This window comes from Sporosarcina sp. So3-204, assembly GCF_058068165.1.
This window is the reverse complement of sequence record NZ_CM176485.1, coordinates 2364528-2595213: the sequence shown is the minus strand read 5'-3', so window position 1 is coordinate 2595213 and position 230686 is coordinate 2364528. Positions and strand designations below refer to the sequence as shown.

The window sequence follows — 230686 nt, the reverse complement described above, 5'->3', positions numbered from 1 at the left end:
TGCCACGAAGGTGGTTATAGCAATGGATATGTGCCTTTCTGTACTTTGCGCATTATTGAAGAGTTAAGCGAAATAAAAACAGATGTTGAAGATCCATTTACTGCAGGCGCAAACGGTTATCCGGATAAAGTATATGAAACGCAACAAACAGCTATCGATTATGCAATAGAGATTCAATCGGAATACTGGAGTATATTGCGAGATAATAAGTAAAATGGCTTCAAGAGGGGTCACCCCTCTTGACATTTATTCTTATATTATTATTGAATAAATGTAAGCGTTTCCGTAAGGTTTAAACTCGAAATACCAAAAAAAGGGCGGTGTAATCTTATGAATGAACACAATCAATCTAGCTCAATTGAGTCGAAAAGCTTTGAATATATTTCTTTAAATGAGAGACATAGTAATCCTAAAGAATTATTTTTTACGTGGTTTGCAGCAAATACAGTATCTACAACACTTATTACTGGAGCGTTAGTAACCATTATTGGATTGAACTTTTGGTGGGGTTGTTTAGCTATTATAGCCGGACATGCAATTGGCGGAACAATAATGGCACTTCATTCAGCACAAGGGCCTAAATTAGGTATTCCACAGGTCATGCAAAGTAGGGCGCAATTTGGTTACTTTGGTGTTCTATTACCAATGATTATCATATTAACAATGTATCTCGGATATGGTGCAAGTAATACGGTCTTAGTTGGACAGGGGTTATATGAATCATTGGGAATAAATATTAATTTAACAATTCTCATTAGCATAATTCCTATGGTACTTTTAGCAATCTATGGACAAGGGTTGATTCAAAAATCCATGAAAATATATAGTTATCTTTATATAGGTGTATTTGTTTTATTGACAGTATTCGTAATTAGTTCAGTTTCTATGGAAACACTTAGTCAAGGAACTTTTTCAATTAATGAGTTTATTTTAGCTTTATCTATTTGTATTACATGGCAAATTACATATGGTCCCTATGTATCGGATCATTCAAGATATATGAAGCCTGAAGATAGTAAAAAAACATTTAAATATACTTATTTAGGAAGTTTCCTTAGTTCGACTTGGTTAATGTTACTAGGTGCTGCAATTGCTAGTATGGTTATTGACGGTAATGTAATGTCTCAAATAATGAGTTTAGGCGGCGGGTCTGGGATTGTTATCGTAATTCTATTGTCACTTGGATTAATTGTTATTAATTCATTAAACATCTACGGAGCAGGTATTATTCTTTTATCAATTGCAAGTAACTTTATTAAATTTAAAACGACAATCAAAATCCGTGTTATTACATCAGTTACGATTGGTTTACTTATAGCTTTGGCCGCTACGGTAGGTGCTGGAAACTTTATGAATTACTTTCAGATGTATTTAGGGTTTATTTTATTTTTTATTATTCCGTGGAGTGTCATTAATTTAACAGACTTCTATATACTTAAACGCCAAAATTATCATCCAGATGATTTTATGGAAAAGGACGGTGTTTTTGGTAGATTACGTATGAGCTCTTTATCAATTTATATCTTCACAATCATTTGTCAAATACCATTTACGAATAATGGTATATATCAAGGTTCAATCTCAAAGACACTTGGTGGCGTAGATATAGCTTGGATTGCAGGTCTAATTATATCATTTAGTTTATATTACGTTTATGGTAAATATAGTGATAACGCTCAAAGAGTACCAGCTATTAAGCAATCTGTTTAAATAATATAATATCATTTAATCAAGCGGTTCCTTAACTTTAAAGGAACCGCTTTAAATATGTTTAATAATACTATTGTAGGAAAGTGGTTTAGGTGGTTAAAACCATATAAAAGGAACAGACTGAAGGAAAAAAGCTAGCCGTATAATTCTTAAAATCAGGGTCAATAATATTTTTGTGCTAAAATAAATGAAGATACTTTAAAGGAAGAGTGATGTAGGATGGAAAATTACGATACAGTAAAATTAACCAAACTGACAAAAAAAGGTGGATGTGGATGTAAAATTGGTCCTGCAGATTTGGCGCAGGTATTAAGCAAGCTTCCACAGACTGTAAAGGATCCGAACCTACTTGTTGGACTAGATACAAGTGATGATGCAGGGGTTTATCGAATAAATGATACTACAGCGATTGTTCAAACTTTGGACTTTTTCACGCCAATTGTAGATAATCCTTATGATTTTGGCCAAATTGCAGCAACGAATGCGATTAGCGATGTATACGCAATGGGTGGGACGCCAATAACTGCATTGAACATCGTTGCATTCCCGATTACCACATTGGATAAAGGAATATTAAGTGAAATACTTAGAGGCGCAGGCGATAAATTAATAGAAGCTGGTGTAACTCTGGTAGGTGGTCACTCAATTGACGATCAAGAACCTAAATTTGGTCTTGCTGTCACAGGTATTGTACATCCAGATAAGATTAGAACGAATGCAGGGGCGCAACCAGGAGATCAACTAATCTTAACCAAACCAATAGGTGTAGGTATTTGTACAACATCTTTAAAAAATAATTTGCTTTCAGTAGAAGAAATTAAAAACGTTACTAAAGTAATGACGACACTCAATAAAAAAGCAGCGGAAGTGATGGCGAACTACAATGTCCACGCAGCAACTGATGTAACTGGTTTTGGTCTACTGGGACATGCCTCTGAAATGGCGAAAGGCAGCAATGTTGGTCTTGACATTCATTATGAGCAAGTACCCGTATTACCGCGTGTAAGGGAGCTAGCTGAAGCCGGTGCAGTACCTGGTGGAACGAAGAGTAACTTTGCACATATTGCAGATATTGTCACTTATCCCGATGCACTAGACCAAATCGATCGATGGATATTATGTGATGCAGTTACTTCTGGAGGTTTGTTAATTGCTGTTTCGAAGGATGAGGCGGATGCATTTGTCCAAGAACTCCATGAAAAGGGAGTAGACGCACGAAACATTGGTGAGGTTACTGAGGAAAATCAAGGCCGTATCAATGTTCGTTAAAGAATGACATTATATGAGAAGGTGAATAGATGATTCGTGATATTACAATTAATGAATTAATAGCTGTTAGAAATGATAATAATCATACGATGGTAGATGTCCGTTCGCCGAAGGAATTTAATGAAGCGACAATACCGGGTAGTATTAATATACCTATATTTAATGACGAAGAACGAGCTGAAATTGGAACTTTGTACAAGCAAGTAGGTGCGGAAGAGGCGAAGATTAGAGGGTTAGAAATATTTTCAGCTAAACTGCCTAACTTTATCGCCACATTTAAAGAAATGACTACTCAAATTACTGTATTTTGCTGGCGTGGTGGTATGCGTAGTAAAACAGCAGCAACCGTTTTGAACTTGATGGATATTCATGCTAAGCGATTGTCAGGTGGGATACGTACGTACCGTCAGTGGGTAGTACATGAACTAGGTAAAGAAGAGTTTGCACCTGAGTTAATCGTTTTAAATGGTAATACAGGGTCCGGTAAGACGCTTATACTAGAGAAGCTAGTAGAAAGCGGATACCCAGTGATTGATCTTGAAGGGATGGCAGGTCATAGGGGGTCAATTTTCGGTCAAATAGGTCGCGAACCTAGTAATCAAAAAAAATTCGAATCATTACTTGTCGATGAATTAATACGATTTAAAGATGAACCTTATGTATTTATAGAAGGTGAAAGTAAACGAATTGGTAAAGTAAGTTTGCCTGAATTTTTATATGCTAAAAAAGAAAATGCTTTGCAACTATTTATTAACATACCTTTAAAAGTCCGGATACAAAATATTTTGGATGACTATCAGCCGTGGAATTATTCCCGAGAGTTTAATGATGCCTTTCAGCTTATTAAGAAGAATGTTCACACACCAATTGCAAAACAGATTGAAGTCGATTTGAATCATGGTGATTATGAATCTGCTACAAATTTTTTACTTGAATTTTATTATGATCCTAAGTATAAGCATTCAAGCGCACAAGATTCAGAAAAAGAACAACATATTATTGATGCAGTAGATGTAGAGGATGCTTTTCAACAGGTGATAAAGCAGTTTGCAGAGCTTCCGCAATCAAAAAGGCAAAATAGAAAGTAAATCATTTTCTTAAATAACTAGTACGAATTGGTCTTCTTTTATGAAGGCTTTTTTTTTCTGAAAAACTAGGTGCTCATAGACATGAAGTTACAAAAAGTATTAGTGGTTTATTTATATATTACGAATCGTGCGAAAGCAAAATAAAAATGCAATTAAAGCACCTGGTGAATTTCATGAAAGTTTAATAAAAAACTATTATTTAGAGTAGTTCATAAAGGCCATAACTACTGTTATACTATTTATAGGCGAAAGATAATAGAGTTAACGAAAGGAATGATAATTATGTCGAAACATAATGGTATATTACTGGAAACAGGCACAAATGAGTTAGAAATTATTGAATTTGAAATGGGTGATAACCGATACGGCATTAATGTAATCAAAGTTAAGGAGATTATTTTACCTATCCCAGTGACAATTATTCCACATACACACCCTTCAATCGAAGGTATTATTCAACTACGCGGTGAGGTTTTACCGGTTATTAATATGGAAAAAGTACTGGGTGTTGCACCAAAAGTAGATAGAAGTGAAGAAAAATATATAGTTGCGGCATTTAATAAACAACAAGTAGTTTTTCATGTACATAATGTAACACAAATTCACAGAATTTCTTGGGATCAAATTGAGAAACCATCTGATGTTTATAACGCTGAGTCTTCTCAAGTTATTGGCGTTATTAAGCGAGAAGGCGAGATGTTATTATTACTGGATTTCGAAAAAATTATGCTTGATATTAACCCTGAAACTGGTATAAACGTTAATCAAGTGAAGAAACTAGGCCAGCGAGCGCGTTCGGAGAAAAGAATTATCATCGCAGAAGATTCACCTCTTTTAAGAAAGCTACTTTATTCCACATTAAATGAAGCTGGTTATGGAAATTTAGACTTCTTTGAGAACGGAAGCGAGGCTTTGTCTTATCTTGAGAGTGTTGTTGCAAGTGGGAAAAAAATTACTGACGATGTTCAGTTAGTCATTACTGATATTGAGATGCCTAAAATGGATGGCCATCACTTTACAAGAAGAATACGGGAAAATGAAAGTTTGGCCATGTTACCGGTTATTATATTTTCATCTTTAATTACAGATGACTTAATGCATAAAGGCTTGAAAGTAGGTGCAGATGGTCAAGTGAGTAAGCCAGAGATTGCAGAACTTGTATTAAAAATTGATGAATTCATTTTATAATAATAACTTTAATTGATGTAATAATTAGTTATAGTCCTCCAATAAATTAAAAAGCAGAAGGCATATATGGATGCTCTGTTTTTTTATATTTGTAATTAATAGGTTTGTCGTAATCTTATGATATATAGTCTTTCTGAAAGGATGATAGACGGGTGTTTTATTCCTATGAAAAATAAAAAAACGAAGTATTATGAAGTCGATTTATATGAACCGATTCGACAATACTTTACAAAACATGACTACATCGTTCACGGAGAGGTTAATGATTGCGATGTGGTTGCTGTAAAAGGTGAAGAACTCATCATCATTGAATTAAAAGTTTTACTATCTATTAACTTATTGATTCAGGCGGCCAAAAGACAACGACTTACAAAACACGTTTATATTGCCATACCTAGGCCATCATATAGTATGCATTCAAAAAAATGGAAAGACATTTGCTTTTTAATCCGAAGATTAGAAATGGGTTTATTATTAGTATCATTTGAAGAAAGTGGCAATCAAGTAGACGTTGTAATTGAGCCTGAACCATTTGATAGAGTTAAAAGCATGGCTCGAAGTATTAAAAGGAGAAAAAAACTGATTACTGAAATTAGTGGGCGACATATAGGTAATAATATTGGTGGAAGTACACAAACAAAGATTATGACAGCCTATAAAGAAAGCTGTATACATATCGCCTGTTACTTGGATAAATTAGGACCGCAATCGCCTAAACTTTTACGACAAATGGGTACGGTTGATAATACACAATCTATCTTAAGTGTTAATCATTATGGTTGGTTTGAAAGAATTAAAAGAGGTACATATAAGTTATCTGATAAAGGATTAATTGAATATAAAGAAGATACGAAAGTTGTTGCTTTTTATAATAATTTAATTTCAAAGCAACATAACAAGTAAAGGTTTTACAATAATATTCATATGTCGAATTATCGAACGTAGATCGGATAAGATTAGCTGTGATTAAATGAGCGGTTATATCTATTATCCACTTTTCATGCTATAAATGAGAGAAAGGTACTACTTTTAACTTGGGGGAATTATAATGCGAAATACATTAACAGTTCAGCTTGGTACAATCATTGTAGGAATAATTGTTGCGATGCTTGTTATTACATCTTTTGCAACTTATAAAACAGCTTATGATAAATTATATGATGCGGCTGGAATAGAGGCGTACGGTTGCGCAAATATCACCACAGGATTAATTCAATCTGGAGACATTGTGAAAATGTTAAATGGGGATAGCGCGACAATGGAGGCTGTTGGAAAGCAGTTGAATTGGACGATTGAACACAAAAGTATTTTTGAAACGCAATATATGCTTGATTTAGACGGCAAAATACTGGCACTAGATGATAATTTGCGTAAAAAAGGATTCAAACCAGGAGATTCTATTCCCTTGGATGAAGATGCCGTATCAATGCTTTTAGCTATGAAACATTCTACATACTCAAAACTTCAAAAATTTGGTGGCATGGATAGACTATCGGGTTATGCACCGATATTTGAAGATCATGACCCTAGTAAAGATATAATTGCGTTAAGTGTAATTGATTTTGACGGTTCAATTGTTGGAGAACGAACTTGGGATGTTGTTAAAAATGGTGTTCTGATTAGTCTAATTCCGATGCTACTAGCTTCCCTTATTACGATATTCCTCATTAGACGCAAAACAAAACCAATTTCATTGCTTATTGCTCATGCAAAAGAAATTGCTGATGGAAATCTTGCTATTGAGGATACAAAAATTACTAGTAATGATGAAATAGGTGATTTAGGACGGACTTTGAACACAATGACTGTAAATTTAAGAGATATGATTGGAACTATGAAGGAAACATCCACATATTTAACTAGAAACTCTTTTGAAACTGCAGCTTCATTGGATGAGATGAATATTACTGTCCATCAAATATCTGTTAATATGAATGATGCGGTCTCTGCTATTTCAGAAGGAACTATTCATGTTGAACGCTCATCGGATATATTAGGAATTCTTGCTGATGGCCTTCAAAAATCGAAAGAGCAAGCAGATTTAAGCGTTGAAAACTCTAAAGTGACGATGCAAACAGCAGAAGAAGGTCAAAAAAGAGCTATTGAAATTAGTAGTGACATGGACAAAATTAGAACAGCTTCAATTGATACTGGGAATACAATCGAAGGTTTAAATGAATCAACTGCAAAAATCCAAAGTATAACAGGATCAATTGCTGCTATTGCAGCACAAACAAACTTGTTGGCGCTAAATGCTTCAATTGAAGCAGCTAGGGCAGGAGAACATGGTAAAGGGTTTGCTGTTGTTGCTGAAGAAGTTAGAAAACTAGCGGAACAATCTAACAAAGAAGTTTTAGAAGTAGAAAAGCTTGTTAAGGCTATTACTGTAGGTATTCAAAATGTAGTACTTTCTACAACTGCAAGTACCAAACTAATTGAAGCTGGAACTACCACAGTACGTTCTACAGCAGTCTCATTGGGTGAAATATCAAGTGCTGTGGCAAAAACAGTGGATGAAATTAGTACAGTTTCAGAAATGACGACAATAGAGGCGGAAAACTCTGAACAAGTTGTAACATTGATTAATCAGCTTGCAAAAACAATTCATGAAATTGAAGACACAACTAATAGTATTTCGGCTGCAACACAACAGACTTCTGCATCAATAGAGGAAGTGGCAAACAGCTCAACTGAAACAAGTCGAATGGCTCAGGAGTTAGAAAAGGTTGTAGGACAATTCAAACTATAGTATGTCTTTTTTATCGAATGCTGTAATTTTCTTTTTCTGAAAAATATTTTAAAATAGACTATTTCTTCTATTACTTTAACTGTATAATATATATGTATTGTATTATTATTTCAATAGAAGTTTTACTAATCAAATATTTGTTTAAGGGGATAAAATTTAATGGTAGAAAACACAATTCAAGTTAATTTAAGTCAGTCAAAAAAAGTAAAACCAATGGCAGATAAATTGGTATTTGGTACAACTTTTACAGATCATATGTTTATCGCGGATTATACAAAAGGACTCGGTTGGACAAATAAGAGAATCGTACCTTATGAACCTATTTCACTAGATCCTGCCTCAACAGTATTTCACTACGGTCAAACTGTTTTTGAAGGATTAAAAGCATATATGTCATCAGAAGGAACAATTCGTTTGTTTCGCCCTGAGCAAAATATGAAACGCTTGAATAAATCTACTGAAAGAATATCAATGCCACAAGTAGATGAGGAACTTGCACTTGAAGCTTTAAAGCAATTGCTACTGGTAGATAAAGAATGGATTCCTACAGCTGAAGGGACATCACTCTATATAAGACCATTCATGATTGCTACTGATGCGCATTTAGGCGTTGAACCTTCTCATAATTACAAATTTATTATTATACTTTCACCAGTCGGATCATACTATAAAGAAGGCATTCGTCCGGTTAAAATATTTGTGGAAAATAAATATGTACGAGCAGTAGCGGGTGGGACAGGTACTGCAAAAACTGCTGGGAATTATGCGGCTGGCTTAAAAGCGCAAGAAATTGCCGGTGAAAAGGGATATGCACAAGTGTTATGGTTGGACGGGATTGAAAGGAAATATGTTGAAGAAGTTGGTGCAATGAATATTTTCTTTAAAATAAATGGTGAAGTTATTACGCCTATTCTGAATGGTAGCATTTTGGAAGGTATCACAAGGAAGTCGGTTCTAGAATTATTAAAACATTGGGAGATACCAGTTGTAGAACGCAAAATTTCGATAGATGAAATTTACACTGCTCATAAAAATGGACTTTTAGACGAGGCATTTGGAACAGGTACAGCAGCCGTAATTTCTCCAATTGGAGAATTTAACTATAATGATGAAAAATGGATTATAAATAACGGAGAAACAGGCGATTTATCTAAAAAGATTTATGATACATTAACAGGCATTCAAACAGGTAAAATAGAAGATCCTTTCGGTTGGGTTCTTAAAGTAAAATAAAAGGTCAAATTATTAGTTCTAAAATAATGATATTAACACAAATTAAAATCGGTACTAGAATTCAATCTAGTACCGATTTATTAATACCAATTTTTCATTTGTTCTTCTTCTGCTATCATTTGTAAATGGTCTGCGGTAATTGTGATAACACGATATTTTGACACATCTGCATAACTCTGGGCAGATTTTTTAATGAATTTCGGTGAACCTTCATTTTCTTCATCATATACAATGAGCATCCCATCAGAGTTACGCATTAGAAACTTATCTTTCTCGATGAATTGCCAAGGAGCTTCATATGGGATAGAAGTTAGACTAACTTGATAATCTGCTCCTTCAATTAAAGTGCGGTATTTCTCTTTATTATTTTCGTTCCAATTTTTATCTTGTTCTATAAAAGGAGTGATTATTGCATATTTCAAATGTGAATACTGCTCTTTTAATTCAATAACAACCTCAACTGCCCATGACTCTACACCAAGTTGACCACTTACAATAACCCACTCTAGACCCTCATCAAGTAAAATTAAGAACTGATTTCTTAAAGCAGTTTTTATGAATCCGATTCCAGGATGATCGTCATTAAATATGCCGAGTTCATGCTGTTTGTAACCTGTTACCACTAAACGCTTCATACAAAATTCACCTCCAAATAGTTGGAATTAAAAAACCAGCTTCCATTGGAAACTGGTTGTGGAAAAATATGTAAGAAAGCCGCCTTTGCCGTATTCGCGTAGAAAGTTTTAAACCACCACTCCTCAAAGTGGGTGTTCGCAGAAATTATCCTGTCTGTCCTTATAAATAAGGCCTGCCATTCCAATCCCGATGTAAAACTCCCGATTACAGTATAAAGGTTAAAACTTAATTATAATACGAACAATGCAGCTTGTTTTCTAAGTATACACGTAGTAAATTATAAATACAATAGGTAAGAAAAGGGCATACTTCCATTACCAAAATTTTTATTTAAATAGGATGATAAGCTAGTTATTTTCAAAAACTAACTAAATGATTTAGAGTAAAGATAAATATAAAAAAGGGAGAGGATTTCAGTCGCAACTATACAACAGCTTAAATTAGCGCGTATGCACACAATAGGACGTTTAAAAAGGATTGAGAATACTAAGTGGGATATCCTACATGAAGGTTTCAATAACAATATTCGTTGGCATGCAGGGCATCTTTTCGTGACAATTGAGACGTTTATTCAGCAAGGCGTGAACTCGTACGAACCAAAGTATCCAGAGTGGATTTCTTTTTTTGACGATGGAACAAGTCCAAAAGAATGGAAAGACGATGTTCCAGCAGCATCTGTTATACTAGCAGCACTAAGAGAACAGCTAAATTGGGCGACGGATTTTCTAGAAGGGAAACTAGAATGGCAAATGTCAGAGCCACTTGTAATAGGAGATGATATTATGACCTTTGATGATATGGAAGGTATTGTTCAGTTTTTAGCATGGCATGAAGGCGTTCATGCGGGTGTAATAAACGCTTTAGGGAGATTTCAACCAATTGCGCATTTAAACGAAGTGCATAATATCCAGGTTTGATCTTTTGATTGATAACTAATCAAATATAATAATTCAAAAACCTAGTTTCAAATTCATAGTTGAATTTGAAACTAGGTTTTTTAAATGAGTAAGTCGAATAAATTACTATCTTTATTAATTTCTGTATAAGTGAAGCCACTTACAGCCATTCGGTGAATTAGTCCAGCATATTCACAACTATTTTTTAATTCAATACCAACTAGACCAGGTCCACTTTCTTTATTATTCTTACGTGTATATTCAAAAGTGGTAATATCATCCTCAGGACCAAGTACTTTATCAAGAAACTGACGAAGTGCTCCAGCACGCTGTGGAAAATCAACGATGAAGTAATAAAGTAGCCCTTCATAAATCAAAGACTTTTCTTTTATTTCCTGCATTCTTCCAATATCGTTATTCCCACCACTTATAACACAGACAACAGACTTTCCTTTAATTTCATCTTTATAAAAATCTAGGGCGGCGATAGTTAAAGCGCCCGCAGGTTCGGCAATTATAGCATGTTGATTGTACAATTCTAATATAGTTGTACATACTTTTCCTTCAGGAACAAGCACGACATCATCTAACAGTTTGCGACAAATCTCAAAAGGTTGCTGCCCTACACATTTTACTGCTGCGCCATCAACAAAACTATCGATACTCCCTAGTTCCGTTAATTGATTATTATCAAGGGCTGCCTTCATACTTCCGGCTCCAGAAGGCTCTACACCAATAATAGTGGTATGAGGGGAGACGTTTTTAAAATAAGTGCTCAAACCCGAAATTAGTCCACCACCACCAATGCTAGCGAATAAGAAATCAGCAGGTTCTTCAATATCGTTCAATATTTCAACAGCAACAGTTCCTTGGCCGGCAATTATATCAGGGTCATCGAAAGGCGGGATAAAGATGCGACCATCTAATTCCGCACAATCTATCGCACTGATCTTTGCATCGTCAAAAGTATCACCAATTAAGATAACCTCAACAAAATCACGACCAAACATTTTTACTTGGTTGATCTTCTGTTTAGGGGTTGTTTGAGGCATGTATATCTTTGCGTCAATTCCTAAATGAGAACAAGCGTAAGCAACGCCTTGCGCGTGATTTCCTGCGCTTGCACAAACGACACCTTTTTCACGTGCTTCTACTTCAACCGTTTTAATTTTATAGTAAGCCCCTCTTAATTTAAACGAACGAACATACTGTAGGTCTTCTCTTTTTACATATACATGACAATCATATTTTTCTGATAGACGATCATTTCTTTGCAAAGGTGTATGGGCGACGACATCTTTCAAGAGTTGATAGGCGATTAATATATCTTCGACATACACGGGTTTAATTTCATTTTCGACTTCTGTTTTTGTAAGTTTCATTATTTTCCCGACAACCTCCGTTATTGATTAAACATCTTGTTATTATAACATAATGAACATATAAAAAACAGCTGAATATTCACAACTATGTGTCAAGTAACGTTATGAATATATTCAAAATGAATAAGAAGTAATTAATGATTCTGTATAAATAGATATTTTATGTTATCATAGTCTATAAGTGTTGCAGTAATGATGAAGATAAGCTTATAGTACAGACTGATCAATGTTAAGTAAATCTATTATTAAGCAGGGGAGTTGTTTGGAAAATGTTTAAGGAAAACAATACAGTATTTGTGTTAGTAGATGTTCAAGGTAAATTGGCTAAATTGATGCATGAGAGTAGCGAACTAATTACTAATTTGGAAAAATTAATCCAAGGCCTTCGTATATTAGATATTCCGATTTTGTGGGTTGAGCAGTATCCAAAAGGATTAGGACCAACCGTTGAAGAATTAACACAACATTTATCAGGACTTGAACCGATAGAAAAGATGTCTTTTAGTGCATGTAAGGATGAAGTATTCTTCAAAGCTTTAAAGGAAACAAATCGTCAGCAAGTTTTGGTCGCTGGAATAGAATCACATATTTGTGTCTATCAAACATCTTTAGATCTAAAGCAGCTTGGCTATGAAGTGTCAGTAGTTGCAGATGCAGTATCGTCACGTACACTACAAAACAAAGAAATAGGCCTAGAGGCAATGAAGACTAATGGTATTTCATGGACAAGTGTTGAAATGGCATTATTCGAACTTATTGAAGTAGCCGGTAGTGAGCAATTCAAAAAGATCAGCAAGTTAATTCAATAAAATAATTTTGAAAGCGATTACAATACTTTTGTTATTATTGCTGTAAGTTAGAATAAATACTTTTATTTGATTGATACGCAAATTTAAGCATTGTCTATTTAGCGAAGTACCTATTGATTAGTATTTTATATTCATATACAATTGGGATAGTTCTAATTATTGAAAATATTGATTAGGTATTTAGTAATTTTTGTCGAAAAAAGGGGGATTAAAATTGAAAAAGAAAATGCGAGTTTTATTATTAGGGGTACTTTTACTTAGTGTGAGTATTATTTTAATTGGGTGTGGCACGGATGAAAAAGAAGAAGTTACAGGCGACAAAGAGGATGGTAAAATAACCAAGCTTGTCGTAGCTACTGATGCTACTTATGCGCCAATGGAATATATGGATAGTAGTGGTAAAATAGTTGGAATAGATATTGAAATTGTTGATGCAATTGCAGAAGCATTAGGAATTGAAGTCGAATATAAAAACTACGGATGGGAACCATTATTTCCAGCTGTAAATAATGGTGAAGTAGATTTTGCGGTATCATCGATTACAATTACTGAGGAAAGAAAAAAGGAGTTTGATTTTACTAACCCTTACTTTATTGCAAATCAATTGATACTTGTTCCAGAAGATTCAACTGTTGAAAAATTTGAAGATCTAAAAGACAAAAGGGTATCTGCTCAAATTAATACAACAGGTCATATCGTAACAAAGGAATTATTAGGCGATACAAGTTCGAAAATAGTTGCAGCTGGAACAATGCCAATTGCGATTTTAGAAATGATAAATGGTAATGCAGATGCATCTGTTGGAGATAACGCAGTTATTATAGATTATCAAAAAAATAATCCAAAGGTAAAACTTAAAACAATAGAAGACAGTAGTTTTGAAAAAGAATATTATGGGCTTATGGTTAAGAAAGGAAACACAGAAGTATCCGATTTATTGAATGAAGGAATTAAAATCATTAAAGAGAATGGGAAGTTGAAGGAAATCACAGGTTTTGATGTAGAATAATTTAACATGAAAATGTAGATTGTTATACATGAAATCTCGACTTGGGAGTGGTAACAATGGATTTCCTAGATATGCGTTTTGATATGGTATGGGATTACAGAGAACTATTTATTCGTGGAATTGGCGTTACTCTGGCACTAACACTAGTTGGTTATTTAGGTGGTTTTGTTTTAGGGTTTTTCTTAGGAATCGGGAAACTATCTAAAAGAAAGTGGATTTACTACCCGTCTAAGTTATATGTGGATTTCTTCCGTGGAACGCCATTGTTAGTACAAATTTTATTAATTCATACAGCGCTTATTCCATCAATATTTGGACATTCTTTAGGTTATTTTGTTTCTGGATCACTTGCGCTAATACTAAATAGTGCTGCATATAATGCTGAAATTATTCGTGCAGGAATCCAATCGATTGAAAAAGGACAAATGGAGGCAGCGAGATCATTAGGTATGCCAAGTGGAGCAGCGATGAGAAGCGTTATTATTCCACAAGCTATTCGTCGTATGATCCCGCCTTTAGGTAATGAATTAATTGCACTTCTGAAAGATTCGTCTTTAATAATGGTTATTGCTGGTAGTGATATTTTGTATGCGGGTAAAGTAGTCGCCGGAGCTAGCTTTAGGTTTTGGGAACCATATCTTACGGTAGCAATTTTATATTTAATCCTGACATTTATTTTTGGGAAAATTATTACGTATGCAGAAAACCGATTTAGTAATAGTTACGTCCCGTCACCAAGAAAGACAAAGTTTGGAAGGTGAAGTATATGATTAAAATACAGGGTTTGTATAAATCTTTCGGAGATTTACAAGTTTTAAAGGGAATTGATTATCAAGTAAAAGAAAAAGAAGTGATTTGTGTAATTGGACCAAGTGGATCAGGTAAAAGTACTTTTTTACGCTGTATAAACTTGCTTGAAGAAATTACAAAAGGAGATATCTTTATTGATGGTGTAAAGGTCAATGATCCCAAAACTGATATAAATGAAATTAGAAAAGAAGTCGGGATGGTCTTTCAACAATTCAATTTGTTTCCTCATATGCGCGTCTTAGAAAACATTACGCTTGCGCCTAGAAAAATCAGGAAAATGGATCCTAAAGAAGCTGATGAACTGGCTCACCAATTGCTTGCGAAAGTCGGACTTGCAGATAAAGCCAATTCGTATCCAGAACAGTTATCTGGCGGTCAAATGCAGCGCGTAGCAATTGCGAGAGCTTTGGCCATGAAACCTAAAATCATGTTGTTTGATGAACCTACTTCGGCACTAGATCCAGAAATGGTAAATGAGGTTCTAGATGTTATGAAACAACTTGCTAACGAAGGCATGACTATGGTAGTTGTAACACATGAAATGGGCTTCGCAAGGGAAATGGGCGACCGCGTAATATTTCTTGATCAAGGTATACTTATTGAAGAGGGAACCCCGGACCAAGTATTTAATCAACCGAAGAATCAAAGAACAAAAGCATTCTTAAGTAAAGTTTTATAAACAAATTGGAAATATGTATATTAATATAATAAAAGCCGCTCTATTGGAATTGATATTCTTATAGAGTCGGTTTTTTATATTTTTGTTGTGAAAATTAATTGCTTTGTTACTAAAACGTTTTTACAATATAATTCAATATTTCCCTGGGAATGTTTTGATAAGTTATTAAATTTAGTGATTTATTCTTGCTATGTCTGTGTGCTTATCTTTTCTTAATTTAGCACTAACGAATAGGATGTACTATTTTGGGCAATGTCGTAGGGTTTTAGAAGGAATTTTTCAGAAAGAAAGAAAAATTCTAGACGCAATTTAGGCAAGGCGTGTTTGATTAAAAATAAGGTTTATCATAGTTTGAAAAAGGGAATATTATAGTTTAATAATAATAAAAAAGTAAAAATTAAATGGAGGAAGAAAAATGAATAAAACGGATAGTAGAAGAGATAATCCTGATATTAAAGAATGGACTGCACTTGCAGTATCAATTATTATTATTGGCATAGTAATCGTATGGGGACTAATCGGAAAATAGTATATAATTTAATCTAAATAGAGCTAAAAGAGACGTTGCAAGAGTTTTTAGTCATTTAGTTATTTAGATATGATACAATTATGTCATAACTATAGAAAAAGTATTGAAAGAAGGTTTTTAAGTGGAAAAATTAAAAAATATGGAGCAATTTGAAAAATTGAAAAATGAAGAAAGAACAATTTTTATGTTTTCAGCTGATTGGTGCCCTGATTGCGTTGTATTAGAACCAGTCATGCCAAGACTTGAAGTAGATTATCCGGAATATAACTTTATTAGTGTTGATCGGGATGAGTTTATTGATTTATGTGGAGAACTTAGTATTATGGGTATACCAAGCTTTATTGCGTTTCATGATGGTAAAGAAGCTGGTCGTTTTGTTAGTAAAGATAGAAAAACGGCAGGTGAGATTGAGGGATTCATAAATAGTCTTTCAAGTTAAAACTTAATGTATTTTAATTTAGAACTGCAAATCCTCTTCACCGTGGATTTGCAGTTTTTTCTCAACTTTAATTATAAATATGGGTAAAAGTAACTGTTAAAAATAAAATAAAAACACTCTAAGTGATAATGATTATCAAATTATAATCAATATCATTTACATTTTATTTTACATACTATACACTTGATTAACAAACTAGAGAAAACTATTTTCTACTATCTCAAAATGATTAGGGGGGTACTAATGACAACTATAACAGAGGAGAAAAACAATAGATTAAGAACCTTATTGATTAACGGTGAACTCATAGCTGCTATTTTATCAGGTATATTGATTTTGATTGCATGGTACACAGGATTTAGTGGAGGAAGCTCTGCATCAGTCACTTTGTATCTACTAGCCTTTGCAATTGGAGGATTTGCGAAAGCTAAAGAAGGAATTGAAGAGACGATAAAAAACAAAGAGCTTAATGTAGAGATGTTGATGGTTTTAGCCGCAGTTGGTTCAGCATTAATCGGATATTGGGCAGAAGGTGCTGTTTTAATATTTATCTTCGCACTCAGTGGTGCACTAGAAACATACACATTGAATAAAAGTCATAAAGAAATATCTTCTTTAATTTCACTTCAACCAGAAGATGCGTGGCTTATTGATGAAAATAATCAAGCGACAAAAGTGTCTATCAATTCTTTAATCATTGGTTCTCTTGTCCTTGTAAAGCCTGGAGAGAGTATTCCTGTTGATGGTGTAATTATAGAGGGAACTAGTTCGATTGATGAGGCAGCTATAAGTGGTGAATCACTACCAGTTACAAAAGGTATTGGCTCAGACATATTCGCAGGAACTGTGAATATGAGTGGTTCAATTTCAGTTCGCATGACAAAACCAAATTCAGAAACATTATTTCAAAAAATAATAAATCTAGTTACGTCTGCTCAAAGCGAAAGATCACCATCGCAACAATTTATAGAACGATTTGAAGGCACTTATGTTAAATTCGTCCTAATTACAGTAATTATTATGATGTTTCTTCCGCATTTCGTATTTGGTTGGGATTGGACAACGACAATTTATCGGGCAATGGTTTTACTTGTAGTAGCATCGCCTTGTGCGTTAGTGGCATCTATCATGCCTGCAACACTTGCAGCAATCTCAAATGGTGCTAGGAGAGGTGTTTTATTTAAAGGTGGGCTACATTTAGAACATTTAGGATCACTAAAAGCGATAGCTTTGGATAAGACAGGTACCCTGACGACAGGGAAACCTATTGTGACGGACTTTATAGTCAAAGAAGGACTAAATTCATTACAAGCATTAGAGATGCTGGCACGAATCGAGTCGCAATCAAATCATCCACTCGCTATTGCAATTACAGCTTATGCACGACAGCAAGGTATTGAAAGGTTGTCTCGAATTGATATTGAGGATGTCCCTGGTTGGGGAATTAAAGCAAATGATGGAGAAAAAGAGTATATTGTCGGAAAGCCAGCATTTGTCGGTTTTGATGAAGCTGAAAGTTTTGCAGGTGGAGTAGCGACAAGCTTGGCTGAGAATGGGAAAACAGTCATTTTTATGCGTGATGAAGATGGTATTGTTGCCCTCGCTGCACTTAAAGACACTGTACGACCTGAAGCTATAGAGGCAATTAATGCCCTTAAAGCAGTGGGGATTCGAACAATTATGCTAACCGGGGATAATGAAAAAACCGCATCTGTCATTGCGAAGGAAACTGGTGTCGATTCTTTTATTTCTGAGTGTTTACCAGAAGATAAAGTAAATCATTTAAAACGTCTAAAAGAAAAATATGAATTTGTAGGTATGGTTGGTGATGGTATTAACGATGCACCAGCTCTGGCAACTGCTACGACTGGAATTGCAATGGGCGATGGTACTGGTGTAGCTCTAGAGACAGCAGATGTTGTGCTAATGGGTAATGATCTTAAGCAAATAAGTTATGCAATTAAACTATCGAGAAAAATGAATCGCATCGTTAAACAGAATGTCTTTTTCTCTATTACAGTTATAACTATATTAATCATTGCTAATTTCATACAAGTAGTGGATCTGCCAATTGGTGTTATTGGTCATGAGGGAAGTACAATACTCGTTATCTTAAATGGTTTAAGAATGCTAAATAAGAATGTTTGAATAAAAGCCATGAATTTGTCGAATAAAATGGATTGTTCAGAACAAACTACCTCTATTGGAGGTGATTAATCATGACTAATCAAAACAAAAAGAAACCTATAAAGAATCATGAAACGCCCGGATACGGATATGATAAAAGTCTTGAAGATTTGAAGGTTATTGGTAAGAATAGGGAAACATCTAAAAATAATGAACAAGAAAGTAAAAATTAAATACACAGGTATTATATAGAAGGCAAAGCCAATATTTTTATTGGTTTTGCTTTTATAATTGTTTTATTAATAATGCATATTGACAAAATTAGCTTCCTATAATAAAATGAATGATAGTCAGTCAGCAGGTTAGGGGGACAAGTTAATGAATAAGAGAGAAAAAATTGTGAGTGCAGCAGTTAAAGTATTTAGGGAAAAAGGAATCGATAAAACAAAGATTTCTGATATCGTTAAAATAGCGGGTATTGCACAAGGGACTTTTTATTTATATTTCCCATCTAAACTATCACTTATGCCTGCTATTGCAGAAGTAATGGTTGAAATTACAATGACGACTATGAAAGAAACAGTTCAAGAAGGCGCGTCATTTGATACGAAATTGGAACAAATTGTAGAAGCAATCTTCCTAGTTGGAAGGGATTATAATGAGTTACAAGCACTTATATACGCAGGAATAGCTTCAACAGAACATTTAAAAGAATGGGAAATGGTCTATGAACCATTGTATAAGTGGTTAGCAGAGCTTTTGCAAGAAGCGAAATCAGCTGGGGTTATTAGGCAGTCAATAAACGTTGATCATACGACCAAAATTACTATTGGTTTAATTGAATCGGCAGCTGAACAAATATATTTATATGATACGCAAAAAGAGGAGCAGGCAACTATTCAAAAATCTGAGGTCACTCAGTTTTTAAAACATGCTTTAGGTGTTGCTGAATAAATCTTTTTGCTACATAATGAATGACAGTCAGTCACAAAAGGGAGAATAGTTATGAATAAAGGATGGTTGTACGTAGGATTAACAAGCTTTTTTGAGTTTTTTTGGATTTATGGTTTTAATGTTGTAAGTTCATGGTGGCATTGGATATTAATTGGTGGATTTATTCTTATAGATTTTTACTATTTAACTAAAGCTTGTGAAAAACTACCTACAGGCACGGTTTATGCAGTATTTGCGGGAATTGGAGCAGCGGGAACAGCGTTTATGGATTATTTCTTATTTAATGGAAGTTTAGGATTTGGAAAGTTATTTTTTATCGTATTATTGTTAATTGGGGTTATTACTTTAAATATCGCCGATAAACTAGATGAAGAAAAAGCACTGAAAGGAATTGTGTAATTATGGGTTGGATTTTACTTTTAATAGCTTCTGCTAGTGAAATTTTCGGTGTGATTGGCCTTAAAAAGTTTAGTCAAAAGAAGACATGGAATAGTGGCCTTTTATATGCTGTAGGATTTAGCGCTTCATTCATATTATTTTATATGTCTCTTAAATATTTACAAATAAGTGTTGCCTATGCGGTATGGATTGGATTCGGGACGGCTGGTGCTGTACTCATTAACATGGTTTTTTTCGGTGAATCAAGGAGTAAAGGGCGCATCGCTAGTGTGGGCTTGATCATTGTAGCTGTCATAGGATTAAAAGTACTTTCTTAACATTAAAATTACATTCGATATATGTTGAAATAAAGATCCTCACTTTGCAAGACAGTCGTTGAAACGGCTAGTTTTCCACACACAGAAGAATACAAATCATTCGTCACTGGGCCAAGCGTTCAAGAGACAGTGGCCTTTCTCTCTCAATCTTGGCACTGCTGTGCCCACTGGATACTCGCCTAATTCAATGAACTTAAAAGTATGCTTATTTTAATATTGTATTTAATTATTCAACTTATATAGTGCCCATTTTTTTAAAATGAACATAAGATAATCCTACAAGGGAGGAATACCCAAAGTGGAATTATTTATTAATGAAATAGATAATAAAGGTCTTTATAAAAATAATAAAGAGCTTAGTAGCTCAAATCAAAACCTGTCTAAAATTGATCCTATTACAGAGTATGTAAAGGAACAAAAGGTGGCATACAATTCACTTTATGATTATTTTAAAGTTTTAGAGAGTCAGATGAGTAAACAAAGTACAGCTCAGTCCGATCGCTGGGATGAAATTAAGGATGAGTTAAATAAACTTAAAGAAAATGATGGATTTAATCAGCAGATTATTGAACAGCTTAATAAATTAGAAGAAAAAAATAGCGCTTTACATGTGAGTATTGAAAATACCCACTTAATACAAGCAGGTTTTTCAGATAAACTCGGATCTATTGGGAAAGTGAATAATGATTTAACAAATCGAGTTGAATCATTTAAAACGTTGAATGTTGAAATAGTGAATGTGATGAATGAACAGTTTAAAATACAAAAAGAAGTGACTGGAAAAATAATTAAACAAGAAGAAAACCAAAAAGATATAATTAATCGATTAGAAAACAATGAAGCATTAACCGAAAAGATTACAAGGCAATTAGAAAATCTACGGTCTATCCTATTTGAAAGATCATATTTTCTTGCTGGTAAAATTGAAGATGGCTATCTATCCACGTCTTCATATTTTAATAGATTGATAAAGAGATCTACTCACTCTAATTTACAAGAAGTAGATAAAAAAAATTCAACGAGTGAAAAAGTATAAAAGAAAAACGCTTTTGAGTAGCTGGGCATATAGTATAGCGGACGGATGTTTAAGAATCTAGTTGAATTTATTAATTTTAAATTGTAATCCGGAAGGGGATTAAATGAGAGAATCATCAAATATAAATAAAAAAGATGAGCAGTTAAAGCAATATCGAGTGAATAATTTGGGGACTAAAATGACAACAAATCAATCATTAAAGGTTTCAAATGACGAATTTTCATTGAAGGCGGGGGGACGTGGTCCGACTCTATTAGAAGATTTTCATTTAAGAGAAAAAATAACACATTTTGACCATGAACGGATTCCGGAAAGGGTTGTCCACGCAAGAGGATATGCTGCACATGGGGAATTTGAATTGTATAAATCGATGAAAGAGTTTACTAGTGCGAAGTTTTTACAAGAAGTAGGTAAGAAAACACCGGTTTTTGTAAGGTTTTCTAATGTTGCAGGAAGTAAAGGTTCTTCAGATACGGTAAGGGATGTAAGAGGATTTGCCACTAAGTTTTATACAGAGGAAGGGAATTATGACCTCGTCGGAAACAATATTCCTGTTTTCTTTATTCAAGATGCAATTAAGTTTCCAGACCTAATTCATGCTGTGAAGCCTGAACCACATAATGAGATGCCACAAGCAGCATCTGCACATGATACATTTTGGGATTTTATTGCGAACAATCAGGAATCAGCACATATGGTTATGTGGCAAATGTCAGACAGGTCAATTCCTCAGAATTTGCGGATGATGGAAGGATTTGGTGTCCATACATTCCGTTTAGTCAATGCAGAAGGCAAAGGACATTTTGTGAAATTCCACTGGAAACCATTATTAGGCGTTCATTCGCTTGTTTGGGATGAAGCACAGAAAATTTCGGGGAAAGATCCAGATTACCAACGTCGAGATTTATGGGATTCGATTAATCATGGAAATTTTGCTGAATATGAATTTGGTATACAGATGATTGATGAAAAAGATGAATTTATGTTTGATTTTGATATTTTGGACGCTACTAAGCTGTGGCCAGAGGAACAAGTACCAGTCCAGATTATTGGAAAGATGACGCTTAATAAAAATGTGGATAATGTATTTGCAGAAGCTGAGCAAGTGGCATTTCATCCAGGAAATGTAGTTCCGGGTATTGATTTTACAAATGATCCTTTGCTACAGGGGAGATTATTTTCTTATTTAGACACACAGCTCCTTAGACTAGGTGGACCTAACTTTGCAGAAATTCCTATTAATAGAGCTATTTGTCCGTTTCATAATAACCAACGCGATGGTTTTAGTCGTCAACGCATTGATGTCGGTCAAGTGAGCTATCACAAAAATTCGCTTGCGAATAATACACCTGCTACATCTACAAGAGAAGAAGGAGGATATGTGCATTATGCCGAAAAAGTTGATGGACGCGTAATACAGGCTCAAAGTGATTCCTTTAAAGATCACTTCTCTCAGGCGAGACTATTTTGGAATAGTATGACACCCCCAGAAAAACAGCATATTATAGATGCTTTTTCATTTGAACTAGGGAAAGTGAATAGTAAAAGTGTAAGACAACAAGTTGTAGATATGTTTGTGAATGTCGATAAAAATATGGCGACAATTATTGCAGATGAGATTGGCGTTAAAAGACCAACTGGACAGCAATCTACCGTAGAAGCTACATCTCCAGCACTTAGTCAAGAAAATACGTTCTACTATCCTTATACTTTAAAAGTAGGTGTGTTAATTGGCGAAGGGTTTGATGGTACCGAAGTAAAAGCGGCTGTTAAAGCGTTTAAAAAAGCGGGTATTACTGTCGATTTTGTAGGTGAAAAGATTGGATTTGTTCGGGGGGCTAACAATCTAAAAGTTCAAGTAAATGAAACATTCCTTACGATGGATCCTGTTCTTTACAATTCACTGTACGTTGTAGGTGGAAGTGCAAAAAATGCTGCAAAATTTCAAAGTGACATCGTATATTATATTAATGAAGCATTTATGCATTATAAGCCAATTGGAATAGCTACTACTGGAATACCTTTTTTTGAGGTTTCAAATGGTAAAGTTGGACCAGGTATAATATTTGCGAATCAGAAAACAGATTTTAACAAAGAATTTATTAATGCAATTTCGAAACAACGTTTTTGGAATCGACAAATATATTAAGCGACATCAGTTGTCATCTAAATTCGGTGGCAGCTTTTTTTATTCCATTTCAAATATGCTATGATTAATGCAGATAAACAATTAAAAAGGAGTGAATTGAAGAGATGATAAAAGTAAACTTTGTTTGTTTAGGAAATATTTGCCGTTCACCAATGGCGGAAGCTGTAATGAGAAAACTTGTTTTAGATGAAGGACTCGAAAGTCAGATAGAAGTGGATTCTTCTGGGACAAGCGATTGGCATATTGGAAAAGTTCCACATGAAGGAACAGTAGCTATTTTACAGCAGAATAATATTACTACAAATGGTATGTTTGGGCGACAATATCACATCAATGACCTGGAAAGCTTTGATTATATAGTAGCTATGGATGCAAGCAATACAGAAAATATATTGGAAATTAACAAAGGTAAATCGTCACCCAAGATATTACGCCTATTAGATTTAGTTGAAACAAGTGACATAAAAGATGTTCCGGATCCTTACTTTACTGGTGATTTTGATCAAACGTATGATTTAGTTACACAAGGATGTCAGGCATTGTTAACTTTAATCAAAAAGGAGAAATTGAATTAAAGAGTGGTAGAGATTACTTTTAAGTAGTCTCTAGCGCTTTTTTTAAAAACGCAAAGAACTATTATTTGATTAATTCATCTAAATTGTAGTTGGATACTTGACTAGAAAAGGAAATGTGACTTTGTATTAATTGTTATTTTAGGCTTAATGCTCTTAACGAACTGTGCGGGCATTAGTCGATTGTGATATTGATTTGCTTGGTAATTATGCTGATCTGCCCATGAAGTTTTTATTGTCCGAAGAGTAATGATACAGGAGGACAGGGGAGTCGCGTCATACCAAGTAAAGTGGTTGAACTGTCCTCGGGTTTCACGCTTAATTTCCCAATTGTAAAATTAACTTACTTGCATAATTATAAAAGTAATTTGGTTATTATACATTTCTTGAAATATTGCATAGAGTTGTACTACAATTTGTGCTACTCTAATAAAACGTGAGAAACTTTTCTAGGATTAGAGATACATAGTTTAATTTCAAAACTTGTTAATGAAAATGGTTTATTTTTACTATCATCAAAACTACTAGAGAGCTCATAAAACTATCATCGGGGGCAAAAAAATGGGTAAAAAAATGGTTTTCGCATTACTTTCAGTATTTCTATTAACATTTGTACTAGCTGGTTGTGGAAGTAAAGAATCGAAAGAGGAAGAAAAGACTGAAGTTAAAAAAGACTCGGGGCAAGTTGCTGAAAAACTAGCTGTTGAAATTGGGATGTTGAAATTGACAAGCTCTGCACCACTTTTTATCGCATTAGAGAAAGGTTTCTTTGAGGAAGAGGGACTTGATGCAAAGGCAAAATGGTTTGAAGCTGCACAACCAATTTCTGTTGCAACTGTAGGTGGAGACGTTCAAGTTGGGGCTACAGGAATTACAGCAAGTTTATACAATATGGTTGCTGGAGGAGAGAAGTTAGTTATTGTCGCAGATAAAGGTAGAGAACAAGAAGGATATTCTTCTACTGCTTTATTAGTGCCTAGTGATTCAAAGATTGCAACTATAGAAGATCTAAAAGGTAAGAAAATCGGAATTACACAAACTGGTTCTACATATCATTATATGGCTGGAAGATTATTGGAGGAACATGGGTTAACGACTAATGATGTCGAATTAGTTCCTTTAAATAGTATTCCTGGTTTGATGGAAACATTGGAAAGTAAACAAGTTGAAGCAGTTTTATTAAATGAACCTAATATTTCAAGAGTATTAGATGAAGGTTATGGTAAAGTTATCGCTCAAGTTGGCGAAGAAATTGATTACCAAATCTCAGGAATCTTCTTTTCACAAGCATTTGCCAAAAATGAAGAAGCTGCTACAAAGTTTCTTAAAGCTTATGTGAAGGCTACTCGTTATTATTTTGATGCTGTACTGACTAAAGAAAACGGCGAAGTAGTACCAGGAGAAAATTTTGATGAAGTAATTAGTATTATTGCAAAATATACTGACCAAGATCCAGATATCATTAAACAAGGCCTTCCTTATATAGACAGAGACGGAAAACTACTAGGTTCAGATATTCAAACGCAAATTGACTGGTATGTAAAGGAGAAATTAGTAGACAGCGCTGTTGATTCTTCAGAGATTGTCAATACAGAATTACTTGATAATGCGTTAACAGAAATAGGGAAGTGATGTAATTGAAAATTGTTATAGATGATGTAAGTAAGAAGTTTGTCGACTCAAAAAAAGGCGAAGTATTAGCGTTAGAAAATATAAATTTTTCTATTGAAGAAAAAGAATTTGTTGTGTTGGTGGGACCAAGTGGATGCGGCAAGTCTACACTCCTCAATATTGTCGGTGGTTTACTATCGCCATCTAGCGGTTCCGTATACTTTGAGGGAGAGCTAAATAGGACACCGAATTTAGCAATTGTTTTTCAAGAAATCGCTTTATTTCCATGGCGAACAGTTTATGAAAATGTTATCTATGGTTTGGAAGAAAAAAAACTTAGTAAACAACAACAAAAAGAAATAGGCAATTTTTATATCGATATGGTTGGTCTAAGTGGATTTAAAGATGCGTATCCAAAACAATTATCTGGTGGTATGAAACAAAGAGTTGGGATTGCTCGTGCACTTGCAGTTGAGCCTGATTTATTATTAATGGATGAACCTTTTTCTGCTTTAGATGCACAAACAAGAACATTAATGCAAGAAGAACTTTTGACCATCTGGAATCGAACAAAATTAAGTACGCTTTATGTGACCCATAATATTCAAGAGGCTGTTTATTTGGCAGATCGTGTTATCGTCTTGTCTAGACATCCTGGAAAAATAAAAAGTATTATTAAAATTGATTTGCCAAAAATGGGTAGAAACGAAGAACAGCACAGAATAAGATTTGAACAGTATGCAGATGAAATCTGGCAACTGATTCGGCAAGATGCTGAGGAAGCGTTAAAGGAGTGAGGAAAGTTGACTAAGAATCGGCAGATAATAACGAATCGAGTTGCGTTTTTGGATAAGAAAATTCCTGTATACGCTTCATTTTTGGGACTATTCGGGTTACTAGCGTTATGGGAAATTATTTGCAGCTTTAATTTTGTTTCTCCTTTATTTTTACCTGCGCCCTCGGCAATCGTACTGACTGGATGGGAAATGCTTGTAAGCGGTGAAATCTATGAAAATTTAATGCCAAGTCTTTATAGGATTGTTGTCGGATATGCGATTGGTTCAGCCTTTGGAATATTAATTGGATTATTACTTGGGTTTTCCAAATGGGCAGATGCGATTGGAACGCCTATTGTTTATTCGATTTATCCAATTCCTAAAATAGCATTATTACCTTTGTTTATTTTGTGGTTAGGTATAGGAGAGTTATCTAAAGTTACAATTATTGCTTTAGGTGTGTTTTTCCCAGTTGTTATTAATACGTTTTCAGGTGTTAAAAATGTAGACCCTATACTTATTAAAGCTGCAGTAACATTTGGTTCAAGTCCTTTAAATGTTATTAGGAAAGTTATTTTACCGGGCTCACTTCCTATGATTTTTGCAGGATTGAAATTAGCTGCTGGAACATCGTTACTTCTGCTTGTATCTGCAGAAATGATTGCTGCTCAAAACGGGATTGGTTCTATGGTATTACACTACGGAAATTTAATGATTACTACAAAACTTATGGTGGGTGTGGTTGTCTTATCTCTACTCGGTTTAACTTTTAATAGATTGCTTCAGTGGTTAGAAAACAGACTTTTGCCCTGGAAATAAAAATAGGTTTATAATTAAAGGATTAACATTTGTATTTAAATACAAATGTTAATCCTTTATTATAAAATACATCTATCTATTTTGTAAGACTCATTAGAATATATAGAAAATAGTGTATACTATTATTAGTCACTTTATAGATATCTACTAAAAAGGGAGAGATGGTTAATGCCGATAACTATACCTGATAAGTTACCTGCTAGAGAATTATTGAAACAAGAAAAAATATTTGTTATGGATGAAGATAGGGCGAGAATGCAAGATATTCGTCCACTTAATATAGCAATTTTAAATTTGATGCCAGAGAAAGAAAAGACCGAATTACAACTTTTACGTTTACTTGGGAACACGCCATTACAAGTAAATGTGACATTTTTAAATACTGCGACACATAAATCTAAAAACATTAGCAAATCGCATTTAGACCGCTTTTATGAAACATTTGATGATGTAAAGAATCGTCGTTTCGATGGTATGATTATTACAGGTGCGCCAATTGAACATTATGAATTTGAGGATGTGAATTATTGGGAAGAGCTGACTGAAATAATGAATTGGACTAAAAATAATGTGACATCTGTTTTGCATATTTGTTGGGGAGCGCAAGCGGCGTTGTATCACCATTATGGAATCGGGAAATTTGAACTACCTGAGAAGTGTTCTGGAGTGTTCAGTCACAGTCTGTCTGATCCCACTATAAAACTAGCACGTGGGTTTAATGATTTATTTGAAGCGCCACACTCACGATATACGAGTGTTTCAGCAGAGGATATTGAAAAGGATGAACGATTAACTTTACTGTCCAAATCAGATGATGCAGGAGCTTTTATTATTATTTCTAAAGATGAAAAACATATTATGGTTACGGGACATCTAGAATATGATGCGACAACGCTTGCTGAGGAGTACGCGCGTGACATTAAAAAAGGTTTAAATGTGAAAATGCCTGAGAATTATTTTCCGAATGATGATACAAGTGAGGAACCTAAAAATACTTGGCGGTCACATACCCATTTGCTTTTCTCGAATTGGTTAAACTATTACGTTTATCAAGAGACGCCTTATGAATGGAAATAGGTTTTAAATATAATTTATTATAATAGTTGCCTGCATTGAAAAGTAATTTAATTAGATGCAAATTATTTTTGACAGTAACTGTGATAAAGGAGGTTTGCGAAGTGGGAAGTAGAAATGTTGGTTTGGCTTTGATAGTAATAGGCATGATTTTGTATATCCTGAATAAAACACTTACTTCATTTCCTCTCCTTCAGTACATATTGTTTTTTGCGAATATCACTTTTAATATTCTTGGTGTACTCATTCTAATTAATTACATTAGGCTGAATAGAAAAGGTAATGAAAGTAAGGTGGGCTAATTTTTATTGGATCCAATTAAGTTGTATTAAAATGAATTAAAGAAATACTTTCCAACTTTGTATCAAGTAAAAATAGAATTGGAAAAGGGATGCACTCTATATAGAGTGCATCCCTTTTATTTGAAGGTAACATATAAATTTGAATTTGAATTTATAAACCCGCTTTAACGGGGAAAATTTCCAGAGAAAGTGTTAGCTTCCTTTACCGCGGTAATTGTTCCACTGGGTGTCTTCTAATCTTAAGCAACGCAAACCCTACCTTCTTTTGCGTCCTTGCGACCCTATAGTCGCGCCAGTGTGAATAAGTATTCTAAAAAAACTGTTCGTAGAATGCCATATATCAAATTTTGCTTGTCACCTTATATTGTTAACTTCAATAGTATCTCACATATGAATAGAAAAGTCAAATATATTCTAGAAATCAATAAAGTTATTCTACAATTAGTGTGTAAAATTTAAGGAATTCATTACTCATAACAATAATTTGTTGTTTTTAAATATTAAAATTTATAGAAAAGGTTTTTATTTAATTGAAAGTATATTAAGCTTACTATAGAAACTAATCGAAAATGTTTTTAAAAAGGAGATGTTAATGTGGCTTATGTCATTACTTCAGCGTGTATCGAAGAAAAAGCGGCGGATTGTGTAATGGTTTGTCCTGTAGACTGTATAGAACTTGGTGATGATCAGTATCTAATCGATCCCGATACTTGTATAGATTGTGGTGCTTGTGTTGCGGCTTGCCCGGTAGAGGCAATTTATCACGAAGAAGATTTATTAGATGAGGACTTACCATTCCTAGAAAAAGCAAAAACATTTTATAATATTAATTAAAAATCAAAAATTAAAAAGAGTGATACCATTTACTGGTATCGCTCTTTTTAGGTTTTATAAATACTTGAAAATAATCTTCTTTATATAATCTCCCAAGCTCTTTTTTCTGCTACTGAACGTAAACTTTGTTCGGGTTGAACAGCAACTGGGTTACCTACAAGTTCTAAAACGGATAAATCCGAGTAACTGTCTGCATAGGCAAAACTATTTTCCCAATCCACTTCTTTATTTGCTAACAATGTATCAATTCTTTCATTTTTTTTCAAACCTTGAACATAAAAGAGTGTAGACTTAGTATCAATAATATGTCCATGTAATGGAATGTCAGTGCCTATGATATTATCAAACGGTAAATCTTTTGTAACAGCTTGTAGTAGGGGTGTAAATGCACCAGAAACAAGAATCACTTTTATATTGTTTGAAGCATGCTGTTCTAAACGTTCAATTACATTTGGATTAAAATCTTGTTGCATTTTACTTGCAAATTCTTCGAAAAATAAATCTAACTCATCAGCAGTTAAGTTCTTAAGCGCCTCTAAATATAAATGCATTGAACGTTCGCGCATTTTATGTTTTGGATAAATCTTTATTTTATAGCCAATATATAGGGGTAAAATACCTCTATAAAAACGATTATATCTCTTTTTATAAATGGGGTGGTTTTTTAACTGTTCCATCATAAGTTGGAAAGTTTCTTTCGCATACACTGTTCCGTCAAAATCAAATATCGCAACTCGCACATCTATCACCTATCCCTATTCTTATTTATTTATGTTGATCATAATTTATTTCTCTATGTAAATGATACAGTTATTATATTACAAACACAATAAGTACTGGTAATTATTTCTATTTTCTAATAAATGAAATAAAAATGAAAAAAGCAGTCAAGATAATTTATCTTGACTGCTTTTAAACAATTACTATTGAAGTTTATTTGAATCCGGCATGGAGGATTGACCTGTAGCAGGTGCAAATGAGCTAAGTATTACTTGCATATCTTGTTGATCCAGCTGGGGAACTTGATAATAATGGTGTTTGTTTTGATAAATCGACAGTTCATAACCCATTTCAATGCAGTTCGGGACTGAATCAGCTAAAACTCTTCGTACTACTGGATTTGTTACTTCAAGAGCGGCCGTTGCTTTTCCTGAAGCGCTAGTTTTTGCGGAACCTAATAAATAACCCGAAATAATCTCATCGGTTATTTCCCCAGCGCTTTGGATTGGTTTTTTAGGTTGTGATGGTTTTATTCCATAAATAAAATCGTTCTCTGTTTGCATCTTGTAACTACTAGTAGGGTGTGAAGGATCTTTTCCAGTACTAAATGCTTCGACAGTAATATTGTACTCGTCAAGTGCAAACTGGTATTGTCTATCTAAAATACTGAGTAATTCTTGATCTTTAACATGCGGGCGCAGTATGACTGAATGGTTTAAAGCAGCAACGGATAAAGATAGTACTTCTTTCACAACAAATAGTTCATGACCACCGTGGTTCATTTTTGGTGGTACATTGCCTGTTTGTAGATGATTTTGACCGATTGGGTTTTGTGTCATTAATAATTTCCTCCTATAATTAAAATTTCAAATCATTATTAGTATGGTGTTATAAAGAAATGCTATTCAAAAAATAAAGTAATTCACGATGTCCTTTGAGCCAATTCAGACTTAGTACTGAGAACAATTCAAACTTTGGCCTGTTCTATCCTTGTTATTTTTCAACTAAACTAGCTATTAGTTAGAAAATTATATTAAATTTGAAAAGGGGAAGATAAAAATTATTTGGTTTACAAATTGGGCTTTAAAGAATAAGGCCGCAGTAATTTTGATGATTGTATTGTCATTGGGATTAGGAACACTAAGTTATTTCACACTTCCAAAAGAATTTCTACCTGCAGCAGATAATCCAATGGTGTCAGTCATTGTAATAGGGCAAGGAACAGATGCAGATACAATGACGGAGCAAGTAACTAAGCCAATTGAAAAAGCGATTGGGTCAGTAAAAGGAAAAAAACATGTTTTTTCAACATCTGCAGATGGTTATGTATCGGTAGATATAGCGCTAGATGCCTCTATTGACATGAAAGATGCAAAAAATGAAGTGCAGGAAGCAGTGAATAACGTTCAATTACCTGATGGTTATTCTAGTCCAATCGTTTCACAATTGAATATTGATATGATTCCATTATGGCAAATAGGTTTATCTTTTCCTGCTGGATTTAATCGAGATGATATGGAAAAAATAGAAGAAGAAATTGTGCCGAAATTTCAAGGGATATCTGGGGTATCAAACGTTTCAGTTTATGGAAGTCAACAAACACAAATTAATGTCAAACTTGATCATGAAAAGATGGCTGCAAATGAAATTCCTGTTCAAGCGTTAATGGGACTTCTTAATGGGAAAAACATGTCCGTTGCGGTTGGCGAGGAAACAATCGATGGAAAGAAGACCGCAATTAAAATAGTTGGACAAATCGAAGGAGAACAAGCACTTAGGGAATTAAAAGTTGCTCCTGGTATTCGCTTAAAAGACATTGCGACAGTGGAAGTAGCAAATTCTAGTGCGACATTTTTCACTCGAGTGAATGGTAAGGAAGCAGTTGCGCTTCTTTTATTTAAAGAATCGAATGCAAATGCGGTAACTATTGGTAAAGAGGTAAAAGAGACGATGACTTTAATAAATGATGAGTTTTCATCTACTATTTCAGCATCGATGTTGATTTCTTTCTCGGATTTTATCGTACATTCTGTGGATAGTATGATGCAAGCGGTATTATTAGGTGCATTGTTTGCAACTATAATTATCTTCGCCTTTTTAAGGCATATACGAATGACTTTTATTACGGTAGTCAGTATTCCGCTATCTCTCGGGTTAACACTATTATTGCTATCATTGTCGGGTATTACTTTAAACATTTTAACGATAGGTGCGGTTGCAGTAGCCGTTGGACGTCTAGTAGACGATAGTATTGTTGTCATAGAAAACATTTTTAGGAAGGCTCAAAATGGCGATTTTTCAAAAACTGTAATTGTTGATGCGACAAAGGAAGTAGCTTCGGCAATTACTTCTTCAACATTAACGACTGTTGCCGTATTTTTACCAATGGGACTGGTAAAATCAATGCAAGACTTATTATTACCATTCGCTCTAACGATTACTTATGCACTGTTATCATCACTGCTTATCGCATTAATCGTCGTTCCGTTAATGAGTTCTAGATTATTACAAAAAGGTAAATTGCCTGTATATAAAAAGCCGACGCAATATTTACGTGTGTTAAATTGGTGCTTGAACCATAAATGGGTGCCGCTTGTTTTGTCTTTAGTTATCTTTGTAGGTGCTATTGGAATGTATGCAATCATGCCAAAAGGGACGGCTGACGCTTCAGATAATGATGTTTCAGTTTCATTCACATATCCTGAAGGCATTCCCTTCGCGAAAGTAAAAGAGGAAGCATATGAATTAGAAGCATTTTTACAACGTCAAACAGATGTGGAACAGGTTATCTTGTTCCTTGGTACAAATCCAGAAGATGCCCAGTTTGGCAACATGAGTTCTCAAAATTCAGGACAATTTCATGTTGTTATGAAAAGCGGAGCAAATACTGAGCGTTTAGTCTCGAAAATTGAGCAGCAAAAAGAGAACTATGAAGAAGCGGAAATAGAAGTCGTGTTCCAATCGATGATTAGTTTTAACGATTCAACAATCACTTTAGATGTTGTAGGTAAAGAGACTAGGCAATTGATAAAAGCAGCAGATAAAGTTATTGAAGAAGTGAAGACGATTGAAGGGATAGAGAAAGTTACGAGTAATCAAAATGAGCTGAAACCGGTTTATGAAATTGTGATTAATTCTGATGAAGCAAATACTATGGAAGTTGCCAGTCAAGTTCAACTTCAGCTTAATCCATTTCCGCTCGGTACAATTAAGCATGAGGGAAAGGAAACAACGGTTTTACTCGATCACTCGTTTCATCCAACATCTAAGGCGGAATTGAATGATGTATCTGTTCTAGTCAATCAAGAAATAATACCACTTTCATCTATTGCTAAAATTGAAGTGTCGAATAAACCTACAACTGTGTTAAGGAAAGACGGAAATGAATATGTAAGGATTAGTGTAATAGCTGACTCAACAAATTTATCTCAAATCTCCAAAGAAATTAATATTAAAACAAAGGACTTAGTCATGCCGAATGGGATTACCTTGGAGACCGGGGGGGCAGCAAACGCACAAGAAGAACAGTTTACAGAGCTATTCCAATTGATGGCTGTTTCTATAGGTCTTGTCTATTTAATCATGGTGTTAACATTTAAAACATTACGTGCCCCGTTAGTTATCTTGTTTACATTACCATTAGCGGTCATTGGAGCAGTTTTAGGGTTATTAGTCTCGCAAACGCCTCTCGATATAGGCGCTATGATTGGGGCTTTAATGCTAATTGGAATTGTGGTTACGAATGCAATTGTCTTATTAGATCGTGTTAGACAAAATGAAGATACAATGTCAATCCGTGAAGCACTTCTTGAAGCCGGTGCGACCAGACTTCGCCCTATAGTCATGACTGCGCTCGCGACAATCTTTGCAATGATCCCACTTTTATTTGGGAAAGAAGAAATGGGTAGCATTGTATCGAAAGGATTAGCAGTTGTCGTTATTGGAGGGTTAGCTGTATCTACTTTGTTAACTCTGGTCATTATCCCAGTCATTTATGAATTATTCCACTTTAGAAAAGCGAAGAGACAAAGGATTGCTGTAAAGACTTTGGAGTAGCATTTCTTGGTTTTGTTTAATTACGGAAACCGTCCACTGAACTTCATTCACCGGGCGGTTTCCTATATACTCATAAAGAATAAAATTAGCATTCTATGCATAATATGTCTTGCGCACAAATAGTCTTAAATAGGGGAGATTGTTGTGAAGGGGTGACGAGTAGTTATGCAAATACATGTTGTTCAAAGAGGGCAGAGTTTATACGGTATTTCCAAGGCTTATGGAATTTCTTATGAAGAGGTTGTAAAGGTAAATGAAATACCTGATCCCTCAAAATTAGTTGTTGGGCAAGCATTAGTAATCCCGATAGTTGGAAGTTATCATGTTGTTCAGCGGGGCCAATCGCTATATATAATTTCGCAATTATATGGAATGACCTACCAAGAACTTGCAAAGGTGAATAATATACCTACAAGTAGCATTCTTCGAATTGGACAGCGTTTATACATTCCTGAAAAACCCAAGAAGGAAATTGAGGTCTTGTTATATGTTGAGCCTAGAACGCCGGTAAGTGAGACGATGGTTGACGAGGTTAGAAAGTTGGCAGGCTCACTAACTTACCTCGCTATGTTTAGCTACCAAGCAAAACGAGATGGTTCGCTTGTTGCTCCGTCGATTGCTAATATACCAGAAATAGCTACATTAAAGGGTGCTGCCAATGCCCTTGTTATTAGTAATTTGGAAAATAATGCATTTAGTGAAGATCTTGCCCATGCTATTTTTACTAATCCAGTTGCACAGAATCAGTTATTTGGAAATGCAATTCAAACTGCGAATGATGTCGGCTATAAAGATGTTCATTTTGATTTTGAATTCATAAACCCTCAAGACCGGAGTTTGTACAATGAATTTCTCCGTAAAGCAAGAACTAGATTCCACGCGGCTGGGCTTACTTTATCGACTGCAGTGGCACCTAAGGCGAGTGATGTGAGAACAGGAATATACGGCGCACATGACTATGCAGAACACGGTAAGCTAGCCGATTTCGTAGCTTTAATGACTTACGAATGGGGTTATACGTATAGTGATCCGCAAGCAGTGAGTCCTATTTTGCCAGTCAGACGGATTGTTGAGTATGCGGTTAGTGTTATACCCCGAGAAAAGATTTTACTTGGGCAGAACTTATACGGGTATGATTGGTCAACGCCATTCCCGCCACAGGGAGGATCTGCAGCGAAAGCGGTTAGTCCTCAACAAGCGATAGCCATCGCGCTGCGAGAAAATGCAGAAATACAATATGATAATGTAGCACAAGCACCATTTTTTCAGTATTATGACGATGCTGGCGTCTATCATGTCGTTTGGTTTGAAGATGCAAGGAGCATTCAAGCGAAATTTGATTTGATTAAGGAGTTTGACTTGCGTGGGATTATGTATTGGAAATTAGGTTTAGCATTCCCTCAAAACTGGCTGTTATTAAATGATAATTTTACGATACGAAAAATTAAGTAAGCGATATAGTAAAGTGCCATTAGTTTGAGGCGCTTTACTTTTTTGCTTGATTAAAAGCCGTTTTAAATATTCCGTTTACTTAATTGGCACAATTAATAGAAAAAAAGCATTGAAGTATAAATAAAAAGCCGTATAATTAAATCAAGAAAGAGGTGGATATTCATTGGAAAAAGATTTAAGAATAAAAAGTAAAGTATTTAGTGAAGGTTCGATGAAAGCACCAAACAGAGCGATGTTGCGTGCAGTTGGTGTGACTGATGAGGATTTTAAAAAACCAATGGTCGGTATTGCGAGCACTTGGAGTGAAGTAACCCCGTGTAATGTACATATTGATAAATTAGCAATTGCTTCAAAAAAAGGTGCGACTAAAGCAGGCGCGGTTGCAATGATTTTTAATACAATTACAATTGCTGACGGGATTTCAATGGGAACTGATGGCATGCGTTTTTCATTACCAAGTCGTGATGTGATCGCGGATTCAATCGAAACAGTTGTCGGCGGAGAAAGCTTAGACGGACTTGTTGCTATCGGTGGCTGTGATAAAAACATGCCAGGTTGTATGATCGCTATTGCAAATTCTGAAGTTCCCGCTGTATTTGTATATGGTGGTACGATTTCACCAGGAAAACTAGACGGAAAAAATCTTGATATAGTGTCTGTATTTGAAGGTGTAGGACAATTAAATAACGGAACAATTGATGAAGAGCAACTTAGAAAGATTGAATGTAACGCATGTCCTGGAGCAGGTTCATGTGGTGGTATGTACACTGCGAATACTATGTCGTCTGCAATTGAAGCAATGGGTATGAGCTTACCAGGTAGTTCATCAAATCCTGCTGTTTCTGCTGACAAGCTAGCGGACTGTGAAGCAGCTGGGGAAGCAGTGTATCATTTGTTGGAATTAGGCATATATCCAAAAGATATTATGACGAAAGAAGCGTTTGAGAACGCGATTACAGTTGTTATGGCACTTGGTGGTTCTACAAACGCGGTTCTCCATTTACTAGCGATGGCACACGCAATTGATATCGACTTATCAATGGATGATTTTGATCGTATTCAAAAGAAAACACCGCATATTGCTGACCTAAGACCAAGTGGACAGTATGTAATGGAAGACCTTCACAATGTTGGTGGGGTACAAGCTGTTATGAAAATGCTTCTAGAAGCTGGCTATCTACATGGAGACTGTATTACAGTTACCGGGAAAACGATTGCTGAAAACTTAGCTAGTGCACCTGATTTGACTGAAGGACAAAAAGTCATCATGCCATTTGACAAAGCATTTAGTGAAGATGGACCGTTAGTTATTCTTAAAGGTAATCTATCGCCAAGTGGTTCTGTTGCTAAAATGTCAGGAGTTTCGGTTAAAGTTCATACTGGACCTGCACGCGTGTTTGATACGGAAGCTGAAGCGACAGATGCCGTTATGCATAATAAAATCAATGAAGGCGATGTATTAGTCATCCGCTATGTAGGACCTAAAGGCGGACCTGGTATGCCAGAAATGTTATCTATTTCAGCAATTCTTGTTGGTAAAGGAATGGGCGAAAAAGTAGCTCTTCTTACAGATGGTCGTTTCTCAGGAGGTACACACGGACTTGTAGTGGGACATATTGCGCCAGAAGCGCAAGTTGGTGGACCAATCGCATTCTTACAAGATGGCGATGAAATTACTATTTGTGCAGAAAGACAAGAAATTTCAGTTGCAGTTACTGAAGAAGAGTTTGAAAAACGTCGTAAAGATTGGGTAGCACCTCCACTTCATACACGTGGAGTACTTGGTAAGTACGCACATAATGTGTCTTGTTCATCAATCGGCGCTGTAACTGATTATTTTAACCGTAATTAAAGTCTTGATCGCTCCTAGAAGTATTAGGGGCGATTTTTTAATAATGCAAATTTGGAAATGGAGTTGTTCACTATGTTAAAAGCAATAATGTTTGATTTAGATGATACTTTATTGTGGGATAAAAAAAGTGTGGCTACTGCATTTAGTGAAACTTGTAAATATGCTGCTGAGAAATATGAAATAAATCCTGATTTACTTGAGAAGTCGGTAAGAGCAGAAGCGAGTGAAATATATGCATCTTATGAAGTGTATGAATTTACAAAAATGATCGGTATTAACCCATTTGAAGGCCTCTGGGGTACTTTTGATGACGCGGGAGAGTCTTTTCAGAAGATGAAGGAAGTAGTGCCAGCTTATAGGAGAAATGCCTGGATAGGTGGTCTAAAGCGTCTTGGCATTGATGATGAAAATCTTGGCATAGAGCTTTCGGGAATGTTTCCTAAAGAAAGAAAGAAGCATCCTTTTATTTATCAAGAAACTTTCAGCGTTCTTGAACAGTTAAAAGGAAAGTATCAACTTTTATTACTAACAAACGGCTCACCTAGTCTGCAAAATTTGAAGCTAGAAATCACGCCGGAAATTACACCTTATTTTTCACATATCATTATTTCTGGGGCATTTGGAAAAGGTAAGCCGGACCGGACGATATTCGACCATGCATTGGAAGAGTGCGGTATAAAGGTTGATGAGGCGATCATGGTTGGTGATAATTTGATGACAGACATATTAGGGTCGTCAAGAGTAGGTATGAAATCTGTGTGGATTAATAGAGAAAATAATAAACAACATGCTGATATAAAGCCTACGTATGAAATTAAAGACTTACAAGAGTTATTACCAATAGTTGAAAAGTTATAATAAAAGAGGTCATCCACATTTGGATGACCTCTTTTATTTATAGATCTATCGCAACAACGTCTGAAATATCTTCTAACTCTTTTAATTTATTTATATCATAATCATCTACATACTTATCAATTGTTAACATCATAATGGCATCTCCACCAGCATTTGCTCTACCCACTTGCATAGTGGCGATATTGATATTTCCTTTGGCTAGGAATGTACCAACACGACCGATTGCACCTGGTTGATCGAAATGCTTAATGAAAACAAGATGACCTTCAGGGATGACATCTACGACATACTCATCGACTTTAACAATTCTGGCCCCTAAGCCGTTTAAAAGTGTCCCAGAAACGCTTCTAGTTCCTGTATTTGTTTTAACAGTAACAGTTACTAAGTTAGTAAATCCTTTTGTGGAAGATGTTTTGTGTTCATTTACTTCAATTCCGTTACGGGTGGCTATATATTTTGCGTTAACATCATTGACTTGTGTGCCGTGATATCTTTTCAATAAACCTTTAACTGTGTTGCGTGTTAATGGACGAACATCAAATCCAGCTAAATCACCTGAATATTTTATGCTTACTTCCTCAATGACGCCATCAATTAAATTGGAGAGGAAAGAACCAAGTTTTTCTGCGAGCTCAAAGAATGGTTGGATTTTAACCATAACTTCTTTTGGTACTGAAGAAAGGTTTACGGGATTTTGAACGACACCGCCATTTAAAAAGCTAACAACATCGGCGCTCACATCTACAGCTACGCTTTCTTGTGCTTCATATGTGCTTGCGGCGATGTGTGGCGTTGCAATTACTTCAGGAAGTGTAAGTAGTTTATGACCGACAAATGGTTCTATTTCGAATACGTCTAGCGCTGCTCCAGCTACTTTTTTTGCGACGATGGCATCATATAATGCATCTTCGTCAATAATACCACCACGTGCACAATTTATTATTTGCACACCGTCTTTCATTTGGTTAAATGCAGTTTTATTAATCAAATGCTTCGTTACTTTTAATAAAGGGGTATGGATTGTAATGAAGTTAGCTTGGTTCAATACTTCTTCAAGAGTGCCTGAAGAAATACCCATTTTCTTAGCCTTTTCTTCCGTTAAAAAGGGATCATATGCAATAACATTCATTCTTTGTCCTTTTGCTCTAGCCGCAACTTCTGCGCCAATTCGACCTAGGCCTACAATACCGAGTGTTTTGTTTTTTAATTCGACACCCATAAATGATTTTCGGTCCCATTGTTGATTTTTTAGGGAAGCAAATGCTTGAGGAATCTTTCTTGCTAAAGCCATTAACATTGCCATCGTATGTTCTGCAGCAGAATTAGTGTTTCCATCAGGTGCATTTACGACGATAATACCATGTTCAGTTGCAGCATCTAAGTCAATATTATCAACACCTACGCCTGCGCGACCGATAATTTTTAAGTTAGTTGCTCTTTCAATTACTTCACGTGTTACTTGTGTTTGGCTACGAATAAGTAAAGCGTCATATTCACCAATCTTTTCAAGTAATTCTTCAGGTGTATTTGTTGTGTCAATTACAATATTTAAATTTTCGGCTTGTCGTAAAGGGTGAATACCTTCTTCGCTTAGGGGATCTGTAATTAATATATTAAAAGTCATTTATTTTTGCACTCCCTGTTGTAAGTATACTTTTTGCGCTGCTGCAGTTCCTTTACCTAATTCAATTTTCTTACCAATTGTAATCAATGCAATTTCAATGACACCAATTATTTGAAGCACGTCAGCAGGTGAGCAGTAACCCATATGGCCGATGCGAACAATTTTACCACTTAAATGTTGTTGACCACCTGCGATAATTAGATTGAATTCCTTATTTAGTACTTTTCTAAGTTCATCAGCATCAAAATCTTGTGGTTGAACTGCAGTTACAGTAGGTGAAGCGAATTCGTCGCTAGCGAGTAAGGGTATGTCTAATGCTTTAAAAGCTGCACGCGTCATGTTTTTCATTAACTGATGGCGCTCGTTCACTTGCTCTAATCCCTCTTCTTCCAATAAATCAAGAACTTGTTCAAGTCCAAATAACAAAGAGAGAGCTGGTGTAAATGGCGTTGTATCTTTTAATAAATTCTTGCGATAAGTAGATAAATCAAAGTAAAAACGTGGTCTTTCATTCTTTTCTATAATCGCCCAAGCGCGTTCACTAGCTGCGACAAAAGTAAGTCCTGCGGGTAACATAAATGCCTTTTGAGAACCTGTTACGAGGACGTCGATTCCCCAATCATCCATTTTAGTTTCAACGCCACCAACACAAGAGACACCATCAATAATAATTAGTGCATCAGAAACTTTACGAACTGCAGATGCTAGTTCCTTTATTGGGTTTAATACGCCTGTTGACGTTTCGCAATATGTAGCGAATACAGCTTTAATAGTTGGATTTTCTTGGATATATTTTTGGATTTCTGAAGGGTCTAATGCTTGTCCCCATTCAACAACTAGAATATGAGTTGTAATTGATTGTGATTTACAAATTTTAGTGAAACGTTCACCGAAAGCACCTGTTACGATTACAAGTACCTCTTCATGAGGTTGGACTACATTGACAACAGCAGTTTCCATTCCTGCAGTTCCGCTACCACTAATAATTGCAACTTCTTGTGTTGTACCAAAGACGTTTTGGAGTTTTGGACTGATATTTCTAATCATTTTAGAAGTATCTGCCCCGCGATGACCAATCATTGTTTGGTTCATTGCACGTTGCACACTTGGTGGAATAGGACTTGGACCTGGAATTCGTAAAATTAGCTGATCTGATAACATAAAATCTTCCCCTCTCATTTTTAAAAAACAAAAAAAGCCTTCCATCCCTTACGTAATGTAAGGGGCGAAAAGCTTCGTGACTCACGCGGTACCACCCTTTTTATTGTCTTAAAATAAAATAAGACAAATCTCTAACATGGATAACGGGCATGCGCCGGATGGGCCTACTATAAATTCAACCCAACTATTCAAGAGTGCTCCTTTATCTGTTAACCGCTAATTTACACCAACCATTAGCTCTCTCAAGATTTTCAGATAAAGTATATCCCTATCAACATAGTTAAAAGTAATATTAGATTTGTTTAAGCATAGCAAACTAAAATAACATGTCAAGTAATTTTTTTATTAGTTTTAATGGAGAGTTAATCTTTATTTAAATAATCAAGAGTTATTTGTATCAATTCAACATCGGGCTTAATAATGAGTATTGGGAGAAATACAAAGGTGAATAGTAATAAAACATTTGCGCCAAAGAATGCCCGTACGTTTTTCCTGAATTTCATAAAGATCTCCTTCTTTCTATTTGTTTTTTACTATAATCATCTGCTCCTTACTAGTTATTTGAATAATTTAATAATACTCTTTTTTTAAAAAAAAGATAGTGTTTTTTTAAAAAATACACAAAAATGTTTTATTGTACCGAATTTTCACATTGTATAAATATCAAATTATATCTATAATAGAGGAATGATATTGAATTCGAATTGTTAAGATATCGGGTTTGATGGAGAATCTATGGATTTTCTTTTGGTTTTCAGAAAGGACTGATATTAATATGACAAATATTTCAAAAGATTATGCGGATCCAAAACAGTTGGCAAACAACTATGTCCATGAAGTATATGCGTTACTTAAGAAAAGAAATCCTGGAGAAACAGAATTTTTACAAGCAACTAGAGAAATTTTTGATTCACTTCGTTTAGTTTTCGCGAAAAATCCAGAATATATTAAAGATGGAATTCTTGAACGTATAACAGAACCTGATCGTATTATTACATTCCGGGTAGCGTGGGAAGATGATCAAAGAAAAGTCCATGTAAATCGTGGCTTTAGAGTGCAATTTAATAATGATTTAGGACCATATAAGGGTGGAATTCGTTTTCATCCCTCTGTAAATACAAGTATTATGAAATTTTTAGCTTTTGAACAGATATTTAAAAATTCACTTACCGGACAACCAATTGGTGCTGGTAAAGGTGGTTCTGATTTTGATCCAAAAGGAAAATCAGAGCGTGAAATTATGCGGTTTATTCAAAGTTTTATGACAGAGTTGTCAAAATACATTGGACCGGATACGGATGTACCAGCAGGGGACATAGGGGTAGGTAGAAGAGAAATTGGCTATATGTTTGGACAATATAACCGATTAAATGGTGGATATGAGGCTGGCGTATTTACTGGCAAAGATCCAAATCATGGTGGTAGTTTAGGAAGAAAAGAAGCAACTGGTTATGGGACGATTTATTTTGCTGAAGAAATGCTGAAAATAAATAACTTAAGTTTCGAAGGAAGTACTGTCGTCGTTTCAGGCTCTGGTAATGTTTCTATATATGCAATGGAAAAAGTGATGGAGCTTGGTGGTAAAGTTGTAGCATGTAGTGACTCGAGTGGCTATATTTACGATGAAGAAGGTATAAATCTTGATACAGTAAAGCGCTTAAAAGAAGTTGAAGGTAGAAGAATCAAAGACTATACAAAAGAACATCTTACCGCTAAATATTATGAAGATTGTTCAGGGATTTGGTCTGTGACCTGTGATTATGCATTTCCTTGTGCTACTCAAAATGAAATAGATGAAGACTCGGCAAAGAAACTAATTGCTAATAATGTAAAAGCAATTGCTGAAGGGGCAAATATGCCTTGTACTTTGGAAGCAGTAGATTTGTTTGTGGAAAACGGTGTTTTATTTGGACCTGCAAAGGCTGCAAATGCTGGCGGCGTTGCTGTTTCTGCAATGGAAATGTCTCAAAATAGTATGCGACTTCAATGGACAGTAGAAGAAGTAGATGAAAGACTGCATAAAGTTATGAAAGATATTTTTGAAAGTTGTATGTCGGCAGCAGCTGAGTATGGTCATCCAGGTAATTTAATTATCGGAGCAAATATTGCAGGGTTCTTAAAGGTTGCCAATGCAATGGTAGCGCATGGTGTGAAATAATAAGTTAATAAATATGATGAACACTCTCTCTGATATAAAAAAAGGTTGAAATCATCGTATAATCTAGTCAACATGTTATTCGGGTTATACTGTTTTACGTTTAAATATACATGGTGTGTATTAGAGGAGGATTTTCATGTCAAAGAAAAAAGTAGTGTTAGCTTATTCAGGTGGTCTAGATACATCCGTAGCTGTTCGTTGGTTGACGGATGAGGGATATGATGTTGTTGCAGTATGCTTAGATGTAGGCGAAGGGAAAGACTTGACTGAAATTAAAGAGAAAGCACTAAGAATAGGAGCCGTCAGTAGTCATATTGTCGATGCAAAAGAAGAGTTTGCAAATGACTATGCACTCTTAGCTTTACAAGCTCAGGCCTATTATGAAAATAAATATCCACTTGTTTCAGCATTATCACGTCCATTAATTTCTAAGAAACTTGTTGAAATTGCTGAACAAGAAAATGCAACTGCCGTTGCACATGGTTGTACGGGTAAAGGTAATGACCAGGTTCGTTTCGAAGTGGCGATTAAAGCACTTAATCCTTCATTAGAAGTTATAGCACCTGTTCGTGAGTGGAGCTGGTCTCGTGAAGAAGAAATCGAGTATGCTAGAGAAAAAAACATTCCGATTCCGATCAATCTTGATAGTCCTTATTCGGTTGATCAAAACTTATGGGGAAGAGCTAACGAGTGTGGTGTGTTAGAAGATCCATGGGCAACTCCACCTGAAGGCGCTTATGATTTAACAGTAGCACTGGAAGATGCGCCTGATACAGCTGAAATTATTGAAATTGATTTTGAAAAAGGTGTTCCTGTTAGAGTGAATGGGGAAAGTTATAAATTAAGCGAACTTATCCTACATTTAAACAATCTGGCAGGTAAGCATGGAATTGGCAGAATCGATCATGTAGAAAATCGTCTCGTTGGTATAAAATCTCGTGAAGTTTATGAGTGTCCAGGTGCGATTACGCTTCTTAAAGCACATAAAGAGCTTGAAGATATTACACTTGTTAAGGATGTAGCTCATTTTAAGCCAATCGTTGCACAACGACTAACAGAACTTATATACAATGGTCTATGGTTCTCTCCGCTTAGAAATGCGTTAGAAGCGTTTATTAAAGATACACAACAATATGTAAATGGGACTGTTCGTGTGAAGTTATTTAAAGGTCATGCGATTGTTGAAGGAAGAAAATCGCCAAATTCACTTTATGATGAAAACCTTGCTACTTATACCTCAGCTGATGAATTTGATCAAACAGCTGCTGTAGGTTTTATTAAATTATGGGGTCTACCAACAGAAGTTCATAGTACAATTAATAGGAAAAAATAAGTGTGAATCAAAACCTTCTTCTGTAAAAAGTTGAGGGTTTTTTCTTTAATAATTTTTGATTGATGAATTAGCATATTGTTTAAATAATGAAGGTTTCTCTTTGTATTTGTCGAAAACTAGTATAGGAAAAGGTAGCGTTTACTATACTTAATTATTTAATAAGGGAGTTCTTGGATAGTGATTGTTAAACGTCATTTATTTAAATATCTACTATTTATTTTTATTATAGGTTTTGTCATTATTCTATGGGTTATATCAGGAAAATGGATTGACGAGGGTCAAAAACCAGTCGCTAATGGGGAGAATGATTACGCAATCATATTAGGTGCTAAAGTAAATGGAGAAATACCATCACTCTCTTTGCGTTATCGCTTGGAGGCAGCGTTAGATTATGCAAGAAGGTATCCACAAGTGAAGTTCGTCTTATCTGGTGGTCAAGGTCCCGGAGAAGAAATTAGTGAAGCTGAGGCTATGAAGAGATTCTTGAATAGCAATGGTATAAAGGATGAGCGTTTATTACTGGAAACAAATTCAACATCAACTTATGAAAATCTATTGTTTTCTAAAGAGAAATTACCTACTTCTATTAAATCTGTTACTATCATTACTAGTGATTTCCATCTGGCGCGTACCAAAATACTTGCGAATACATTGGATTTGCAAGTAGATGTCGTTTCTGCGAAAACACCAAAAGTTGTTGAAGCAAAATTAAGAACACGTGAACGTTTAGCGTTATTAAAAACATACTTAATTGGCAAATAAAAAAGTAAAGTAGCAAAAAAAATGTATCTTCTCGCTACTTTACTTTATTTATATTATATTAACTGACGTATTGGATGAAAGTTTGGTTCTTGTTTATCAAAAGTAGCGATATAATCAAATCCAATAGACTGTAGTAAGTGTAGTGATTCGTGGAAATCATAGGCTAATTCCGAAACTCTATGTGCATCTGATCCGAGCGTTATGATTTCTCCTCCGCATTGTTTGTAAAGTTTTAATAGATCATCACTTGGTAATCCGTTAGGCATACCATAGCGTGCACCAGATGTATTTAATTCAATCCCTTTTCCAGCAGGGATAATCTCATTGAAAATTGCAGTTAATTCATCATGGAATAACGCTGTAGGTTGTTCTTTTGCATATCTTTTAATGAGGTCAACATGTCCAAGTATCGAAAACTGTTTAAAGTCTTTTACGCAAGCTAATAATTCATCGTAGTATACCTTATAAGCTTCTTCAACAGTTCTTCCCACAAATAGTTCTCCGTAATGCAAGCTTTTTTTCTCAGTTGTATGCATGGAACAAATGACAAAGTCAAAATCATTGCTATCAATAAGTGATTCATAGCGATTTAACAGATGAGGTTGCAGTCCGATTTCCACACCTTTTTTTATTTGAATCTTGTCTTTATATTTCTCACCTAATTGTCTCAGTAATTGGTCATATTCTTTTAAATCAAAATCGAAAACAATTGTTTCATCAGGATAGTCATAATCGATATGCTCGGTGAAACAAATTTCGGTAAGTCCTTTTTTTATAGATCCTACAACCATATCTTCCATTGATACATTACAATCCGCTGAAAAGTGGCTATGCATATGATAATCAAACATATAATGTCTCCTCCATTTTTAGTATTTCTAGTTGACAATTATTACATATACTCGTATAGTAGTAAATAACTTCACCGTAGTAAAGTGATAAAGTTTTTCAAATTGAAAGGCGGTCTTATTCAATTGTATAATGATTATAAAATGAATGAAAAGAATGTCAAAGATTATCAAAAATATGAGCAAACTATAAGAAAAATATATAAAAGGTTTAGGACTTACGGATATAAACGAATTAAAACATCAACATTTGAACAATATGATCTGTATTCAAAAGTAAATAGCTCTATTAATCAAAATGAGATGATTAAAGTAATTGACCGTGCAGGACGTGTGCTCGTTTTGCGTCCAGACGTAACCATTCCAATAACGCGCCAATTGGCTGAACAGTATACAGAACTACCTAATGAACTTCGCTATTTTTACGTTCAAGATGTTTTTAGACAGCCAGCTGATCCTGGAGAAGCTATTGAAAATACGCAGGCTGGTGTTGAATACTTTTGTAAAAGTTCACCTGAAGCAGATGCAGAAGTCATAGCACTAGCTTGTCATACATTAAGAGATTTGGGCTTTAATGAGATAAAGATTGAAATAGGCCATGCAGGCTTTTTCAAGCAGTTAATTCAAGCGGTAAATTTAACTCCGACTCAGCTAAGCCAAATTAAAAAATCAATTCAATCGAAAAACGTTGTAGATATTGACGAACTCCTAGGTACACTAAGTGTAGATTCGGAAATCAAAAAAGCAATTAGCAGCATCCCTTTCCTATATGGAGAACCAGGTGAAGTGACTGAAAAGGCAAGAGGACTTGTCCAAGACATGAAACTTCATGAAACACTTGATTATCTAAATAAGGTATACGAAATTTTGACTATGTATGGCTTAAAAGACTTTATTGTTTTGGATTTGGGACTCATCAATCACATGGACTACTACTCGGATATTATCTTCCAAGGTTATGTTGAAAAGTTCGGTAAACCAGTGTTAATGGGTGGCCGCTATGATCAGTTAGGCAATGAGTTTGGTGCAAAAATTGAAGCGATTGGTTTTGCTTGTGAAGTTGAATCGCTTGTCCAGGCTTCAGAAAATGAAGAGCTATCACGTCGAACGCCAATCGATGTTAGTATTAAATATGAAACAGATTGTTTAAGTAAGTCAATATCTATTGCTAGTGAATTGCGTGAGCATGGCTATAGTGTCCTATCAACAAATGAACAATCTGTTGGAAGTCAGCAGGAGAGCTTTTTCCAAGTCAAGATTTCTAAAGAAGAAAAGTCGATTCAGTATAATGATAAGTATACCACTTTCACAGAAATTGCTGAATTGCTTGCACTCATAGCCAAATTGAAAGGAAGTATGTAATTGGATTATTTAACTTTAGCAATTGCTACAGGACGTACTTCGAAACAAGCGCTTGCTTTATTGGAAAAAGGTGGACTATTCTTTCCGGATTATCATAATAAAAGCAGAAAATTAGTGATGTATGACCAAACGAATACTGTGAAACTAATTTTCGTGAAAACAGCAGATTTAACGACTTACGTTGTGAAAGGTGCTGCGGATATTGGTATAATTGGTAAAGATACATTAATGGAAGAACAGCCTGATGTTTATGAATTGGTTGATTTAAATACCGGGAAATGCCAACTATCTGTTTGTGGATTTCCTGAACAAGAAATTCAAAATCGTAAACTTTTAACAGTCGCTACAAAGTATCCAAAACTTACTAAAGACTTTTTTGATCAAAAGGGCATCAGAGTTGAAACAATTAAATTAAATGGGTCAATTGAGTTGGCTCCGCTACTTGGTTTATCAGATGTCATAGTTGATATTGTTGAAACAGGAACGACTTTAAGAGAAAACGGATTAGTTGTGCTAGATAAAGTTGCAGATGTCAGTGCTAGAGTCATTGTAAATAAGGCGAGTTTCGCAACTAAAACGAGTAGAATTGAGCATTTTATTAATAATTTAAAAGCTGTATTGGAGTGATAAATGATGAAAATAATCACCGGTAAGCAATTTGAGATAGAAATGAATAATAAAGAAGTAAATGAAGATTTTAATGAGAAATTAGATAAAGCTGTCCTTGAAATCATTGCCGATGTTCGCCGGAGAGGCGACAAAGCGTTATTTGACTATACAAAACGATTTGATAACGTAGAAATAGATGAACTTATTGTAACTGAGGAAGAATTTGCTGAAGCAAAAGAACTTGTTTCTCCTGAATTTTTGCAAGCAATTAAAAATGCGCATGAAAATATTAAAGCGTTTCATGAAGGTCAAAAAGAGAAGTCTTGGTTTACAAATAATGAAAATAACGTAATGCTTGGCCAAAAAGTGACGCCACTAAATCGCGTAGGTATATACGTACCAGGTGGAAAAGCAGCATATCCATCTACCGTATTAATGAATGCAGTACCTGCGAAAATAGCAGGTGTTCCGAATGTAACGATGACGACACCACCTCAAAAAGATGGGAAAATTAATCCACACGTTTTAGTTGCTGCATCTGTTGCAGGTGTTGATATAATTTATAAAATGGGTGGAGCACAAGCGATTGCAGCACTTGCATACGGAACAGAAACAGTTCGTAAAGTCGCGAAAATTGTTGGACCGGGAAATGCTTATGTTGCACGTGCGAAAAAGTGGGTTTATGGTGAAGTAGCGATTGATATGATTGCAGGGCCAAGTGAGATTTGTGTTGTAGCAGATGACACGGCAGTTCCAAGTTTTGTGGCGGCGGATTTATTATCACAAGCAGAACATGACGAGCAAGCAACTGCGATTTGCATTACAATTAGTGAGCAGTTTGCAAAGTCATTACAGTTAGAAGTCATAAAGCAAACGAATTTGTTAGAACGTAAAGCAATTATAGAGAAATCTATTACTAATAATGGACGTATTATTGTTGTCGATACACTGGAAGAAGCTTATGATCTAGTCAATGAATTTGCACCAGAACATTTAGAACTTATGGTCGAAAATCCTTTAGAGCAAATGCAATATATTCAAAATGCAGGTGCCATTTTCCTTGGGAATTATTCAGCGGAAGCACTGGGTGATTATTATGCTGGTCCTAACCATACACTTCCTACAAGTGGAACATCGGCGTTCTCATCACCATTGGGTGTATATGATTTCATTAAAAAGTCGAGTATCATTTATTATTCAGAACAGGCATTACAGAAAGCAGCAGATGATATTATTACATTAGCGAATGCGGAAGGCTTAACAGCTCACGCGAATTCAATTGCAATTCGAAAGGCGGATAAATAATTATGCGTAAAAAAGAAATTTCAAGAGCGACAGCAGAAACATCGATTAAACTCGATTTTAATATTGATGGTAGTGGGAAAACTGATATTCAAACAGGTGTTGGTTTTTTTGACCATATGTTAACGGCGTTTACGAAGCACGGATTATTTGATTTAACTGTAAAGTGTGATGGCGATATTGAAGTGGATCAGCACCATTCGGTTGAAGATGTGGGCATTGTATTGGGACAAGCATTTAATGCAAGTCTTGGCACGAAGGAAGGTATTGATCGCTTTGCGACAGTATCCGTCCCTATGGATGAAGCGCTTGCAACTGTTTCAATAGACTTAAGTGGACGTCCTTTCTTCGTTTACAATGTTGATGGGTTAAAAGATAAAGTTGGTGAATTCGATACTGAATTAGTTGAAGAGTTTTTCCAAGCCTTTGTTAGTCATTCAAATGCTACTCTACATATTAACATGGATTATGGGAAAAACAGTCACCATATGATAGAAGCCATTTTTAAAGCGTTTGGTCGCGCATTAAATGCAGCAAGTACAATTAATCCAAATGTTATCGGGGTTCCTTCTACAAAGGGTTCACTCTAATATAAACTGAAAGTAGGAGATTTAAGTGATTTTATTTCCAGCGATTGATATAAGAGATGGTAAATGTGTTCGACTAATTCAAGGGAACTATAATAAAGAAATTATTTATGGAGATTCACCGACAGAAATGGCACTTCAGTGGGAAAAACAAGGTGCGGAGTTCATTCACCTAGTTGATTTAGACGGCGCGAAGACTGGGAATTCATCAAATAGAGAAGCAATTCAAGCTATCGCAAATGCGGTATCGGTTCCAGTTCAAGTTGGCGGTGGTATTCGTTCGATGGATATGATTGATGAGCACATTACTAGTGGGGTTAGCCGAATCATCATTGGAACAGCAGCAATTACAAATCGGGCATTTTTAGAAGAAGCTGTTCAAAAATATGGTGATAAAATCGCAGTATCTATTGATGCCCGTAACGGTTTAGTGGCAACAGATGGTTGGACAGAGACGACGGATACAAAAGCCATTGATTTATTGCAACAGCTAGAGAAAATAGGTGTGAAAACTGTTGTTTATACAGATATTTTAAAAGATGGTATGATGCAGGGCCCTAATTTCGAAGAACTAAGTGTTGTCGATCAAGCTTGTAAAATTGATATTATCGCTTCAGGTGGTGTATCTACAAAAGAAGATATTAAGAAGCTTGGTGAGATGAATTTATACGGTGCAATTATCGGTAAGGCGCTTTATGAGGGATCGTTATCACTAATAGAATTAATGGAGGACGACAAAAATGACGAGTAGAAGAATAATTCCATGTATGGACGTAGATCAAGGAAAAGTCGTTAAAGGTCGTAAATTCCAAGATATTAAAGAGGTAGCAGATCCTTTTGAATTAGCGAAAAAATACGTTGCAGATGGTGCAGATGAGCTTGTTTTTTATGACATTACTGCATTTAAGAACAGGTCGATATTTTTTGACACTATCGAAAAAATAGCAAAAGAAGTGCCGATTCCATTTATAGTAGGCGGTGGTATTCGTACACTAGATGACATCCAGAAGTTATTCGATATTGGTGCAGATAAAGTATCTATTAATAGTATTGCAGTTGAAAATCCACAGTTCATCAAAGAGGCTGCAGATAAATTCGGCTCAGAACGAATTCTATTATCAATGGATGTGCAAGAGGTGGGTCCTTCTAAATGGTCAGTGTTTAATAAAGGCGGACTAGAAGATACGGGTATGGACGCAATTGAATGGGCAATCCAAGGAGAAAAGCTAGGTGCTGGTGAAATTGTTTTAAATAGTATTGACGGTGATGGGGAAAAAGATGGTTATAGTCTTGAATTGACTAAGACGATTGCTGAAGCAGTAAATATTCCTATTATTGCTAGCGGCGGAGCGGGAACAATGGAACATTTTCAAACGATATTAACAAAAGGTAAAGCGGATGCTGCATTAGCCGCTTCTGTGTTTCATTACGAAGAGATTAATATTAAAGATTTAAAAGAGTATTTAAAAGTATTGAATTTGTGAACCTTAAACACTCCAGCTGATTGAAGTGGAGGGTGGCGACTCCAGCGGGAATAGCATTGCCAAGAACTGAGAGAGAAAACCATTCTCTCTCAGTTAAAGAACCCGCAGAAGCTTAGCGATGAGGAGTCTGAAGCCATGCCCGTGGAAAGCGTCCGCTCGTAACGGAAATCAGCGGTTAGTTAGATTACTTTGTTCAACTTATCAAAATGAGAAAAATAGCTGAACCAGACTGAAGGGATTGAAGAACAATGAGCGTACAACTTGAAAATGTTTCATTTGATGAAAAAGGGTTAATTCCAGCAATTGTACAAGATGAAATTACTGGAAATGTGCTCATGCTTGCATATATGAATAAAGAATCGCTTGAAAAAACAATTGAAACGAAAGAAACTTGGTTTTATAGTCGATCAAGACAAGAATTATGGAATAAGGGTGCAACCTCGGGGAATAGACAAATCGTAAAACGTATTAGTTTAGATTGTGATTCAGATTCAATATTGGTTCAAGTTGAATCGATGGGGCCCGCATGTCATACGGGTTCAGAAGATTGTTTTTTTAAGACAGTCTATGAAGAAAAAAACCCTAATCGTCAAGTCGTTCATGAAGTAATTGCTGAAATTAAAGATCGTAAAAAGAATCCTGTAGAAGGTTCATATACGTCATACCTATTCCGTGAAGGCATCGATAAAGTGCTTAAAAAAATCGGGGAAGAGTCTAGTGAAGTTATAATTGGTGCGAAAAATGAAGATAAAGCAGAGTTAACGAGTGAGTTATCGGACTTAATTTATCATTCGCTTGTTTTGATGGAAATCGCTAATGTTAGTCTAAGTGATGTGAAAAATGAATTATTGAAAAGGCGTTCGAAAGGTGAAGTGAAGGCAGATGAGTAAATATTGGAGCACCATGGTGAAGCGGGCTGATCCATACGTGCCTGGTGAGCAAGTGGCTGACCCAACTGTTTTAAAATTAAATACGAATGAAAATCCATATCCGCCAAGTCCAAAAGTGATTTTTGCAATCGAGGAAGAGGTGAAGGGGAAATTACAGTTATACCCTTCTCCAACTGCTGATGATTTAAGAATGACAATTGGTTCTTGCTATAACTTGTCAGCAGATGAAGTCTTTATTGGTAACGGTTCAGATGAGGTGTTGGCTTTCTCTTTTATGGCATTTTTTGAGCCGGGTAAAAAGATTATTTATCCGGAAATCACTTATAGTTTCTATCCTGTATATGCGAAATTATTTGATATCCCATATGAAGTCGTACCTTTAAATACCGATTTTAGTTTAGATCTAGAGCGGTTTTTCGGTTCAGAAGGCGGCGTCATTTTACCGAATCCAAATGCGCCAACTAGTCTATATGCAGAAATAGACTCTATTGAGCAGATTGTGAAAAATAATCCCCATAAAGTCGTTATTGTTGATGAAGCTTATATTGACTTTGCTTCTGTATCAGCAGCAACATTAGTTAGGAAATACGATAATTTACTCGTCGTGCAAACAACTTCGAAATCTCGATCTTTAGCTGGTCTACGCGTCGGTTTTGCACTTGGAAATCCATCTTTAATCGCTGGACTTATTCGAATTAAAGACTCAGTGAATTCCTATACAATTGATAGACTTGCGTTAGTTGGCGCTAAAGCAGCATTCGAAGATGAGAATTATTTTATAGAAACAACTAAGAAGATTGTTTCAACGAGAGAAGCTGTAATAGAGAAAATGACGCAACTCGGTTTCAAAGTAATGCCATCAAAAGCGAATTTCATTTTTGCGACCCATGACTTGTATAGTGCATCCACTATATACGAAAACCTAAAAAGAAAAGGTGTTCTTGTTAGATATTTCAATACACTATCGATTGATAATTATTTACGAATTACAATTGGGACGGATGCAGATATGGAGAGGTTTTTCGTGGAACTTATGACTATTTTAAGTGATCTCAAAAAATCTTAAGAAGTGCTCTAGTTACAGTAGATATAACTGCTATACTAGGGAAGTAAAGGGGGATTACTAATTATGGGTTCTAAATATTTTGATTTAGCGATTGCGGTTTTTATGGGCTATTTTGCATACACAAGGTTCATAAATGAACAATATGGTTTCGCAGCATTATTTGCAGTTCTATTTGTTTTAAATCTTGTCACAACAGTAGTTAAGCATAATAAGGAAAAGCAGAAAACAGAAACCTATAAAAGATAAAATAATAAAGCGAGCCTTCGAGTTATTAGAAGACTCGCATTTTTATTATTTGTTCTTTCTTATGTATATGACTATGAATTGAACGATGAGTGCAATCGCGAGTCCGAAAGATGTGAAAATAAATAACGATAATATACCAATTGCATTCCCTTGATCATTTATGTTCAAAATAAAGCTCCGGAACATTTCAAAAAAGGCAATGATTATTGCAATAATAAAAATAGGGAACGCAATTCGTAATTTATAAAACAACATTGCTGTACAACTCAGACCAATAATTATTGAAAATACAGCAAATGCTACAAAGTTTAAAATTTCTATTGATTCTCCTAGAACGTTACGAACACCTATTACAAGGAGCATAAAAGACATTGCGCCCGCCAGTAAGCCAACTTTACCGTAATTGTTTTCCATTTTTGCACCTACTCTCATGTTAGATTTTACAGAATCAGATTGGTTTTATCTACCCATGTCACTACATTGACAGTAATTACTTCCTAGTATAGAATTATTTTAGTTTTATCAGTTAATATATTCCAATAAAAAGAATTTAGGAGTTGATCAAAAATGGGGAATGTAGTCAGCGAATCTGATGAACTGATGGAAAAAGCTGACAGTGAGTTTAGAGTCCGAGAATTTGTTGGTAAATTTTCAAAAATTGTTACAGCATTAGCGATTATTTGGTCCGTTTTCCAAATATATACTGCTGGTAGTGGATCCTTAGATGCCATGACTCTTCGAAGTTCACATGTCTTATTTCTATTAGTTATGACGTTCTTAATCTATCCAGCAAAAAAAGGTAGTAAGAAATCGGTTTTACGACCTACTGCTTTTGATTTTTTATGTATTGCGTTAAGTCTGGGTTCAATTGGTTATTTATTACTAAATTTTAAAACAATTGTTTTACGAGGCGGTTTTTTACTACCTTTTGATTACGTGGTCGGTGCTATTGGACTTATATTAATCTTTGAAGCGGCAAGACGGGTAGTTGGAAATTTAGCCGTATTGGCACTGATTTTTCTACTGTACAATTTTTTAGGCCCTTTAATCCCCGGATTATTTGGACATAGTGGTTTCAGTACAAATCGTATTATTGATTACATATTTTGGGGTAGTGAAGGTGTTTTCGGTATCGCAATTGGTGTTTCTGCAACATTTGTTTTTCTGTTTATTTTATTCGGAGCCTTTCTAAGTCATAGTGGCTTTAGTCAATTTATTAATGATTTAGCATTGACTATTGCGGGACGCTCACCTGGGGGTCCCGCAAAAGTTGCAGTCATTGCAAGTGCTTTGATGGGGATGATTAATGGGAGTGCAATCGCTAATGTTGCAACTACCGGCACGCTTACTATTCCTTTAATGAAGAAAAATGGCTATAAAGCAAGGTTTGCCGCCGCAGTAGAAGCAGTTGCATCTACAGGTGGTCAATTTGCTCCACCGATCATGGGTGCTGCCGGCTTTGTTATGGCAGAGTACCTTGGTGTACCATACACAACTGTATTATTAGCTGCAATCATTCCTGCTTTTCTTTATTATTTAACACTGATAATGGTTGTTCATTTCGAAGCAAAAAGACTAGGTTTAAAAGGATTGTCGCGTGAAAATATCCCTAAAGTTAAAGAAGTGCTTAAAAATCAAGGCCATTTGTCTTTACCACTCATAGTTTTGTTAACGCTTTTATTTATGGGTTATACACCGCTGTATGCAGCAGTGTTCTCTATAGCTGCATGCATTATCGCCAGTTGGTTCCGAAAAGAAACACGTATGGGCATTAAGAAAATAATGCTGGCACTTGAAGAGGGTGCAAAAGGAGCTGTTGGTGTTGGTGTAGCTTGTGCGGTCATTGGTGTTATTATTGGGACTGTTTCATTAACGGGATTAGGCTTGAATTTTGGTTTTGCAGTTATGAATTACACAAATGATAGTTTGCTAGTTGCTAGTTTTCTAGTTATGCTGATGAGTATTATTTTGGGAATGGGTGTCCCTGGGGTGGCAGCTTACGTTATTGTTGCAACAGTTGGAACTCCAGTTTTAATAAACTTGGGTGTTGCACCTTTAGCTGCTCATATGTTCGTTCTGATTTATGCGTGTTTATCTAATATTACGCCACCAGTTGCGTTAGCTTCATATGTAGCTGCAGGTATCGCGAAAACGAATCAGCATGAAGTCTCGATGACAGCGGTGAAATTAGGGATTACGGGATTCATCCTGCCATTCTTTTTTATCTTTGAACCAGCACTCTTACTAGGTGAAGCTGCTTATTCTGCAAGTGTAGTCCCGTTATTAACAGCGAGCATTGGCGTAATTTCTTTAGCTGCTGGATTACAAGGTTGGTTAATTAAAGAAGCTTCGATCTTGCAAAGAATTTTATTATTAACTGTAGGCATTTTAATGATTATGCCGGGTTATCTAACAGATGCAACAGGAATTGCCTTGTTAATATTTGTTTTTATGTGGCAAAAATTAGCAACAACAAAAGAATCAATCAAAGAAAGTATCCTAGTAAAATAGAGAAATCGAAGGGGAGATTATTAAATGAATTTGAAGCGTGTAATGACATTAAGTATGTTAGCGATTATTTTATTGTTAGGAGCTTGTGGTAATGATAACGCGGGTGAGAAAGAATCTGGTGGGAAACAAAATTTGAATTTCTCAACAGCATCAACAACTGGAACTATTTACCCACTTGGAGCGGCGATGGCTAATTTATGGGGCGAGGAAATAGATGGCCTTCGAGTGAATGCACAAGCATCAAATGGTGGTGTTGATAATTTGAACACTATGAAACAAGGAGAAACAGATATTGCATTTGCAACAACGGGAATCGTTTGGGAAGCATATAACGGAGAACGTGGATTTAAAGATAGAGCGTATAAGGATGTTCGCATTATCGGAGGACTTTATTACAATCCGAACCAGTTTGTAGTTCATAGCGACTCTGGTATAACTTCAATTGGTGATTTAAAAGGTAAGCGATTTGCTCCTGGATCAATCGGAAGTACGCCCGAGGTTGAATCAAGTATTATTCTTCCTGAGTATGATATTGCATATCCAGATGATATAAAGGAGAACTTTGTAGGTTTTACAGAAGCGATTGACCTTATGAGAAACAAACAAATTGATGGCGCGCTAATTCAGGCAGGTCTACCAACAGCGGCAGTTACTGAAATGACATCAACAGCAAATGGTAAATTAATCGGAATTGAGCCGGAAGTTCGAAAATCATTAATGGAAAAGTATCCGTGGTATTCGGAGTTTACAATTCCAAGTGGTACGTATGAAAAGCAAGATGAAAACATAGATACTCTAGCTATTAAGATGGTATTAATGGCGGATGCATCAGTTGATGAGGAGACAATCTACGAAATGACGAAAGTGTTCTGGGAAAACTTAGATAAACTGAAAGCGACACATCCAATTGTCGAGCAAATGGCTATCGAAAATGCAACTACGGAACTTGCGGGTATTCCGTTGCATCCAGGTGCAGAACGTTTCTATAAAGAAGCCGGTTTGTTAGAGTAAATAAGTGTATATAAAAATAAACCCCAAGTTGATGTGAAGTACACATCAACTTGGGGTTTGTTTTTTATTATATATTTTTATTTTTTAGCAAGTATAATTAATTTACCTTTATCAAGCTCAGCTTCTGCGTTTGCAGCTTCATCAACAGAAAGTCCAATTGATTCCATTTTACTTCTTAATTCATCTCCGCGAGACGAGAACATGTTTTTCATGCTATCGATAAAGCCTTGTTCCTTCATACCGATTTTTTCAGTATCTAAAGCATCGGTAATGTTGTCGTTGCGTTCTTTGTAATGGGCGAATATATAAATATCGTCATGAGTATAACCTTGTACTTCTAATTTATCAATTTCCTCTTTGGCTTGTACCGCATTCTCAACAATAAGTTTGACTGTCATTCATAATCCCTCCAATATTTTTTGTTCTATTTTATATATACACACATCATGCGTATTTCAAACATTAAAATAGGAGAGTAAAATGTAGAAAGATTAAAATCTGAAAGTACATATTATTCAATTAAGGTTTCTTTAATGATTTATACATATCGATAAATTCATTTGGATTAACGCCTATTTGAAATGTGAATACACCTTGATCAGTGTGTAAATATAGTAACCCTTTATTTCCAGAGAAAGGTTTGTAAGAAATATCATTTATACGATCGAGGTGAAAGGTGTACTTCGCTGATGTAATTTGATAGGAGTCCAAAATAATTTCATGAATGTTTGTCCGGGTTTTTTGTTCGAATTTTTCGATGTAACGTTCAACGACAGTATAAGAAATTGTCATCTTTGTTTGATTTTTTTTTTCATACATTATAAAACCTCCAAGAAATTGTATGTTTTGTTAGTATAGCAGTTTTATTTGCAAATTGAATTAAAATAGTTGTTCCTTTTTTCATTTTCAAGTAGTATAATAAATGAATTGTATTTTTGAAAAGAGGATAATAAGTGAAAAACTCAATTTATGGATTAACATTAGAACAATTAACCGAATGGCTATTGGAAAACGGACAACAAAGATTTCGAGCAGACCAAATATGGGATTGGCTCTATAAAAAGCGGATTACTGAATTCGCTCATATGAAAAACATTAACAAGCAACTCGTAGAACTTCTGGATGAACAATTCTTTATTCAGTCATTAGAGCAATCCGTTAAACAAGAATCGGAAGATGGAACAATCAAGTTCCTATTTAAGATGGGCGACGGAAACTTAATTGAAACAGTGTTGATGAAGTTTCCTTATGGTTATTCAGTCTGTGTAACAACACAAGTTGGTTGTAATATTGGCTGTAGTTTTTGTGCGAGTGGTTTACTCAAAAAAAGCCGAGATTTATCAGGTGGGGAAATTGTTGAGCAAATTATGAAAGTACAACACCATTTAGACGAAAAAGAATTAGGAGAACGTGTTAGTCATATAGTCGTAATGGGTATTGGTGAGCCATTTGATAATTACACAAATTTAATGAACTTTTTACGCGTTGTAAATGATGGTAAAGGACTTAATATAGGTGCCAGACATATCACGGTATCAACAAGTGGACTAGCACATAAAATTAAAGACTTTGCTAATGAAAATATGCAAGTAAATTTAGCAATCTCAATTCACGCACCTAACGATGAGTTACGTACGCGGATTATGAAAATTAATAAAGCATTCCCGATAGAGAAGCTTATGGAATCCATTGATTATTATTTGGAGACGACAAATAGAAGAATTACATTTGAATATATTTTACTAAACGATGTAAATGATCATGTTGAAGAAGCCAGACAACTCGCTAAACTTCTTGCAAATAAACGTCATCTTTCTTATGTCAATTTAATACCTTATAATCCAGTTGATGAACATGGCCAATATAGCAGAAGTGAACCGGAATCAATTAAAGCTTTTTATGAAACCTTAAAAAGCAAAGGTATTAATTGTGGAGTCCGTATGGAGCAAGGAACAGATATTGACGCAGCTTGTGGCCAGTTAAGAAGTAAGCAAATTAAAAAAGCTACAGTTTAAGTTATAGTTTGGCGCATCTATTTAAATAGATGCGTTTTTTTGTATAAGATACAGAAAAGATTAAATTTAAATCTAGTATAAATATACACAATTATTAATAAAAAGCCATTCTCTACTTTCTTTTTTTGTGTATTTATAGTAAAGTTGAATGTATAATATAGATGAAATATAAAATACGATTTTAAATAGATGTACAGAAGAAAAAGCATGGGAGAACTGATAAATATGAGGAAAAAGCGCATCGTTGTAAAAATTGGAAGCAGTTCATTAACGGATGACCGAGGTGAAATCGACCAGGAAAAATTTAATGACCATGTTCAGGCGCTAGCTGCGCTTCGTCAAGCTGGACATGAAGTTTTATTAGTATCTTCTGGAGCTGTTGCAGCTGGTTTTGCAAGGTTGGGCTATTCTTCTAGACCAATTACTTTGAAAGGCAGACAAGCTGCTGCTGCAGTAGGTCAAAGCTTACTTATTCAATCCTATATTGATAAATTTGGAGAGTTTGATATTATCCCTGCGCAAATTCTATTGACGAGAGATGATTTCGCAAATAGAGAACGATTTAAGAACGCATATGATACGATAATGGAGTTATTAGAACGAAGAATTCTACCTGTAATTAATGAAAATGATACAGTTTCCGTAAGAGAGTTAACGTTTGGCGATAATGATATGTTATCAGCACTTGTAAGTGGATTTATACATGCGGATCAATTGATAATATTAACTGATATTAATGGTCTTTACGATGCTAATCCACATGTCTATAAAACAGCAAAAAAGATTGATGTACTAGAAGACATCAGTGATGAAATGTTGAAATTTGCAGACGAGTCAGGCTCTAAAGTTGGAACAGGTGGCATGAAATCAAAACTACTTGCAGCTAAAACGGCGCTATCTATTGGCGTACCAATCTTTATTGGATCTGGCACCGGTGTTGATAAATTACTTGAAATTATTAAAGGCAACGGGGACGGCACGTATATTTCAGCCAAAAATAGAAACCTAATTAATATTAGTCAACAGTGGATTGCAATTCATTCTGAGGCAGTAGGGAAATTATATGTTGATAAAGGTGCAGAAGAAGCCATCCTATTTAAAAGTAGAAACTTATTACCAGCTGGAATTTTTAAAGTTACAGGGAACTTTAATAAGGGTGATATTGTTGAAGTTGTCGGTATGAACGGCATAATAGGTAAAGGCGAAGTGACTTATTCTTCCATTGATTTACAAAAAGTAATGGGGAAAAGTAGTGAAGAACGAAAGAAGCGAGCAAGTACTTCTCCAGTTGAGGTCATTCATCGTGATAAGTGGGTTGCAATTTAACATTAGGAGGAAAAAAAGATGGAACAAGTAAAGACTTTAAGTGAAATTCAATTAAAAGGTCAAAAGGCAAAAGCGGTTAGCTCGATACTTGTGAGTGCCTCGACTGAAGAAAAAAATGCAGCGTTGACTCTAATAGCTGAACAATTATTATTGGATGAAGCAATTATTTTAGTCGAAAACAAAAAGGATTTAAAAAGTGGGAAAGAAAATGGTTTACCTGAAGAAGTACTAGACCGTATTATGCTGAACAAGGAACGGATTCAAGCGATGTCTGATGCGATTAAACAACTTGTCGAATTAAAAGATCCAGTAGGTGAAATAATTGAATCGATTACAAAAGAAAATGGACTTTTGATGAATAAAAAACGAGTACCGATTGGCGTTATAGGTATGATTTATGAGGCTCGTCCGAATGTCACTGTTGATGCAGCGACGCTTTCATTGAAAACAGGAAATGCATCTATTTTAAGAGGAAGTTCATCTGCACAATATTCAAATATGGTTCTTGCGAATTCAATCCAAAAAGCACTTGAAAAGAGTTCAATTCCAGTAGATGCGGTTCAATTAATTGAAGATACGAGTCGCGAAACAGCGAAAGAATTGTTTACGTTGAATGCGTATTTAGATGTGTTAATACCTAGAGGCGGAAAGAATCTGATTGACATGGTTATTCGTGAATCGACTGTACCGGTTATACAAACTGGCGCAGGAAATTGTCATGTATTTATTGATGAGACAGCGGACTTGGAAATGGCATTGGCGATTGTGTTGAATGCAAAAATACAGCGCCCATCTGTGTGTAATGCAATTGAATCAATTTTGGTCCATGAAAAGTGGTTTGCTGCACACGGTGAAGAGTTGTTGAAAGTGCTTGAAGAAAACAAAGTCGAGATTTTTGGTGATGAGACGGTGAGTAATACGTCTAAATTAGTTAAAAATGCAACTGAAGAAGATTGGTATACTGAATACTTAGGTCTTTCAATCAGCATTAAAGTTGTAGGAAGCGTAGAAGAGGCTATTGCGCATATTAATAAATATGGAACAGGACATTCTGAAGCGATTATTACTAAAAACGAAGAAAATGCTGCACTCTTTTTCAATATTGTAGATGCGGCTGCAGTTTATCACAATGCTTCTACACGATTTACAGATGGATTTGAATTTGGTTACGGTGCAGAAATTGGCATTAGTACTCAAAAGCTTCATGCGAGGGGTCCAATGGGTTTGCAAGCACTCACATCAAGTAAATTCATTATCCAAGGAACAGGACAAATTAGATAAAAATATTTTTGTGAACACACAACCATTTTCAGTGGGTTGTGTGTTTTTTTGTATTCTTTTCGCTAATTTAACCTTCATATTTAATTACTTTAACTTTTTTATATCTTTAAGCATATCGTCTACAAAAGTTGCATCTACATAATTGTATTCATTTACTAAAGTGCCTTGTTGATCAATTAAGTAAAAGTTTGTCCCGTGAATAACTTGTGTAGATGTAGACGGTTTCTGAACAATCGTTTGAAATTGTTCTCTAGCAAAAACCTCGATATCATCTTGTGAGTAACCTGTAAGCATATGCCAGTTTGAAAAGTCGTTAGTAAAATCTAAGGCATAGTTTTTTAGGATACCTGGTGTATCAAACTGTGGGTCAACTGAGAAAGAGACAAATTCTACATTTATGTTTTTCTTATTAAACAATTCTTGTAAGGATGCCATTTCGGCAGTCATCGGATGGCATACTGTTGTGCAGTTTGTGAAAATGAAGTCTGCAATCCAAATAGATCCTTGTAGTTCATCCGTTCCAAACTTTTTACCGTCTAGATCCGTATAAGAAAAATGTTTAATGGGCGGTTTATTATTTTGTTTTTCACTACATGCTGAAAGAAGGAGTAAACAAGAAAAGAAAATAATGATATATTGTGTTTTTTTCATTTCACACCTCTTCCTTTAGTGCGTTTAAATTTATCGTTATAGTTGTTCCTGTAGATATATTGCTGCTAATGGAAAATGTTCCATCATGTAAGCGAACAATTTCTTTTACGATGGAAAGTCCTAAACCTGTACCGCCTGTCGTTCTATTCCTAGCTTTATCGGTACGGAAAAAGCGCTCTCCTATGCGTTCGATATCTTCTTTATCTATTGTTACACCTTGGTTTTTTACTTGAAATTGTACGAAATCTTGGTGCTTAGTTAGCTTGATATTTATTGTTCCATTAGATACAGAATATTTAATGGCATTGTCTACAACATTATAAAAAACTTGTTGGATTCTTTGTTCGTCACCAACAATAATGAGATCTTCTTGGATATCAATTTCTAACTTAATATTTTTTTCAGTACTACGAATTGTAAATAAATCTATAGTATCAAAAAGAACTTGTGCGATAGCAATTGGTTGATTGTCAATCGAGTACATGTTTTCCTGTAGATGATTCAATTCAACCAAGTCATTTATTAATTTATTTAGACGTTCAGTTTCTTTTTCTATTGTAGTTAAATAACTTTCAGCCTCTTCTGGTGATGTATAAATTTTCTGCTTCAGTGCATGGGTATATCCGCTAATATAGGTAAGCGGGGTCCGCAGCTCATGCACAACATTGGAAGTAAATTCTTTTTTTCGTTCTTCTTGTTTTTCCAAAGAAAGACTCATCATATTAAAAGCTTCAGTTAATTGGCCTATTTCGTCATCACGGTCAATTTGAAGGCGACTCGAATAATCCCCTTGTGACACTTCAACAGCCTGTTGTTGAAGACGTTTAAGTGGATTGAATAATGATTTCCAAAATCTACTGATTACTAGAAAAAGAATGCAAAAAAACAATGCACCGATTACTAAAAGTATAGGTATGCTATCCCTGAATACATCTTGAATCGCTGTCAACGGAACATAAATATATATAAATCCAATTAATCCAGACTCACCTTTAATCGGAAAAATGGCTCCTATGATTTCACGATCTAACTCTTCTACAAACCCCTCCTTAACAACATACTTTCCTTCTTCCAAATCTGCCTGGTCACTAGGGTCAATAAGTGTTTCATAATTAACTTTATACGGAAAATGAGATGATAATTTATCCAAATCATCAACCACTATAACTTCATATTCAGATATAATATTGTACCACTGAATTTTCTCGATAATTTCATCACTTAGTTCACCATAATGGTAATTTGAAGCTGTTCGCTTCCCTTGGTAAATGACAGATTCTTCAATACTTGATAGATACAAAGCGGAGTATAGATAATGGATGAAGAAAAAAGAAAAAAGTATAGTAAATCCAATACTTGATAGTAGTAGTAAAAAAACTTTCTTACTCAATGTTAGTTTTGTCTTTTTCAATTTTACACCTCGAATTTGTATCCGACTCCCCAAACGGTTTCAATCAAAACACCGTAACTACCCATTTTCAACCTTAATGTTTTAACGTGGGTATCTACAGTTCGCTCACTGCTATTATGATGTTCTCCCCATACGAATTGTAGTAGTTGTTCTCTGGAGAAAGCACGACCCCTGTTTTTAACAAGTAATTGAAGTAGACCAAATTCTTTTAATGTTAATGACAAAGTCACATTATTAATCGTTGTTGTATGTGACTCTATATCAATAATAATAGGACCAGCTTTTAATAATTCAAGGGGTTGTAAATTCTGATAAGTACGTCTAAGTACAGATTCAACACGGGCTAAAAGTTCGGCGGGAAGAAAAGGCTTTACAATATAATCATCTCCACCAAGTTTTAATCCATTCACTTTATCCCATTCATCGCCTTTAGCTGATAAAAAGATAAGTGGGATTTTATAATTTTGTTGAACTTCATGGGCAAATGTAAAACCATCCATATAGGGCATCATTACATCAACAATGAAGAGATCTGGCGACGTTTTCTCTATTAAAGAAAGGGCATGAACACCATCAATGGCATCTATGACATTATATCCTTCTGTTTCTAAAAACTTTCGAACAAGCTCTCTCATTTGACTTTCATCATCTATAATCATGATTGTGTAGCCTTTCATTAATATGCCTCATTTCATTAAGTAATAGTTTTTTACTAAGTGAATCAATTTCATAATGATCTTAATCTGCTACAACGACGCAATATATAGTTTGAGAACGCTTCAACTCAACTATATATTGTGGTGGAGTAGCAATAAAACCCAATTATGAAATTGATTGATGTACTAACTTTAGAGTAAATATATGAAGTTCTTGTGAAAAAACAATTTACAAGGACTTCACAAATAGTTCGTGATTGTCTCTTATAATTATACTGAACTTAACGTTTATAGGTAAGTATTTAGAAAGAGGAGGAAGTAAATTGAAAAAGTTTTTATGGTTGTCTTTACTAATAGTGATAATGGGTGTACTCTCTGCTTGCGGAAATAAAGGTGAGGAAGACGATGTAATTGAAGAAGTTGAAGTCCATGCGATTGAAGCTGCTTTAACAGCGACAGAAAAAGTAGCTATTGGTGAAAAAGTAGATATAGAAGTCCTTGTTACTTATGGTGATGAAAAAGTTGAGGATGCTGATAAAGTAGCGTTTGAAATATGGGAAGAAGGTAAAAAGGACGAAAGTATCACGATTGAATCCAAAAATAAAAAAGGTGGAATATATTCTGCAGAAACAACATTTGACCATGATGGTACCTTTAATATTCAGTCACATGTAGATGCAAGAGCTCAGCATACAATGCCAATAGTAATTGCAACGGTTGGAGACGGTGGCAATTATGAAGAAGCTGAAGCGGAAGAAGGTAACGAAAACGGTCATCATGCGGATGGTTTTTCGATGCATTTCATGAAGCCTGAAGAAGTAATAATTAATGCGGAAAATGAACTAATGGTACATTTAGAACTTGACGGTAAGGCATTTGAGACGGCTAAAGTACGTTATGAAATTTGGAATGCTGACGAAGAGGGGAAGCATGATTGGATAGATGTAGAACAGCCTAAAGCGGGCGAATACACTGCGAATTATATATTTGAAAAAGCAGGGAATTTTAATATTCAAGTTCATGTTCAAGATGACCAAGACTTACATGAACACGAAATACATGAAATTATTGTATCGGAATAATTAATAGTGCCTCCACAACTTTTCAATTCGTTGTGGAGGCTTTTCATATGTTTGGGAAGAAATTGTAATCTACTGAGAAATGTGATAATATTAAAATATTCAATCCCTATTGGTTAGGTTGGATTATGTGATGCTGTAATAGGTTACTTGGAAAATAGAGAAAAAGGAGAGATTTCGATGAAGGAAATGAATGTTGAAAGCTTTAACTTGGATCATACGAAAGTAGCTGCACCTTACGTGCGTTTAGCGGGCCAGATTCAAGGGGCGAATGGTGATGAAGTTTACAAATATGATCTTCGTTTTAAACAGCCGAACAAGGAATTTATAGAAATGCCTGCACTTCATTCAATAGAGCATATTATGGCGGAAACAATTCGAAACTATTCAGACAACATAGTAGATATCAGTCCTATGGGATGTCAAACTGGTTTTTATTTATCTGTAATTAATCATGAGAATTATGATGAAATATTAACGATTTTAGAAAATACATTGAATGATGTATTGCTCGCAACAGAAGTACCAGCGTGTAACATTTTTCAATGTGGTTGGGCAGAGAGTCATAGCTTAGAAGGTGCGAAAGAGCTCGCAAAAGAAATGCTCGCGAAGAAAGATGAGTGGGCACAAGTATTTGCCGTAGAAGCGTAATTAAAAGTATGGAGCAATTCGCCTTATTTTATATGTGTAAAATGGGTTTCTCATAATAGAAATCCATAAATATTTCTATTCGCAAATTGGAAAACGCACAGACATAAAAATGTCTGTGCGTTTTATTCAATATTCACATCATCCATTCGTCCATAATACCAAGTATAAAATTCAACAGCCATTTCATGTGGAATATCACTTATACTGGCATGATGAACTGGTTTTGCCTGGTTAATCGTCTCGATGGATGCGAGTCCTAGTATTTGTTGGAATTTATTTCTTGAAACGCTAATTTCAACGATTTTATCTCTTCTTGAAATGAAAGTAGATGTCTCAAGAATACCTGTTTTAAATTGAATGAATTTCCCATTTAAAACATAGCGTGTGTTTACGTAATCAGCTATTCGCGAGCTGATAATAAGAAGTAAAAGTGCTGCAGATAAAATCCACCAAGCCTGTTCAGTATTTAATAATGTTGGTTTAAAATAGATGAGTACTGCGGTTACGATAACCCAAAACCAACTAGGTTTTAATAAACGTACCCAGAATGACTTTTTCGGAAGTCGATTCATCATTTGCGTAACTTCATATGACGGCAATAGTTCATGTATCATCTCATAGGCCCGTTTAACAGGCAGAAAAGGATAAAGTGAATTAGTATCAAGTGATAATTCTCCAACGCTTCCAACGCTGATTAATTTGATTTCAACAAGACCAAGTATCCGTTTCATTGTGGATTGTGTAATCTCTATGGCTTGTACACGGTCTTTCTTAATTTTAAATGCGGATTCATCTAAAACACCTTTTGTAATATAGATACTTAAATTATCTGAAGAGATTTCGTACTTACCGTATTTTAGGAAAGCACGAACGATTCCAAATCCCATAGAAATGATAAATAAGAAAATAACGACGATTGCGATAAACCACCCAGAACTGAGTATCTTCTCAATAACTCCTTCAGCTTTATCTTCGATATTAAAAAATTGATTAATTTTAAAGAAAAGAGAAGCGATTAAAGGAATAAGAAATAGGAAACTTAGTGAAGTAAATGATGCTTTTATGATATCCATTTTAGTCGGTGTAAAGTGAATAAGTCTATCTTCTACTATTTTTTCCGAAGAATCATCCATTTCATCACTTTCGATTTCAAGGGATTCATTAAGTTCAGGATTTTTAACTTGTGATTCGATTTGATCGGCTTCATTTTTTGTTACTACTTCAAAAAAAACTGAAGAATCTATACCTGTCATACCAGTTTCAAATTTAATAGACGTAACTTTGAATAACTTGTGAAGAAATGTCGTTCTACGTTGAACGTTTTGAACTTTTGAAAAAGGAATTGTCCGTTGAGATTTAGAAAAAATGCCTTTGTTTAAATGAAACGAAGTGTCATCCAATTTATACTTTAGTGTAAACCATTTTAAAATAATCCAAATAATAGATATTGTAACAAATAGAAAGAATGCTAATCTGCCATATTTAATAAAAGTTGAATCAGATCCGTTTTTAAAGACAAACAGTAATAAGAAGGCGAAAAAAATATTTTTAATTAGATTCCAAAGGTCAAAAAGCATTAGAAGTGGATTAAAGCGTTTAATGTCATGCATTATTCCACTTCCTTTATTTTTGCAAAATGAGCAATTTGATTTCTTAGTTCTAATGCAACTTTTTCAGGAAGGGCGGGTATTCCATGTGATGATCCCATCGTTTCGATAGATATTGAATAGAGCCCATATTTCCGCAGAAGTGGGCCTTGGTTAGTTGCAACAGACTGTATTTTGGTCATAGGGACAAGTTGATGTACTTCATTGAATGCCCCAGACTTTAATTGTAAAAACTCCGAATCAACCCCATAACGCCAGTGTTTGTAACTTAAATAAGGCTCAATTACTACCGACCACACAGCTGACAACAACGTCAAGATAGAAATTCCAATGAGAATTCTACCAACCCAAATATTCCATGAGAAGTAATGAACTACAAAAAGTAATACAGCAAGAATAATAAATCCGGTTAAATGGGTAATTGACTCACGAATCACCCAAACTTTTACAACGTCTTTTGAGAGTCGTTCTTTTGGTGATATAATTTGGCTATACATGTAAACACTCCTATGAATCTAAATTATTGTATGCATACTGTTAATTATGGATTAAATTTCGTTATAATTTTTAAAAAGATATAACTCTAGTTTGTCTTAATACAGCGAATCTGTCAAAAAAACAAAAATATTTTTGATTTTAATAATGTAGTGTGATAAATTAGCATTAGTTCTTGTTAACAAACACTTCGGGGCAAGGTGAAATTCCTTACCGGCGGTAATCGAGTGGTTCACTCGTTAGTCCGTGACCTGTCTTCTTCGGAAGATGGCTGAACTGGTGAAATTCCAGTACCGACAGTTAAAGTCTGGATGGGAGAAGTTGTTTGAGACAATTACTATGTTCGATCCGTTCTGCTCTTTTCTTAATATTAGAAAGGGGGGATTTTTATGGATCATAAATTTTATATGAAACTTGCTCTCGACCTAGCACGAAGCGCAGAAGGACAAACGTCACCAAATCCACTTGTCGGCGCTGTTTGTGTGATAGATGGTCAGATTCTTGGGACAGGTGCGCATTTGAAAGCAGGAACACCCCACGCAGAGGTACATGCGTTAACAATGGCAGGAGAAGCATCAGTTGGTGCAGATCTTTACGTTACGTTAGAACCTTGTGCACACACTGGTAAAACACCACCTTGTGCAAAATTAATCATCTCTAGTGGGATTCGTCGTGTTTTCATCGCATCCATCGATCCGTTTCCGTCAGTCAATGGAAGAGGAATTGAATTGCTTAAAAATGCCGGAATTGAAGTAGAAATCGGTATTCTACAAGAAGAGGCAGAGCATATAAATCGAGCATTTTTTCATTTTGTCAAATACGGTCAACCATACGTTACCTTGAAAGCAGCCGCGACACTTGACGGTCGTCTTTCAACGCAAACTGGGGACAGCAAATGGATTACTTCGGCAGATTCACGAACCGATGTCCATCACCTCCGCCATACCCACGATGCTATTTTGGTAGGCGTAGAAACCGTACTTCACGATAATCCTTTCCTCACCACCCGTTTGCCCCATGGTGGAAAGAATCCAATACGTATTATTTTAGACAGGCATCTTAGGACGCCAAAAACAGCAAATGTTGTAACAGATTGTGCAGTTGAAACAATTATATTCACACTCGATTCCGAGCGTTCGGAAACGGTTTTTTCAGCATATCCATTTGTTACAATTGAGTCGATACCTGAGGAAATAAACTTTTTAGAAGAAGTATTAAAACGTCTTGCAAATAAAGGAATTATGACTTTATTTGTAGAGGGCGGAAGTCAGGTACATTCGAGTTTCATCGATGCTGGTCTTGCAGATGAGCTTTATTTGTACATGGCACCTAAGTTAATAGGAAACGGCTCTACTTTATTTGCCGATAACTCGAGAAATGTCATGTCGGAAAGTGAAACCTTAGCGTTCATAGATGTGAAGAAAATTGGTGAAGATATTAGGTTGCATGCTAAATTTTTGAAGGAGGAATAGCGAAGATGTTCACTGGAATTGTGGAAGAAATTGGAACGGTTTCATCCGTTACCCCTGGCGCTACTTCACTTCAACTAGTAATTAAATGTGAGAAAGTTATAGAAGATGTAAATAAAGGAGATAGCATTGCAGTTAATGGTGTTTGTCTCACAGTATCGACCTTTTCGAAGAGTCATTTTACTGCTGATGTCATGCCTGAAACGGTGAAAGCAACAACACTACAAGCACTTCGTTCAGGCAGTGTCGTTAATTTAGAGCGTGCTATGGCGGCAAATGGACGTTTTGGTGGTCATTTTGTAAGTGGTCACGTTGATGGAACAGGTGAAATCATTACTGTTCGTAAAATAGAAAACGCCGTTTATATGGAAATTAGTATTGCACCTGAACTACTGAATTATTTCATTCCTAAAGGATCAGTCACTGTAGATGGCACATCACTTACGGTGTTTGGTGTTACGAAAATGGGTTTTATTATTTCTTTAATTCCTGTCACGCAAGAAGATTCAGTAATTGGTCGTAAAAGAATTGGCGATAAAGTAAATATTGAATGCGATATGCTTGCGAAATATATCGAACAACTACTTACGAAAAAGGAAGTTCACGCAAGTAGTGGGCTAACGATGGATAAGCTTTTAGCAAATGGTTTTCTAGATTAAGGGGTGAACGAATTGTATGCAACAGTAGAAAAAGCACTAGAAGAATTAAAAAAAGGTAAAGTTATCATTGTTGTAGATGATGAAGACCGTGAAAATGAAGGTGACTTTGTTGCACTAGGAGAGTTTGCGACCGCTGAAGTGATTAATTTCATGGCGACTGAAGGACGTGGTTTAATCTGTGTTCCAATTGAAGAGGAAAAAGCTACACAGTTAGACTTAAACTTAATGACGGCAAACAACAGTGATGCATATGGTACCGCCTTCACCATAAGCGTGGATCATGAATCTTGTCATACTGGCATTTCTGCTTTTGAAAGATCTGGAACAATCTTGAACATGCTTGGGCAAGATGCCCGTCCATCAAATTTTAAGCGTCCGGGACATATTTTTCCTTTAGTAGCAAAACCAGGTGGTGTGTTAAAACGTGCAGGACATACAGAAGCTGCAGTCGATTTAGCAAGACTTGCTGGAAGTGAACCAATTGGCGTTATTTGTGAAATTATAAATCATGATGGAACAATGGCAAGAAATCCTCAGTTGCTAGAACTTGCAAAGAAGCTGGACCTAGTTGTTTTGACAATTAAAGATCTGATTGCATACCGACGCGCGACAGAAATGCTAATCGAACGTGTTGTTGATGTTAATTTACCAACAGAATTTGGTGACTTTACTGCTGTTACCTATATTGAAAAATTGACTGGCCGCGAACATATTGCTTTGGTTAAAGGCAATGTTGAAATTGCGGAGAATGTATTAGTTCGTGTGCATTCTGAATGTTTAACGGGTGACGTTTTCGGATCAAGTAAATGTGATTGCGGACCACAACTTCATGCAGCGCTTGCGCAAATAGAGGAAGCCGGAACAGGAGTAATGCTTTATATGCGCCAAGAAGGACGCGGTATCGGTCTAGTTAATAAAATGAAAGCATATAAACTTCAAGAAGAAGGCTATGATACGGTTGAAGCAAATGAGAAGTTGGGATTTGCTGATGATTTAAGAGATTATGGAATTGGTGCTCAAATTTTACGTGATCTTGGTCTGACAACAATTCATTTGCTGACGAATAATCCTCGTAAAATAGCTGGACTTGCAGGCCATGACCTTGAAATTACTAAGCGTATACAAATAGAAATGCCTTTGAAAAAAGAAAATTTGAATTATATGGAAACGAAGAAAAACAAACTTGGACACTTGTTACATAATTGAGGGGGAATTTAAATGGGTACAATTTATGAAGGACATTTAGTTGGTACAGGGTTAAAGATAGGAATCGTTGTTGCAAGATTTAATGAGTTTATTACAGGGAAACTTTTAGGTGGGGCTGAAGACGCACTACGACGTCATGGCGTTGATAACGAAGATGTGGATGTTGCTTGGGTACCAGGTGCTTATGAAATTCCACTCGTTGCAAAAAAGATGGCTGCAAGCGGGAATTACGATGCAATTATTACGCTTGGAACAGTTATTCGTGGTGCTACACCCCATTTTGACTATGTATGTAGTGAAGTCGCAAAAGGTGTTTCAGCGATAAACATGCAAGAGGGAATCCCGGTTATTTTCGGCGTACTAACGACAGATACAATTGAACAAGCAATTGAGCGTGCAGGTACTAAAGCAGGAAATAAAGGTTGGGACGCAGGGAGTTCCGCTATTGAAATGGCAAATTTATTAAAACAGATTAAAGGATAAAGAAATAGACTATATTATGGAGACCAAAGAGTGTTTTACTAGCTTGACTTGGTCTCCTTTTTGTTTGCCATAATTTAACTTGATAAAAAATCTTTGACGGTTAGAATAATTTGTAGTAAGCTATTAATACCAAGTATACATATAAGGATTAAAGGGGCGGTTATTATTGAAGAAATTTAGATTACTATTTTTACTATTATTAAGTACAGTTATTTTATTAGCAGCATGTGGGAACGAAAAGAAAGATAGCGCTGATAATAAGGAACCTAAAAAAAGCGAAAATTCTACAGATACACCCAAAGATTTATTAGCTCAAATTCAGGAAAAAGGCGAATTAGTCATTGGTACGGAGGGTGTTTATCCGCCATTTACATTTCATGATGATAAGGGGCAACTTACAGGTTTTGATGTTGAAATGGCAACAGAAGTAGCTAAAAGATTAGGTGTCAAACCAGTATTTTTGGAAACGCAGTGGGACGCTATGTTTGCGGGATTAGATTCAAAACGATTTGATATGGTAGCGAATCAAGTAGGTATTAATGATGAACGTCTTGAAAAGTATAATTTCTCTGATCACTATAATATATCAGTCGGTGTTTTAGTTGCACAAAAAGATAATAATGAGATTGACAGCTTTGATGATATTAAAGGTTTAAAAGCAGCGCAAACCTTAACGAGTAATCACAGGGCAACTGCTGAAAAGTACGGTGCTGAAGTAATAGGAGTTGAAGGATTTGTTCAAACAGTAGAATTGATTAGTTCAAAACGTGCGGATGTTACAATTAATGATAATTTATCAGTTTTAGATTTCTTGAAACATAAGCCAGATGCGCCTTTGAAAATTGTAGCAACTTATGATGATGAAGTTAAAATAGGACTATTATTTAGGCAAGATAGCGACACTTTGGTTGAAGCGGTAAATAAAGCATTAGGTGACATGATTGAGGATGGAACGCACTTGGAGCTTTCTGAGAAGTGGTTTGGTAAAGATGTTCTTAAATAATATTTTTGGTGATTCAGAACGTATTCAAAGGTTGACTGACATTGGTACGTCATCACTATTACCTTTACTTGAGGGAGCTATTAAATATACGATACCGCTAACTTTAATCGCCTTTACATTAGGATTGATTATAGCTATATTTACTGCCTTAGCTCGAATTTCAACAAGTAAGCCATTAAAAATTGTAGCGGGCATATATGTTTCTGCAATACGTGGGACGCCATTACTCGTTCAGTTATTTATATTGTTTTACGGATTACCGACAGTGGGAATAATTATTGATCCATTTCCAGCGGCTGTGATTGGTTTTTCATTAAACGTAGGTGCATATGCTTCTGAAATTATTCGTGCGGCAATATTATCGATACCAAAAGGTCAATGGGAAGCGGCACAAACGATAGGTATGGGTTATGCACAAACGTTACGAAGAATTGTATTGCCTCAGGCAGCAAGAGTATCAATACCACCTTTATCGAATTCATTTATTAGCCTAGTTAAAGACACTTCTTTAGCATCGTTAATTTTAGTGACAGAAATGTTTAGAAGAGCACAAGAAATAGCTGCTTCAAATTATGAGTTTTTACTTTTATACATTGAGGTCGGATTTATCTATTGGGCTATTTGTTTCATACTTTCATTATTTCAGGGAAGAATTGAAAATCGATTAGATCGTTATGTAACTAGATGAAAATGATTTATGAGGGAGAACACAATGATTTCAATTCAAGGATTAACTAAAAACTTTGGCGAACTAGAAGTTTTGCGAGGAATTGACTTAGAAGTAAATAAAGGAGAAGTCGTAGTTGTCATCGGACCATCGGGTTCAGGAAAAACGACACTTCTTAGATGTTTAAATATTTTAGAAATACCAACATCGGGTAAAATTAAGATAAATGAACAAAGTACTGATTTTTCTAGCAAGGTTTCAAGAAAAGAAATAGATTTAATTAGAAAACAATCAGGTATGGTATTTCAAAATTACAATTTATTTCCTCACAAGACTGCACTTGAAAATGTGATGGAAGGTCCTGTTATTGTAAAGAAGCTATCAAAAGATAGTGCAAGAAAAAATGCGAAACAGTTATTAGAAAAAGTAGGTTTAGGTGACAAGCTTGATTTTTACCCATTCCAATTATCTGGTGGGCAACAACAACGTGTTGGTATTGCAAGAGCGTTGGCGATAGAGCCGCAGGTCATGTTGTTCGATGAACCGACATCAGCATTAGATCCTGAACTTGTAGGTGAAGTACTTCAAGTAATGAAGGATTTGGCAGATGAAGGGATGACAATGGTTGTCGTAACCCATGAGATGCGTTTTGCCCGTGAAGCAGCGGATACTGTTGTGTTTATGGATCAAGGGAAAATTATTGAAAGAAATAAACCTAGCATTCTTTTTACTAATCCAAAAGAAGAGCGCACTCGTAAGTTTTTAAATCTGATTCTTCAATGACAATATACAAAAGGCTATCCGCCAAATTTTGGTTGAGATAGTCTTTTGTTTTTGTCTAATAATCAAAGTTCTGGCAAAAGCTTGTAGAAAAAGATAATATTAAGGATGTAGTTATAAATAGAAGTGAGGGATTCAAATGACTAATGAAAATAATAAGGAATTACCTAAAAAAACTTGTTCTGTAGAATTACTAGTGACAGTTGAAGAAGATGTGAAAAAAGTACTAAATGGAGAAAAAACGGCTACTCGTCGTAATGGCGTTTATGCATATCCTGGAGAAGTAATGGTTCTTGATGGTAAAGAATTTACAGTGAATTCTTTATATAGACAAACTCTTGGTGAGATGACAGACGAACATGCAAAACAAGAGGGTTATGCAGATATGTCCGATTATAAAAACATGATCTTGTCTATGCATGAGGGTATGCCATGGCTTCCTACGATGAAAGTATGGGTGCATGAATTTAGTTCGGCACAGAAGTGATGTTCTAAATGAATTTTGACTTCTATAATGTGCTTGTTTTTATGCATATTGTAAGTGCTGTTCTGTCCATAGGTCCATTATTTATTTTAATGCCAATTATCAAGCGTTTACGCGGTGTTGGAATGGATATTGAAAAGGCGTACTTAGGTATTATTAATGTCATCATTCGTCTTGTTATGCATGCAGGTCATGTGCTTGTGGTTACTGGTGTTCTTTTAATTCTTAATGGACCATGGCCATGGTTTACGTCATGGGTTGTATTGACAGTTGCTGTTATGGGTATTTCTGCTGTATTCTTAGCAACAGGCTTTACAAGAGTTTTACGGGTGTTGAACGCACCAGGTAGCCGTAAAAGTGAACTACTCGACCGGTTAAATAGAACGTCCTGGCTTTATATTGGTCTTATGATCATTATGCTCTGGCTTATGGTTCAGAAACCAATACTTTGGTAAATAAATATTTCTACATAAAAAAGTTGTGCGTCTACTATTGACGCACAACTCTTTTTCAGTTTCAAGAAAACCTAAATTGTCAACGGTATATACGCTGATCGCGATGGATTAATTGGCTTGATATAGTTCCTAAAAGCCCATCCATAACATATATTACAGTGAAAGCTAAAAAGAATTAAATAATAACATGGTGGAGGTGTGAGGAACTTGTTTCAACCATCACAATATAATGAAAATGAGAACCGAAATAATAATAGCTCTAAAGATAGGGGAGTTATTCTTGCACTTTGGGGTTCAGCCATATCTACATTCGGTGACGCATTACAAACGATAGGCGGCGCAATTGCAATAGAAGAAGGGCGAATTGAAGATGCACAACAGCAACAACAACTTACTAATTTACAAAACCAAATAGACGATTTGAAAAAAGAGCAAAGAGCAAATAATACTACAAGTCCCGATATTGAAAAGCTGAACACTTTGATGGAAAAAATAGTAATGCGATTAGATAAAGATGACAGTAAATTTTAAGTAGGTAATAACGCCTGCTATTAAAAAATCACAGTTTGAAGAATAACTAGTTTTCTTTAAAAGAAGTTGACAATTCACTTTTTTATGTAGTATGATAGCTTCTAATCAACAGAAGAAATAAATAATTGTACTTTTAAAATTTAATAGACTCTTATTTAGAGTGGTGGAGGGAATAGGTCAAATTAAACCCGACAACCAGTAGATGATCTATATGAAAAGGTGCTACTTCCTACAGATTTGAATGGATTTGAAAGATAAGAGGAAGACAATTCAAACCTCTTCTAAATTGAAGCTTTTTTTTATGCTTAAATCCGAGTTAACTGATATGTATAATTAATAAAAGGAAGGAGAGAAATGAATGAGCTATAAGCTTGGTATACTCGATCAGAGTTCAGTTTTTCCTGGTACTTCTGCAAACTACGGATTTCAACATACGATTCACTTGGCCCAAATAGCAGCTTAATCCCCATAAGTATTGATTTCGCATTTAATCGCTAAAACGAATTCGATACGGATTGGTTCAGGCGGAGTAATGTTGCAACATTACAGTCCTTATAAAGTTGCTGAAAACTTTCAAGTATTATCAACTCTTGCACCTGAAAGAGTTGATTTAGGAGTAGGAAAAGCACTAGGAGGATTTCTGTTATTTAAAAAAGTACCGGAGAGTATTATTGAAAGATTTAGATAGCTCCTAGGTTATATTTTTTAATTATAATACCTAGTAAATTGATATGTTAAGTTTGGAGGAATAGAATAATGACAAGTAAATTAATAATCGAAGATATAAAAGAGAATGATAAGGAAGAAGTTAGGCAGCTATTAGTTGAAAGTTATCTGCAATATGAATATGACCATAAAGATCCTACAATGTGGGAATCATACTTGAAAGATATTACTTTTTCTGTAGATAACCCAAATGTTGATAAGATCCTAGTTGCCAAAAGTGATTTAAAGATACTTGGTAGTTTGCAATTATTTGAGTCATCTCTTAAAGCCTATAATAAACCAGAGTTAGGGATTACTTCACCGATTATACGTCTTCTTGCCGTTCGACCGAATGCTAGAGGTCTTGGTGTAGCACAAGAGTTGTTAAGGAGTGCAATTGCTTATTCGAAATCAATTCAAGCAACAGCTATTTATTTGCACACAACTGACTCAATGCGAAAAGCGATTAAATTGTATGAGTGGTTCGGCTTTAAACGTGATACAACGAAAGACTTTGGTACAGGGGAAGTAGTAGTAAAATCATATCGACTTGATCTATAAAGTTAGATTGAACCAGTTAATAAATGAAAATATAGAGGAGTGAGGATAATGAGAAGAATATTATTGCTAGCTGTTTTATCTGTAAGTTTATTGGTAATTGGTGCATGCGGCAAGGATGAAAAAGCAGCTTCAGCAAATAATCAAGTGGCTAGCAAAGAAGTAACTTTAAAAATTACTGCATCTTCAACACCGCACGCCGAAATATTAGAATTTATTGCACCTGATTTAGAGAAAGAAGGTATAAAAATAGAACTTGTTTTGACAACGGATGGAATTATTGCGAACGAGCAGACTGCGAACGGGGAACTAGATGCAAATTTTTTCCAGCATACACCGTATTTGAATCAAATAAACAAAGATTTGGGTTTGGATCTAGTTAATGTAGTCGGAACACATATTGAACCATTTGGCGTTTATTCTAAAAAGATTAATTCAATTGAAGAGTTATCTGTTGGTGCAAAAGTAGCGATTCCGAAAGATCCAGTTAACTTTTCAAGGGCGCTTCAATTATTTGCTTCAGCAAATATTATTGAATTGAGTGAAGAGAAGACTACGGATTACTTACTATCAGACATTACAAAGAATGATAAAAAAGTAGAGTTCGTTCCGGTTGATTCGGTCATGTTAGTACATTCGCTTGATGACGTAGAGGCATCAGCGATAAATACGAATTATGCGCTAGAAGCAGATTATAAACCTTTAGATGATGCTTTAATAATTGAAGGTAATGACTCCCCGTATGTGAACATTTTAGTATCGCGTCCAGATAATAAAGATAGTGATGCAATTAAGAAGCTAGCTGCTGCGTTAACTACAGAAAAAGTTAGGGAATTTATTTTAGAGAAATATGACGGAGCCGTTGTACCCGCATTTTAAAATAAAAAGAAAGGAAAGGAGGTTACTGCTTTGATTGAGTTTCAAGGTGTATCAAAAGTATTTGATAGTGGTGGGAAAAAAATTGAAGCATTAAAAGAGGTTAATTTGACGGTAGAAAAAGGGGATATTTTTGGTGTCATTGGATTCAGTGGTGCAGGTAAAAGTACGCTCATTCGCACTGTTAATCTACTAGAATATCCCACTTCAGGTGAAATTATTGTTGAAGGTAGTAATCTAGCAAAGTTATCTCCTAAAAAGTTACGTGGTGCGATGCAAAATATCGGAATGATTTTCCAGCATTTTAATTTACTTAATTCTAAAACTGTTTTCGATAATGTCGCGCTTCCATTAGTATTTAGCAATACAAAAAAGAAAGAAATTGATAGTCGGGTGGATGAAGCACTTCGTTTTGTCGGTTTGGAAGATAAGGCGAAAAGCTATCCTGACCAATTATCTGGTGGACAAAAGCAACGTGTAGGAATTGCGAGGGCGCTTGTAACAAATCCTTCAATTTTGCTTTGTGATGAAGCGACATCGGCTTTAGATCCACAAACGACGAAGTCAATATTGCAATTGCTGAAACGTGTGAACAAGGAGTTTAAAATTACTATTTTAATAATTACACACGAAATGGAAGTTATTAAGCAGATTTGTAACCGTGTTGCTGTTATGGAAGGTGGTCGAGTAATCGAATCAGGGGAGGTATTTGATATATTTGCACACCCTAAAACAGAAACTACCCGAAACTTTGTTCAGTCGGTCGTACGAGATGAAATACCTGAAGGAGTCTATAGATTACTAGAAAAAGATAATCGGATTGGTCGAATCTTCAAACTAGACTTTTTAGGTTTAAGTGCCGGTCAACCCATCATCTCCAATGCAGCAAAAAATTATGAAATTGATATTAATGTGTTATTTGGAAGTACGACAGAGATTCAAAATATCTTCTTCGGAAACTTAATTGTTGCGTTAACAGGTGCAGATACCGAGATTGAAAAGGCTTTACGGTATATTAAAAGTCAAAATGTCACGGTAAAGGAGGTTGTACTAGATGGAAATCAGCAACGAGATTATCATGAAAGCAGTTTGGGATACGCTCTACATGGTTAGTGTATCACTCTTTTTTGGAAGCATAATAGGAATATTTCTTGGAATATTGCTTGTAGTTACAAGGAAGGGGCATATTTTAGAGAATAAAATAGTGTTTTCATTAGTAAATCCAGTCGTCAATACATTCCGGTCAATTCCATTTATCATTTTACTTGTTGCAATTATTCCATTCACGAGACTTATTGCAGGAACGTCGATTGGTACGACAGCTGCGATTGTTCCGCTTGTACTCCATATTGGCCCCTATATTTCGCGGCTAGTAGAAAATTCGCTATTAGAAGTAGATGAGGGAATTATTGAAGCTGCGAAAGCAATGGGGGCTGCACCATTTAAGATTATTTTCAAATGCCTAATTCCAGAAGCTTTTCCATCTTTAATCCTGAGTATAACGACTGCGACAATCGGACTAATCGGTGCAACTGCAATGGCAGGCGCAATTGGTGGCGGTGGACTTGGTGATGTAGCAATCACTTACGGTTATCAACGCTTTAGTACAATTACCATGGTAATTACAGTAGTCATACTTGTTGTGATGGTGCAAGGTGTTCAAACGATTGGAAATTTGTTTGAACGGAAAATGAGAAGAGTGTAGAAAAATAAAAAATAGAATAGGGGAATTTAGATGAAGAAGTTTGTATTACCAATCATTTTAGTGTTGGGAGTATTTTTGGCAGCTTGTTCAGCTAATACAACAAAAGCAGATAGTAAGAAGACAGAGGAACAGGAAATAAAAGTAGGAATCAGAGGTTCGGAGCTCCGCACTTGGGAGTATTTAAAGGAAAGAGCTGAAAAAGAAGGGATAAAAATTGAACTCGTTAATTTTACTTCTGCCTTTGACCCAAATCAGGCTTTAGCTGCTGGCGAAGTTGATATAAATGCGTTTCAACATATCGCCTATTTAGATTTTTATAATGAAAGTAATAAGACTGATCTTGTCCCAATCGCAACAACGATTATCGCACCACTCGGATTGTATTCTTCTAAATTCAATTCCATAAGTGATATTCCAGATGGTGCACAGATAGCAGTACCGAATAATGCACCTAACTGGGGGCGTGCTCTACTTTTGTTGCAAGAAGCGGGATTGTTGACAGTTGTTGATGATTTTGATGGCAGTGGCGGAGCAGATAAAATAAAAGAAAATCCGAAAAATATTGAAATAGTACCAGTAGATTCGGCTAGTGCACCACGTTTAATGGAAGATACGGCTGGTTCAGTCATTAATAATGGGACAGCAGTCGAAGCAGGGCTAACTTTAAAAGATACATTAATTCATGAAAGTAAAACTGCAAAGCCTTATATAAATATCATTGCGTCTCGTAGTGAAGATAAAGATAATGAAGTGTTTAATAAAATTGTTGCGTTATATCAATCGGACGAAACGGAAAAATTTATAAATGAAACATACGGTGGTAACTATATTCCGACATTTATAACGTTAGAAGAACTAAGTACTTTTAAAGATTCTTATACAAACAAATAAGGGGAGATTTTGATAATGAAGAAATCGAAAATTTTATTGATTTTATTGGCATTATTTACATTGGTTTTGACAGCTTGCGGTAACGATAAAAAAGGAAGCGCGGAGGAGAAAACGACTTTCATAGTAGGAACATCACCTGGGCCTTATAGTGAACTATTTTTAGAGGCTGTTAAACCTATATTAGAAGAAAAAGGATATACGATAGAAACAAAGGTATTCTCTGATTTACTTTCTGCGAACATTGCAATCACAGAAGGTGCTGTAGATTTAAATGTCGATCAACATACTGCGTACTTTAGTAATTTTAATGAAGAAAAAGGTGCGAAATTGACGGCAGTAACACCGATTCCGACAGTTCCGGCTGGTATTTTTCCAGGAAGAAAATCTTCTTTAGATGATATTGCAGAAGGTGATTCTATTGGTATTCCAAAAGATCCATCGAATGCTGCAAGAGCTTATGCGCTACTTCAAAAAGCTGGCTTGATTAAATTAACAGATGGGATTGAGTTAGTTAAGGCGACAGTTAGTGACATCGAAGAGAATCCACATAACTTAGATATAATTGAAATGGATTCTGCACAAATTCCACGTTCTTTAATTGATCTGGATTACGGTGTGATACCAGGCAGTATCGTTTATTCATCTAAGTTAGACCCTACAACTAAATTACTTTCTGAAGACGTGCTGAAAAATTTAGAATTAGTCGCTGTTGTGGATGAACCAAATAAAGATACGAAGTGGGCAAAAGATGTTGCCGCTGCTTATCAGTCAGATGAATTTAAAAAGTACTTAGCCAAACATAATAAGGACGATTACTGGTTTATTCCTGAAGAACTAAAGTAAATAGGAGGTGTTTTATTGGCTCAGAATAGGCAAATTAAACTAGCAGCTTATTTAGTTGGAACAGGAATGCATGTATCGTCGTGGCGTCATCCCGCATCAAATCCAAATGCAAGTATAGATGTAGCAGCGATGCAAAAACTTGCAAAAATAGCTGAAAAAGGAAAGTTTGATATTGCGTTTATAGCGGATAGCTTAGCTGTGAATGGTGAATCGCATCCGCAAATTCTAAATCGATTTGATCCGCTAATTTTAATTACGGCATTAGCAGCTGCGACTGAGAAGATAGGTATTGGTGCAACTGCATCTACTACTTATAGCGAACCCTATACGTTGGCACGCCAGTTTGCCTCTGTTGATCATGTGAGTGATGGGCGTGCTGGATGGAATGTTGTAACAACGGCAGATGCAACTGGTCAAACTGCATTGAATTTTAGTCGTGATAGTCATTGGGAGCATGATCATCGCTATGAACGAGCAGAAGAGTTCGTTGATGTTGTGAAAGGTTTATGGGATTCATGGGAAGACGATGCATTCGTTTATAATAAAGAATTAGGCCAATTTTTTGACCCTAAAAAAGTACATGAACTTAATTATAAAGGAAAGTATTTTTCAGTCAAAGGCCCACTTAATATTGCGCGTTCTAAGCAAGGTCAACCAGTTATTATTCAAGCAGGGGCTTCGGTTCCAGGACAGCGATTAGCAGCCAGAACAGCTGAAGTTGTTTTCACGCGCTGGGATAATATAGTGGAATCAAAAAGCTATTATGCAAAATTAAAATCACAAGTAGTGGGTTTTGGAAGAAATGAAGAAGATTTACAAATTCTACATGGCATATCACCAATTGTTGGAGCGACAGAAGAAGATGCCATACGGAAATATGAGGAATTAAGTAATCTAGTAGATCCATATGAAGGCTTAAAGTTTGTCTCGGGTTATATGGGAAATGTAGATTTTTCAAAGTATGCGTTAGATTCTTTAGCGAGAGATGTTGATTTTCCAGTTGTTAATAGTATTCAAAGTAATTTTAATGAAATGAAGAAAATAATGAACGAGGAAGATTTAAAAGTAGGGGAATTGTACGCAAGGTTTTTCAGTCCTGCTAGGAAAGATTCATTTATTGGGACGCCAATTTAAATCGCGAATGAAATGGAAAATTGGTTTATTGAAAAAGCGGCAGACGGTTTTATGCTTCAATTTCCGCTATTACCGGGTGGGCTTGAAGACTTTGTTGAGCATGTCGTTCCGTTATTGCAAGAAAAAGGTATATTCAGGTTGGATTATGAAGGGGATACACTCCGCGAGCATCTTGGATTGCAAAATCCTGTCAATCAATTTTTGAAAAAGAAGGTCGTTTTAACCGAGTAGAATACTTACAGATTATATCATTAATACTATGAAAACTGACGAGATAATTAACATCTCGTCAGTTTTTTTGTGATTATTTAGAAAATATTCCGAGCTTTTCAATTCGAGAAAACGCTTCTCTAATACGGTCATGACTTTCTAATAAGCCGACGCGCACATAGCCCTCACCGAATTCACCAAATCCATTTCCAGCAGCGACTACGACATCTGCTTTGTCTAAAAGTAAATCTGCAAATGCCTGACTTGTGTATCCTTCAGGTACATTAAGCCAAGCGAAGAATGAGCCGGCAGGAGAAACGACATCCCAACCAATCCGTTCGCATTCAGCAATTAAAACATCTCTACGACCTTCGTATAGCGCAACTAGTTCCTGGACAAATTTATCACTATCATTTAAAGCGACGACTGCGGCATGTTGGATAGCAGGGAATATACTGATGAATAAATGATCTTGTAACATATTAATAGCATTGACTATATCGGAATTTCCGACTGCAAAACCGACTCGCCAACCAGCCATATTATATGACTTCGAGAGGGACAATAATTCAATCCCAACTTCTTTTGCACCTTCAGCTTGTAGGAAACTGATTGGCTTCTTTCCATCAAAGCCGATAGCACCGTAAGCAAAGTCATGCATGATAGCTATATCAGATTCTTTTGCGAAGGCGACTGTATTATCAAAAAAATCAATATCAGCAGTTGTTCCTGTTGGATTACTAGGATAATTTAAATACATTAGTTTTGCATCATTAATTTGTTCATCAGTTAGTGCAGAGTAATCAGGAAAAAAATTATTTTCAGCAAGTAATGGCATCGTATCATATTTAATGTTTGCTAGACTAACACTCGATAAATAATCCGGATAACCTGGGTCAGGTAGTAGTAATAATTCTCCTTCATTCATTACCGCTAATGGCAACTCTACTAAACCGATTTTTGTTCCACCTAATATAGCAACTTCTGTATCGGGGTTAAGCGTTACATTGTATTCTCGCATATAAAAATCTGCCACCGCTTGTCTTAATTCCCAAGTCCCTCTGAAAGGAGAGTAGCCGTGTGTTGAAGGATCCTCAACTGCTTCTTGTAATGCCTTTATTATATGAGGGGGTGTTGGTTGGTCAGGATTCCCGCGTCCTAAGTTAATTACGTCTCTTCCTTCTCCAATCGCAGCTTCTACTTTTTTAACGAGCTCCGAGAAAAAATGTTCAGGTAAATCCTTTAATCGTTTAGATGGTTCCATTCAATAACCCCATTCCTAATTAGTTGCGTATCATAATTAAATCATATAACCTTTTGAATAATAAGTCTATCAGGCGGTGATAATAATGAGAGTTGCATTGATTCAGTTTGCTATCCAATATGGGGTTCCTAAAGCTAATTTTGAACATGTGGAAATCAAAATTAAAGAAGCGGCAAAAAAAGGAGCTTCCGTTGTAGTACTTCCAGAACTTTGGAATACCGGATTTGATTTGAAACGCCTTGATGAAATAGCAGATGTAGAAGGCGAAATTACGAAACGACTACTTAGAAGATTAGCTAAAGAGCTAAGCATTCACATTGTCGGTGGATCTGTTGCAACCAAAAAAGGTTGTTCATTTTATAATACGATGTACGTCGTTAATATAGAAGGTGAAATTATATGCGAGTATGATAAAGTTCATTTATTTAGTATGACGAATGAACATCACTTTATAACGGCGGGAAAACAATTAAGCTCATTTATTATTGAAGATATTCCAATGGCTGGTGTTATTTGTTATGATATTCGTTTTCCGGAATGGACGCGGAGGCAAGTAGTGGAGGGAGCTAAAGTTTTATTTGTACCTGCACAATGGCCAAGTAAACGGATCAATCATTGGAAAATACTTCTGCAGGCGAGGGCGATTGAAAATCAGTGTTTCATTATTGCTGTTAACTCTATGTTTAATCATCGGAAAAATGACTTTACTGGACAGTCTATGGTCATTGCACCTAATGGAGATATATTGTGGACAGGAAAAGATGAAGAAGAGACAGGGATTGTAGAGATAGAGTTAGATATTGTAAATCAAGTGAGAAGTGAAATGTCTATATTTGATGACCGTAAAGCTTCTTTATATTTTGAACAAGATTAAAGTTTTAAAAACCCCGTTTCAGGCAAATTAGCCTGAAACGGGGTTTTGACTTACTAATTTCTTTCAATTTCATCCGTTAGTGTTACGAGCTGCTCGATTAAGTCACCAATATAGGCAATCGTATCTCGTAATGGCTTTTCAGTTGAAATATCAACGCCTGCCATTAAAGAAAGTTCAACAGGTGATTTTGTACCGCCAGCTTTTAATACTTCAATCCATTCATCTACAGCGGGTTGACCTTCTTCTAAAATACGCTTGGAAACCTGTGTAGAAATCGTCAAACCAGCGCTATATGTGTAAGGGTATAGTCCCATATAATAATGAGGTTGGCGCATCCAAGTAAGTTCAGCACCTTCGTTAATTTCAACATCGTCGCCCCAAAACTCTTCAAGTACGCCGCGTTTTAAGTCGTTTAAAATTCCAGCATTAACACTTTGACCGCTATCTATTCGTTCATAAACTTTTCGCTGATAGGCAGCTTCTAGTAAATGCGTAACAAAGTTGTGATAATAAGTTCTAGATATAATAGATGAGATAACCCATCGCTTAAATTTTAAGTCTTCTGAATCTTTAAGAAGATGATTTGCGACTAGAATTTCATTCATTGTTGAAGGAGATTCAATAAAGTAAAGCGATGAAAAAGCATTAAAAATATTTTGTTCATGATTTGCGTTGTAAAAATGTCCAGCATGTCCAAGTTCGTGTGCTAATACGAATACGTCCTCCATACTTCCCGTCCAAGAAATCAAGACATAGGGGTGATTACCAAAAGGACTCGAACAAAAAGCACCCGTTGATTTACCTTTGTTCTGTGCGAAATCAATCCATCGTTCATCAAAAGCACGGTTAACCATGGCGATATACTCATCACCCATAATTGCAAGTGAATCATCAATATACTGTTTCGACTCTCCAACTGTAATTTTAGGTTCGTATATTGGATCAAGTGGCATTTTCAAATCTGCAAAAGTCATCTTATCCAAGCCATGTACTTTTTGAATTAATTTTGCATATTTGCGCATATGTGGTGCTAGTTCGTTCATGATTAAATCAATTTGTCGATCATACATTGTGCGGTCTACTTCGTGATCAAATAATAAATAATCGAAAATAGTGTCGTATCCACGTAAATCGGACATCGTTTTTTCCGCTTGTAGATGCATATCGTATGTTTTTGCAGTCGTCTGTTGATATTCTCTTAACTTAGACGAGAAAGATTCGAATGCGGCACGTCGTATTTCTGTATTCGGTTCGCTTTCCCAATCCCCTTCAAAAGACACATAACTCATTGGATAGGATTTGCCATCTACTTCAAAATTATCGAAATCAATATCAACCATTTTCGTTGTATTATATAGTTCATAAGGTCCGTCAAATGTTGCAGAAAATGCAGCTAGTGTCTTTTCCACTTGAGGGTGCAATTGATGTTCCTTCTTTAATATGAGTTTTTCCAAATAGTTTTTGAATTCTGCTGATTGTTGCATAGCTTCTTCAAGAAGGGCAACAGGTAATTCAACTAGTTCGCTATCGACAAATGACAAGGAGCTTTGGATTTTTGCATAGATTGAACCGAAACTACTCGCTCGCATTTGTGCTATATCGTCAGTTTGGTCAACACTTAATGCTAAATTTGAATATGTTCCAATCGGTTCTATTTGTCCGAAAATAGATGCATAGTTTGTAAGAGCTTCATTTACTAGTTTCGCGTCTATAATATTCCCTTGAAACTTTTCTTGGAATAGTACTACTTCTTTTTCGAGTTCTGTAATTGCTGTTAAATAAAGTTCCTCTGTTGCAAATAGATCATTTAAATTCCATGTTTCTTCTATCTTCACTTCAGATCGTAAAGGCATACTTTTCACCAATGAATTCACTCCCTAATTATTACGGTATTCGAACGAATTACCATTATATACTAGATAAAGAAAGCATGGAAAGAAAACACTTCTTTACTTAGATCTTTTAGATAACTTTTCAATTTCCTCTGAAACGATAAAAGCCAAGTCTATATTTCCGAATAGTTGTAAGACATCAAGTATTGTATCATCATCAATCTCAAGTCTATCGAATTCATCCATTTCTTTTAATACTTTTTCTAACGCTACATTCTTCTGTTGTTCAGGATAGGCCCTTGAGTATAACTTAGCTGCATTAAGTTCGTGGTTATTGCACCATTGCACAAATAACTGAACCATGATTTGCTCGTCTTCTTGATACTTTTTTATTATTTGTTCATCAATGTTTAATTGTTCGTAATCCATGGGTGAAAACTCCTTTTATCTGACCTTTATCATATAGGTATTAGGCTAAAAAAATCTGAACTTAATAGCATAATCGACACTATCTTTATTATAAGGAAGAAAGGACTTTAAGCGAAGTAAACGAACTACTTCATAGTTGGTTATTGACGAAAAATTGGACAAGCCATTCCGTATCAAGAGGTCCATCAATAATTTCATAATAATGTTTGTCATTTTGGATAATTAGTGCTTCATCTACAATTAAGCTTATCATATTACCGGAATCATCTTGAATACTAATAATGAATTGTTCTGACTTATTTTCAAAATTAACTTCTTGTACAGCTAACTTTCGGATATGATAATCTTGTAGGAAAAGTATTAGACTTTCAACTTCAGCTTTATCTTGGATTTCCCAATTTTGAGATTCTAAACCCAATGATGAAGGTATTGTAAAGGCAATGGATACGGAATTATTATTCATGGAATGAAAAAGTTCGGTAAGCTCTTTTTCCTTTTCATTTTCGAATGTTTGTATCATTGAATATGTTCCGCCAATTAAAATAATAATTAGGATTAGTGCTCTAATTTTCATAATTAAATCCCCCTAAAACTCTTTTAAGTAGTATATGTATCTTATTACGTAAAAAGTAACCTTGATTACATAAATAGTAGGTGAAGGTGATCGATGTGTGTTAATAATAGAATTTAATTAGCAAAAATATTGTCAGAATGTTATAATTATGTTCTAGTGGTTTTTATGTTGATAAGGGGCTGAATAGAATGGTAGAAGAAGTAGTTTATGCGATTCAGGATGAATATCCAGATGATTTCGCTTGGTGTTTTGGATGTGGTCGATTAAATAAAGAGGGTGATCATTTACGTACGGGATGGCAAGGTGATGAAACAGTAACTTATTTCACGCCTCCGAAGAAATACACAGCTATTCCTGGATTTGTTTATGGTGGTGCAATTGCTTCCTTGGTCGATTGTCATGGGACAGGTTCTTGCTCCCTGGCATTACACCGTAAGAATGGTCATGAACCGGGTAGTGGTGAAGCACCCCCGCGTTTTGTCACTGCGTCATTGAACGTCAATTATTTAAAACCGACACCACAAGGAGCTGTTCTAAAAGCCGTCGGTAAGATAGAAGAAATACATCCTAAGAAGTGGAAAGTGTCTGTTGAAGTTTTCGCGGATGAAACACTTTGTGCAACAGGCGAAGTTGTTGGCGTAGTAATGCCAGCGTCTTTTACACAATAAGAAAACAAGCTGGCTGTGGAAATCAGTCAGCTTGTTTTAAATTAGAAAGTGGTTTTTATTGGCCTAGTTCATCGCTAATAAAAGGGCAACATCTTCAGAACAATTACTTTCAGAGTGTATCGTTGAAATTACGTATTGGTCTAGAGTAATATGAAGTTTTCCTATGTTGACCATACATTTTTATCTGTGAACAATAGAACACAGATATGAAACTTTCTCTCGACTTATTCGTATAATAGTTATTGGATAAAGAAAGAGGAGAGGTTCAAATGGAGACTAAAGGTTTTAAAGTGTTTATTCATGCTAGTGCTTTTTTTGCACCATATTTAGTTCCAATTGCATTATTTTTGTTTGTTGAAGATTTGGAAGTGAAGAAAACAGCGGTGCAAGCTGTATTATTTCAACTAGTTATGGGTGCGTTAGCTATTATTTCAATTATTCTTATATTTGTTATTATCGGTATTCCAATGATTATTGCGGTGGGTATTATGTGGTTTGTCGTTCCAGTTATAGCTATTATCAAAACACTAAATGGTGATGATTATAATTATCCGATAGTTGGTTCGTGGTACCGTTAAAATTATAGGCGCATTTCGGGTGTGAAATTCGGATGTGTCTTTTTGATTTCATTTATTATATTTCTTGTGAACGGTAAAAAAATTATTAGTAATTATTACTGATTATACTTTAAAAATATTGAAAATTCAGATAAAATGATTTAATTAGATGGATTTATTTCGATTTTCACATTGGAAAAATCGAGATAACTTTTATTGTATTTTTCAATTATAGTTGTACTGATGTTAAATTCGAATACTAAACCCGTCCATACATATACATCTATTAAGTCGAATTAATAGGTGGGAGCAAATGAACTTAGTTAAAAAAGCACTTACTATTTTCTGTGGAAGTTTCCTAATAGCCTGCGGAATAAACCTTTTCCTAGTACCTTATAAGTTATTAGAAGGCGGAGCTATTGGGGTTAGTTTGGTATTTCATTATCTACTGGACGTAAAAGTTGGTCTAACATTCCTTCTTATTAGTATTCCAATTTTTATTTTCGCATGGATTTTTTATCGTTCTTTTTTCTATAACGGTATTCATGGCATGTTAGTTTCTTCGATTATGATAGATATTTTTTATCCTATTCATATAATTGGGGGGAATTTAATGTTGCCACCTCTACTTAGTGCTGCACTTGGTGGTATATTTATTGGAATAGGTGTTGGAATAATGTTACGCCTTGAAGTTAGTATGGGCGGTATAGATCTTCTAGCTCAGATGCTTGCTAGAAAAGTAAATATAAATCCAGGGATTGTTATTTTATGTTTTGATATTGTCATTGTAACTATTGGGTGTATGTTGATAACTTCATCTAATTTAATATTGTCTTATACCACTGTTTTTTTTGTTGGACTTTCGACGAGTCTAATTATATTTAAATATAATAAACGGCAACGAGAATCTTATAAAAGTATTTAAATTAGGAGAAGGTGTTTATAATAACGACTATTGGTTTCGTACGTCATGGTGTTACTGCTTGGAATAAAGCGGGAAGGGAACAGGGGAGCTTGGATATTCCACTTGATGATGATGGAATCCGAATGTCAGAAAAGTTAGCTGATCGCTTATCGAGTGAGGGCTGGCAAGTTGTTTATTCTAGTCCATTAAAACGTGCTAAAGTTACTGCAGAAATTATTACGGCAAGAAATCAAGGAATCAAATTTCAAGTTGATAAACGCTTACGAGAAATAGGTAGTGGTTTAATTGAAGGAACGACAGAAGAAGAGCGAATAGAACGATGGGGTGCTTCTTGGCAGACTTTAAATCTAAATATTGAAACGCGTGAAGATGTTCTTGCAAGAGGGTTAATATTTATAGAAGATATTAAAGCAAAGCATCCAGATGAAAAAGTGTTAATCGTAAGTCATGGTTCGTTTATAAGTGCATTACTCAGTAAACTAACAGTATACAAACTAACGAATATAGACAATTCATCTTTAACAATAATAGAAATTCATGATGATTCAAATAAATGTTCATTATTTAATTGTACAAAACATTTGAATTGAAAAAGGTTGCAAACTGAGTCATCAGCTTGTAACCTTTTTGATGTTGATTTTTAGTCTTCTGTATTTACTTCTTTTTCTACTATTGGAAGAGGTTCTTTGTTCTGAGCAGATAAATCAATAAATGGGGAAGCTTGATTCCCGCCTTCACCACAAATTCCGGTTTCCAAGTCACATAAGTTATTAGTTTCTTTATTCATATGAAAGCTCCTTTCCTATAATTAATCAATCCATGTAATTAGTTGTTTATAATTCGTTTGTTCGTAGGGGGTGGGTTCCATATCAGGATATCCGATATAAATGAAGGCAACCATTTCTCCTTGGTCTGACAATCTGAAGAACTTGCTAACCCGTTTATCATAGCAAATCGAACCTGTACGCCAAACAGCACCAAGCCCAAGTGCGTGGGCGGTTAATAGCATATTTTGTATAGCTGCATGAACTGCTGCATGTTCTTCCTGAGCTGTGACATTCTTTTTATCAGATGGCTCAACACCAACTGCTATCATGACAGGTGAGCGTAATGGGTTTTTTTGAATCCTTGTTACTTTTTTTATGTTTTCTTCTGTGCTTGGATCATCTTGTCTGGATTTCAGAATGTCTGCAAAAACATCCCCTAACTTATTTCTACCGTCGCCAGTTAGAACGAAAAACTTCCATGGTTCTGTTCTGTGATGATTAGGAGCATATGTCCCTGCTTCTATTATTTGTTCAATCAGTTCAGTCGGAATTGGTTCATCTGTGACTAGCGGGATAGATCTACGATTTTTAATCGCTTCATGAATATTCAGTTGAATGACCTTCTTTCTAGTATTTAAGTAAACTATCTTTGTTTAGTATATCGAATTTCTTGAATATTAACATGATAAAGGTTCCCATGTAATTAATAAAAAAGTCCGTCCATTAAAATAATAGGTTATAATAAGAATATATTAATATTTCGTGTGTAGAAAGAGTGTGAGGTTAATTAGTAGAAAAAAAGAAGTGTCTAAAACAGATAATCCTGTTTATAAAATTATGTTCGCAATTGGGTTATGTCATTTATTCAATGATTCGCTCCAATCAATTATTCCTGCTATGTTCCCGATACTAGAAAAAGAAATGAATTTATCGTTTACGCAGTTAGGACTAATCGCTTTTGTGCTAAATATGGTCGCGTCTGTTCTGCAACCGGTCATAGGCTATTTAAGTGATCGTAAGCCGAAACCATTTGCATTACCAATTGGTATGTCATTATCATTTATCGGAGTTGCAGGATTAGCATTTGCACCCCAGTATTGGATGGTTTTAGTCTCAGTTGTTTTTCTAGGATTAGGTTCTGCAATCTTTCATCCAGAAGGATCTCGTGTTTCTTTTATGGCGGCAGGCACGAAAAGGGGTTTATCGCAAGCCATTTTTCAAGTGGGTGGAAATTCAGGGCAGGCTCTTGCACCATTAATTAGTGCATTCATTCTTGTTCCTTTAGGTCAGCGAGGCGCAGCACTATTTATGATTGTTGCAGCTATTGGTATATTCGTTTTGGGCAAAATATCAAAATGGTATAAAGAGCAGTTAGAATTGGAAAAGTTAAATAAACATAAGCGCGTTATTTTATCATCTATGGCCAATTTAACTAAGAAACAGATAGGTGTGGCACTTGGTTTACTTCTAGTTATTATTTTTGCCCGCTCTTTTTATGTGACAAATATAACTAGCTTCTACATATTCCACTTAATGGAAACTTATGATTTAACAATTAAAAAAGGACAACTGCTTATCTTCCTGTTTATGGCATTTGGGGCAGTTGGCACATTTTTTGGAGGTCCAATTGCTGATAAAATTGGACGTAAAAATGTCATTGTCCTTTCTCTTTTAGTACCAATTCCAATGTGTATTGCTTTACCGTATATTCCGCTGTTTATGGTTATACTTTTATTAGCGCTTATCGGTTTTTTTATTATGCTAAGTTTTTCTGTTACGGTTGTCTATGCACAGGAATTAGTACCGAGTAAGATTGGTACGATGTCAGGACTTACAGTTGGATTAGCTTTTGGAATGGGAGCGATTGGTGCAGTTGTAATCGGTGTATTGATGGATAAAATCGGAATATATACTACGATGATTGTGATTTCATTTTTACCAATCATTGGTCTAGCTGGTTTATGGTTACCACGTGATCAAAAAGTTATTGTTGGGGAATAATAAATAGCTAGCATTATTGTTCGATATTTATTATAATAGAGGGTCTGTGCAATTATGAAAGCAGGGTGGGTATTTGTCGAAAGAACAATGGAAGAAAATGATAATATTAATGATTAATATGTTTATCGCGATAGGTAGTTTTGGAATTATACTTCCGATTCTTCCAGCATATCTCGTTTCAATAGATCAAGGAGGAATGGCCGCAGGTTTAATGATTGCAATATTTGCAGGTGCTCAATTAGTCATGTCGCCAATCGCAGGAAAGTGGACCGATCAGTATGGACGACGTATTATGATAATCTCAGGTCTAACATTACTTGCACTATCTATGTTCGTTTTTTATTTTTCTGATTCAATAGGTGTTTTGTACATCTCACGTGTAATTGGTGGAGTTGGTGCCGCTTTATTGATACCTGCCATTTTTGCTTATGTTGCTGATATTACGACGATGGATCAAAGGGCAAAGGGAAATAGTTATGTTTCTGCTGCGATGTCTTTAGGAATCGTAATAGGTCCGGGAATAGGTGGTTTTTTAGCTGAATATGGCTTGAAATTACCACTACTAATTTCTGCGCTTGTAGGTGTTGTTGCAGTTATCTTCTCCTTTTTCATGTTGAAGGAAAGTATGGATACTGAAATCGTGAAAAGTGAAGAAAAGCCAGAGCCGATGGTGAAAGAAATTATGCATTCTTTCAGTAAGCCTTATTTTATTCCCCTTCTAATTACCTTGGTTATGAGTTTTGGATTAATGGCGTATGAATCAGTGCTTGGTCTTTTTGTGGATAATCAATTTCATGCTACGCCGAAAGATATTGCAGTCCTTATAACGTCGACTGGAATTGTGAGTGTACTTATACAACTATTCATCGTGGACAAGGTTGTTCGTAAGTTTGGTGAATCAATGGTGCTAAATATATTTCTAGGAATTACAGCAGTCGGATTTCTATTTTCGACTTTTGCGTCCACATATGTGATGTTCTTTATTATTACATTGATTATTTTCTTGTCGACATCAATTTTGAGACCTGTATTAACAACACTTATTTCAAAGCTTGCTGGGAATGAGCAAGGTTTTGCAATGGGTATGAATAATTCATATATGAGTATAGGTAATGTTTTAGGTCCGCTTTTGGCTGGTCTATTATTTGATGTTAATATTATATATCCATTTATACTTGGACTTGTTGTATTACTTTTAACAATGGTTGTTTCAATTAGATGGAAAGCGCCGAAAGAGTTAAATGAATTTAACCGCTAGAAATAGATACTTTACGTATTGATAAACAGACAATCTAATAATTTTGGATTGTCTGTTTTATATTTATTATTAACTTTTTTCATGATAATAGTTTAAACCGCTAATTTCAGGGTATTTAAGTAGTTAACTATAAAATTAGGGGTCGGTAAGTTTTGGAAAAAAAGTTTTGGAAAAATCCTGTATTTGTAATTTCATCAACTGTTGTATTTATACTCGTCTTAATTGGCGCTATGATTCCTGAAAAATTTGGGCAAGTAGCTGAAACTTTATACATATTTACTACTAAGAACTTTGGATGGTTTTATTTATTGTCGGTATTTGCTATTATAATATTTTTAACAGGGTTAGCAATTAGTAAGTTCGGAGCAATTAGATTAGGTGGAGATGAGGAGCGACCCGAATATCCATTCTTTACATGGATAGGTATGCTATTTTCAGCAGGTTTTGGCGTTGGATTAGTATTCTGGGGTGTTGCAGAGCCGATGAGTCATTTTTTTACATCTCCATTAAGTGGTGTAGAATCACATTCTCAGGAAGCTGCACGCGTGGCAATGGGCTATTCTTTTTTTCATTGGGGTATATCGCAATGGGCCATTTTCACAATCGTTGGGTTAGTTATTGGTTTCTTGCAGTTTAGAAAGAAAAAGGATGGGTTAATTTCCACAGCGTTGGAACCTGTTTTAGGTAATAATAAAAAAATGAAAATCTCGATTGATTCGTTAGCAGTAATTGCCACGGTCATGGGAATTGCTACGTCAATTGGACTTGGTGTACTACAAATGGGTGGTGGACTGGAAGCAGTCTTCGGTATACATAATACATTTGGTTTGCAGCTTTTAATAATATTATTTGTATTTGTAGCTTATATGCTATCGGCGTCAACTGGTTTAAATAAAGGGATACGTTATTTAGGCAACTTTAACCTAGCAATGGCAATCACGCTTTTATTATTTGTTTTTGCAGTAGGACCTAAAGTATTCATCTTAGATACTTTTACATTAGCAATTGGTGATTATATTACAAACTTTATTAATTATAGCTTAAGACTTCAACCGTACCAAGGAGGAACATGGGTGCGAGATTGGACGATATTTTATTGGGCTTGGACAATCGCTTGGTCGCCATTTGTCGGTGCTTTTGTTGCACGTGTCTCAAAGGGAAGAACAATACGGGAATTTATCGCGGGTGTAATGGTTATTCCACCTATATTTGCTTGTATGTGGATTGCGACACTTGGTGGAACCGCTTTATACAATGATTTAAATAAGGGAACAGATATTGCTGGTGCCGTAAATAACGACATTACATCGGCAATCTTTGAAACCTTTCAACATGTGCCTTTATCGGGTATTGTTTCTGCATTGTCAATCGTATTGATACTGAGTTTTCTCGTGACGTCAGCTGATTCAGCTACTTATATATTAGCAAGCATGACGACAAAAGGAAGTTTGTTTCCGCCCTTAATTGTTAAGATGACTTGGGGATTTCTAATGTCTGCAATTGCAGCCGTTTTATTATACGCAGGTGGGTTAGAGGCACTACAATCAGCTTCACTCATATCTGCTTTACCATTTACAGTGGTGCTCCTGTTACTCATGTTTTCTATGGTGAAACTATTGAAGAAAGAACCAATAACAGTACGTCCTTCAGAAGTTAGGCATTTTGAGCATGTAGAAAAAGAATTTAAGAAAAAAGTGAAAAGAAGAGAAGCTAGAAAGAAGAAAAAATAGTACCGAACAAAAGCCGAATTCCTGTTAAATGGAATTCGGCTTTTTTATTTAGCGTAAATTTATTCTGACTGGTTTTCGTATAAGTTTTTCAGAGCCTTTTTAAATTTCGGTCTGACATTTATATCAGGTTTAATTTTCAAAGCCATCTGTTCTGCATCATCCACAGAATTAGCAAGCCCCATAGCCATTAATGTTGATGTCGCAATTATTCCGCCCCGTCCTCTTCCGCTGTTACAGTGAAAATAAATATTTTTACCATCATTATACGCATCAATTACTTTTTGGGTGGCGTCTTTTATAGATTGTTCTTGCTCTGCTTCGTCATTCGTAATAGGTTGTATGCTAATTTCACTTGCAAGAGGTCCTTGTACTTCTGCACGTAAATCATATATAACATCTATATGTTCAGTTTTTAATAAGTCATCAATCGCATCTAATCCACCTACGAATATTCTATTTGGAATGAGCTCGCTATAAGTTTTAGTTGTCAAAATAGTCACCTCTCTCTAATGTTTCCTTTAGTATAACACGTCTCCATCTTTGTTCTACATACTATGATAGACTTAAATAAAGACTGTCTGTTAATTATAAGAATGCCAAGGTAAGTAATGCTTAGAAAATTAATAATGTCCTAATTAAAACAAGTCAATTTGTTAGAGATTTGGTTAAATAAAAAGAGGAGTGAATAAATTGCTAATCGATTTATTAAAGAATGCCAAACATACTGTTGTATACACAGGTGCGGGAATGTCTACAGAAAGTGGATTGCCAGATTTTCGATCAGCGAAAACAGGTTTGTGGGAAAAGGAAGACCCGACACGTATTGCAAGCACAGAAGCTTTAAATAAAAACGTAGAGCAGTTTTTTCAATTTTACCGCAAGCGGGTTCTCGGTGTGAAGGATTGCCAACCACATAATGGTCATGACATATTAGCGAGATGGGAAGAAAAAGGACTTATTAAGAGTATTATTACACAAAATGTAGATGGATTTCATACGACCGCAGGTTCAAGGAAAGTTATGGAACTTCACGGTACGCTTCAAAAAGTACATTGTCAGTCATGTGGAAAAGAGTACGAAAATGACAAGTATGAATTAGAAGAGTTTTATTGTGAATGTGGCGGGAAATTACGCCCTTCTGTTGTATTGTTCGGGGAAGGACTTCCAGAAAGTGTATTTATGCAAGCGGTTGAGGAGAGTGAGAAAGCGGATTTGTTTATTGTTCTAGGATCTTCTCTAACTGTAACACCTGCTAACCAATTTCCATTAATCGCCAAGGAAAAAGGAGCAACATTAATTATTATTAATATGGAACCGACATTATTTGATCATCATGCTGATATTGTCATTAATGATAAAAGAATTGGTGAGATTCTAACTGAAATCGATGCTCATCTTACTCTGTAAAATAGAAAAGGATCCAAAGAGGAAAGTATCTCTTTGGATCCTTTTCACTTAATTAAGTAAAAGACATCATTCTGTCAAGTGGTCCTTCAGGTCGAATAATATCAGCAATGTCCAAAATGGCTATTGGAAAGTATGGAAACCCCCATACATACGGAGTAATCTCATATAGTTGGAAATACACGACAAGGGAAGTATCTGCGATATAGAAATCTTGGTCACTGCGTATGCTTTTAAATTCCCCTAACAACTGGATATTCCATTTTTTAATATCTTTACTAATGATAGAAGATAGTACTTTCTCATAATCACTTCCTACTTTAAATAACTCTTTCAATGTATACTCTTTTCCAGTTGTTGTATCAAAGGTGAGCGATTTTATCACTGTCATGCCATGCGCTCCGCCTGTGAAAGAGTATACGATGAGATTGAGGCTTAAAATATTGCGTTGGTTGTTTTTAATTTCAAAGCCTGCTGTCATTTCCACTAGGCTTTTATCATAGAAACTTTGCTCGATTAAGATGTTATTCATTGTCGTAGCGATTGAACGATTAATTCTCGATTGTGCCTCATGACTTTTTAAGTTTTGTACGATTGGATAAAAAACAATCACTTTGGATGAGAAGTGCGGTATTTTCTTTGGCGTAATTGCAACTGGCAAATCAATCATTGCTTACCTTCCTTTCATACAATATAGATGTTATGGATTATATGTGGGTTGTTGTTAATAAAGACATCTAACTGTGAAAATGAGGTTATTCAATGATGTGCCAGAGAAATGGTCATTCGTGAGTGCATCAAAAAAGGAGTCACACAATATGTGTGACTCCTTTTTTTCACTCATAAATAATTCTTGGTGCTTTACGAATGACTACTTGCCAATTTGTTCCTGTTCCTACTCGATAAGCATCAGCAAAGGATCCTTGGTTAATTGCGATACCGATATTATCCAAAGAGTTTACATAAACAAGTGGTTCTCCAATATGCAAATCTGCGAAAGAACGACCATATGTCATGATATTATTGTAAATCGCACGGCCATCAGTCGTAATCGTTACTTCGAGTGAATCTCCATACTTTTCGGCAAGTTCTTTAAATTGCGACCTACTAATATTCGTCCATATATTTCCAAACGGCTTATCGATAATATCTACAATGCCTGTAATGATTTCATTTTCAATTGTTGAATGTCTTAAAGGTAATGTCACAACAGATGATGAATCTACTGTATCACCGATGTCACTGAATTCTATAATATTTGCTGCGAGTCGTGCGCCTGTATAGGCATATATATCACGTCCATGAAATGTATGAGATTCACCTGATTGTGGAAGACGATTTTTTGTTTCATCAAGATTTCTAACTTCAGTAATTTCGATAAACTGTGAAATATGTGTCAAAGTGCCATTATCTGGTGTAATAATATAGTGACCATTAACCGTTTTTGCTGCAACACTTCTTCGATCAGAACCTACGCCAGGATCGACAATTGAAACAAAAACTGTACCAGCAGGCCAGTAGCCAATCGCTTGCAATAACCGATAGGATGCTTCCCAAATATTATATTGTGGAATTAGGTGAGTGATTTCATAAATAGAAAGTTCACGTTGAACTGAGTTTGCAACTCCGTGCATAGCACTAACAGCACCGTCACTATTTCCAAAATCAGACTGAAAAACCAATAAACCTTTTGTCATTTAATACCATCCCCTCATTAAAAGTATTACTCATTTTGCATATAAAGAATTACGCTTGAAAATAAAAAATCCCGTCCAAATCAATCAATCGATTGAAAAGGACGAGATATTATCTCACGCAACCACCTTTATTCGTTGTTTACTCTCATAAACAACCTCAACAAGTACGGAATTCAGTCATAAGGAATTCAATACTGTGGTTCTGATAACGGGAACCAACTCCCGCTTACATTTACTTATACATTTTCTGTACGTTCAACGTAAGAAGCTCAGAGGCCATTATTCAAATGAAAGATTTACGCTTCTTTTCAGCTACCAAAGCTCTCTGTTTAGAAAATCGAACATTTTACTTTCCTCTTCATTGCTCATCGTATTAATAAATAAATTACACTAATTATATAGAAAAGTCAATTATTAAAAAATGTTAGTTGATGAAAACGTTTTAGTTAGTTTAGATGTGATTTAAAACAAGCTTTTATCTAGAGAACTTCGCCAACCGGTTATTATTGGCATGTTGTCTATTCTAAAGAGTTATGAGTAAACAAAGGAATTAGTTACAATTATTAAGTTATTCTTGGCTCAATCAAAATGAAAGAAATCTTCGCTATTTGTCCTATTTTGTGGTACATTTAGTTCTACAAAAGAAGAGGACGTGAACGTGCATTGATTAAAATAACCATTCCACAACCAGACTTAACTATCCTTCAACGAAAGCAAGTAATAAAAGGTGATACACCTGTCATTAAACCATTATTTGGTTTCATTGATCTCCATGAAATTCCGCGCGATAAAGGTGGAATCATTTTATTTTATAACACAAGAGATGAATTACTATTCGTTGGTAAAGCACGAAAGTTACGCCAACGTGTGCGTAAGCATTTTGAGGACAAAGTATCACCGATTAAAGATTACCGTAACGAAGTCGTGAAAATTCATCTTCTATATATTGAAGAACCGATGGATCGTGAAATTCTTGAAACGTATATCATTAATACGAAACAAGCGAAATATAATGTGGATAAAGTGTATTTTAAATAAAATGAAGAGCTGACTGCATTGTGCAATCAGCTCTTTTTAATATGTTTAATAGAGGAGTGACGTCATGGACGAGCGACGAAAGAAAATAGTTAATGAAACAGAAGTAAAATTTGGACTGCAAAACTATAAATTGGAAAGATATGAAATATATAAAGAGGTAGATTATAACGGCAAAGCTTTTTACAAACTGGATATGGAGTGGTTTCCATCAAATCAACCTGAGTCTATTGAAGAAGATATGAATCCTGATGGTACTGCAGTTATACAATATCATATTCAAAAAGAACAATTTATAAGTGTGGTTTTTGTTCAAGGGATATCTTTTTCTACTTTGATACACTTCCCGGACAAAACAAGTGAAGAAGTTTCATCCTGGCTTGAAACAGAAGTGGGTTTTGAATATGGTAAGGATTTCAAGCTAGTTGAGGATTTAGCAAATCGTAAACGGTATGAATCAGATGTGGATGGAATTCAAATCTCCCCAGGGTACCCAATTAAAATTGAGTTCGATGATGACGGTAAACTTACTAGCTACTTTGCTTATGGTGTAATTCCAATAGATGGCATAATTAATAGAACTTCATTTAATTTGACACTTGAAGAAATAGAGCCTTTTGTTAAGAAACAACTTCAACTTGTTCATTATCCTTCTGACACGGAAAATCGTTTTATTCCTGTGTATGCAATGGAAGAGGTTTTTGTAACTGTTCAAGATGCTCAGCCGATTGCTTTCTCAGAACATGAGCGTACACAAGTGAATATAAGTAAAGTTATTAATTGGGATGAACCGATTAAAGGCGAGCTTCATTGTGAAGAAATGTCTTTTTTATGTATTGCAACTGTTGAGGATGCATTTAATAATATTGATGTAAATGATAAATTGTTGCTTTCAGAGGAGCAAATTGATCAGAGTAAAATAGTTGTACGCGATGCTTTACGAACTGAATATCCGGATGAAACTGGTATGTGGATGCTAGAAAAGTTACAATATCGTAAGCAATTTATAGAGGCGCACTGTAGCAGAACCGACGATGAAATGGCGCCGATTAAAAGGAAGGTAGTTATCTTTATTGAACCGGAAAATATGACGGTATTGAATTTAATGGATAACGGTGCTTTGTTTGATATATTTGACTCATTTAAGCAAGCGGAAAAAGTAGTTATCACACATGAGGAAGCTTTTGAAATCATGCTTCCGTATATTTCTTTGGATCCAACATATGTTTATGATGCAGCGCTTGAAAGATATGTGCTTTGTGGCCTTTTAGATTCATCAGATGCGGTAGATGCTGTAACAGGTGAGGTAATTTCATTATTGGATTTGTAATTTAGTGGGTAGTCACATTTATTATGTGGCTGCCTATTTTTATTGATAGACACTTTCGTGTTTTTTGTTAGCCAGTCGTTGCTCTTGTTGTATTTAGCTAATCAACATTGTTGTCAAAACCTTTATAGTTTTCGGTGTTACATTAAATTATATAGAGGATATTTCATTTGTTGTCCTAAATCCTGTAAACTGAAAGTAGAAGTTTGAGAGGAGAGATTAATTTGAAGTTTTTCCATACAGCTGACTGGCATTTGGGCAAGCTTGTTCAAGGTGTTTATATGACAGAAGGACAGCGTTATATACTTGACCAATTTATTGAAGCGATAAAAGAAGAAAAACCAGATGCGGTTGTTATTGCAGGCGATTTATATGACCGAGCTGTTCCACCGACAGAAGCCGTTGCTTTACTTGATGAAGTTCTGGAAAAGATAGTTGTACATTTAAAAACACCTGTTTTAGCGATTGGAGGCAACCATGATAGTCCGGGTCGACTTCACTTTGGAAGTAGTTTAATGAAAAATAATGGTTATTTTATTGCAGGACAGATTACGAAAGATATAAAACCAGTGGTGCTTGACGATGCTTACGGTGAAGTACATTTTCATCTGGTGCCATTTGCAGATCCTTCTGTAGTAAGACATCTTCATGATGATGAAAATATTACCAATCATAATGATGCAATGATCAAAGTTACAGACCAGATTAAAGAGAATATGAAACAAGAAGCGCGCCATGTATTCGTGGGGCATGCTTTCGTTACGAAACACGGAGAAAGTGAAAATAATACAAGTGATTCGGAGCGTCCAATTGCTATTGGCGGCGCTGAGTATGTCTCTGCACACTTATTTGAACCTTTTAATTATACGGCGTTAGGGCACTTACACCAGGCGCATTATGTATTAAACGAATCGATTCGTTACGCAGGCTCTCCGATGAAGTACTCCATTTCGGAAGAACATCATAACAAAGGCTTTTTTGTCGTTGAATTAGATGGGGAAGGTAACGTTGAGGTTGAAAAACGAGATTTAATACCAGCACATGATATGCGTTCAATTCAAGGAACCATCGACGAGATACAAACACATCCTATAAGTAAGGATTATGTTTTCGTCAAGTTGTTAGATGAAACACCTGTATTGTTCCCGATGGAAAAAGTGAGGTCCGTCTATCCTAACGTGATGCATGTTGAAAGGAAAATACATATACCAACATCTTCTATTGAACGAGATAGTGGTGCAGAATTTAAAAAGAAAGACGATGTAGAGTTATTTAAATCATTTTACGAAGAAATGAAAGATGAAATTGTGGATGATGAAACGACGAAGTTATTTTTGGATATACTTCATGAAGTGATGAATAAAGAATAAAGGGAGGTTAAAAAAATGAGACCTAAAAAGTTAACGATGACCGCATTTGGTCCTTATAAAGATACAGAAACAGTCGACTTCAGTGAGCTAGAAGACAAACGACTATTCGTTATATCTGGTTCAACGGGTTCTGGAAAAACGACGATTTTTGATGGTATTTGTTTTGCCTTATACGGACAAGCTAGCGGGGAAGATCGGACAGATATACGCGCAATGCGAAGCGATTTTTCGGATAATGAAACACAAACCACAGTAGAGTTAGTGTTTGAAATTAAAGATCGGAATTACCGCATTATGCGCCAAATTCCTTATACAAAAACGGGAAATAAAAGTGAAACATTAGCAAGGTGTGAGTTTTATGAATTAACTGATCAAGGCGAAAAGCCGATTGTAGATCGTCAAATCGTTTCTGAAATCAATAAAAAAGCAGAGGAGTTAATTGGTTTCACGCAGGCACAATTTAGTCAAATTGTCATGTTGCCGCAAGGGGAATTTCGTAAATTTCTTACGTCGGATACTGAAAATAAAGAAACGATTATGCGAAAGATATTTAAGACAGAACCCTATCGTGAAATTGTTGAACAACTAAAAAAGAAAAAAGATGATGTTCAACTCGTTTTAACAAGTGAAATGCGGACGAGCGAAGAGTACATAAAGCAAATTACATCTTTATTACCAGAAAGAGATTCTACAATATTTAATAGTCTGGCACAAGATAATTATAACGTTTCACAAGTTGTTCAAGGATTAGAAGAAGAATTTCTTTTTTATAATGAAAAGACAGCTTTGGATAAAAAAGAATACGATTCACATTATAAAATGCATGGTGATATGGCGGGAAAATTCCATGAAGGCAAGACGTTAAATGAACGATTCAATGAGCACGAAAAACGTCAATTGGAATTACACGAATTAACTGAGCAAATTCCCCTAATGGAAATGAAAAAACAGCGCTTAGAAGACGCAGAGCGTGCCATTGCAATTGAACCAATTGAGTTGAATTCTAAAGAGTTGAAGAAAGAGGTATTACAAAAAGAGGGGCAGTTAGATAGCGCAAAGGTTAATTTAATATTGGAAACGGATAAATTGTCAACTATAGAGAATGAATATAAAATAGAGCAAAATAAAAAAGAAGAACGCGAAAAGCATGATGAAAATCTAAGGCGTTTAAATGACTCGTTGCCTGTTGTCGCACAATTAGCATCCAAAAAAGAAACGTTATTGGAATTAAAGAGAGTATTAAATAATAATAAACAGCGATTAGATGAAACAACAATTCATTGGGGAGAGGAAACTGAAGTCATTATAAATATGAAAAAAGAGATAGAGACTTTAGAAGTGAAAGTTATTATATTTGATGAAAGATTAGAATCATTAAATGAAACTAGGGAAAAGTCTCGTATTGTAAAAGAATTATTAGTGCTTCAGAAACAAGTATCTATTCTTAATGAACAGTATTTAACACAAGAAAAGGAATATAACGAGTTTAATGAAGAATATACTAAGCTTTCTAATATGTGGTTGTTAAATGAAGCGGCAAACCTTGCGTATCAACTATGTGATGGGGAAAATTGTCCTGTATGCGGTAGTGTTGATCATCCAAATAAGGCTAAGCATGATGGAGAAGTAATAATTACTAAAGATGAACTTGATATCAAAAAAGAAAAACTAGTTAAAATTGAAAATGATTTTAGAACAGTAAAGGCAAATTACGAAAGCGCACTGCAACAAGAAACGCTGAAACTTGATGAAATTATTCAAATAGGGTTAGATGCTCAAAATTCAAGCGCTTTAAGTAACGAAATAGAGAACCGGCAAGCGAGTTTAGAGGCCGAGGTAGAAGGGCTAAGGAAAGACCGGAAAAATATTTCAGAACTTAGAGAAAAGCTTCAAATTAGAAGTCAAGTTGTTGAAAATTTAACACAAAAGAAAGTCGAGATAGAGCGTGAAGTATTTGAATGTAATGCCTCATTAGAAAAAGAACAAACTATATTGGAACATTTAGTAATTGCGATTCCTGAAGAGTTAAGGGATTTATCGGAGCTGACAAAAAAAGTTGCTGAAATGAAAAAACAAAAAGAGAAAAATGATCAAGCTTGGGAGAGTCTACAAAAATCACGTGAAGCAATGAGAGAAAGTACGCAAATTGCTAAATCTGATGAAATACACGCAAAGAATATACTTAAAGAAGTAATTGCAAAATCTGAAATAGCTGAGCAAAGATTTATAGAAGCTTTAAGTAATTCAAAGTTTCAAAATGAAGAGGCCTATATAGAGGCCAAAATGGATGAGAAAAATTGCGACGTGTTAAAAGTAAAATTGATTACATTTAATCAACAAATTCATACAGTTCGTGAAACATTGAAACATTTAGAAGAAATTCTTGAAGGAAAAGAAAGAATCGAGTTGGAAGAGTTAAGCATTCGATTAAATGAACTAAAAGAGTCATATGAAAAAGCACTTACGGACTATAATAAATCAGTCGATTATGGTCAAGCTGTCTTTAAATTAAAAGAGAAAATTATTTTTAATTCAACAAAAGTAGCTAATCTTGAGAAAAAGTTCGGGAAAGTATCTAATTTATATGATGTTATAAGAGGGCAGAATGCAATGAAATTATCATTTGAAAGATATATTCAAATCGATTATTTAGAGCGGATTATTCATTCGGCTAATATACGGCTTAAAGATATGACGAATGGCCAATTTAAATTAGTTCGTAGTGATCGGCAGGAAACACGTGGGCGACAAAGTGGTTTAGGGCTGGATGTTTATGATGCTTATACAGGACAAAATCGTGATGTGAAAACATTATCAGGCGGTGAAAAGTTTAATGCATCTCTTTGTCTCGCGCTTGGGATGGCAGATGTTATTCAAAGTTTCCAAGGCGCTGTATCAATAGATACTATGTTTATCGATGAAGGATTTGGATCATTAGATGAGGAATCACTGAACAGGGCAATAGATACACTAATTGAACTTCAAAAGTCTGGTCGCATGATAGGTGTTATCTCGCACGTAGAAGAGCTTAAAGCAGCATTCCCTGCAACGCTTGAAGTCAAGAAATCTAAAGAAGGACATAGCCACACACAATTTCTAATTAAGTGAAGTTAAAACGATAACTGTTTTCGGCAGGTGTTTGATATTTACTTTTGGAGAAAAGTACCTGTGATAATATAAAGCAATCATTTGAATTACTATAAAAAGAAGCGTAATATTATGAAAGTATAATTGTTTTCTTTATATGAAAATAATGTTGCGTGATGGATTTGTCTATTTTTAGGAGGATTTAAAATGTTGCAAGACAGACTTACGTTTTCTAAATATTTAGTAATTGGTGTTATGTTATTTGCTTTATTTTTTGGTGCTGGGAACTTGATTTTTCCTGCAGGTCTCGGACAAAATGCAGGAACAAACATTTGGTTAGCAATAAGCGGGTTTTTAATAACCGGTGTAGGGTTACCGTTTTTGGGGATTTTAGCATTAGGCGTTTCATCAAGTCGAAACTTACAAGAATTAGCATCTAGAATTCATCCCATCTACGCTGTTATTTTTACATCTATGTTGTACTTGACGATTGGACCTTTTTTTGCTGCGCCGCGCACAGGGGCGGTTGCTTATGATATTGGAATAGCACCTTTTATTAGTACTGATTATCAACAACTAGCATTGCTCATTTTTACGTTTCTGTTTTTTGGACTTACACTCTGGTTGTCATTAAATCCTGCAAAAATTGTGGATCGGGTAGGGAAGTATTTAGCACCTGGGATTTTTATTCTTCTGTCTGTCTTGTTGATAGCAGTTGTCGTAAAGCCTATGGGTTCCATTGAAGCGCCTCAAAAAGCATATGCAACTGGTGCTTTTATGACAGGTTTTACAGAAGGTTATAACACGATGGACGCACTAGCCTCTCTTGTTTTTGGTATTATTGTTATTAATGCTATTCGAGCAATGGGTGTTAAATCAACAAAAGGAATTCTTTCTGCATCAATAAAAGCAGGACTTATTGCTACTATATTACTTGGTGTTATATATGTTGGTATCGCTTATTTAGGGGCTACGAGTACAGAGTTATTCGGCCAGATGGATAACGGTGGTATTGTATTAAGTAGTGCATCTTCACATTACTTCGGCACTTTTGGAGCCATTATGCTATCGATTGTTATTATACTTGCATGTTTAACAACTAGTATTGGGCTTATTACTTCATGTGCAGATTATTTTAATACATTATTGCCTAAAATCTCATACAAGCAGTTTGTCGCTATTTTTACAGTATTTTGTCTAGTCGTTGCAAATTTTGGATTATCTAACATTATAATGTACTCAATCCCGGTTTTGATGTTTTTATATCCGCTAGCGATTGTGCTTATTTTATTAACTTTTTTATCACCATTTTTCAGACATGCACGTTTTGTCTATATAGGAGCAACATTTCTAACGCTTTTAATTAGTACGATTGATGGTCTGAAAAGTCTTTGTCAGTCATTAAAGATAGAAAACTTTGCTTGGATGCAACCTATCATCAAATTTTATGAAGAAACCTTACCGCTTTATAAAGAAGGGTTAGGTTGGTTACTACCGGTTTTAATAGTTATTGTTGTATTTGGAATAATTGTGCGTTTATTTGGATTAAATCCAACTCGCCATATTGAAAAACCAGAATCCCTTTAAATGAGGGTTCTGGTTTTTATTTTGGAGTTAAAAGATTTATTGTGATAATTTATATAATCGTTTATATACTTCGTTTGTATTTGAGTGAGATGTCTTGTTCCTCAGGACTTGTACCGTATGAAAATTCTTCATATTGAAAAATGAATCCACGTGCCTCATAAAAAGGGATGCCATATTCATTTCCTTTTGCGACTGCCACCCATTGTTCAGTAGCTCCGTACTTATGCTTCTGAATTTTTGTAAAAAAGTTTAGTAATCTTGTACCGATACCTTTCCCACGTAAGCGAGGATTCATATAAAACACATATATTTCAGCAGTTGTATTGTTGATCATTCCACCGCCAATCACGCCTAAAATTGAGCCTCTATCTTCAGCAATATAATAACCATTCCACTCAGTTGATATATGACTAATTTCTTCTTCTATACGTCTAATATTATAATAATTATCAATCATCCGCTGTATATAGAGTTTATCAAAGATATTTTCATACGTGAACCATTGACTGTCTATTAAAATTTCTGCGATTAAGGGTGCGTCACGAAGGGATGCTTGCCTGAAGTACAAATTGATTATCACCTCTTTTGTAATAAAGTACATAATATTGTAATCAGAATGGTTGTTTCATGTAATGTTCCTGTAACATTGGACTGTTAGGCTGTAAGTAGACTAAAAAAGCAAGGGGTAATGTAATTGAAAAAATTATTCATGGCGCTAATACTTACAGTAGCTTTAATGGTCACTGTTGTAAATGAAAGTGCAGCTGCATCTTCAATCTATACAGTAAAAAAAGGTGATTCGCTGTATAAGATTTCTAAGGAACATAAAGTTAGCGTTACAAATATAAAGAGTTGGAACAATATGAAAAGTAATATCATACATCCAAATCAAAAAATTAAATTGGTAGCTGGCAGTGCTACATCAAAAAGCAATGCTGTTAAAACACCGTCAAGATCAACCAACGATAATGTTAGTAAAGAATTTATAGTTTCAGCATCAGCATACACGGCTAATTGTAATGGTTGTTCAGGAATTACGAGGACAGGAATTAATTTAAAAAGAAATCCAAATGTTAAAGTAATTGCTGTTGATCCAAATGTAATTAAGCTTGGGACGAAAGTATATGTAGAAGGTTACGGTTATGCGGTCGCTGGAGATATTGGTAGTGCAATCAAGGGAAATAAGATTGATGTCTTTATGCCAAACAAAAGTGATGCGTATAAATGGGGCCGTAAAAATGTGAAAATAACGATTTTAGATTAATATTAGCGAAAGCAGCTTTCCTTATATGGGAGCTGCTTTTTTTGTCAAAAAAATAATAATGTGAATTATATATGCTAAACATAGTACATTGACACGCATAGTACTATAGTGTAAGTTATAAATAGAGGTGAGGTTGATGCCTGTGAATGGTATTAGTGCTGATTTGATTCGAGGAAATATAGATACAATTATTTTGCGTGTGCTAAAAGAAGGCGATAATTATGGCTATGAGATCATGAAAGCAATTTCTGAAGGAAGTTCAGGTGAGTATATATTAAAAGAGCCGACATTATATAGCAGTTTAAAACGACTTGAAAAATCAAAATTAATAAAAGGGTATTGGGGGAATGAAACTCAGGGCGGTCGGCGAAAGTATTATTCACTCACTGATGTAGGGAACGAAGCCTATAAAGTAAACGTAGCTGCTTGGATTAGGGCGAAAGAAATCATTGATCTATTAGTTAATGAAAGGGGGGGGAACAATGGATAAGATAAGAAGTCAAGTAAATAAAATGTTCGGAAAGTATCCTCAAACTATTGAAAATTTGGATCTAAAAGAAGAAGTGATTGGAAATCTTGAAGCGGAAATTCAAGATTTAGAAAGAAAAGGATTTTCATTTGAGGAAGCCTATAACTCATGTATAAAAAATGCAACAGGTTTAGATAGTTTAATCGAAGGCGTAAAATTAGTTAGTATTCGAAAAATTGTGTTTGACATGTTGCAGTGGTTACTTATTTATTTGCTAATCGCTTGGATTTTAACAATGCCATTTAATATGATTGGGACTCAAATGAAAACTTCTTTCTTACTATTATTTATAATTTTCATGTTTGGTGGTTTGTATTTATTATTGTTTTTAGCGCGCGATATACTTCTAAAAAGAAATGTCAGTATTGATTTATTCAAATTGGCTCGTATAAATAAAATTTGCTGGTTTGTTTGGGGGGCATCTCTACTCGTTACTTGGTCTGGTATTACAGGTATGGTATTTGGAAGTAACATTTGGTTTTCTCGACCTATTAAAATTGGTGGCCCATATGAATTCGCGAATATTGCAATTAGGTATGTATTGCCGTTAATTACCATCATTCTTCCGCTTATAATTAATAAATTTAAAGGAATCGTCGAAAACGCCGAGGAGAATATTACTTATGAAAATTAAAGTTATAATTGGTTTATTCATATTCGGATTACTAGCATTTGGATGGATTCAGTTATATTATCATCCTAAAATGGAAGCTGCCAATAAATTAGATTACGAAGACCAACTTGAACCAGAAACTCATGATTTTAGCCGAGTAATCAAATTTAAAAATGCGTATATGGGAAATGCAGGGAACAATTTTCATCTCATCGGTTATTTACCGATGAGCGAAATTCCTCGTAAGTTTCAACAAGATCCTGATAAATTCAGATTTATGGTGAATTATGAGCAATCGGTTGAGGGAATTGGTAAAGAACGTGTAGAAAAAGCCGTTCTTTATAATGCTACTGCAGTATTTTCACTCATTAAAAATATGCAAGTCATTGACTTTAACTTTATAGATGAAAACTATACAATAACACGTGAACGGGTAAATGATTGGTTTGGCGATGACGTCTCTACATTCGATGATGAAAAGGTGTTCGAAGAAAAAGTTCAGCGACCTATCAGAGAAAAAGAACATCTTGAAGAGTGGCTTGATGCATATATAGGAGGAGAGAATTAAATGGATGTTTTTATTATCACTGGGGCTTCAAAGGGAATAGGATTTGAACTTTCAAGACAACTTCGTGGAGCAGGAAAAAAAGTAATCGGAATCGCACGGACGTGTCCTAAAGATGCTACTGATTTTGTGTTTGCCGATCTTACGAAGACTAGTCAGCTAAATTCTTTGATAGAAAATATTATAGATGAGCATTATAAAACTGCGACATCGTTTACAGTTATTAATAATGCTGGGATAGTTGACCCCGTTGGGACTGTTGGAACTGTTGACACGGATGTTATTGTCCAGGCAATTGCAGTAAATTTGACTGCTCCAATGACAATTATTAATCAGTTTGTCTGCAAACTAAAAAACTTTGAAGGTACAAAACGAGTTGTTAACATATCTTCTGGAGCTGGTAGAAGTGCTTATGAGGGTTGGGGAGCTTATTGTACGACAAAGGCAGGGCTAGATCACTTTTCAAGAGTTGTTGCGTTAGAACAAGCGAATGCGACGAACCCAGTTGAAATTGTATCGATAGCACCGGGGATTATTGATACTGGCATGCAGGAAGTCATTCGTGCGAGTGATGGAGATACCTTTCCGTTATTAGATCAATTTATTCATTATAAAGAACAAGGTCTATTAAGTAGCGCGGAAGAAACCGCTCGGAAATTAATTGCGTTCATGAATGAACAGAATTTTAACGAAGTCGGTCCAATTGTAGATATACGGGATTTTTAAGAGGAGAAAAGGTGTCCGACTGACAAAAGTCAGTGAGGACACCTTTTTTTACTCATATTGTTTGATATCTTTTAAAGAGAGAGTAGACTCTTTTTCAAAAGAAATTGCATATTTAACGATCCAGTTTTGTTCATCATTCTCTTGTCTATCTTCACTCAATATATTTGCATCAATCGTTACATGGCGATATTTATAGTTATTTTTATTTAATTCATTTTGAATATTTTTAGCAGTTTGTATAATATCTTCCTTATTAAGTTTTTGAGCATCAATTACAATATGGATATACATAGGCTTCTCAGGTTTGAAATCTTTATTCCAAGAACTACTCATATCGTGTTGATCTTTTAGAATCTCTAACTGCGTATTCACATTAACTACTTTTGGAACTGCTTCTTGAAGAACGGTAGTTAATTCAGCATTGGCTTCTTTTTGATACTTTTCGATTAAGGCTGTATCCTGGTTGGCATAATAGATGCCGTCAAAGTCTACTTGCGTACCCATTAATCCCCTAAGTGTGAACTCATATTCTGTTTGGTTTGGATCACCAATTTTTATAACATTATAATTATATCCACTATCTTTAAAGTTGTAAAAAGGTTTGCCGATATTAAATTCAACATCAGGATAAGTACTTGTTAAATAGCTATTTATTTTTGATTTCGACATTTGTTTTGAAAGAGGATTCCCATTAAATGCATTGTAAAAAAATAAAACAGATATGACTAATAAGATTATTATAATCATGTAAAACCATTTTTTCTTGTTCATAGTTATGCCTCGCTTTCTTTGATTTTCAAAATGAAGATTCCAATTGCAACGCCGATTAATGCGAATGCAAGGTGAATAATTGCTATTGTGAATGAGCTAAATAAGATTTCAAAGATTTGTTTTATTTTGCCAATATGAAAATCATTACTATTTCTAAAGTGTGGAATCATATCCAATATGGACCATACAAATACGGGAAGAAAAGCAATGACAATGGCTATTTTAATATTTTTATAAAACAAGTAAGTCACAAGCCCAAGAACTGTATACGATAAAATAAAACCAAAACTTTCATATAATATAGTCGTTTGAATTGCAATGAAGAATGATAAACCTACGAAAATAATTTGATAAAGTGATAACTTAAAGTTAATTTTAGCTAGCATTTTTTCATTATTAATAGTTGAAGGGATTGGATTATCTGATACGGGTTCTGAAGTCATTTTAGCAAGTTCTTCACAAGCTGAACACTCATTTAAATGTGTTTCTAACCAAAGGATAGTTTCTTCTTGTAGTAAACCTTCAGCATATAATGGAAGTAAATCTTCAACGATTGAGCAGTCTTTATTCATAATCTCGCCTCGTTTCTTTTTGAAGTTTTAACTTTGTTCGGTGAAAAGTAACTCTTGCGAAGTTTTCACTTTTACCGATTAATTCGCCAATTTCTTTGAATGAGAGCTCAGCATAAGTACGTAGTATGACAATGTCTTTTGGAAGGTCGTCAAGTGTTTGGATTTGTTTAATGAGTTGTCGAGTATCCTCATTCACCAGAAAGATTTCCTCTGGTGACTTCGTAAATGATTCCGAACTCGCTTCTAATTTAGTATCCAAACTATTGCTATATTTCTTACTCCGATAATATTTTTTTAATAGATTTCCTGCGATTGAAAAAAGCCATGTTTGAATTGTTGAGTTACCCGCAAATGATTTAATGCTTTTACAAGCTAAGTAAAAAACATCATGTGTTAAGTCTTCCGCGACTGTCTGATTAGATGTCTTTACATAAAAGAAAGCATATATTTTTGGTTGAATTTCTTTGTAAATATTCTCTATCTCTTTCATGACAACCTCCTTTCTTGCAAAGGTTTAGTTCGAACGTTGCCTTCACTATGTTAGTACCACGAGTTATGTATTCGTTACAAAGTATTTTATAAAAAAAGAGTTTGAAGTAATTAAACTTCAAACTCTTTAATTATTATATTCGTTTAGGGGCTATAAATTGCAGTTATTAATCGATTGAAAGCAGAAACGATTAATAATTTTTTTATCCTAGTTTATGTTAATTTTAGTGCTTGTTCATAATGCTTGCCCTGCCAACTTCCTCGGCGCTCTAGTTCTACGTCAATCCCATTTAAGACTTCCCATTTTGTCACACTCCACATTGGCCCGATCATAAGCTCGATTGGACCATCACCAGTAATACGATGGATAATCATATCTGGTGGAAGAATTTCAAGTTGGTCTGCAACAAGGTTAATATAGGCTTCTTTACTCAAAAACTCAAGATGTCCTTTTTCATACTGTTTAACCATCGGTGTCCCTTTTAATAAATGAAGTAAATGAATTTTAATCCCTTGAACATCAAGTTTTGCAACCGCGCGTGTCGTTTCCATCATCATATCGTAGTCTTCAAGCGGGAGTCCGTTAATAATATGTGAACAAACTCGAATTCCGTGTTTGCGAAGTTTGTTGACACCTTCGACATACGTGTCATAATCATGTGCCCGGTTAACAAGTTTTGCGGTTTTTTCATGGACTGTTTGAAGTCCTAATTCAACCCATAAATAAGTGCGTTCATTTAATTCTGCTAGATATTCAACAACATCGTCTGGGAGACAATCGGGACGCGTAGCAATTGAAATACCTACGACGCCATCTTGCGCAAGTGCCGCTTCAAATTTCTCTTTTAATTTTGCCAGTGGGGCATGTGTATTTGTGTAAGCTTGGAAGTACGCCATTGGTTTGCCATCTTTCCATTTCTTATGCATACGTTCTTTAATCTCCGCGAACTGAACATCGATTGGATCTACTCGATCACCAGCGAAATCCCCAGAGCCTGCAACACTACAAAAAGTGCAACCTCCAAAGGCAACTGTGCCATCGCGATTCGGACAATCAAATCCTGCATCTAGTGCTACTTTAAAAACCTTAAAACCAAATTCGTCCTTTAAATAACGTGACCATGTATAATACCGTTTCCCTTCAGTAGGGAAAGGAAATGTTGTGTTTTCCATTCTGCTCACTCCTCTAAAAAACCATTATATCATCTAGGCCTTGTTGTGTGCTTAATAAAGAAATATAATTGAAAGCATTGTGTTAATAATTAATTCAGCTGAGGTCGCTCGTATTAAGTTATTCTTAAAGAATTGGACACCAACGCCACTTTATGTGTTTGAATTAATAAGGAGCGAAATTTAGTGAAAAAGTTGTTTGGTTATTAGTTATAGGTATGCTAGTAAATGTTAAAGGTAACTCATTTCTATAGCCGTTAACCGCTATATTTATCTATGAACTTCTAGATAAATCATAAACAATTGCTGGACTTGTATTAATGGCTAATTTAGGTGCTAGTGTTTTGAAAGTACGAGTCCTCCAAACTTAAATTAGATGTATAGAAAGTAAATAATAGGTGAATACTCATGAATAAAGATAAAAGCTTGTTATTTGTGAATTGTTCGGCTAAAATTATAGGTAATAGTATGGACGTAGATGAGGATTAGTAAATGGTTTTGTAACCTATAGAGAATCGGTATTTGGTGAAAGCCGATGGAACAAATTATTGAACTCGCCTCTGAGTCTGCAAGGGTGAAAAAATTACCGCTGCCGTTTTCCGCGTTAAGGAATCAAGTTGGACGATTTATCGTCAATTTGGGTGGCACCGCGGGAGTAAGTATATAAATCTCGTCCCTTAGTTTATTAAGGGACGAGTTTTTTTAATTTTAGGAGGAGTTTTTATTGAGTTATAATCATGGGAAAATTGAGAAGAAATGGCAGAACTATTGGAAAGAAAATAAGACTTATAAGATGATAGACGACCCATCAAAGCCAAAGTTTTATGCGCTTGATATGTTCCCGTATCCTTCTGGGGCAGGTCTTCATGTTGGTCACCCATTAGGATACATAGCGACAGATATTTTAAGCTCGGTGAAACGAAAGCAAGGATATAACGTACTTCATCCAATGGGTTGGGATGCTTTTGGTTTACCTGCGGAACAATATGCGTTGGATACTGGAAATGACCCTGCAGAATTTACTGCTAAAAATATTGCGACATTTAAACGTCAAATGAATGATTTAGGTTTTTCTTATGACTGGGACCGTGAAGTGAATACGACTGATCCTTCTTACTATAAATGGACACAGTGGATTTTCATTCAATTATATAAAAAAGGCCTTGCATATGTTGATGAAGTTGACGTCAACTGGTGTCCTGCACTTGGAACAGTTCTCGCGAACGAAGAAATTATAGACGGTAAGTCTGAGCGTGGTGGACATCCAGTAGAACGTCGACCAATGCGTCAGTGGGTACTCCGTATTACTAACTATGCAGACCGTTTACTTGAGGATTTAGATGATTTAAATTGGCCAGAAAGTTTGAAAGATATGCAGCGTAATTGGATTGGGCGTTCTGAAGGCGCGCAATTAACTTTTGATATTGCTGGAACAGATTTTTCGTTTGAAGGATTTACAACTCGACCAGATACGATTTTCGGTGCTACTTATGCGGTGCTTGCGCCTGAACATAAACTTGTTAAGAAAATTACGACAACGGAACAACAAGCTGCAGTTGCTGCGTATCTTGATGAAGTAAAAATGAAAAGTGATTTAGAACGTACAGATCTTGCAGATGAAAAAACAGGCGTATTTACGGGCGCATACGCAATTAACCCTGCGAACGGTGAAAAGATGCCGATTTGGATTGCTGACTATGTACTTGTTTCCTATGGTACAGGTGCTATTATGGCTGTTCCTGCGCATGATGAACGAGATTATGAGTTTGCGGCTAAATTTGATTTACCGATTATTGAAGTCGTTTCAGGCGGCGATATTTCAAAAGAAGCTTATACAGGTAATGGGAAACATGTTAACTCTGAATTCCTAAATGGCCTCGAGCAAGACGAAGCGATTGAAAAAGCGATTGCTTGGTTTGTTGAAAAAGGAACTGGCGAGAAGAAAGTAACTTATCGCCTTCGTGATTGGTTATTTTCTAGACAGCGCTATTGGGGAGAGCCAATTCCAATTATTCATTGGGAAGATGGAACGATGACTTCAATAGATGAGTCTGAATTGCCGTTAAAGTTGCCTGTAACAGATAATATTAAGCCTAGTGGAACTGGTGAATCACCACTTGCTAATATTGAAGAGTGGATTAACGTCACGCATCCTGAAACGGGTTTGAAGGGTCGTAGAGAAACAAATACGATGCCTCAATGGGCGGGAAGTTGTTGGTATTATTTACGTTATATAGATCCAGATAACGATGAAATGCTAATTGATCCTGAACTTGCTAAACGTTGGTTGCCGGTGGATATCTATGTAGGTGGTGCAGAACATGCAGTTCTTCACTTACTTTACGCGCGTTTTTGGCATAAAGTGCTTTATGATATCGGCGTAGTATCAACGAAAGAGCCGTTCCAAAAGTTATTTAACCAAGGTATGATCCTTGGAGAAGGTAATGAAAAGATGTCTAAATCAATAGGGAATGTTATTAACCCTGATGATATCGTTCATTCACACGGTGCTGATACGTTACGTCTATATGAAATGTTTATGGGTCCGTTAGATGCATCAAAAGCATGGTCTACGAATGGTCTAGATGGTTCGCGTCGTTTCTTAGACAGGGTATGGCGATTGTTCGTCAATGATGATGGTTCATTGAGTACTAAAATCGGTGGAAAAACTGGTGGTGCACTTGAAAAAGTCTATCATCAAACTGTGAAAAAAGTGACTGCTGATTATGAAGGTATGCGTAATAATACAGCTATTTCTCAATTAATGGTCTTTATTAATGAAGGCTATAAAACTGATTCAATCCCGAAAGAATATGTAGAAGGTTTCTTGAAGATGCTTTCTCCAGTTGTTCCGCATATTACAGAAGAACTTTGGGAGAAGCTTGGACATACAGATACACTTGTTTACGAATCATGGCCGACTTTTGACGAATCAAAACTTGTAGATGATACTGTTGAAATTGCTGTACAAATTAACGGTAAAGTACGTGCGAGAATTGTTGTTGCGAAAGATAGTACGAAAGAACAACTTGAAGAAATTGCGATGCATGATGAGCATGTATTAGCGTTCCTTGAAGGTAAAGATGTAAAGAAAATTATCGGGATTCCTGGTAGATTAGTTAATATTGTAGCACTATAAAAAAATGCTTATCCTAATGTTATTTAGGATAAGCATTTTTTTTCGTAAGCAGATTTTATCGGTTATCTTCAGCATGAAGTCCTGCGTTCATACCAGCAATTCTTCCTGTAACAAGTGCAGATGTAATATTATATCCACCCGTGTAGCCGTGAATATCTAAAATTTCTCCACAGAAATATAAACCTTCTTTTTTACGTGATGCCATTGTTTTTGGCACGATTTCTTTTATGGAAACACCACCACCAGTTACGAACGCTTTCTCAATCGGCTGTGTGCCGTTGACATGCATTGTGAACGCCTTTAAAAGATTAGCGAGCAACCGAAGCTTGTCAGAGGTTAGAGAAGCTCCTGTTTCGACTGGTTCAATACCAGCGCGGTGGAATAAAAAGAGCAACCATCGTTCTAACGCGATACCTTTTAAAGAATTATTCACTTGTTTTTTAGGATCTTCTTTCACTTTTGTATGAAGCATTTTAAAAGTCTGTTCCTCATTCATAAATGGAAGAGTATCGATACGAATTTCTACTGGTTTATTATCATTTTTCATCTGTTCTTTCACGACATATTGGCTACAGCGCAAAATTGCAGGACCGCTTAGTCCGAAATGTGTAAACAACATATCCATTTGGTGTGTGACAAGTATTTTTCCTTTTTTATTTAGGACGGAAACCGCAACATCACGTAGTGCAAGTCCTTGTAAATCTTTTAAGAGGATAAAGGATTCGTTAGAAAGTAAAGGAACTTCAGTCGGATATAATGTGGTGATTGTGTGACCTGCTTTACTTGCCCATGGGTAGCCATCTCCGGTAGAACCTGTTTGGGGCACTGCTTTACCGCCAACTGCGATGACGACGGAGTGTGCGAGGATTTCTTCGCCGGAATCTAAACGAACGCCTAAAACTTTCTCATTATCCATCAGTAGCTTTGCGACGCGTGTTTCAAGCTTCAATGTTACTGCTAGGCGATCCATTTCAGTTAGGAGAGCATTTACGACATCTTTTGCTTTATTAGAGACAGGGAACATTCGCCCGTGATCTTCTTCTTTTAGAGCAACACCAAGACCTTCAAAGAATTGGATAATATTTTCGTTATTGAAAACTGAAAACGGACCGTAGAGGAAGCGCCCATTACCAGGTATGTTTTTTATAATTTCTTCTTGTGGCAATCGGTTTGTGACATTACAGCGTCCGCCCCCTGAAATCGCAAGTTTGTTGCCGGGTTTCTTTCCTTTTTCCAAAACCATCACTGTTCTTCCGTTTTCTGCAGCAGCTATAGAAGCCATCAATCCTGAAGGGCCAGCGCCGATTATTAAGACGTCATACATTTGTGAAACCACGCTTTCCTTTTTCTTTTATTATACATGAAAAACAGTTATTTATTGTGAAAAACATTAGACGGGGGTAAACTGTTAAGTAGATTTCACGAGATTGGAAGGATCAAAAAATGTCATCAAAACTTGTTCAAGGTACTGCTATAATTACAATAGGTCTTTTTCTATCAAAAGCACTTGGATTACTTTATCTTATTCCGCTATACGCAATTGTCGGAAAAGAAAGCATGGTTTTATATCAATATGCATATATACCATACAATATTGCGCTTGCGATTGCTATTTCAGGGGCGCCCCTTGCTGTTTCTCGTTTTGTAGCAAGGTATAACGCACAGGGTGATTATGAGACGGGACGAAGATTGATGAAATCGGGTATGTCCGTCATGGCAGTTACAGGTGTACTTGCTTTTCTGGTACTCTTCTTTATGGCTGAACCCCTTGCACATTTAGTCATAAAAAAAGACGAACAAATCTTTACGATTCAAGATATTACAGCGGTTATTCGATGGGTAAGTTTTGCATTACTCGTTGTGCCAATTATGTCAATTGCCCGAGGATTTTTTCAAGGATATCAAAAGATGATGCCTTCTTCCGTTTCACAATTAGTGGAACAAATTGTTAGAATTATTGCTGTTCTAATTGGTGCATTTATTGTAGTGAACTTTATGAAAGAGACACCTACGAAAGCGATAAATTTCGCTGTTTTTGCAGCATTTATAGGGTCTATTGCAAGTTGTTTTGTTCTTTATTGGTATTGGAGAAAATACAAAGCAGAATTCGATTACTTACTAACGAATAGTACAGCCACGCCCAGTAATGTTTCTTTTTTCTCTATGTATAAGGAAGTGTTCTCCTATACCTTACCATTCGTTCTCGTTGGTGTTATTAATCCACTTTATCAATTTGTTGATATGGTAACATTTAATGATGCAATGGGCTCAATTGGTTTAGCAGAAGTTACAGATGTCTATTTGGGGATGCTAAATTTATTAACGCATAAATTTGTCATGATTCCAGTTTTGGTTGCAACAGGATTTTCAATGGCATTAATACCTCATATAACGACTTACTATACGAATGGGAATCAGAAGGGAATCACTCGATCACTTGATCAGACTTACCAAATTATGTTGTATTTAACAGTTCCTTTAGTTATTGGATTAATTGTTTTATCAAATGAATTTTACCAATTACTTTATGAAAAAGATGCAATGGGTGCTGAAATATTAGCACATTATGCGCCAGTTGCGATTCTTTTTGGGTTGTATACAATTAGTGCTGCAATGCTTCAAGGGATTGACCGTCATAAGTGGATTATTTTCACGTCCTTACTAGGTTTATTGATTAAATTAATAATTAACGTACCTTTAATCAAGCTATTCGAGACAGATGGTGCAATTCTTGCAACTGCTATTGGCTATACAGTGGCTGTTGCACTTAATATCATAGTGATTACGCGTGTTCTTAATTACAAATCTAAAATGGTATTTAGAAGGCTTATATTGATTAGTCTTTTAAACTTTATTATGTATATCGCTGTTACATGGGTTTTAAAAGGTCTAAATGCTTTCAGTGCAGCAGATGGAAAAATGCAAGCATTATTATATATTCTGATTTGTGCTTTTGTAGGTGCGGTTATTTATGGCTATTTATCATTAAAAACTGGTCTGGCGCAAAAGTTATTTGGTGAACGTTTAACGAAATTTACAGATAAGTTAGGTTTTTAGGAGGATGATTATGCGTTTAGATAAATTTTTATCGAATATGGGGTTAGGTTCAAGGAAAGAAGTTCGTATCTTAATGAAGAAAGGCACGGTACGTGTGAATGGAGAAATAGCTAAGGATGCTACGAAGCATGTAAATACGGAAAAAGACCAAGTAACACTACTAGGTGAACCAATTGTTTATAAAGAATTTATATATATCATGATGAATAAACCTCAAGGCGTTCTATCTGCTACAGAAGATCGCAATGATCAAACGGTTGTCGATTTGTTGAGTGAAGAGTTCCGTCATTTCGAGCCGTTTCCTGTGGGACGTCTGGATAAAGATACTGAAGGATTTATGCTTTTGACAAATGACGGTAAACTGTCCCATAGTTTATTATCACCGAAAAAAGGCGTGCCCAAAAAGTATTATGCACATATATCAGGTGTTGTTACCGAGGATGATATAGAAAGTTTTGAACGTGGGGTCATGCTAGATGATGGTTATGTTACAAAACCAGGCGAGCTTATTATTTTAAAATCAGACGACATTTCTGAAATTGAGTTAATTATTACAGAAGGCAAGTTTCATCAAGTTAAACGAATGTTTGAATCTGTTGATAAAACAGTTGTTTACTTAAAGCGACTTTCGATGGGCGCTCTTGCACTTGATGAAACACTACAGCTTGGTGATTACCGTGAGCTAAGTGATGCAGAGGTTGAAATACTTCAAAATACATCGAAGTAAAAAAAGACTGAATCGCGGTTAATATGCGGTTCAGTCTTTTTAATGCTGTTTAACTATGTGACACCTTTTTTATCGTTGTCCATTTACCGCGTACTGGACTTGAAACAAGGTCGTTATATTCTAATACGTTTAAATCTCTTTGAGCCATTCTGTGAGTGATGTCGAATTCTTCAACTATATTTTTAGTCGATACAGTCCCGTTATCAAGAATATACATATAAATATCCCTAACACGAGTAAGCATACGTTCAGTTGCAGGTTTCAAGTGTAGATCACTCCTTCATCATCATTTTTCCAAAAAAACTTTCTGGGTATGAGACGCATGAATGTTGTCTTTGGCACATTGAAAAAGTTCCTGAGCCGCACTTCCTTTCTGTTTACGTTAATTAATTATTTGAAGAACTCTCTATCAACTTTATTATACCGTATATTTGAATTATTTGCACAACAGAACTACTTTTTATTATTAAAAGAACTTGGACTTTATTTTAAGTTGGAAACGTGTCAAAATAGGATGATAGTATGTATTGATATAAAAAAGTATTGAATAATAAAAAGTGAAGCTTATAAGTATTTGAAATTAAGGGTTAAAGGGGGATTTATAGTAATGCTTTATTTTATGGATGGTAAATTTACTGAAAAAGAAGAATTAAAGGTTTCAATTGATGACAGGGGTTATTATTTTGGTGATGGCATCTACGAAGTCATCAAAGTGTATGGTGGCGAGTTATTTACTTCACAGGAACACATTGAACGTTTATTTGAAAGTGCAGAAAAGATTAAATTGTCGTTAACACAAACAAAGGAACAGATTATAGATATAGCTAAAGAATTAATTTCAGTCAATAATTTAGTAGATGGGCATGTTTATTTGCAAATAACGCGTGGTTCATCTCCCAGGCAGCATCATTTTCCAACGCCTACAGTTGCACCAATTATTTTAGCTTATACAGTTAGTTCATCAAGACCATTAGAACAAATGGAAAAAGGTGTTACGGTAAAATCAGTGGCGGATATTCGTTGGTTACGCTGTGATATTAAAAGCCTTAATTTGTTGGGGAGTGTTCTTGCAAAAGAGGAAGCGCATGCGGATGGTTTTTATGAGGCGATACTTCACCGAGATGGCGTTGTAACTGAAGGCTCTTCAACTAACATGTTCGGCGTTAAAGATGGCGTTATTTATACACATCCTGTGACGAATTTAATTTTGAATGGAATTACACGCAGGGTTGTATTAAATATTTGTCATGAGCACCAAATACCTGTTGTTGAAAGAGAATTCACGCTTGACGAAGCAATTGGAATGGAAGAATTATTTTTAACTTCAACGACTTCAGAAGTTACACCAATCATAGCAGTTGATAACCATATGATTGGGACTGGAGAACGTGGGGAAGTTACTAAGAAGTTACAAGAAGCATTTAGCGAGAGAATCCCTTTTTCTGTTTTAGATATAACTTAACAATTATTTACGATACAAGTGCACAAGACATGATCGGGGTGATTAGTTATGGCACAACTTGTTAAGTTACTGGATTACATTTCACGTTATGAAAACGATTTAACGCGATATCCTACACAGTTTATTAGACTTAAAAGATCTCAGTGGAAACGGATGAAAATCCAGTGGGAAAACGGTTCAGAACACTCCATGTGGGAAACGGAATTCGAAACTACGACTCCTGTTGAAAAAAAAACCCTGAAGACTTTACTAAAAAAGTTTTCAATACGAAAAGATAATACAGATGAAGAATTGGATGCTAGCTTAAATTTAAATGATGAAGATGAATTTAGTTTTGATTCTACAATTATTTATACTCCTAAAACAGAAGAACAATTACGTAAACTGTATTTGGATCAGCTATTTCATTTTCAATTAAAATGGGCAAGTTCAACATTAATTGATAAATCGAAGGTTGATGCTAAGTTTATGCGTGATTCATTATTGCGTAGTTTTACACAACAGCTTCCTGATAGTTTTTTATTGTTCTATAACCCAATACTTAAATTAATGAAAGCACCTGTCGAATTGGATATAATTATTGTGACACCTGTCGAGTGCATGTGTATCAGTGTACTTGAAAAAGAGGATTTAGCAGCTTATATAGGTAGTGGGGATAGATTTTGGACTAAAAAAACAGGGGAAAGTGAATTGAAACTTCTTAATCCACTTATTTCTTTAAATAGAAATGAAAAGATTATTTCCAAAATTTTATATGATAAAGCAATTGATTTCCCAATACGGAAATATTTAATTTCTCGGAACGGGTATATTGATTGCCCGAATATTGCATTTGACGTAAAAGTTATAGATAAAAGAAACTATATATCTTGGTTTTCAACGCTAACTAAGTTTTCAACACCGTTAAAGTTAACCCAGTTTAAAACGGCACAAGCGATATTAGATGTTGGGCAAACGACAGCGATGGGCAGATTTTTTGAGTTTGAAGATGATAGTGAGGAAAATAATAAACATGAATAATTATTTTTTTGAAAAAACAAGGGGGACTAAAAATGGATGAATTTGTATTTCATGAGATGAAGTTAACTTGGTTAAATGGGGGAACAAATTACTTAGATGGGGGTACAATGTTTGGTGTTGTACCGAAAGCGTTGTGGTCAAGAAGATATGCACCAACGGAAAATAATTTAATAGAGCTATTGACTGATCCGATTTTAATACAGTTTAATGGGAAAAATATTTTAATTGACACGGGAATCGGTAATGATAAACTCGACGAAAAAATGAAACGCAATCTTGGTGTAACAGATGATTCGCATGTTGACGAAAGTTTAAAAGAATTAGGTCTTACACCGTTGGATATTGATATCGTTCTAATGACTCACTTGCACAATGACCATGCAGCAGGATTAACTAAATGGGAAGATGGAGAACTTATTTCGGTCTTTCCGAATGCTGAAATTTATACGACTAATATTGAATGGGATGAAATGAGAAATCCTAATATTAGATCTCGTAATACTTATTGGAAAGAGAATTGGGAACCTGTACAACATCAAGTAAAGACTTTTGATGATCGCATTGTTGTGATTCCTGGAATTGAAATGATTCATACAGGTGGGCATAGTAACGGTCATTGTGTCATAAAACTAACGCAAAAAGAAGAAACGATTCTTCATATGGCTGATATTATGCCGACACATGCACATGCAAATCCACTTTGGGTTCTCGCTTATGATGATTATCCAATGGATTCTATTTTCGCGAAGGAAAAGTTGATGAAAGAAGCACTTGGAGGAAACTATTGGTTTAGTTTTTATCATGACGCTGTATATCGTCTTGTTATGTTTGATGAGACAGGACGAAATATCGTTAGCTCTGTCGAAAGAACGAAAATTACAGAGTGAGAACTGAAGTACCGAAACCTTTCATGCGGTTTTTAGGTAATAAGTTATTATTATATTTTTGTTTATTGAGAAATTAAAAACCGTGAAGATCCTATAATAGAGGATCTTCACGGTTCTTTTAATTTTTTATTAATTCTACAACAGTTCCAGTTTTTGCATCGGCTGCAAATTCAAATTGTTCGAGTTCGCCGTTCATGATTCGTGAAACACCACCGCGGTATACGTCCAATGTAATAACGCTATTTTTAAATGGTTCAGCTTTCATGACTATCCATGAACCATCAATAGGTCCTTCTTTTTTGAAAGAATCTTTTATATTTTTCAAAACGGAATCTGGTGCAACATTAGGATCTACTCTGTCAATTACTTCGTTAACAACGATACCTGCAGCGACGCCAGTAAGAACGCCTGCGAAGAAATTTTTAAGTTTCATAACTTGATAACCTCCAAATATGTCTTTGTAATAGTGTAGCATAAAGTCGGTATGAACTGCATCAATTCACTAGTTAATGTTAACCAATAAAAAATTAAGTTTGTTGGAAGTTTTATGGAAATCGTCTACACTGATATATGGACACATATATAGGGGGCTATTAAATGCAAAAGGAAACATTGGAAATGTTTAAAACATTAACAGAGTTACCAGCAGCACCTGGAAATGAACATGCAGTGCGAAACTATATGCGCGATGAATTAGAAAAGTACTCGGATGAAGTTATACAAGATAATCTAGGTGGGATTTTCGGTGTGCAAAAGGGTGATGAAAAAGGTCCTCGAATAATGGTTGCTGGCCATATGGATGAAGTTGGTTTTATGGTTAGCGCAATTACTGATAATGGGATGATACGCTTTCAGCCATTAGGTGGTTGGTGGAGCCAGGTACTTCTTGCACAGCGTATTGAAATAATTACTAAGAACGGCCCTGTCATTGGTGTAATTGGTTCTATTCCGCCACATTTATTAAGTGATGCAATGCGTAATAAGCCAATGGATATTAAAAATATGCTAATTGATATTGGTGCCGATGATAAAGCGGATGCGATAAAGATTGGCATTCAACCAGGTCAACAAATTTTACCCATTTGCCCGTTCACACCAATGGCAAACAACAAGAAAATATTAGCGAAGGCATGGGATAATCGCTATGGTTGCGGCCTTTCAATAGAACTTTTAAAAGAACTACATGGTAAGAAATTACCAAATACATTATATTCAGGTGCTACAGTAATGGAAGAAGTAGGACTTCGGGGCGCACAAGTAGCAGCTACAATGATTAACCCAGATTTATTTTTTGCTTTAGATGCTAGTCCTGCAAATGATGCTTCTGGTGATAAGAATGAATTTGGCCAACTTGGTGGTGGGACACTACTTAGAATATTGGATCGTACGATGGTGACGCATCGCGGCATGCGTGAATTTATTCTTGATACTGCTGAAACGAACAACATACCTTACCAATATTTTATCTCTCAAGGTGGCACTGATGCTGGACGTGTACACACTGCGAATGAAGGTGTTCCAAGTGCGGTAATTGGAATTTGCTCACGTTATATTCACACTGCGGCTTCAATCATTCATACAGATGATTATGCAGCAGCAAAAGAGTTAATTATAAAGCTTGTTTCGACATGTGATAGATCGACGCTTGAAACGATTAAAAGTAATGTGTAATTAATTGTTGTAAAGGTAGTTGGAACAGTTATTAAAATCCTGTTGGTTCAAACGATATGGAGCGTGGAAGATGGAATTTGTAATTGCCTCAACTAATAATACAAAGGTGAGAGCGGCGACGATAGTACTAGAATCACATTTTCGAGATGTTATAATAACTAGCGAAAACATTGAATCGGGCGTTAAAATGCAACCATTTGGTCTAGAAGAAACACGGCGTGGTGCAATGAACCGATCAATTGCAGCTAGCAAATTGGGAATTGGCATTGGACTTGAAGGCGGCGTATATGAGCTTGGTGAACAATTATATCTTTGCAACTGGGGTGCATTGACGCTTAAAAATCAAATGACATTCACCGCTGGTGGTGCGCAAATTCCATTGCCTGAAGAAGTAGCCCAGGAAATTAGGGCGGGAAAAGAGCTTGGTCCAACGATTGACGCTTATTATTATGGCCAGGGAATTCGTCATTCAGAAGGTGCAATTGGCATGCTAACAATGGGGGCAGTTAATCGAACTGTGTTATTTGAACATATCATGCATTTACTTGTAGGGCAGTTAAAGTACTTCATGAAACAAGTATAAATAGCAAAGCAGATGTGTTTGGTGCCAATTATTTGCAACTGTTTCGCAACAACATTATTATTAATAACGAATTAATCTTAATGACTGGGGGGAATCGAATGTTCCGTTCTTGGAAATTCATGTTCCTAATAGCTTTAACTGTTTTAGTGTTGGCAGCTTGCAATCAATCTCCGGATGAAATAGCAGCAGACGGTGTAAATGAGGCTGAAAAAGCCTTTTATGCAAATGATAGAACACCCAATGAAGAAATTGCTGGTATCAATTTATATAAGCCTGCTAGATTCGTTGTGAGTAATGATAAAGATGTTCAAAATATTGTTTTTACAAAGAATAATGAGTCGTTTATCTTATTTGTAAATCCTAATGAAGATAAAAGTAGTCGTCTTTTTTATGATTTATTATTAAATGATCAAAAGAAAAACATTTTGAAGATGGAAGCGTTTGAAGATGATGGCGAATTTGGTTTTGTTGCCATATTAAAAAAAGACAAAGAATCAATTGAGTTAGTTGCCAGCGCTGGTGGTGCTAAATTGTCAACGATTACAAAGAAAAGCAATGTTGTTGAACAATTGTCGCTAATGATGGAAATTGTTAGGTCGATTAAGTAAATTTATTATAATGTAAATGGGCGGAGGTAGTTTGATTAATGAATTCTAAAAAACTTGTAGAAATACTAAAGGAACGTCTTCCTTCCGAGCATTTTGAGTGGAATTTTGATAAAAAAACAGATAATGTTCGTCTTGAACATGTCGTTCTAAATAAAGGTATGGATATTTCCCTGCCAAGAATACTTGGAAAGTACCAAGACAAAAAAGAAGCGGCAATTGATGAAATTGTTTATGTTATTGATGAGACATTTAAAGCGATGGAACGTGAACAAAGTGAGGGTTTTCAAGGCGATCAAGTTATATATCCCGTGATTCGTTCAACTTCATTTCCAGAAAAGACATCTGCTGGAGCACGCTTTTTAATGAAAGATCATACAGCTGAGACGCGTATATATTATGCATTGGATTTAGGGAAAACATACAGATTAATAGATGAAAGTATGCTTGATTCAATAGTAATGACACCTCAAGAGATAATAGAATCAGCGTTATTTCGGTTAAGATCATTGCAAACGTCTATAAAGAAAGACGAAGTGGATGGAAATATATATTACTTCGTTAATAATAATGATGGTTATGATGCGAGTCGTATTTTAAATAATGCGTTTTTAAAAGATATGAGAAGTAAAATAGAAGGCGATATGACCGTTTCTGTACCTCATCAAGATGTACTAATTATTGGTGATATACGAAATAAAACGGGTTATGACGTGCTTGCACAAATGACTATGCACTTTTTCACGCAAGGGGTTGTACCTGTTACATCACTTTCTTTCATCTATGAGGACAGTAAGTTAGAACCTATTTTTATTATGGCGAAAAATCGCGTTACTCGAAAGGATAGAAAAAACTAAATGAACGTATTTTATATTAAAAATGATGCAGGTAATGTTATCTTGGCGCAACTTACAGCTGAGCATATCGAAGCAGTTACAACTAAGAACTGTGGTGATGTTACATTAATTTATAACGAAGCGAACGATGAATTAATTGGTTTCAATCTTTTTAATGCTCTTAAATATGTGGACATTAACAAGGTAGGAGCGGTTAAACTGACAACAGAAGTTGTAGATAAACTTCAAAAAGCGCTTGAGGAAAATAATGTTGATGTAAAACTTGAAGTTGATTTAACTCCAAAGTTTGTAGTTGGGCATATCGTCACTAAAAGTAAACATCCGAATGCTGATAAACTAAATGTATGTTCTGTAGATGTAGGAAACGAGACGTTACAAATCGTTTGTGGTGCATCTAATGTTGAAGAAGGTATAAAAGTTGTTGTAGCTAAAGTAGGTGCAGTGATGCCATCAGGTATGATTATCCGTGATGCTGAATTACGGGGTGTAGCATCATCTGGAATGATTTGTTCTGCTACTGAATTGGAACTAACTGATGCACGAGCAAATACAGGAATACTAATTCTTGATCAGAATCTTGCAGTCGGTGAATCATATATTAAATAAGCGAGTGAGAAACGTGCCAATTGGTACGTTTTTCTTATTTTAGAATTATATTTGATTTCCCTATGAAGTTACTGTTAAAATAGATTGATTGACATGAAAAGAGTGGTTGTCTTGAGTAAATTTAAATCATTTATTAATAGATTGTTTGGTGAAACAGATGATCTTACTGAAAATCAAGAAATAGCTAAACAAATTGATGAGAAAAAAGAAACGACTCCTGAATCACGTATTAAGCCTGCATTTCGGTTTCCAATAATAACTGATGCGGAGATATACGGATGGGATGAACCAACTAAAGAAAAAGAATACGTGGAATCTACCGCTTTGAGCGAAAGTCAGAATTTGCAATATGAACCTACACCATTACATGATAATGAACGGTTTCCAAAGGATGCCAGACCAGGAAATATATATAGATCTGGTGAAGCGCCAAAGTTCAAAACAGAGACAAAAAACATCGATAGAAATTTAAGAGATAAGTCAATCGTGGACAAAGTGATTCGTGCAGAAGAAAGCTCGCCGCCGATCGAAAGAAAGATTCAAAAAAGATCCAACAAGCGATTCATACCAACTAAAGTGCCTTCTCCTATTCATGGTTTTTCAAGTGCAAAGAAATCTGAATTTGTTAAGAAACAGTTATTGATTAAAGAAGAGATTTATCAAGATGAGTTTTCAGATGAATCTATTGATTTAGGAACAAGTAACTCAGATTTAATTGGTCGATTTGAACTTGGGGAACGAGCAGAAAGAATAGTCGCTATTGAACAAATTGAGGAATCTGAAATTGTGCCAAAAACCGTAGAACAAGAACCAGTGGTTTTGGAAGACGAAATTGAAGCGCAAGAACAAGTGGTTTTGGAAGACGAAATTGAAGCGCAAGAACCAGTGGTTTTGGAAAACGAAATTGAAGCGCAAGAACAAGTGGTTTTGGAACACGAGATTGAAGCGCAAGAACAAGTGGTTTTGGAACACGAGATTGAAGCGCAAGAACAAGTGGTTTTGGAAGACGAAATTGAAGCACAAGAACCAGTGGTTTTGGAAGACGAAATTGAAGCGCAAGAACAAGTGGTTTTGGAAGACGAAATTGAAGCGCAAGAACCAGTGGTTTTGGAAGACGAAATTGAAGCACAAGAACCATTAGTTTTGGAAGATGAGATCGAAGCACAGGAACCAGTGGTTTTGGAAGATGAGATCGAAGCACAGGAACCAGTAGTTTTGGAAGACAAGATTGAAGCACAAGAACTAGTGGTTTTGGAAGAGGAAACAGAAGAACAAATAATTGAGTCAGAATCTGAATTGATTAGAAAAGAAAAAATAGTTCCTTTTAACGTTTTAATGTTGAAATCAGATAAACAAAAACTAGCGTATGCTAGACAGAAAAACGTAGAGAGAACGGTGTTAATTGCCGAAGAAAATGTTATGTCCATGAACATAGAAACTAATCATGTAGAGGAAACACATTTGGTTAAACAACAAGTTATTGATGAATCTACTACTAAAGCTAGTTTAGAAAACGATATGATTGAGGTAGAACAGCATTATGTACTTCCTTCTATCGATTTATTAATTCCACCTGAAACACAGATTGAAGATACTGAGTGGCTAGATTCACAATCTGAGAGACTAGAAGAATCACTATCTCATTTCGGTATCCAGGCAACTGTAATTGAGGCTATGCAAGGACCTACAGTTACGCGCTTTGAATTAACAGTAGGACAAGGAACAAAGGTTAGCCGTGTTAGAAATTTGACTGATGATTTAAAACTTACACTTGCAGCCGAAGATATTAGGATTCAAGCACCTATACCGGGTAGAAGTTCAATAGGCATTGAAATACCTAATCGAACGACGAGACCTGTGCGTATATCAGAAGTTATTGGTACGGAGGAGTTTAGTAGCTCTGAATCGCCACTAGAGGCTGTACTAGGGTTAAGTCTAACAGGTAAGCCAGTAACGCTTGACCTGCGAAAAATGCCGCACGGTATGATTGCGGGCGCTACTGGGTCAGGTAAATCTGTTTGCATCAATTCTATCCTTGTCAGTCTGCTTTATAAAGCTTCACCGACTGATTTGAAAATGATGCTAATTGATCCGAAAATGGTAGAACTTGCTCCGTTTAATGGTATTCCGCATTTGATTAGTCCAGTTATAACTGATGTAAAAGCTGCGACGGCAGCACTTAAGTGGGCCGTCGGTGAAATGGAGCGTAGATATGAGTTACTAGCACATGCAGGTGTTAGAGACATTGAACGCTACAATAAGGCAGCTATTGAAAGTAGAAGTTTTTCGAAAAAAATGCCTTATTTATTAATTGTCATTGATGAACTTTCAGATTTAATGATGATGGCACCAGCAGATGTTGAAATTTCTATTAGTAGAATTGCGCAAAAAGCACGTGCTTGTGGTATTCATTTGATTATCGCAACACAACGTCCATCCGTGGATGTCATTACAGGGACAATTAAAGCGAATATACCGACAAGAATTGCATTTGCAGTTTCCTCTCAAGTAGACTCACGGACGATTATTGATACGGCGGGTGCTGATCGACTTCTTGGAAAAGGTGATATGCTTTATATCGGAAATGGTCAATCTTCTCCTGTAAGGTTACAAGGGACATTTGTCACGGATGATGAAATTGAGCGTATAATAAATCATGTTCAACGAGAGGCATCCCCAACATATTTATTTGGGCAAGATGAACTTTTGAAAAGTGCAGTAGATGATGAAGAAACCGATCCATTATTTGAAGATGCTTGTTTATTTATTTTTGAACAAGGAAGCGCATCTACCTCACTGTTACAACGTAACTTTAGTATTGGTTATAATCGTGCAGCTAAATTAATGGATTGCATTGAAAAGCGTGGCTTTATTTCAGAACAGCGTGGCAGTAGAGCGCGTGACGTTTTATTGACAGAAAGTGATCTTGTGCAAATTGCGGAATCTGTTCTTTAGTTTTTGGAAATTAGATGTTTGCATATTAGATTGTAAAAAAGGGTATAGATAATTGAGTAAAGAGGGACTAAATTAGGTCCAGGAGGCTGCCATATGACATTGTTTCATTTTACTGGTATCAAAGGTTCAGGTATGAGTTCGCTCGCACAAATCCTATTTGATTCAGCACACCAAATTCAAGGTTCTGATGTAGATAAGTATTTTTTTACAGAGGAACCTTTACGTAAAAGGGAAATACCAATTTTTTTGTTTGATGAAAAGAATATTAAACCTGGAATGGTTGTTATTGCTGGTAATGCATTTCCTGATAGTCATCCAGAACTATTGAAAGCTAAAGAACTGGGTATCGAAGTTATTCGTTATCACAAGTTTTTAGGAGATTATATGAAGAATTTCATCTCTGTCGGTATAACAGGTTCTCATGGTAAAACGTCTACTACAGGCCTTCTATCACATGTTATAGAAGGATACGCACCTACATCGTATTTAGTAGGTGATGGAACTGGGAAGGGTTTATATGATGCCGAATACTTTGTGTTTGAGGCATGTGAATACAAACGGCATTTCCTAGCTTATTCGCCGGATTATGTCATAATGACGAATATAGATTTTGATCATCCAGATTATTTTAAGGACCTAGATGATGTCTTAGACGCATTTGGTGATATGGCGTTACTGGCGAAAAAAGCACTTATTGTTTGTGGCGACGACAAGAATTTAAGGAAACTTAAAGCAGAAGTTCCGATATTTTACTATGGATTTGATGAGTCGAATGACTTTTCAGCAAGACATATTGTGAAAGAAGCAGCTGGTTCAACATTTGATGTTTATATCAAAGGCGAGTTATTCGATTCATTTACAATTCCATTAACCGGAGATCATGCAATTCTTAACGCACTAAGCGTAATTGCATTTAGTCACAATGAGAACGTTCCTAACTTCATTATTCAAGAGAGATTGTATTCATTTCATGGAGTTAAAAGACGATTTACTGTAATTGAAAGCGAAGGTCGTATTATTGTAGATGATTATGCTCATCATCCGACAGAAATTAAAGCTACATTACAATCGGCCAAACAAAAGTATCCTGGTAAAGAAATAGTTGCTATTTTTCAACCTCATACATTTACACGGACAGCAGCTCTTCTAGATGAGTTTGCTGAAAGCTTATTAACGGCAGACCAAGTATATCTCTGTGATATTTTTAGTTCAGCACGGGAAAATTCTGGAAGTTTAACGATTAATGAATTAATTGAAAAAGTACCAAACGCAAAATACCTTGAGCTTGAATCTATATCAGAATTAGATAAACATAGAAATTCTGCTTATTTGTTTATGGGCGCGGGGGATATACAAAAATATTTACTTGCATTTAAAGACTTTTTGGATAAAGAGAAAACAGCCTGATATAGAAAGAGTAGGGCTGTTTTGTTTTTACCATCAAACTTTTTCTATTTTAAAAAAGGGAAATGATGGATGGTGTCGAATAAGTAGTAGTAAGTAAAAATGATTAATTTTTTCGAATTACGGGTATAACATTGTTATATTAAGGGAGGTAATGCCATGGAATCATTTTTGTACATAGCAGCCATTATTGCGGCAGTTGCTTTTTTCATCTTATGTGTCAGTCTATCGATGACTTTATTCTCATTAAAACGTACTTTGAAGAGCGTATCTGAAACGATGGATGGTTTGTCTGTTCAACTTGAGGGGGTAACGACAGAAACTACAGCACTACTCCACAAGACAAATAATTTAGCGGAAGATATTCAAAGAAAGTCTGAAAAATTAAATGCAGTTGTTGACGCAGTAAAAGGTGTTGGTGACTCTGTTACAAGTATTAATTCTTCTGTACGCCGAGTATCCAATTCTGTGACGGTAGAAGCGGAGAGAAATAGTGACAAAATTGCACAAGTTATTCAATGGAGTCATGTCGGTATTGGAATAATTGATAAGTTGAGAGAAAGTCGAACAAGCTCACGGGGTTGGAAAGACTATAATCCAAATTAAAGAACTTATTTATAAATAACATATGATTTAGATAGCAGTAAAAAACTGGAGGAATAGACATGAGCCAAGACAATAATGGAAAACCTAATTATAATGACCCGAAGAATAACCACGAATTTAACCCGAATAACAATCAATATGAAAATCAGATGGGACAAGCTACTAATTTGCCAAGTAATTATTATGACAGAGGATATACGGACTCTTTTTATTATGAGGACGAAGATTCAGGTGCAAGTAGTTTTCTGTTAGGGGCAGTAGTCGGTGGTGTAATAGGTGCAGCAGCAGCATTATTCCTTGCGCCTAAAACAGGTAAGGAAATGCGAGAAGATTTTTCTTCACAAGCAATAACTCTAAAAGATAAAAGTGTTGAAATGAGCACTGTAGCAAAAGAAAAAGCGACCGAGTTTTCTTCAGTTGCCAAAGATAAAGCAACTGAAATTTCATCTGTTGCAAAAGAAAAAGCAACTGAGTTCACAGCGGTAGCAAAAGAAAAAACAGAAGGTATTTCTAAAACGCTACAAGAACAATCGGGACAACTTGTCGATAAAGTAAAATCAATAGCATCAAAAACTTCTGTACCTATGGACGATGGCACTACATCATCAGAAGGTGAAGAGGCAACTGAATTTGTCGAAAAGATAACAGCTGATATTAAAGAGAAGTTATCTAATTCTGTTGAAGAAGTTACATCTGCTGGTGAAGCATTGAAAGAAGCCGTTGAAGAGAAAGAAAAAACGACTAAATAATAGATATTAAACAAGTAGAACAGTAAAAACTCCCTTAAATCGAATTCGATTTAAGGGAGTTTTTATAGTTACGTTATAAATTTAATTTCTAGCCTATCACCACCGAAAATTGGGTCGGTGAATCCGATAGGTTGATTATTCCTTAAAAGTGAGTACGAGCCGGTTGTATTTGAAGGTAGATTATAATCAGTAAATGCGAAAATATCGCTAAAGATAATCGGCCCTTTGTTTATCCTAGTAAGCTCTAATCGGTCATTGGGTTTTACGATTACAGTTCCTTCAACTATTTCGTCGTTTAATTTGAAACTAAGTTTATCTTTTGAAATATCTATTACTTCATTATTAAAAGTAACGCTAACTTTTTCGCCAAGTTTTTCACCAGTTATTAATGCAATTTCCATTGCTGTAGGATTTACTGGCTTTTGAATGATTACTTCATCACCATTCTTTAGAAGGTGATTTGGTTTAATAGGTATGTTATTTAGGTATGCTTGTTGTGGCCTATTTTGAATAACTATTGGTTGATTATTAACTTTAATTGTGAGTGTCTTTTCTGTTTGTAAGGTTAGTAAACGACTACTTTTAAGTGCTGCCGCTAGCGTGTGCTCTTGCCTGAAAATTACTTTGTCGCGATCATTTATAGGTTTTTCTAGTGCTTGTGGTTCATTGTTTATTAGTATAGTTGGTTCTAATAATATTGGCTGCCCATTTATTGTTATGTGAATGGGTAATGCATCCTCAAATAAGTCAAGGGGTGTTGCAGTTGCATCCCTTCCATCATTTCCGGGAACTAATTCAACTATATCGCCATTTTTCAATAAATCTTTTGAGCTTGCTCCATTTCCATTTAACATAATTGTAGAAGGTGTCCCGTGTCCGCCTGGTATGATTAGGTTATTCCCATTTACTACTATTGTCATTCCGTGTCCGGGTTTTCCGTATAGCTGCCCTGCTGAAATATTTGTTGCTAATAAGGCATCTCCGATAGTAGTTTCCTTTAAATCAAAAAGACGGATCATTTTCTTGTTTACTGTTACAGACATATAATGTATCGGTGCTCGCCTGCCTGCAATTGCAATGCCTATTGGTGTAACCAGGTCAGGAGTAGAACCGATATCTGCTTCTTTTGTTATACCGGATAGTGCTTCCAAACCTCGAATACCAACTCTGTTTTCAGGCAAATCTAAATATGTACTTATTTCTTTGGGCAAATCTGATGTTAAGCTTCCACCGCCTACTAAAATAACAGCTTTCGGTGATTTTCCGTGATTTAGTTTTTTAATTTCGGCAGATATTGATTTTGCAAGACGTTGAATCGTTGGTTTTATAATTTTATTCACTTCAGAAGTTGCTAAATTTTCTTCGAATCCAAGAATATCGGTTATGATAACATGGTCATTTGTCGATAATTCACGTTTTACATTTTCTGCTGCTGTAAAGTCTAGTAAATAATTACTGCTTAGTGCTTCCGTAACTTCGTCTCCTGCAATAGGTACCATCCCATAAGCAATTACTGTACCATCATCGGTTATTGCAATGTCTGATGTTCCAGCACCAATGTCGACAAGTGCAACATTGAGCCGTCGCATAGAAGGTGGTATGAGAACCTGTATAGCTGCAATGGGTTCTAGCGTTAAGGCGTCCATTTCGAGTCCTGAACGTTTTAAAGCAGACAAAAGTGACTCTACTACAACGCGAGGAAGGAATGTAGCAATGACATCTACTGATGCAGTTCTTCCTGTTTGGTCTATTAAGTTACCAATCTCTTCACCGTCCAATTTATAGTGAATAACAGAATAGCCGACACAGTAATAATGATCAATTTTCGTTACCGAAGTATTCGCCAAAAGCTTTTGTTGGGCTTTTTGTACCGCTGCGAGTTCAAGGTGATTAATATCTTCGGTTGAAATTAAAGACCTTTCAGTGATATCAATTTCCATTTTACCTTCAACCGTTTTCAAAGCTCTTCCGGCGGCTGCTACACTGACTTTATTTAAAGGGCCATGTTTCACCTCCAATTTTTTTTTAATCTCGGTGATGACATTTGCTACACTTAAAATGTTATGTATTTGTCCATCAATCATCGATCTCTCTTTATGTTCGATTGAAATTAAATCAGCTATATGATAATTTTCGCCCTCTACTTCTAAGATAATTCCTACGACTGATCGCGTACCGATATCTAGTGCGAATAATGTTGTTGTCACAAAAATTCATCCTTTCTTTCGCGAATAGCTCGATTTATTGTTAGTGTTATAAGATATTGCGTGACTTATCTAATATTCTACATTATACTTATTCTATTATCTAAAAATGTAACATATATTCCTGGCTACTGAAAGGGAATCATATGTATAGGGAGGAGACGTACTATGGGACATCTTAATCTTGATGAACTACGTGAACGAGTTGATGGTTTAAATACACAAGTTTTAGATTTAATTAATGAACGGACAGCAGCTGTCCAAGAAATTGGAAAGTTAAAAGAAAAGCAAGGTGTCAATAGATATGATCCTATCCGAGAGCGTGAAATGCTAAATTATCTAAAAGAATATAATCAAGGACCGATTCCTAATAGCATAATGGAACAGATTTTTAAAGGGATATTCATGTCAGCGCTTGAAGTTCAGCAAGACGACCAACGTAAAGCACTTCTTGTTTCTCGTAAAAGAAAAGCAGAAGATACAATTGTGACAGTGAATGACGTAGCAATTGGAAATGGTCAACCGACATTTATTTTCGGACCTTGTGCAGTTGAATCCTATGAACAGGTTTTATCAGTTGCGCAAAAAGTTAAATCTAAGGGCGAGAAATTATTAAGAGGTGGCGCATACAAGCCAAGAACTTCTCCATATGATTTCCAAGGCTTAGGACTTGAAGGATTACAAATCCTAAAAAGAGTTGCAGATGAAACGGGCTTAGGAATTATTTCTGAAATTACAACACCAGCACATATTGAAGAAGCGCTCGAGTATATCGACGTCATTCAAATTGGAGCTCGTAATATGCATAACTTTGAGTTGCTTAAAGAAGCAGGTTCTTATAATAAACCAGTTCTTTTAAAACGTGGACTTTCTGCCACAATTGAAGAATTTATAAATGCGGCCGAATATATTATGTCTCAAGGTAATAGTCAAATTATTCTTTGCGAACGCGGGATTCGTACATACGAACGTGCAACGCGTAACACGCTAGATATTTCAGCTGTTCCAATCTTGAAACAAGAAACGCATTTACCGGTTTTCGTTGATGTCACGCACTCGACAGGGAGACGAGATCTACTTATTCCGACTGCTAAGGCGGCACTTGCAGTTGGGGCAGATGGTGTTATGGCTGAAGTACATCCAGATCCAGCTGTTGCTTTATCTGATGCGGCTCAACAAATGGATTTTGATCAATTTGACGAGTTCTACTCACAAATGATGAAATACCTGAAGGCTCACGAACCAATCGCATGATCATACACCGGGCCAGCTAAAAGGGCCCGGTTTTTTATTTTGAAAAGGAGGGGAAATGGATGGCGGTAACAATTTATGACGTTGCCCGTGAGGCCAATGTTTCTATGGCGACTGTTTCAAGAGTAGTTAATGGAAATCAAAATGTAAAACCTTCGACAAGAAGAAAAGTGTTAGATTGCATTGAGGAACTAGGTTATCGTCCAAATGCAGTTGCAAGAGGTTTAGCAAGTAAGAAGACGACTACTGTTGGCGTAATAATACCGGATATGTCGAAAAGCTTCTACGCTGAATTATCTAGAGGTATTGCCGATGTTGCGACAATGTACGAATATAACATTATTATCTCTAACTCCGATAAGCGACCTGATAGAGAAGTGGACCTCTTAGTAGATCTCTTTGGTAAACAAGTCGACGGCTTAATTTTTATGAGCGATTCAATGACTGAAGAAGTTCGAAAAGAAATGTCACTTGCAAATGCCCCAGTTGTGCTTGCGGGGACTGTAGATAAGATAAGTCAATTTCCGACGGTGAATATTAATTACGAAGAAGCCGCTTACAATGCAACTAAAAGATTAATCGTTAATGGTCATCAGCGAATCGCCTTCGTCACTGGTCCTTTAACGCGAGATATAAACAGAGAGTATAAAAAAGTAGGCTTTGAACGCGCCTTAAAAGAAGCTTCATTGGAATTGGATGAGGATTTAATCATTGAGATTGAAAACTCATACGACAGTGCCTATGAAGCCTGGAAACAAATTGACTTAATGGAAAATAAGCCAACAGCGTTTCTTGCAGGAAATGATGCCCTATCGGTGGGTCTTTTAAATGGTATTCAAGATTCTGGGTATTCTGTGCCTAAAGATTTTGAGCTTATTTGTTTTCAGCACTCTATACTAGCAAGGGTAGTTAGACCACAGCTAACATCTGTTATTGTCCCACTCTACGATCTTGGAGCGGTTGCAATGAGGCTTCTTACTAAACTTATGAACAATGAAGAGGTAGATGAAAAACAAATTCAACTACCTTATAGTTTTGAAGAACGAAATTCAATAAAATAAAAAGAGATTGCCTAAAAAATTGGAATTTATCCGGTTTCTTGGCAATCTTTTATTTATTATTACGAATCATATGTAAAGATTGATTAAGCATTTGAAGATTTTTTTCCGTTATTTCAGCTTTTCTTGGGATAGGCTCATATAGATTATCTGGATCTTCCCACGTTTTAATAAGGGAAACGGGGGATTGGCCTTGCCATGATTCAAGCCAACTAGCTGGTAGAAGTCCTGTTGGAACTGGGCTGCCTTTCATTGCTAGCCAAATATGTGACCAAGCGCGAGGAACTACACGCCATATGTCGTAGCCTCCACCGCCAACGGCAATCCAACGACCTCCGCAGTACTCTTCGGCAATTTCTCGAGCAATTCGTGGGATCTCTTTAAAGATATTCATGGATCCATATAAATGTGTAAGTGGATCGAGATAATGCGCATCTGCACCGTTCTGAGTTAAGATGACATCTGGTTTAAAAAAAGCTGCAACTTCAGCAATTGCTGTTTTATAAACAGTAAGAAATGATTCATCCTCAGTAAATGCATCGATGGGAAAATTGAATGAAGTACCGTAGCCTGAACCGTTGCCGCGTTCTGTTATACCACCAGTTCCAGGGAATAAATAACGGCCGGTTTCATGAATTGACAAAGTACAGACTTCTGGATCATCATAAAAACTCCATTGAACGCCGTCTCCGTGATGGGCATCTGTATCAATATAAAGGACTCTAGCACCATACTTTTCCTGGAGATATTTTATTGCAACCGAACTGTCATTATAAACACAAAATCCAGAAGCACGTCCCTTAAATCCGTGATGTAGACCTCCACCTAGATTTAGGGCGTAACGGGCTCGACCTGTCATGACTTCATCAACAGCAGTCAGTGTTCCGCCTACAAGCATTGCACTTGCTTCGTGCATATTAGGGAAAATGGGTGTGTCCTCAGTTCCTATGCCGAAAATTTCACCGGCTTGTTTACTTAATTCGCCTTTTCCTGCTTTCTTTACTATATTAATGAACTTCTTATCATGTGCTAGAAGAAGTTCTTCATCGGTTGCTTTTCTTGGTGCAATAATATCTGTATTTTCAATTTCCCCCATTTTTTTTAAAAGATCCAATGTTAATAAGATGCGTTTTTGATTAAATGGATGTGTTTCGGAAAAAGAGTAACTAAGTTGTTCTTCTGAATAAATAAATACTGCGTTCTTCATAACGAAATCCCGGGGGTATTTGGCCATAATACCTCAAACCCTTCGAATTTAATGCTTTCGATAATACTAATTGGATTCATTGTTTTTACACGAAATACTAGTATTTTATTCATTTCATTTTGTTTATCTGGATAAACGAGAACGCTTAATACATTTATTTTTTGTTTATAAAAAACTTTCGAGACTTCAAATAAGATTCCGGGAGTGTTTGGTACACGTACTTCGATTTGTGAACCTGGTTGGTGCGCACCAGTAAGTTCGATATAATTATACAAAAGGTCTGTTTCTGTAATGATTCCTACGAGCTTATCATTGGAGATAATTGGTAACGAACCGATGTTGTATTGATAAAAAACATTAGCAGATTCTTCAACAAAATCCATGGGATGACCTGTTATTGGATTCCTTGTCATTACTTCTGAGAGAAGAGTGTTATAAATATTCATGTCTTTAATTTCTGAAAGACTTGATGGAATTACTTCTTTTAAATCGCGATCCGTAACAATGCCAACAACAGATCTAGTAGAAGTTATTATAGGTAAGTGACGGATATTATTTTCCTTCATTATTTGAATAGCATCTTTAACCGTATGACTTGGTGAAAGCGTAATAACATTGTTAACCATTATTTCTTCAATTAACATCTAATCACTCCTTTTTAAATTATCTACGATTTTTAAATCGAAGCTTATCAAATTGTTGAATTGATTCAGGGTCAACTCTTTTTCCGATTCTAGCCATCAAACAGTTAGCAGGATGTGAACTTATCTCGGGGTCGTCAGTTGCATAATATTCAAGTCCGCCTGCACTCATCATTTTCTTCATAACTTCTCGATATTCCCAGACGTTTAACCCCGTCCCGTTTAAATCCCAATGCCAATAATATTCTGTAGTCAAGATGATAAAGTCTTCCAAGGCATCGTCCATCATTGAAACGGTAAGTAGTGCTTTCCCAATACCGCCGCCTCTAAATTTAGGAATAACTTCAATTGCGCCTAGTTCAATCAAGTTTTCCATTTTGCCCTCCGACCACCGTTCGAGTGGGTCTGGATAGACATATGTAACATAACCAACAACTTCATTTTTATCACGCACAATTAAAATACGTCCCTCAGGAAATGCTGCGATTTTTATCAGCGCTTTATGTTGTAAGTGGGGAAGTCTAAAAGCTGTTAAATCTTCATGGAAATCAAGCGCAGATAATTCATCTGCTGATATCGGACCTTCCACAACGACGTTACCATTTTTATGAGTAATTTCTAATGCATTGTATTCTTTTTTATGTTCCAATTCAATCACCACCTTTTAATGATTTTCTTTTAAACTTTTAAATAAAGTAATTTCGTGCTTGTTGATACTTCCTTTTATGTAAGTTGAAAAAATTATAAACTAGTTAATAATCGGACTGAAAAATTTGGCGGAAAAGACAGTTTATTTATTTTATTATACCTGAATTTTAAAAAAATATGTGAATTGAATAGGAAAAAGCATATGTACAGTCAAAATTTGACTGTACATATGCTTATAAAACTATTCTCCATTCGCATTTTCTCCGTTATTACTATCTCCGCTGTTGTCTTCATTTCCACTATTGTTGCCATTCCCATTCCCATTCCCGTTTGTGGGAGGATCAATATTAGTATCCTCGCCATTTCCATTGTCACCAGGTGGTGAGGTAGGTGGTTTGGTTGGTGGTTTTGGAACAACAGGTGTTTCTGTTACTGGAGGTGCTATTTCTTCTTCTTTTTCTTTTTCTTTTTCTTCCTCCTTAACAATCTCTTTCATTGTAATTGGATTTGATGGGTTAGATAATTGACCAGTAATATCAACGGCACGAACGGTATACGAGCCATTTCCGATTGGAAATGATTTAGCGCCTTGGTCTCTTATAACGCCTACTTTTGTATTGTTGTTGTAAACATAATAACCGATTACGTCATTCGAAGGAGAAGCGCCCCAAGACATGGTAGAACCATTTATCGCTGCTTGAACACCTGCGGGCGGACCGCCTTCAGCAGGAAATTCAGCTCCGGATACGATATTAGAAGCGAAAATCGAGTTTGATGGAAATAATTTTGAAGCATCGCCGCCTAATGGACCAAGCATACGTTTAATAAATGCTGCGTTTACACCTGTGCCACCTTGTACGATAAATTCGCTTGGCGTTGAAGCTAAGGCGAGATAGCGTGAACCTCTTATTGAAACATAAGAACCAGAAATTAGACTGTCATCAGCTTTATTCGGTAAAAATACATTTGCGTTAAATAAATCAGATCGAACAAGTCCTGCAGCTGAACAAGCCGCAGATGGCGCAAGACCTGAAATGCCGCAAAATGAACGACTAACGACCCCTTTCGGCTGTTGAAATCTTGCAGTTGCTCCGATAAGTTCAGGTTTTGTTTTGTTCGCTGTATTTAACAGGTTAGCAAAAAGTTTAGTTGTTCTAGTATTTGATGTGCCATAACTTCCGTTTCCTTTTCCTTGTAAGGAAAGTGTTTGGTATTTGTAACCGATCCAGAGGCCCATTGAAACGTTTGGATTATACCCAACAAGCCATGCATCACTATAGGAATCAGTTGTACCTGTTTTCGCTGCAATATCGATGTTAAAGTTAAGGTTATTTTTCATATTTGTTGCAGTACCTGATTTTGGTACATCACGTAGCATATCAGTAATGATATAAGCCGTTTGCGGACTGAACACGTCTACAGGTTTTATTTCTTCTTGGAAAATGATGTTTCCGTTACGATCCTCAATTTTTTCAATCATATAGCTCTTGATAAATTTACCACCATTTGCAAATGTTCCAAATGCGTTGGTATTTTCTTCAACTGTTGTGCCGATATTCATCGCTCCAAGGGCGAGCGAGGGATTTTCATAGTCAACATCTTGTAATTTTGAAAACCCCATCTTGGCTAAGTATTCAGCTGGTCGGCGATTTATTATATCTGCATATAGTCTAACTGTTGCAAGGTTTTGTGAAGATGCAAGTGCTTGTCTAGCTGGAATAATTCCAAGTTCTTGATTACTCAAAAAGTTAACTGGTTTCCAACCTCTTAGATTCAACTTTACATCAACGACTGGACTACCAGCACCCATCAAACCGTATTCGATAGCAGGAGCAAAAACAAGCAATGGTTTCATCGTAGAGCCATTTTGTCTAAAACTTTGTGTAGCATGGTTGACGGCTTCATTTTCGTAATCACGTCCACCTACGAAAGAAAGAATTTTCCCAGTGCTATTTTCAATCATAATTGCGCCCACTTGTACAGGGTACTTTGTAATAACTGTTTCTCCAGTTTCTTTATCTTTTTTCTCGTCGGTATATGTATAACCGTATTTTTCATATTCAGCAGCTGTATTGTTCATCGCGTCATAAAGTTCTAAGTCGACAGTCGCATGAATGCGGAAACCATCATTTCTCATAGAGCGTTCTGCTAAAATTGCATATTTTTCACTTAACTTGATTTCTACATTAAGACGTTCAGGGTCTATGCCATCTTCTTGGGCAATTATTTTCGAAAGAATTTTAATTGTCCGATTTTGTATTTCTTCCGTCAAATACGGATAGTGTTCATTAGATGGTGTCGTTTGTTCTCTAAAATCTTTTGTAATGTCATAAGAGACTGATTCTTCATATTGTTGTTCAGTTATGTAACCTGTTTCTTTCATTCTAAATAATACTGTGCGCATGCGTTTAATACCTGGTTGTAAAAATTCATCCTCTTTTTGACCGCGCCCTGCATTGTAAAATGGCGTGTAAGCAAATGGAGCCTGCGGAATACCAGCAATATATGCAGATTGCGGCAATGTTAATTCTTTCGCAGTAACATTAAAAATTCCCTCTGCAGCTGCTTCAATACCCGCAATATTATTACCGTTAGCATTTCTTCCATAAGGTATGATATTAAGGTAAGCTTCGAGAATCTCATCTTTATCCATGAAATGTTCAAGACGCATAGCAAGTAGTATTTCCTTTGCTTTTCTCTCATAAGATACTTCATTTGTTAAAATTTGGTTTTTTATGAGCTGCTGTGTTAATGTCGAGCCACCTGTTTGGCTATCTGAATTTGTAACATCCTGAAATAGTCCTCTGAATACAGCTTTTGGAACAATTCCACTATGTGTTTTAAAATATTCATCTTCTGTCGCCATAACGGCGTCGATAACATACTGAGAAACTTGATTAAGATGTATTTCTGTACGTTCGATATCTGAACTTACTTTTCTTAGGTATACGCCATTCGAATAAATTTCAGAAGTCTCTTCATAACTAAAAATCTCATTTCTCATTTCGTCTTTAGGTCTTAATGGTTCTTTTGCAACAAGTGAAGCGAAATAACCAGCGCCAACTGAAGCTGCGAATACAGATAGTGTGAGACCAAATACAATAAAGAGTAATAATAAGTTCCATGAAACTGCAGAAGTAATCCGTAATCTCTCTGCCCACTTTGTTTGATTAAACGTTTCTAACTTTTCTTCTATTAGATTAATCCGATTTTTTTTATTTTCGCTCAACAAAATCGACCTCCTTAAATCTTAATCATTATACCATATTTTTTTACCTATAAATCGATATTAATTGACATCTTAAGAAATTAGGATAAAGTAAAGGATATATTATATGAAACGCATTATGAAAAAGTCGAAGTAGTGACGTCTAAACCGATATAGAGAGATAACGGTTGGTGAAAGTTGTCCGGTACACGTTCATGAATTACAGCTTTTGAGTGCGACGCATACGCAGCGTTATCGCGTTTAAAGCGGAGAATTTATTCTCAAGCTGGGTGGTACCGCGTTAATTACATAATTGGCGTCCCTGCATAATTTTTATAATTGTGTAGGGGCTTTTTTATGTCAATAATTAAGGAGTGATTGAGAAGATGAATGAGTTACTTGAAGATTTAAAGTGGAGAGGTCTGTTATACCAACAAACAGACGAGGAAGGACTTAAGAGTTTATTAAATAAAGAAAAGATTTCTTTATACTGTGGGGTCGATCCTACTGCGGACAGTATGCATATTGGACACATTGTGCCGCTACTTACGCTGCGCCGTTTTCAAATGCATGGCCATCAACCTATATTGTTAATTGGCGGTGCTACAGGAATGATTGGGGATCCTTCTGGACGTTCTGAGGAAAGACAATTACAAACGACTGATCAAGTTGCTCGAAATGTTCTAGGTATCAAAAAGCAATTAGAAATGATATTTGATTTTAATTCTGAAAACGGTGCTAAAATGGTCAATAATAATGACTGGATCGGTGAAATAAGTTTAATTGAGTTTTTCCGCGATTATGGAAAGTTATTAAGTGTAAATTATATGCTTGCTAAAGATAATGTCGCATCTCGTCTTGATCAAGGGATTTCTTATACAGAGTTTTCTTATATGCTTCTCCAAGCAGCAGACTTTAATCATCTATATGACAATTACAACTGTCGCGTTCAGATTGGTGGATCAGATCAGTGGGGGAATATTACAACTGGATTAGAAGTTATCCGCAAAATGCATGATGAGGAAACGAAAGCATTTGGTTTTACGATCCCGCTTGTAACAAAATCGGATGGAACTAAGTTTGGAAAGACTGCAGGGGGAGCTGTTTGGCTAGATGCGAAAAAGACTTCGCCTTATGAATTTTACCAGTTCTGGATAAATGCTGCTGATGGTGACGTGTTAAAGTATTTGAAGATATTCACGTTTTTAGACAAGGAAACTATTGAGGGGCTTGAAGTTGCAGTTCAAGAGGAACCACATTTACGTAAAGCTCAAAACACACTTGCAGAAGAAATGACAAAGCTTGTTCACGGGCAAGAAGCATTAGACCAAGCAATTCGTATTTCTAAAGCATTATTCAGTGGGGATTTAAAGGCGCTAACTGTAAGTGAGATGAAAGACGCTTTTAAAGGTGTTCCAACTTTTGAAATGGTGAAAATGGATAAAAATATTGTTGACTTTATTGTTGAGTCGGGTGTTTCGCCTTCAAAGAGACAAGCTCGTGAAGATGTAACAAACGGTGCAATTTCTCTGAACGGGGAACGTGTGACGGATACCGCTTATGAAGTAGGTGCTGTCAATCGTTTAGAAGATGCATTTACAATTGTACGTCGTGGGAAGAAAAAATATAAAATGATTAAATTTATTTGATAAATATAAAAGGAGCTACACCGAAATTATCGGTGCAGCTCCTTTTTTGATTATTGTGCTGAATAACCGCCATCAATAACTAGCTCAGCTCCAGTAATGAATGAAGCTTCGTCTGATGCTAGAAAAAGAACCGCATTTGCAACATCTTCAGGTTGACCAAGACGTTGTAGTGGGGTCATTTGAATCAATTGTTTTAATAGTTCCTTTGACTCATTAAGATTATTCGTCATTGGCGTTTCGATAACTCCTGGGAAAACAGCGTTCACACGAACTCCAGAGCGTCCGTATTCTGTTGCAGCCGCTTTAGAAATTGAACGAACAGCTCCTTTTGAAGCAGTATAAGTATTAAAGCCCATCCCGATTTGAGCAGTGAAAGAACACATATTGACAATAGAACCTTTACCGGCTCTTGCCATATGAGGTGCAACATGTTTCATTCCTAGGAATGGACCGAAGCCATTAATAGTTAGCATTAGCTGCCAATCTTTTAGTGTAGTATCTGCTGCAGATTTTTCAGAAGAGATTCCAGCATTGTTTATCAAGATATCAATGCGACCAAATTGCTCGACAATATCGGCTGAAACTTTTACCCAATCTTCGTCTGATGAAACGTCAAGTACCATGCCGTGAATCTGATTAGGTTTTAATACCTTTTGAAGACCAGCTTCATTAATGTCTGTAGCGATTACAGTAGCACCTTCTGATGCAAATAATTTTACCATTTTCTCGCCCATACCTGATGCCCCACCTGTAATCAGAACAACTTTATCATCTAAACGTCCCATACTGAAAATCTCCTTTTAGTTAGAATGCTTTTGAAGCACTCTTTAATTTATTACTGTTTTACAACTAACAATAATAGTTTAATGAAAACGTAAAGGCAACTATTTGATATTATTTTAAAAAAGTATTTTTTATACTGAATCATAGCGGATAAATAGAAAAAACCCTTAAAGTCGATGTTACTCGACTTTAAGGGTTTTAGGTTACAAAGTATTACTTTCTGCTGTAGAATCCACCATAACTAAGAACCCTTGTACATCAAAGCTATATACCTGTTTATTCCAAAACCTCCCCCAATAGCTCCCCCAAAACACCCCATTACATGGTCATAACTTGTCCGAAAACCGCAACAGATTCCTCTTCCAATTCTTTGTAAGAATGACCGTAAACTTTTAATACCATTTCTGGGGTATTACCTAAACGGTCAGCGATTGTTTTTAACGGGACCCTTTGGCTAATAAGAATTGTCGCATGTGTATGTCGCAAACCGTGTGGGGTAAGACCGTTGGTTTTTATTTTTTTCTCAATTCGGTTAAAGCAAGCATTTAATGTATTATCGCCAATTGGAGTACCTGATTGATAAGATATGAAAATATAATCATCATCCGTTAAATGTTTACCGAAAGAGAACAAAGTCTTTTTGCACCATTTTTGATAGAGTTCAATTTGTTCCAAAACAATCTCGTCAATTAAGATGGTTCGAAAACTTCTTTTTGTCTTAGGTGGACGTTTACCGTATTTATCACGAGTGCAATCAACAGTTAACGTTTTTTTCTTAAAGTCGATATCTTTCCAGGTAAGTCCCTGTAGTTCACCTTTACGTAATCCAGTGTAGGCTAGTAATAATGTAGCGCTGTAATTTGTAATATTTTCTAATGATTTAACAGATGTCAGAAACGACTTTAATTCATTTACAGTTAGAAAGTTCAATTTCTCTACTTTTTCATCAACATCAATCTTAATCTTGGTAAATCGGTTTCGAGGAATAATTTCATCATCAATAGCTGAGTTGATAGCTGTTATAAATAGGCGATGAAACAATACAACAGTACCAGGATCATATTTTTTCAATAAAACATTTATATATTTCCGTCTATAAGTCGACCGATTCAGTTCCGACAACTTAAATTTGCCCAGCAATGGCTTCATTTGATTTTTAATTGCATCTTCTCGTTGAATAAACGAGGTGACTTTCCAATCATTTTTATAAGTCTTAAACCAATGATCCAGCCACTCAGATACAGTCAAATTTGCATTATCTACTTTTTTTATATCCCCATTAATTAAATCGGTCTTAATTTCTAGTAGGGCTCGAATAGCTATATTTTCGGATTTCAAACCTTGCTTTGATTTTTCTCGTCGGTCTCCTATGGAATCATAGTACCGATGACGAAAACCCCATAGTTTTTCACCTTTAATATTGAGGTAGTGATATACCTCTGGCTCTTTCTTTGAATAAACTCGTTTCGGAGTCTTACTTGGCTTCTCTTTTGTCATAGTTATCTCCCTTTTGCGTTGACAGGCGCACAGTGGGGGATATCAATTTGTATCACCTCCTTTTCGGAATATACGTTCTTATTATATCGCGAAAAAACTCTGCTAATTAGCAACAGAGTTTAAATATTACTATGTACATTTATTAAAGATCCTCAAGGCTTGTAAATGACTTTAAGATATATTTTGTTTGGTGTTCATCAATTAAGTGATTTTCAATAATTGTTTTACTCAAAACAGCTTTAATATCACTTGGAACTTTAACACTATATTGTCCCGCGTTTTTAATTTTTTTATAAAGACTAGTTTCAAAATTTCCGGTAATATCAGGTGAGTTTGCAAAACTAAGTCTGAAACCATTTCTTTTTGTATTAACTGAGGTAAATGTCCCTTCCAAAATTACTTCCTCTGTTTTTTCGCTACTTTCACTCTTTAAAATATCTTCAACTTTTTGTAGATGGAAGTAGTTTTCTTTATTAAATTCGACCTTAATATCCGTTTCGATCTCATCATAATTAAGTGTAGTATCTGAAGATGAAGCTTCAATAGACAATGAGTAATCATTCTTTTTAATATCATTCAAAAAAGTATTCACTGTTTTTAAAGAATCTAAAGAGTATTTTCCTTCAACATAAATATCATCATGTAAATCCTTTTGAGTATTTTTATTTATATGATCAATAGTTTCAAAAAAAGATTCCACGGATTTATTTGAGGACTCAAACAAATCACCAAATGCTTCATTTTCAATTTCAAACCAGATGCCAAAAGAAGATGGTTGAAAGGCAATGACGTTTAAATTCACTTTTTGAGCGCTGGCTTCCTTAGTGCCGAAATTATCTTTCAAACTATCGTGCATAAATGAGGTTAGGGATTTTGTAATATGGCTTAAAGTACTAATTAGAAATTCTGCATCGACAATGTGGGAATTGACTTCGTCTTTTAATACTAATTTAAATTTGTCCTTTATTGATATTTTTTCCGGAATATAAACTAATTCAGTCTCGGTAAAATAGTCATACTCCGCAAAGAAGTTTTCATCTGGAAATTCACTAATATCTAAATTGTGTTTATCAACCTTAAGGAAGTCCAAGGTAGGATTTTCGATATCCTTTGTCTTGAGATTCAATTTGAAGAGCCTATCTTTTTTTAGTAGAGATTCCAAATAATCCAATGCACCAATCTGATTATGAACAATTTTGCGAATCTCATTTCTTGTTATTTGGGCTACGAACCACTCACTACCAATATGGCTGTCGTCAATAAAATAAAATAAAAAGAAGTCTTCTTCTATTGACTTTGCTATATAAAAAAGTGGTTGGTCATAGAACTCGAAAATATTGACTATTTCCAAGTCTTTATAACTTTTATAGTCAAGTATTTTCACTATCATTTCCTCCTTTCATAAAAATGTTTTTAATATCTACATTTTTGTATACCCATAAACTTATGTGCTCGTTTCTAATTCTATGTATCCCACATTCTTTTGTAAGATTACCAAGTAGCAAGTGATGATTTGGTTTTTTAAACTTTTTAAATTTTTTACTCATATCTTCAGCCCTGTTGTATGTTGTAAAAAACGAAAGGGCGTTTGCTACACATCTGCTTTTTTCATGAAAGGGAGTGTCAAGTTCGACAGCTGTAAGAAAGTCCTGATCACATGGAATTTTGCTGACTAGCCTATAGACGTTTGGCAAGTCATTCTCTATGACGTCTGCCGGAGGGCAACTTGACGGTAAGTTTTTAGCCTTGAACATAGTATCACCACCTATAATAACTTTTTAAACTAATGAGTTGCAACTAAGTGCGTAGAATAACATGTAAATCCCCTGAAAAATTCTAGGGCACTCTTTACTTTGGGGAAGTAATATTAATAAAAGTCATTGTTATTATTATTTAATTTTCCATCCCCACGCCCGAACAGCTTGATATACTGCAAGCAAAGTAAAAAAATTACACGATGGGCGTCGTGTTTGTAGGGTGGGGCGGGGAGTAAAACCCCCAACAACTCTTTTTTCTTTATGTTGTGAGTTAATTGATTATGATGAAAAGCCCTAGGCATTACTAATGTTATTCAATCCACTCAAGCGTAGCCAATCTCCCACGCAATGTAGAAATAGCGTCAACCCTTTGATTAAATACTAGCTCCATGCGGTAACTAGCAAATTCATCAGTTACAACAAAGTAATCCGCAATATCTGATATTAATACAGCTTCATCAGCTGCGGAATCTAAAATTGTTCTTATGTATATTTAAGGTATTAAAAGAAAAGTCCTGGGTAGGGCGGAGGAACAACAAACCTATTTCTCGCAAGCATAGCCATCCTTATCGCGATCCATCTTAGATTGGTATGCTGGATGGTCAGAGGCAACACCGCTTGGGTACTTCTTGCGTAATTCAGTACAGTTTTGGAACCATTCGGACCCACCAGATGTAGATACTGGTGTTTTAGCTTGGGCAGAAGGGGTAGTACTAGTTGAACTTGCTGTTGTGTTTACGCTCTTATTAGAAGTTTGTGTCTTCAAAGTCTCAACTTCAGCTTTGGAAGTAGCAATTTCTTTCTCTAATGCATCTGTTTTTTCTTTATGTGCAGTTTGCAGGCCTTTAAGTTCCTGTTGAGTTTTATCGAAATCAGCTAACTTCAATGTTAATTCCTCAATCTCGTTATTCGTCTCTTTATTCTCCGTAGTAAGTTTTAAATTTTCTTCTTCAAGTATCTTATTTTCAGTTTTTAATTTTTTATTCTCGTTGGCTAACGTGATATTTTCTTCCAGTGATTCATCTAACGCATCCTGTACGCTTGTGTCTGTAAATGAATCAGTAATCCCAAATAATAGAAACCCACCTATTAATACTGAGTAGAAATATTTCTTAGGCAATCTACGTTTTTTGTTTTTTATCTTTCTTATAAAGTGGTAAACCAAATACATTAATGCTCCCATAAAGGCTAATAAGCCTATTGAAGAAAGTAGTTCCATTCCAATTCCTCCCTTTAAATTATAGAATCATTCAAACCACTCAAGCGTAGCAAGTCACACAATCATGTTATGAAAGGCTGTGCTGGATTTGTTTCATTGAACAAACTGCGGATATATCCTCTTACCATCTACAACATCGAGTAATTTTTGATAATCGAAGCTACTCCAGTTGATTTTATCCATGGTTTCTCGCGACATCCAAGTACCCATTACTTCCTTGACCTTCACATTCCCATATGTATCTTTCATCGGAAAGGTTATCGTGAGCCACGCCTCTTCAATGCGTTCATCTTTCGCTAACTCACGATACACAGCAGTGGAATCCTCATAAAATCCTAAACCTATCGATTTTTCTGACCAGCCATCTTTTCCTTTAACGGTTATCATTACAGCTTTTTCATCTTCATCGAATTCGACACTCATTACAGTTTCACCGATTTTGTCATCACCACTTTTAAAAACTCCGTAAACAATATTTTTAGAGTTTGCTTGAACAGTTGAACTCTTTTCTTCGTCTTGTTTTTTCTTGTCCGCTTCTTTTTCGACTTTTTCTGTCGCTAGTCTTTCAGCTTCATCTTTCTCTTTTTTCGCATCTTCCTCAACTCTTTTAGCGGTTTGTCGTTCTTCTTTGGCCAACTCATCTATTCTTTGCTTCTCTTCTTCTTTTTCAACTTTTAATTTCTCTTCCTTTTTAAATACTTCATCTTTTTCTCTTTGATTTTCTGCCTCTTGCTTATTTCTTTCGGTTTCTATTACTCTCTCTTTCTCAAGCCGTTCTGATTCAATCTTTTCTTCCTTCGTCACAGCCTTTTCTAAACTTCTTTCCTGATTAGCAGCTATTTCCTCCGGTGTCATGTTCGCTCCACCGATGAGAGCCCCTGTAACTAAGAATACAATGCCGGTAGCAAGAAATATTAACATCTTCTTTTTTGGTTCTTTTGTGAATACTTTCACGAGCAGTAAACCGATCGCGATAAGTGATATAACAAAACCCACTACAAATAAGAATAAATCCATCAGCATCCCTCCTAAGCAATTTATCTCATGAACTTAACTTGATACAATATAACTAATACGTGTTTAAAAAAACGGGCTAACATTTGCTAGTTTCTTTAGGTGTGAAATTTCTTCTGGTACACCGTATATACTAGCAATTTCACTAATTGATAAACTACTATCTTCATATTGATAGATTATCTTATCAGGCAATAACAGCTCAACCGCAAAAGTATTAGCCTCAACCTCTATTCTATCTATAGAAAGGTAGGTGTTTTTCTTCAAAAAAGGGGTGTTAGCATCACGGTGCAATATTGCATGTCCTAATTCATGCGCACACACAAATTTACATAGCATTTCATCGATACTATCATTGATATGGATAAATTGTATTCGCTTATAGGAATTATAATATCCAAGAGCGCTACCTAAACGTTCGTGTATGACCACGATACCTTTTTGTTTAGCGATATCAAACGGATTGTTAGTATCATATTTTTTTATGAGGTTGAACGCTTCTTTTTTAGGCAACGAATTCCACCCCTAACCGGTTTTTAATCCCTATATTTTTTAGGGGTGAATTTTTGTTTAGCCATTCTTTTGGCTAGACGTAAAGAGTTTTCAAGTGACGCTTTCAATAATTCTCGATCTTCTTCATCCATATCATCCATTGTTTGACCATCAAATTGTGAATATGCACCATTTGGTTCTAGATTGTTAATCATTTTTTCTAAGTCGATAGCCAAATCTCGCTCTTCTTTTGGAGTTAAATCCGGAAGTTTTGAATTCCAATCCGGTTTTGATGTATTTATTATGCCTAATAAGTATTCAGTGGAACAGTTAAGGGCTTCAGCTAGTCTTGCAACATCATCAGAGCTAAGGTCCGAATAACCCCTCTCCCAATTAGAAATCACTTGGGAAGATACACTTACTCGTTTAGCTAATTCTATTTGAGTGAGTCTGTTTTCTTTTCTTTTAGTTTTTATTCTTGATCCTATATCCATAGCGGTCTCCTTTTCTGCATTCCTTTATTGTAAGAATACTAATAACTAACGGAAATAGATACATAACTAACGGTATATGAGAGTTTAGTAATTAAAATGGTTGACATTAACGGGAACTGTTAGTATAGTACTAATTAACGGATAACGTTAGTCATGGAGGTGAGGAAATGGTTCACGATAATTTAAAAAAGATTCGAAATGCAAAAGGTGTCACACAATCTCATTTAGCTAATAAGTTAAATGTTACTCCGATGACTTACAGTCGTATGGAAAATGGTGAATCGAGAATCGACGTTGAACGGCTGAAAGTGTTGTCGAAAGCATTAGACATTGATATAGGAATTTTTTTTAGTAATGAACTAACGGAATCCGTTATTGATGAAATGAGAATAGAAGAAGTCGTATAGGAGGTGAGAAGAATGTCAATCGCCCAAGTCAACGTAGTGGTTGACCAAAATGAAATTAGGAATCAAATCAATGAAAAGCTGGATGAAACTTTTCGCGAAGTAATGTTTACGTGGGATATCGATGAAATGGTAAAGCGAACTTGTATGAGTAAATCGTTTCTTGAACAAGAATTTTTACACGATCCACGAATGCGTTTGGTTCAAAGGCAGAAGCCAAGAGGAAAGCGATTTTGGTTTTACGAACCGTCAAAGAAAGCAATGCAAGAAATCATGGATGAGTGGGAATAAAAAAATAAACGCGTTGACAGGCGCAAATGAGTGGGGATTTAGAAATCTTCTATATAGGAGGTGAGAGGGATGGAAACAGAAGCGAAGATAGTTTTAAAAATTGACACTGTACAAATGAGAGAAGATCTGGACGAACTGGAAAGGCAGGTTGATCGGATTCTCAAAAAAACAGAAGTGATAAAAAAGATAGTGGTAGGGGGCAACTAATTATTTAGTAGTTATTTACCGAAATTCTTAAAAGCATCTTCTAATTCTTTAAGACCTTTAGTGCTATCAGAAATAGTTTTCTTGGTTTCGTCGTCGTGAACAATGGTAATGTCCTCGCTGCAACTTGGACACTTCACTTCATCACCATCATTCATGACGAGATTAAATTTCACTTTGAACTCATGATTACATTCAGGACATTCAATATCTAATTCTTCATCACCGAATAAAGAGTTTAAATCTAATTTTTCCATATGGCACCCCTGATTTCCGTTGCCCCCTTTGCCACTATTCGACAGAGAGGGTCAGAAAGCCTACTAAAAGGAGGAAGTGTTAATGAATAATTTAAAAGTAGTCTCTATCAATGGACAACTAGTTACAGATAGCCGAGATGTTGCAGAGATGGTCGAGAAAAGACATGACCACCTACTCGCAGATATTAGAAAGTACGTCGAAGTTCTTCAATCCCAAGATTACGGGAGTGAGAAATTCTTCGTTGAGTCTACTTACAAGAATAGTAGAAACCAAGTATTTCCTTGTTACCATCTTACTAAAATCGGTTGCGATATGGTTGCTAACAAACTAACTGGCGAAAAAGGGATTCTGTTTACGGCGACATATGTTACTAGATTCGAAGAAATGGAGAAGACACTCACCGCTCCAAGAGTTTTAAGTAAGGACGAGCAGTTAAAAGCATCCATGAGATTAAGCCTTGAAACGTCCGAAGATGTAGAAACCTTAAAAGAAGATGTTGCAGTTTTGAAGGATAAAGTAGAAAACCAAATCACGCTGGACCATGGGGAACAAAGAGGATTGCAAAAAGCGGTTTCTAGAAAAATATACGAGATTGAAAAACATCCCCAATTTAGACCAAAACTTTTTAGCGAACTATATCGGGAAATCAAAGATCGTTTCGGTGTTGCTTCATATAAAGATGTTAAGCGACAGGATCTCCAAGCGGCAATAGGATATGTCAACGCTTGGATACCTAGAAAAGCAGCATGAATGAGGAGGGGCGGGCAAGCCCCTTATGAATCGAAGTTTATAAGTAGTTTGTATTGCGAAGTTGCAAGGAGGGGTCTCACTTACAACTTAACTATACCAAGAGATAAGTAGATTCCCTATGTTGATTTGACATAAAAGGGGGTGAGCATATGGATTACGGCGCAATATTAAGAGCTTGTCGAATGCGTAAAGGTTGGACGCAAGAAGATTTAGCACATGAACTAAACATTGAACAAGCAGATGTATCTCGATTTGAAAATGACAGAAGAGAACTTCCCATGTCGATGTTTCAAAGGTGGGCAATGGCTACAGGTTCGCAAGATGTACTTGTTGCATTTATAGCTGGCATTGAAGGTGTGACGATACTAACGAGTATTTTAGCTACGTTTGGCACATCAGTAATAAGCGGGTTTATCAAATTCTTTTAATAGGAGGAAGTCATGAAATTACAAGATTACAAGAAAGAAGATATCGAAGAAATGATGGAGTTAAAGAAGTTAGTGCTGCATCAGAACGAAAAGATAGAAATGAATCTTTGGTCTGATTCCATAGACGAAGCAATCGCTAGAACGCTTAACCAGTACCAATCACTTCAAAAATTACGAGTCATGAAATCGGCTAAAGAATACGAAGCGAAACTAAATAATCTTTGTAATGAGCTATTAAGAAAAGGTGTCACGTTTCAAATGATTCCAGATTGTAGACACAAAAAAAACCGACTGACACGGGAATGTCGAATCGGCTAACGAAATAAAACTTCTGCTAAAAGTATAACACAAAGAGAGAGCTTTGGCTCCTCTCAAAGCATCCATGAACTTGTCGTTAATTACCTCCTCTTATTAACGGCAAATATTGGTCTGGTTCATGGATGCTTTGATGGGATTCAATCCATCAGAAAGGAGCGTTAAAATGCTAACACTCATAGAAAAGGGTTTTGTTCTTATATATGCTGCTCCATTTCTCGCTTTCTTCTTGGGAATGATGTGGCAATACGCTACCTGGCAACTGGAGCAAGAAAAGAGAGGTGAAAACGAATGACGAAAAAAACATACCACTGGGAAATTCAAGCAATGGAAGAAAGTAAACCTTACTTTGTTTCTACTGAAAAAGATTGCGTATTAACTGCAGCTACAATGTTTTTAGAAACTTGGGGAGAGAACGTCAGTGTTTACTCGATCCGTAAAGCATCTGAAACTATCGATTATTTGGAGGTGGTTTAATGGGTGAATACGCTGAAATGATTCTGGAAGGTTCTTGTTGCCTGATTTGTGGAGAATACCTTGGAGAAAGCGCAGGGCATCCAATGACGTGTGAGGGTTGTCATTCAGAAGAAATGGATCGCGAGGTTGAATTTGAAAATGGAAGAGGTGAGAAGGATTAGCCACTTAAAAGTCAGCGAAGAGTTAATTGCTTTAAATAGGGATATTCAATCCAAGTATGCCGATATCAAAATCACAAAACAAGACGATGATTTCGAAATTGGCTATAAAGAGGGCGCAAAAGAAACTTTCGTGAAAGTTCAAGAAATGATTTTCGAACGATTAGAAAAGTTGTTAGGTGAATCTAAACAAAAATAAAACCCGCTGTTAGAGCAGCGAGTTCGGGTTCCTATATAAATCTCTTATTTCCATATTACATAGGAATCCCTCAAATGACAAGGAGGGAATGTTTTGGAAATTAGTAAGGATAGAGAGTATGTTCTGCTTTCGTGGAAATGGTCGTACAACAAAGACATCTTAATGTTTTGGGGAAACCAAACGCAAGACGATGAAAATCGCTCATTCGGTGGTTACACAATGGATATCGAGGGGTGCGAAAAATACACTAAAGAGGAAGTAATTGAAAATCATCATCTCCTTTGGACGGGGCAAAAATTTCACGAATTAGATACAAACGGAACTTACGCTGTTAAGTTAAGCGATCTTGACAAATTCGGACGCAAGAAAACAATTATTTATAAATAATCCTATTTACGAGGAGGAAGAATGATGGAAAAAAAAGATATTACTGTAGTTGATGGTGTTGTTGGGAATTTGATGGACCACATGAAGGAAATTAAATTAATGAATCTATCATTGAAAAATTTCAAGGGTATTAAAAATCTCGCGATTGATTTAAGTGGTGGTGACGTAAAGATATTTGGTGACAACGGAACTGGTAAAACTACTGTGCCAGACGCATTTAATTGGTTGTTGTTTAACAAAGACAGCAACAATCGCGCAGACTTTGCAATCAAGACGCTCGTTGACGGTAAAGAAATTAACAACTTGGAGCATGAGGTTGAAGCATTATTCCATGTAGATGGACAATCGCTGTCGCTTAGAAAGGTCTACAAAGAAAAGTGGACAAAGAAACGCGGTGCACCAATGGCTGAATTTACCGGACATGAAACAGATCACTATATCAATGGTGTTCCAGTCAAGAAAAAAGAGTATACCGACAAAGTGGATTCAGTAGTAAAAGAAGAAGCTTTCAAGCTGCTTACATCTCCAACTTTTTTCACTGAACAGTTGAAATGGCAAGACCGCAGAGCCACGGTAATTGAAGTGTGTGGGGATGTTGAAGATGAGGATGTACTTGTTTATAACAGCAAATTGAAAGACCTTCCAACCATATTAAAAGGGCGCACAATCGAAGACCATAAAAAAGTCATTGCTGCACGGCGTGCCGAAATCAACAAAGAGTTGAACATGATTCCGGTTCGAATTGACGAGATAAACAACTCTTTATCGGATGCGGAAATCGACGTTCCTTCTATAGAGAAAGAAATTGCTTCAATTGAAAAAGAACTTGATGAAAACGCTACTCAAATTAACAACATTAAAAACGGTTCAGCAATAACTGGTAAGCAGAACGAATTGCGGCAGATTGAAATGGATCTTGAATCTATAAAACGCGAACTTGAATCTGAATCAGTTGAAAAAGGATTCCAAGTACAGGCGAAAATTCAAGAAGAGCAGTCAAATGTGGCCAATCTGCAACGGAAACAAGATGATGCAGAACACAGAAAAAGTGTTTTAGAAAAAGATGTTGTTTCGTTTGATGAAAAACTAGTAGAACTTCGTAAAAACTGGACTACTGAAAACGAGCTTGTATATGAACATTCAGCTGATAGTGAGTGTCCGACTTGCAAGCAATCCTTACCAGTTGAAGATGTTGAAGCTGCAAAAGAAAAGGCGCTTGCGGTATTTAATCTTTCGAAAGCAAACGTACTGGAACGCATTAACGAACTTGGAAAATCGATTTCGCAAGATAAGTCGCAAACATTTGAACAAATCGAGAAATTGAAGGAATCAGTAACGTCACTACAGTCTCAAATCGTTGAGAAGGACAAAGTTCTAACTAAGTTAACAACTGAACTTAACACGCTGAGAGAAGCTGTTGTGAATGCTAGAAGAAGTGATAAATACGTAAATAAAGCAGCCGAAATAATTGGAATCGAAAAAGAAATCCAGTCGCTACAAGAAAATACACAGAGCGCCGTTTCAGACATCGAGACAGTAGTTGCTGAACTACGTACCAAACGCAATGAGCTCAATGCTCAAATCGCAAAACAAGCACAAGTAACCGCATCACTTAAACGTATCGGTGAACTTGAAGAACAACAGAAAGATTTAGCTGCTGAATTTGAAAAACTGGAAGGCGAACTATTCCTAACAGAAGAATTTACCCGTTCGAAAGTTGAACTTTTAACTGAAAAGATTAACTCGAAATTTAAGTATGCACGATTTAAATTGTTCGACACACAAGTAAATGGCGGTTTGCAAGAAGTTTGTGAAGTTACGTATTTAGGAGTCCCTTATTCAAGCGGTCTGAACAACGCTGCTCGAATCAACGTGGGAATCGACATTATTAATACATTAACGGAGCATTTCGGCATTCGCGCTCCAATCTTTGTTGACAATAGCGAAGCTGTTACGAAGTTAGCGGATACAGATTCACAACTTATTAGTTTGGTAGTTTCTGAAAAGGACAAGGAATTACGGATTGAAACTGACGTGCAACAAATCAAGGAGGCAATCTGATGAACCTGTTAAAAGAACGAATTCAAAATGCCGAAACGATGAAAGAACTTGATGAATTACGGGTGCCTGTCGCTCTGGATGAACTAAATTTCTTGGAAAATCAGAAGTTATTTATTAAGCGACAAAACAAAATAAAGCGACATGGAGGAATAATAAATGACTAATCAAAACCAATCAGTAGCACTAATTCAAAAAGACATTACAGACGATGTAAATAATGCCTTAGTTAATTTGCAAGAAGAAGGCTTGGTGTTGCCAGCTAACTACAACTACAGCAACGCCTTAAAGAGTGCGTTCTTCGCACTAAGCAACAATTCCGGAGGGAACCTACTAACCCTTTGCTCTAAAGCTTCTGTTGCGAATGCGCTATTAGATATGGTGACGCAAGGTCTAAGCCCGGCAAAAACGCAGTGTTACTTTATCAAATACGGCGATGTTTGCAAGTTGAATCGTTCTTACTTCGGCACACAAGCCGTTCTCAAACGCCTAACTAACGTTAAGGACATTTGGGCTAACGTAATTTACCAAGATGATGTATTTGATTACGAAAATGATAGAGGCCGTGAAAAGCTAGTCACACATAAAACAGCATTTGAAAACAGAGATAAAAACATCATTGGAGCGTATGCAGTGATCCAGACAGCAGATGATGAAGAATTACTAACTGTTATGACTAGAAAAGAGTTTGAAGCGTCTTGGAGTCAATCGAAGACTCAGCAAGCAGTTCACAAAAAGTTCCCACAAGAAATGGCAAAACGTACTGTAATCAATCGAGCAGCCAAAGCCTTTATTAACACAAGTGACGATAGCGATTTACTTGTCCAAGCCATTAATAACTCAACTGAAAACGAGTACGACAATGAAAACGAACGGAAAGAGATTAACCCTCAGCATGAAATAAATGAAAAAGCCAATACAGAAGCACTCGATTTTACGCCTGAACCCGAAAAGGACAAGCGTGATACTCCAGCAACGAATGGGAAAGAAGAATTTGTTGACGTGAATACAGGTGAAATCATAGACAACTTCGAAGCGCAACAAGAAAAGGTATTAGAGCCTGTTAAGGCATCTAATGTACCCGAATGGTAATTACCATAAAAACAATCGCAACTGGATCCACCGGAAACTGTTACATGATTGACGATGGCCGTACTCAATTAATTATTGAGTGCGGTATCACCTTCAAGCAAATTCAAAAAGCTTTAAACTATGAAACTTCGAAAATAGCAGCTACTTTAATTAGTCACTCACACAAAGACCACTGTAAAGGTGTCCAAGGTGCGCTTGATGCTTCGATGGACGTTTACATGTCAAATGCAACTGCAAGCGAAATAGGCATACAGCATAACCGCATAAAGCAATATACAAACAAGCAGCAGTTCAGTGTTGGAAGTTTTAATATTTTACCGTTTGATGTAAAGCATGATGTTGAAAATCATGGCTTCCTTATTCAGAGCGACAACGGTAGTAAGTTACTTTTTGCTACTGATACTTACTACGTTAAATACAAATTTTCAGGACTTACGCATTTGATGATTGAAGCAAATTACTCAGAAGCAATTCTTGATGAAAACATCGAGCGTGGAATGATACATGAGTTCCTTGCAAAAAGAATTAAAGCATCACATTTTAGTCTTGAAAACGTACTCGAATTTTTGAAATCTAACGATCTTTCGCAAGTTCAGGAGATTCATTTATTACATTTATCTAATAGTAATTCAGACGAAGAAATGTTTAAAAAAGCGGTACAAGAAGCAACTGGAAAACTTGTATTTATTCCATAGACAAAAGGGGGTGGAGAAGTGTCAGACGTACAAACGGAGAACGGCTACACAAGAATCGCCAATGAATTACTTGAACAAATATCAAGGTTCAAATTCAACGGAACCGAATTCAGAATCTTAATGATTGTTTGGAGATACACATACGGATTCAATCGAAAGGGTCACGCTTTATCGACAAATTTTATTGCCGAAGCAATCGGAATAGATAATTCAAGAGTTAGAAAAGTGTTAAAAAAGCTAATCGATACTAACGTGATTTTAGTTTTGAAAGAAGCAACTTTTAACGAATCCAGAGTTCTTTCTTTCAATAAAAAGTATAAGAATTGGGGGGTCGAAAGTGACGGGAGGGGTCAAGAAGAACCTCACCCCCCTAAAAGAACACAACCGGAGGGGTCAAATAAGACACAACCCCAGGGGTCTAAAAGAACACAACCCCAGGGGTCTAAAAATACCCCCAAGAAAGACATCTTTAAAGAAAGTATTAAAGAAAGTATTAAAGACAACAGACCGTCACCTGTTGTTGTTGATAAATCCTTCGGTGAAATCATTTCTTTTTACGAACAAAACGTTGGTTTGATTTCACCACATGTTAGTCAAGAATTAGGTTTCCTGGCTGATGAAAATAATAATGAATTGGTTTTATGTGCCTTGAAAAAATCTGTTGAAGTGAAACCTAGTAATTATATTCGCTACATGCAAGGAATTTTAAAAAATTGGAAAAACCATAATGTGAAAAGTATTGAAGATGTTCAGAAAGCGGATGCACTACCAAGAAAATCAAATGTGCAATCGTTGTTCGAGGCATCACCAGAAACGCTTGAACGACAAAGAAGAGAAGCGGAGAAATACAAAGACGTCGTGATTGATACGAGTGATTTACCTTACTAGGAGGGATTAACTTGCAAGCAACTCAAAAAGCAGTTCAAGACATATTCATGCGTTTAGGTGTGCGGCGTGTTGAAGACCTATTTTTTAAGGCTCGTCCAGAAATGATAGGAACAGTTTCGGAGGTTCGGATGGACAAGATTGAATGTCCTAGCTGCAAAGAAGTAACACTTGATGCTTGGATTTATAAGCAAAGCGGAGATTGGCTGCAAGAAAAAGTTTTATCAATTTGTAATGAGTGTCAAAAATCTGCATTCGCTGGCCGAGTAGGGAAATCAATTCAATCAAAACATCAAAAAGTTGTCGACAAAGATTGGTACTTGATTAGTGAGTTGGACGATGCAGGATTCAAAAACTTTGAAACACCAACATCTGAAACGACTGTCGCAAAAACTAAATCCATTGATTACACGAAATTATTACTATCAGGTGAAACTCGTAATCTAAGACTCTCAGGTACAACAGGTACAGGTAAAACGCATTTAGCTAAAGCAATCGCTAGAACGCTAAAGCACGAAAACAAGAGCGTTGCATTCATTGGTTCGAATGAATTGTTCAAAACTATTAAATCAATGTTTGGTAATGACCACGCAAGAGATCGTTTCGACAAGCAATTCGCAAACTTTGAAGTAGTGGTTATTGATGATGTAGGTGTTGAAACTAGCAAAAAAGATGAAGTTTCATGGTCTAGTTCCGAATGGGTACGGTTGATTGACATGCGCGAAGGAAAGTCGACCGTCTTCACGACAAACTTTGACGAGAAATCACTAGCTGGTGTTATCGGTGCTAGAGCCGAATCACGAATGAGTCAAAACTCTGAATCAATCAAACTTTATACACCGGATAAAGATTACAGAAAGCCGGAAGTTGATAGTGAAAAAATATTTTACTAGGAGGAATCGAAATGATTCTAAAAGAACTCAAAGAAAGATACAGATTTGGAATAGAGGTTAATCGTGCCGATCGCGGTTTATCGGTTTCGGATGTTGAGTGGTTAATATCACAAGCGGAACTGTTAGAAAGCCATGCGCCAGATGGTAGGCAAGTGGGCAACATGCAATACGTAATGTTAAGAAATGAAAATAACCGGTTGAGAAGCGCGCTGGAGGTGTCGGAATGACGGCAAACATCTACCAAGAAGACTTAGATTTTTTAGAAGAAGCGAAGAATTTTTTTAATCTTCACCCTGAATCATCAACGTTCATGAACGAAACAGAATCGTTGATTGCGTTAAGAGTCGGATTAGGCAGAGTATCAATCGAGATTTACAAGATTGATGAACAACTGCTATCTGTACGCAACTTATTGGATCCAGCGCCAAATTTAGTTCTCGAAAGCAAAGAATCGGAACGTCAGAAATGGGCGGACATTGAAACGGGGGACGTACTGATTAACAAAAATTCTAAAGTGGTTGGGATATTTATTGAATCGCGAGCTGGGTATGCCCAGGTTGAAGGTGTTGTTGGATCGGATTTCTGGTGTGAATCGATTTGCGAACTATACGCCAAGAAAGTTGGTGAATCTGATGCCTGAATGGATTCCTGGAAAAGGATTTTGGTTGGTGCAAGCAACAGTTCATCCGACGTCAGCAGAATTAAAGCGTGAAATGGATGTATTGGAATTGAAAATACAAGCGGCTGAAAGGTATTGGGCTGCTAGGAAAGGTCGTTCTGCATGATTAACACAGTCGTACTAGTTGGACGCTTAACGAAAGATCCAGAATTAAAGATTTTGCAGTCAGGAATCGCTGTTTGTCGCTTCACGCTTGCAGTAAATAGACCCTTTTCAAATCAAGAAGGAAAACGTGAAGCCGACTTTGTCAATTGTGTTACATGGCGTAAACAAGCTGAAAATACAGCCAACTATCTTAAAAAAGGTAGTCTTGCCGGAATAGAAGGACGTATACAGACATCAAATTTTGAAGGCAAAGACGGGAAAATGGTTTTCATGACAGAAGTTGTTGCGGATTCGGTGCAATTTCTGGAACCAAGAAACAGTAACTCGAATAACGCACCTAGCAATCTATCTAACACCAGTCAACAGTCGGGACAAGCCAATACGTCAAATCAACAACAGAACGCACAGAATCGACAGCAAACGACACCACAACCCGCATACGGGCATGATGACCCGTTTAGTAATGGTGAACCAATTGAAGTGTCGGATGATGATCTACCGTTCTGAGTCTATGAAACTTTGAAAGTGAGGGGTCACTATGACAAGTGGAATAAGTACTTACAGGTTCAAACTTGAAAATAAAACGACAAGAAACAGGCTGATGAAAAAGCGCAGGATACTTATTGACCAGCTAGAAGTTTTACAAGTCAAAGTTAGCAAACCACAGGAAATGGCAATTGGTGATCTTGAAATGCTTGTAAATTACCACAGAAAAACAGTCGAAGCTCGTGAAGATTATATAACAAAAGAACAACTGGAAACTGCTGAAATTAATGGCCTGTCAAAAGAAGATGTGAAAGATCGTGTAGCAGATTTAAACTGGGATGTTGAAAACGCGGTGAAAGTAAAGAAAGTCACCGAAACGAAAACGGAACGACGCGAAAGAAGAAGGCATGAAAGAATGCTGTTGATCCAGCAGTTGGATGAATTGGAAAATGAGAAGGAGTTGGCGGGGTTATGAGTTTAGAAAATCTGGTTAAGCGGGTTGAAGATTGGTCAATCGATAAAGGTTTAGACAAAGCGGAATCTAGTAAACAATTTTTAAAAGTTAGTGAAGAAGTTGGAGAAGTTGCAGCGGCATTAGCGCGTGGTGACAAGCTTGCGTTAATCGACGGAATTGGTGATGTTGTCGTTACTTTAATAATTTTAGCGCAACAAAATGGATTAGAGCTTCAAGACTGCTTGATGTATGCATACAACGAGATTGCAGGGCGTAAAGGCGAAATGGTAGACGGTGTATTCGTGAAAGAATCGGACCTTTAAATGATTACGACAATGTTTCGTAGAGTTGGGAAAGACTACATTTTCATTCACGGGCATTTAAACAGAGAAGAAATTGCGGCTTATCAGCTGGACGGATGGCGGATGAGGGTTCCTCATAAACCAAAACGGAAACAGCGAATTAGACCATCAAATAACTTTCAACGTAATAAACATGGCATTCCAGTTTCGACAAAGGGGGCAAGTTGAGATGAAATCAGAAAAGATTTGCGTCGAATGTAATAAAGGATTGGCGCGTCATTGGGGAAGGAACTTTTGCAAAGAATGTCTGGGTAAGTTACTTAGCGATCATTTACTCGAGGAGGACAAGCGGCATGACGAAATGCAAAAGGTGCAGCAAGCCACTTAAAACATTGAAAAGCATCGAAGTTGGCATGGGTCCAATTTGCAAAAAGAAACAGGATGCAGCGGATGCGGAATTCGCGAAATTACAGATTACGTTTGACGAGGAATTAGAGTACCAATTGAAGGTGGCTAAATGAGAAATCCACAAAGTTTAAGGGGTGCGCGTAAGAATAAACGTACGCCAAAACAGCAAAAGCAAACACGTAAATTCATTTCAAAAAGCGTGGAAATTGACGGGATAGTCTTTGATTCTCTGACCGAAGCGGCTTATTACGAAAAGTTGAAACGTGATCCAGCGGTGAAAGATATCGGGGTTCAACCAGTCTTTCAGATTATCGAAAGTTACGAAGTTGAATGTAAACGTTGTAGTGGGACAGGCAAGCGTCCTAGCCCTAAAACGGGTAATCCTATCAATTGCACTTTATGTCACGGCAAATGCAGGCGTGTGAAGCCGGGTGCGAAGTATACGGCAGACTTCGAAGTTACTTATATTGATGGGTTTAAAGAAGTGATTGATATAAAAGGTGGACCTGTTACACGCGATTTTCCGTTAAGACAGAAATTGTTTGAACGGAAAACGGGGATGGAATTAATTATCATCCGGTTAAAAGATAAGGAATGGGTGAGAGAATGACGATTATCACATTTCCAGAAGGCTTGGCGGTTATCGTTGTCGGGGTAATGATTATGCTTTTTGGGTATGCGTATGGGCGGTTGAGTAAGTGACTGATTTGGCGAAATGCAAAGGAGAAAAACCCATTAAATTCTTAGATTTCACAGGCGGTGAAACAGAAAAAAAGTTCTTGGAAAAGTGTTTGAGTCAATGGGAGTGGACGAAGCAAACGGGTAATTTGGATGTGGCTAAATTAATTCAACTGAGCTTGATCTTCAAAGAAATGGAAAAAAGATTGGAAGAGTTGGGGTAGTGCGACTTTGACACATTATGCTACATAGAGAGGGAGATGAAAATGAAAGAAATTGAAATTCAAAAAGAACGTATCAGTGAGTTAATTAAATTGATTCAACAAAATCCGAGCTTGAAAATTGTGCCGATGGTTGGTGGGGAACTAGGTGGCGAAGACTTTGCTTATTGGATGGGTAGCTGGGGTAAAGCGGAAATTGATGAAGTCTATCACGAAGATGAAAGGATATACTTCCGTTCTTACGATGAAGAAGAATTGATCGAGAAACAGGGGGATTTTATCTTTGATGAAGAGTATCCCAATCATAAACATCTGAACGATGAGGAAAGCAAAGTGGTTGGGAAAAGAGCGAAAACACATGTTGGAAAATTAAGTTGGGAAAAAGTCATTGTAGTAAAAATAGAATTGCCTTGATACACATAGCGACACGAGGAGTGACCGTATGGGGGAGTTAACAGATTATCAACTTGGTAAATTGAAACACGCATTTGGATTAGATTATTCCAGAAAGCCATATAGAAATTATTATCAATGTCCTGAAGAAAATGCTGAATGGGAAAATATGTGCAATAAGGGTTATGCGACAAGACGCATTTACGGACCAAATGAAGTTGTTTATTTCGGCACATTGGAAGGGCTTCGAAAAGTCTTTCGTGAAAATGTTACGGAAAATTACTTATAAATGATAGTTTAGATATGTACACAAATGCTTGAATAAATATGTACAAACTTAATTGTAATCCTCATAATTATTATGAGGTGATTGGAATGTATCTACAGTTAGATATTCAAACAGAAATAGAGATAAAGAGTCTTTGTGATTTATCCAAACTAAAAACACTAATGGAGAACTTAAAAATGAAAATAAACAAAAGCCAGTTAGCTAGAGAATTAGGTGCAGATCGTCGCACGATTGATAAGTATTTAAATGGTTTTACACCCAAGCAAACGAGAAAGAAAGAATCTAAAATCGATAAAAATTATGAAGATATCGCGGAGTTGTTATCCACAGAATCCAAACAAGTTTTTTATTACAAAAGAGTTTTATGGCAGTACTTAAAAGATAACCATAATCTACAATGTTCACAATCTAATTTTGGTGCTTATATTAATCGAAAGCCAGAATTCAAGGCGTACTTCGATGATGGTAAACGTACAACATCAAGTGCATCATCCGGTATTCGTTACGAGACGAAGCCTGGTGAACAAGCACAGCTAGACTGGAAAGAGAGCATCCGTTATGAAATGAAAGATGGTGAAATCATATATGTTAACGTAGCAGTGTTACTACTTTCTTATTCAAGATTTAGAGCGTTTCATTTAAGTATTTCAAAATCACAGGCTGTCTTATTATCATTTATGACAGAAGCATTTGAAGTTTTTGGAGGCGTACCGAAAGTGATTGTGACAGACAATATGAAAACTGTAATGGACGATGCTAGAACAGACTATTTCAAAGGTGTTGTAAATAACAAGTTTACTCAATTTGCACAGGATTTTGGTTTTAAAGTCCAACCTTGTGTTGCTGGGAGACCTAGAACAAAAGGAAAAGTAGAAGCGCCCATGAAACTGTTAGATGAGATTCATGCTTACCAGGGGAAGTTCAATTATGAAGAATTGCACGAATTCGTGCAAAAGCTATGTACACGCATTAATCAAAGTGTCAATCAGGGAACGAATAAGATTCCACTTTTTGCGCACAAACAAGAAAAGAACCTCTTACTCCCCCTACCACAGGACAAAGTAAAAGATTCTTACAAAATCAAACATACACTTGTAAAAGTCAATGCCTCAAACATGATTTCCTACAAGTCAAACCAGTACTCAGTTCCAGCCAAGTATCAGGGAAAGACGGTCGGGTTACAAGTATATGATGATCATTTATATATCTACTATACCATGGATTTAATTGTGCAGCATAAGATAACTACAGCAAAACTAAATTATAAAGAAATACATTACAAAGATACACTCGCCAAAGCAATTCCGTATTATCCGGATATCGATAAATTAGCTAAACAAAACCTGGAAGCAATTGGTGAGGTGTATAGAAATGAATAATAGTTATCAGCAACTAATCCAAAACTTGGAGTACTTAAAAATGAAACAAATGACACACCATTTAGGAGAAGTCGTCGACTTCAGCATTAAAAATGAATTGTCATTTATCGATACTTTAGTCAAACTTACAAATTACGAGATTGATGTGAAAGAACAAAATATGATTCACGCAATGGTTAAGGTAGGTGCGTTTCCTCACCGAAAAGAGGTCGCAGAATTTGATTTTGAATTTCAACCAAGTATTAATAAGCAGCAAATTCAAGATTTCACTTCATTACGCTTCCTCGAGGCACAAGAGAATATTGTGTTTTTAGGCCCTAGTGGGGTTGGAAAAACTCACTTGGCAACATCCATAGGTATTGCGGCCGCAAAGAAACGTACTAGTACCTACTTTATAAAGTGTCATGACTTAATTCAGAACTTGAAGCGTGCAAAGATAGAGAATCGCTTAGAAGTCCGTTTAAAGCATTATACGAAATATAGACTATTGATTATTGACGAGATTGGTTACCTACCAATCGAAGCTGAGGATGCGAAGATGTTCTTCCAGCTCATTGATATGCGGTATGAAAAAAGAAGTACGATTTTAACGACGAATATAAATTTTAAAGCATGGGATGAGGTTTTCCAGGACACCAAATTGGCTAATGCCATACTAGATCGTGTTCTTCATCACGCAACAGTCGTTAGTATCGTGGGACCATCCTACAGAATAAAGGATCACCTCAAAAAGGAAGAGGAGTGATTTCTGTACATCTTTAAACAAGCGAAAGTGTACATACTTAGGTTGACATTTATATTACTTTAATAAAATTAATTCATAGTAATTAAATCGGTAATATAACAAGATACCTACAAGATCAAAGATCTGCAGGTATCTTTCATAGTCACGTAAGTTCAAAAACTTCAGTTAATTTTTTCGCAAGTTCCTTGTCTGTTTTTACTGCTTCAATTAATTCTGACCGGCCAGAGATAATTTCTAAGTTGGTATCAAGGTATCGCTTATAAAAATGATAATCCAATCCGTGCATTTTGCAGAACCCTTCAAGATAACCTGATTCTTCATATTTGGATAACGTTTTAGTGATTTGTAAAATTCTGCCCCAACCTATTATCGACATGTTAAAAATACACCTCCATATATTACGGTTAGTTTTTACGGTTTATTAGAATCTATACATGAAAATAAAAGATTGGTTCGCAGGACGATTATGAAGCGCAACAAGAAAAAGGAGTATCAAATGAAAATTAAAGAATTTACAGCATTAGATCAAATAAACAATCTGTCAAGCCAACTTCCAACATTTTTTTTGGAAGATATAAGAATCCGTAAAGGTGATTGGATGACGGGTGGTGGTAAACCGGACGATCCGTATATTCATCAACAGTTAAGATTCGCGGAAAATGTGATTAGGAGTGGAAAAAATGACTAAAACGAATGCGGAGCGTTTGGCTTATTTAAAAGAACAAGCAAAAATCAATTTAATGACAAATAGAGATTTTAAATGGCTTATCGAACAAGCTGAACAAGTAGTGGATTTGGAAGAATCATTTGACGAACTCGAAGAACAAATAGTGAAGGAACGCAAAAACTACTATGAGTCAGATGTAATCAAGGCGAACGAATCGCTGAATATGGACATAGTTAGACACGAAAATGAAAGCGAACGATTGCAAGACCAAATAAAAGAAAAGAATCGGATTATTGATGTAATGGACGGACATCTCGTTAGGTGCGGTGGCGAAATAATCGAAAAAGAAAATCAGCGAGCAGAATTGCATTATGAAAATGTTAGATTGCGTGAAGCTTTGAACGGCGCACTGAAAGCTGTTGAAATCTATAGCGAGAAAACAGCCAAGGAAGCACTGGAAGACCTTATTGAAATGGCGGAGGAATCCTGATGATCCAGCTTAAAGAAGAAAAGCGAATATTGCTAGATAGCGTGGAAATTAATTGGGAATTCACCGAACGTGAAACTTTGGTGTTTGGAATGATGTGGCGTGACCAGGAGAATATCGAGACGATTGCTAAGAAGTTGAAGCGTCCTATTTTGGAAATCGGGTTGCTCATCATTGAGCAGGCGGAGTTAGGAAATATTGAGCAACGTAGGCATGGGTTGTTTTAGGGGGTGAAAGATATGAAGAACGATTACGAAATTATAGGAGAAACAACGATTATATTCATGAAGCGTCGTAACGGTCATGTGTTGAGTACTTATATCGACACAGCGGATTTAGACAAGGCGAAAAGCTTCCTGGGTAATTGGTATGCCAACTATCACAAAAGAGCTGGAACATATTATGTAATGGGAAACACTAAGAAAGCAGATGGTAGCCCTACATTGACTGGGTTACACAGGTTTTTGATGGATTCTCCAAAGGGTATAGTTATAGACCATATTGACAGGAACACTCTGAACAATAAAAGAAATAATTTGAGGGTTGTAACGCAGGCTCAAAACAACCAAAACACAAGGCTTCAAAGAAATAGCAAATCGGGAGTTAGGGGTGTGTATTGGTGCAATCATCGAAATATATGGAGAGCTTATGTAAAACATCAAGGTAAGAATCATTATTTCGGAAACCATAAAGAGATAGATGAAGCGGAAATGGCGGCAATAGTAGGCAGAAAGAAATTGCTTCCTTTTGCAAATGAATAGCCCCCACTAAACGTGAGGGCTATAGACAGGATTCCTCCCGTCCTCGACAAGGATATTGTAGCACAAAACATGAGGAGGGGTCCTGTGGTTAAACAAACAGCGATAGTTGATCTAAAAGAGAATGCAGTATATAGAGTGATTGATGGCGAATTAAAGAAGGTGGACAAGCCGGGGGTAGGATTCGGGAAGCAAATCATTACGTGGCAAGATGACAAGCCTACCCACTATGAAGTGAGTTATACGAAGAGGTGAGCAGTTGACACATAATGCATATCAAGAGGAGAGGAAATAATAATGGAAATAGTTAGATTTTCGGTCAGTACGGGTTATGTTGGCTCTCCTAGAGAAGAGTCTTTCACATCGGATCCGTATATTTGGCAGCAGCTAAGATATGCACAAGTTTTGAAGGGGAGTTACGGAAAAAGACCACTGACTAAAACTCAATCAGTAGTCCACCTCTCAGTCACCTTATAACTCAGTCTGCTTCTATTCGAATAGCTTGAATTTCTTGGCAGTCGATAATAATTGTTGAACCGGGTTCTGTTGTTGGATCATTAAAGAATGCACAGCAAGTCTTCCGATTAAAGTTAATAAAAACAACATCTTCTAAAATCTGTCCGCCTTTTAAGAAAACATCCACTTCAGTCTGCGTTTGTAATCGTCTTAATTGATTACAAATGCAACCATCACAGTTATTATCGCATTTTTTTGATTTATTACTCATTTCGGTGACCTCCTTTCTGGTTTTGTTAAGCTTGGCTTACTTTAATAACTTATGACAAATAAATGAAAAGAGATTGGACAACTGTGGAGAGTAATTAAAAAAATTTTGAAAATTTCCTGTGTATGGGTTTATATATGGGCTAAGTAATCAAGCAGATGCATTGTTCTAGTTTAAGGTGTGAACGGCAGTTGAAAAGTCATAGAAGTCAGGAACGAGAACAGGGACCAGTATGTGATTAGAAGGAAAGTGGGAACCAAATCTTATTGATTTCCTGAATGTTAGACCGGAGAAAGAATCAAAAGTAATATTCGTGTAATCAACAGTATTAATAAAATGTTTAGCAATTAAATAAGTCTACGAAAGAACTTCGGGACAACGATTGATAACGGCATTGCGCTGTTTTCATTTGTTGTCCTTTTTTTGTTTCTAAAATATGAGGAGGGGTTTTCATGTTGAATTGGGCGGATAAATTGATTCAGGAGTATACGGTGGGGCAATTGGAGTTAACGAAACGTGCTGATCGATTAGATAGGGATAATCCTTCGCAAAAAGAAGATTTAAAGCAAATAAATAGCATGATTGAAAGTATGTCTTTCTCTATGGATTGGATGGCAACAGGACGGCAACCAGGAACATTCAGGGGTGCTGAAAAGAGAGCGATTTATCAACGTCAATTCATCGAAAGCATAGATACCATACCTGATATAGCGGAGCAGCTGGAAAAGGACCACAAGCATTTATTTATCAGTAAAGAAGAGCGGCTAATCTTGGCTGATATTTTTGCAACTATGTCTCATCGTGAAAGGCAGTGTTATGTTCTCCACGAAGGACAAGGAATGAGTATGGGGAAGATTGCTGACGAAATTGGATTGAAGAAGCGGACCGTGCAGCAGTACATCGAAAGAGCACGGCAAAAAGTGAGGGAAAGAGTCGAGGAAAATGTTTCATGACGTACGAAAGACGTACGAAGTCTATGTATATGAGGGGAACCATTAAAGGAGGGGTGCGTTCGAACGACAGAACTACTCCTGCAAGCCCCATACATACGAGTAATAAATAGAGGACTTACACCTTTCTTGGCGAATATTGTCATAAAGGGGTGAGAAAATGAATGATATTAATTATAGTAGGTTCATAGCTAAACTAAATAACTTAGGATTCGGTAGCTCGAATATTGAAGATCAGATATACTCACTAAAAGATATCATAGTAGAAGAAAATATTTTGTTTTTTTATCCAAAAAGGTTTTTAGTGAAAGATCTTAATGTAAATGATGTTGAAGTATTTCTATTAGAAGATAAAAAAATGCGTATTATTAAGTTCTTAGAAAATGGATTCGTTGAAATTATTAATAAATCTTTCGAAGAGATAGCGGACATTAAAATAAAACACAAAAATAGAGTATCTACGAATCTAACCATTAGTTTTAAAAACAAAGAATCCTTTACGTTCGATAGCGAAGCGGATAGTTTTCATTCTCATTCAAAATTACAAGAAATTATATTAAATATCTATAAGCACCTAGATCAATCTTAGCATCCTTTTAGGGTGCTTTTTCTATGCCTAAAAATAAAGGAGTGAGTGGTGATGTGATGTGCCGAACTGGGAAGAAATTAGAGAAGAATGGGAAACAACGAAAATAACTTTTAAAGCATTGGCTGAAAAGCATGATGTGAAAGAAGGTACGTTGAAGAGTCGAAGAAGTCGTGGAGCTTGGGTAAGAGGTCCATCCAAGAAAGATGCAACTAAAGTGAAAAAGGATGCATCTGTTAAAAAGGTTGCAACCCCTAAAGAGGTCTTTGTAGAGTCGGATGATTTAACCGATAAGCAGAGGCTTTTTTGTATTTACTACATTAAGAGTTTTAACGCTACTATGTCGGCAATAAAAGCGGGGTATGCTCGAAATAGCGCCCACGTCGAAGGAAGTAGGTTGCTAAGAAATGCTAATGTTTCTGGGGAAATCAGAAGACTTAAAGGCGAAATGCAACAAGGCATCTTCATTGACGCAATGGACGTAATAAATAAATACATTCAGATAGCCTTTGCAGACATAACGGACTTCGTAGAGTTTGGTAGCGTTGAGAAATCAGAAAGACACCATGAAACAGGCGAAGTGATGCTTGATGACAACTTCAATCCAATCACATACAAGCAAGGTTTCGTAGACTTTAAAGAATCAGCTGAAGTTGATGGTGGAATCATTTCGGAAGTGAAGTTAGGACGTGATGGTGTAGTGGTCAAACTTGCAGACCGAATGAAAGCTATGGATTTCTTAACTAAACATTTTGATATGGTTCCAGATCACTTCAAGCGTCGTATTGAAGAAGAGAAGTTAAAACTCGCACAACAAAAAGTAGACACAAACAATGATGACAAACCAATTGAAATAATGATTCGACGTAAAGAAAAAAGGGTGTCGGCCAATGATTGATAAAGAGGTCAGTCCACACTTTGATGATTTTCTTTTTAATTGGGATCAATACTTTCAATTCCTTGTTGGTGGATACGGTAGCGGAAAATCCTACCACGTCGCATTAAAAATTATCATTAAACTACTTGAAGAAAAACGTACTGCTCTTGTCGTTCGTGAAGTCTATGACACTCATCGAGATTCAACATTCTCGTTATTCGAAGAGATCATTGCAGACATGGATTTAACCGGACGTATTAGGGCAGTGACTTCTCCTATGCAGATAAGATTCCCGAATGGTAGCAAGATAATTTTTAAAGGAATGGACAAGCCTGAAAAGCTGAAATCAGTAAACAACGTTTCATTGATTTGGGCAGAAGAAGGCAGCGAAGTTAAGTATGCTGGGTTTAAAGAATTAATTGGACGTATGCGGCATCCTTCATTGGATCTCCATATGATAGTTTCAACTAATCCGGTGGCACAAGACAACTGGACGTACACACACTTCTTTAAAGATGAAGAGAACAAAACGTTTACCTTAGATGATGCTGAACTTTATGAAAAGCGTGAGTTAGTGGTCGGGAATACTTATTACCACCATTCAACAGCAGAAGACAATTACTTTTTACCGCAAAGTTACATTGACCAACTAGAAGATATGAAAAACTATGACCCAGACCTTTACCGTGTAGCGCGAAAGGGTCAATTTGGCGTTAGCGGAACTAAGGTATTGCCACAATTCGAAGAAATGGAACATGAATCAGTAATGAATGCTATACGCGCAATCAACAAGCCGATGGAGCGTGTAGGCATGGACTTTGGTTTCGTGGATTCGTTTAATGCTGTATTGCGAATGGTCGTAGACCTAGAAAAGCATTACCTCTATATCTATTGGGAGTATTACAAAAATGGTAAAACAGATGATGCAACGGTTGAGGATTTGAAAGAATTTAAAGATAGCGGAGAAAGGATCATAGCTGATTCCGCTGAACCAAAAACAATTCAATATTTTAGACAACAAGAGTTCAAGATGTATGGTGCTCATAAATTTCCTGGTTCACGATTGGCAAACACGAAAAAAATGAAGCGATTCAAAAAGATAATCTGTTCAGACGCTTGTCCGAATACTATTAGGGAAATGAAAAAACTAACATACAAGCAGAACAAGCTTGGAAACAATATTCTTGACGAATTCAATATTGACCCCCACACATTTGAAGCCATTTGGTACGGCTTGGATGGCTACGAAGTCGCTGACTTAAAAGAGGAAGCGCAGCAAAGACGCTCGAAAACGCAAAGAGCAAAAGGGAGGAGGAGATAGTAAATGTCAGGACAAACAGTAAGAGCAAGGGTAATCAAAGCATCTGTTTCGACAGAAACTAAACAAATTTATAAAGATGATTTCGCTAATGCTTACGGTGATATCATCGAACCACCATACAATCTAAAAGAATTAATGCTAATCGGTGAATACTCCTCCATCTTACAACAATGCGTAGATGCTTACAAAACGAACATTGTTGGTTTTGGTGTTGAAGCGGAACACAAACTGGATATCAATTCAGAAGAAATTAAGGATGCAGTGAAAGAAAAAGCTGAAAATGAATACACATTACTTGATGAATTCATTCGCTATCTTAACTTGGATGAATCTCCTGAAGTTGTTCTTGGTTATGTCATTGACGATAAAGAAAAGACGGGGAACGGGTACTTGGAAATCTTGAGAGACGGTAAAGGTAATCCTGTAGGAATTGAATACGTTGATTCGCAGTACATGAGGATATGTAAGAAAACCGTTCCAGAAGAGGTTGAGTATACAATTTATGAAGGCGGCGTTGAAAAGAAAGTTAAACGGTGGAAACGATTCAGAAAGTATGTGCAGCTCATTGATGAAAAGAAAGTTTTCTTCAAAGAATATGGGGATCCGCGCATTATGAATCTTGCTACTGGAAAGTTTGACGATAGTACACCGGATAATTTACGAGCTACTGAAATATTTCATTTTAAAATCGGTTCAGAAACATACGGAAAGCCTCGATGGATTGGTAATTTAATCAGTTTGTATGGTGCTAGAAAAGCTGAAGAACTAAACCTTATGTATTTCAAGAATGGACGGCATATTCCCGCAGCTATCACAGTGAGCAATGGAAAGCTTGATGATGCATCATACGAAGCGTTGCAAGGATATATGAATGACTTGCAAGGTACTGACAACGCCCATAAGTTTCTGCTGCTTGAAGCTATGGGAACTGTTGAAGAAAAGATGATAAATGGTGACGAAAAGGTCACGCCGGTAAAGGTTGAAATTAAATCATTGGCCGAGGTTTTACAGCAAGATGCTTTATTCCTTGAATATGATGAAAATACCAGGAAGAAAATACGCTCATCGTTTCGGTTACCGCCACTTTATACTGGCGAAGCACAAGATTTTTCCCGTGCATCAGCTGATACTGCTCGTAAAGTAACTGAGGAACAGGTATTTCAACCGGAGAGAAAGACGCTTGCAAGAACGCTGAACGCTATGTTTTTGGAGCCGTTAAAATTCAAATATGTGAAGTTGTCCGTTAAAGGTGCTGATTTTCATGATCCTGTTGAGATTGCCAAGGTTCTTACACCGTTTATTCAAGCGGGGGCAGTTGCTCCTAACGACTTAAGGGATTTGTTGGGCCAAGTGTTAGGGAAAAGAATTGAACCATTTAGTGATGAATACAACGTTCCCATTCAGATGCTTGTCGGTGCGCAACCTACTAATCCGCTTGATAGTTTGTTGAATATCCAGAAATCGAACGGTGAACAAGGTGATTTAATCGACATACTGAAAGATTTACGTGATGTATTGGAGCATAGCCATGAACAAGACCGATAGATTACTTCGAAATATTAGTCTTTTCATTCAAAAAGCCGAAGAGGATGAAGAAAGTTTAATTGATTCGCTTCCTGATGCACCAGAACTTGAAGAAATTCCGGTATTGGTTGAAGAGTTCGAAAAAATGACCGCGAAACTGCTTAGACGGCAACGTAAACTGTTTCTTGATGAACTTAAAGCGTTCATTACAAAAGATGATTCTGAGACACTGGAAGCAATGTTGAACTACTTTCAAAATGATTTGTTCGCAGCCGATGAATTTGCAATATTGTTCGGAGTAGAAGCGGCAGCGTTCCTAAAGAACACGACTGAAAGCTTGTCGAAAATCATCATGGAGTCAATTGATAAAGATGTTGCGTTTAATGTACTTTCCAAGCGTACTACCGACTGGATTAAATCGTGGTCAGAGGAATTGGCGGAAATAATGAAGCTTAGTACGCATGCGGCGATTGAGAGAGAATTGATTGCGGCGATTAAAGCTGGTGAATCAATTGCTCAGGTGGAATTGAGATTGAAAGGTATGCCTGAGTTTGATAGAAAGCGTGCAAGGGCGGTTGCAAGAACTGAAGTACTTACCGCTTCATCTAGGGCGAACTTTGAATCGTTTTCTCAATCCCCCGCTGTTGTCGGCAAGAAGTGGAAACATAGTGGATTTGCAAAGATTAAACCACGTTTATCACATGTTGCAATGGATGGCGTAGAAATCGGTGTGGATGAATACTTTGAAATTGATGGTGAAGAGGGTTTGTATCCTCGTGACCCGTCTTTTTCAGCGTCAAATAGGGTGAATTGCGGTTGTGCAATGGGACCAGTTGTTGATGAGAAAATCATTGGTTTATCAAAAGAGGAAAAAGAAGCTATTCGGCAGGAAGTTCTTGATGAATTAAATGCATAGGAGGTAGAGAAATATGGACTACACACGTTCAATCGGAGAATCATATGAATCGTTTGAAGGTACACCGGAAGAAATTGCAAAGCTGATTAATTCAATTGACAGGCAACCTAAAAAACCATTCTTTAGTGTGCCCGTGATAATGAATTCGATAGCTAATTCTACAGGTTTGATTGGTAACTTGGCTCTGGGAAATGTGGGAATCGACATCCATAAGCCCGTTTTCGAAAAAGAAGTGGCAAGAAATACTGGGAGACTAATGAGTCATAAAGCTACAGACATCCTTGGTTGCTCTTGTGGCGTCAACGGTTGTGAGTTATACAAAGACTCATCTGAAAGGGGGTGAATAATTAATGACAAGAGAACTTATTAACGCACAAATTACTCACGTTTCATACGTTGACAAAGGCGCAAACCAAAAACGTTTCTTCCTAACAAAATCTGCTAATGAGCCAACATTTCAAAAAGAAGTGAAGGTATTCGTCAATAAAGAAGATGCTGAACAGAAACTTGTATATGGCGTTGTGTATGAACCTGATGTAGAAGACTCTCATAAAGATTTCATGACAGCTACTGAAATAGAGAAGGCGGCACACGGGTTTTTGAAAGATGCACGCAATATCGACACCCAACACGATTTTGAAGCTGGCGTTGGCGAAGTAGTTGAATCATACATTGCTCCTGCAGATATAACGATTGGTGAAGAAGTCATAACAAAAGGTTCATGGGTACTTGTAACAAAGGCATCTGATGAAATTTGGGAAGCAATCCGAAAAGGCGATTACACCGGATATTCATTAGCTGGAACAGCCGAAACAATTGAGAAAAAAAGCGAAGAGCCAACTGCCGAATCGGAAAACGATGAGGAAAAGGGGCTTTTTAATTTGCTTAAGAACTTTTTCGGCGGAAAAACGGACGTTGAAAAAGGTGTGGTCGCTGATAAATATAATAAGGACCGTAGGCGTCGGGAGTTTTGGGCGGCACAAGATGCGTTGAACAGCGTGATTATGAATTGGGATAGTAACTACAACAGTACTGTGGAAACTGACTCGACTAAAATAAGAGAAGCGCTTCAGGACTTTGTTGATATCGCCCAGGAAGTTCTTATTGAAGAAGACATAGCAAAAGCGGTGGGAACGCCACCAGAAGGAGATGAGAGCGAAATGAAAAAAGAAGATATTGAAATAATGTTAGATGAAAAACTAGCACCAATCACTAAAAAGCTTGAAGGATTTGAAAAGGAAGAAGACAGTGGTTCAGATGATGAACCAACACCTGAAGAAACACTCATGAAGCAATTTGGTGAGGTTCTGGATGAAAAGTTAGGACCAATCAACGAGCGACTTGAAACTGTTGAAAAGTCTCGCGGTATATCTAAACAAGGCGATTCAGACGGCAATCAAGAAGACGTGACAAAATCAGATAACATTTGGGCGGGTTTACTATAAAAGGGGGCAATAAAATGAAAAATCAACAAATTATTGAAAAAGCAGAAATGTCACTTGCGACATTAGCAAGTGGCGGTTTAATGAATTCAGGACAAGCTGATCAGTTTATTCGCATGGTTCAAGATGCACCTACGATTTTGAAAAATGCTCGCGTAGAGCAGATGACTTCAGACTCACAAAAATTCGAGAAAATCGGGTTTGGTCAACGTATTTTGCGACCAGGTGAAGAAGGTAAAGTTTTAGCTGATGGTGATCGCGCAGTTCCGTCGACAAGCACAGTAACGCTTAATGCTAAAGAAGTTATTGCAGAAGTTCATATTACTTATGACACGCTTGAGAACAACATAGAAAAAGGCGGATTACAAAATACTATCATGTCTATGATAGCTGAACGTGCGGCTCTTGATATGGAGGAATTACTGTTAAATGGTGATACATCGTCACTAGATACCTACCTTGCATTGATGGATGGATTACGTAAGCAAGCTGTATCCCACGTTGTAGATCACGCTAGTGGAGCATTTGCCCGTGACGTATTCAAGAAGGCTTACAAAGCTGTTCCGTCCAAATATCTTCGTAGTCCACAAGATTTCAGATTCTACACTTCGCCAGGCTTAGAGGTTGAATGGAAAGACTTAAATGCTGACCGTCAAACAATGCTTGGTGATGCATCACTTGAAGGTCGTCTTGCTTCTGCATTTGGTGTTCCTATTCGAAGCGTTGCGACACTACAACCTTATGATGAATTAAGTACAGATGTATCAGATATCCTTCTTACACACCCGAAAAATATAATTTTAGGTATTAGCCGTAACATTCGAATTGAAGTAGACAAAGATATTCGTGCACGTAAATTCATCATTGTTTTAACTACTAAACTTGATGGTAAATTCGAAGAAGAAGATGCGGTTTCTAAAGTAATCAAAGTGAAGGAGTGATTTCATGTATATCGCAGTTCTAATTAAAGGCGAAACGTATGATGTGATGGGTCACGTATTTAAGCGAGGTCAAGAAACGGAAGTCCCTAAAGAGGTATACGATTATTTGGCAGGAAATGTTCAATTCGAACTCAAGAGACCTCCGAAAGTTACTAAAAAAGAAAAGGAGTGATTAATCGTGTCTATTACTCCGCAAGAATTAAAGGGTTATTCGGTTTTTGAAGATGTCATCGAACGATCTGATACATTACTCGAAATGGACATTCTGGAAGCCGAAACGTATATCAAAGGAAAGCTGAAGAAGTCACTTAGTGATTTCATTCCTTTGTCAGAAAAATTAAGGCTCGCATTGTTGAAGGTAGCGCAGTATTTTGCGCTCGTTAACAGTGACGAGTCTATTGTTAAGGGTTACAAGTCTGAAAAGATGGGTGATTACTCATACACCTTGTCAGATGGCTCTATCATGTCGATTCCAGACGTTTCTGGACTACTTGCTGATTACATTGAAAAGGAAGTACCGAGCGGTGGTAATCTATTTTTAAGGATTAGAGCGCTATGAGTTACAAGAAATTACTAACTCATAGATGTGATATCTATCACCTTAAAAGTCGTGAAGTTATCGGAGCATTTGGAGTTCCCGCTGGAACAGAATTTTATTATGATGATGAGCCGGATGTTGCTAGTGTACGGAGCTATTTCACAGAAAAGAATCAATCTGTATTTCAGACTGCACCAGCCAATGTCATTACAGAATCGTTTCTTGTTCACTTCTTGCCGAAAGTCGATGTAAGAATCAACAGTAAAGTTGTTTGGGATGGAGTTACTTACAAAACGCAAATGCCTAGAAAGATAAAGAATCATCATCAAGAAGTTACAGTTTCGAGGAGTGAAAATCTATGAAGTTTGAAATAGATGGTCTAGAAGCATTTGCCAAAGCGTTAGATGATGCGGCTAATGGTGATTTGCAAGCTGAATATACTTTGTGGCTTGAAGCGATGGGCTTTGAGTTCCTTGATTTAATACAAGATGAAATCATTAGGACCGGGACAGTCGAGACTAGAAGGCTCTTAAATTCGTTCGGTAAAGGAACAGCGTCGTCGAATTTAGCCACTAAAAGTAGTGATCATGTTTGGGAAATGCACGAAGGTAATCTGTCTTTACTCGTAGGCACAAACGTTGAGTATGCCTGGTACGTAAATGACGGCCATTGGACGAATAAGCAAGGTGTTGCAACTAGATGGGTTCCAGGCGTCTGGAAAGGTACCCGTTTCGAATACACTCCAGGTGCAGAAACCGGCATGATGCTAAAGCAGAAATGGGTTGAAGGGTCTCATTATTGGGATAACGCATTCGCTATGTTTGAAAAGATGTTCGAGAAAAGCTTAGATCGTCGCTTACAAGAATGGATTGACAAAACTTTCTAGGAGGTGGTCCATTGAATCTAGAAGTTGGTTCAATCATGTCTTATTTCTATAGAATATTTCCTGTAAAGGTGTATACAAAAGAGGAGCCTGAAAATTTTGTGGTACCTTCAATGTATTTCCCTACACCATTCTCTTTCGATGGAAACGACACGAATATGACGTTTATGAAAACTTACAGTCTGTCGATTAAGTTGTTTCACACAAGCCCTCAGCTTGCCTTTGCAGAGGCTGAACGTATTGCCGATACTATAAGGCGGAAAAAGATGCTTGTGCCGATGGTTAATGAGGATGGCGGTCCAACAAAAGGTCATATTAGACTTAGAAGAATTGAAGAACGCATTACTGATGGTGTTGCATCGATTGTGGTGAGTTGGGATAGTCGCTACCACTATGACCGCGATGATTATATTGCATTAGAAAATATTCAGTTTGATAATGGGGTGAAAAAATGACAAATGAAAATAAGGTCAAGAAAGAGGTTCCTGTTGAAAAGGAATCTCTTTTTTATATCCATCAATTAAGAGAACATAGCCGAGAACTGTTTGGTGTTAAGCCGGAAGTGTTAGATGGTGTATTTAAAAGTTATAAAAGTAACCAAATCAACAAGACAGAAGCCAAGAGCATGATTGATGCATTTTTGTGTAAAAAGGTTAGAAATAAAAAGGGGGTTAAAAAATGAATGGCGGAACTTTTACATTAGGACAAGAAAAAGAACGCGCTGGTATCTATTTCCGATTTACATCAGCGGCGAAAAAGCGCTTATTAGCTGGTGAACGTGGTACGGCGGCTTTACCATTCGTTTTGGATTGGGGACCATCTAAACAGTTTATTGAAATCACAAAGGATAGCGATATTAAGAAAAAGTTGGGGTTAGAAGCAGATGACCCATCACTATTATTACTTAATGAAGCTAGAAAACGTGCGAAAGTCGTTAAATTGTACCGCGTGAACGAAGGAGTAAAGGCGACTATTGTAATTTCAATAGGTGTAAGTGCGACTGCTAAATACGGTGGCGAACGTGGAAATAACATTTTAATCAAGATTTCTGAAAACGTGGTAGATCCACTCAAAAAGGATGTCATCACACACCTTAACAATCGGCCTGTTTCACGCCAAACAGTTTTAGCTACAAATTTAGGCGGTTTAGAAAGTAATGATTGGGTGGATTTCACAGGTACGGGCGCACTTACTGATACTGCAGGATTAAGTTTAATCGGCGGAACAAATTCAGACCCAACAAACTTAGATTACCTGGACTACCTAGAAGCGGCAGAACTCGAATTCTTCGATTCTATCGGTCTACCAATTGTTGAGGGTGAAGATGAAGCGGAAATGCTTAAGACAACATTTGTTGGATTTATTAAGCGTATTCGGGACGAGCAAGGAGTCAAGGTTACAGGGGTTGTTGCGAATCATCCTGGGGACTTTGAAGGCATTATCAACGTAACGAATGGTGCGACTTTACCAGGACGACAATTAACAGCTGCCGAAACAGTAGCATGGGTTACTGGTGCTCAGTCTGCTGCATCTGTTGCTCAATCACTTACATTCGTTGATTATGATGAAGCAGTTGGCGTATTCCCAGAGTTTGACAATGATGAGATTATTGAACGACTCGGCAAAGGTGAATTTATGCTGACATATGATCCGCGCGACAAAGAAGTGTCAGTTGAAGCTGATATTAACTCATTGACTTCGCTTACTGAAGATAAAAATGAGAAGTTTCAGCATAACAAATTCATTCGAATCATTGATGCTATCAATAATGACGTGTCGCGAGAGTTAAAACGCACAATTAAAGAATTGAAAAATAAAGGTAAGGATATCCCTGCTGAAGCTGACGGTGAACAAATCGTTAGAACGCTTGTAACTATCTACATGAACGAGTTACAAGATGGTAAAGCTATCAAGAATTTCGATTCATCAGAAGACATCAATATATCTGTTACCGAAAAGGGTGACGGTTTTTTAATTGGCATCGGTGTCCAAGACGTTCAATCCGCAGAGAAATTCTACTTTGATGTAGTTGCTAAATAAGAAAAGGAGTGATAAAGCATGTCATTTAGAGCGCAAAATACCATTAGTGGTAAAGAAGGACGTTTATTCCTCGATGGTGAGGAATTAGCTTACATCAAAACATATGAAGCAACAATTGAAAAGAATAAGAGTGAAGTGAATATTATGGGCCGTCGAATGACCGGTCATAAAACGACTGGCGCAAGCGGAACCGGCACAGCCACTTTCTACAAAGTGACTTCTCGCTTTATCAAGATCATGGTTGATTACGTGAAAACAGGCAAAGATCCTTACTTTACTTTGCAATCAGTATTAGATGACGCAAGTTCAGGACGAGGCACGGAGCGTGTCACTCTGTTTGAAGTTAACTTTGATAGTGCGAAAGTAGCCGGTCTTGATGTTGATTCAGAAGCACTTGAAGAAGAGGTTCCATTCACTTTTGAGGACATTGATATGCCGGAAGAATTGAGTGAAACATTTAGTTAACTAAAAAGAGCGATTCGTTTCGCTCTTTTTTACATACCAAAACAAAAGGGAGAGATTTATATGACAAATAAAAATAATGATGTAGAAGAAATTGAAGAAGTTGAATTATCAGAAGTGGTAAATGATTTATCGTTTTTCATGCCCGGAGCGGCGGAAGAGATTGAGGAAGTGACACGCTTGGTTTCAAAGCGGTTTAAAGATGCAAAAGGAAAGTTAATTCCATTTCATTTTAAACCTATTACAACAACTAGAATCGACGAACTAGAAAAGCTATGTATAGAAGCCGTTTATAGCGGAACACGCAGAAAGAAAACGGGAGAAAAGCTAAATAATGCGAGGTTCATGGCGCATATCGCAGTAGAATCCACAATTTTTCCTGATTTCAAATCGGCTGAATTACGAAAAGCATATGGCGAACATGATCCAATCGAAGTAGCGAAGAAAATGCTTCATATTGGCGGAGAATATTCTGAATGGCTTAATAATTCCAGTGAAATCAATGGTTTCGATGACTCTATCGAAGAGTTGGAAGAAGCGGCAAAAAACTAATAAAGGATGGGGATAAAGAAGCAGTCTACCTTTACTACGCGATGATTGAATTGCAATATTCCCCGTCCGAATTAAAAGAATTATACGAAGCACCGAAGCACTTTAAAGCGTTATTGTACGGAAACATCGGATACAAATTAGAACAACTTGAAAAAGAAGCGAAAGAAGCGAATAAAAAGTAATAGAAAGGAGGTGCAAATGCATGGCTAAACTAACTGCTAGATTCGATATTCAAGACAAAATATCAAAAAAGTTAAGAGTAATTCGTGGTGAAATCGACTCATTAAACAAGGCGAGGGAAAGAGCGAATAAACCTCTCACAATGATAATGCGAGCAAGGGATAACGCCACGAAGATACTTAAGAAGTTGCATATGTTTGTCCTAAAAGATATCGCGAAAACGCACACAGTTGCCGTGAAGGTTAAAGATGGAGCAACGAAAACACTTACTTCTATATCAAGTTTTATGAAACGTAGAATGCCGAGGACTCATGCGTTATTTGTCTCGGCTAAAGACAGAGCGACGCCTGTTTTGAGAAGGATAGGAGAGTTCGTTCAAAGAAATATTGCGCGAACGCAATTAATGACTATACTAGCGACTGACAGAGCAACGCCTGTTATTCGCAGAGTTGGAAACTTTGCAAGGTCAACATTATCAAGAGGTTATAACTTCACGGTTCGAGGAATTGATATGGCAAGTCGGATTATCGGGAGAGTCTCTTCTTATGCCGTGACCGCTATTCCGAGAGTAAGGACGTTCACCATTCGAGCGATTAATATGGCATCAAATGTAATCGGAACGGTTAAAAAAGCACTCTTTTCAATACCTACATTAATTACGGTGACGCTTGCTGCGGTGGGCTTAGGAAAGTTGAAAGAATCTACTGTTGGAGCGGCGATGAAGTTTGAAGATTACGGCGTAGCTATGAATCACTGGCTAAGGGGAGACAAAAAGGCCTCTGCTGACTTAATGGACTGGATGGGAAAAAAGGCGGATAAAACGCCATTTAGTTCTCCTGATATATTTCCAGCTATGTCAGGGGCGGTTGCGTTATCCGGCAATGATCCCGCGAGCATCAAGCGCTTAACGAGTGCTGCTATTGATATGGCTGCGCTGTCTGGCGGACGACATACAGTGGATGACGCAATGCAGGCATTGACTATGGCTAAAATGGGTAACTTTGTAATGATGAAAGGTTTTGGGATGCAAATCACCAAAAAAGATTACAATAAAATGGGTTGGGAAGGATTCCAAGACCATGTGGAGGGTGTTTTCAAAGGCGGTGCGGAAGCGTTATCTAAAACCTCTAGTGGTATCCTAGCAACATTAAAAGGATATCGGGGTTCTCTTTTGCGGGCTATAGGAGACGGCTTTTTAGGCCCAATGAAGCCCCGACTCGATTCGATTAATAAGTGGCTTGAAAACAACCAAGAAACTTGGGGTCGCTGGAAAAAAGTCGTAAACAAGCATGGAGAAGAAGCTTCAGAGTATGTCTTTTCAAAGCTAGAAAACGGATTTAATCATATAAGGTCACAGTACTTGGACAATAAAGATTTTATGGACCTTGATTTTGAGGGGAAAATAAAATTCATTTCGGAAGACATTGGACAGTGGTGGAACTCTAAAGGGATGCCGGCACTAAATGGTTGGTGGGATAGCTCAGGGAAACCTTGGGCTGAAAAAATCGGCTTGTTCATGGGGAAGTCAATTTTTGCTGGAATAGTTTTAGGTGTAAAAGAAGGTGGTAAAGCACTAGGTAGTATGTGGGGCGATGCACTTAAAAAGCCTAGCCTAGAAAGTCTTGGCGGAGCAGGCATTGCTACATTACTAGCGGTGTCAATAGCGAGTTTAGTGCTAAGTCCATTGATTACGGCAGTCGGCCTAATGGCGAAAGGTGTTAAAGGTGCAGTAGGTGCGGGAAAGAAAATAAAAGGATTTTTTAATAAAGGTCCAACTAGTACTCCTATGGTTTCAGGAACTGGAAAGCCGGTTAAACCAATTAAGCCAGTAAAGCCAGTTTATACGATGCCATGGACCAATAAAGGTAGCAAAGCGCCAACGAGTCCAATGCCGAATGTTAAAGATACCGGTAAGTTAGCGAAAGGTTTTTCTAGACTAGGAAAACTAGGGAAAGGTATACCTGTACTTGGAATCGGGTCGCTTTTAGGCGCACTAGCCATCGGAACATCTAGTAAAGAGGAAAAACCCGGTGCCGTCGGTGGTGTTGCTGGCGGTTTAGTAGGAGTGACAGTGGGTGCGGCGCTTGGTTCTGTCGTCCCGGTGGTCGGAACAGCAATCGGCGGAATTATCGGCGGTGTTGTTGGATCTATGGGTGGAGAAGCAATCGGGGATTGGCTAGGTGAAAATTGGGCATCAATCAAAAAAGGCGCATCCGAAACCAGCAAGTCAATTAGTGAAAAGTTTAAAAGTGCAAGTAGCACGGCGAAAGAGAAATGGAAATCTGTTTCTGAATGGTTTGGGAAATCTGTTTGGAAACCCATATCTGTAAGTGCGAGTGATGCAGCTAAGTTAATTGGTGGTAAATTATCTGCTTGGTTCATGAGGTTTGTATGGGAACCGATATCAAAAGGTGCGGCAATAGCTGTTGGTTGGATTAAAGGGAAATGGAAAACTTTAAGCACTTGGTTTTCTAGCAAAATATGGACTCCTATTTCGAACGGAGCTAGTACTGCTATAGGCTGGATTAAAGACAAATGGAATTCAATCACTAGTTGGTTTAGCAACAATATTTGGACTCCGTTTTCGAATGGGTTTAGTACAGCATTAAATTTCATTGTAGGTTTATACGACATCGCGGAACAAGCGGTGAAACTTGTTTGGGGAGTTATTTCGACGTGGTTTAACGACAATGTGTGGAAGCCACTGAAGATGGCGGCGGGCATCGCTTGGGATTGGATTACCACTAAAATTTCTAATACTTGGACAGCCATTACAGTGTTGTGGGGCATGGCTGTTAGTTGGTTTAACGATACAATATGGACTCCATTAGTAACATTGGCTGGATTAGCTTGGGTCTTAATAACAAGCAAGATTTCCGATGCGTGGTTAGATATTACTACTATTTGGGGCATGGCGGCTATGTGGTTCCAAGAAAATATTTGGACCCCACTAGTAACATTGGCTGGGATTGCTTGGCTTGCAATATCTTCATTTGTTACCAACTCTTGGACAGCCATTACAGTGTTGTGGGGCATGGCTGTTGGTTGGTTCGAGGAATCTGTTTGGGCACCAATAAAAATCGGTGCTGAATTATTAAGTGCGTGGATTGGTGAAAAGTTTACGGAAGGTTGGAATACTGTCACTGCTTTATGGGGCGTAGCAGCTTCTTACTTTGAGGAAAACATTTGGAATCCGATTAAAGCGGGAGCGGCATTAGTTGAAGAGTCGATTGTAGGAGCGTTTAGAAATGCTTGGGAATATGTTTCCGGCATCTTTAAAAAGCTGGGTGATACCTGGGATAAAATAAAAGATTGGGGTAGTACTGGTGCTGGTTGGGTCGGCACGGCTGTCGATTACGTAGTCAAAAGGGGTGCTGAAAGGCGCGGGCAAGGGCAAGCCCCTACTTATGCCGCAGGTACAAACTTTCACCCTGGAGGACCTGCGATTCTTGGTGATGGCGGTGGTCCCGAATTATATCGTTATCCAAACGGTGGAATGGGATTGTCACCAGGTACAGATACACTCATGAATTTACCACGCGGCACAGAAGTTTTGTCGCATAAAAAAACGGTGAAATTCTTTAATCCAACACCCGCTTATGCTGATGGTATTGGATTTAATGGCGGAGTACCAGAAAAAGTGAATTTATCGAATGAACAAGTGGCTGCTGTATCAACATCAAAAAGCAACGGTAAAAAATCAGTTGTCAGCGGTATTCGTGATGTTATTGTGCAAATCATTGGCGAAAGCCACTACCATGACGACATGGACGCTGAAAAGGTCGGAAAAGTAGCGGTTGCGGCAGTTAAAAAGCAATTAGAAGATGAATATTTCGAAGGTGGGGAGATGGTTGTAGATGGCTAAAAGTATCTTTGAAATATGGCTTTCATTCGGGAATGGCGCTGAAAAGTTGCGCCTTCCCGTTTTGCCTGCAATTTTAGATATAAGTAACGAATCAAAGAACGAAAGCGTTGATATTGCTAAACTTGGAGAAGTTACAATTATTCAAGATCCAACGGCTAAAGGATTTAGCTTCACGTCTCATTTCCCTCCTAATGAATCGTCTATCACTGAATATGTAGGGTTTAAGATGCCGTGGCGATTTGTACAGGATATTGAGCGGTGGAAACGTACTCGTAGACCTATTCGTTTTATAGTTACAGGAACGCCGATTAATTATCCAGTCTCAATAGAGTCATTTACTTATCGCGAAGGTGAGGGTGATATCAAGGATTTATATTACGATATCACCTTAAAGGAGTATCTTTTCGTGACCGTTAGAAAGATAGATTTGAAAAAGCCAGTGCCTGAAAAAGCCAGTGCCTGAAAAAGCGAGACCTGATCCAAAGCCGGTTGCCAAGACGCATGTTGTTAAAAAAGGTGACACGCTTTGGGCAATCGCAAAAGTGGTCTATAAAAACAGTCTTGAATGGAAAAAGATTTGGAATGCGAATAAAGATATGCTCGTAAAAAGAGATAAGCGTAACGTAAAGCAACCCGGGCACTGGATTTTTCCCGGACAGGTGTTGATACTTCCATGATTGAGCTGTTTTTAGTCAAACCAACACATATGCTTGAAATTCCAACGGAATCTATCACATGGTCAGGCAAAAGATATCACGCGGCTAGAAAAATTGACGCAAGAATCCTATACACAGGAGGAGGCAGTCGCCAAATAGTCAATGTTGATGAGGGTGACACACTTCTTTTTAAGTGGCGCGGCAGCGAATTGTTTCGAGGGACGGTCTTTAATCGTTCGCGGAATAAAAGCGGAATGCTTACGTTAACCGCTTACGACATGCTTCAATCTTTCTTGCTTAACAAAGATGTGTATGATTTTTCTGGAAAACGATTGGATGAAGTCTTGCTGCGTATGTGCAAAGACTTCGAAGTCCCTTTTAATGCTTTTGCAAATACTGGACACGTGATTAAGGATTTGTTGATTGATTCCGAAACTCCTTTATACGACATAGCGCTCAGAGCCATGATTGATACGCATAAAGCGTCAAAAAGAAAGTTTGATATTTCTTCACGCTTAGGGAAGGTCCGTCTAACCGAATTAAAACCGCAAGACGTGCAATGGGTGCTTGAAGTTGGTGGAAATATCATTGATTATAATTACGATACAACGATAGAAGAAACTGCTACACGTGTGAAATTGGTATCTGGTGAAGGTAAAGAAACGGTTACTGCGACAGTAGTAGACGAAGCCGGGAAGAAGAAATTCGGCGTACTGCAACATTATGAAAACATTTCTGAAACTCTAAATAGAAATGCATTGACGAAAAAAGCGCAAGAAATTCTTGCGAAGAAAAAAGGAGTTAAAACAAAGCTTGATGTAGAAACTTTAGGTATCTCGTCATTAACAAGCGGTGGTGCTGTTTATGCAATCATCGATGACATCCGCATTAAAAGAAGTTATTTTATAGATGATGATACCCATATATTTCATGGGAATAAGCACACGATGAATTTGCAATTGATAGAAACAAATGATTTTCCGGAAATGGAAGAATTGCAAAAGAAGGAAGTTGCATCGACAAGCTCCTCTGCCAAAGCTTCATTAAAAGCGCAAGAAGCTGTCACTATAGCTAATAGTTACAAAGGACGCCTGAAATATAATTTTGGAGGAAAAAATATTCCCGGTGGATCTGGTGATTGTTCTGGGTTTACTTACTTTGTTTATAACCGCGTTGGCGTAAATATTGGACATGGTACTAGTACGCAATTAGCTAAAGGGAAGAAAATTGTGAAAAAGGATGCTCAACCGGGCGATTTAGTCTTCTTCAAAGGGACTTATCGGGCGGGTGTTTCGCATGTTGGCATTGTGACGCGTCCTGGCTATTGTGTAAGTCTTGCGTCCAGTGGTTGTAAAGAGCACGGCTATTTAACAGGCAATGATTCCTATTGGGGACCTAAGTTCATGCAAATTAAGCGGGTGTTATAAAGGGGGATTAGAATGACGTTAAGTAACACGATTAAACAAATTGCTGTGGGAGTTAATGGAGCGAGCGGACCTGTTCGATTGATGGATGCAGATGTTATTTCGGATTCCCCTCTGCGTATTCGATTGACGAAAAATAACAAGTTAGTTCTGCCGAAAGAACGATTTATCATTCCTGAAAAACTAACAAACTACGAAGTGATGGTGCAAACGCCCAGAGGAATAGAAGCGCATACAATCATGAATGCCTTGAAAACAGGAGATAAAATAGTTGTTTTAACAATCCAGGGCGGTGGTACCTATTATGTACTGGATCGTAAAGGATAAGGGGTGAAGACACGTGGCTCTATCGCCTGAAATAGAAATGCCTGAAAATACAGATGAAATGATCATAACTGAAATACTTGAATTAAAAACGTATCGTTTTGATTTTGAAACAAAGCGATTAACGAGCGAATTGATTAGTGGTTTAGAAGCAATCAAGCAATTCGTTATGATGGAGCTACAAATAACGAGATACGCACACGCTATTTACTCACCAGATACCGGGAATGAGCTAACGTCATTGATTACTGACGAAGAAACGACGATTGCCTATAAAGTAGTAGAAATTGAACGCTTAGTAACAGAATCCTTGATTTATGACCCAAGAATTGATTCGGTTCATGATTTTGAAATCGAACATAAAGAGAGCGCTTTTCATGTTCGATTTACAGTAGCAACAGTACTAGGAGAAATTGAAATCAGGGAGGAGTTATCAGCCTGATGTTTGAACAACATACATTTGAAAAAATATTACAAGAAATGATAGATAAAACAGGGCAAGAGTTTGACGTGAGTGAGACATCGCCTATTTATGCGGCATATGCAATGAGTGCGGCACAAACGGCTAAGTTTTACCGGTCATTAGATAGGGTTCAAGAACTAGGCTTTGCTTCGACAAGTGAGGATGAATACTTAGAAAAGAGGACATCCGAAATGGGTGTTTTCTTCAATCCTGCTGTTACATCAATAAGAAGAGGGCAATTTAATGTGACTGTTCCGGTCGGGAGTCGATTTTATGTTCAGGATCTTCATTTTGTTGTTATCAGCAATGATAGAAGTATTCAATTGCAATGTGAAACTCCTGGCGTTATTGGGAATTCAATACCGACAGGTACAGAAATGCTTCCGCTTGAAAATGTTAATGGATTAGAAACGGCGATTCTCGGAGAAATCATTATTCCGGGTTCTGAAAAAGAGTCGGACGGCTCTTTATTTGTGAGATACCAGGAGAAGGTCGTTGAACCTGCTACAAGTGGCAACAAGGCCCATTATATTGAATGGATGCGCGAAATAGATGGAGTTGGTGTGGTTAAGGTATTTTCCAACTGGGATGGAGCAGATACAGTAAAAGTGGTTGTCGTCGATACAGATTATTTACCTGCATCAGCTGAATTGGTTGGAATTGCTCAAACAGAACTCGATCCAATACCAGGTCAAGGTGAAGGAAGAGCACCTGTCGGGGCGTTTGTGACTGTAGTCAGTGCTATTCCTGCCGTTATGAACGTAATAGCGCATGTAGAAATACTACCTTCAACGACTCTTGGTATTGTAAAAACGGAGTTTGAAAAAGTGTTCGCGGAACATTTGAAGACAATTGCATTTCAAGAAGGTGTTGAACCGATTATCCGACAGAGGGTGGTCGGTTCTTTGCTGTTGAATATTCCGGGAGTTACAGATTACGGCAACTTATTTATTAACGAGCAGACCGAAAACGTCACTTTGGGAGATAGCGAAACACCAGTTGTCGGGCAGGTGACATTCAATGTTTAATCAAGAAGAAATGCTCTTGGAATTACCAACTGTACTTCGGCAGTCACCAGACTTTCGAGAAATGGCGCGTGTACAAGGTATTATTTATGATCGGCTCGAAAGCGATATTGATGATGTGTTAAATCAGTTTTTTATTGATGATGCAACTTGGGGTCTTTCAATTAAGGAACAGGAATTTAAGATTCCGACAGATGTCAACAAGCCATATGACCAACGTCGTTCAGTATTGAAAGCGAAAATACGAGGGATTGGAACAGTCAGCGCAAGCATGATTAAAAGTGTAGCTGAATCCTTTCAGCATGGATCAGTAGATGCTAGAGCAATTAAAAATGAATCCAAAATCTTAATTACATTTAATGATATCTTCGGTATCCCTCCGAACTTGGAGGATATTAAGGATGCGATTCGAAAAATATTACCCGCTCACAGGATTGTTGATTTTGAATTCAGATTTTTACTTATAAGAGAAGTCGAAGCAATGACGCTTTCCGAATTAGAATCTACGCCATTAAATAAATTTGCAGGAGGTGCTTAATTTGGCCAGTAATACAAGCCGTTTAGATTTATTAAAGAAAGATCCTATTGTTGATGGGAGCAATACATTTAATATTAAGACGATGCTCAACGACAACTGGGACAAGTTAGATAAAATTACTGCGTTAATCGATCCTATAACGGGAAAGTTATTACCAGGACAAGAAAACCCGGTTGACGTATCAGCGATCGAGCTACAATTGACCGATATTGAAAACTCCATAGGCAATTTACCAAGTTTAGAAACAGATGTGAAGTCGAATTTAGTAGCTGCAATCAACGAGGTTAAGCGAGCACTTGCGACGCATTTGGCGGAAAGTGCGTCTACTACAACTAAAGGGCATGTGCAGCTCAACAACACTGTAACAAGCACCTTAACGACACAAGCAGCAACAGCTAACGCAGTAAAAACAGCAATGGACAGAGCAGACGCGGCTTTTACGTCAGCCAGTGACGGTAAGGCGGCAATTAAGAGCGCTGTTACTGGCGTTGATCCTACGGTTACAATACCACTTGATCCGACGTTCGCAGAATTAGCGTCAGGGATTGGGCAGATTAGTACGGGTAAGAAGTGGGCGAGTGGAAATATCGTAGGCGAATTTGGCGCTCATTCGGTAGAGGCCGTAATTGGAAATATCACAGGATTACAATTTATTCCGAAAATAATTATAACTAAATTTATGTACACCGTTTACACGGATGTTAGATACGGGGTAAGTGTGTGTGTTATAGGAAAGAATGGAAGTTGGACAACACAGGGATCAACAGCGCTTGTAATTTCAAAGATTGAACCGACACAAAACGAATTTAAGTTATCGGGAACGACTTCCACAGGTGTGACATATAAAAACATTGATTGGTATGCGTTCGAATAAAGAAAGGGATGATAAATTGAAAACACTAATTATTTACGACAACGAAGGTTACATCATATCAACAATGCAAGGACAACCGTCTCCAAGAAATCCAATCGGAGTACCTTTTCTAAACGTAGAGATTCCAGAAGGTAAACGTATTAAAATAACGGATGGAATCGGCGTGGATGTATCAGTAACACCGAATGAAGTTATTTTAGAGGATATTCCACCGAGTGAAATTGACACGTTACGAAACGATTTAAACGAAGCCATTATGGAGTTATCAATGGCAATAGCGATGGGAGGAATGTAATATGTTTAACAAAAAAAGCATAGTCGCTAAAACGTGGGCGAACGCAGTTTTGAAAGGAGATAAAACACTTGAAGAAGTGCCTAATCTATCTAATCTTGTTGCTGTCGTTACTGAAATTATCGAGGAGGCGGAAGTCAATGTTTAATGAAAAAAGTATTGTTGTTCGTACTTGGTTTGGCGCTGTTATGTCAGGAGTTTATCCTTATTTCATGGTTCCTAAATTATCAAATTTACGTGAAGAAGTAGGAAAGAAACTAACTGAAATTGGATATGATATTGAAAATGAGGACGCAGCATAAGCTAGCGTTATTTTTTATGTTGAAAAAATAATACGATTTGGACCTTGACTTTGTTACTAGAAATTTCTAGACTATTAATAGCAATACTTTTAATAAGTATGCCGCAGATATGGGTTCGAGTCCTGTACCCCTCGCCAAATCTATAAACATTGCTCTGAGTAGCGAGTATTGGATATTTGGTATTTTTATTGCCAATCTTTCATCAATCGCTATGACGAAATCATGGGAATCCTTTTCTAAAGACACTAAGGAGATGATTGTAATTTCAATGTTTACTATTACTACACTGCTGATAACCTTTGCGGCTTCCGAGGGGTTAGTTTAATTGGTAAAACGGTTCATATAGGAAACCAAGGTTATCAGCAAACCAAATCATCATTTCGATATGATGATTTTTTTTATTGTTCTTAAGAAAAAGTAATACACACTAGGAACATAACCTGTCGTAACAACACCTTATATTAGGTGTTTTTTAATTACTCCCAATTGGGTGATTATGGTACTATGGTATAAATACTGTTATTCAACTAATGGTCCATTTTGTTAATTATATATTTTCCTGTTAGGAGGGATTTAATATGATAGAGGTAGATGCATTCCCTGTGCTTGAAACAGATAGATTGATTTTAAGACAGGTAACCAACGATGATGCGAAGAACCTTCTAACGTATTTTTCTGATATTGATGTGATGAGGTACTATGGATTAGAACCATTTAAGTCAATTGACGATGCATTGGATGAGATTTCGTGGTATAAGTCAATTTTTGAAAAGGGAACAGGCATTAGGTGGGGAATTTCGTTAAAGGGCCAGGATAAGATAATTGGTAGTTGCGGTTTTTTTAATAGGGCTGTTGAGCATTCTCGAACTGAAATCGGTTATGAGTTAAGCAAAGAGTATTGGGGGAAAGGTATTGCCAGTGAAGCATTGGAAGCGGTACTTAATTATGGATTCCAAAACTTAAAGTTAGAACGAATTGAAGCATTAGTCGAACCTGCTAATTTAGCATCGCTGAAATTGTTAGATAAAAAGGGTTTTGAAAAGGAAGGATTATTAAGACATTATGAATTTACTTGTGGTAAATTCGATGATTTATATATGTATTCTATTTTAAAGGCTGACATTGTCACTACTTAAAGAATATTAATTTTCAATTATCGGGTGCGTTTGTTTAATAAGGATTACTGAAGTCAACATACTAATTGTTGGATTTTTTATGTCGCATCTGGAACATAATGCGCAACATCAATAACACCTGTTGATGTGTATTTTTTATGCTTAAAAAGACTCTCCTAAAGAGAGTCTTAACTAAATCGAAATGGAGTTGATGTAATGAATGTTTTTTTATATTCATTAATTTTAATTATTATCTCAGTTGTTCTGTCAACGTTAATTAACATATTTATTTTAAAAGAAACAATTAAAACAGCTACTATTGAAATACGGAAAATTGAAGACAGGGTTTTTCCAGAAAATGGTTCTATGAAATAACTACATTTCCAAAACTTTTTCCGGTAGTAGTTAATACTATGGATCCATTGATTATTCTTGCTTCATCAATTTCTATCAAGCTAGTATCCATTGGAAGTTTTAATTCAATGTCATTGTAAAAAGATGAAGATTCAAAACTTTTATATCGTTCAACAAAAGTGTCAGCAACCAAATTAGATTTTGGTTTAATTTTTATTAATCCAAATCTTTTAAGAATATCTACTGAACTCGGATTATAAATTTCATGATCATTTAATAAAATTACATTCTCAGCATAATCGATACCTTGTTGTGTTTTACTGTTTTGGAGTCTAACTGAACACATGGGTATTCCATCTGATTTAAATAGTAATTGAAATAATTCAGCATCTTCCCTTGATAAATCTTTTAGTAATGATGAAAAAGAAGGCTTAACTTGTTTGTTTTTTCTATTATCGACTGTAGCGGAAATTAAATTGGAGAACATATCTCTTAGTATTTCTTCATTTAGTTGATAAGCCGAATCCTCAACTGCTTTATAAGTTAAACCAAGCCTAGAATCATCTCTATTTTCATCGGGAATTTTATCTGTCTTGTTTTTTGTTTTCTCTGCAAAATCAATCATTTCTTCATCTTTAACGATGTTGTACCTAACTAATGGATCGAGTACCTTATGTGCAATCCCTCTAAATGCTTGACCAATTAAATTTGATACTGGATTTAGCGCTTCCACTTTTGTGGAATCAGGGACTACAGAAAATAACTTGAATTTATCCGACAACTTCTCATCTCCTTTGACACTACTATTTATAGGTTACTAAACTTATATTAAAAATAACAGGAAGGTGAAAAAATTGCTCATCTCGTATCCTTAAATACCATAGAATAATTGAAGGACTTCCCCCTTATCTGTCGAATATTGAAGATAGAGGGGGAGATTTAATTGAAAGATAAAGTAGCTAGTATGATTGATTGGTTTAAATCAGAATATGAGGATCCGGCACAACATGTATCGTATGATGGTAGAGAAGGTGGGTACCAATATGTAAATGGTGGTCCGTACTGTCCGTCTGAGGTGTTAACTGAAAAATATGAAGGTTATGATGAGAAATTAATAGAAGAAGCAGTTAGCGAAATAACCTGCGAAGGCACCGTGTGGGTTAAAGTAGGTCAATATTAATTTTAATTATAAATAAAAGTAGAACGTCCTTAGTCGGACGTTATTTTTGTTTGCATATTCCGACTGACGATGTCCTGTAGCAATTTATTAGTGAGATTGATAGCGCAGCATAAGTTAGCTTTATTTTTTATGTCTTAAATATATGATTAAAAAGAAAGACTCCTTTTCTCTAATGTAGTATGGTGAGAAAAAGAGAAAGGGAGAGATAAAGATGAACTTTGATAAAACAGCGCCAGTCACATTAGAAAAGACTTTGACTATGAGAGAAATTGCGGAGTTTCTTTCCCGAAACCCTTATACAAGTATAAATGCTATTAGGTCTCACTTTCAAAGTGACCTTAAAAGAAAAGGGGTTATCGGTAAGAAAGAAAAGCACGCGGGTGGTGGTATTTATTCGTATGACGTCGATATTAGCGATGAAGATGCACTTCTTATCAACGAGTGTATATATGATTTTTTGTATTCAAGGGTATTAACGCCCGGTGTTAATTCTCGCAATTTGGAATTACCCAATCTTCATGTAAGCGACAAAGATAAACTAGAAAAGTACTTGTAACTTACTCCGTCTGAACATAAGGCGTCGCAACTATAACACCTATTAAGGCGCATTTTTTATGCTTAAAAGGACTTCCCTCTCTTTTGTCGAATGGTAGTGAAAGAGAGGGGTTATTTTTAAATGGCTATTATTGGTCAAAGGTTTAAAAGCTTTTTAAGTCACGTTAATCAATTTATGCTAAAAGCGGAAGGAAATATCTGGTTTAGAGGACACAGTAATATTAGTGGAAACGGAATTAAAACAGAGTATTCATTGGATTCTTCTCTTTTTAGAATATCTGATGACCTTGAAGCTATAAAAAGGTTAGAGAAATCTTATTTATATGAATTTATGACAAAAGGTTATAGTTTACATCAAACACAAGATGAATGGGAGTTACTTTATATTATGCAACATCACGGAGCTCCCACTCGTTTGTTGGATTGGACCACTTCCTTATCAACAGCTTTATATTTTGCGACTCTTAACTGGAATCCATTACAAAACGAACCGAGTATTTGGCTTCTTAATCCAGCTAAATTAAACATGACATTAAGAGATAAAGAAGATTTAATTATGCCAAGAGGTGACTTTGAAAGTTATGTAAATAAGGAAAGTCTTTCATCACATGCTATTGCTCCAATATATAATTCACCACGCTTAATAGCACAGCAAGGTCAATTTACATTACAAGGTAATTTTAATGGTGGACTAAATCAAGAGTTAGAATTTAAGTTGCCAAATCACTACGATATCTTAACTGAGATTAAAATTACTACGGATTTATTTGAGGATGTTATTTCCTATCTTCATATGAATGGAGTGAATAGTTTTACGATTTTTCCTGATTTGGATGGGTTGTCTAAACTTGTAGGAAAAAGAAAAGTATTTTAATTAAAATACTTTTTTAGAACGTCCACATCGGGCGTTCTTTTTGTTTTGTCTAAAATATAAGGAGTGATTGAATGCAAATAGAGTTTGGAGTAATTTGCGCCATTGTTGGTATGATTATTGGCTATTTCACGTTTCAAAAAAACAGAGATAAGGATGTAAAAGCAGATGCGGCTAACGACGCGGTCGTGCGAACAAAACTAGATTCCATCGGGCAAGGAGTGGACTCAATTCGTGTGGATTTAAAAGTACAGGAACGGAATCATACGGTTTTGTCAGAGCAAGTGGTCCGTATAGATGAATCCACCAAGCAAGCGCACAAAAGGATTGACGAGTTAGACAGAAAGGATGGGAATTAAATGAACGCAGATAAATTAAAACAATATATAGCTTTTCTCGGGGGTGCTCTAGGAGGCATCCTTTTATTTTTGCAGTCGCTTGGTATTGAGTTGGTACATTTTAATAATGGTACTATTAATGCTTTTACTGATATGTTACTTACGTTTGTACCATTAATTTTAATCGGTTATGGGATCTATAAAAATCAATATATTATGACTGATAAAGCGAAAAGACAGGAAGAAGAATTGATAAAGAAGGGGTTGAAATAATGGTCAGAATTGTAATTGATGCAGGTCACGGATTATATACGCCAGGCAAGAGAACACCAGACAATGAACGCGAATGGTCGTTTAACAACAAAGTAGCGCTTGCGTGTATTGCTAGATTAAAAGAATACGATAATACAGCAATCTTGCGTGTGGATGACGCATCAGGTAAATCAGATGTACCACTAGCTGCTAGGACTAACCAAGCTAACGGATTTAAAGCAGACGTTTATGTATCAATCCATCATAATGCTTTGACGGGCAAGTGGGGTACTCACGGCGGTGCAGAAACATTTACGAATGACGCACCGGGATCGAATCCTAAATCAGCTGAAATTGCAAAAACTGTGCATCCACAGATATTAAAAGCGATGGGACTAAAAAATCGTGGCATTAAAAAGGCTAATCTGCATGTGCTTCGAGAAACTAATATGCCCGCAATTTTAACAGAGGGAGGCTTCATGGACTCAACTGTAGATATTTCAGCGTTACGTTCAGACGCAAAATTAAAAGCACAAGGAATAGCAATTGCTGAAGGTTTGGCAGCCTATTTTAAATTGATTCCGAAAAATAAAGAAGTGGGAAGCGTGCCAGAATATAGACCAGTAAGCGAATCACATAAAGAGGGTTGGGATTGGGCATGCAGTCCTGAAGTTAAGTTAATGAACGGTGAACGTCCTAGTGAACCATTGACACGCGAACAGTTTGCAACAGTGTTAAAGCGATATGATGACATCAAAAAGTAGTTGATTAATTAATTAGTTAATGTTAAATTACAATGTAGGTTGGTATACGCTGACTTGCTTCCCTAGGTGTGTCTGACTGGACACTATCACCTGTAGCATTTTATGGAAAAGGCGACTACTCATTAATTTGAGCGGTCGCCTTTTTTTATTTACATACATAGTTCGCTTATTCTTGCCAAAGTAAACAGAAGGTAAAAAAATGTGCGTTTGCACCAGATGGTTTGTCCAATCCCTTCGCGTGCCAGTCCATATACTAAGTAGAAGGCTGGCCGGCTTAAAACACTACAAAAAGGGGGGAATAGTATATGTGTTTTCTAAATGTAATTCGGAGACGTAGAGTAAACTTAATCTGTGAATGTCGGGAAGTAAGATCTGATTGTGATCATAGACATCATGAAAATCGCAGACATCATTGTGATCGCCATCGTGAAGACGAGTTTAGATGTAGCTGCAGAGAGTGTAATCGCAGACAACGTAATTCCTGGTGATAAATGTATTGAAATTTAAGTATGTAAAATAACGAAAGTCCTGACATCTGCAATGCTGATTGAAAAAAGGCGACTACTCATTTATTTGAGCGGTCGCCTTTTTTATTCGTCTAATTATTAAAGGAATATTCACTTTACTGTCGAACTAGGAAATGGGGGTGATTAACCGGTGGACCTTAAATTTTTACATAGTATTAAAAAACAAGTTGAGAATGTGCCTTGTTCTAAATGTAATAAATATCTGAGTTTTAAAAGTGTAGAATTTGAAGAGGATTACAGATTTGAAGAAGATACATCTTTGAGTATTGATGTACATTGTAAGCGTTGTGATACATACCCAGCTGTGATTGTGCAGATTAAAATGTAAAAGCATCTCATACGAGGTGCTTTTTATTTGGTTGCAAACCGAACACTTATTCGGTACAATGAATAAAAAGGGGGAACGAGTGTGCGTAATGAATTAACCAAGTCGATTAGATACAACCAACCACTTGTCATGATGTACATGGCAAAAAGCGGCGCAATCAGCAAACGGAGAATACAGGTACTACAAATAAGTGAGAACTCATTCCGAGCATACTGTACCTTGCGCAAGTCTAAACGTACTTTTCGAATAGATAATATTCTTGCACTTGTTCCCGTCGTAACGAAAGAAAGTATGGTGATTTGATGCTAGATAATAATCGTGATCGCGGGCGTATTAAGTGGACTGCAATGATGTTGACAGAACACATTGATAAACTTCGTGATTGGCAAGAAGAGGATGAGTTTGTTGAAAGGCCTGAATTAAATGATTTTGATCTAGAATTAATTGCAGATGAAATCGAACGTGCTCACAAAAGTAAATCTACAATCAAACTAACATATTGGCGTGACGGATTTTTAAAAGATGACTATGGTGTACCCATCGAGATTAATATGACATCAAAAACAATAGTTATCGATGATCCATTTGGAACTACGAGATATCCTTTCGTTGAAATTGTAGCTGCTTCATTAATAACAGATTAAAAGGGGGATGTTGAACATGTTTGCCGTACCAAAACCGAAAGTGACTAATAACACGGAGACGAAACCAAAATTAACAGAAGAAGATTTTATTGAAATAGGAGAAAGAATAGGGGAAGCAATAGAATATAAAAGTGAAGTGTTGATAACAATTTACCATAACAAGCAGCACGAAAATTTTCCTGGTGTAATTACGAGTGCTGATTCGCAAACGGGTACATTGCAGTTAAGAGTCGAACGTAATGATGTGATAATTAATATCAATAGTATTGTGGGTATTAAGTAATGAAAAATGAACAAATTATTACTATATGAAAAGTAAATACGAATCGGCCATCAACAATTAAGTAGATGGCCGAATTCTTTTTGTGTTTATTTTCGTTATGCGCCTGTCTGCTCAATAGTCCCCCAAACCTCCCCCAACGAAATAAAGCAGAATACACTATTTAGAAAACAGAATAATAATAAAAAACCCTTGAAACGTTGATGTTACTCAACTTCAAGGGTTTAGTATAATGCAGTCTACTACGCAGTATTACTTTCTGCTGTAGAATTCAACTATAAGAGCTTCGTTAATTTCTGCTGCAAGTTCGCCGCGTTCAGGCATACGAACGAATTTTCCTGTTTTTGTATCTACGTCAAAAGTGACATATTCAGGAACAAAGTTATTCACTTCAAGCGCTTCATTTACAACGTCAAGATTACTTGATTTCTCACGAAGAGAAATCTCTTGACCTGGTTTAACGCTGAATGAAGGGATGTCAACGCGTTTTCCATTAACAAGAACATGACCGTGGTTTACTAATTGGCGTGCTGCACGACGAGTGCGCGCAAGACCCATTCTGTATACAACGTTGTCAAGGCGAGCTTCAAGAAGGATCATGAAGTTTTCACCGTGTTTACCAGGCATTTTGCCGGATTTATCAAAAAGTGTTCTGAATTGACGTTCGTTTACGCCAAACATGAAACGTAATTTTTGTTTTTCTTGTAATTGCATTGCGTATTCAGAAAGTTTAATACGTTGTGTAGGACCGTGTTGACCTGGTGGATAAGGGCGTTTCTCAATTTCTTTTCCTGTTCCTGAAAGTGAAATTCCAAGACGACGTGATAATTTCCATGCTGGACCTGTATAGCGAGCCATAGTTGACTCCTCCTCTAATTTGGTTTTATTTTATGGTAACCTATTTCCAAAACAAAGTAAGTTTTGGAAAAGTTCTGTTGTAAAATAAGACCAGATGCGTTCAATTCAGATGCCATTCTATAATATTGCAACTTCGCCTCCGCAGCCAGGAGGTTACGCGGTGCACCTTATAAAAGGAATAGACTGGACAAGCTGAAACACACAACTGCTGCAACTATTTTACACAAAATATAGCATAGCAACTTATAGGTAAAGAGTCAAGTAATAGCGAATATATTTAGGAGAGTAGTAAAGAACTATTTCAATTAAGTGGATTTAATAGTCCTAATGAATTACTCTATATACATAGGTATAAAATACAAATGGGCTCGAGGAGGAATTTTAATGAAAAATCATCCATTAACGCTTTCCCAAATAAAGAGTGATATATTTGAACTATTAAGCGGTGACGTAACTGGTTATTCGTTTACTCAGTGGTTTAATTTGATCAAACCTGTATTAACTAACCATTTTGACATCCAACGACAAGATTTATTTATATATGATAATACTAAAAAATGCTTTATTCCGCTGCAGGGTCATAATAATTTAACCAAGAAGCCAGTTGTTATTCCAGATGCGTTATTGAAGGATAGTGAGTATTGTCCACCGCAATCATTTTTGAAGCTATTTAATGACAGCGGAATTCAATACGCAAATGATTTAATTATATTTAAAAATGAAAAACATGAGAAACTAGGAATTCTTCTAATTGAATCTACAGATCGATGGCAGTCTTTCGCGGCAACACCTTATTTGGATGGATTGAAAAAAACAATTAGTTCTCTTATTCTTATGGTTAACAAGATAAGTTATTTAGAAAGAAGGGAGAAAAAATTTAGGCAATTATTTAAAGTGGCCGAGCTTTTTAATTCAACGATGTCGAGTGAGGTCATCTTAGAAGGTATTATGAATACAATTGAAGAAATATTCCCTTCATTTGAAGTGAGCCTTCTTCTATCACATGAACAAAAGGTACTAACTAATTCTTATAAATTATTTGATTATATGAATGAGCGACCTTCTGCAGTCGATGCTTTCGTTTCGGGAAAAGTAACAACGGAAGTGGCTAAAGATTTAGGTGTGAATTTATTTAATGCACCAATTAAAGGAAAGCAAGGAATATATGGTGTCTTGCAAATGAAAGCACCTTCAGATTATATATTTTCATCTACACATAGCAACTTAATTCGAATGCTTGCGAATACAGCAGGAAGTGCGCTAGAAAATGCCAGTTTGTATGACCAATCTCATCGATTAAACAAAGATCTTCAGCTTGTTAATGAAACATCTCGTAAATTAAATAGTAATTTAAACTTTAACGAAATGATCTTATATATAAAAGAACAATTGTACAAAGCGTTGCAGCCAAAAGAAATTGCTTTCGTTTTGAGTAATGAAATCGGGAAATATGATTTGTTGCAAGAAAGTACTGATTTTTTCAAAACAAGCGAAGGTAATGATTATTTAAGTTACGTTTCAAATCAACTAATAAATGGAAAGGAATCTTTTTTTGATGCAAGTTTTGGCACTGCAATGAATAGGCAAGTTCCGTATGAATCTGTGATTGCTGTTCCAATTACAAATCAAGAAGCAGTTATTGGATTTATCGTTTGCGTTGATACAACTTCATATGCATTTTCATTTGAGGGCTTTAAACTTATTAAATTACTAATCGGACACTCTTCGCTAGCGATTGCGAACGCGAAGTTACGTGACCAACTACAAGGACTAGTTGATAAGGATCATTTAACAAATCTTTATGCAAGAAGATATTTAGATAATGCAGTCGAAAAGTCAATTTCACAAAATTATGGTGGCGCTCTTATGTTATTCGATGTTGATGATTTTAAAAAAGTGAATGATACATACGGGCATAGTGTAGGAGATACTGTATTAAAGCAAATCTCATCGTATGTAATAGATTTAACTGAAGGAAAAGGTATTGCTGCGCGGTGGGGTGGGGAAGAGTTCGCTGTCTACTTACCGTCCCTTAGTGAAGAAAATGCGGAATTCTTTGCTGAAGAGCTTATACAAGGCGTTCCAAGGGTAACAGAACCTGCCGTCACGGTATCGGTAGGAATGGTTAATTGGTCAGAAAAAAGTCAAGTGAATTTAAAGGACTTATTTCATTGTACAGACACTGCTCTTTATGCTGCGAAAAATAAAGGGAAAAACCAAGTAGTCATTCACGATTCTACTTTTTCTTTTATATGATAAGAGAAAGTTCTTTTCCTTTAGATTAAAATATGTATACTGAATATTAGAGTAGTCTGTTTTTTAGAAAAGGAAGGCGGAAATTAATATGAGTGAACATAATTTACACAAAGATACATTAGTCATACATGAAGGTTATGACGATCGTCAACATCACGGGAGTTTGGCTGTCCCTTTATATCAAACATCGACTTATTCTTTTGAAACGGCAGAACAAGGCGAACGTAGATTTTCTGGAGCTGAGCAAGGTCCGATTTATTCTCGTTTAGGTAATCCTACAGTTAATGTTCTAGAAGAGCGGATGACTGCGCTTGAAAAAGGTGAGGGGTCGCTTGCATTTGGTTCTGGTATGGCTGCAGTTAGTGCTATTCTTGTGCACTTAACGAAAACAGGTGATCATATTCTTTGTTCACGCGGAATATACGGCTGTACATTTGGTCTACTAGGTATACTTGAAAAGAAATATAATATTATGCATGATCTGGTTAGTATGGGGACTGAAGAGGAGATTGAACAAGCTATAAAGCCGGAAACTGTATGTATTTATGTTGAAACACCAATTAATCCGACGATGGAACTTGTTGATTTGGAAGCAGTAGTAAGAGTTGCAAAACGTCATGGGATTCGTGTTGTTGTCGACAATACATTTTCATCACCTTATTTACAAAATCCTCTAACGCTAGGTGTGGATTTTGTTTTGCATAGTGCTACGAAGTATTTAAACGGGCATGGAGATGTAATTGCTGGACTACTAGTTGGTAATAATAAAGAAGAGATAGAAGAAATTAGAATGACGGTTCATAAAGACTACGGTGGGATTATGTCACCATTCGATGCATGGCTTATAATTCGTGGGATAAAAACATTGCCGATTCGGATGGAACGACATTCTTTAAACGCTGAAAAAGTAATTGCTTATTTAAAGAAACAAGAACTAGTTGATGAAATCTATTATCCATTTGATAAAGATCATCCTCAATATGAAATAGCTAAACGACAAATGACAGCTGGTGGTGGACTCATTTCATTCACAATAAAAGGTGAAAAAGAACACGCACAGCAATTTATGAATAATCTATCATTAATAAAGATTGCTGTAAGTCTTGGAGATGCCGAGACTCTTATTCAGCATCCGGCAACTATGACGCATTCAGGTGTTCCAGAGAATGAAAGAGAGTCAATGGGTATTACGGATACTTTAATCCGTCTTGCTGTTGGACTTGAATTTGCAGATGACTTGATTGCTGATTTAGATGCGGCATTTACTAAGATGGACGCTGTAAATACTATAAATCGTTAAAAAAAAGCTGCCTTGGTTTCCGCAAAAACGGAAGCCAAGGCAATTTCTTTATTAGATATGCTTTATGAGTATGTTTACTACTTCTTCAAGTCCGACACGGTCTTCTTCGCTAAAACGATTTGTCTCTGGACTATCAACATCGAGTACGCCAAGTACTTTATCATTTTTAACGATAGGAATTACTATTTCTGAACGTGAAGCACTATCGCATGCGATATGTCCTGGGAATAATTGAACATCAGGAACGATGATTGACTCTCTTGTTTTTGCGGAAGTACCGCAGACACCTTTACCTAAAGAAATGCGAACACACGCTGGTTTACCTTGAAAGGGCCCGAGAACAAGTTCATCATCATCAGTTAAGTAAAATCCAATCCAATTAATCCGTTCGAAAAATTGATTAAGTAAAGCGGAAGTATTACTTAAATTTGCATAGAGGTTATGCTCGTCTGTTAAAAGTGCATCTAGTTGAAGTGAAAGTTGGGCATACTCCGGTGTTAACTCGCTTATTGGCTTATCTTGAATTGACAAAAATCGACACCTCTTTCTATACATATGGTTATTATAGTATATAGGCACCAACATTGGAACTCCAACTTTACTTGTAAATCTATCAAAAGAGTATGATTTTCGCTATTTTTTTCATTTTTGAACCCAAATCAATGTAAACGTGTTACGATATAGGATAGTATAAGGGTACAGTTACTTTGGACAGGAGGACCACTATGAAATTTGTCATCATTGCAATTATTGCACTCATCATACTAACTATTACCGCCTTCATGTTTAGGCGAAGACATAGTAGTGAAATTGGCAAACTAGAACATGACAAGCTTCAAATTCAACATAAACCTATTTTTGAAGAAATGACAAAAATAAAACAATTAAATATGACGGGTGAAACAGAAGAAAAGTTTGAGCGTTGGAGAATAGAATGGACAAAAGTTATTGATATACATATGCCTGAGATTGATGTACTTCTTTTTGATGCTGAGGATAGCGTTGACCGCTTCCGTTACGGCAAAGCAACGAAGATTGAACAGGAAATTAATGAGAAAATTGATGTTTGCAGAAATAAAATGAATGATATACTTACCGAATTGAATGAATTAGTAGGAAGCGAAGAGAAGAATCGTACTGAAATGGGAAGTTTGCAGGAACAGTACCGAAGTGCTCGGAAAAAGGTTCTTGCGCACCAACATTCGTTTGGCATGACAGTTGACCCGCTTGAAAAGGAACTTGAATCATTTAATCCGCGGTTTGAAGAATACGATGAATTAACATTGAATGGTAACTATTTACAAGCTCGTGAGATCGTTCTTTTACTAATGGAAAAAGGTGAAGTCCTATTTTCGCTAATTGAAGAATTACCAACCTTGCTTACGCAATTACAAAATAAAATACCAGCTGCAGTTCACGAACTTAGAAACGGTATGAAGGAAATGGAAGAACAGTCATACTTTATCCAGCATCTAGGGATAAAAATACAGCTTGATGCAATTGAAGAAAAGCTGGAAAAAATGATGATAAACATCGGTAAACTAGAAATGGATAATATAAAAGAAGAAACAGTATCTATAAATACTCAAATTGATTCTTTTTATGAATTACTTGAAAACGAGGTAATCGCAAGACAATTTGTAGAAAGTAATTATGAGCATCTAGGTGAAAAATTATCAGAAGTAACCTCTTTAACGAAAGCGACGTCTGATGAAGCGACATTTGTTCAACAGAGCTATAGATTGAATGAAGGTGAGTCTGAAATTCCACAAGTTGCTATAAAAAAACTGGATCATCTAAACCAACAATACGAAGTGCTTTTTTCTAGAATAAAGGATAAGACTTCCGCAAATTCTAGTTTAAAAGAAGAATTACAAGTTTTATCTAAAGAACTGGATGAGGTTTCTGAAGTGCGAGATAGGTTTGCTAAGCGTTTAAAGAGCTTACGTAATGATGAGCATGAAGTGCGAACCGAACTTGAGGAATTGAACCGTAGGCTACAAGAGTCAGATCGTGCACTTCATAAAGGAAATATACCTGGAATCCCAGATGATATGGATGCTCGTTTGGAAGAAGCAGAGGAACATCTCTATGTTGTTGCGCAAAGTTTACAGGAAGTACCTTTGAACATGAACCTTGTACGTTCTTATGTTACAAATGCAAAGCAATCTGTTGACGATGTAAGCGAAAAAGTGAAAGAATTACTTGAAAATGTTATGCTTATCGAGTGGATTATTCAATACGGTAACAGGTACAGAGCATCGAACCAAGAAATTAATTCCCGTCTTCTCGAGGCTGAAGAATCGTTTAGACAATTTCGTTATGCGAAAGCACTTGAAGAGGCGGCAACCGCTGTTGAAGAAGTAGAACCTGGCGCAATGAAGCGAATCGAGGAACTAAATCAAGTAAAATAAATTCTTGGTAGAAGTTAAACTTTATCTCTTAACGTAATAAAGCCACCCGCACAATAAGTGCCGGTGGCTTTATTACGCCTATAATATTTATTAAACAAACAGAGGAGTGTTGGAAATGATATTTTTAGATAATAGTGCAACAACGGCTCCGAATGAAGATATTTTAGCATCGTATATCGAAGTGAATAATCGATATTATGGTAATCCTTCATCTCTTCATCATGTGGGAAAAGAAGCTGAAATGCTGTTAGAAAGTGCTAGATATCAAATATGTTCAATAGTTGATGCCCAGGATGGTGAAGTAATTTTCACATCTGGTGGTACAGAAGCAAATAACTTAGCTATTATTGGTCTTGCACGCGCTTATCGAAAACGCGGAAACCATATTATTACAACATCAATTGAACATCCATCAGTCTTAAATGCAGCAAAACAATTAGAAAAAGAAGGATTCGAAGTGGATTTTTTGACTGTTGATGAAAATGGTTTGATTTCTACAGATGAACTGAAAGCTAAATTAAAAGTGCATACTACGGTTGTGAGTATTATGCATGTTAATAATGAAATCGGGACAATTCAGCCCATTAAAGCATGTGCATATATTATTAAAGAACATTCGCGAGCTGTTTTCCACTCGGATACAATTCAAAGTTTCGGTAAATTACCAGTTACTTTAAAAAAAGGTGGACCTGATGTAATTTCTATTTCAGCCCATAAAATTCATGGATTGAAAGCGTCTGGTGTTCTTATTATGAGAAAAGGAATCCGTTTAGAGGCAATTAATTACGGTGGTGGCCAAGAAAAAGGACTTCGTAGCGGAACGGTTTCAGTGCCTAATGCTGTGACAATTGCAAAAGCAATAAGAATTAGTGCGGATAAAGATAAAACTAAACAATACCTTGAATGGAGAAACCAAATAATAGAAAAGATTAACGATATTAACGAAATAAAGATTTTGGCTAAAGAGACAGGTGCACCACATATATTATCGATTGCTTTTTTAAAAATTAAAGGTGAAGTTGCAGTTAATTATTTTCAAGAGCACGGAATTATTATTTCGACATCTAGTGCGTGTTCTTCAAAAAGTGGGCAAGCAAGTCACACTATTGAATCAATTCAGCTAGCTGAAAACTATAAACATGGTGTTGTTCGAATTAGTTTTGGTGAAAATAATATTGACGAAGATATCGATCTTTTTATAGTACATTTAAAAAACTTTATAAAATTACTTGGAAGGGGAAAAAGTTATGAAATGGAATGAATTATTAATTCGTTATGGTGAATTATCTTTAAAAGGCAGAAATCGTAGTCATTTCGTAAGAACATTAAAAAAGAATATTGAATTTGCTTTAAGTGATCTATTATCAGTTAAAATTATCCCGGAACGTGACAGAATGTTTTTAGTGGCGAATGCTGATAACGATATGAAAGAGGCGATTAAACGATTACCAAAAGTTTTTGGTATTCAATCATTTAGTCCAGTCGCGAAATGTGATGCTACGCTTGACTCGATTAATGAAACAGCAATTGAAGTTATGAATTCTATAGAAACGCATGGTAAAACATTTAAAGTAGATATTCGGAGAACGGATAAATTTTTTCCTTTTGTCACTGGGGAATTGCAGCAAATAATAGGTGAAAAAGTACTTCGGAATTTTCCGGAACTTGGCGTGAAGATGAAAAATCCTGATATTTTACTTTTTGTTGACATACGGAAAGAGGGCGCATTTCTAACTGCATCAGTCTACAAAGGTGCAGGTGGAATGCCGGTAGGATCAAATGGTAAAACGCTTCTGATGCTGTCAGGTGGAATAGATAGTCCTGTTGCGGGTTATCTTATGATGAAGAGAGGCGTTTCTATAGAAGCAATTCATTTTGAAAGTCCGCCTTTTACAAGTGAATTAGCAAAACAAAAAGTAATCGATTTGGTGGAAAAACTTTGTGCATTTGGTTCTTCCATTAGACTTCATGTTATTCCGTTTACAGAAATACAACAAATAATAGTAAATCAAATACCAGAGAATGCAACAATGACAACTACGCGAAGAATTATGTTGCGAATTGCAGAAAAGGTTCGTGAAGAAACAGCTTCTTTAGGAATTGTAACAGGTGAAAGTCTTGGACAAGTTGCCAGTCAGACATTGGAAAGTTTAACGGCAATTAATGCTGTAACAACTACACCGATATTACGACCACTGATATCGGCCGATAAGTTGGAAATCATTGAGCTTGCGAAAGGTATTGAAACTTATGATATTTCAATTAGACCTTATGAAGATTGTTGTACTATTTTTACGCCATCAAATCCAAAAACAAAACCCAAACTTGAAAAAATCCAGTATTACGAGAGCTTTACTGATTTTGAAAAACTAATTGACGTCGCTATAAGTGACCGTAAAACTTACGAGATGCCTCGTAAACAGCGACTTGAGCATCAAAATCTCCTTTAAATTATTACTTTTGAAAAAAAGAATAAGTTTCCAGTAAATCCTTGTGTATGATTATTCCGAATCAGCGCATTCTATATTCACAAGGAGGTGTTACTTATGCCAAACTCAAATAGCGGCAACAACTCGAACCAACTTTTAGTTCCAGGAGTTAGACAAGCACTTGACCAAATGAAGTATGAAATTGCACAAGAATTTGGAGTGCAAATGGGACCAGATGCTTCATCGCGTGCCAACGGATCCGTCGGCGGAGAAATTACAAAGCGATTAGTGCGTCAGGCTCAACAACAAATGAATGGAAATAAATAACATTAAAAATTAAAAAGGCTGTTCCGGTTATTATAAACCGGAGCAGTTTTTTTATGTGCAAAATATATGTAATATTTTTTTGAATTATTCGACTCTTATTAGTATAATGAAAGTGAGAATTAAAATAGGGGGAATTTTAATGAATAGAGAAGAGTTACTCGCGCCTGGAAACTATAATATGGTTAGTGAAATCGAAAAGTATGCGAATGGTAATGGAATGAATGCGCTTATTTACATAAACACTTATGGGGAAAAAAAAGAAGTATCATATGATCAATTAATTGAAATGTCTAATCGAGTAGCAAACGTTTTTATAGAAAATGGTCTTAAAAAAGGTGATGTAGTTTTAGCGATGGTCCCACGTTTAATTGAAGCCTATGTAACATATATAGGGGCTTTAAAGGCTGGGATTGTGGTGATACCTAGTTCGGAAATGCTGCGTCCTTCAGATATTGAATATAGATTAACTCATAGTGGAGCGGCGGCAATAGTTTCTTATGATATGTTTTCAAGTCAATTTGACGAGGTTGAAAACCTAGAAGGTATACAACATTTTGTTATTGGAAATGCAATGAAAGGTCAAATATCTTTGACTGAGCAAATGGAAAATGTATCGCCGGATTTTGAATCTGCTGAAACAAAAAGTACTGACATTGCATTTCTTTCCTACACATCTGGCACAACAGGCGCTCCAAAAGGTGTTATTCATACCCATTCATGGGGATATGCTCATTTAAGGACAGCGGGTGTAAATTGGCTTGGAATTAAAGAAAAAGATGTCGTATGGGCAACAGCAGCACCTGGATGGCAGAAATGGATTTGGACACCTTTCTTATCAGTTCTTGGTAGCGGTGCCACTGGATTAGTTTACGGAGGTAAATTTGATGCTAAAACTTATTTTGACTTAATAAAAGAAAATAAAGTGAATGTATTATGTTGTACGCCTACGGAATATCGTTTTTTAGCAACAGCAGATAATTTAGCGCAATATGATTTAACATCCATCCGAAGTGCGGTTTCAGCTGGAGAGCCACTAAATCGGGAAGTAATCGAGGTTTTCGAAAAAAACTTTGCATTAGATGTTAGAGATGGTTATGGTCAGACCGAAAATACATTACTAGTAGGCACGATGCTTGGTATGGCGTCAAGGCCTGGATCAATGGGTAAACCAACGCCTGGAAATCGTGTTGAAATTATAGATGATAATGGAGAAATTACGGCTATCGATGAAGTTGGTGATATTGCTGTTCATATATCAACACCTGCATTATTTAAAGAGTATTTAAACGACCCAGAACGAACAAGTATGCAGTTCAGAGGAGAATATTATGTAACAGGTGACCGTGCAAAAATTGATGAGGATGGTTACTTTTGGTTTGAAGGTCGAGGTGATGACATTATTGTGAGTTCTGGTTATACGATTGGGCCATTTGAAGTAGAAGATGCTTTATTAAGACATACGGCAATTCGCGAGTGCGCTGTTGTTGCTAGTCCGGATCCTGTTCGCGGAAATATTGTGAAAGCATATATCGTACTAAGAGATACAACAAGAAAAGAAGAAGAAGGTTTAATCAAAGAGTTGCAAGATCACGTGAAAAATTTAACTGCACCATATAAATATCCGAGGGTAATCGAGTTTATAGATGAATTACCAAAAACCGCTTCAGGAAAAATTATGCGCGTTGAACTTCGGAATAGAGAGAAATATTAAATTTAACTGGTCAATAAAAGAACCGTTAAAATAAAAAAATGAGAAATAGAGTTAATAAAAAATCGCTTTTATTTGTCATTCTTTTTGACATCTAGAAGCGTTTTTTTATCTTTTCAAAACCGATATGTCTTTACTGATAGTATATAAGGATCTATAATGAATAAATGTTTCGAGTACCTAACAATCGGAGGGATATCGTTGTGGAAAAAGGAAAAAACGGTGTCCCTTGGGCAATTACGGCGTATATTATTTGGGGTCTATTACCAATCTATTGGAAATCACTGGCGCATGTATCAAGTGAGGAAATATTACTTAGCCGAATAATATGGGCATTTATATTAACTGTTTTATTAATTTTAATCATGAAGAATGGCAATTTATTGATTACGGATTTGAAAAATCTTTGGAAATCAAAACGTAGCTTTTGGTCACTATTTGCTGCATCTATTTTAATATCCGTTAATTGGTTTATATACATTTGGGCTGTAAATCACGACTTTCTTGTTCAAACGAGCTTGGGTTATTATATTAATCCGCTCATACTAGTACTTCTTGGTATCATTTTTTTAAAAGAAAATTTATCTCGCGCACAACAGTTATCATTTATACTAGCTACAATAGGTGTTGTCATACTAACGATATCCTATAGTACTTTCCCGTGGATTTCTTTCTCGCTCGCTATAAGTTTTGCGTTATACGGTCTATTGAAAAAGCAAATCAAACTCGATGCACTTCGCGGTATGGCAATTGAGACATTATTTATTGTGCCGATAGCTCTTGGTTATTATGTATGGCTTTATATGAGTGATCAAGTCGTCTTTCTCCAGGGGGATTTAAATACGAATGTACTACTAATTTTAACTGGCGTAGCAACCGCGGTTCCACTTGTGTTATTTGCTTTAGGTGCCCAAAGAATGCCGCTTTATATGGTTGGTTTTTTACAATACATAGCCCCGACATTGATGCTGTTTATTGGTGTGATTATTTACAAAGAAAACTTTGGGAAAGTGGATTTGATTTCATTTATATTCATTTGGTCTGCACTTGTTTTATTTACAGCATCGAAGGTATTAGAAGCTCTAAAGATGAAAAAAAGTCATCCATAATTGGATGACATTTTTGGGGAAAGGTTTTAATAAATTATTATGAGATAATATCAGCATATGTATTATAAAAAAATGCGCTGTACTTTTTCCCAAAAAGAATTATCTTTTAGTTTAAGGGTTTTAATGACTTTATCACTAAGTTCGATTTCGATTTTCTCAACTGAACGTATACCAAAGGCTTCATTATCAGCCGCCATTGATGGAAAATGATTGCTGTCTTGTTGAACGTGGAGGCTTAATTTTCGCTCTCCGCTTAAAATAAATGAAGAGCCTAATGTTCTAAACTTGTTGCTGTTGACTGAAGCGAGCTCTGTTACTTGAAAGCAAGAGAGTAATGGATCAACTACAGCGCCATGCATGGACTTGTTATAAGCTGTACTACCAGATGGAGTTGAAATAATTAAGCCGTCACCAAGAAATGACTCAAATTTTTTATCGTCAATGTCTACATCAATTACAAGTGTTCTGAAAATATTAGATCGAATGCTGAATTCGTTTAAGCAAAAAAATGGACGATGGTTATCAATAGTAACTTCAATAAGTGGATAATCTCTAACCTCAAGTTCGGCATTTTTAATAGTATTCATCATCTCTGACAGATTGCTGTAATAAAAATCACAATAAAGTCCATGATTGCCAGTAGTTGAAACACCTGCATATAAACAATCTTGACGGAAACCTGTTTTTTGAACTGCTTGTAAAAATGCGCCATCGCTGCCAATACTAATAATGATATTTGCATCACTATGACTATTTGTTATCGAAAATCCTTCTTGATTTAGTGCGTCTTCTACTGCAGATTTTTTTTCGAGAGATTCTTCATCTTGTTTACTAAAAACAAAAATATTTTTGCGTTTGACCAAATCAGACACCTCTTTCAAATGATTTAATACTATTTTAACATGAAATGAAACATTTTGTTCCATATAATCGTATAGAATACTATATTCGTAAGGGAGGAATTTTACATGACAATGAAACGATGGATTGCGATAATTGTTGCGGCAACATTAATAGTTGTTTCAATCGGAGTTAATTCATTATCTTATTTATTTACAAGGGATTTTACTGGGTTTATGGAGGGCATAACTTCAGAGGCTGGATATACTGAAACTATTATTGAAGAAGGTATTGGGAAAGATAGAATAGCGGTTGTTAACCTTGACGGCGTTATACAGGATACTGGAAATGTTTCCTCGCTATTTTCATCAGGATATAATCATCAATTTTTCATGAAGCAATTAAGTGCAATTTATGATGACCCAACTGTTAAAGGTGTTGTTTTGAAAGTGAATTCACCTGGTGGGGGTGTGGTGGAATCTGCTGATATTTATGATGAATTAATTGCAATTCAAGAAGAAAGAGAAATTCCACTTTACATTTCAATGGGTGGGATGGCAGCTTCAGGTGGATATTATGTGTCCGCTCCAGCAGATAAGATATTTGTTAACCGTGAAACAATTACAGGTTCAATAGGCGTTATTATGGAAAGTATTAATTACGCTAAATTAGCCGATAAATACGGTATTGATTTTAATACGATTAAAACAGGTCCATATAAAGACATCATGAGTCCATCGCGTGAAATGACAGATGAGGAAAGAGCTATGTTGCAGGAAATGATTAACGACTCTTATGAGCGTTTTGTCGAAATTATAGCAGATGGTCGAAATATGACGACGGCCGAAGTAAAAAAAGTTGCGGATGGTCGGATTATGAATGGCCGTCAAGCGATAGAAGCAGGTCTTGCTGACGACTTTGGAAAGGCACAAGATGTTATCGATGCTATGCGAGAAGATTACGATCTTGAAGATGCAACTGTTTTTGAATATTCAAATGAAAGTTTCAGCTCAATGTTTGGTGTCAAAGCACAATCACTATTTGGTGGAACTTCAATTGAAAATGAGTTAATTGGAAAATTACTTGCAGATTATAATTCCCCACGCATGATGTATTTATATGGTGAAAAATAAGGAGGGATAGACATGTCGGAATACAGTGAGTTTCAAATGAGTCCTGTCTTGGGAACCCTTTCTAGTGAACAGATTCAACCAATAGATACAAGGGAGCCAGTTCGTTATCAACCCAAATTAGCAGGTTTTTGGATTCGGTTTTGGGCCTATTCAATTGATTTAATTGTTCTTTATGCAATTAGTGGTCTCCTAATTAAACCGATTTTCAGAATAGCAGGATTAAACATCTCAAATCCTGCATTCTTGTTTTTCACACCATATAAAATAACTGCGCTTATTTTATTATTCGCTTATTTTATTATTATGACAAAGTACTTCAAGCAAACTGTCGGGAAGATGATCCTGGGAATTAAAGTTGTTCCGCAAATAGGGGAAGAACTTACTTGGAGTTCGCTCATTTTCCGTGAGGTTATTGGTCGGTTTATTTCAAAAATCTTATTAATCCCTTATTTACTTGTTATTTTTATGCCTAAAAAAGAAGCGCTGCATGATCTTTTTGCAGATACCTTAGTCGTGCATGAATATGCTTACGAAAAACAAGATATATGACTTTCTTCCATTTATTCAAGTAGAACAGTTGCATGTAGGTATTGGAATTTAGTAAGATGATAGTAGAATTGGAGGCGTAATTTAATGGCTAAAGTTACATTTCACAACAATCCCGTTACATTATTAGGAAATGAAGTAAATGTTGGTGACGCAGCACCGGAGTTTTCAGTGTTATCAAATGATTTGAGTCCTGTAACACTTGCTGATTCCAAAGGGCAGGTACGACTCATAAGTGTTGTCCCTTCTATTGACACTGGTGTTTGTGCTAAGCAGACGCGTACATTTAATGAAGCTGCATCTGCACTAAGTGATGATGTGAAAATACTTACGATATCAGTCGACCTTCCATTTGCTCAAGCAAGATGGTGCGGAGCTGAAGGGATTGACGCGGTCCAGACTTTGTCAGACCATCGCGATTTGTCGTTCGGTGAAGCTTATGGTGTAGTTATTAAGGAACTTCGATTACTTGCACGCTCAATTTTTGTCATCGATAAAGATGATAAGGTTGCGTACGTTGAATACGTATCGGAAGTAACAGATCATCCTAATTATGATAAAGCTTTAGAAGTTGTAAAAAAATTAACAAAATAATTATTAAAGCTCACTCGTGTGTTGAGTGAGCTTTATCAGTTAAAGGATGCTGGAAATGACAGAAGCAGAAAAAGTTTTCACATATATAGATACATATGCAGAGTCAAAAGAGTCACTATATCTTGAATCAATTATTGAGGTTTGTAATAAATGGCTTTTGAATGACGGGGCAGAGGAAGTTGCTGGCGTAACATCTAAAGAAGATATCCGCAGAGGCATTCAATTGGCAATTTTAAAAGGGATGCAAAAAAATGCCCAACCAAATCATCAAATGACACCTGATTCAATCGGTATGCTAATTGGTCATTTAGCAGGAAAACTTATGGAAAATCGGAAAAACATTGTACTTTTAGATCCAGCAGTTGGTACGGGAAATTTACTTTATACTGTGATGAATACAATTGGCCAAGATATAAGTGCTAATGCCGTTGAGATTGATGAGCTGCTTGTCAGATTGGCTGCAATAACAGCGGAATTAATTGAGCATCCAGTTAACTTTCTAGTTCAAGATGCATTACGCCCGCTTTTCATAGACCCAGTTGATATAGTAGTGAGTGATTTACCAGTAGGTTATTATCCGGATGATGATAATGGTGCTAATTATGAGCTTATGCCTGAAGAAAATCATGCTTATGCCCATCATTTGTTTATTGAGCAATCAATGAAACATACTAAACCGGGTGGCTATGCAATTTTTATTGTCCCGGAAAATTTATTTGAATCTAGTCAATCTCCAAAACTCCAGTTATACTTAAAAAGAAAAACAATAATACGTGCAATTATTCAATTACCAATGTCACTTTTTAAAAACGCTTCTCATGCAAAAAGTATTTTGATTTTACAAAAGCCTTATCATGAGATGAAAGCGACGCCGGAAGTACTAGTGGCTCGTGTACCAGACATGAAAGATAAACGAGCGTTGGGATTATTTCTTCAAGAGATTGACAGTTGGGCGAGTAAGAAAGAGTGACTTTTGTCATTTTTTTCTCTAGTAAGTTTTGTAAACGCTTTAATTTCTAATGCACATATTAAAAGGAGGCGCTTAATATTCCAATTATTTTAGCGATAAACGCAGGTAGTTCATCTTTAAAGTTCCAATTACTTGATATGCCTAGTGAGCGTGTAACAGCGAAGGGACAAATTGAAAGAATAGGTTTATCAAACTCGGTTTTTTCGATTACAACAGAACACGGAAAAACGAAAAAAACAGAAGATATTAACAATCATTCTGAAGCCGCGGCAATGCTTTTAGAAATGCTTTTAAGTGAAGGCGCCGTAAATTCATATGATGAAATTGATGGCATAGGCCATCGAGTCGTTCACGGTGGAGAGATATTTAGTGATTCTGTACTTATTACAGATGATATTGTCAATAGTCTTGTAGAATTATCAAATTTAGCACCTTTACATAACCCGGCTAATATTGTTGGAATAAAAGCTTTTAAGAGTGCTTTACCAAATGTACCTGCTGTGGGAATTTTTGATACAGCATTTCACCAAACGATGCCAGAAAGTTCGTTTTTATATCCTTTGTCAATTGAGTATTATGAAAAGTATGGTATTCGTAAATATGGTTTTCATGGGACTAGTCATAAATATGTAACTGAAAGAGCTGCTGAAATCCTATCACGTCCACTTGAAACGACTAGGCTCATTTCTTGTCATATTGGTAATGGAGTGAGTATTGCAGCAGTTGAGGGTGGTAAGTCAATAGATACTTCAATGGGCTTTACTCCACTTGCAGGAGTCACAATGGGTACACGCTCAGGGGATATAGATCCTGCCATAATTCCTTATCTTATGGAACAGACTGAAAAATCAGCGGAAGAAGTAATAGATATTCTTAATCAGAAGTCTGGCATGTTAGCTTTATCTGGATTTTCTAGTGATTTAAGAGATATAGAAACAGAAGCAGCTAAAGGGAATAAACGTGCACAGCTGGCATTAGATGTTTTTGCGGATAGAATCCATAGGTATATAGGTTCTTATGCTGCTAAAATGGGTGGTGTTGATGCCATTATATTTACCGCTGGAATTGGAGAAAATTCAAATTTGATTCGTGAAAAAGTGCTTGAAGGTCTTGAGTTTATGGGTGTTTATATGGATTCTGATTTAAATACTATTATTGGAAAAGAAGGATACATTAGTTATCCATATTCGCCAGTTAAAGTGCTTGTAATTCCGACGAATGAAGAAGTCATGTTGGCGCGTGATACAGTACGCGTTGCGAGTTTATATACTGAGAATATTTCAAGTTAAAATACTAGTTTAACAATCATTAAGTATTTTCCTATATGGTTCGTGAGTTGCCTTCTTCAATCTCAATCATTGGTATTTACTGCTGCGAACAATGATGTTTGATATAGAAAAAACGAGTCACCCTAAATGCTGGGTGACTCGTTTTTTGATTTATACTGTCTGTTCTGGCGTACGAACAACAAGAACGTCACATTTAGCAGAACGGACAATATTCTCTGAGACGCTTCCAATAAGGAAACGCTCAACAGTATTTAATCCAGTTGCACCACAAATAATTAAATCAGCTTCTACTTTTTTTGAAAGCTCTCGTGAAATCATTGTTTTAGGAGAACCATAGTCAACGATAACGTTAACTTTTTCAACACCAGCAGCATTGGCTTCTTGTTTGTATTCTTCTAACAACTCTAAAGCAAATGATTGTGCACGTTCTGCAATAGAGCGATCATAAGCCTCTACAGCCGCATAAGAACGTGTGTCAATAATGTTAACCAAATTTAGTGTTGCATTATTTCTTTCAGCAATTCCGATAGATTTTTTAAACGCCCATTTTGATTCAGCAGAACCATCTACTGCAACTAGAATTTGTTTATATACTAAAGTCATATAAATTCCCTCCAAATTTTTATTTAAGTTATTACTATATACTAATTCTATATTTGTGAATGAAAACCCTTTATTATTTACAAATATAAAAAAACTGCTACAATTTCGACAGGATTCTACAAAAAGAAGATTTATAATTCTCTATATTATTAATTTTTAATGCAAGCATTATAGAGGTTTATCTGTTAAAGTGAAAGTAAGCTGGGGTGAAAAAAGCCTTAAGCATTCTCGCAAATTATTTAAATAGGAGGGTATTTTATGATTATCGGTGTTCCCAAAGAAATTTTAAACAATGAGAATCGCGTTGCAATGACGCCTGCAGGAACTTTTACTTTAAATTCAGCAGGTCACGAAGTCCTTATCCAGACTGGGGCTGGACTAGGGTCTAGTTTTACAGATGAAGAGTATATCGAGGCTGGTGCGAAAATTGTCGCTACGGCTGAAGAAGCATGGAATGCAGATATGGTAATGAAAGTGAAAGAACCTAAGTCTTCGGAATACGGATTCTTTCGTGAAGGACAAATCATTTTCACTTATTTCCATCTAGCTCAAGAAGAAAGCCTAACGAAAGCATTAATTGAAAAGAAAGTTACCGGAATTGCGTATGAAACTGTGCAGCTTCCGAACAATACACTGCCTTTACTTGCACCTATGAGTGAAGTTGCAGGCCGAATGGCAACACAAATTGGAGCACAATTTTTACAAAAAACGAATGGTGGATTAGGTATTCTACTTGGTGGTATTCCTGGCGTTTCTCGGGGTAAAGTAACTGTTATTGGTGGCGGTATGGCTGGAACGAATGCTGCGCGTGTTGCAATTGGTATGGGTGCACTTGTTACAGTAATTGATCTATCTGTTGATAGACTTCGACAGTTAGAAGATATTTTTGGAAATGATGTTCAAACGCTCGTTTCAAATCCATTTAATATTGCAGAAGCTGTAAAAGATGCTGATCTTGTTGTAGGTGCTGTACTTATTCCAGGTGCTAGAGCACCGAAACTCGTTTCAGAAGAAATGGTTAAATCGATGAAACCGGGTTCAGTTCTTGTAGATATTGCAATTGACCAAGGTGGAATTTTTGAAACTTCCGATAGAATCACAACACATGATGAGCCAACATATGAAAAGTATGGTGTTGTTCATTATGCTGTTGCAAATATGCCGGGAGCAGTTCCGAGAACAGCGACAATTGGTCTAACAAATAATACGGCTCACTATGCGTTGCAAATTGCAAATAAGGGTGTTAAACAAGCTTGTCTTGATAATATACCACTTCAAAAAGGACTAAATACTTTTGATGGTAATATAACATATAAAGCCGTAGCAGAAGCGCATGGTCTTGAGTATGTATCAGCAGATTCGCTTCTTAAAGAAGCGTTGCTTAGTAAATAAATACCTATAAAGCATAAAGAAATAGCTGTCTGCGCAAAATGCGCGGACAGCTATTTCTTTAACTTTATAAGTTGAAATGAAAAAGTTGATTTAATAAATCCTTGTCTTAGATATTACCTCAACTTAAATTGGGTTTATGATTTGTAGTTCTTTAGGGAACTTTGTGAGCACTTCCACGCCGTCATTCGTAACGACAACATCGTCTTCAATTCTAACGCCAGTAATTTCTGGATGGTAAATACCTGGTTCAATTGTGAAGACCATACCTTCTTTTAAAATAAAATCATTTGTAGCGGTTATTGAGGGATATTCATGGACAGAAATCCCTAGTCCGTGGCCGAGTCGATGTGTGAAATAGTTACCATATCCTGCTTCTGTGATGATCTCGCGTGCAGCATTATCAAGTTCGGCAGCATTAACGCCTGGTTTAACTAAATCAATCGCAGCCTGTTCAGCACTTCTTACAGTTTCATAGATTTCGCGCATAGCTACTGTAGGTTCTCCGAATGCTACCGTTCTAGTAATGTCTGAACAATAGCCATTGTAAATGACGCCTAAATCAAACAAGATAAAATCGCCTCGTTGAATTTTCCGACTGCCAGGGGTTCCATGAGGAGAAGCTGTTTTAAGTCCGGAAAGTACCATTGTATCAAAGGACATCTTTTGAACGCCTTTCTTCTTTAATTCAAATTCAATTGCCATAAGCACCTCGAGTTCCGTTATACCCTCTTTAATTTCCCTGCAACCGACCCCAATTGCAAAATCAGCTAGTTGTGCTGCGATTCTCATGTTTTTTATTTCATCTTCTGTTTTAATGACTCGCATATCATTTAAAAGCGTGTCAAATTGATAGAATTTCGACCCTTCAAATAGACTTGATAGAATTTCGAACCGTTCGACAGTAATATGAGATTTTTCAATTGCTATCGATACGTCATTTAGATTACGCTTAGTTATTTCACTATGGATAATGGTCCATGGGTTTTCTGTGTCTGAGTAGCCGACTACTTTATAAGGCCAGTTAGTTGCGAGTACGTCTGGTACTTCCATTTCTGGACAAATTAAGAATGGTTCGGCATCTTTAAAAACAAGTACACCGAGTATTCTTTCGTGGGGATTGCTACTGAAGCCGGAGACATAAAATACATTATCTGGTGTTGAAATGAATGCTACCTCTATATTTCCACTTCGCAAAAATTTTTTTATTTTATTTATTTTAGACAATATTATTACCTCCTTTGAATTAATTTAATTATAACTAAGTAGGGAGGTTATCGACAATGTTATGAATCTTGTTATAATAGAAGAAAGATGAATGGAGGTAATTAAATGCAAATTTCATATCATGGACATTCTGTTGTTAAAATTAAAACGGGTGACTATACAATTTTAATTGATCCATTTATTACCGGAAACAAGTTAACAGACCTGGTTGTAGAAAATGAAAAGCCTGATGTTATTTTATTAACACATGGACATAATGACCACGTTGGGGATACAGTTCAAATTGCTAAAGAATGTAATGCTTTAGTTGTTGCTCCCAATGAACTTGCGAATTATTTAAGTCTTCAGGATGTTCAAACGCATGGCATGAATTTAGGTGGTGCTAAAAAGTTTGATTTTGGAGAAGTAAAGTTTACTAAAGCATTCCATAGTTCTTCATTTACAACTGAAGATAATGAATTTATTTATACTGGAATGCCGGCTGGTATTTTATTTACTGCTGAAGGTAAAACTATTTATCATGCTGGAGATACTTCTTTATTTGGCGATATGGAATTAATTGGTAAACGTCATCCGATTGATGTTGCCTTCCTTCCGATTGGCGATAATTTTACAATGGGACCTGAAGATGCAGCATATGCGGTTGAATTATTGAATCCAAAGTTGACCGTTCCAGTTCATTACGACACGTTTCCTCCTATTGAACAAGACCCGGAAATATTTAAAGGACTTGTTGAGAATCATCCAGTTAAAATAATGAAAGCTGGAGATATATTAAACTGTTAAGACACTTGTTCGCGTGGATATTTTAATAGTCCACGCTAAACTGTTATTATTATACTTTGTGTTAGACTAGGTAGAAGGATTAGATTAGAGAAAAGGTGAATTTATGGCAACGAAGCATGAGCAAATACTTAGCTACATAAAAGAGCTTTCGGTAGGAGAGAAAATATCTGTACGGCAGGTCGCACGTGAACTAGCTGTTAGTGATGGTACTGCTTATCGCGCAATTAAAGAAGCTGAGAACAGGAAACTAGTAACGACAATTGAGCGGGTTGGAACAATTCGAATTGAGAAGAAAAAAAGAGAGAATATTGAACGACTAACCTATGCTGAAGTATTAAATATTGTTGATGGGCAAGTACTAGGTGGACGCGAAAGTTTGCATAAGACATTAACCAAGTTTGTCATTGGTGCAATGCAACTTGAGGATATGATGCGTTATATTGATGCAGGAAGCTTACTTATTGTAGGAAACAGATTGAAAGCGCATAAAACGGCGCTTTTAGCAGGAGCGGCTGTTTTAGTTACAGGTGGATTTGATACATCTGAAGAAGTGAAGAAACTTGCGGATGAGCTAGAGTTACCCGTTATTTCAACTAGTTACGATACTTTCACAGTAGCAACTATGTTAAATCGGGCTATTTATGACCAATTGATTGAAAAAGAAATTTTGCTCGCTGTTGATATTTTGACGCCTTTATCCAATACAGCTATCATGTCAGTAGATGACTTAGTTTCTGATTTTAATAAAAAAAATAAAGAAACTGGCCACTTGGGATATCCAGTGACTGATACAAAAGGTAAGTTAGTCGGGATTATTACCTCGCGAGATATTATCGGGAAACGTGATGAGGAACGGATTGAAAAAGTGATGACATGTAATCCAATTACTGTGACGGAGAATACAAGTGTTGCTTCTGCAGGTCATATTATGATTTGGGAAGGTATAGACCTTTTACCGGTTGTTACTGAAGCCGGAAACTTTATTGGAATCATTAGTCGTGAAGATGTTTTAAAAGCATTCCAGACGGCTCAGAGGCAACCACATCAAGCAGAAACAATTGATGATATTGTTAAGAATCAGATGGTTTCAATACCAGGCGATTCCTTTGAACTTGAGTTTACGGTCATACCACAATTAACAAATCAGTTTGGTTCGCTTTCATATGGCGCTATGACTACTTTGTTGACTGAAGCTGGGCATCGAGTTATAAAAATGAAGAAGCGGGGAGAAAGTGTCCCTGAGCATATGACACTTAATTTACTTCAGCAAGTACAGTTAGGTAAAGTTGTTCATTTGCAACCACGAATTCTTCAAATGAGTAGGCGTTTTGTTAAAGTAGATTTTGAATTATTCTCAGAAAGCGAACTAGTTGCGAAAGCGATGATTATGTACCAACTATTCGAACGCTAAAGTTTTAATAAAAAAACTGATGCTTTGATGGGCATCAGCTTTTGTTCAATAACATTTCTTCTTCAATAAATTTTTTGTAATGAATATAAGCTTTGTAATTAAATATAATTACAGACAAGCCTAATAAAATAAATATGGCAGAAACAATATAAGTAACCGCTTTGTCGAATAAGACAAGTTGGTTTATTCCGAAGAAGAAAAGAAGTGCGCCTAGGAATACTCCTGCAATACTGGCATACATTTTTTTTCGAATGGGTAAAACATATGTTGCCCGAAATTGTCTCATTTTAAAATAGATATAGAAACCTGCTGATAAAATAATTGAAAATGCAGAGAAGTAGTTTAGCATAATTGCCCTCCAAAATAATAATAGAACTCACTACATTGTAGCGACTTTTTATCAGAATTGCGAATTGAATATATTGAAGTATGGAGGTAGAATTTATGGAAAGACAAATCATTGACACAATTGAACAATATGAAAGGATTATTATCCATCGTCATGTTAGACCAGATCCAGATGCCTATGGGTCTCAAATCGGACTTAAGGAAATTATTTTAGCAAATTACCCGAATAAGGAAGTTTATGCAGCAGGCGAACATGAGGAATCACTTACATATTTATCAAGACCCGACATGGTGGAACAGTCACTTTACAAAGATGCGTTAGTTATCGTAACGGATACCGGGAATACAGAAAGAATTGATGGAGAATATTACACAGGTGGAGCTTTTTTATTAAAAATCGATCACCATCCGGATCATGACCAATATGGCGATTTGAGATGGGTTGATACAAAAGCGAGTTCGACGAGTGAAATGATTACTTCATTGTTTGAATTTGCGGAAAAAGAAACTGGTTGGATAATGCCGGACTCTGCGGCTAGACTACTCTTTGCAGGAATAGTAGGCGATACTGGAAGATTTATATACCCAAGTGCTACAGTTAAAACTTTTGAACGAGCAAGTGCTCTAATTAAGTATAATTTTGACAGGGAAAAACTTTTTGCAGGAATGTATGAAGTTGAAAGAAAAGTCCTGCATCTTCAAGGTTATATATATCAAAACTTCGAAATTAATAGTGATGGGGCTGCATTCATCAAATTAGATCGTCAAACGTTAGATAAATTCAATATATTACCTTCCGAAACATCTCAACTTGTTGGTTCATTGGGAGAAGTGAAAGGAATTTGTGCATGGGTAATCTTTATAGAAGAGGAAAATCAAATTCGCGTAAGACTTCGATCTAAAGGCCCTGTAATCAATACTTTAGCTTCTGAATATGGCGGCGGTGGTCACCCACTTGCATCTGGCGCAACGGTGTGTTCGTGGGAAGAAGCAGATGGACTTATTAGGAAACTTCAACAATTATGCATGTGAATAAATAGGCGGAGGGATTATTTATGAAACTAGTCTATCCGCAACTTATAACGGGCGCAGACCTCTTGCGTGGAATAAGTAAATTAAACTACGTAGCCCCACTTCTTCAACGAAGAGGGGCTAAAGTTGCGGCAATTGTTAATTCGAAAATGTATGGTGTTCGGTCATTTTATAAAGTGTTAAAAAAATACAATATACACCCGGTAATTGGTTTAACGGTTAATTTAGAAATTGATGGGCAAGGGCTGCTTGTCTATATCTACGCAAAAAACAATGAGGGCTATCATAACCTACTTAAAATAAGTAGTGCGGTTTCTATTAGAAAACCCGAACAATTGCCGTTAAATTGGCTAGATGCCTATAGTGCTGGATGTATTATTATTTGTCCTATGACAGATGGTACGTGGGCAGGTGCGCGAGGAATTGAAACAATTAATCAGTTAGCCTTACATTGCAATCATGCATCCATCTCGATTGGGGTAGCAAGACCAGGTGGTATTTCCCATGCCGAGGAAAGTGAGATTGAACATATTTCGAAAACATCAGGTGTGCCAATCGTTGCGGTTTATGAATCAAGATTTATTAATCCGGAAGATGCATTTCCTTATAAAGTAGCAAGCGCGATACGACTTGGAGAGAAATTAAGTGAGACTTATACTGCAGACACAGATTATGAATATGCCTATATGCCTGAGGAAGATGAATTAAAACTTTGGTTTTCCGATAGGTTGGAGTGGCTTGAATCTATATCTACTCTTCTTCATTCATGTAATGCAGAGCTTCCTCAAGGTGAAACGCTAATGCCGATATTTCCAATTTCAAGCGGAGAGCAAGCTAGTTCATATTTGAAAAAACAATGTGAAAAAGGTCTTTTAAGAAGGCTTGGTAAAATAGATGAAATCTATCGCTCGCGTTTAAATTTTGAGCTGAAGGTCATTGACGAAATGGGTTATGCTGATTATTTTCTAATTGTCGAAGACTTTATGCGTTTTGCCAGTGAGCAAAAAATATTAACAGGACCAGGACGTGGATCATCGGCTGGTTCACTCGTCGCATTTTCGTTAGCGATTACGGATGTAGATCCGATTCACTATGGACTTGTTTTTGAAAGATTTCTTAATCCAGAGCGTATTACAATGCCGGATATTGATATAGATTTTGCTGATAATCGTCGGATTGAAGTTATAAAATATGTCGCTGAAAAGTATGGTAAAAACCATGTAGCCCAAATAATTACATTTGGTACGCTTTCTGCTAAGGCGGTAGTTCGAAATGTTGCGCGTGTTTTTGGTTTTTCAGCTGAGGAAATGACGTTCCTTGCAAATGAAATTCCGAGTAGAGTCGGGATTAAACTTCAGGAGGCTTATAAAGAATCGACAAAGCTGCAAGATTGGATTGCTATGGATCCTATTCGCTCTAAGTGGTTTGATGCCGCGATTACTCTTGAAGGATTACCGAGGAATGCATCGACTCATGCTGCAGGCGTCATATTATCTCCTACGTCCCTTGTAGATACGGTTCCACTTCAAGAGGGTGGAGAAGGTATTTACTTAACGCAGTGGCCTATGAAAGACGTTGAAGAACAAGGGTTGTTGAAAATGGATTTCCTTGGACTGCGAAATTTGACGCTTCTTGATCGAATTAGAACGTTAATATTTTATGGGACAAGAAATTCGTTGGATTTTGAAAAAATACCAATGGACGACATTGCAACATTTAACTTATTCAAAGAAGGAGATACTTCGGGCATTTTTCAATTTGAGTCAGATGGTATGCGTGATACGTTAAGGTTAATTAAGCCGAATCGTTTTGAAGATTTATTTGCAATTAACGCATTATATAGGCCAGGTCCCATGGATAACATTCCGTTATATGCAAGAAGAAAACATGGTGAAGAAAAAATTTCATATGTTCATTCATCACTTGAATCGATTTTAGAAGAAACTTACGGGGTCATCGTTTATCAAGAGCAGATTATGCAGATTGCAGTAAAGTTTGCAAATTACACACTTGGAGAGGCCGACCTTCTAAGGCGTGCAATTAGTAAAAAAAATCATGATGTTTTAATCGATGAGCGAATTCGATTTACCAGTCGTGCTTTAGAAAATGGTATGGATGAGAGTGTGGCGACTGAGATTTATGACTTAATCGTAAATTTTGCGGATTACGGATTTCCGAAAAGTCATGCTGTTGCTTACTCACTTATCTCTTATAGACTTGCTTATTTAAAAGCTAACCACCCCGCTTATTTTTATGCAGCATTGTTATCCACAACAACTGGAAATAACGATAAAACAGCAGATTTAATACGCGAAGTAAAAATCCGTGGTATTAAATTACTTCCACCTTCTATTAATAGTAGTAAATTGTCTTATAGTGTCGAAGGAACATCCATTAGAATGGGCTTAAGTTCAGTCCGTGGGGTAACAAGAGGATTTTATAATACTTTGAACGAAACTAGACGCAATGGAAGTAAGTGGAAAACGCTATTTGATTTTGCTATTTCTATCGGTGGAACTAACTTTACTGAAAAAGTAATCGTTCCACTAATTAAAGCAGGTGCTCTAGATGAATTTGGAGAAACTCGCTCCGTTCTTCTTGCTTCGATTGATGCTGCCAGTGCGCATGTATTATTTATTGACCCAAGTGATGCAGGAGATTTATTAGCTCCTATTATGTCTTCAATTGCAAGTCCGAAATATTCTCCAGGTGGTAATATGCCGCGGTTAATGATGTTAGAATATGAAAAAGAGGTGTTAGGATTTTATTTATCCGATCATCCAGCTGTTGAAGTGAAGAAGCAAGATGGTAATTCATTTAATGACATTTCAGCTGTAGAAAAAATAAGTGAACGATCGCTTGTGCGTATTGTCGGATTGATTACAGAAATAAAACGAATCCGTACGAAAAAAGGTGAGGCAATGGCGTTCATTTCGGTACAAGATGAAACTGGTTCAGTATCATGTACGTTTTTCCCGAAGCAGTATTCATTGTCGAATTCAATTCTAACTGACAAACATATGATTAAAGTTGAAGGTACGATAGAAAGACGCGGAGGAAAGTTGCAAATCCTCGTTAAAAATACGGAAAGTGTTTAGGGGGCTTGCCTAGGAAATCGCAAGCCTCTTTTTAGTGTTAAGAACAGCTATGCTTCGAAAATTAAATTGAAAAGCATGTTAAGCAGCTGGAATCAATTGTATAATTTATAGTATTTGACTTTTCTAGGTCATAAGTTTCAATTTTTCGCAACTATCTCTTTGACTTTACGTTTTGGTTTATATTCTGTATGCTTATAAATAATAGTGGTCTGACCACTTACTGTAACCGTAAATTCTGAAGGGGTTCAACTATGAAAAACCAAAAAGAGCCAACTAAAATGTATCTTGATATTGTAAAAGAATTGAGAACGCTTATTAAAGAGGAGGGCATAAAAACGGGCGAAAAACTGCCGTCCGAAAGAGAGTTAGCTGAGCGCTTAAAAGTTGGAAGGTCTTCTGTACGTGAGGCACTCAGAAGTTTGGAATTACTTGGACTTATTGAGACTAGACGTGGAGAAGGAACATTTCTTGCAGATTTCGGCAAGCACCAGTTAGTTGAAGTATTGGCAGAATTTATTATGCAACAACCAAATTCATTGAAGGATGTACGTGACACACGCAGAGTCCATGAAATTTCTGCAATACAGACTGTATGTCAAAATGATGCTTTACGTACACTTCCTGTATGGCAAAGCTTGATTGTAAAAATTGAAGAAAATGGCAGCGTGTTAAGAGAAGATATTATAAGAGAAATGATTATAGTGGCGGGAAATAGGCTTTCTTTAAAAATTTGGTTTTTGTTAAAGCAGTATAGTAGAGTGCCTTTTAATGAAATGACGATGATAACTGAAATTAGTTATGTTGAAGACCTACTTCATGGTGTAATTAATGGGGATGAAGCAATTGCCCTAAATGCTTATGCTGAATGGATTGATGTTGTTGAAAGAGAAAGAGGGGGAAGTGAAAAATGATT

The 230686-nt window shown here is 36.3% G+C and carries 257 protein-coding genes, 1 other RNA gene, 3 pseudogenes, 2 riboswitches and 3 other annotated features (2 of these 266 only partly in view); of the genes and pseudogenes, 205 read left to right on the top strand and 56 right to left on the bottom strand.

Features of this window, described 5'->3' with window-relative positions; genetic code table 11:
* From AC3RV6_RS12790 to AC3RV6_RS12755, 8 genes are all read left to right on the top strand, one after another.
* On the top strand, positions 1-213 hold the 3' end of the coding sequence (locus AC3RV6_RS12790; RefSeq protein WP_489746424.1) for a class II histone deacetylase. 909 nt of this gene lie to the left of the window's left edge; 213 of the gene's 1122 nt are visible here — the last part of the coding sequence; its start codon lies off the left edge, out of view; the stop codon is at positions 211-213.
* A gap of 117 nt (positions 214-330) precedes the next feature.
* Positions 331-1710 carry a purine-cytosine permease family protein gene (locus AC3RV6_RS12785; RefSeq protein WP_489746423.1) on the top strand — a complete coding sequence of 460 codons (1380 nt, stop codon included), beginning with the start codon at positions 331-333 and terminating at the stop codon, positions 1708-1710.
* 219 nt (positions 1711-1929) lie between these two features.
* Positions 1930-2979, top strand: coding sequence for a selenide, water dikinase SelD (gene selD, locus AC3RV6_RS12780; RefSeq protein WP_489746422.1), 1050 nt, complete (start codon positions 1930-1932; stop codon positions 2977-2979).
* A 29-nt stretch (positions 2980-3008) separates the two neighbouring features.
* Positions 3009-4067, top strand: a complete 1059-nt coding sequence (gene mnmH / locus AC3RV6_RS12775; protein WP_489746421.1) for a tRNA 2-selenouridine(34) synthase MnmH — start codon at positions 3009-3011, stop codon at positions 4065-4067.
* 282 nt (positions 4068-4349) lie between these two features.
* Positions 4350-5255, top strand: a complete 906-nt coding sequence (locus AC3RV6_RS12770; RefSeq protein ID WP_489746420.1) for a chemotaxis protein CheW — start codon at positions 4350-4352, stop codon at positions 5253-5255.
* Positions 5256-5420: 165 nt separating this feature from the next.
* Positions 5421-6158 (top strand): DUF2161 family putative PD-(D/E)XK-type phosphodiesterase, encoded by a 738-nt coding sequence (locus AC3RV6_RS12765; RefSeq protein ID WP_489746419.1) that lies wholly within the window; start codon positions 5421-5423, stop codon positions 6156-6158.
* 145 nt (positions 6159-6303) lie between these two features.
* Complete coding sequence (locus AC3RV6_RS12760) at positions 6304-8004, top strand: methyl-accepting chemotaxis protein (RefSeq protein WP_489746418.1); 1701 nt, start codon at positions 6304-6306, stop codon at positions 8002-8004.
* Between the two features lie 159 nt (positions 8005-8163).
* Positions 8164-9237, top strand: coding sequence for a branched-chain amino acid aminotransferase (locus tag AC3RV6_RS12755; RefSeq protein ID WP_489746417.1), 1074 nt, complete (start codon positions 8164-8166; stop codon positions 9235-9237).
* Positions 9238-9317: 80 nt separating this feature from the next.
* Here the strand turns inward: AC3RV6_RS12755 and AC3RV6_RS12750 are convergent, their stop codons facing one another.
* Together AC3RV6_RS12750 and ssrS are read right to left on the bottom strand one after the other, a co-directional pair.
* On the bottom strand, positions 9318-9872 hold the full coding sequence (locus AC3RV6_RS12750) for an SLOG family protein (protein ID WP_489746416.1): 555 nt from the start codon (positions 9870-9872) through the stop codon (positions 9318-9320).
* 72 nt (positions 9873-9944) lie between these two features.
* A non-coding RNA gene (gene ssrS / locus AC3RV6_RS12745) (6S RNA) lies at positions 9945-10128 on the bottom strand.
* A gap of 155 nt (positions 10129-10283) precedes the next feature.
* On the opposite strand from ssrS, the gene AC3RV6_RS12740 reads away from it, so the two are divergent.
* On the top strand, positions 10284-10790 hold the full coding sequence (locus AC3RV6_RS12740) for a DinB family protein (RefSeq protein WP_489749249.1): 507 nt from the start codon (positions 10284-10286) through the stop codon (positions 10788-10790).
* An 80-nt stretch (positions 10791-10870) separates the two neighbouring features.
* Here the strand turns inward: AC3RV6_RS12740 and ilvA are convergent, their stop codons facing one another.
* Positions 10871-12151, bottom strand: a complete 1281-nt coding sequence (gene ilvA, locus AC3RV6_RS12735) for a threonine ammonia-lyase IlvA (protein ID WP_489746415.1) — start codon at positions 12149-12151, stop codon at positions 10871-10873.
* Between the two features lie 269 nt (positions 12152-12420).
* Here ilvA and AC3RV6_RS12730 point away from each other — a divergent pair, with 269 nt between their 5' ends.
* From AC3RV6_RS12730 to fdxA, 19 genes are all read left to right on the top strand, one after another.
* On the top strand, positions 12421-12960 hold the full coding sequence (locus AC3RV6_RS12730; RefSeq protein WP_489746414.1) for a hydrolase: 540 nt from the start codon (positions 12421-12423) through the stop codon (positions 12958-12960).
* Positions 12961-13174: 214 nt separating this feature from the next.
* On the top strand, positions 13175-13969 hold the full coding sequence (locus tag AC3RV6_RS12725; RefSeq protein ID WP_489746413.1) for a basic amino acid ABC transporter substrate-binding protein: 795 nt from the start codon (positions 13175-13177) through the stop codon (positions 13967-13969).
* Positions 13970-14025: 56 nt separating this feature from the next.
* On the top strand, positions 14026-14730 hold the full coding sequence (locus AC3RV6_RS12720) for an amino acid ABC transporter permease (RefSeq protein ID WP_489746412.1): 705 nt from the start codon (positions 14026-14028) through the stop codon (positions 14728-14730).
* A gap of 5 nt (positions 14731-14735) precedes the next feature.
* A complete protein-coding gene (locus AC3RV6_RS12715; RefSeq protein ID WP_489746411.1) occupies positions 14736-15458 on the top strand; it encodes an amino acid ABC transporter ATP-binding protein in 723 nt (240 codons plus the stop codon).
* 650 nt (positions 15459-16108) lie between these two features.
* Positions 16109-16426 carry a thioredoxin family protein gene (locus AC3RV6_RS12710; protein WP_489746410.1) on the top strand — a complete coding sequence of 106 codons (318 nt, stop codon included), beginning with the start codon at positions 16109-16111 and terminating at the stop codon, positions 16424-16426.
* Between the two features lie 243 nt (positions 16427-16669).
* Positions 16670-18574, top strand: a complete 1905-nt coding sequence (locus AC3RV6_RS12705; RefSeq protein ID WP_489746409.1) for a heavy metal translocating P-type ATPase — start codon at positions 16670-16672, stop codon at positions 18572-18574.
* A gap of 71 nt (positions 18575-18645) precedes the next feature.
* On the top strand, positions 18646-18786 hold the full coding sequence (locus tag AC3RV6_RS12700; RefSeq protein ID WP_489746408.1) for a hypothetical protein: 141 nt from the start codon (positions 18646-18648) through the stop codon (positions 18784-18786).
* 145 nt (positions 18787-18931) lie between these two features.
* Entirely contained in the window at positions 18932-19507 is a 576-nt protein-coding gene (locus tag AC3RV6_RS12695) for a TetR/AcrR family transcriptional regulator (RefSeq protein ID WP_489746407.1), read from the top strand.
* A 51-nt stretch (positions 19508-19558) separates the two neighbouring features.
* Positions 19559-19906 carry a DMT family transporter gene (locus tag AC3RV6_RS12690; protein WP_489746406.1) on the top strand — a complete coding sequence of 116 codons (348 nt, stop codon included), beginning with the start codon at positions 19559-19561 and terminating at the stop codon, positions 19904-19906.
* A gap of 2 nt (positions 19907-19908) precedes the next feature.
* Positions 19909-20223, top strand: a complete 315-nt coding sequence (locus AC3RV6_RS12685; protein WP_489746405.1) for a DMT family transporter — start codon at positions 19909-19911, stop codon at positions 20221-20223.
* A 298-nt stretch (positions 20224-20521) separates the two neighbouring features.
* The gene (locus tag AC3RV6_RS12680; protein WP_489746404.1) at positions 20522-21259 is read left to right on the top strand and encodes a hypothetical protein; all 738 of its coding nucleotides are present in this window, start codon (positions 20522-20524) and stop codon (positions 21257-21259) included.
* A 103-nt stretch (positions 21260-21362) separates the two neighbouring features.
* The gene (locus tag AC3RV6_RS12675) at positions 21363-23408 is read left to right on the top strand and encodes a catalase (protein ID WP_489746403.1); all 2046 of its coding nucleotides are present in this window, start codon (positions 21363-21365) and stop codon (positions 23406-23408) included.
* 104 nt (positions 23409-23512) lie between these two features.
* Positions 23513-23983, top strand: a complete 471-nt coding sequence (locus AC3RV6_RS12670; RefSeq protein WP_489746402.1) for a low molecular weight protein-tyrosine-phosphatase — start codon at positions 23513-23515, stop codon at positions 23981-23983.
* 558 nt (positions 23984-24541) lie between these two features.
* Positions 24542-25612, top strand: a complete 1071-nt coding sequence (locus tag AC3RV6_RS12665) for an ABC transporter substrate-binding protein (protein ID WP_489746401.1) — start codon at positions 24542-24544, stop codon at positions 25610-25612.
* A gap of 5 nt (positions 25613-25617) precedes the next feature.
* Positions 25618-26388, top strand: a complete 771-nt coding sequence (locus AC3RV6_RS12660) for an ABC transporter ATP-binding protein (protein ID WP_489746400.1) — start codon at positions 25618-25620, stop codon at positions 26386-26388.
* 6 nt (positions 26389-26394) lie between these two features.
* On the top strand, positions 26395-27186 hold the full coding sequence (locus tag AC3RV6_RS12655) for an ABC transporter permease (protein ID WP_489746399.1): 792 nt from the start codon (positions 26395-26397) through the stop codon (positions 27184-27186).
* Between the two features lie 168 nt (positions 27187-27354).
* The gene (metA, locus tag AC3RV6_RS12650) at positions 27355-28263 is read left to right on the top strand and encodes a homoserine O-acetyltransferase MetA (protein ID WP_489746398.1); all 909 of its coding nucleotides are present in this window, start codon (positions 27355-27357) and stop codon (positions 28261-28263) included.
* A gap of 101 nt (positions 28264-28364) precedes the next feature.
* Positions 28365-28562, top strand: a complete 198-nt coding sequence (locus tag AC3RV6_RS12645) for a hypothetical protein (protein ID WP_489746397.1) — start codon at positions 28365-28367, stop codon at positions 28560-28562.
* Between the two features lie 594 nt (positions 28563-29156).
* Positions 29157-29396 (top strand): 4Fe-4S ferredoxin, encoded by a 240-nt coding sequence (gene fdxA / locus AC3RV6_RS12640; protein WP_489746396.1) that lies wholly within the window; start codon positions 29157-29159, stop codon positions 29394-29396.
* 80 nt (positions 29397-29476) lie between these two features.
* Here fdxA and AC3RV6_RS12635 read toward each other — a convergent pair whose 3' ends face one another.
* The gene (locus tag AC3RV6_RS12635) at positions 29477-30145 is read right to left on the bottom strand and encodes an HAD family hydrolase (protein ID WP_489746395.1); all 669 of its coding nucleotides are present in this window, start codon (positions 30143-30145) and stop codon (positions 29477-29479) included.
* Between the two features lie 174 nt (positions 30146-30319).
* Positions 30320-30955, bottom strand: a complete 636-nt coding sequence (locus AC3RV6_RS12630; protein ID WP_489746394.1) for a spore coat protein — start codon at positions 30953-30955, stop codon at positions 30320-30322.
* A gap of 193 nt (positions 30956-31148) precedes the next feature.
* Between AC3RV6_RS12630 and AC3RV6_RS12625 the strand changes: the two genes are divergently transcribed.
* From AC3RV6_RS12625 to AC3RV6_RS12610, 4 genes are all read left to right on the top strand, one after another.
* Complete coding sequence (locus AC3RV6_RS12625) at positions 31149-34172, top strand: efflux RND transporter permease subunit (RefSeq protein WP_489749248.1); 3024 nt, start codon at positions 31149-31151, stop codon at positions 34170-34172.
* Between the two features lie 165 nt (positions 34173-34337).
* Positions 34338-35624 (top strand): glycoside hydrolase family 18 protein, encoded by a 1287-nt coding sequence (locus AC3RV6_RS12620; protein ID WP_489746393.1) that lies wholly within the window; start codon positions 34338-34340, stop codon positions 35622-35624.
* Positions 35625-35787: 163 nt separating this feature from the next.
* Positions 35788-37476 carry a dihydroxy-acid dehydratase gene (ilvD, locus tag AC3RV6_RS12615; protein ID WP_489746392.1) on the top strand — a complete coding sequence of 563 codons (1689 nt, stop codon included), beginning with the start codon at positions 35788-35790 and terminating at the stop codon, positions 37474-37476.
* A 72-nt stretch (positions 37477-37548) separates the two neighbouring features.
* Positions 37549-38334: an HAD family hydrolase gene (locus tag AC3RV6_RS12610; protein ID WP_489746391.1), complete on the top strand. Its 786-nt coding sequence runs from the start codon at positions 37549-37551 to the stop codon at positions 38332-38334.
* A 37-nt stretch (positions 38335-38371) separates the two neighbouring features.
* On the opposite strand, the gene serA is transcribed toward AC3RV6_RS12610, so the two are convergent.
* Together serA and AC3RV6_RS12600 are read right to left on the bottom strand one after the other, a co-directional pair.
* Positions 38372-39958, bottom strand: a complete 1587-nt coding sequence (serA, locus tag AC3RV6_RS12605) for a phosphoglycerate dehydrogenase (RefSeq protein WP_489746390.1) — start codon at positions 39956-39958, stop codon at positions 38372-38374.
* Complete coding sequence (locus AC3RV6_RS12600; protein ID WP_489746389.1) at positions 39959-41119, bottom strand: pyridoxal-phosphate-dependent aminotransferase family protein; 1161 nt, start codon at positions 41117-41119, stop codon at positions 39959-39961. It lies immediately after the preceding gene.
* A 57-nt stretch (positions 41120-41176) separates the two neighbouring features.
* Positions 41177-41403, bottom strand: a binding site (T-box leader).
* Positions 41404-41894: 491 nt separating this feature from the next.
* On the opposite strand from AC3RV6_RS12600, the gene gdhA reads away from it, so the two are divergent.
* The 3 genes from gdhA (at position 41895) to AC3RV6_RS12585 (ending at position 45372) form a co-directional block, all read left to right on the top strand.
* Positions 41895-43277 (top strand): NADP-specific glutamate dehydrogenase, encoded by a 1383-nt coding sequence (gene gdhA, locus AC3RV6_RS12595; RefSeq protein ID WP_489746388.1) that lies wholly within the window; start codon positions 41895-41897, stop codon positions 43275-43277.
* A 136-nt stretch (positions 43278-43413) separates the two neighbouring features.
* Positions 43414-44610 carry an argininosuccinate synthase gene (locus AC3RV6_RS12590; protein ID WP_489746387.1) on the top strand — a complete coding sequence of 399 codons (1197 nt, stop codon included), beginning with the start codon at positions 43414-43416 and terminating at the stop codon, positions 44608-44610.
* A gap of 177 nt (positions 44611-44787) precedes the next feature.
* The gene (locus AC3RV6_RS12585) at positions 44788-45372 is read left to right on the top strand and encodes a YdcF family protein (RefSeq protein WP_489746386.1); all 585 of its coding nucleotides are present in this window, start codon (positions 44788-44790) and stop codon (positions 45370-45372) included.
* A 53-nt stretch (positions 45373-45425) separates the two neighbouring features.
* Here AC3RV6_RS12585 and AC3RV6_RS12580 read toward each other — a convergent pair whose 3' ends face one another.
* Positions 45426-46223, bottom strand: coding sequence for a histidinol-phosphatase HisJ family protein (locus tag AC3RV6_RS12580; protein ID WP_489746385.1), 798 nt, complete (start codon positions 46221-46223; stop codon positions 45426-45428).
* 123 nt (positions 46224-46346) lie between these two features.
* Between AC3RV6_RS12580 and hisZ the strand changes: the two genes are divergently transcribed.
* From hisZ to AC3RV6_RS12535, 9 genes are all read left to right on the top strand, one after another.
* On the top strand, positions 46347-47582 hold the full coding sequence (hisZ, locus tag AC3RV6_RS12575) for an ATP phosphoribosyltransferase regulatory subunit (RefSeq protein ID WP_489746384.1): 1236 nt from the start codon (positions 46347-46349) through the stop codon (positions 47580-47582).
* The gene (gene hisG / locus AC3RV6_RS12570) at positions 47583-48209 is read left to right on the top strand and encodes an ATP phosphoribosyltransferase (protein WP_489746383.1); all 627 of its coding nucleotides are present in this window, start codon (positions 47583-47585) and stop codon (positions 48207-48209) included. It begins immediately after the preceding gene.
* Positions 48210-48215: 6 nt separating this feature from the next.
* A complete protein-coding gene (gene hisD / locus AC3RV6_RS12565; protein WP_489749247.1) occupies positions 48216-49496 on the top strand; it encodes a histidinol dehydrogenase in 1281 nt (426 codons plus the stop codon).
* Positions 49497-49498: 2 nt separating this feature from the next.
* Positions 49499-50083: an imidazoleglycerol-phosphate dehydratase HisB gene (gene hisB / locus AC3RV6_RS12560; RefSeq protein WP_489746382.1), complete on the top strand. Its 585-nt coding sequence runs from the start codon at positions 49499-49501 to the stop codon at positions 50081-50083.
* 25 nt (positions 50084-50108) lie between these two features.
* A complete protein-coding gene (hisA, locus tag AC3RV6_RS12555; RefSeq protein WP_489746381.1) occupies positions 50109-50831 on the top strand; it encodes a 1-(5-phosphoribosyl)-5-[(5-phosphoribosylamino)methylideneamino]imidazole-4-carboxamide isomerase in 723 nt (240 codons plus the stop codon).
* The gene (gene hisF / locus AC3RV6_RS12550) at positions 50821-51564 is read left to right on the top strand and encodes an imidazole glycerol phosphate synthase subunit HisF (RefSeq protein WP_489746380.1); all 744 of its coding nucleotides are present in this window, start codon (positions 50821-50823) and stop codon (positions 51562-51564) included. The genes hisA and hisF overlap by 11 nt, the downstream gene beginning before the upstream one ends.
* A 248-nt stretch (positions 51565-51812) precedes the next feature.
* Positions 51813-52454, top strand: coding sequence for a bifunctional phosphoribosyl-AMP cyclohydrolase/phosphoribosyl-ATP diphosphatase HisIE (gene hisIE, locus AC3RV6_RS12545; protein WP_489746379.1), 642 nt, complete (start codon positions 51813-51815; stop codon positions 52452-52454).
* Positions 52447-53520 carry a histidinol-phosphate transaminase gene (gene hisC / locus AC3RV6_RS12540; protein ID WP_489746378.1) on the top strand — a complete coding sequence of 358 codons (1074 nt, stop codon included), beginning with the start codon at positions 52447-52449 and terminating at the stop codon, positions 53518-53520. Before hisIE ends, hisC begins: the two co-directional genes overlap by 8 nt.
* Before the next feature lie 63 nt (positions 53521-53583).
* Complete coding sequence (locus AC3RV6_RS12535) at positions 53584-53766, top strand: hypothetical protein (protein ID WP_489746377.1); 183 nt, start codon at positions 53584-53586, stop codon at positions 53764-53766.
* A 45-nt stretch (positions 53767-53811) separates the two neighbouring features.
* On the opposite strand, the gene AC3RV6_RS12530 is transcribed toward AC3RV6_RS12535, so the two are convergent.
* A complete protein-coding gene (locus AC3RV6_RS12530) occupies positions 53812-54180 on the bottom strand; it encodes a hypothetical protein (RefSeq protein WP_489746376.1) in 369 nt (122 codons plus the stop codon).
* Between the two features lie 153 nt (positions 54181-54333).
* On the opposite strand from AC3RV6_RS12530, the gene AC3RV6_RS12525 reads away from it, so the two are divergent.
* Together AC3RV6_RS12525 and AC3RV6_RS12520 are read left to right on the top strand one after the other, a co-directional pair.
* Complete coding sequence (locus AC3RV6_RS12525) at positions 54334-56277, top strand: TRAP transporter permease (protein ID WP_489746375.1); 1944 nt, start codon at positions 54334-54336, stop codon at positions 56275-56277.
* A 24-nt stretch (positions 56278-56301) separates the two neighbouring features.
* Positions 56302-57288: a TAXI family TRAP transporter solute-binding subunit gene (locus AC3RV6_RS12520; RefSeq protein ID WP_489746374.1), complete on the top strand. Its 987-nt coding sequence runs from the start codon at positions 56302-56304 to the stop codon at positions 57286-57288.
* Positions 57289-57365: 77 nt separating this feature from the next.
* Here AC3RV6_RS12520 and AC3RV6_RS12515 read toward each other — a convergent pair whose 3' ends face one another.
* Together AC3RV6_RS12515 and AC3RV6_RS12510 are read right to left on the bottom strand one after the other, a co-directional pair.
* Complete coding sequence (locus AC3RV6_RS12515) at positions 57366-57686, bottom strand: YflT domain-containing protein (RefSeq protein WP_489746373.1); 321 nt, start codon at positions 57684-57686, stop codon at positions 57366-57368.
* Between the two features lie 121 nt (positions 57687-57807).
* Positions 57808-58107: a hypothetical protein gene (locus tag AC3RV6_RS12510; protein ID WP_489746372.1), complete on the bottom strand. Its 300-nt coding sequence runs from the start codon at positions 58105-58107 to the stop codon at positions 57808-57810.
* 134 nt (positions 58108-58241) lie between these two features.
* Here AC3RV6_RS12510 and rlmN point away from each other — a divergent pair, with 134 nt between their 5' ends.
* The 3 genes from rlmN to AC3RV6_RS12495 all read left to right on the top strand — a co-directional run bounded on the left by rlmN (position 58242) and on the right by AC3RV6_RS12495 (position 61910).
* Positions 58242-59303, top strand: coding sequence for a dual-specificity RNA methyltransferase RlmN (gene rlmN, locus AC3RV6_RS12505; protein WP_489746371.1), 1062 nt, complete (start codon positions 58242-58244; stop codon positions 59301-59303).
* A 225-nt stretch (positions 59304-59528) separates the two neighbouring features.
* Positions 59529-60629 (top strand): glutamate 5-kinase, encoded by a 1101-nt coding sequence (proB, locus tag AC3RV6_RS12500; protein WP_489746370.1) that lies wholly within the window; start codon positions 59529-59531, stop codon positions 60627-60629.
* Between the two features lie 18 nt (positions 60630-60647).
* Complete coding sequence (locus AC3RV6_RS12495; RefSeq protein ID WP_489746369.1) at positions 60648-61910, top strand: glutamate-5-semialdehyde dehydrogenase; 1263 nt, start codon at positions 60648-60650, stop codon at positions 61908-61910.
* A gap of 84 nt (positions 61911-61994) precedes the next feature.
* Here AC3RV6_RS12495 and AC3RV6_RS12490 read toward each other — a convergent pair whose 3' ends face one another.
* From AC3RV6_RS12490 to AC3RV6_RS12480, 3 genes are read right to left on the bottom strand one after another with little or no spacing between them, the layout of a single operon-like run.
* Positions 61995-62561: an SCO family protein gene (locus AC3RV6_RS12490; protein ID WP_489746368.1), complete on the bottom strand. Its 567-nt coding sequence runs from the start codon at positions 62559-62561 to the stop codon at positions 61995-61997.
* Between the two features lies 1 nt (position 62562).
* On the bottom strand, positions 62563-63972 hold the full coding sequence (locus AC3RV6_RS12485) for a sensor histidine kinase (RefSeq protein ID WP_489746367.1): 1410 nt from the start codon (positions 63970-63972) through the stop codon (positions 62563-62565).
* Positions 63973-63974: 2 nt separating this feature from the next.
* A complete protein-coding gene (locus AC3RV6_RS12480) occupies positions 63975-64649 on the bottom strand; it encodes a response regulator transcription factor (protein WP_489746366.1) in 675 nt (224 codons plus the stop codon).
* 302 nt (positions 64650-64951) lie between these two features.
* Here AC3RV6_RS12480 and AC3RV6_RS12475 point away from each other — a divergent pair, with 302 nt between their 5' ends.
* Positions 64952-65710: a FixH family protein gene (locus AC3RV6_RS12475; RefSeq protein WP_489746365.1), complete on the top strand. Its 759-nt coding sequence runs from the start codon at positions 64952-64954 to the stop codon at positions 65708-65710.
* A 177-nt stretch (positions 65711-65887) separates the two neighbouring features.
* Entirely contained in the window at positions 65888-66358 is a 471-nt protein-coding gene (locus tag AC3RV6_RS12470; RefSeq protein WP_489746364.1) for an S-ribosylhomocysteine lyase, read from the top strand.
* 122 nt (positions 66359-66480) lie between these two features.
* On the opposite strand, the gene AC3RV6_RS12465 is transcribed toward AC3RV6_RS12470, so the two are convergent.
* Together AC3RV6_RS12465 and AC3RV6_RS12460 are read right to left on the bottom strand one after the other, a co-directional pair.
* Positions 66481-67968, bottom strand: coding sequence for a PH domain-containing protein (locus tag AC3RV6_RS12465; RefSeq protein WP_489746363.1), 1488 nt, complete (start codon positions 67966-67968; stop codon positions 66481-66483).
* A complete protein-coding gene (locus tag AC3RV6_RS12460; protein WP_489746362.1) occupies positions 67968-68462 on the bottom strand; it encodes a PH domain-containing protein in 495 nt (164 codons plus the stop codon). The genes AC3RV6_RS12465 and AC3RV6_RS12460 overlap by 1 nt, the downstream gene beginning before the upstream one ends.
* A gap of 180 nt (positions 68463-68642) precedes the next feature.
* Positions 68643-68787: riboswitch (FMN riboswitch) on the top strand.
* A 62-nt stretch (positions 68788-68849) separates the two neighbouring features.
* On the opposite strand from AC3RV6_RS12460, the gene ribD reads away from it, so the two are divergent.
* From ribD to AC3RV6_RS12370, 18 genes and pseudogenes are all read left to right on the top strand, one after another.
* Entirely contained in the window at positions 68850-69932 is a 1083-nt protein-coding gene (ribD, locus tag AC3RV6_RS12455) for a bifunctional diaminohydroxyphosphoribosylaminopyrimidine deaminase/5-amino-6-(5-phosphoribosylamino)uracil reductase RibD (RefSeq protein WP_489746361.1), read from the top strand.
* A gap of 5 nt (positions 69933-69937) precedes the next feature.
* Positions 69938-70588 carry a riboflavin synthase gene (gene ribE / locus AC3RV6_RS12450; RefSeq protein WP_489746360.1) on the top strand — a complete coding sequence of 217 codons (651 nt, stop codon included), beginning with the start codon at positions 69938-69940 and terminating at the stop codon, positions 70586-70588.
* Between the two features lie 12 nt (positions 70589-70600).
* Positions 70601-71794 carry a bifunctional 3,4-dihydroxy-2-butanone-4-phosphate synthase/GTP cyclohydrolase II gene (locus AC3RV6_RS12445; protein WP_489746359.1) on the top strand — a complete coding sequence of 398 codons (1194 nt, stop codon included), beginning with the start codon at positions 70601-70603 and terminating at the stop codon, positions 71792-71794.
* A 12-nt stretch (positions 71795-71806) separates the two neighbouring features.
* Positions 71807-72277: a 6,7-dimethyl-8-ribityllumazine synthase gene (ribH, locus tag AC3RV6_RS12440; RefSeq protein WP_489746358.1), complete on the top strand. Its 471-nt coding sequence runs from the start codon at positions 71807-71809 to the stop codon at positions 72275-72277.
* Positions 72278-72443: 166 nt separating this feature from the next.
* Positions 72444-73280, top strand: a complete 837-nt coding sequence (locus AC3RV6_RS12435) for an amino acid ABC transporter substrate-binding protein (protein ID WP_489746357.1) — start codon at positions 72444-72446, stop codon at positions 73278-73280.
* Positions 73267-73968, top strand: coding sequence for an amino acid ABC transporter permease (locus AC3RV6_RS12430; protein WP_489746356.1), 702 nt, complete (start codon positions 73267-73269; stop codon positions 73966-73968). The genes AC3RV6_RS12435 and AC3RV6_RS12430 overlap by 14 nt, the downstream gene beginning before the upstream one ends.
* A gap of 24 nt (positions 73969-73992) precedes the next feature.
* A complete protein-coding gene (locus tag AC3RV6_RS12425) occupies positions 73993-74730 on the top strand; it encodes an amino acid ABC transporter ATP-binding protein (protein WP_489746355.1) in 738 nt (245 codons plus the stop codon).
* Positions 74731-74866: 136 nt separating this feature from the next.
* Positions 74867-75214 carry an ASCH domain-containing protein gene (locus tag AC3RV6_RS12420; RefSeq protein WP_489746354.1) on the top strand — a complete coding sequence of 116 codons (348 nt, stop codon included), beginning with the start codon at positions 74867-74869 and terminating at the stop codon, positions 75212-75214.
* Positions 75215-75222: 8 nt separating this feature from the next.
* Positions 75223-75666, top strand: coding sequence for a hypothetical protein (locus AC3RV6_RS12415; protein ID WP_489746353.1), 444 nt, complete (start codon positions 75223-75225; stop codon positions 75664-75666).
* Between the two features lie 207 nt (positions 75667-75873).
* A complete protein-coding gene (locus tag AC3RV6_RS12410; RefSeq protein WP_489746352.1) occupies positions 75874-76197 on the top strand; it encodes a hypothetical protein in 324 nt (107 codons plus the stop codon).
* Positions 76198-76345: 148 nt separating this feature from the next.
* Positions 76346-76458, top strand: a riboswitch (SAM riboswitch).
* A gap of 97 nt (positions 76459-76555) precedes the next feature.
* A pseudogene (locus AC3RV6_RS12405) lies at positions 76556-76834 on the top strand (LLM class flavin-dependent oxidoreductase); the annotation flags it as partial.
* A 119-nt stretch (positions 76835-76953) separates the two neighbouring features.
* Positions 76954-77463: a GNAT family N-acetyltransferase gene (locus AC3RV6_RS12400; protein ID WP_489746351.1), complete on the top strand. Its 510-nt coding sequence runs from the start codon at positions 76954-76956 to the stop codon at positions 77461-77463.
* Positions 77464-77511: 48 nt separating this feature from the next.
* The gene (locus AC3RV6_RS12395) at positions 77512-78339 is read left to right on the top strand and encodes a MetQ/NlpA family ABC transporter substrate-binding protein (RefSeq protein ID WP_489746350.1); all 828 of its coding nucleotides are present in this window, start codon (positions 77512-77514) and stop codon (positions 78337-78339) included.
* A gap of 30 nt (positions 78340-78369) precedes the next feature.
* The gene (locus tag AC3RV6_RS12390; RefSeq protein WP_489746349.1) at positions 78370-79449 is read left to right on the top strand and encodes a methionine ABC transporter ATP-binding protein; all 1080 of its coding nucleotides are present in this window, start codon (positions 78370-78372) and stop codon (positions 79447-79449) included.
* Complete coding sequence (locus AC3RV6_RS12385; protein ID WP_489746348.1) at positions 79391-80041, top strand: methionine ABC transporter permease; 651 nt, start codon at positions 79391-79393, stop codon at positions 80039-80041. Before AC3RV6_RS12390 ends, AC3RV6_RS12385 begins: the two co-directional genes overlap by 59 nt.
* A 30-nt stretch (positions 80042-80071) precedes the next feature.
* Positions 80072-80932: a MetQ/NlpA family ABC transporter substrate-binding protein gene (locus AC3RV6_RS12380; protein ID WP_489746347.1), complete on the top strand. Its 861-nt coding sequence runs from the start codon at positions 80072-80074 to the stop codon at positions 80930-80932.
* A gap of 15 nt (positions 80933-80947) precedes the next feature.
* Positions 80948-81775 carry a MetQ/NlpA family ABC transporter substrate-binding protein gene (locus tag AC3RV6_RS12375; protein WP_489746346.1) on the top strand — a complete coding sequence of 276 codons (828 nt, stop codon included), beginning with the start codon at positions 80948-80950 and terminating at the stop codon, positions 81773-81775.
* 15 nt (positions 81776-81790) lie between these two features.
* Positions 81791-83140 (top strand): annotated as a pseudogene (locus AC3RV6_RS12370) (LLM class flavin-dependent oxidoreductase).
* Between the two features lie 73 nt (positions 83141-83213).
* Here AC3RV6_RS12370 and AC3RV6_RS12365 read toward each other — a convergent pair.
* The gene (locus AC3RV6_RS12365; protein ID WP_489746345.1) at positions 83214-84383 is read right to left on the bottom strand and encodes a pyridoxal phosphate-dependent aminotransferase; all 1170 of its coding nucleotides are present in this window, start codon (positions 84381-84383) and stop codon (positions 83214-83216) included.
* 85 nt (positions 84384-84468) lie between these two features.
* Here AC3RV6_RS12365 and AC3RV6_RS12360 point away from each other — a divergent pair, with 85 nt between their 5' ends.
* The gene (locus AC3RV6_RS12360; RefSeq protein WP_489746344.1) at positions 84469-85257 is read left to right on the top strand and encodes a carbon-nitrogen family hydrolase; all 789 of its coding nucleotides are present in this window, start codon (positions 84469-84471) and stop codon (positions 85255-85257) included.
* Between the two features lie 53 nt (positions 85258-85310).
* Here the strand turns inward: AC3RV6_RS12360 and pepF are convergent, their stop codons facing one another.
* The 3 genes from pepF to AC3RV6_RS12345 form a co-directional block, all read right to left on the bottom strand.
* Complete coding sequence (pepF, locus tag AC3RV6_RS12355; protein ID WP_489749246.1) at positions 85311-87119, bottom strand: oligoendopeptidase F; 1809 nt, start codon at positions 87117-87119, stop codon at positions 85311-85313.
* An 87-nt stretch (positions 87120-87206) separates the two neighbouring features.
* Positions 87207-87518 carry a hypothetical protein gene (locus AC3RV6_RS12350; RefSeq protein ID WP_489746343.1) on the bottom strand — a complete coding sequence of 104 codons (312 nt, stop codon included), beginning with the start codon at positions 87516-87518 and terminating at the stop codon, positions 87207-87209.
* A 130-nt stretch (positions 87519-87648) separates the two neighbouring features.
* Positions 87649-88092: a hypothetical protein gene (locus tag AC3RV6_RS12345; RefSeq protein WP_489746342.1), complete on the bottom strand. Its 444-nt coding sequence runs from the start codon at positions 88090-88092 to the stop codon at positions 87649-87651.
* Between the two features lie 188 nt (positions 88093-88280).
* Here AC3RV6_RS12345 and AC3RV6_RS12340 point away from each other — a divergent pair, with 188 nt between their 5' ends.
* From AC3RV6_RS12340 to AC3RV6_RS12325, 4 genes are all read left to right on the top strand, one after another.
* Entirely contained in the window at positions 88281-88760 is a 480-nt protein-coding gene (locus tag AC3RV6_RS12340) for a PaaI family thioesterase (RefSeq protein WP_489746341.1), read from the top strand.
* A 269-nt stretch (positions 88761-89029) separates the two neighbouring features.
* On the top strand, positions 89030-89338 hold the full coding sequence (locus AC3RV6_RS12335; RefSeq protein WP_489746340.1) for a magnetosome magnetite crystal formation protein family: 309 nt from the start codon (positions 89030-89032) through the stop codon (positions 89336-89338).
* Positions 89339-89630: 292 nt separating this feature from the next.
* Complete coding sequence (locus AC3RV6_RS12330) at positions 89631-90242, top strand: YitT family protein (protein WP_489746339.1); 612 nt, start codon at positions 89631-89633, stop codon at positions 90240-90242.
* An 11-nt stretch (positions 90243-90253) separates the two neighbouring features.
* On the top strand, positions 90254-90832 hold the full coding sequence (locus AC3RV6_RS12325) for a histidine phosphatase family protein (RefSeq protein ID WP_489746338.1): 579 nt from the start codon (positions 90254-90256) through the stop codon (positions 90830-90832).
* 50 nt (positions 90833-90882) lie between these two features.
* Here AC3RV6_RS12325 and AC3RV6_RS12320 read toward each other — a convergent pair whose 3' ends face one another.
* Both AC3RV6_RS12320 and AC3RV6_RS12315 read right to left on the bottom strand, forming a co-directional pair.
* A complete protein-coding gene (locus tag AC3RV6_RS12320) occupies positions 90883-91029 on the bottom strand; it encodes a hypothetical protein (RefSeq protein WP_489746337.1) in 147 nt (48 codons plus the stop codon).
* A gap of 21 nt (positions 91030-91050) precedes the next feature.
* Positions 91051-91602 carry a nitroreductase family protein gene (locus tag AC3RV6_RS12315; RefSeq protein WP_489749245.1) on the bottom strand — a complete coding sequence of 184 codons (552 nt, stop codon included), beginning with the start codon at positions 91600-91602 and terminating at the stop codon, positions 91051-91053.
* Positions 91603-91846: 244 nt separating this feature from the next.
* On the opposite strand from AC3RV6_RS12315, the gene AC3RV6_RS12310 reads away from it, so the two are divergent.
* The 3 genes from AC3RV6_RS12310 to AC3RV6_RS12300 all read left to right on the top strand — a co-directional run bounded on the left by AC3RV6_RS12310 (position 91847) and on the right by AC3RV6_RS12300 (position 95998).
* Entirely contained in the window at positions 91847-93010 is a 1164-nt protein-coding gene (locus AC3RV6_RS12310) for an MFS transporter (RefSeq protein WP_489749244.1), read from the top strand.
* Positions 93011-93083: 73 nt separating this feature from the next.
* Positions 93084-94268 carry an MFS transporter gene (locus tag AC3RV6_RS12305; protein ID WP_489746336.1) on the top strand — a complete coding sequence of 395 codons (1185 nt, stop codon included), beginning with the start codon at positions 93084-93086 and terminating at the stop codon, positions 94266-94268.
* Between the two features lie 152 nt (positions 94269-94420).
* Positions 94421-95998: a BCCT family transporter gene (locus AC3RV6_RS12300; protein WP_489746335.1), complete on the top strand. Its 1578-nt coding sequence runs from the start codon at positions 94421-94423 to the stop codon at positions 95996-95998.
* Positions 95999-96057: 59 nt separating this feature from the next.
* Here AC3RV6_RS12300 and AC3RV6_RS12295 read toward each other — a convergent pair whose 3' ends face one another.
* The gene (locus AC3RV6_RS12295; RefSeq protein ID WP_489746334.1) at positions 96058-96489 is read right to left on the bottom strand and encodes a protein-tyrosine phosphatase family protein; all 432 of its coding nucleotides are present in this window, start codon (positions 96487-96489) and stop codon (positions 96058-96060) included.
* 199 nt (positions 96490-96688) lie between these two features.
* Here AC3RV6_RS12295 and AC3RV6_RS12290 point away from each other — a divergent pair, with 199 nt between their 5' ends.
* Positions 96689-97405 carry an NAD-dependent protein deacylase gene (locus AC3RV6_RS12290; RefSeq protein WP_489746333.1) on the top strand — a complete coding sequence of 239 codons (717 nt, stop codon included), beginning with the start codon at positions 96689-96691 and terminating at the stop codon, positions 97403-97405.
* 52 nt (positions 97406-97457) lie between these two features.
* Here the strand turns inward: AC3RV6_RS12290 and AC3RV6_RS12285 are convergent, their stop codons facing one another.
* The gene (locus AC3RV6_RS12285; RefSeq protein ID WP_489746332.1) at positions 97458-98072 is read right to left on the bottom strand and encodes a DUF3298 and DUF4163 domain-containing protein; all 615 of its coding nucleotides are present in this window, start codon (positions 98070-98072) and stop codon (positions 97458-97460) included.
* A 166-nt stretch (positions 98073-98238) separates the two neighbouring features.
* The gene (locus AC3RV6_RS12280; RefSeq protein ID WP_489746331.1) at positions 98239-99099 is read right to left on the bottom strand and encodes an SAM hydrolase/SAM-dependent halogenase family protein; all 861 of its coding nucleotides are present in this window, start codon (positions 99097-99099) and stop codon (positions 98239-98241) included.
* Between the two features lie 663 nt (positions 99100-99762).
* Here AC3RV6_RS12280 and AC3RV6_RS12275 point away from each other — a divergent pair.
* The 5 genes from AC3RV6_RS12275 (at position 99763) to brnQ (ending at position 107505) form a co-directional block, all read left to right on the top strand.
* On the top strand, positions 99763-100137 hold the full coding sequence (locus AC3RV6_RS12275) for a nucleotide excision repair endonuclease (RefSeq protein ID WP_489746330.1): 375 nt from the start codon (positions 99763-99765) through the stop codon (positions 100135-100137).
* A gap of 64 nt (positions 100138-100201) precedes the next feature.
* Positions 100202-101464 carry a hypothetical protein gene (locus tag AC3RV6_RS12270; RefSeq protein WP_489746329.1) on the top strand — a complete coding sequence of 421 codons (1263 nt, stop codon included), beginning with the start codon at positions 100202-100204 and terminating at the stop codon, positions 101462-101464.
* Positions 101465-101685: 221 nt separating this feature from the next.
* A complete protein-coding gene (locus AC3RV6_RS12265) occupies positions 101686-102831 on the top strand; it encodes an exonuclease SbcCD subunit D (RefSeq protein ID WP_489746328.1) in 1146 nt (381 codons plus the stop codon).
* Positions 102832-102846: 15 nt separating this feature from the next.
* On the top strand, positions 102847-105939 hold the full coding sequence (locus tag AC3RV6_RS12260) for an AAA family ATPase (protein ID WP_489746327.1): 3093 nt from the start codon (positions 102847-102849) through the stop codon (positions 105937-105939).
* A 189-nt stretch (positions 105940-106128) separates the two neighbouring features.
* Positions 106129-107505: a branched-chain amino acid transport system II carrier protein gene (gene brnQ, locus AC3RV6_RS12255; protein ID WP_489749243.1), complete on the top strand. Its 1377-nt coding sequence runs from the start codon at positions 106129-106131 to the stop codon at positions 107503-107505.
* Between the two features lie 61 nt (positions 107506-107566).
* Here brnQ and AC3RV6_RS12250 read toward each other — a convergent pair whose 3' ends face one another.
* On the bottom strand, positions 107567-108073 hold the full coding sequence (locus AC3RV6_RS12250) for a GNAT family N-acetyltransferase (protein ID WP_489746326.1): 507 nt from the start codon (positions 108071-108073) through the stop codon (positions 107567-107569).
* A 126-nt stretch (positions 108074-108199) separates the two neighbouring features.
* Between AC3RV6_RS12250 and AC3RV6_RS12245 the strand changes: the two genes are divergently transcribed.
* The 5 genes from AC3RV6_RS12245 to AC3RV6_RS12225 all read left to right on the top strand — a co-directional run bounded on the left by AC3RV6_RS12245 (position 108200) and on the right by AC3RV6_RS12225 (position 111202).
* Positions 108200-108769 (top strand): 3D domain-containing protein, encoded by a 570-nt coding sequence (locus AC3RV6_RS12245; protein WP_489746325.1) that lies wholly within the window; start codon positions 108200-108202, stop codon positions 108767-108769.
* 136 nt (positions 108770-108905) lie between these two features.
* Complete coding sequence (locus AC3RV6_RS12240) at positions 108906-109259, top strand: PadR family transcriptional regulator (protein WP_489746324.1); 354 nt, start codon at positions 108906-108908, stop codon at positions 109257-109259.
* Positions 109252-109932, top strand: a complete 681-nt coding sequence (locus AC3RV6_RS12235; protein WP_489746323.1) for a hypothetical protein — start codon at positions 109252-109254, stop codon at positions 109930-109932. Before AC3RV6_RS12240 ends, AC3RV6_RS12235 begins: the two co-directional genes overlap by 8 nt.
* Positions 109922-110479, top strand: coding sequence for a DUF4825 domain-containing protein (locus AC3RV6_RS12230; RefSeq protein ID WP_489746322.1), 558 nt, complete (start codon positions 109922-109924; stop codon positions 110477-110479). Before AC3RV6_RS12235 ends, AC3RV6_RS12230 begins: the two co-directional genes overlap by 11 nt.
* Positions 110480-111202 (top strand): SDR family NAD(P)-dependent oxidoreductase, encoded by a 723-nt coding sequence (locus AC3RV6_RS12225; protein ID WP_489746321.1) that lies wholly within the window; start codon positions 110480-110482, stop codon positions 111200-111202.
* 48 nt (positions 111203-111250) lie between these two features.
* Here the strand turns inward: AC3RV6_RS12225 and AC3RV6_RS12220 are convergent, their stop codons facing one another.
* The 4 genes from AC3RV6_RS12220 to mnmL form a co-directional block, all read right to left on the bottom strand.
* Positions 111251-111973 carry a YfjL-like protein gene (locus tag AC3RV6_RS12220; protein WP_489746320.1) on the bottom strand — a complete coding sequence of 241 codons (723 nt, stop codon included), beginning with the start codon at positions 111971-111973 and terminating at the stop codon, positions 111251-111253.
* A gap of 2 nt (positions 111974-111975) precedes the next feature.
* The gene (locus tag AC3RV6_RS12215) at positions 111976-112545 is read right to left on the bottom strand and encodes a zf-HC2 domain-containing protein (protein ID WP_489746319.1); all 570 of its coding nucleotides are present in this window, start codon (positions 112543-112545) and stop codon (positions 111976-111978) included.
* Positions 112538-113035, bottom strand: a complete 498-nt coding sequence (locus AC3RV6_RS12210; RefSeq protein ID WP_489746318.1) for an RNA polymerase sigma factor — start codon at positions 113033-113035, stop codon at positions 112538-112540. The genes AC3RV6_RS12215 and AC3RV6_RS12210 overlap by 8 nt, the downstream gene beginning before the upstream one ends.
* Before the next feature lie 212 nt (positions 113036-113247).
* The gene (gene mnmL / locus AC3RV6_RS12205) at positions 113248-114207 is read right to left on the bottom strand and encodes a tRNA modification radical SAM protein MnmL/YtqA (RefSeq protein ID WP_489746317.1); all 960 of its coding nucleotides are present in this window, start codon (positions 114205-114207) and stop codon (positions 113248-113250) included.
* A 463-nt stretch (positions 114208-114670) separates the two neighbouring features.
* Positions 114671-114885 (top strand) — a binding site (T-box leader).
* 43 nt (positions 114886-114928) lie between these two features.
* Here mnmL and leuS point away from each other — a divergent pair.
* Positions 114929-117343, top strand: a complete 2415-nt coding sequence (leuS, locus tag AC3RV6_RS12200) for a leucine--tRNA ligase (RefSeq protein ID WP_489746316.1) — start codon at positions 114929-114931, stop codon at positions 117341-117343.
* A gap of 55 nt (positions 117344-117398) precedes the next feature.
* On the opposite strand, the gene AC3RV6_RS12195 is transcribed toward leuS, so the two are convergent.
* A complete protein-coding gene (locus tag AC3RV6_RS12195) occupies positions 117399-118667 on the bottom strand; it encodes a BaiN/RdsA family NAD(P)/FAD-dependent oxidoreductase (protein WP_489746315.1) in 1269 nt (422 codons plus the stop codon).
* A 119-nt stretch (positions 118668-118786) separates the two neighbouring features.
* Between AC3RV6_RS12195 and AC3RV6_RS12190 the strand changes: the two genes are divergently transcribed.
* Together AC3RV6_RS12190 and AC3RV6_RS12185 are read left to right on the top strand one after the other, a co-directional pair.
* A complete protein-coding gene (locus tag AC3RV6_RS12190; RefSeq protein ID WP_489746314.1) occupies positions 118787-120400 on the top strand; it encodes a putative polysaccharide biosynthesis protein in 1614 nt (537 codons plus the stop codon).
* A gap of 10 nt (positions 120401-120410) precedes the next feature.
* Positions 120411-121127: a pseudouridine synthase gene (locus AC3RV6_RS12185; RefSeq protein ID WP_489746313.1), complete on the top strand. Its 717-nt coding sequence runs from the start codon at positions 120411-120413 to the stop codon at positions 121125-121127.
* A 49-nt stretch (positions 121128-121176) separates the two neighbouring features.
* On the opposite strand, the gene AC3RV6_RS12180 is transcribed toward AC3RV6_RS12185, so the two are convergent.
* Positions 121177-121392: a DeoR family transcriptional regulator gene (locus AC3RV6_RS12180; RefSeq protein WP_489746312.1), complete on the bottom strand. Its 216-nt coding sequence runs from the start codon at positions 121390-121392 to the stop codon at positions 121177-121179.
* A 342-nt stretch (positions 121393-121734) separates the two neighbouring features.
* On the opposite strand from AC3RV6_RS12180, the gene dat reads away from it, so the two are divergent.
* From dat to AC3RV6_RS12165, 3 genes are read left to right on the top strand one after another with little or no spacing between them, the layout of a single operon-like run.
* Positions 121735-122589 carry a D-amino-acid transaminase gene (gene dat / locus AC3RV6_RS12175; protein ID WP_489746311.1) on the top strand — a complete coding sequence of 285 codons (855 nt, stop codon included), beginning with the start codon at positions 121735-121737 and terminating at the stop codon, positions 122587-122589.
* A 48-nt stretch (positions 122590-122637) separates the two neighbouring features.
* Complete coding sequence (locus AC3RV6_RS12170) at positions 122638-123609, top strand: nuclease-related domain-containing protein (protein ID WP_489746310.1); 972 nt, start codon at positions 122638-122640, stop codon at positions 123607-123609.
* Between the two features lie 32 nt (positions 123610-123641).
* Positions 123642-124496, top strand: a complete 855-nt coding sequence (locus AC3RV6_RS12165) for a YtnP family quorum-quenching lactonase (RefSeq protein WP_489746309.1) — start codon at positions 123642-123644, stop codon at positions 124494-124496.
* 118 nt (positions 124497-124614) lie between these two features.
* Here AC3RV6_RS12165 and AC3RV6_RS12160 read toward each other — a convergent pair whose 3' ends face one another.
* Positions 124615-124929 (bottom strand): hypothetical protein, encoded by a 315-nt coding sequence (locus AC3RV6_RS12160; protein WP_489746308.1) that lies wholly within the window; start codon positions 124927-124929, stop codon positions 124615-124617.
* 164 nt (positions 124930-125093) lie between these two features.
* Here AC3RV6_RS12160 and AC3RV6_RS12155 point away from each other — a divergent pair, with 164 nt between their 5' ends.
* The 9 genes from AC3RV6_RS12155 (at position 125094) to AC3RV6_RS12115 (ending at position 134532) form a co-directional block, all read left to right on the top strand.
* Positions 125094-126167, top strand: a complete 1074-nt coding sequence (locus AC3RV6_RS12155) for a M42 family metallopeptidase (protein WP_489746307.1) — start codon at positions 125094-125096, stop codon at positions 126165-126167.
* A gap of 70 nt (positions 126168-126237) precedes the next feature.
* Positions 126238-126750 carry a DUF84 family protein gene (locus tag AC3RV6_RS12150; protein WP_489746306.1) on the top strand — a complete coding sequence of 171 codons (513 nt, stop codon included), beginning with the start codon at positions 126238-126240 and terminating at the stop codon, positions 126748-126750.
* A gap of 98 nt (positions 126751-126848) precedes the next feature.
* Positions 126849-127358 (top strand): hypothetical protein, encoded by a 510-nt coding sequence (locus tag AC3RV6_RS12145; RefSeq protein WP_489746305.1) that lies wholly within the window; start codon positions 126849-126851, stop codon positions 127356-127358.
* Positions 127359-127396: 38 nt separating this feature from the next.
* Positions 127397-128212 carry a DUF1444 family protein gene (locus AC3RV6_RS12140; RefSeq protein WP_489746304.1) on the top strand — a complete coding sequence of 272 codons (816 nt, stop codon included), beginning with the start codon at positions 127397-127399 and terminating at the stop codon, positions 128210-128212.
* Complete coding sequence (gene ytpR, locus AC3RV6_RS12135; protein ID WP_489746303.1) at positions 128213-128818, top strand: YtpR family tRNA-binding protein; 606 nt, start codon at positions 128213-128215, stop codon at positions 128816-128818.
* Between the two features lie 111 nt (positions 128819-128929).
* Entirely contained in the window at positions 128930-131773 is a 2844-nt protein-coding gene (locus AC3RV6_RS12130; protein WP_489746302.1) for a DNA translocase FtsK, read from the top strand.
* A gap of 93 nt (positions 131774-131866) precedes the next feature.
* Positions 131867-133180: a UDP-N-acetylmuramate--L-alanine ligase gene (gene murC / locus AC3RV6_RS12125; RefSeq protein ID WP_489746301.1), complete on the top strand. Its 1314-nt coding sequence runs from the start codon at positions 131867-131869 to the stop codon at positions 133178-133180.
* A 156-nt stretch (positions 133181-133336) separates the two neighbouring features.
* Positions 133337-133783 (top strand): DUF948 domain-containing protein, encoded by a 447-nt coding sequence (locus tag AC3RV6_RS12120; protein WP_489746300.1) that lies wholly within the window; start codon positions 133337-133339, stop codon positions 133781-133783.
* Positions 133784-133842: 59 nt separating this feature from the next.
* Positions 133843-134532 (top strand): YtxH domain-containing protein, encoded by a 690-nt coding sequence (locus AC3RV6_RS12115; protein WP_489746299.1) that lies wholly within the window; start codon positions 133843-133845, stop codon positions 134530-134532.
* Positions 134533-134600: 68 nt separating this feature from the next.
* Here the strand turns inward: AC3RV6_RS12115 and AC3RV6_RS12110 are convergent, their stop codons facing one another.
* Positions 134601-136739, bottom strand: a complete 2139-nt coding sequence (locus AC3RV6_RS12110) for a cell division protein FtsA (protein ID WP_489746298.1) — start codon at positions 136737-136739, stop codon at positions 134601-134603.
* A 165-nt stretch (positions 136740-136904) separates the two neighbouring features.
* Here AC3RV6_RS12110 and AC3RV6_RS12105 point away from each other — a divergent pair, with 165 nt between their 5' ends.
* Both AC3RV6_RS12105 and ccpA read left to right on the top strand, forming a co-directional pair.
* On the top strand, positions 136905-137990 hold the full coding sequence (locus AC3RV6_RS12105) for a bifunctional 3-deoxy-7-phosphoheptulonate synthase/chorismate mutase (protein ID WP_489746297.1): 1086 nt from the start codon (positions 136905-136907) through the stop codon (positions 137988-137990).
* 59 nt (positions 137991-138049) lie between these two features.
* A complete protein-coding gene (gene ccpA, locus AC3RV6_RS12100; protein WP_489746296.1) occupies positions 138050-139048 on the top strand; it encodes a catabolite control protein A in 999 nt (332 codons plus the stop codon).
* Between the two features lie 49 nt (positions 139049-139097).
* On the opposite strand, the gene AC3RV6_RS12095 is transcribed toward ccpA, so the two are convergent.
* The 4 genes from AC3RV6_RS12095 to AC3RV6_RS12080 all read right to left on the bottom strand — a co-directional run bounded on the left by AC3RV6_RS12095 (position 139098) and on the right by AC3RV6_RS12080 (position 144770).
* The gene (locus AC3RV6_RS12095) at positions 139098-140252 is read right to left on the bottom strand and encodes an acetoin utilization protein AcuC (RefSeq protein WP_489746295.1); all 1155 of its coding nucleotides are present in this window, start codon (positions 140250-140252) and stop codon (positions 139098-139100) included.
* Positions 140249-140896 carry an acetoin utilization AcuB family protein gene (locus AC3RV6_RS12090; protein ID WP_489746294.1) on the bottom strand — a complete coding sequence of 216 codons (648 nt, stop codon included), beginning with the start codon at positions 140894-140896 and terminating at the stop codon, positions 140249-140251. Before AC3RV6_RS12090 ends, AC3RV6_RS12095 begins: the two co-directional genes overlap by 4 nt.
* Before the next feature lie 19 nt (positions 140897-140915).
* Entirely contained in the window at positions 140916-141542 is a 627-nt protein-coding gene (locus tag AC3RV6_RS12085) for a GNAT family N-acetyltransferase (protein WP_489746293.1), read from the bottom strand.
* 240 nt (positions 141543-141782) lie between these two features.
* Positions 141783-144770, bottom strand: coding sequence for a transglycosylase domain-containing protein (locus tag AC3RV6_RS12080; RefSeq protein WP_489746292.1), 2988 nt, complete (start codon positions 144768-144770; stop codon positions 141783-141785).
* 109 nt (positions 144771-144879) lie between these two features.
* Positions 144880-145076, top strand: a binding site (T-box leader).
* 59 nt (positions 145077-145135) lie between these two features.
* On the opposite strand from AC3RV6_RS12080, the gene tyrS reads away from it, so the two are divergent.
* The gene (gene tyrS, locus AC3RV6_RS12075; RefSeq protein WP_489746291.1) at positions 145136-146398 is read left to right on the top strand and encodes a tyrosine--tRNA ligase; all 1263 of its coding nucleotides are present in this window, start codon (positions 145136-145138) and stop codon (positions 146396-146398) included.
* Positions 146399-146448: 50 nt separating this feature from the next.
* Here tyrS and AC3RV6_RS12070 read toward each other — a convergent pair whose 3' ends face one another.
* The 8 genes and pseudogenes from AC3RV6_RS12070 to AC3RV6_RS12035 all read right to left on the bottom strand — a co-directional run bounded on the left by AC3RV6_RS12070 (position 146449) and on the right by AC3RV6_RS12035 (position 153654).
* The gene (locus AC3RV6_RS12070) at positions 146449-147183 is read right to left on the bottom strand and encodes an SDR family NAD(P)-dependent oxidoreductase (protein WP_489746290.1); all 735 of its coding nucleotides are present in this window, start codon (positions 147181-147183) and stop codon (positions 146449-146451) included.
* Positions 147184-147499: 316 nt separating this feature from the next.
* Positions 147500-148678, bottom strand: coding sequence for a tyrosine-type recombinase/integrase (locus AC3RV6_RS12065; RefSeq protein WP_489746289.1), 1179 nt, complete (start codon positions 148676-148678; stop codon positions 147500-147502).
* 142 nt (positions 148679-148820) lie between these two features.
* Positions 148821-150062 carry a DUF6575 domain-containing protein gene (locus AC3RV6_RS12060; protein WP_489746288.1) on the bottom strand — a complete coding sequence of 414 codons (1242 nt, stop codon included), beginning with the start codon at positions 150060-150062 and terminating at the stop codon, positions 148821-148823.
* On the bottom strand, positions 150049-150432 hold the full coding sequence (locus AC3RV6_RS12055; protein WP_489746287.1) for a hypothetical protein: 384 nt from the start codon (positions 150430-150432) through the stop codon (positions 150049-150051). The genes AC3RV6_RS12060 and AC3RV6_RS12055 overlap by 14 nt, the downstream gene beginning before the upstream one ends.
* A gap of 544 nt (positions 150433-150976) precedes the next feature.
* Positions 150977-151105: pseudogene (locus tag AC3RV6_RS12050) on the bottom strand (excalibur calcium-binding domain-containing protein); the annotation flags it as partial.
* 642 nt (positions 151106-151747) lie between these two features.
* On the bottom strand, positions 151748-152671 hold the full coding sequence (locus tag AC3RV6_RS12045; RefSeq protein WP_489746286.1) for a cell envelope integrity TolA family protein: 924 nt from the start codon (positions 152669-152671) through the stop codon (positions 151748-151750).
* Positions 152672-152734: 63 nt separating this feature from the next.
* Complete coding sequence (locus AC3RV6_RS12040; protein WP_489746285.1) at positions 152735-153181, bottom strand: ImmA/IrrE family metallo-endopeptidase; 447 nt, start codon at positions 153179-153181, stop codon at positions 152735-152737.
* A gap of 23 nt (positions 153182-153204) precedes the next feature.
* Positions 153205-153654: a helix-turn-helix domain-containing protein gene (locus AC3RV6_RS12035; RefSeq protein WP_489746284.1), complete on the bottom strand. Its 450-nt coding sequence runs from the start codon at positions 153652-153654 to the stop codon at positions 153205-153207.
* A 167-nt stretch (positions 153655-153821) separates the two neighbouring features.
* On the opposite strand from AC3RV6_RS12035, the gene AC3RV6_RS12030 reads away from it, so the two are divergent.
* The 3 genes from AC3RV6_RS12030 to AC3RV6_RS12020 all read left to right on the top strand — a co-directional run bounded on the left by AC3RV6_RS12030 (position 153822) and on the right by AC3RV6_RS12020 (position 154556).
* Positions 153822-154061, top strand: coding sequence for a helix-turn-helix domain-containing protein (locus AC3RV6_RS12030; RefSeq protein WP_489746283.1), 240 nt, complete (start codon positions 153822-153824; stop codon positions 154059-154061).
* Between the two features lie 12 nt (positions 154062-154073).
* Positions 154074-154349 carry a hypothetical protein gene (locus AC3RV6_RS12025; RefSeq protein WP_489746282.1) on the top strand — a complete coding sequence of 92 codons (276 nt, stop codon included), beginning with the start codon at positions 154074-154076 and terminating at the stop codon, positions 154347-154349.
* 69 nt (positions 154350-154418) lie between these two features.
* A complete protein-coding gene (locus tag AC3RV6_RS12020; protein WP_489746281.1) occupies positions 154419-154556 on the top strand; it encodes a hypothetical protein in 138 nt (45 codons plus the stop codon).
* An 11-nt stretch (positions 154557-154567) separates the two neighbouring features.
* Here the strand turns inward: AC3RV6_RS12020 and AC3RV6_RS12015 are convergent, their stop codons facing one another.
* The gene (locus AC3RV6_RS12015) at positions 154568-154810 is read right to left on the bottom strand and encodes an MJ0042-type zinc finger domain-containing protein (RefSeq protein WP_489746280.1); all 243 of its coding nucleotides are present in this window, start codon (positions 154808-154810) and stop codon (positions 154568-154570) included.
* Between the two features lie 82 nt (positions 154811-154892).
* On the opposite strand from AC3RV6_RS12015, the gene AC3RV6_RS12010 reads away from it, so the two are divergent.
* The 27 genes from AC3RV6_RS12010 to istB all read left to right on the top strand — a co-directional run bounded on the left by AC3RV6_RS12010 (position 154893) and on the right by istB (position 169287).
* On the top strand, positions 154893-155561 hold the full coding sequence (locus AC3RV6_RS12010) for a Rha family transcriptional regulator (protein WP_489746279.1): 669 nt from the start codon (positions 154893-154895) through the stop codon (positions 155559-155561).
* Between the two features lie 149 nt (positions 155562-155710).
* On the top strand, positions 155711-155989 hold the full coding sequence (locus AC3RV6_RS12005) for a helix-turn-helix domain-containing protein (RefSeq protein WP_489746278.1): 279 nt from the start codon (positions 155711-155713) through the stop codon (positions 155987-155989).
* Positions 155990-156001: 12 nt separating this feature from the next.
* Positions 156002-156307, top strand: a complete 306-nt coding sequence (locus AC3RV6_RS12000; RefSeq protein ID WP_489746277.1) for a hypothetical protein — start codon at positions 156002-156004, stop codon at positions 156305-156307.
* A gap of 288 nt (positions 156308-156595) precedes the next feature.
* Positions 156596-156781, top strand: a complete 186-nt coding sequence (locus tag AC3RV6_RS11995; RefSeq protein ID WP_489746276.1) for a hypothetical protein — start codon at positions 156596-156598, stop codon at positions 156779-156781.
* Positions 156781-156942 carry a hypothetical protein gene (locus AC3RV6_RS11990; RefSeq protein ID WP_489746275.1) on the top strand — a complete coding sequence of 54 codons (162 nt, stop codon included), beginning with the start codon at positions 156781-156783 and terminating at the stop codon, positions 156940-156942. The genes AC3RV6_RS11995 and AC3RV6_RS11990 overlap by 1 nt, the downstream gene beginning before the upstream one ends.
* A complete protein-coding gene (locus AC3RV6_RS11985; protein WP_489746274.1) occupies positions 156914-157138 on the top strand; it encodes a hypothetical protein in 225 nt (74 codons plus the stop codon). The genes AC3RV6_RS11990 and AC3RV6_RS11985 overlap by 29 nt, the downstream gene beginning before the upstream one ends.
* Positions 157139-157231: 93 nt before the next feature.
* Positions 157232-157525: a hypothetical protein gene (locus AC3RV6_RS11980; protein ID WP_489746273.1), complete on the top strand. Its 294-nt coding sequence runs from the start codon at positions 157232-157234 to the stop codon at positions 157523-157525.
* 24 nt (positions 157526-157549) lie between these two features.
* On the top strand, positions 157550-159586 hold the full coding sequence (locus AC3RV6_RS11975) for an AAA family ATPase (protein ID WP_489746272.1): 2037 nt from the start codon (positions 157550-157552) through the stop codon (positions 159584-159586).
* Positions 159586-159750, top strand: a complete 165-nt coding sequence (locus AC3RV6_RS11970; RefSeq protein ID WP_489746271.1) for a hypothetical protein — start codon at positions 159586-159588, stop codon at positions 159748-159750. Before AC3RV6_RS11975 ends, AC3RV6_RS11970 begins: the two co-directional genes overlap by 1 nt.
* A complete protein-coding gene (locus tag AC3RV6_RS11965) occupies positions 159743-160675 on the top strand; it encodes a recombinase RecT (protein WP_489746270.1) in 933 nt (310 codons plus the stop codon). The genes AC3RV6_RS11970 and AC3RV6_RS11965 overlap by 8 nt, the downstream gene beginning before the upstream one ends.
* Positions 160669-161370, top strand: coding sequence for an MBL fold metallo-hydrolase (locus AC3RV6_RS11960; protein ID WP_489746269.1), 702 nt, complete (start codon positions 160669-160671; stop codon positions 161368-161370). The genes AC3RV6_RS11965 and AC3RV6_RS11960 overlap by 7 nt, the downstream gene beginning before the upstream one ends.
* 18 nt (positions 161371-161388) lie before the next feature.
* On the top strand, positions 161389-162258 hold the full coding sequence (locus tag AC3RV6_RS11955) for a replication protein (protein WP_489746268.1): 870 nt from the start codon (positions 161389-161391) through the stop codon (positions 162256-162258).
* A gap of 11 nt (positions 162259-162269) precedes the next feature.
* Positions 162270-163148, top strand: a complete 879-nt coding sequence (locus tag AC3RV6_RS11950) for an ATP-binding protein (RefSeq protein ID WP_489746267.1) — start codon at positions 162270-162272, stop codon at positions 163146-163148.
* An 11-nt stretch (positions 163149-163159) separates the two neighbouring features.
* Positions 163160-163375: a hypothetical protein gene (locus AC3RV6_RS11945; RefSeq protein ID WP_489746266.1), complete on the top strand. Its 216-nt coding sequence runs from the start codon at positions 163160-163162 to the stop codon at positions 163373-163375.
* A complete protein-coding gene (locus AC3RV6_RS11940; RefSeq protein ID WP_489746265.1) occupies positions 163372-163788 on the top strand; it encodes a hypothetical protein in 417 nt (138 codons plus the stop codon). Before AC3RV6_RS11945 ends, AC3RV6_RS11940 begins: the two co-directional genes overlap by 4 nt.
* Positions 163781-163933, top strand: a complete 153-nt coding sequence (locus AC3RV6_RS11935) for a hypothetical protein (RefSeq protein ID WP_489746264.1) — start codon at positions 163781-163783, stop codon at positions 163931-163933. Before AC3RV6_RS11940 ends, AC3RV6_RS11935 begins: the two co-directional genes overlap by 8 nt.
* Positions 163930-164439 carry a single-stranded DNA-binding protein gene (ssb, locus tag AC3RV6_RS11930; protein WP_489746263.1) on the top strand — a complete coding sequence of 170 codons (510 nt, stop codon included), beginning with the start codon at positions 163930-163932 and terminating at the stop codon, positions 164437-164439. The genes AC3RV6_RS11935 and ssb overlap by 4 nt, the downstream gene beginning before the upstream one ends.
* Positions 164440-164470: 31 nt before the next feature.
* On the top strand, positions 164471-164893 hold the full coding sequence (locus tag AC3RV6_RS11925) for a hypothetical protein (protein WP_489746262.1): 423 nt from the start codon (positions 164471-164473) through the stop codon (positions 164891-164893).
* A complete protein-coding gene (locus AC3RV6_RS11920; RefSeq protein ID WP_489746261.1) occupies positions 164890-165195 on the top strand; it encodes a MazG-like family protein in 306 nt (101 codons plus the stop codon). The genes AC3RV6_RS11925 and AC3RV6_RS11920 overlap by 4 nt, the downstream gene beginning before the upstream one ends.
* Entirely contained in the window at positions 165196-165402 is a 207-nt protein-coding gene (locus AC3RV6_RS11915; RefSeq protein WP_489746260.1) for a hypothetical protein, read from the top strand.
* Positions 165403-165527: 125 nt separating this feature from the next.
* A complete protein-coding gene (locus tag AC3RV6_RS11910; RefSeq protein ID WP_489746259.1) occupies positions 165528-165695 on the top strand; it encodes a DUF6011 domain-containing protein in 168 nt (55 codons plus the stop codon).
* Positions 165692-166192: a DUF1064 domain-containing protein gene (locus AC3RV6_RS11905; RefSeq protein WP_489746258.1), complete on the top strand. Its 501-nt coding sequence runs from the start codon at positions 165692-165694 to the stop codon at positions 166190-166192. Before AC3RV6_RS11910 ends, AC3RV6_RS11905 begins: the two co-directional genes overlap by 4 nt.
* Before the next feature lie 88 nt (positions 166193-166280).
* Entirely contained in the window at positions 166281-166484 is a 204-nt protein-coding gene (locus AC3RV6_RS11900) for a hypothetical protein (RefSeq protein ID WP_489746257.1), read from the top strand.
* 42 nt (positions 166485-166526) lie between these two features.
* Positions 166527-166895 (top strand): hypothetical protein, encoded by a 369-nt coding sequence (locus AC3RV6_RS11895; RefSeq protein WP_489746256.1) that lies wholly within the window; start codon positions 166527-166529, stop codon positions 166893-166895.
* A 28-nt stretch (positions 166896-166923) separates the two neighbouring features.
* Positions 166924-167163 (top strand): hypothetical protein, encoded by a 240-nt coding sequence (locus tag AC3RV6_RS11890; RefSeq protein WP_489746255.1) that lies wholly within the window; start codon positions 166924-166926, stop codon positions 167161-167163.
* Between the two features lie 86 nt (positions 167164-167249).
* Positions 167250-168542, top strand: coding sequence for an IS21 family transposase (gene istA, locus AC3RV6_RS11885; RefSeq protein WP_489746254.1), 1293 nt, complete (start codon positions 167250-167252; stop codon positions 168540-168542).
* Entirely contained in the window at positions 168535-169287 is a 753-nt protein-coding gene (gene istB, locus AC3RV6_RS11880) for an IS21-like element helper ATPase IstB (RefSeq protein WP_489746253.1), read from the top strand. Before istA ends, istB begins: the two co-directional genes overlap by 8 nt.
* A gap of 142 nt (positions 169288-169429) precedes the next feature.
* On the opposite strand, the gene AC3RV6_RS11875 is transcribed toward istB, so the two are convergent.
* Positions 169430-169663, bottom strand: coding sequence for a hypothetical protein (locus AC3RV6_RS11875; protein WP_489746252.1), 234 nt, complete (start codon positions 169661-169663; stop codon positions 169430-169432).
* Positions 169664-169783: 120 nt separating this feature from the next.
* On the opposite strand from AC3RV6_RS11875, the gene AC3RV6_RS11870 reads away from it, so the two are divergent.
* From AC3RV6_RS11870 to AC3RV6_RS11845, 6 genes are all read left to right on the top strand, one after another.
* Complete coding sequence (locus tag AC3RV6_RS11870; RefSeq protein WP_489746251.1) at positions 169784-169975, top strand: DUF6877 family protein; 192 nt, start codon at positions 169784-169786, stop codon at positions 169973-169975.
* Positions 169968-170444, top strand: coding sequence for a hypothetical protein (locus AC3RV6_RS11865; protein ID WP_489746250.1), 477 nt, complete (start codon positions 169968-169970; stop codon positions 170442-170444). The genes AC3RV6_RS11870 and AC3RV6_RS11865 overlap by 8 nt, the downstream gene beginning before the upstream one ends.
* Positions 170444-170668, top strand: coding sequence for a hypothetical protein (locus AC3RV6_RS11860; protein WP_489746249.1), 225 nt, complete (start codon positions 170444-170446; stop codon positions 170666-170668). The genes AC3RV6_RS11865 and AC3RV6_RS11860 overlap by 1 nt, the downstream gene beginning before the upstream one ends.
* Before the next feature lie 12 nt (positions 170669-170680).
* The gene (locus tag AC3RV6_RS11855) at positions 170681-171202 is read left to right on the top strand and encodes an HNH endonuclease (protein WP_489746248.1); all 522 of its coding nucleotides are present in this window, start codon (positions 170681-170683) and stop codon (positions 171200-171202) included.
* Between the two features lie 84 nt (positions 171203-171286).
* Positions 171287-171454 (top strand): DUF3954 domain-containing protein, encoded by a 168-nt coding sequence (locus AC3RV6_RS11850; RefSeq protein WP_489746247.1) that lies wholly within the window; start codon positions 171287-171289, stop codon positions 171452-171454.
* Between the two features lie 42 nt (positions 171455-171496).
* Complete coding sequence (locus AC3RV6_RS11845; RefSeq protein ID WP_489746246.1) at positions 171497-171676, top strand: hypothetical protein; 180 nt, start codon at positions 171497-171499, stop codon at positions 171674-171676.
* Between the two features lies 1 nt (position 171677).
* On the opposite strand, the gene AC3RV6_RS11840 is transcribed toward AC3RV6_RS11845, so the two are convergent.
* Complete coding sequence (locus AC3RV6_RS11840; RefSeq protein WP_489746245.1) at positions 171678-171926, bottom strand: hydrolase; 249 nt, start codon at positions 171924-171926, stop codon at positions 171678-171680.
* A gap of 449 nt (positions 171927-172375) precedes the next feature.
* Here AC3RV6_RS11840 and AC3RV6_RS11835 point away from each other — a divergent pair, with 449 nt between their 5' ends.
* The 33 genes from AC3RV6_RS11835 (at position 172376) to AC3RV6_RS11675 (ending at position 196388) form a co-directional block, all read left to right on the top strand.
* Positions 172376-172876 (top strand): sigma factor-like helix-turn-helix DNA-binding protein, encoded by a 501-nt coding sequence (locus AC3RV6_RS11835; RefSeq protein WP_489746244.1) that lies wholly within the window; start codon positions 172376-172378, stop codon positions 172874-172876.
* A gap of 157 nt (positions 172877-173033) precedes the next feature.
* On the top strand, positions 173034-173462 hold the full coding sequence (locus AC3RV6_RS11830; protein ID WP_489746243.1) for a hypothetical protein: 429 nt from the start codon (positions 173034-173036) through the stop codon (positions 173460-173462).
* Positions 173463-173520: 58 nt separating this feature from the next.
* Positions 173521-174357 (top strand): terminase small subunit, encoded by an 837-nt coding sequence (locus tag AC3RV6_RS11825; RefSeq protein WP_489746242.1) that lies wholly within the window; start codon positions 173521-173523, stop codon positions 174355-174357.
* Positions 174350-175657, top strand: a complete 1308-nt coding sequence (locus tag AC3RV6_RS11820) for a PBSX family phage terminase large subunit (protein WP_489746241.1) — start codon at positions 174350-174352, stop codon at positions 175655-175657. The genes AC3RV6_RS11825 and AC3RV6_RS11820 overlap by 8 nt, the downstream gene beginning before the upstream one ends.
* 3 nt (positions 175658-175660) lie before the next feature.
* Positions 175661-177202, top strand: a complete 1542-nt coding sequence (locus AC3RV6_RS11815; protein ID WP_489746240.1) for a phage portal protein — start codon at positions 175661-175663, stop codon at positions 177200-177202.
* Positions 177186-178097, top strand: coding sequence for a phage minor head protein (locus AC3RV6_RS11810; RefSeq protein WP_489746239.1), 912 nt, complete (start codon positions 177186-177188; stop codon positions 178095-178097). The genes AC3RV6_RS11815 and AC3RV6_RS11810 overlap by 17 nt, the downstream gene beginning before the upstream one ends.
* 13 nt (positions 178098-178110) lie before the next feature.
* Entirely contained in the window at positions 178111-178440 is a 330-nt protein-coding gene (locus AC3RV6_RS11805) for a hypothetical protein (protein WP_489746238.1), read from the top strand.
* Between the two features lie 7 nt (positions 178441-178447).
* Positions 178448-179542, top strand: coding sequence for an XkdF-like putative serine protease domain-containing protein (locus tag AC3RV6_RS11800; RefSeq protein ID WP_489746237.1), 1095 nt, complete (start codon positions 178448-178450; stop codon positions 179540-179542).
* Positions 179543-179556: 14 nt separating this feature from the next.
* Complete coding sequence (locus tag AC3RV6_RS11795) at positions 179557-180480, top strand: phage major capsid protein (protein WP_489746236.1); 924 nt, start codon at positions 179557-179559, stop codon at positions 180478-180480.
* 4 nt (positions 180481-180484) lie between these two features.
* Positions 180485-180652 (top strand): YqbF domain-containing protein, encoded by a 168-nt coding sequence (locus AC3RV6_RS11790; RefSeq protein WP_489746235.1) that lies wholly within the window; start codon positions 180485-180487, stop codon positions 180650-180652.
* 3 nt (positions 180653-180655) lie between these two features.
* Entirely contained in the window at positions 180656-181039 is a 384-nt protein-coding gene (yqbG, locus tag AC3RV6_RS11785) for a protein YqbG (RefSeq protein WP_489749242.1), read from the top strand.
* On the top strand, positions 181036-181380 hold the full coding sequence (locus tag AC3RV6_RS11780) for a DUF3599 family protein (RefSeq protein ID WP_489746234.1): 345 nt from the start codon (positions 181036-181038) through the stop codon (positions 181378-181380). The genes yqbG and AC3RV6_RS11780 overlap by 4 nt, the downstream gene beginning before the upstream one ends.
* Positions 181377-181904 (top strand): HK97 gp10 family phage protein, encoded by a 528-nt coding sequence (locus AC3RV6_RS11775; RefSeq protein ID WP_489746233.1) that lies wholly within the window; start codon positions 181377-181379, stop codon positions 181902-181904. Before AC3RV6_RS11780 ends, AC3RV6_RS11775 begins: the two co-directional genes overlap by 4 nt.
* Before the next feature lie 11 nt (positions 181905-181915).
* Positions 181916-182356, top strand: a complete 441-nt coding sequence (locus AC3RV6_RS11770) for a phage portal protein (protein ID WP_489746232.1) — start codon at positions 181916-181918, stop codon at positions 182354-182356.
* Positions 182353-182583 carry a YqzN/YkzM domain-containing protein gene (locus AC3RV6_RS11765; RefSeq protein WP_489746231.1) on the top strand — a complete coding sequence of 77 codons (231 nt, stop codon included), beginning with the start codon at positions 182353-182355 and terminating at the stop codon, positions 182581-182583. The genes AC3RV6_RS11770 and AC3RV6_RS11765 overlap by 4 nt, the downstream gene beginning before the upstream one ends.
* Positions 182580-183941 carry a phage tail sheath family protein gene (locus tag AC3RV6_RS11760; RefSeq protein ID WP_489746230.1) on the top strand — a complete coding sequence of 454 codons (1362 nt, stop codon included), beginning with the start codon at positions 182580-182582 and terminating at the stop codon, positions 183939-183941. Before AC3RV6_RS11765 ends, AC3RV6_RS11760 begins: the two co-directional genes overlap by 4 nt.
* Before the next feature lie 18 nt (positions 183942-183959).
* Positions 183960-184406, top strand: coding sequence for a phage tail tube protein (locus tag AC3RV6_RS11755; protein ID WP_489746229.1), 447 nt, complete (start codon positions 183960-183962; stop codon positions 184404-184406).
* 60 nt (positions 184407-184466) lie between these two features.
* On the top strand, positions 184467-184955 hold the full coding sequence (locus AC3RV6_RS11750; protein WP_489746228.1) for a phage tail assembly chaperone: 489 nt from the start codon (positions 184467-184469) through the stop codon (positions 184953-184955).
* A gap of 41 nt (positions 184956-184996) precedes the next feature.
* A complete protein-coding gene (locus AC3RV6_RS11745; protein WP_489746227.1) occupies positions 184997-185137 on the top strand; it encodes a hypothetical protein in 141 nt (46 codons plus the stop codon).
* Positions 185138-185157: 20 nt separating this feature from the next.
* Positions 185158-189000 (top strand): phage tail protein, encoded by a 3843-nt coding sequence (locus AC3RV6_RS11740; protein ID WP_489746226.1) that lies wholly within the window; start codon positions 185158-185160, stop codon positions 188998-189000.
* Positions 188993-189463, top strand: coding sequence for a hypothetical protein (locus AC3RV6_RS11735; protein ID WP_489746225.1), 471 nt, complete (start codon positions 188993-188995; stop codon positions 189461-189463). The genes AC3RV6_RS11740 and AC3RV6_RS11735 overlap by 8 nt, the downstream gene beginning before the upstream one ends.
* Positions 189456-189677, top strand: a complete 222-nt coding sequence (locus AC3RV6_RS11730) for a LysM peptidoglycan-binding domain-containing protein (RefSeq protein ID WP_489746224.1) — start codon at positions 189456-189458, stop codon at positions 189675-189677. Before AC3RV6_RS11735 ends, AC3RV6_RS11730 begins: the two co-directional genes overlap by 8 nt.
* Complete coding sequence (locus AC3RV6_RS11725; RefSeq protein WP_489746223.1) at positions 189674-191083, top strand: C40 family peptidase; 1410 nt, start codon at positions 189674-189676, stop codon at positions 191081-191083. The genes AC3RV6_RS11730 and AC3RV6_RS11725 overlap by 4 nt, the downstream gene beginning before the upstream one ends.
* A gap of 12 nt (positions 191084-191095) precedes the next feature.
* Positions 191096-191407, top strand: a complete 312-nt coding sequence (locus AC3RV6_RS11720) for a DUF2577 domain-containing protein (RefSeq protein WP_489746222.1) — start codon at positions 191096-191098, stop codon at positions 191405-191407.
* Positions 191408-191420: 13 nt separating this feature from the next.
* Positions 191421-191846: a DUF2634 domain-containing protein gene (locus tag AC3RV6_RS11715; protein ID WP_489746221.1), complete on the top strand. Its 426-nt coding sequence runs from the start codon at positions 191421-191423 to the stop codon at positions 191844-191846.
* Positions 191846-192895: a baseplate J/gp47 family protein gene (locus tag AC3RV6_RS11710; protein WP_489746220.1), complete on the top strand. Its 1050-nt coding sequence runs from the start codon at positions 191846-191848 to the stop codon at positions 192893-192895. Before AC3RV6_RS11715 ends, AC3RV6_RS11710 begins: the two co-directional genes overlap by 1 nt.
* Positions 192888-193430, top strand: coding sequence for a putative phage tail protein (locus AC3RV6_RS11705; protein WP_489746219.1), 543 nt, complete (start codon positions 192888-192890; stop codon positions 193428-193430). The genes AC3RV6_RS11710 and AC3RV6_RS11705 overlap by 8 nt, the downstream gene beginning before the upstream one ends.
* A 1-nt stretch (position 193431) precedes the next feature.
* Positions 193432-194304, top strand: coding sequence for a phage tail protein (locus AC3RV6_RS11700; protein WP_489746218.1), 873 nt, complete (start codon positions 193432-193434; stop codon positions 194302-194304).
* A gap of 16 nt (positions 194305-194320) precedes the next feature.
* Positions 194321-194599 (top strand): hypothetical protein, encoded by a 279-nt coding sequence (locus tag AC3RV6_RS11695; RefSeq protein ID WP_489746217.1) that lies wholly within the window; start codon positions 194321-194323, stop codon positions 194597-194599.
* 1 nt (position 194600) lies between these two features.
* Complete coding sequence (locus AC3RV6_RS11690) at positions 194601-194744, top strand: hypothetical protein (protein ID WP_489746216.1); 144 nt, start codon at positions 194601-194603, stop codon at positions 194742-194744.
* A complete protein-coding gene (locus AC3RV6_RS11685) occupies positions 194737-194898 on the top strand; it encodes a hypothetical protein (protein WP_489746215.1) in 162 nt (53 codons plus the stop codon). The genes AC3RV6_RS11690 and AC3RV6_RS11685 overlap by 8 nt, the downstream gene beginning before the upstream one ends.
* A 578-nt stretch (positions 194899-195476) precedes the next feature.
* On the top strand, positions 195477-196034 hold the full coding sequence (locus AC3RV6_RS11680; RefSeq protein WP_489746214.1) for a GNAT family N-acetyltransferase: 558 nt from the start codon (positions 195477-195479) through the stop codon (positions 196032-196034).
* A 195-nt stretch (positions 196035-196229) separates the two neighbouring features.
* Entirely contained in the window at positions 196230-196388 is a 159-nt protein-coding gene (locus AC3RV6_RS11675) for a hypothetical protein (RefSeq protein ID WP_489746213.1), read from the top strand.
* Here the strand turns inward: AC3RV6_RS11675 and AC3RV6_RS11670 are convergent.
* Positions 196378-197148, bottom strand: coding sequence for a DUF4393 domain-containing protein (locus AC3RV6_RS11670; protein WP_489746212.1), 771 nt, complete (start codon positions 197146-197148; stop codon positions 196378-196380). The genes AC3RV6_RS11675 and AC3RV6_RS11670 overlap by 11 nt on opposite strands.
* 162 nt (positions 197149-197310) lie before the next feature.
* Here AC3RV6_RS11670 and AC3RV6_RS11665 point away from each other — a divergent pair, with 162 nt between their 5' ends.
* From AC3RV6_RS11665 to AC3RV6_RS11620, 10 genes are all read left to right on the top strand, one after another.
* A complete protein-coding gene (locus AC3RV6_RS11665; RefSeq protein ID WP_489746211.1) occupies positions 197311-197547 on the top strand; it encodes a HEPN-associated N-terminal domain-containing protein in 237 nt (78 codons plus the stop codon).
* A gap of 211 nt (positions 197548-197758) precedes the next feature.
* Positions 197759-198103, top strand: a complete 345-nt coding sequence (locus AC3RV6_RS11660) for a hypothetical protein (RefSeq protein WP_489746210.1) — start codon at positions 197759-197761, stop codon at positions 198101-198103.
* A gap of 120 nt (positions 198104-198223) precedes the next feature.
* Positions 198224-198976: an FRG domain-containing protein gene (locus AC3RV6_RS11655; protein ID WP_489746209.1), complete on the top strand. Its 753-nt coding sequence runs from the start codon at positions 198224-198226 to the stop codon at positions 198974-198976.
* Between the two features lie 71 nt (positions 198977-199047).
* Complete coding sequence (locus AC3RV6_RS11650) at positions 199048-199332, top strand: hypothetical protein (protein ID WP_489746208.1); 285 nt, start codon at positions 199048-199050, stop codon at positions 199330-199332.
* Positions 199333-199584 carry a phage holin gene (locus AC3RV6_RS11645; protein ID WP_489746207.1) on the top strand — a complete coding sequence of 84 codons (252 nt, stop codon included), beginning with the start codon at positions 199333-199335 and terminating at the stop codon, positions 199582-199584.
* On the top strand, positions 199584-200327 hold the full coding sequence (locus AC3RV6_RS11640; RefSeq protein ID WP_489746206.1) for an N-acetylmuramoyl-L-alanine amidase family protein: 744 nt from the start codon (positions 199584-199586) through the stop codon (positions 200325-200327). Before AC3RV6_RS11645 ends, AC3RV6_RS11640 begins: the two co-directional genes overlap by 1 nt.
* Positions 200328-200705: 378 nt before the next feature.
* Positions 200706-200834: a hypothetical protein gene (locus tag AC3RV6_RS11635; RefSeq protein ID WP_489746205.1), complete on the top strand. Its 129-nt coding sequence runs from the start codon at positions 200706-200708 to the stop codon at positions 200832-200834.
* 429 nt (positions 200835-201263) lie between these two features.
* On the top strand, positions 201264-201485 hold the full coding sequence (locus AC3RV6_RS11630; protein ID WP_489746204.1) for a transcriptional regulator: 222 nt from the start codon (positions 201264-201266) through the stop codon (positions 201483-201485).
* Positions 201485-201826 (top strand): YolD-like family protein, encoded by a 342-nt coding sequence (locus AC3RV6_RS11625; RefSeq protein WP_489746203.1) that lies wholly within the window; start codon positions 201485-201487, stop codon positions 201824-201826. Before AC3RV6_RS11630 ends, AC3RV6_RS11625 begins: the two co-directional genes overlap by 1 nt.
* A 16-nt stretch (positions 201827-201842) precedes the next feature.
* Positions 201843-202109 (top strand): YolD-like family protein, encoded by a 267-nt coding sequence (locus AC3RV6_RS11620; protein WP_489746202.1) that lies wholly within the window; start codon positions 201843-201845, stop codon positions 202107-202109.
* A 249-nt stretch (positions 202110-202358) separates the two neighbouring features.
* Here the strand turns inward: AC3RV6_RS11620 and rpsD are convergent, their stop codons facing one another.
* The gene (rpsD, locus tag AC3RV6_RS11615) at positions 202359-202964 is read right to left on the bottom strand and encodes a 30S ribosomal protein S4 (protein WP_489746201.1); all 606 of its coding nucleotides are present in this window, start codon (positions 202962-202964) and stop codon (positions 202359-202361) included.
* A gap of 384 nt (positions 202965-203348) precedes the next feature.
* On the opposite strand from rpsD, the gene AC3RV6_RS11610 reads away from it, so the two are divergent.
* Positions 203349-205220 (top strand): sensor domain-containing diguanylate cyclase, encoded by a 1872-nt coding sequence (locus AC3RV6_RS11610; protein ID WP_489746200.1) that lies wholly within the window; start codon positions 203349-203351, stop codon positions 205218-205220.
* An 88-nt stretch (positions 205221-205308) separates the two neighbouring features.
* A complete protein-coding gene (gene megL, locus AC3RV6_RS11605) occupies positions 205309-206520 on the top strand; it encodes a methionine gamma-lyase (RefSeq protein WP_489746199.1) in 1212 nt (403 codons plus the stop codon).
* A 51-nt stretch (positions 206521-206571) separates the two neighbouring features.
* On the opposite strand, the gene AC3RV6_RS11600 is transcribed toward megL, so the two are convergent.
* Entirely contained in the window at positions 206572-207051 is a 480-nt protein-coding gene (locus tag AC3RV6_RS11600) for a GAF domain-containing protein (RefSeq protein WP_489746198.1), read from the bottom strand.
* Positions 207052-207245: 194 nt separating this feature from the next.
* Between AC3RV6_RS11600 and ezrA the strand changes: the two genes are divergently transcribed.
* The 6 genes from ezrA to rarD all read left to right on the top strand — a co-directional run bounded on the left by ezrA (position 207246) and on the right by rarD (position 214507).
* Positions 207246-208934: a septation ring formation regulator EzrA gene (gene ezrA, locus AC3RV6_RS11595; protein ID WP_489746197.1), complete on the top strand. Its 1689-nt coding sequence runs from the start codon at positions 207246-207248 to the stop codon at positions 208932-208934.
* Positions 208935-209049: 115 nt separating this feature from the next.
* The gene (locus tag AC3RV6_RS11590) at positions 209050-210195 is read left to right on the top strand and encodes a cysteine desulfurase family protein (protein ID WP_489746196.1); all 1146 of its coding nucleotides are present in this window, start codon (positions 209050-209052) and stop codon (positions 210193-210195) included.
* Entirely contained in the window at positions 210182-211384 is a 1203-nt protein-coding gene (gene thiI, locus AC3RV6_RS11585) for a tRNA uracil 4-sulfurtransferase ThiI (RefSeq protein ID WP_489746195.1), read from the top strand. The genes AC3RV6_RS11590 and thiI overlap by 14 nt, the downstream gene beginning before the upstream one ends.
* A 96-nt stretch (positions 211385-211480) precedes the next feature.
* Complete coding sequence (locus tag AC3RV6_RS11580) at positions 211481-211690, top strand: alpha/beta-type small acid-soluble spore protein (protein WP_489746194.1); 210 nt, start codon at positions 211481-211483, stop codon at positions 211688-211690.
* A gap of 139 nt (positions 211691-211829) precedes the next feature.
* Positions 211830-213401, top strand: a complete 1572-nt coding sequence (gene mbcS / locus AC3RV6_RS11575; protein ID WP_489746193.1) for an acyl-CoA synthetase MbcS — start codon at positions 211830-211832, stop codon at positions 213399-213401.
* A 200-nt stretch (positions 213402-213601) separates the two neighbouring features.
* On the top strand, positions 213602-214507 hold the full coding sequence (gene rarD / locus AC3RV6_RS11570; protein WP_489746192.1) for an EamA family transporter RarD: 906 nt from the start codon (positions 213602-213604) through the stop codon (positions 214505-214507).
* A gap of 62 nt (positions 214508-214569) precedes the next feature.
* On the opposite strand, the gene AC3RV6_RS11565 is transcribed toward rarD, so the two are convergent.
* On the bottom strand, positions 214570-215370 hold the full coding sequence (locus AC3RV6_RS11565) for an NAD kinase (RefSeq protein WP_489746191.1): 801 nt from the start codon (positions 215368-215370) through the stop codon (positions 214570-214572).
* Between the two features lie 105 nt (positions 215371-215475).
* On the opposite strand from AC3RV6_RS11565, the gene sppA reads away from it, so the two are divergent.
* From sppA to AC3RV6_RS11540, 5 genes are all read left to right on the top strand, one after another.
* Entirely contained in the window at positions 215476-216480 is a 1005-nt protein-coding gene (sppA, locus tag AC3RV6_RS11560; RefSeq protein WP_489746190.1) for a signal peptide peptidase SppA, read from the top strand.
* 12 nt (positions 216481-216492) lie between these two features.
* Positions 216493-217029 carry an RDD family protein gene (locus AC3RV6_RS11555; RefSeq protein ID WP_489746189.1) on the top strand — a complete coding sequence of 179 codons (537 nt, stop codon included), beginning with the start codon at positions 216493-216495 and terminating at the stop codon, positions 217027-217029.
* Positions 217030-217113: 84 nt separating this feature from the next.
* Entirely contained in the window at positions 217114-217620 is a 507-nt protein-coding gene (tpx, locus tag AC3RV6_RS11550) for a thiol peroxidase (protein ID WP_489746188.1), read from the top strand.
* Between the two features lie 55 nt (positions 217621-217675).
* On the top strand, positions 217676-218590 hold the full coding sequence (locus AC3RV6_RS11545) for a class I SAM-dependent methyltransferase (RefSeq protein WP_489746187.1): 915 nt from the start codon (positions 217676-217678) through the stop codon (positions 218588-218590).
* A gap of 77 nt (positions 218591-218667) precedes the next feature.
* Positions 218668-219879, top strand: a complete 1212-nt coding sequence (locus tag AC3RV6_RS11540) for an acetate kinase (RefSeq protein ID WP_489749241.1) — start codon at positions 218668-218670, stop codon at positions 219877-219879.
* Between the two features lie 150 nt (positions 219880-220029).
* Here the strand turns inward: AC3RV6_RS11540 and AC3RV6_RS11535 are convergent, their stop codons facing one another.
* The gene (locus AC3RV6_RS11535) at positions 220030-220482 is read right to left on the bottom strand and encodes a universal stress protein (RefSeq protein ID WP_489746186.1); all 453 of its coding nucleotides are present in this window, start codon (positions 220480-220482) and stop codon (positions 220030-220032) included.
* A 258-nt stretch (positions 220483-220740) separates the two neighbouring features.
* Here AC3RV6_RS11535 and ald point away from each other — a divergent pair, with 258 nt between their 5' ends.
* Positions 220741-221874 (top strand): alanine dehydrogenase, encoded by a 1134-nt coding sequence (gene ald, locus AC3RV6_RS11530; protein ID WP_489746185.1) that lies wholly within the window; start codon positions 220741-220743, stop codon positions 221872-221874.
* Positions 221875-221997: 123 nt separating this feature from the next.
* Here the strand turns inward: ald and AC3RV6_RS11525 are convergent, their stop codons facing one another.
* The gene (locus AC3RV6_RS11525; RefSeq protein WP_489746184.1) at positions 221998-223098 is read right to left on the bottom strand and encodes a M24 family metallopeptidase; all 1101 of its coding nucleotides are present in this window, start codon (positions 223096-223098) and stop codon (positions 221998-222000) included.
* A 105-nt stretch (positions 223099-223203) separates the two neighbouring features.
* On the opposite strand from AC3RV6_RS11525, the gene AC3RV6_RS11520 reads away from it, so the two are divergent.
* Together AC3RV6_RS11520 and AC3RV6_RS11515 are read left to right on the top strand one after the other, a co-directional pair.
* Entirely contained in the window at positions 223204-223884 is a 681-nt protein-coding gene (locus AC3RV6_RS11520; protein WP_489746183.1) for a metal-dependent hydrolase, read from the top strand.
* 103 nt (positions 223885-223987) lie between these two features.
* Entirely contained in the window at positions 223988-225295 is a 1308-nt protein-coding gene (locus tag AC3RV6_RS11515) for a DRTGG domain-containing protein (protein WP_489746182.1), read from the top strand.
* Between the two features lie 34 nt (positions 225296-225329).
* Here AC3RV6_RS11515 and AC3RV6_RS11510 read toward each other — a convergent pair whose 3' ends face one another.
* Positions 225330-225644 (bottom strand): YtpI family protein, encoded by a 315-nt coding sequence (locus AC3RV6_RS11510; RefSeq protein ID WP_489746181.1) that lies wholly within the window; start codon positions 225642-225644, stop codon positions 225330-225332.
* A 95-nt stretch (positions 225645-225739) separates the two neighbouring features.
* On the opposite strand from AC3RV6_RS11510, the gene AC3RV6_RS11505 reads away from it, so the two are divergent.
* From AC3RV6_RS11505 to accD, 4 genes are all read left to right on the top strand, one after another.
* Entirely contained in the window at positions 225740-226675 is a 936-nt protein-coding gene (locus AC3RV6_RS11505) for a DHH family phosphoesterase (RefSeq protein WP_489746180.1), read from the top strand.
* 23 nt (positions 226676-226698) lie between these two features.
* A complete protein-coding gene (locus tag AC3RV6_RS11500) occupies positions 226699-229773 on the top strand; it encodes a DNA polymerase III subunit alpha (protein WP_489746179.1) in 3075 nt (1024 codons plus the stop codon).
* A 251-nt stretch (positions 229774-230024) separates the two neighbouring features.
* Positions 230025-230684 (top strand): FadR/GntR family transcriptional regulator, encoded by a 660-nt coding sequence (locus AC3RV6_RS11495; RefSeq protein WP_489746178.1) that lies wholly within the window; start codon positions 230025-230027, stop codon positions 230682-230684.
* On the top strand, positions 230681-230686 hold the 5' end (the start) of the coding sequence (accD, locus tag AC3RV6_RS11490; RefSeq protein WP_489746177.1) for an acetyl-CoA carboxylase, carboxyltransferase subunit beta. Its footprint extends 855 nt past the window's final position; only the first 6 of its 861 coding nucleotides appear in the window; its start codon is at positions 230681-230683; its stop codon lies beyond the right edge, outside the window. Before AC3RV6_RS11495 ends, accD begins: the two co-directional genes overlap by 4 nt.

What these genes read in the sequence shown, in the direction of transcription:
- AC3RV6_RS12785 (WP_489746423.1), top strand. Translation starts at nt 331, where the DNA reads ATGAATGAACACAATCAATCTAGCTCAATTGAGTCGAAAAGCTTTGAA.
- selD (WP_489746422.1), top strand. Translation starts at nt 1,930, where the DNA reads ATGGAAAATTACGATACAGTAAAATTAACCAAACTGACAAAAAAAGGT.
- mnmH (WP_489746421.1), top strand. Translation starts at nt 3,009, where the DNA reads ATGATTCGTGATATTACAATTAATGAATTAATAGCTGTTAGAAATGAT.
- AC3RV6_RS12770 (WP_489746420.1), top strand. Translation starts at nt 4,350, where the DNA reads ATGTCGAAACATAATGGTATATTACTGGAAACAGGCACAAATGAGTTA.
- AC3RV6_RS12765 (WP_489746419.1), top strand. Translation starts at nt 5,421, where the DNA reads ATGAAAAATAAAAAAACGAAGTATTATGAAGTCGATTTATATGAACCG.
- AC3RV6_RS12760 (WP_489746418.1), top strand. Translation starts at nt 6,304, where the DNA reads ATGCGAAATACATTAACAGTTCAGCTTGGTACAATCATTGTAGGAATA.
- AC3RV6_RS12755 (WP_489746417.1), top strand. Translation starts at nt 8,164, where the DNA reads ATGGTAGAAAACACAATTCAAGTTAATTTAAGTCAGTCAAAAAAAGTA.
- AC3RV6_RS12750 (WP_489746416.1), bottom strand. Translation starts at nt 9,872, where the DNA reads ATGAAGCGTTTAGTGGTAACAGGTTACAAACAGCATGAACTCGGCATA.
- ilvA (WP_489746415.1), bottom strand. Translation starts at nt 12,151, where the DNA reads ATGAAACTTACAAAAACAGAAGTCGAAAATGAAATTAAACCCGTGTAT.
- AC3RV6_RS12730 (WP_489746414.1), top strand. Translation starts at nt 12,421, where the DNA reads ATGTTTAAGGAAAACAATACAGTATTTGTGTTAGTAGATGTTCAAGGT.
- AC3RV6_RS12720 (WP_489746412.1), top strand. Translation starts at nt 14,026, where the DNA reads ATGGATTTCCTAGATATGCGTTTTGATATGGTATGGGATTACAGAGAA.
- AC3RV6_RS12715 (WP_489746411.1), top strand. Translation starts at nt 14,736, where the DNA reads ATGATTAAAATACAGGGTTTGTATAAATCTTTCGGAGATTTACAAGTT.
- AC3RV6_RS12705 (WP_489746409.1), top strand. Translation starts at nt 16,670, where the DNA reads ATGACAACTATAACAGAGGAGAAAAACAATAGATTAAGAACCTTATTG.
- AC3RV6_RS12700 (WP_489746408.1), top strand. Translation starts at nt 18,646, where the DNA reads ATGACTAATCAAAACAAAAAGAAACCTATAAAGAATCATGAAACGCCC.
- AC3RV6_RS12695 (WP_489746407.1), top strand. Translation starts at nt 18,932, where the DNA reads ATGAATAAGAGAGAAAAAATTGTGAGTGCAGCAGTTAAAGTATTTAGG.
- AC3RV6_RS12690 (WP_489746406.1), top strand. Translation starts at nt 19,559, where the DNA reads ATGAATAAAGGATGGTTGTACGTAGGATTAACAAGCTTTTTTGAGTTT.
- AC3RV6_RS12685 (WP_489746405.1), top strand. Translation starts at nt 19,909, where the DNA reads ATGGGTTGGATTTTACTTTTAATAGCTTCTGCTAGTGAAATTTTCGGT.
- AC3RV6_RS12675 (WP_489746403.1), top strand. Translation starts at nt 21,363, where the DNA reads ATGAGAGAATCATCAAATATAAATAAAAAAGATGAGCAGTTAAAGCAA.
- AC3RV6_RS12670 (WP_489746402.1), top strand. Translation starts at nt 23,513, where the DNA reads ATGATAAAAGTAAACTTTGTTTGTTTAGGAAATATTTGCCGTTCACCA.
- AC3RV6_RS12665 (WP_489746401.1), top strand. Translation starts at nt 24,542, where the DNA reads ATGGGTAAAAAAATGGTTTTCGCATTACTTTCAGTATTTCTATTAACA.
- metA (WP_489746398.1), top strand. Translation starts at nt 27,355, where the DNA reads ATGCCGATAACTATACCTGATAAGTTACCTGCTAGAGAATTATTGAAA.
- AC3RV6_RS12630 (WP_489746394.1), bottom strand. Translation starts at nt 30,955, where the DNA reads ATGACACAAAACCCAATCGGTCAAAATCATCTACAAACAGGCAATGTA.
- AC3RV6_RS12620 (WP_489746393.1), top strand. Translation starts at nt 34,338, where the DNA reads ATGCAAATACATGTTGTTCAAAGAGGGCAGAGTTTATACGGTATTTCC.
- AC3RV6_RS12610 (WP_489746391.1), top strand. Translation starts at nt 37,549, where the DNA reads ATGTTAAAAGCAATAATGTTTGATTTAGATGATACTTTATTGTGGGAT.
- serA (WP_489746390.1), bottom strand. Translation starts at nt 39,958, where the DNA reads ATGACTTTTAATATATTAATTACAGATCCCCTAAGCGAAGAAGGTATT.
- AC3RV6_RS12600 (WP_489746389.1), bottom strand. Translation starts at nt 41,119, where the DNA reads ATGTTATCAGATCAGCTAATTTTACGAATTCCAGGTCCAAGTCCTATT.
- gdhA (WP_489746388.1), top strand. Translation starts at nt 41,895, where the DNA reads ATGACAAATATTTCAAAAGATTATGCGGATCCAAAACAGTTGGCAAAC.
- AC3RV6_RS12590 (WP_489746387.1), top strand. Translation starts at nt 43,414, where the DNA reads ATGTCAAAGAAAAAAGTAGTGTTAGCTTATTCAGGTGGTCTAGATACA.
- AC3RV6_RS12580 (WP_489746385.1), bottom strand. Translation starts at nt 46,223, where the DNA reads ATGTTTGATTATCATATGCATAGCCACTTTTCAGCGGATTGTAATGTA.
- hisD (WP_489749247.1), top strand. Translation starts at nt 48,216, where the DNA reads ATGAAAATAATCACCGGTAAGCAATTTGAGATAGAAATGAATAATAAA.
- hisB (WP_489746382.1), top strand. Translation starts at nt 49,499, where the DNA reads ATGCGTAAAAAAGAAATTTCAAGAGCGACAGCAGAAACATCGATTAAA.
- hisF (WP_489746380.1), top strand. Translation starts at nt 50,821, where the DNA reads ATGACGAGTAGAAGAATAATTCCATGTATGGACGTAGATCAAGGAAAA.
- hisIE (WP_489746379.1), top strand. Translation starts at nt 51,813, where the DNA reads ATGAGCGTACAACTTGAAAATGTTTCATTTGATGAAAAAGGGTTAATT.
- hisC (WP_489746378.1), top strand. Translation starts at nt 52,447, where the DNA reads ATGAGTAAATATTGGAGCACCATGGTGAAGCGGGCTGATCCATACGTG.
- AC3RV6_RS12535 (WP_489746377.1), top strand. Translation starts at nt 53,584, where the DNA reads ATGGGTTCTAAATATTTTGATTTAGCGATTGCGGTTTTTATGGGCTAT.
- AC3RV6_RS12530 (WP_489746376.1), bottom strand. Translation starts at nt 54,180, where the DNA reads ATGGAAAACAATTACGGTAAAGTTGGCTTACTGGCGGGCGCAATGTCT.
- AC3RV6_RS12525 (WP_489746375.1), top strand. Translation starts at nt 54,334, where the DNA reads ATGGGGAATGTAGTCAGCGAATCTGATGAACTGATGGAAAAAGCTGAC.
- AC3RV6_RS12520 (WP_489746374.1), top strand. Translation starts at nt 56,302, where the DNA reads ATGAATTTGAAGCGTGTAATGACATTAAGTATGTTAGCGATTATTTTA.
- AC3RV6_RS12515 (WP_489746373.1), bottom strand. Translation starts at nt 57,686, where the DNA reads ATGACAGTCAAACTTATTGTTGAGAATGCGGTACAAGCCAAAGAGGAA.
- AC3RV6_RS12510 (WP_489746372.1), bottom strand. Translation starts at nt 58,107, where the DNA reads ATGTATGAAAAAAAAAATCAAACAAAGATGACAATTTCTTATACTGTC.
- proB (WP_489746370.1), top strand. Translation starts at nt 59,529, where the DNA reads ATGAGGAAAAAGCGCATCGTTGTAAAAATTGGAAGCAGTTCATTAACG.
- AC3RV6_RS12495 (WP_489746369.1), top strand. Translation starts at nt 60,648, where the DNA reads ATGGAACAAGTAAAGACTTTAAGTGAAATTCAATTAAAAGGTCAAAAG.
- AC3RV6_RS12490 (WP_489746368.1), bottom strand. Translation starts at nt 62,561, where the DNA reads ATGAAAAAAACACAATATATCATTATTTTCTTTTCTTGTTTACTCCTT.
- AC3RV6_RS12480 (WP_489746366.1), bottom strand. Translation starts at nt 64,649, where the DNA reads ATGAAAGGCTACACAATCATGATTATAGATGATGAAAGTCAAATGAGA.
- AC3RV6_RS12470 (WP_489746364.1), top strand. Translation starts at nt 65,888, where the DNA reads ATGAAGGAAATGAATGTTGAAAGCTTTAACTTGGATCATACGAAAGTA.
- AC3RV6_RS12465 (WP_489746363.1), bottom strand. Translation starts at nt 67,968, where the DNA reads ATGCATGACATTAAACGCTTTAATCCACTTCTAATGCTTTTTGACCTT.
- AC3RV6_RS12460 (WP_489746362.1), bottom strand. Translation starts at nt 68,462, where the DNA reads ATGTATAGCCAAATTATATCACCAAAAGAACGACTCTCAAAAGACGTT.
- ribD (WP_489746361.1), top strand. Translation starts at nt 68,850, where the DNA reads ATGGATCATAAATTTTATATGAAACTTGCTCTCGACCTAGCACGAAGC.
- ribE (WP_489746360.1), top strand. Translation starts at nt 69,938, where the DNA reads ATGTTCACTGGAATTGTGGAAGAAATTGGAACGGTTTCATCCGTTACC.
- ribH (WP_489746358.1), top strand. Translation starts at nt 71,807, where the DNA reads ATGGGTACAATTTATGAAGGACATTTAGTTGGTACAGGGTTAAAGATA.
- AC3RV6_RS12430 (WP_489746356.1), top strand. Translation starts at nt 73,267, where the DNA reads ATGTTCTTAAATAATATTTTTGGTGATTCAGAACGTATTCAAAGGTTG.
- AC3RV6_RS12425 (WP_489746355.1), top strand. Translation starts at nt 73,993, where the DNA reads ATGATTTCAATTCAAGGATTAACTAAAAACTTTGGCGAACTAGAAGTT.
- AC3RV6_RS12420 (WP_489746354.1), top strand. Translation starts at nt 74,867, where the DNA reads ATGACTAATGAAAATAATAAGGAATTACCTAAAAAAACTTGTTCTGTA.
- AC3RV6_RS12415 (WP_489746353.1), top strand. Translation starts at nt 75,223, where the DNA reads ATGAATTTTGACTTCTATAATGTGCTTGTTTTTATGCATATTGTAAGT.
- AC3RV6_RS12400 (WP_489746351.1), top strand. Translation starts at nt 76,954, where the DNA reads ATGACAAGTAAATTAATAATCGAAGATATAAAAGAGAATGATAAGGAA.
- AC3RV6_RS12395 (WP_489746350.1), top strand. Translation starts at nt 77,512, where the DNA reads ATGAGAAGAATATTATTGCTAGCTGTTTTATCTGTAAGTTTATTGGTA.
- AC3RV6_RS12385 (WP_489746348.1), top strand. Translation starts at nt 79,391, where the DNA reads ATGGAAATCAGCAACGAGATTATCATGAAAGCAGTTTGGGATACGCTC.
- AC3RV6_RS12380 (WP_489746347.1), top strand. Translation starts at nt 80,072, where the DNA reads ATGAAGAAGTTTGTATTACCAATCATTTTAGTGTTGGGAGTATTTTTG.
- AC3RV6_RS12375 (WP_489746346.1), top strand. Translation starts at nt 80,948, where the DNA reads ATGAAGAAATCGAAAATTTTATTGATTTTATTGGCATTATTTACATTG.
- AC3RV6_RS12365 (WP_489746345.1), bottom strand. Translation starts at nt 84,383, where the DNA reads ATGGAACCATCTAAACGATTAAAGGATTTACCTGAACATTTTTTCTCG.
- AC3RV6_RS12360 (WP_489746344.1), top strand. Translation starts at nt 84,469, where the DNA reads ATGAGAGTTGCATTGATTCAGTTTGCTATCCAATATGGGGTTCCTAAA.
- AC3RV6_RS12350 (WP_489746343.1), bottom strand. Translation starts at nt 87,518, where the DNA reads ATGGATTACGAACAATTAAACATTGATGAACAAATAATAAAAAAGTAT.
- AC3RV6_RS12345 (WP_489746342.1), bottom strand. Translation starts at nt 88,092, where the DNA reads ATGAAAATTAGAGCACTAATCCTAATTATTATTTTAATTGGCGGAACA.
- AC3RV6_RS12340 (WP_489746341.1), top strand. Translation starts at nt 88,281, where the DNA reads ATGGTAGAAGAAGTAGTTTATGCGATTCAGGATGAATATCCAGATGAT.
- AC3RV6_RS12335 (WP_489746340.1), top strand. Translation starts at nt 89,030, where the DNA reads ATGGAGACTAAAGGTTTTAAAGTGTTTATTCATGCTAGTGCTTTTTTT.
- AC3RV6_RS12330 (WP_489746339.1), top strand. Translation starts at nt 89,631, where the DNA reads ATGAACTTAGTTAAAAAAGCACTTACTATTTTCTGTGGAAGTTTCCTA.
- AC3RV6_RS12320 (WP_489746337.1), bottom strand. Translation starts at nt 91,029, where the DNA reads ATGAATAAAGAAACTAATAACTTATGTGACTTGGAAACCGGAATTTGT.
- AC3RV6_RS12310 (WP_489749244.1), top strand. Translation starts at nt 91,847, where the DNA reads ATGTTCGCAATTGGGTTATGTCATTTATTCAATGATTCGCTCCAATCA.
- AC3RV6_RS12285 (WP_489746332.1), bottom strand. Translation starts at nt 98,072, where the DNA reads ATGATTGATTTGCCAGTTGCAATTACGCCAAAGAAAATACCGCACTTC.
- AC3RV6_RS12280 (WP_489746331.1), bottom strand. Translation starts at nt 99,099, where the DNA reads ATGACAAAAGGTTTATTGGTTTTTCAGTCTGATTTTGGAAATAGTGAC.
- AC3RV6_RS12270 (WP_489746329.1), top strand. Translation starts at nt 100,202, where the DNA reads ATGGACGAGCGACGAAAGAAAATAGTTAATGAAACAGAAGTAAAATTT.
- AC3RV6_RS12260 (WP_489746327.1), top strand. Translation starts at nt 102,847, where the DNA reads ATGAGACCTAAAAAGTTAACGATGACCGCATTTGGTCCTTATAAAGAT.
- AC3RV6_RS12240 (WP_489746324.1), top strand. Translation starts at nt 108,906, where the DNA reads ATGCCTGTGAATGGTATTAGTGCTGATTTGATTCGAGGAAATATAGAT.
- AC3RV6_RS12235 (WP_489746323.1), top strand. Translation starts at nt 109,252, where the DNA reads ATGGATAAGATAAGAAGTCAAGTAAATAAAATGTTCGGAAAGTATCCT.
- AC3RV6_RS12230 (WP_489746322.1), top strand. Translation starts at nt 109,922, where the DNA reads ATGAAAATTAAAGTTATAATTGGTTTATTCATATTCGGATTACTAGCA.
- AC3RV6_RS12225 (WP_489746321.1), top strand. Translation starts at nt 110,480, where the DNA reads ATGGATGTTTTTATTATCACTGGGGCTTCAAAGGGAATAGGATTTGAA.
- AC3RV6_RS12220 (WP_489746320.1), bottom strand. Translation starts at nt 111,973, where the DNA reads ATGAACAAGAAAAAATGGTTTTACATGATTATAATAATCTTATTAGTC.
- AC3RV6_RS12215 (WP_489746319.1), bottom strand. Translation starts at nt 112,545, where the DNA reads ATGAATAAAGACTGCTCAATCGTTGAAGATTTACTTCCATTATATGCT.
- AC3RV6_RS12210 (WP_489746318.1), bottom strand. Translation starts at nt 113,035, where the DNA reads ATGAAAGAGATAGAGAATATTTACAAAGAAATTCAACCAAAAATATAT.
- mnmL (WP_489746317.1), bottom strand. Translation starts at nt 114,207, where the DNA reads ATGGAAAACACAACATTTCCTTTCCCTACTGAAGGGAAACGGTATTAT.
- AC3RV6_RS12195 (WP_489746315.1), bottom strand. Translation starts at nt 118,667, where the DNA reads ATGTATGACGTCTTAATAATCGGCGCTGGCCCTTCAGGATTGATGGCT.
- AC3RV6_RS12190 (WP_489746314.1), top strand. Translation starts at nt 118,787, where the DNA reads ATGTCATCAAAACTTGTTCAAGGTACTGCTATAATTACAATAGGTCTT.
- AC3RV6_RS12185 (WP_489746313.1), top strand. Translation starts at nt 120,411, where the DNA reads ATGCGTTTAGATAAATTTTTATCGAATATGGGGTTAGGTTCAAGGAAA.
- dat (WP_489746311.1), top strand. Translation starts at nt 121,735, where the DNA reads ATGCTTTATTTTATGGATGGTAAATTTACTGAAAAAGAAGAATTAAAG.
- AC3RV6_RS12170 (WP_489746310.1), top strand. Translation starts at nt 122,638, where the DNA reads ATGGCACAACTTGTTAAGTTACTGGATTACATTTCACGTTATGAAAAC.
- AC3RV6_RS12165 (WP_489746309.1), top strand. Translation starts at nt 123,642, where the DNA reads ATGGATGAATTTGTATTTCATGAGATGAAGTTAACTTGGTTAAATGGG.
- AC3RV6_RS12160 (WP_489746308.1), bottom strand. Translation starts at nt 124,929, where the DNA reads ATGAAACTTAAAAATTTCTTCGCAGGCGTTCTTACTGGCGTCGCTGCA.
- AC3RV6_RS12155 (WP_489746307.1), top strand. Translation starts at nt 125,094, where the DNA reads ATGCAAAAGGAAACATTGGAAATGTTTAAAACATTAACAGAGTTACCA.
- AC3RV6_RS12150 (WP_489746306.1), top strand. Translation starts at nt 126,238, where the DNA reads ATGGAATTTGTAATTGCCTCAACTAATAATACAAAGGTGAGAGCGGCG.
- AC3RV6_RS12145 (WP_489746305.1), top strand. Translation starts at nt 126,849, where the DNA reads ATGTTCCGTTCTTGGAAATTCATGTTCCTAATAGCTTTAACTGTTTTA.
- AC3RV6_RS12140 (WP_489746304.1), top strand. Translation starts at nt 127,397, where the DNA reads ATGAATTCTAAAAAACTTGTAGAAATACTAAAGGAACGTCTTCCTTCC.
- ytpR (WP_489746303.1), top strand. Translation starts at nt 128,213, where the DNA reads ATGAACGTATTTTATATTAAAAATGATGCAGGTAATGTTATCTTGGCG.
- murC (WP_489746301.1), top strand. Translation starts at nt 131,867, where the DNA reads ATGACATTGTTTCATTTTACTGGTATCAAAGGTTCAGGTATGAGTTCG.
- AC3RV6_RS12120 (WP_489746300.1), top strand. Translation starts at nt 133,337, where the DNA reads ATGGAATCATTTTTGTACATAGCAGCCATTATTGCGGCAGTTGCTTTT.
- AC3RV6_RS12115 (WP_489746299.1), top strand. Translation starts at nt 133,843, where the DNA reads ATGAGCCAAGACAATAATGGAAAACCTAATTATAATGACCCGAAGAAT.
- AC3RV6_RS12105 (WP_489746297.1), top strand. Translation starts at nt 136,905, where the DNA reads ATGGGACATCTTAATCTTGATGAACTACGTGAACGAGTTGATGGTTTA.
- ccpA (WP_489746296.1), top strand. Translation starts at nt 138,050, where the DNA reads ATGGCGGTAACAATTTATGACGTTGCCCGTGAGGCCAATGTTTCTATG.
- AC3RV6_RS12095 (WP_489746295.1), bottom strand. Translation starts at nt 140,252, where the DNA reads ATGAAGAACGCAGTATTTATTTATTCAGAAGAACAACTTAGTTACTCT.
- AC3RV6_RS12090 (WP_489746294.1), bottom strand. Translation starts at nt 140,896, where the DNA reads ATGTTAATTGAAGAAATAATGGTTAACAATGTTATTACGCTTTCACCA.
- tyrS (WP_489746291.1), top strand. Translation starts at nt 145,136, where the DNA reads ATGAATGAGTTACTTGAAGATTTAAAGTGGAGAGGTCTGTTATACCAA.
- AC3RV6_RS12070 (WP_489746290.1), bottom strand. Translation starts at nt 147,183, where the DNA reads ATGGGACGTTTAGATGATAAAGTTGTTCTGATTACAGGTGGGGCATCA.
- AC3RV6_RS12065 (WP_489746289.1), bottom strand. Translation starts at nt 148,678, where the DNA reads ATGACAAAAGAGAAGCCAAGTAAGACTCCGAAACGAGTTTATTCAAAG.
- AC3RV6_RS12055 (WP_489746287.1), bottom strand. Translation starts at nt 150,432, where the DNA reads ATGTTCAAGGCTAAAAACTTACCGTCAAGTTGCCCTCCGGCAGACGTC.
- AC3RV6_RS12045 (WP_489746286.1), bottom strand. Translation starts at nt 152,671, where the DNA reads ATGGATTTATTCTTATTTGTAGTGGGTTTTGTTATATCACTTATCGCG.
- AC3RV6_RS12035 (WP_489746284.1), bottom strand. Translation starts at nt 153,654, where the DNA reads ATGGATATAGGATCAAGAATAAAAACTAAAAGAAAAGAAAACAGACTC.
- AC3RV6_RS12030 (WP_489746283.1), top strand. Translation starts at nt 153,822, where the DNA reads ATGGTTCACGATAATTTAAAAAAGATTCGAAATGCAAAAGGTGTCACA.
- AC3RV6_RS12025 (WP_489746282.1), top strand. Translation starts at nt 154,074, where the DNA reads ATGTCAATCGCCCAAGTCAACGTAGTGGTTGACCAAAATGAAATTAGG.
- AC3RV6_RS12020 (WP_489746281.1), top strand. Translation starts at nt 154,419, where the DNA reads ATGGAAACAGAAGCGAAGATAGTTTTAAAAATTGACACTGTACAAATG.
- AC3RV6_RS12015 (WP_489746280.1), bottom strand. Translation starts at nt 154,810, where the DNA reads ATGGAAAAATTAGATTTAAACTCTTTATTCGGTGATGAAGAATTAGAT.
- AC3RV6_RS12010 (WP_489746279.1), top strand. Translation starts at nt 154,893, where the DNA reads ATGAATAATTTAAAAGTAGTCTCTATCAATGGACAACTAGTTACAGAT.
- AC3RV6_RS12005 (WP_489746278.1), top strand. Translation starts at nt 155,711, where the DNA reads ATGGATTACGGCGCAATATTAAGAGCTTGTCGAATGCGTAAAGGTTGG.
- AC3RV6_RS12000 (WP_489746277.1), top strand. Translation starts at nt 156,002, where the DNA reads ATGAAATTACAAGATTACAAGAAAGAAGATATCGAAGAAATGATGGAG.
- AC3RV6_RS11995 (WP_489746276.1), top strand. Translation starts at nt 156,596, where the DNA reads ATGACGAAAAAAACATACCACTGGGAAATTCAAGCAATGGAAGAAAGT.
- AC3RV6_RS11990 (WP_489746275.1), top strand. Translation starts at nt 156,781, where the DNA reads ATGGGTGAATACGCTGAAATGATTCTGGAAGGTTCTTGTTGCCTGATT.
- AC3RV6_RS11975 (WP_489746272.1), top strand. Translation starts at nt 157,550, where the DNA reads ATGGAAAAAAAAGATATTACTGTAGTTGATGGTGTTGTTGGGAATTTG.
- AC3RV6_RS11970 (WP_489746271.1), top strand. Translation starts at nt 159,586, where the DNA reads ATGAACCTGTTAAAAGAACGAATTCAAAATGCCGAAACGATGAAAGAA.
- AC3RV6_RS11965 (WP_489746270.1), top strand. Translation starts at nt 159,743, where the DNA reads ATGACTAATCAAAACCAATCAGTAGCACTAATTCAAAAAGACATTACA.
- AC3RV6_RS11960 (WP_489746269.1), top strand. Translation starts at nt 160,669, where the DNA reads ATGGTAATTACCATAAAAACAATCGCAACTGGATCCACCGGAAACTGT.
- AC3RV6_RS11945 (WP_489746266.1), top strand. Translation starts at nt 163,160, where the DNA reads ATGATTCTAAAAGAACTCAAAGAAAGATACAGATTTGGAATAGAGGTT.
- AC3RV6_RS11940 (WP_489746265.1), top strand. Translation starts at nt 163,372, where the DNA reads ATGACGGCAAACATCTACCAAGAAGACTTAGATTTTTTAGAAGAAGCG.
- AC3RV6_RS11935 (WP_489746264.1), top strand. Translation starts at nt 163,781, where the DNA reads ATGCCTGAATGGATTCCTGGAAAAGGATTTTGGTTGGTGCAAGCAACA.
- ssb (WP_489746263.1), top strand. Translation starts at nt 163,930, where the DNA reads ATGATTAACACAGTCGTACTAGTTGGACGCTTAACGAAAGATCCAGAA.
- AC3RV6_RS11925 (WP_489746262.1), top strand. Translation starts at nt 164,471, where the DNA reads ATGACAAGTGGAATAAGTACTTACAGGTTCAAACTTGAAAATAAAACG.
- AC3RV6_RS11920 (WP_489746261.1), top strand. Translation starts at nt 164,890, where the DNA reads ATGAGTTTAGAAAATCTGGTTAAGCGGGTTGAAGATTGGTCAATCGAT.
- AC3RV6_RS11915 (WP_489746260.1), top strand. Translation starts at nt 165,196, where the DNA reads ATGATTACGACAATGTTTCGTAGAGTTGGGAAAGACTACATTTTCATT.
- AC3RV6_RS11910 (WP_489746259.1), top strand. Translation starts at nt 165,528, where the DNA reads ATGACGAAATGCAAAAGGTGCAGCAAGCCACTTAAAACATTGAAAAGC.
- AC3RV6_RS11905 (WP_489746258.1), top strand. Translation starts at nt 165,692, where the DNA reads ATGAGAAATCCACAAAGTTTAAGGGGTGCGCGTAAGAATAAACGTACG.
- AC3RV6_RS11895 (WP_489746256.1), top strand. Translation starts at nt 166,527, where the DNA reads ATGAAAGAAATTGAAATTCAAAAAGAACGTATCAGTGAGTTAATTAAA.
- AC3RV6_RS11890 (WP_489746255.1), top strand. Translation starts at nt 166,924, where the DNA reads ATGGGGGAGTTAACAGATTATCAACTTGGTAAATTGAAACACGCATTT.
- istA (WP_489746254.1), top strand. Translation starts at nt 167,250, where the DNA reads ATGTATCTACAGTTAGATATTCAAACAGAAATAGAGATAAAGAGTCTT.
- istB (WP_489746253.1), top strand. Translation starts at nt 168,535, where the DNA reads ATGAATAATAGTTATCAGCAACTAATCCAAAACTTGGAGTACTTAAAA.
- AC3RV6_RS11875 (WP_489746252.1), bottom strand. Translation starts at nt 169,663, where the DNA reads ATGTCGATAATAGGTTGGGGCAGAATTTTACAAATCACTAAAACGTTA.
- AC3RV6_RS11870 (WP_489746251.1), top strand. Translation starts at nt 169,784, where the DNA reads ATGAAAATTAAAGAATTTACAGCATTAGATCAAATAAACAATCTGTCA.
- AC3RV6_RS11865 (WP_489746250.1), top strand. Translation starts at nt 169,968, where the DNA reads ATGACTAAAACGAATGCGGAGCGTTTGGCTTATTTAAAAGAACAAGCA.
- AC3RV6_RS11860 (WP_489746249.1), top strand. Translation starts at nt 170,444, where the DNA reads ATGATCCAGCTTAAAGAAGAAAAGCGAATATTGCTAGATAGCGTGGAA.
- AC3RV6_RS11855 (WP_489746248.1), top strand. Translation starts at nt 170,681, where the DNA reads ATGAAGAACGATTACGAAATTATAGGAGAAACAACGATTATATTCATG.
- AC3RV6_RS11845 (WP_489746246.1), top strand. Translation starts at nt 171,497, where the DNA reads ATGGAAATAGTTAGATTTTCGGTCAGTACGGGTTATGTTGGCTCTCCT.
- AC3RV6_RS11840 (WP_489746245.1), bottom strand. Translation starts at nt 171,926, where the DNA reads ATGAGTAATAAATCAAAAAAATGCGATAATAACTGTGATGGTTGCATT.
- AC3RV6_RS11835 (WP_489746244.1), top strand. Translation starts at nt 172,376, where the DNA reads ATGTTGAATTGGGCGGATAAATTGATTCAGGAGTATACGGTGGGGCAA.
- AC3RV6_RS11830 (WP_489746243.1), top strand. Translation starts at nt 173,034, where the DNA reads ATGAATGATATTAATTATAGTAGGTTCATAGCTAAACTAAATAACTTA.
- AC3RV6_RS11820 (WP_489746241.1), top strand. Translation starts at nt 174,350, where the DNA reads ATGATTGATAAAGAGGTCAGTCCACACTTTGATGATTTTCTTTTTAAT.
- AC3RV6_RS11815 (WP_489746240.1), top strand. Translation starts at nt 175,661, where the DNA reads ATGTCAGGACAAACAGTAAGAGCAAGGGTAATCAAAGCATCTGTTTCG.
- AC3RV6_RS11810 (WP_489746239.1), top strand. Translation starts at nt 177,186, where the DNA reads ATGAACAAGACCGATAGATTACTTCGAAATATTAGTCTTTTCATTCAA.
- AC3RV6_RS11805 (WP_489746238.1), top strand. Translation starts at nt 178,111, where the DNA reads ATGGACTACACACGTTCAATCGGAGAATCATATGAATCGTTTGAAGGT.
- AC3RV6_RS11800 (WP_489746237.1), top strand. Translation starts at nt 178,448, where the DNA reads ATGACAAGAGAACTTATTAACGCACAAATTACTCACGTTTCATACGTT.
- AC3RV6_RS11795 (WP_489746236.1), top strand. Translation starts at nt 179,557, where the DNA reads ATGAAAAATCAACAAATTATTGAAAAAGCAGAAATGTCACTTGCGACA.
- AC3RV6_RS11790 (WP_489746235.1), top strand. Translation starts at nt 180,485, where the DNA reads ATGTATATCGCAGTTCTAATTAAAGGCGAAACGTATGATGTGATGGGT.
- AC3RV6_RS11780 (WP_489746234.1), top strand. Translation starts at nt 181,036, where the DNA reads ATGAGTTACAAGAAATTACTAACTCATAGATGTGATATCTATCACCTT.
- AC3RV6_RS11775 (WP_489746233.1), top strand. Translation starts at nt 181,377, where the DNA reads ATGAAGTTTGAAATAGATGGTCTAGAAGCATTTGCCAAAGCGTTAGAT.
- AC3RV6_RS11765 (WP_489746231.1), top strand. Translation starts at nt 182,353, where the DNA reads ATGACAAATGAAAATAAGGTCAAGAAAGAGGTTCCTGTTGAAAAGGAA.
- AC3RV6_RS11760 (WP_489746230.1), top strand. Translation starts at nt 182,580, where the DNA reads ATGAATGGCGGAACTTTTACATTAGGACAAGAAAAAGAACGCGCTGGT.
- AC3RV6_RS11755 (WP_489746229.1), top strand. Translation starts at nt 183,960, where the DNA reads ATGTCATTTAGAGCGCAAAATACCATTAGTGGTAAAGAAGGACGTTTA.
- AC3RV6_RS11750 (WP_489746228.1), top strand. Translation starts at nt 184,467, where the DNA reads ATGACAAATAAAAATAATGATGTAGAAGAAATTGAAGAAGTTGAATTA.
- AC3RV6_RS11745 (WP_489746227.1), top strand. Translation starts at nt 184,997, where the DNA reads ATGATTGAATTGCAATATTCCCCGTCCGAATTAAAAGAATTATACGAA.
- AC3RV6_RS11740 (WP_489746226.1), top strand. Translation starts at nt 185,158, where the DNA reads ATGGCTAAACTAACTGCTAGATTCGATATTCAAGACAAAATATCAAAA.
- AC3RV6_RS11735 (WP_489746225.1), top strand. Translation starts at nt 188,993, where the DNA reads ATGGCTAAAAGTATCTTTGAAATATGGCTTTCATTCGGGAATGGCGCT.
- AC3RV6_RS11725 (WP_489746223.1), top strand. Translation starts at nt 189,674, where the DNA reads ATGATTGAGCTGTTTTTAGTCAAACCAACACATATGCTTGAAATTCCA.
- AC3RV6_RS11720 (WP_489746222.1), top strand. Translation starts at nt 191,096, where the DNA reads ATGACGTTAAGTAACACGATTAAACAAATTGCTGTGGGAGTTAATGGA.
- AC3RV6_RS11710 (WP_489746220.1), top strand. Translation starts at nt 191,846, where the DNA reads ATGTTTGAACAACATACATTTGAAAAAATATTACAAGAAATGATAGAT.
- AC3RV6_RS11705 (WP_489746219.1), top strand. Translation starts at nt 192,888, where the DNA reads ATGTTTAATCAAGAAGAAATGCTCTTGGAATTACCAACTGTACTTCGG.
- AC3RV6_RS11690 (WP_489746216.1), top strand. Translation starts at nt 194,601, where the DNA reads ATGTTTAACAAAAAAAGCATAGTCGCTAAAACGTGGGCGAACGCAGTT.
- AC3RV6_RS11685 (WP_489746215.1), top strand. Translation starts at nt 194,737, where the DNA reads ATGTTTAATGAAAAAAGTATTGTTGTTCGTACTTGGTTTGGCGCTGTT.
- AC3RV6_RS11680 (WP_489746214.1), top strand. Translation starts at nt 195,477, where the DNA reads ATGATAGAGGTAGATGCATTCCCTGTGCTTGAAACAGATAGATTGATT.
- AC3RV6_RS11675 (WP_489746213.1), top strand. Translation starts at nt 196,230, where the DNA reads ATGAATGTTTTTTTATATTCATTAATTTTAATTATTATCTCAGTTGTT.
- AC3RV6_RS11660 (WP_489746210.1), top strand. Translation starts at nt 197,759, where the DNA reads ATGAACTTTGATAAAACAGCGCCAGTCACATTAGAAAAGACTTTGACT.
- AC3RV6_RS11655 (WP_489746209.1), top strand. Translation starts at nt 198,224, where the DNA reads ATGGCTATTATTGGTCAAAGGTTTAAAAGCTTTTTAAGTCACGTTAAT.
- AC3RV6_RS11650 (WP_489746208.1), top strand. Translation starts at nt 199,048, where the DNA reads ATGCAAATAGAGTTTGGAGTAATTTGCGCCATTGTTGGTATGATTATT.
- AC3RV6_RS11645 (WP_489746207.1), top strand. Translation starts at nt 199,333, where the DNA reads ATGAACGCAGATAAATTAAAACAATATATAGCTTTTCTCGGGGGTGCT.
- AC3RV6_RS11640 (WP_489746206.1), top strand. Translation starts at nt 199,584, where the DNA reads ATGGTCAGAATTGTAATTGATGCAGGTCACGGATTATATACGCCAGGC.
- AC3RV6_RS11625 (WP_489746203.1), top strand. Translation starts at nt 201,485, where the DNA reads ATGCTAGATAATAATCGTGATCGCGGGCGTATTAAGTGGACTGCAATG.
- AC3RV6_RS11620 (WP_489746202.1), top strand. Translation starts at nt 201,843, where the DNA reads ATGTTTGCCGTACCAAAACCGAAAGTGACTAATAACACGGAGACGAAA.
- rpsD (WP_489746201.1), bottom strand. Translation starts at nt 202,964, where the DNA reads ATGGCTCGCTATACAGGTCCAGCATGGAAATTATCACGTCGTCTTGGA.
- AC3RV6_RS11610 (WP_489746200.1), top strand. Translation starts at nt 203,349, where the DNA reads ATGAAAAATCATCCATTAACGCTTTCCCAAATAAAGAGTGATATATTT.
- megL (WP_489746199.1), top strand. Translation starts at nt 205,309, where the DNA reads ATGAGTGAACATAATTTACACAAAGATACATTAGTCATACATGAAGGT.
- ezrA (WP_489746197.1), top strand. Translation starts at nt 207,246, where the DNA reads ATGAAATTTGTCATCATTGCAATTATTGCACTCATCATACTAACTATT.
- AC3RV6_RS11590 (WP_489746196.1), top strand. Translation starts at nt 209,050, where the DNA reads ATGATATTTTTAGATAATAGTGCAACAACGGCTCCGAATGAAGATATT.
- thiI (WP_489746195.1), top strand. Translation starts at nt 210,182, where the DNA reads ATGAAATGGAATGAATTATTAATTCGTTATGGTGAATTATCTTTAAAA.
- AC3RV6_RS11580 (WP_489746194.1), top strand. Translation starts at nt 211,481, where the DNA reads ATGCCAAACTCAAATAGCGGCAACAACTCGAACCAACTTTTAGTTCCA.
- mbcS (WP_489746193.1), top strand. Translation starts at nt 211,830, where the DNA reads ATGAATAGAGAAGAGTTACTCGCGCCTGGAAACTATAATATGGTTAGT.
- sppA (WP_489746190.1), top strand. Translation starts at nt 215,476, where the DNA reads ATGACAATGAAACGATGGATTGCGATAATTGTTGCGGCAACATTAATA.
- AC3RV6_RS11555 (WP_489746189.1), top strand. Translation starts at nt 216,493, where the DNA reads ATGTCGGAATACAGTGAGTTTCAAATGAGTCCTGTCTTGGGAACCCTT.
- tpx (WP_489746188.1), top strand. Translation starts at nt 217,114, where the DNA reads ATGGCTAAAGTTACATTTCACAACAATCCCGTTACATTATTAGGAAAT.
- AC3RV6_RS11545 (WP_489746187.1), top strand. Translation starts at nt 217,676, where the DNA reads ATGACAGAAGCAGAAAAAGTTTTCACATATATAGATACATATGCAGAG.
- AC3RV6_RS11535 (WP_489746186.1), bottom strand. Translation starts at nt 220,482, where the DNA reads ATGACTTTAGTATATAAACAAATTCTAGTTGCAGTAGATGGTTCTGCT.
- ald (WP_489746185.1), top strand. Translation starts at nt 220,741, where the DNA reads ATGATTATCGGTGTTCCCAAAGAAATTTTAAACAATGAGAATCGCGTT.
- AC3RV6_RS11520 (WP_489746183.1), top strand. Translation starts at nt 223,204, where the DNA reads ATGCAAATTTCATATCATGGACATTCTGTTGTTAAAATTAAAACGGGT.
- AC3RV6_RS11515 (WP_489746182.1), top strand. Translation starts at nt 223,988, where the DNA reads ATGGCAACGAAGCATGAGCAAATACTTAGCTACATAAAAGAGCTTTCG.
- AC3RV6_RS11510 (WP_489746181.1), bottom strand. Translation starts at nt 225,644, where the DNA reads ATGCTAAACTACTTCTCTGCATTTTCAATTATTTTATCAGCAGGTTTC.
- AC3RV6_RS11505 (WP_489746180.1), top strand. Translation starts at nt 225,740, where the DNA reads ATGGAAAGACAAATCATTGACACAATTGAACAATATGAAAGGATTATT.
- AC3RV6_RS11500 (WP_489746179.1), top strand. Translation starts at nt 226,699, where the DNA reads ATGAAACTAGTCTATCCGCAACTTATAACGGGCGCAGACCTCTTGCGT.
- AC3RV6_RS11495 (WP_489746178.1), top strand. Translation starts at nt 230,025, where the DNA reads ATGAAAAACCAAAAAGAGCCAACTAAAATGTATCTTGATATTGTAAAA.